At 61.9% G+C, this 226,645-nt stretch carries 226 protein-coding genes, 2 tRNA genes, 2 pseudogenes and 1 other annotated feature (2 of these 231 only partly in view); of the genes and pseudogenes, 151 read left to right on the top strand and 79 right to left on the bottom strand.

What is annotated here, in order from left to right; all coding sequences use genetic code 11:
• The 4 genes from LUA85_RS06065 to LUA85_RS06080 form a co-directional block, all read right to left on the bottom strand.
• Positions 1 to 355: the 5' end (the start) of a sterol desaturase family protein gene (locus LUA85_RS06065; protein ID WP_231467836.1), read on the bottom strand. It extends 656 nt beyond the left edge of the window; 355 of the gene's 1,011 nt are visible here — the first part of the coding sequence; the start codon lies at positions 353 to 355; its stop codon lies beyond the left edge, outside the window.
• A gap of 155 nt (positions 356 to 510) precedes the next feature.
• On the bottom strand, positions 511 to 1,380 hold the full coding sequence (locus tag LUA85_RS06070) for an MBL fold metallo-hydrolase (RefSeq protein ID WP_231467838.1): 870 nt from the start codon (positions 1,378 to 1,380) through the stop codon (positions 511 to 513).
• Between the two features lie 154 nt (positions 1,381 to 1,534).
• Positions 1,535 to 3,937: a TonB-dependent receptor gene (locus tag LUA85_RS06075; protein ID WP_231467841.1), complete on the bottom strand. Its 2,403-nt coding sequence runs from the start codon at positions 3,935 to 3,937 to the stop codon at positions 1,535 to 1,537.
• Positions 3,938 to 4,427: 490 nt separating this feature from the next.
• Positions 4,428 to 4,688 (bottom strand): hypothetical protein, encoded by a 261-nt coding sequence (locus tag LUA85_RS06080; protein ID WP_231467843.1) that lies wholly within the window; start codon positions 4,686 to 4,688, stop codon positions 4,428 to 4,430.
• A gap of 19 nt (positions 4,689 to 4,707) precedes the next feature.
• On the opposite strand from LUA85_RS06080, the gene LUA85_RS06085 reads away from it, so the two are divergent.
• The 9 genes from LUA85_RS06085 to LUA85_RS06125 are packed head-to-tail and all read left to right on the top strand — an operon-like array spanning position 4,708 to position 15,723.
• Complete coding sequence (locus LUA85_RS06085) at positions 4,708 to 5,790, top strand: putative urea ABC transporter substrate-binding protein (protein ID WP_231467845.1); 1,083 nt, start codon at positions 4,708 to 4,710, stop codon at positions 5,788 to 5,790.
• Positions 5,791 to 5,827: 37 nt separating this feature from the next.
• On the top strand, positions 5,828 to 6,643 hold the full coding sequence (locus LUA85_RS06090) for an ABC transporter permease (RefSeq protein WP_231467847.1): 816 nt from the start codon (positions 5,828 to 5,830) through the stop codon (positions 6,641 to 6,643).
• Positions 6,640 to 7,434 carry an ATP-binding cassette domain-containing protein gene (locus LUA85_RS06095; protein ID WP_231467849.1) on the top strand — a complete coding sequence of 265 codons (795 nt, stop codon included), beginning with the start codon at positions 6,640 to 6,642 and terminating at the stop codon, positions 7,432 to 7,434. Before LUA85_RS06090 ends, LUA85_RS06095 begins: the two co-directional genes overlap by 4 nt.
• A gap of 49 nt (positions 7,435 to 7,483) precedes the next feature.
• Positions 7,484 to 7,924, top strand: coding sequence for a CopG family ribbon-helix-helix protein (locus tag LUA85_RS06100; RefSeq protein WP_371823709.1), 441 nt, complete (start codon positions 7,484 to 7,486; stop codon positions 7,922 to 7,924).
• A complete protein-coding gene (locus LUA85_RS06105; RefSeq protein WP_231467853.1) occupies positions 7,921 to 8,745 on the top strand; it encodes an urea amidolyase associated protein UAAP1 in 825 nt (274 codons plus the stop codon). Before LUA85_RS06100 ends, LUA85_RS06105 begins: the two co-directional genes overlap by 4 nt.
• Positions 8,746 to 8,762: 17 nt before the next feature.
• On the top strand, positions 8,763 to 9,398 hold the full coding sequence (locus LUA85_RS06110) for an urea amidolyase associated protein UAAP2 (protein ID WP_231467855.1): 636 nt from the start codon (positions 8,763 to 8,765) through the stop codon (positions 9,396 to 9,398).
• Entirely contained in the window at positions 9,395 to 12,988 is a 3,594-nt protein-coding gene (gene uca, locus LUA85_RS06115; RefSeq protein WP_231467857.1) for an urea carboxylase, read from the top strand. Before LUA85_RS06110 ends, uca begins: the two co-directional genes overlap by 4 nt.
• Complete coding sequence (gene atzF, locus LUA85_RS06120; RefSeq protein ID WP_231467859.1) at positions 12,985 to 14,754, top strand: allophanate hydrolase; 1,770 nt, start codon at positions 12,985 to 12,987, stop codon at positions 14,752 to 14,754. The genes uca and atzF overlap by 4 nt, the downstream gene beginning before the upstream one ends.
• 36 nt (positions 14,755 to 14,790) lie before the next feature.
• Complete coding sequence (locus LUA85_RS06125) at positions 14,791 to 15,723, top strand: YncE family protein (RefSeq protein WP_231467861.1); 933 nt, start codon at positions 14,791 to 14,793, stop codon at positions 15,721 to 15,723.
• Positions 15,724 to 15,768: 45 nt separating this feature from the next.
• Here LUA85_RS06125 and LUA85_RS06130 read toward each other — a convergent pair whose 3' ends face one another.
• From LUA85_RS06130 to LUA85_RS06150, 5 genes are all read right to left on the bottom strand, one after another.
• A complete protein-coding gene (locus tag LUA85_RS06130; protein ID WP_231467863.1) occupies positions 15,769 to 16,107 on the bottom strand; it encodes a UrcA family protein in 339 nt (112 codons plus the stop codon).
• A gap of 117 nt (positions 16,108 to 16,224) precedes the next feature.
• A complete protein-coding gene (locus LUA85_RS06135) occupies positions 16,225 to 16,587 on the bottom strand; it encodes a hypothetical protein (protein WP_231467865.1) in 363 nt (120 codons plus the stop codon).
• 16 nt (positions 16,588 to 16,603) lie between these two features.
• Positions 16,604 to 18,181: a sulfotransferase gene (locus LUA85_RS06140; protein WP_231467866.1), complete on the bottom strand. Its 1,578-nt coding sequence runs from the start codon at positions 18,179 to 18,181 to the stop codon at positions 16,604 to 16,606.
• Positions 18,178 to 19,077: a sterol desaturase family protein gene (locus tag LUA85_RS06145; protein ID WP_231467868.1), complete on the bottom strand. Its 900-nt coding sequence runs from the start codon at positions 19,075 to 19,077 to the stop codon at positions 18,178 to 18,180. The genes LUA85_RS06140 and LUA85_RS06145 overlap by 4 nt, the downstream gene beginning before the upstream one ends.
• An 87-nt stretch (positions 19,078 to 19,164) precedes the next feature.
• On the bottom strand, positions 19,165 to 20,103 hold the full coding sequence (locus LUA85_RS06150) for a LysR family transcriptional regulator (protein ID WP_231471786.1): 939 nt from the start codon (positions 20,101 to 20,103) through the stop codon (positions 19,165 to 19,167).
• A 134-nt stretch (positions 20,104 to 20,237) separates the two neighbouring features.
• Here LUA85_RS06150 and LUA85_RS06155 point away from each other — a divergent pair, with 134 nt between their 5' ends.
• The 3 genes from LUA85_RS06155 (at position 20,238) to LUA85_RS06165 (ending at position 23,178) form a co-directional block, all read left to right on the top strand.
• The gene (locus tag LUA85_RS06155) at positions 20,238 to 21,242 is read left to right on the top strand and encodes an isopenicillin N synthase family oxygenase (protein ID WP_231467870.1); all 1,005 of its coding nucleotides are present in this window, start codon (positions 20,238 to 20,240) and stop codon (positions 21,240 to 21,242) included.
• Between the two features lie 110 nt (positions 21,243 to 21,352).
• Positions 21,353 to 22,126, top strand: coding sequence for a hypothetical protein (locus tag LUA85_RS06160; RefSeq protein ID WP_231467871.1), 774 nt, complete (start codon positions 21,353 to 21,355; stop codon positions 22,124 to 22,126).
• Positions 22,127 to 22,155: 29 nt separating this feature from the next.
• The gene (locus tag LUA85_RS06165; protein WP_231467873.1) at positions 22,156 to 23,178 is read left to right on the top strand and encodes a cyanophycinase; all 1,023 of its coding nucleotides are present in this window, start codon (positions 22,156 to 22,158) and stop codon (positions 23,176 to 23,178) included.
• Here the strand turns inward: LUA85_RS06165 and LUA85_RS06170 are convergent.
• Complete coding sequence (locus LUA85_RS06170; protein ID WP_231467875.1) at positions 23,175 to 23,609, bottom strand: alanine racemase C-terminal domain-containing protein; 435 nt, start codon at positions 23,607 to 23,609, stop codon at positions 23,175 to 23,177. The two genes, LUA85_RS06165 and LUA85_RS06170, sit on opposite strands and share 4 nt — an antisense overlap.
• A 162-nt stretch (positions 23,610 to 23,771) precedes the next feature.
• Here LUA85_RS06170 and LUA85_RS06175 point away from each other — a divergent pair, with 162 nt between their 5' ends.
• Complete coding sequence (locus tag LUA85_RS06175; RefSeq protein WP_088185689.1) at positions 23,772 to 24,803, top strand: IS110 family transposase; 1,032 nt, start codon at positions 23,772 to 23,774, stop codon at positions 24,801 to 24,803.
• A gap of 305 nt (positions 24,804 to 25,108) precedes the next feature.
• Here the strand turns inward: LUA85_RS06175 and LUA85_RS06180 are convergent, their stop codons facing one another.
• The 3 genes from LUA85_RS06180 to LUA85_RS06190 form a co-directional block, all read right to left on the bottom strand.
• Positions 25,109 to 25,903 (bottom strand): alanine racemase, encoded by a 795-nt coding sequence (locus tag LUA85_RS06180; protein ID WP_231467877.1) that lies wholly within the window; start codon positions 25,901 to 25,903, stop codon positions 25,109 to 25,111.
• Positions 25,903 to 27,432 (bottom strand): amidohydrolase family protein, encoded by a 1,530-nt coding sequence (locus LUA85_RS06185; RefSeq protein WP_231467880.1) that lies wholly within the window; start codon positions 27,430 to 27,432, stop codon positions 25,903 to 25,905. Before LUA85_RS06185 ends, LUA85_RS06180 begins: the two co-directional genes overlap by 1 nt.
• 140 nt (positions 27,433 to 27,572) lie before the next feature.
• The gene (locus LUA85_RS06190) at positions 27,573 to 28,040 is read right to left on the bottom strand and encodes a GreA/GreB family elongation factor (protein ID WP_231467882.1); all 468 of its coding nucleotides are present in this window, start codon (positions 28,038 to 28,040) and stop codon (positions 27,573 to 27,575) included.
• Positions 28,041 to 28,263: 223 nt separating this feature from the next.
• Between LUA85_RS06190 and rsgA the strand changes: the two genes are divergently transcribed.
• Together rsgA and LUA85_RS06200 are read left to right on the top strand one after the other, a co-directional pair.
• Complete coding sequence (rsgA, locus tag LUA85_RS06195; protein ID WP_231467884.1) at positions 28,264 to 29,280, top strand: ribosome small subunit-dependent GTPase A; 1,017 nt, start codon at positions 28,264 to 28,266, stop codon at positions 29,278 to 29,280.
• 2 nt (positions 29,281 to 29,282) lie between these two features.
• Positions 29,283 to 29,450 carry a hypothetical protein gene (locus LUA85_RS06200; protein ID WP_231467886.1) on the top strand — a complete coding sequence of 56 codons (168 nt, stop codon included), beginning with the start codon at positions 29,283 to 29,285 and terminating at the stop codon, positions 29,448 to 29,450.
• A gap of 24 nt (positions 29,451 to 29,474) precedes the next feature.
• Here LUA85_RS06200 and LUA85_RS06205 read toward each other — a convergent pair.
• The 3 genes from LUA85_RS06205 to LUA85_RS06215 form a co-directional block, all read right to left on the bottom strand.
• A tRNA-Thr gene (locus LUA85_RS06205) sits at positions 29,475 to 29,550 on the bottom strand.
• A 25-nt stretch (positions 29,551 to 29,575) separates the two neighbouring features.
• Positions 29,576 to 30,448 (bottom strand): hypothetical protein, encoded by an 873-nt coding sequence (locus LUA85_RS06210; protein WP_231467888.1) that lies wholly within the window; start codon positions 30,446 to 30,448, stop codon positions 29,576 to 29,578.
• A complete protein-coding gene (locus tag LUA85_RS06215; protein WP_231467890.1) occupies positions 30,445 to 31,767 on the bottom strand; it encodes a replication-associated recombination protein A in 1,323 nt (440 codons plus the stop codon). Before LUA85_RS06215 ends, LUA85_RS06210 begins: the two co-directional genes overlap by 4 nt.
• Before the next feature lie 98 nt (positions 31,768 to 31,865).
• On the opposite strand from LUA85_RS06215, the gene LUA85_RS06220 reads away from it, so the two are divergent.
• Together LUA85_RS06220 and LUA85_RS06225 are read left to right on the top strand one after the other, a co-directional pair.
• A complete protein-coding gene (locus LUA85_RS06220; protein WP_231467892.1) occupies positions 31,866 to 32,537 on the top strand; it encodes a PadR family transcriptional regulator in 672 nt (223 codons plus the stop codon).
• Between the two features lie 86 nt (positions 32,538 to 32,623).
• Entirely contained in the window at positions 32,624 to 33,076 is a 453-nt protein-coding gene (locus tag LUA85_RS06225) for a hypothetical protein (protein ID WP_231467894.1), read from the top strand.
• 1 nt (position 33,077) lies between these two features.
• Here the strand turns inward: LUA85_RS06225 and LUA85_RS06230 are convergent, their stop codons facing one another.
• The gene (locus tag LUA85_RS06230) at positions 33,078 to 34,268 is read right to left on the bottom strand and encodes a glycosyltransferase family 1 protein (protein ID WP_231467896.1); all 1,191 of its coding nucleotides are present in this window, start codon (positions 34,266 to 34,268) and stop codon (positions 33,078 to 33,080) included.
• 225 nt (positions 34,269 to 34,493) lie between these two features.
• Between LUA85_RS06230 and LUA85_RS06235 the strand changes: the two genes are divergently transcribed.
• Positions 34,494 to 35,312: an outer membrane protein gene (locus tag LUA85_RS06235; RefSeq protein ID WP_231467898.1), complete on the top strand. Its 819-nt coding sequence runs from the start codon at positions 34,494 to 34,496 to the stop codon at positions 35,310 to 35,312.
• A 413-nt stretch (positions 35,313 to 35,725) separates the two neighbouring features.
• Here LUA85_RS06235 and typA read toward each other — a convergent pair whose 3' ends face one another.
• The gene (gene typA / locus LUA85_RS06240; protein ID WP_231467900.1) at positions 35,726 to 37,552 is read right to left on the bottom strand and encodes a translational GTPase TypA; all 1,827 of its coding nucleotides are present in this window, start codon (positions 37,550 to 37,552) and stop codon (positions 35,726 to 35,728) included.
• Between the two features lie 497 nt (positions 37,553 to 38,049).
• Here typA and LUA85_RS06245 point away from each other — a divergent pair, with 497 nt between their 5' ends.
• From LUA85_RS06245 to LUA85_RS06255, 3 genes are all read left to right on the top strand, one after another.
• Complete coding sequence (locus LUA85_RS06245; protein WP_231467902.1) at positions 38,050 to 40,605, top strand: TonB-dependent receptor; 2,556 nt, start codon at positions 38,050 to 38,052, stop codon at positions 40,603 to 40,605.
• Positions 40,606 to 40,744: 139 nt separating this feature from the next.
• Positions 40,745 to 41,161, top strand: coding sequence for a DUF805 domain-containing protein (locus LUA85_RS06250; RefSeq protein WP_231467904.1), 417 nt, complete (start codon positions 40,745 to 40,747; stop codon positions 41,159 to 41,161).
• An 18-nt stretch (positions 41,162 to 41,179) separates the two neighbouring features.
• The gene (locus LUA85_RS06255) at positions 41,180 to 41,596 is read left to right on the top strand and encodes a DUF805 domain-containing protein (protein WP_231467906.1); all 417 of its coding nucleotides are present in this window, start codon (positions 41,180 to 41,182) and stop codon (positions 41,594 to 41,596) included.
• Between the two features lie 21 nt (positions 41,597 to 41,617).
• Here the strand turns inward: LUA85_RS06255 and LUA85_RS06260 are convergent, their stop codons facing one another.
• Positions 41,618 to 44,155, bottom strand: a complete 2,538-nt coding sequence (locus LUA85_RS06260) for an ABC transporter permease (protein WP_231467907.1) — start codon at positions 44,153 to 44,155, stop codon at positions 41,618 to 41,620.
• Positions 44,152 to 44,856 carry an ABC transporter ATP-binding protein gene (locus LUA85_RS06265; protein WP_231467909.1) on the bottom strand — a complete coding sequence of 235 codons (705 nt, stop codon included), beginning with the start codon at positions 44,854 to 44,856 and terminating at the stop codon, positions 44,152 to 44,154. The genes LUA85_RS06260 and LUA85_RS06265 overlap by 4 nt, the downstream gene beginning before the upstream one ends.
• Positions 44,857 to 44,924: 68 nt before the next feature.
• Here LUA85_RS06265 and LUA85_RS06270 point away from each other — a divergent pair, with 68 nt between their 5' ends.
• Complete coding sequence (locus LUA85_RS06270; protein WP_231467911.1) at positions 44,925 to 45,605, top strand: arylesterase; 681 nt, start codon at positions 44,925 to 44,927, stop codon at positions 45,603 to 45,605.
• Between the two features lie 27 nt (positions 45,606 to 45,632).
• Here LUA85_RS06270 and recF read toward each other — a convergent pair whose 3' ends face one another.
• The 3 genes from recF to pspF form a co-directional block, all read right to left on the bottom strand.
• A complete protein-coding gene (gene recF, locus LUA85_RS06275; protein WP_231467913.1) occupies positions 45,633 to 46,706 on the bottom strand; it encodes a DNA replication/repair protein RecF in 1,074 nt (357 codons plus the stop codon).
• Between the two features lie 80 nt (positions 46,707 to 46,786).
• Positions 46,787 to 47,014 (bottom strand): hypothetical protein, encoded by a 228-nt coding sequence (locus tag LUA85_RS06280; protein WP_231467915.1) that lies wholly within the window; start codon positions 47,012 to 47,014, stop codon positions 46,787 to 46,789.
• Positions 47,014 to 48,039 (bottom strand): phage shock protein operon transcriptional activator, encoded by a 1,026-nt coding sequence (gene pspF, locus LUA85_RS06285; RefSeq protein ID WP_231467917.1) that lies wholly within the window; start codon positions 48,037 to 48,039, stop codon positions 47,014 to 47,016. The genes LUA85_RS06280 and pspF overlap by 1 nt, the downstream gene beginning before the upstream one ends.
• A gap of 121 nt (positions 48,040 to 48,160) precedes the next feature.
• Here pspF and LUA85_RS06290 point away from each other — a divergent pair, with 121 nt between their 5' ends.
• From LUA85_RS06290 to LUA85_RS06345, 12 genes are all read left to right on the top strand, one after another.
• The gene (locus LUA85_RS06290) at positions 48,161 to 48,370 is read left to right on the top strand and encodes a hypothetical protein (RefSeq protein ID WP_231467919.1); all 210 of its coding nucleotides are present in this window, start codon (positions 48,161 to 48,163) and stop codon (positions 48,368 to 48,370) included.
• Positions 48,367 to 49,230 (top strand): phage shock protein PspA, encoded by an 864-nt coding sequence (pspA, locus tag LUA85_RS06295; RefSeq protein ID WP_231467921.1) that lies wholly within the window; start codon positions 48,367 to 48,369, stop codon positions 49,228 to 49,230. The genes LUA85_RS06290 and pspA overlap by 4 nt, the downstream gene beginning before the upstream one ends.
• Before the next feature lie 3 nt (positions 49,231 to 49,233).
• Positions 49,234 to 49,530: an envelope stress response membrane protein PspB gene (gene pspB / locus LUA85_RS06300; RefSeq protein WP_231467923.1), complete on the top strand. Its 297-nt coding sequence runs from the start codon at positions 49,234 to 49,236 to the stop codon at positions 49,528 to 49,530.
• Complete coding sequence (gene pspC / locus LUA85_RS06305; RefSeq protein WP_231467925.1) at positions 49,527 to 49,901, top strand: envelope stress response membrane protein PspC; 375 nt, start codon at positions 49,527 to 49,529, stop codon at positions 49,899 to 49,901. Before pspB ends, pspC begins: the two co-directional genes overlap by 4 nt.
• 26 nt (positions 49,902 to 49,927) lie before the next feature.
• Positions 49,928 to 50,212, top strand: a complete 285-nt coding sequence (locus tag LUA85_RS06310) for a hypothetical protein (protein WP_231467927.1) — start codon at positions 49,928 to 49,930, stop codon at positions 50,210 to 50,212.
• Positions 50,209 to 50,526 carry a hypothetical protein gene (locus LUA85_RS06315; protein WP_231467929.1) on the top strand — a complete coding sequence of 106 codons (318 nt, stop codon included), beginning with the start codon at positions 50,209 to 50,211 and terminating at the stop codon, positions 50,524 to 50,526. The genes LUA85_RS06310 and LUA85_RS06315 overlap by 4 nt, the downstream gene beginning before the upstream one ends.
• Positions 50,523 to 50,795 (top strand): hypothetical protein, encoded by a 273-nt coding sequence (locus LUA85_RS06320; RefSeq protein WP_231467931.1) that lies wholly within the window; start codon positions 50,523 to 50,525, stop codon positions 50,793 to 50,795. Before LUA85_RS06315 ends, LUA85_RS06320 begins: the two co-directional genes overlap by 4 nt.
• A 13-nt stretch (positions 50,796 to 50,808) precedes the next feature.
• Complete coding sequence (locus LUA85_RS06325; protein ID WP_231467933.1) at positions 50,809 to 51,054, top strand: hypothetical protein; 246 nt, start codon at positions 50,809 to 50,811, stop codon at positions 51,052 to 51,054.
• Between the two features lie 28 nt (positions 51,055 to 51,082).
• Positions 51,083 to 51,295 carry a hypothetical protein gene (locus tag LUA85_RS06330; protein ID WP_231467935.1) on the top strand — a complete coding sequence of 71 codons (213 nt, stop codon included), beginning with the start codon at positions 51,083 to 51,085 and terminating at the stop codon, positions 51,293 to 51,295.
• A gap of 224 nt (positions 51,296 to 51,519) precedes the next feature.
• Positions 51,520 to 51,933 carry a SufE family protein gene (locus tag LUA85_RS06335; protein WP_231467937.1) on the top strand — a complete coding sequence of 138 codons (414 nt, stop codon included), beginning with the start codon at positions 51,520 to 51,522 and terminating at the stop codon, positions 51,931 to 51,933.
• 5 nt (positions 51,934 to 51,938) lie between these two features.
• Positions 51,939 to 52,289 carry a YbaN family protein gene (locus LUA85_RS06340; RefSeq protein ID WP_231467939.1) on the top strand — a complete coding sequence of 117 codons (351 nt, stop codon included), beginning with the start codon at positions 51,939 to 51,941 and terminating at the stop codon, positions 52,287 to 52,289.
• 26 nt (positions 52,290 to 52,315) lie between these two features.
• Positions 52,316 to 53,338 carry an acyltransferase gene (locus tag LUA85_RS06345; protein WP_231471787.1) on the top strand — a complete coding sequence of 341 codons (1,023 nt, stop codon included), beginning with the start codon at positions 52,316 to 52,318 and terminating at the stop codon, positions 53,336 to 53,338.
• 3 nt (positions 53,339 to 53,341) lie between these two features.
• Here LUA85_RS06345 and LUA85_RS06350 read toward each other — a convergent pair whose 3' ends face one another.
• The gene (locus LUA85_RS06350) at positions 53,342 to 53,857 is read right to left on the bottom strand and encodes a sterol desaturase family protein (RefSeq protein WP_231467941.1); all 516 of its coding nucleotides are present in this window, start codon (positions 53,855 to 53,857) and stop codon (positions 53,342 to 53,344) included.
• Between the two features lie 135 nt (positions 53,858 to 53,992).
• Here LUA85_RS06350 and LUA85_RS06355 point away from each other — a divergent pair, with 135 nt between their 5' ends.
• From LUA85_RS06355 to leuD, 7 genes are all read left to right on the top strand, one after another.
• Complete coding sequence (locus LUA85_RS06355) at positions 53,993 to 54,373, top strand: hypothetical protein (RefSeq protein ID WP_231467943.1); 381 nt, start codon at positions 53,993 to 53,995, stop codon at positions 54,371 to 54,373.
• Between the two features lie 95 nt (positions 54,374 to 54,468).
• Positions 54,469 to 55,902 carry a 3-isopropylmalate dehydratase large subunit gene (gene leuC / locus LUA85_RS06360; RefSeq protein ID WP_231467945.1) on the top strand — a complete coding sequence of 478 codons (1,434 nt, stop codon included), beginning with the start codon at positions 54,469 to 54,471 and terminating at the stop codon, positions 55,900 to 55,902.
• Between the two features lie 5 nt (positions 55,903 to 55,907).
• Entirely contained in the window at positions 55,908 to 56,438 is a 531-nt protein-coding gene (locus LUA85_RS06365) for a hypothetical protein (RefSeq protein ID WP_231467947.1), read from the top strand.
• A 59-nt stretch (positions 56,439 to 56,497) separates the two neighbouring features.
• Entirely contained in the window at positions 56,498 to 57,559 is a 1,062-nt protein-coding gene (locus tag LUA85_RS06370; RefSeq protein ID WP_231467949.1) for a zinc ribbon domain-containing protein, read from the top strand.
• Positions 57,556 to 58,053 (top strand): DNA-deoxyinosine glycosylase, encoded by a 498-nt coding sequence (locus LUA85_RS06375; RefSeq protein WP_231467951.1) that lies wholly within the window; start codon positions 57,556 to 57,558, stop codon positions 58,051 to 58,053. The genes LUA85_RS06370 and LUA85_RS06375 overlap by 4 nt, the downstream gene beginning before the upstream one ends.
• Before the next feature lie 59 nt (positions 58,054 to 58,112).
• Positions 58,113 to 58,274 carry a hypothetical protein gene (locus tag LUA85_RS06380; protein WP_231471938.1) on the top strand — a complete coding sequence of 54 codons (162 nt, stop codon included), beginning with the start codon at positions 58,113 to 58,115 and terminating at the stop codon, positions 58,272 to 58,274.
• A gap of 69 nt (positions 58,275 to 58,343) precedes the next feature.
• A complete protein-coding gene (gene leuD, locus LUA85_RS06385; protein ID WP_231467953.1) occupies positions 58,344 to 58,946 on the top strand; it encodes a 3-isopropylmalate dehydratase small subunit in 603 nt (200 codons plus the stop codon).
• 3 nt (positions 58,947 to 58,949) lie between these two features.
• Here the strand turns inward: leuD and LUA85_RS06390 are convergent, their stop codons facing one another.
• From LUA85_RS06390 to LUA85_RS06435, 10 genes are all read right to left on the bottom strand, one after another.
• Positions 58,950 to 59,561 (bottom strand): trimeric intracellular cation channel family protein, encoded by a 612-nt coding sequence (locus LUA85_RS06390; protein WP_231467954.1) that lies wholly within the window; start codon positions 59,559 to 59,561, stop codon positions 58,950 to 58,952.
• A gap of 33 nt (positions 59,562 to 59,594) precedes the next feature.
• Complete coding sequence (locus LUA85_RS06395) at positions 59,595 to 59,792, bottom strand: hypothetical protein (RefSeq protein ID WP_231467956.1); 198 nt, start codon at positions 59,790 to 59,792, stop codon at positions 59,595 to 59,597.
• 522 nt (positions 59,793 to 60,314) lie between these two features.
• Positions 60,315 to 61,715 carry a dihydrolipoyl dehydrogenase gene (lpdA, locus tag LUA85_RS06400; RefSeq protein WP_231467958.1) on the bottom strand — a complete coding sequence of 467 codons (1,401 nt, stop codon included), beginning with the start codon at positions 61,713 to 61,715 and terminating at the stop codon, positions 60,315 to 60,317.
• A 116-nt stretch (positions 61,716 to 61,831) separates the two neighbouring features.
• Entirely contained in the window at positions 61,832 to 63,073 is a 1,242-nt protein-coding gene (gene odhB / locus LUA85_RS06405; RefSeq protein WP_231467960.1) for a 2-oxoglutarate dehydrogenase complex dihydrolipoyllysine-residue succinyltransferase, read from the bottom strand.
• A 33-nt stretch (positions 63,074 to 63,106) separates the two neighbouring features.
• Complete coding sequence (locus tag LUA85_RS06410) at positions 63,107 to 65,959, bottom strand: 2-oxoglutarate dehydrogenase E1 component (protein ID WP_231467962.1); 2,853 nt, start codon at positions 65,957 to 65,959, stop codon at positions 63,107 to 63,109.
• A 213-nt stretch (positions 65,960 to 66,172) separates the two neighbouring features.
• Positions 66,173 to 67,063 carry a succinate--CoA ligase subunit alpha gene (gene sucD / locus LUA85_RS06415; RefSeq protein ID WP_231467963.1) on the bottom strand — a complete coding sequence of 297 codons (891 nt, stop codon included), beginning with the start codon at positions 67,061 to 67,063 and terminating at the stop codon, positions 66,173 to 66,175.
• A gap of 126 nt (positions 67,064 to 67,189) precedes the next feature.
• Positions 67,190 to 68,152 (bottom strand): malate dehydrogenase, encoded by a 963-nt coding sequence (gene mdh / locus LUA85_RS06420; RefSeq protein WP_231467965.1) that lies wholly within the window; start codon positions 68,150 to 68,152, stop codon positions 67,190 to 67,192.
• Between the two features lie 409 nt (positions 68,153 to 68,561).
• Positions 68,562 to 68,933 carry a hypothetical protein gene (locus LUA85_RS06425; RefSeq protein ID WP_231467967.1) on the bottom strand — a complete coding sequence of 124 codons (372 nt, stop codon included), beginning with the start codon at positions 68,931 to 68,933 and terminating at the stop codon, positions 68,562 to 68,564.
• Between the two features lie 117 nt (positions 68,934 to 69,050).
• Positions 69,051 to 70,262 carry a cell wall hydrolase gene (locus LUA85_RS06430; protein ID WP_231467969.1) on the bottom strand — a complete coding sequence of 404 codons (1,212 nt, stop codon included), beginning with the start codon at positions 70,260 to 70,262 and terminating at the stop codon, positions 69,051 to 69,053.
• Positions 70,263 to 70,504: 242 nt separating this feature from the next.
• Positions 70,505 to 70,702 carry a hypothetical protein gene (locus tag LUA85_RS06435; protein ID WP_231467971.1) on the bottom strand — a complete coding sequence of 66 codons (198 nt, stop codon included), beginning with the start codon at positions 70,700 to 70,702 and terminating at the stop codon, positions 70,505 to 70,507.
• 221 nt (positions 70,703 to 70,923) lie between these two features.
• On the opposite strand from LUA85_RS06435, the gene uvrA reads away from it, so the two are divergent.
• On the top strand, positions 70,924 to 73,929 hold the full coding sequence (uvrA, locus tag LUA85_RS06440) for an excinuclease ABC subunit UvrA (protein ID WP_231467974.1): 3,006 nt from the start codon (positions 70,924 to 70,926) through the stop codon (positions 73,927 to 73,929).
• A gap of 88 nt (positions 73,930 to 74,017) precedes the next feature.
• Positions 74,018 to 75,565 (top strand): DHA2 family efflux MFS transporter permease subunit, encoded by a 1,548-nt coding sequence (locus LUA85_RS06445; RefSeq protein ID WP_231467976.1) that lies wholly within the window; start codon positions 74,018 to 74,020, stop codon positions 75,563 to 75,565.
• An 80-nt stretch (positions 75,566 to 75,645) separates the two neighbouring features.
• On the opposite strand, the gene LUA85_RS06450 is transcribed toward LUA85_RS06445, so the two are convergent.
• The 5 genes from LUA85_RS06450 to LUA85_RS06470 all read right to left on the bottom strand — a co-directional run bounded on the left by LUA85_RS06450 (position 75,646) and on the right by LUA85_RS06470 (position 81,489).
• Positions 75,646 to 77,265 (bottom strand): site-specific DNA-methyltransferase, encoded by a 1,620-nt coding sequence (locus LUA85_RS06450; protein ID WP_231467978.1) that lies wholly within the window; start codon positions 77,263 to 77,265, stop codon positions 75,646 to 75,648.
• 405 nt (positions 77,266 to 77,670) lie between these two features.
• A complete protein-coding gene (locus LUA85_RS06455; RefSeq protein ID WP_231467980.1) occupies positions 77,671 to 78,885 on the bottom strand; it encodes an argininosuccinate synthase in 1,215 nt (404 codons plus the stop codon).
• A 75-nt stretch (positions 78,886 to 78,960) separates the two neighbouring features.
• Complete coding sequence (locus tag LUA85_RS06460) at positions 78,961 to 80,235, bottom strand: cyclopropane-fatty-acyl-phospholipid synthase family protein (RefSeq protein WP_231467982.1); 1,275 nt, start codon at positions 80,233 to 80,235, stop codon at positions 78,961 to 78,963.
• 98 nt (positions 80,236 to 80,333) lie between these two features.
• Entirely contained in the window at positions 80,334 to 80,855 is a 522-nt protein-coding gene (locus LUA85_RS06465; protein WP_231467984.1) for a hypothetical protein, read from the bottom strand.
• A gap of 256 nt (positions 80,856 to 81,111) precedes the next feature.
• Positions 81,112 to 81,489, bottom strand: a complete 378-nt coding sequence (locus LUA85_RS06470; protein ID WP_231467986.1) for a glycine zipper 2TM domain-containing protein — start codon at positions 81,487 to 81,489, stop codon at positions 81,112 to 81,114.
• A gap of 408 nt (positions 81,490 to 81,897) precedes the next feature.
• On the opposite strand from LUA85_RS06470, the gene LUA85_RS06475 reads away from it, so the two are divergent.
• Complete coding sequence (locus tag LUA85_RS06475; protein WP_231467988.1) at positions 81,898 to 82,473, top strand: hypothetical protein; 576 nt, start codon at positions 81,898 to 81,900, stop codon at positions 82,471 to 82,473.
• 9 nt (positions 82,474 to 82,482) lie between these two features.
• Here LUA85_RS06475 and LUA85_RS06480 read toward each other — a convergent pair whose 3' ends face one another.
• Positions 82,483 to 83,913, bottom strand: a complete 1,431-nt coding sequence (locus tag LUA85_RS06480) for a porin (RefSeq protein ID WP_231467990.1) — start codon at positions 83,911 to 83,913, stop codon at positions 82,483 to 82,485.
• Between the two features lie 268 nt (positions 83,914 to 84,181).
• Here LUA85_RS06480 and lepA point away from each other — a divergent pair, with 268 nt between their 5' ends.
• Positions 84,182 to 85,999, top strand: a complete 1,818-nt coding sequence (gene lepA, locus LUA85_RS06485; RefSeq protein WP_231467992.1) for a translation elongation factor 4 — start codon at positions 84,182 to 84,184, stop codon at positions 85,997 to 85,999.
• Between the two features lie 4 nt (positions 86,000 to 86,003).
• Here the strand turns inward: lepA and LUA85_RS06490 are convergent, their stop codons facing one another.
• Entirely contained in the window at positions 86,004 to 86,243 is a 240-nt protein-coding gene (locus LUA85_RS06490) for a hypothetical protein (protein WP_231467994.1), read from the bottom strand.
• A 270-nt stretch (positions 86,244 to 86,513) separates the two neighbouring features.
• Here LUA85_RS06490 and infA point away from each other — a divergent pair, with 270 nt between their 5' ends.
• Positions 86,514 to 86,774: a translation initiation factor IF-1 gene (infA, locus tag LUA85_RS06495; protein WP_183613044.1), complete on the top strand. Its 261-nt coding sequence runs from the start codon at positions 86,514 to 86,516 to the stop codon at positions 86,772 to 86,774.
• Between the two features lie 322 nt (positions 86,775 to 87,096).
• Here the strand turns inward: infA and LUA85_RS06500 are convergent, their stop codons facing one another.
• The gene (locus tag LUA85_RS06500) at positions 87,097 to 88,857 is read right to left on the bottom strand and encodes a DEAD/DEAH box helicase (protein ID WP_231467996.1); all 1,761 of its coding nucleotides are present in this window, start codon (positions 88,855 to 88,857) and stop codon (positions 87,097 to 87,099) included.
• Between the two features lie 279 nt (positions 88,858 to 89,136).
• Here LUA85_RS06500 and LUA85_RS06505 point away from each other — a divergent pair, with 279 nt between their 5' ends.
• The 3 genes from LUA85_RS06505 to LUA85_RS06515 all read left to right on the top strand — a co-directional run bounded on the left by LUA85_RS06505 (position 89,137) and on the right by LUA85_RS06515 (position 91,598).
• Positions 89,137 to 90,048: a CmcJ/NvfI family oxidoreductase gene (locus LUA85_RS06505; RefSeq protein ID WP_231467999.1), complete on the top strand. Its 912-nt coding sequence runs from the start codon at positions 89,137 to 89,139 to the stop codon at positions 90,046 to 90,048.
• A gap of 42 nt (positions 90,049 to 90,090) precedes the next feature.
• The gene (locus LUA85_RS06510; RefSeq protein WP_231468001.1) at positions 90,091 to 90,579 is read left to right on the top strand and encodes a flavin reductase family protein; all 489 of its coding nucleotides are present in this window, start codon (positions 90,091 to 90,093) and stop codon (positions 90,577 to 90,579) included.
• A 323-nt stretch (positions 90,580 to 90,902) separates the two neighbouring features.
• The gene (locus LUA85_RS06515; protein WP_231468003.1) at positions 90,903 to 91,598 is read left to right on the top strand and encodes a Crp/Fnr family transcriptional regulator; all 696 of its coding nucleotides are present in this window, start codon (positions 90,903 to 90,905) and stop codon (positions 91,596 to 91,598) included.
• A 1-nt stretch (position 91,599) separates the two neighbouring features.
• Here LUA85_RS06515 and LUA85_RS06520 read toward each other — a convergent pair whose 3' ends face one another.
• The 3 genes from LUA85_RS06520 to LUA85_RS06530 all read right to left on the bottom strand — a co-directional run bounded on the left by LUA85_RS06520 (position 91,600) and on the right by LUA85_RS06530 (position 93,368).
• Positions 91,600 to 92,127, bottom strand: coding sequence for a hypothetical protein (locus tag LUA85_RS06520; protein ID WP_231468005.1), 528 nt, complete (start codon positions 92,125 to 92,127; stop codon positions 91,600 to 91,602).
• A 224-nt stretch (positions 92,128 to 92,351) separates the two neighbouring features.
• Positions 92,352 to 93,050 carry an OmpW family protein gene (locus LUA85_RS06525; RefSeq protein WP_231468007.1) on the bottom strand — a complete coding sequence of 233 codons (699 nt, stop codon included), beginning with the start codon at positions 93,048 to 93,050 and terminating at the stop codon, positions 92,352 to 92,354.
• Between the two features lie 150 nt (positions 93,051 to 93,200).
• Positions 93,201 to 93,368 (bottom strand): hypothetical protein, encoded by a 168-nt coding sequence (locus tag LUA85_RS06530; RefSeq protein WP_231466483.1) that lies wholly within the window; start codon positions 93,366 to 93,368, stop codon positions 93,201 to 93,203.
• A 55-nt stretch (positions 93,369 to 93,423) separates the two neighbouring features.
• On the opposite strand from LUA85_RS06530, the gene LUA85_RS06535 reads away from it, so the two are divergent.
• From LUA85_RS06535 to LUA85_RS06595, 13 genes are all read left to right on the top strand, one after another.
• Positions 93,424 to 94,190 (top strand): IS5 family transposase gene (locus LUA85_RS06535; RefSeq protein WP_231466484.1). Its coding sequence is split into 2 segments (ribosomal slippage): positions 93,424 to 93,736 and positions 93,736 to 94,190, totalling 768 coding nucleotides; the frame shifts between segments, so codons are not numbered across the junction.
• Positions 94,191 to 94,288: 98 nt separating this feature from the next.
• The gene (gene ccoN, locus LUA85_RS06540; RefSeq protein WP_231468009.1) at positions 94,289 to 95,938 is read left to right on the top strand and encodes a cytochrome-c oxidase, cbb3-type subunit I; all 1,650 of its coding nucleotides are present in this window, start codon (positions 94,289 to 94,291) and stop codon (positions 95,936 to 95,938) included.
• 16 nt (positions 95,939 to 95,954) lie between these two features.
• Positions 95,955 to 96,704: a cytochrome-c oxidase, cbb3-type subunit II gene (gene ccoO / locus LUA85_RS06545; protein ID WP_231468011.1), complete on the top strand. Its 750-nt coding sequence runs from the start codon at positions 95,955 to 95,957 to the stop codon at positions 96,702 to 96,704.
• Entirely contained in the window at positions 96,701 to 96,871 is a 171-nt protein-coding gene (locus tag LUA85_RS06550; RefSeq protein WP_231468013.1) for a cbb3-type cytochrome c oxidase subunit 3, read from the top strand. The genes ccoO and LUA85_RS06550 overlap by 4 nt, the downstream gene beginning before the upstream one ends.
• Positions 96,864 to 97,784 carry a cytochrome-c oxidase, cbb3-type subunit III gene (gene ccoP / locus LUA85_RS06555; protein ID WP_231468015.1) on the top strand — a complete coding sequence of 307 codons (921 nt, stop codon included), beginning with the start codon at positions 96,864 to 96,866 and terminating at the stop codon, positions 97,782 to 97,784. Before LUA85_RS06550 ends, ccoP begins: the two co-directional genes overlap by 8 nt.
• 22 nt (positions 97,785 to 97,806) lie before the next feature.
• Complete coding sequence (gene ccoG / locus LUA85_RS06560; protein ID WP_231468017.1) at positions 97,807 to 99,276, top strand: cytochrome c oxidase accessory protein CcoG; 1,470 nt, start codon at positions 97,807 to 97,809, stop codon at positions 99,274 to 99,276.
• Positions 99,273 to 99,755: a FixH family protein gene (locus LUA85_RS06565; RefSeq protein ID WP_231468019.1), complete on the top strand. Its 483-nt coding sequence runs from the start codon at positions 99,273 to 99,275 to the stop codon at positions 99,753 to 99,755. Before ccoG ends, LUA85_RS06565 begins: the two co-directional genes overlap by 4 nt.
• Entirely contained in the window at positions 99,728 to 101,875 is a 2,148-nt protein-coding gene (locus LUA85_RS06570; protein ID WP_371823655.1) for a heavy metal translocating P-type ATPase, read from the top strand. The genes LUA85_RS06565 and LUA85_RS06570 overlap by 28 nt, the downstream gene beginning before the upstream one ends.
• Complete coding sequence (gene ccoS / locus LUA85_RS06575) at positions 101,872 to 102,021, top strand: cbb3-type cytochrome oxidase assembly protein CcoS (protein WP_231468021.1); 150 nt, start codon at positions 101,872 to 101,874, stop codon at positions 102,019 to 102,021. Before LUA85_RS06570 ends, ccoS begins: the two co-directional genes overlap by 4 nt.
• Positions 102,018 to 102,266: a hypothetical protein gene (locus LUA85_RS06580; protein ID WP_231468023.1), complete on the top strand. Its 249-nt coding sequence runs from the start codon at positions 102,018 to 102,020 to the stop codon at positions 102,264 to 102,266. The genes ccoS and LUA85_RS06580 overlap by 4 nt, the downstream gene beginning before the upstream one ends.
• Positions 102,256 to 103,605 (top strand): oxygen-independent coproporphyrinogen III oxidase, encoded by a 1,350-nt coding sequence (gene hemN, locus LUA85_RS06585; RefSeq protein WP_231468025.1) that lies wholly within the window; start codon positions 102,256 to 102,258, stop codon positions 103,603 to 103,605. Before LUA85_RS06580 ends, hemN begins: the two co-directional genes overlap by 11 nt.
• A gap of 98 nt (positions 103,606 to 103,703) precedes the next feature.
• Positions 103,704 to 104,318, top strand: coding sequence for a bifunctional 4-hydroxy-2-oxoglutarate aldolase/2-dehydro-3-deoxy-phosphogluconate aldolase (gene eda / locus LUA85_RS06590; protein ID WP_231468035.1), 615 nt, complete (start codon positions 103,704 to 103,706; stop codon positions 104,316 to 104,318).
• 24 nt (positions 104,319 to 104,342) lie between these two features.
• Positions 104,343 to 107,126 carry a phosphoenolpyruvate carboxylase gene (locus LUA85_RS06595; protein WP_231468037.1) on the top strand — a complete coding sequence of 928 codons (2,784 nt, stop codon included), beginning with the start codon at positions 104,343 to 104,345 and terminating at the stop codon, positions 107,124 to 107,126.
• A gap of 104 nt (positions 107,127 to 107,230) precedes the next feature.
• Here the strand turns inward: LUA85_RS06595 and LUA85_RS06600 are convergent, their stop codons facing one another.
• The 10 genes from LUA85_RS06600 to pdeM form a co-directional block, all read right to left on the bottom strand.
• Positions 107,231 to 108,340: a TrkA family potassium uptake protein gene (locus tag LUA85_RS06600; protein ID WP_231468039.1), complete on the bottom strand. Its 1,110-nt coding sequence runs from the start codon at positions 108,338 to 108,340 to the stop codon at positions 107,231 to 107,233.
• Positions 108,341 to 108,390: 50 nt separating this feature from the next.
• Entirely contained in the window at positions 108,391 to 109,503 is a 1,113-nt protein-coding gene (locus LUA85_RS06605) for a HupE/UreJ family protein (RefSeq protein ID WP_231468041.1), read from the bottom strand.
• A gap of 4 nt (positions 109,504 to 109,507) precedes the next feature.
• Positions 109,508 to 110,866, bottom strand: a complete 1,359-nt coding sequence (locus tag LUA85_RS06610) for a hypothetical protein (RefSeq protein ID WP_231468043.1) — start codon at positions 110,864 to 110,866, stop codon at positions 109,508 to 109,510.
• Between the two features lie 8 nt (positions 110,867 to 110,874).
• Positions 110,875 to 111,618, bottom strand: coding sequence for a DUF4331 domain-containing protein (locus LUA85_RS06615; protein ID WP_231468045.1), 744 nt, complete (start codon positions 111,616 to 111,618; stop codon positions 110,875 to 110,877).
• Positions 111,618 to 112,289 (bottom strand): DUF4331 domain-containing protein, encoded by a 672-nt coding sequence (locus LUA85_RS06620; RefSeq protein WP_231468047.1) that lies wholly within the window; start codon positions 112,287 to 112,289, stop codon positions 111,618 to 111,620. Before LUA85_RS06620 ends, LUA85_RS06615 begins: the two co-directional genes overlap by 1 nt.
• A gap of 165 nt (positions 112,290 to 112,454) precedes the next feature.
• Positions 112,455 to 113,858 (bottom strand): DASS family sodium-coupled anion symporter, encoded by a 1,404-nt coding sequence (locus LUA85_RS06625; RefSeq protein WP_231471789.1) that lies wholly within the window; start codon positions 113,856 to 113,858, stop codon positions 112,455 to 112,457.
• Positions 113,859 to 113,995: 137 nt separating this feature from the next.
• The gene (locus tag LUA85_RS06630) at positions 113,996 to 114,700 is read right to left on the bottom strand and encodes a hypothetical protein (protein ID WP_231468048.1); all 705 of its coding nucleotides are present in this window, start codon (positions 114,698 to 114,700) and stop codon (positions 113,996 to 113,998) included.
• A 59-nt stretch (positions 114,701 to 114,759) separates the two neighbouring features.
• Positions 114,760 to 115,059 (bottom strand): hypothetical protein, encoded by a 300-nt coding sequence (locus LUA85_RS06635; RefSeq protein WP_231468050.1) that lies wholly within the window; start codon positions 115,057 to 115,059, stop codon positions 114,760 to 114,762.
• A 206-nt stretch (positions 115,060 to 115,265) separates the two neighbouring features.
• Positions 115,266 to 115,784: a translation initiation factor IF-3 gene (gene infC, locus LUA85_RS06640; RefSeq protein WP_231468052.1), complete on the bottom strand. Its 519-nt coding sequence runs from the start codon at positions 115,782 to 115,784 to the stop codon at positions 115,266 to 115,268.
• A gap of 139 nt (positions 115,785 to 115,923) precedes the next feature.
• Entirely contained in the window at positions 115,924 to 116,598 is a 675-nt protein-coding gene (pdeM, locus tag LUA85_RS06645) for a ligase-associated DNA damage response endonuclease PdeM (RefSeq protein ID WP_231468054.1), read from the bottom strand.
• A gap of 45 nt (positions 116,599 to 116,643) precedes the next feature.
• On the opposite strand from pdeM, the gene hemF reads away from it, so the two are divergent.
• The 3 genes from hemF to LUA85_RS06660 all read left to right on the top strand — a co-directional run bounded on the left by hemF (position 116,644) and on the right by LUA85_RS06660 (position 120,314).
• On the top strand, positions 116,644 to 117,525 hold the full coding sequence (gene hemF / locus LUA85_RS06650) for an oxygen-dependent coproporphyrinogen oxidase (RefSeq protein ID WP_231468056.1): 882 nt from the start codon (positions 116,644 to 116,646) through the stop codon (positions 117,523 to 117,525).
• Between the two features lie 4 nt (positions 117,526 to 117,529).
• Positions 117,530 to 118,150, top strand: coding sequence for a GNAT family N-acetyltransferase (locus LUA85_RS06655; protein ID WP_231468058.1), 621 nt, complete (start codon positions 117,530 to 117,532; stop codon positions 118,148 to 118,150).
• Positions 118,151 to 118,223: 73 nt separating this feature from the next.
• Complete coding sequence (locus LUA85_RS06660) at positions 118,224 to 120,314, top strand: bifunctional (p)ppGpp synthetase/guanosine-3',5'-bis(diphosphate) 3'-pyrophosphohydrolase (protein WP_231468060.1); 2,091 nt, start codon at positions 118,224 to 118,226, stop codon at positions 120,312 to 120,314.
• Here the strand turns inward: LUA85_RS06660 and LUA85_RS06665 are convergent.
• Positions 120,311 to 121,102 (bottom strand): transglutaminase family protein, encoded by a 792-nt coding sequence (locus LUA85_RS06665; protein ID WP_231468062.1) that lies wholly within the window; start codon positions 121,100 to 121,102, stop codon positions 120,311 to 120,313. The two genes, LUA85_RS06660 and LUA85_RS06665, sit on opposite strands and share 4 nt — an antisense overlap.
• Before the next feature lie 170 nt (positions 121,103 to 121,272).
• On the opposite strand from LUA85_RS06665, the gene LUA85_RS06670 reads away from it, so the two are divergent.
• The 15 genes from LUA85_RS06670 to LUA85_RS06740 all read left to right on the top strand — a co-directional run bounded on the left by LUA85_RS06670 (position 121,273) and on the right by LUA85_RS06740 (position 133,240).
• Positions 121,273 to 121,479: a hypothetical protein gene (locus LUA85_RS06670; RefSeq protein WP_231468064.1), complete on the top strand. Its 207-nt coding sequence runs from the start codon at positions 121,273 to 121,275 to the stop codon at positions 121,477 to 121,479.
• Positions 121,480 to 121,534: 55 nt separating this feature from the next.
• Positions 121,535 to 121,903, top strand: a complete 369-nt coding sequence (gene rpsM, locus LUA85_RS06675; protein WP_231468066.1) for a 30S ribosomal protein S13 — start codon at positions 121,535 to 121,537, stop codon at positions 121,901 to 121,903.
• Between the two features lie 48 nt (positions 121,904 to 121,951).
• A complete protein-coding gene (gene rpsK, locus LUA85_RS06680) occupies positions 121,952 to 122,341 on the top strand; it encodes a 30S ribosomal protein S11 (RefSeq protein WP_231468067.1) in 390 nt (129 codons plus the stop codon).
• 119 nt (positions 122,342 to 122,460) lie between these two features.
• Positions 122,461 to 123,522, top strand: a complete 1,062-nt coding sequence (locus tag LUA85_RS06685) for a DNA-directed RNA polymerase subunit alpha (RefSeq protein ID WP_231468069.1) — start codon at positions 122,461 to 122,463, stop codon at positions 123,520 to 123,522.
• A 117-nt stretch (positions 123,523 to 123,639) separates the two neighbouring features.
• A complete protein-coding gene (gene rplQ, locus LUA85_RS06690; protein ID WP_231468071.1) occupies positions 123,640 to 124,065 on the top strand; it encodes a 50S ribosomal protein L17 in 426 nt (141 codons plus the stop codon).
• A gap of 361 nt (positions 124,066 to 124,426) precedes the next feature.
• Positions 124,427 to 126,565, top strand: a complete 2,139-nt coding sequence (locus LUA85_RS06695; protein WP_231468073.1) for a prolyl oligopeptidase family protein — start codon at positions 124,427 to 124,429, stop codon at positions 126,563 to 126,565.
• Positions 126,566 to 126,621: 56 nt separating this feature from the next.
• A complete protein-coding gene (locus LUA85_RS06700) occupies positions 126,622 to 128,865 on the top strand; it encodes a prolyl oligopeptidase family protein (RefSeq protein WP_371823710.1) in 2,244 nt (747 codons plus the stop codon).
• A 131-nt stretch (positions 128,866 to 128,996) separates the two neighbouring features.
• The gene (locus tag LUA85_RS06705; protein ID WP_231468077.1) at positions 128,997 to 129,584 is read left to right on the top strand and encodes a hypothetical protein; all 588 of its coding nucleotides are present in this window, start codon (positions 128,997 to 128,999) and stop codon (positions 129,582 to 129,584) included.
• 80 nt (positions 129,585 to 129,664) lie between these two features.
• Complete coding sequence (locus LUA85_RS06710) at positions 129,665 to 130,222, top strand: hypothetical protein (protein WP_231468079.1); 558 nt, start codon at positions 129,665 to 129,667, stop codon at positions 130,220 to 130,222.
• Between the two features lie 122 nt (positions 130,223 to 130,344).
• A complete protein-coding gene (locus tag LUA85_RS06715) occupies positions 130,345 to 130,668 on the top strand; it encodes a DUF1476 domain-containing protein (RefSeq protein WP_231468081.1) in 324 nt (107 codons plus the stop codon).
• Positions 130,668 to 130,901 (top strand): BolA/IbaG family iron-sulfur metabolism protein, encoded by a 234-nt coding sequence (locus tag LUA85_RS06720; protein WP_231468083.1) that lies wholly within the window; start codon positions 130,668 to 130,670, stop codon positions 130,899 to 130,901. The genes LUA85_RS06715 and LUA85_RS06720 overlap by 1 nt, the downstream gene beginning before the upstream one ends.
• A gap of 28 nt (positions 130,902 to 130,929) precedes the next feature.
• Positions 130,930 to 131,259, top strand: coding sequence for a Grx4 family monothiol glutaredoxin (grxD, locus tag LUA85_RS06725; RefSeq protein WP_231468085.1), 330 nt, complete (start codon positions 130,930 to 130,932; stop codon positions 131,257 to 131,259).
• A 317-nt stretch (positions 131,260 to 131,576) separates the two neighbouring features.
• Positions 131,577 to 132,362, top strand: coding sequence for an NUDIX domain-containing protein (locus tag LUA85_RS06730; protein WP_231468087.1), 786 nt, complete (start codon positions 131,577 to 131,579; stop codon positions 132,360 to 132,362).
• 69 nt (positions 132,363 to 132,431) lie between these two features.
• Positions 132,432 to 132,731 (top strand): hypothetical protein, encoded by a 300-nt coding sequence (locus tag LUA85_RS06735; protein ID WP_231468089.1) that lies wholly within the window; start codon positions 132,432 to 132,434, stop codon positions 132,729 to 132,731.
• A 41-nt stretch (positions 132,732 to 132,772) separates the two neighbouring features.
• Positions 132,773 to 133,240, top strand: a complete 468-nt coding sequence (locus LUA85_RS06740) for a hypothetical protein (RefSeq protein WP_231468091.1) — start codon at positions 132,773 to 132,775, stop codon at positions 133,238 to 133,240.
• Positions 133,241 to 133,291: 51 nt separating this feature from the next.
• On the opposite strand, the gene LUA85_RS06745 is transcribed toward LUA85_RS06740, so the two are convergent.
• The gene (locus tag LUA85_RS06745; RefSeq protein ID WP_231468092.1) at positions 133,292 to 133,672 is read right to left on the bottom strand and encodes a winged helix-turn-helix domain-containing protein; all 381 of its coding nucleotides are present in this window, start codon (positions 133,670 to 133,672) and stop codon (positions 133,292 to 133,294) included.
• 61 nt (positions 133,673 to 133,733) lie between these two features.
• Between LUA85_RS06745 and LUA85_RS06750 the strand changes: the two genes are divergently transcribed.
• From LUA85_RS06750 to LUA85_RS06775, 6 genes are all read left to right on the top strand, one after another.
• The gene (locus LUA85_RS06750) at positions 133,734 to 134,888 is read left to right on the top strand and encodes an aminotransferase class I/II-fold pyridoxal phosphate-dependent enzyme (RefSeq protein WP_231468094.1); all 1,155 of its coding nucleotides are present in this window, start codon (positions 133,734 to 133,736) and stop codon (positions 134,886 to 134,888) included.
• Between the two features lie 186 nt (positions 134,889 to 135,074).
• On the top strand, positions 135,075 to 136,985 hold the full coding sequence (locus LUA85_RS06755) for a Tad domain-containing protein (RefSeq protein ID WP_231468097.1): 1,911 nt from the start codon (positions 135,075 to 135,077) through the stop codon (positions 136,983 to 136,985).
• On the top strand, positions 136,985 to 137,578 hold the full coding sequence (locus LUA85_RS06760; RefSeq protein WP_231468099.1) for a TadE/TadG family type IV pilus assembly protein: 594 nt from the start codon (positions 136,985 to 136,987) through the stop codon (positions 137,576 to 137,578). Before LUA85_RS06755 ends, LUA85_RS06760 begins: the two co-directional genes overlap by 1 nt.
• Positions 137,572 to 138,240, top strand: a complete 669-nt coding sequence (locus LUA85_RS06765) for a TadE/TadG family type IV pilus assembly protein (protein WP_231468101.1) — start codon at positions 137,572 to 137,574, stop codon at positions 138,238 to 138,240. Before LUA85_RS06760 ends, LUA85_RS06765 begins: the two co-directional genes overlap by 7 nt.
• A gap of 143 nt (positions 138,241 to 138,383) precedes the next feature.
• On the top strand, positions 138,384 to 141,050 hold the full coding sequence (locus tag LUA85_RS06770; RefSeq protein ID WP_231468103.1) for a TonB-dependent receptor: 2,667 nt from the start codon (positions 138,384 to 138,386) through the stop codon (positions 141,048 to 141,050).
• A gap of 22 nt (positions 141,051 to 141,072) precedes the next feature.
• Positions 141,073 to 142,131, top strand: coding sequence for a tyrosine-protein phosphatase (locus LUA85_RS06775; RefSeq protein ID WP_231468105.1), 1,059 nt, complete (start codon positions 141,073 to 141,075; stop codon positions 142,129 to 142,131).
• A gap of 123 nt (positions 142,132 to 142,254) precedes the next feature.
• Here the strand turns inward: LUA85_RS06775 and LUA85_RS06780 are convergent, their stop codons facing one another.
• From LUA85_RS06780 to LUA85_RS06790, 3 genes are all read right to left on the bottom strand, one after another.
• Entirely contained in the window at positions 142,255 to 143,184 is a 930-nt protein-coding gene (locus LUA85_RS06780) for an IS110 family transposase (RefSeq protein WP_231468107.1), read from the bottom strand.
• Between the two features lie 273 nt (positions 143,185 to 143,457).
• Positions 143,458 to 143,757 carry a hypothetical protein gene (locus tag LUA85_RS06785; protein WP_231468109.1) on the bottom strand — a complete coding sequence of 100 codons (300 nt, stop codon included), beginning with the start codon at positions 143,755 to 143,757 and terminating at the stop codon, positions 143,458 to 143,460.
• 65 nt (positions 143,758 to 143,822) lie between these two features.
• Positions 143,823 to 143,899, bottom strand: a tRNA-Arg gene (locus LUA85_RS06790).
• Positions 143,900 to 143,959: 60 nt separating this feature from the next.
• Between LUA85_RS06790 and LUA85_RS06795 the strand changes: the two genes are divergently transcribed.
• Positions 143,960 to 144,685 (top strand): queuosine precursor transporter, encoded by a 726-nt coding sequence (locus tag LUA85_RS06795; protein ID WP_231468111.1) that lies wholly within the window; start codon positions 143,960 to 143,962, stop codon positions 144,683 to 144,685.
• Positions 144,686 to 144,748: 63 nt separating this feature from the next.
• Here LUA85_RS06795 and LUA85_RS06800 read toward each other — a convergent pair whose 3' ends face one another.
• Together LUA85_RS06800 and LUA85_RS21585 are read right to left on the bottom strand one after the other, a co-directional pair.
• Positions 144,749 to 144,973, bottom strand: a complete 225-nt coding sequence (locus LUA85_RS06800; protein ID WP_231468113.1) for a PspC domain-containing protein — start codon at positions 144,971 to 144,973, stop codon at positions 144,749 to 144,751.
• A complete protein-coding gene (locus LUA85_RS21585) occupies positions 144,973 to 145,101 on the bottom strand; it encodes a hypothetical protein (protein WP_256448228.1) in 129 nt (42 codons plus the stop codon). Before LUA85_RS21585 ends, LUA85_RS06800 begins: the two co-directional genes overlap by 1 nt.
• Positions 145,102 to 145,463: 362 nt before the next feature.
• Here LUA85_RS21585 and rimP point away from each other — a divergent pair, with 362 nt between their 5' ends.
• The 28 genes from rimP to LUA85_RS06940 all read left to right on the top strand — a co-directional run bounded on the left by rimP (position 145,464) and on the right by LUA85_RS06940 (position 179,417).
• Positions 145,464 to 146,024 (top strand): ribosome maturation protein RimP, encoded by a 561-nt coding sequence (gene rimP, locus LUA85_RS06805; RefSeq protein WP_231468115.1) that lies wholly within the window; start codon positions 145,464 to 145,466, stop codon positions 146,022 to 146,024.
• A gap of 3 nt (positions 146,025 to 146,027) precedes the next feature.
• A complete protein-coding gene (nusA, locus tag LUA85_RS06810) occupies positions 146,028 to 147,662 on the top strand; it encodes a transcription termination factor NusA (RefSeq protein WP_231468117.1) in 1,635 nt (544 codons plus the stop codon).
• On the top strand, positions 147,643 to 148,380 hold the full coding sequence (locus LUA85_RS06815) for a DUF448 domain-containing protein (protein WP_231468119.1): 738 nt from the start codon (positions 147,643 to 147,645) through the stop codon (positions 148,378 to 148,380). The genes nusA and LUA85_RS06815 overlap by 20 nt, the downstream gene beginning before the upstream one ends.
• 5 nt (positions 148,381 to 148,385) lie before the next feature.
• Positions 148,386 to 151,007 (top strand): translation initiation factor IF-2, encoded by a 2,622-nt coding sequence (gene infB, locus LUA85_RS06820; RefSeq protein WP_231468121.1) that lies wholly within the window; start codon positions 148,386 to 148,388, stop codon positions 151,005 to 151,007.
• 444 nt (positions 151,008 to 151,451) lie between these two features.
• Positions 151,452 to 151,988, top strand: coding sequence for a DUF1697 domain-containing protein (locus LUA85_RS06825; RefSeq protein ID WP_231468123.1), 537 nt, complete (start codon positions 151,452 to 151,454; stop codon positions 151,986 to 151,988).
• 2 nt (positions 151,989 to 151,990) lie between these two features.
• Positions 151,991 to 152,395, top strand: coding sequence for a 30S ribosome-binding factor RbfA (rbfA, locus tag LUA85_RS06830; protein WP_231468125.1), 405 nt, complete (start codon positions 151,991 to 151,993; stop codon positions 152,393 to 152,395).
• A 13-nt stretch (positions 152,396 to 152,408) separates the two neighbouring features.
• The gene (locus tag LUA85_RS06835) at positions 152,409 to 152,996 is read left to right on the top strand and encodes a thymidine kinase (protein WP_231468127.1); all 588 of its coding nucleotides are present in this window, start codon (positions 152,409 to 152,411) and stop codon (positions 152,994 to 152,996) included.
• Positions 152,993 to 153,550 carry a GNAT family N-acetyltransferase gene (locus LUA85_RS06840; RefSeq protein ID WP_231468129.1) on the top strand — a complete coding sequence of 186 codons (558 nt, stop codon included), beginning with the start codon at positions 152,993 to 152,995 and terminating at the stop codon, positions 153,548 to 153,550. Before LUA85_RS06835 ends, LUA85_RS06840 begins: the two co-directional genes overlap by 4 nt.
• 1 nt (position 153,551) lies before the next feature.
• Positions 153,552 to 154,259 carry a site-2 protease family protein gene (locus LUA85_RS06845; protein ID WP_231468131.1) on the top strand — a complete coding sequence of 236 codons (708 nt, stop codon included), beginning with the start codon at positions 153,552 to 153,554 and terminating at the stop codon, positions 154,257 to 154,259.
• Positions 154,260 to 154,264: 5 nt separating this feature from the next.
• Positions 154,265 to 155,179: a tRNA pseudouridine(55) synthase TruB gene (gene truB, locus LUA85_RS06850; protein WP_231471790.1), complete on the top strand. Its 915-nt coding sequence runs from the start codon at positions 154,265 to 154,267 to the stop codon at positions 155,177 to 155,179.
• Between the two features lie 5 nt (positions 155,180 to 155,184).
• Positions 155,185 to 155,454, top strand: a complete 270-nt coding sequence (gene rpsO, locus LUA85_RS06855; protein ID WP_231468133.1) for a 30S ribosomal protein S15 — start codon at positions 155,185 to 155,187, stop codon at positions 155,452 to 155,454.
• Positions 155,455 to 155,615: 161 nt separating this feature from the next.
• The gene (gene pnp, locus LUA85_RS06860) at positions 155,616 to 157,931 is read left to right on the top strand and encodes a polyribonucleotide nucleotidyltransferase (protein ID WP_231468135.1); all 2,316 of its coding nucleotides are present in this window, start codon (positions 155,616 to 155,618) and stop codon (positions 157,929 to 157,931) included.
• A gap of 408 nt (positions 157,932 to 158,339) precedes the next feature.
• On the top strand, positions 158,340 to 158,663 hold the full coding sequence (locus tag LUA85_RS06865) for a hypothetical protein (protein ID WP_231468137.1): 324 nt from the start codon (positions 158,340 to 158,342) through the stop codon (positions 158,661 to 158,663).
• Positions 158,663 to 159,400 carry a cellulose synthase operon protein YhjQ/BcsQ gene (locus tag LUA85_RS06870; protein WP_231468139.1) on the top strand — a complete coding sequence of 246 codons (738 nt, stop codon included), beginning with the start codon at positions 158,663 to 158,665 and terminating at the stop codon, positions 159,398 to 159,400. The genes LUA85_RS06865 and LUA85_RS06870 overlap by 1 nt, the downstream gene beginning before the upstream one ends.
• Entirely contained in the window at positions 159,397 to 163,824 is a 4,428-nt protein-coding gene (bcsA, locus tag LUA85_RS06875; RefSeq protein WP_256448229.1) for a UDP-forming cellulose synthase catalytic subunit, read from the top strand. The genes LUA85_RS06870 and bcsA overlap by 4 nt, the downstream gene beginning before the upstream one ends.
• Positions 163,825 to 163,846: 22 nt before the next feature.
• Positions 163,847 to 167,245, top strand: a complete 3,399-nt coding sequence (locus tag LUA85_RS06880) for a cellulose biosynthesis protein BcsC (RefSeq protein ID WP_231468142.1) — start codon at positions 163,847 to 163,849, stop codon at positions 167,243 to 167,245.
• Entirely contained in the window at positions 167,242 to 167,691 is a 450-nt protein-coding gene (bcsD, locus tag LUA85_RS06885; protein WP_231468143.1) for a cellulose biosynthesis protein BcsD, read from the top strand. Before LUA85_RS06880 ends, bcsD begins: the two co-directional genes overlap by 4 nt.
• Positions 167,681 to 168,688 (top strand): glycosyl hydrolase family 8, encoded by a 1,008-nt coding sequence (locus LUA85_RS06890; RefSeq protein ID WP_231468145.1) that lies wholly within the window; start codon positions 167,681 to 167,683, stop codon positions 168,686 to 168,688. The genes bcsD and LUA85_RS06890 overlap by 11 nt, the downstream gene beginning before the upstream one ends.
• A gap of 9 nt (positions 168,689 to 168,697) precedes the next feature.
• A complete protein-coding gene (locus LUA85_RS06895) occupies positions 168,698 to 168,895 on the top strand; it encodes a hypothetical protein (RefSeq protein WP_231468147.1) in 198 nt (65 codons plus the stop codon).
• A gap of 220 nt (positions 168,896 to 169,115) precedes the next feature.
• Positions 169,116 to 170,462 carry a site-specific integrase gene (locus LUA85_RS06900; protein ID WP_231468149.1) on the top strand — a complete coding sequence of 449 codons (1,347 nt, stop codon included), beginning with the start codon at positions 169,116 to 169,118 and terminating at the stop codon, positions 170,460 to 170,462.
• A gap of 155 nt (positions 170,463 to 170,617) precedes the next feature.
• Entirely contained in the window at positions 170,618 to 171,052 is a 435-nt protein-coding gene (locus tag LUA85_RS06905) for a hypothetical protein (RefSeq protein ID WP_231468152.1), read from the top strand.
• Entirely contained in the window at positions 171,016 to 172,497 is a 1,482-nt protein-coding gene (locus tag LUA85_RS06910) for an ImmA/IrrE family metallo-endopeptidase (RefSeq protein WP_231468154.1), read from the top strand. Before LUA85_RS06905 ends, LUA85_RS06910 begins: the two co-directional genes overlap by 37 nt.
• 123 nt (positions 172,498 to 172,620) lie before the next feature.
• Entirely contained in the window at positions 172,621 to 173,277 is a 657-nt protein-coding gene (locus LUA85_RS06915) for a hypothetical protein (RefSeq protein WP_231468156.1), read from the top strand.
• Between the two features lie 6 nt (positions 173,278 to 173,283).
• Positions 173,284 to 174,357: an ImmA/IrrE family metallo-endopeptidase gene (locus tag LUA85_RS06920; RefSeq protein WP_231468158.1), complete on the top strand. Its 1,074-nt coding sequence runs from the start codon at positions 173,284 to 173,286 to the stop codon at positions 174,355 to 174,357.
• A gap of 23 nt (positions 174,358 to 174,380) precedes the next feature.
• Positions 174,381 to 174,578: a hypothetical protein gene (locus LUA85_RS06925; RefSeq protein ID WP_231468160.1), complete on the top strand. Its 198-nt coding sequence runs from the start codon at positions 174,381 to 174,383 to the stop codon at positions 174,576 to 174,578.
• Positions 174,579 to 174,813: 235 nt separating this feature from the next.
• Positions 174,814 to 175,983 (top strand): winged helix-turn-helix domain-containing protein, encoded by a 1,170-nt coding sequence (locus LUA85_RS06930; protein ID WP_231468162.1) that lies wholly within the window; start codon positions 174,814 to 174,816, stop codon positions 175,981 to 175,983.
• Positions 175,984 to 176,118: 135 nt separating this feature from the next.
• On the top strand, positions 176,119 to 178,113 hold the full coding sequence (locus tag LUA85_RS06935) for a hypothetical protein (RefSeq protein ID WP_231468165.1): 1,995 nt from the start codon (positions 176,119 to 176,121) through the stop codon (positions 178,111 to 178,113).
• Positions 178,114 to 178,238: 125 nt separating this feature from the next.
• A complete protein-coding gene (locus tag LUA85_RS06940; RefSeq protein WP_231468167.1) occupies positions 178,239 to 179,417 on the top strand; it encodes a Fic family protein in 1,179 nt (392 codons plus the stop codon).
• Positions 179,418 to 179,515: 98 nt separating this feature from the next.
• On the opposite strand, the gene LUA85_RS06945 is transcribed toward LUA85_RS06940, so the two are convergent.
• The 4 genes from LUA85_RS06945 to LUA85_RS06960 are packed head-to-tail and all read right to left on the bottom strand — an operon-like array spanning position 179,516 to position 182,213.
• Complete coding sequence (locus tag LUA85_RS06945; protein WP_231468169.1) at positions 179,516 to 180,559, bottom strand: ArsO family NAD(P)H-dependent flavin-containing monooxygenase; 1,044 nt, start codon at positions 180,557 to 180,559, stop codon at positions 179,516 to 179,518.
• Between the two features lie 4 nt (positions 180,560 to 180,563).
• Entirely contained in the window at positions 180,564 to 180,800 is a 237-nt protein-coding gene (locus tag LUA85_RS06950; RefSeq protein WP_231468171.1) for a thioredoxin family protein, read from the bottom strand.
• Positions 180,801 to 180,814: 14 nt separating this feature from the next.
• On the bottom strand, positions 180,815 to 181,870 hold the full coding sequence (locus LUA85_RS06955) for a permease (protein WP_231468173.1): 1,056 nt from the start codon (positions 181,868 to 181,870) through the stop codon (positions 180,815 to 180,817).
• Between the two features lies 1 nt (position 181,871).
• Positions 181,872 to 182,213, bottom strand: a complete 342-nt coding sequence (locus tag LUA85_RS06960; RefSeq protein ID WP_231468175.1) for a helix-turn-helix transcriptional regulator — start codon at positions 182,211 to 182,213, stop codon at positions 181,872 to 181,874.
• Between the two features lie 109 nt (positions 182,214 to 182,322).
• On the opposite strand from LUA85_RS06960, the gene LUA85_RS06965 reads away from it, so the two are divergent.
• The 9 genes from LUA85_RS06965 to LUA85_RS07005 all read left to right on the top strand — a co-directional run bounded on the left by LUA85_RS06965 (position 182,323) and on the right by LUA85_RS07005 (position 188,756).
• Complete coding sequence (locus LUA85_RS06965; RefSeq protein WP_231468176.1) at positions 182,323 to 182,685, top strand: helix-turn-helix transcriptional regulator; 363 nt, start codon at positions 182,323 to 182,325, stop codon at positions 182,683 to 182,685.
• An 8-nt stretch (positions 182,686 to 182,693) separates the two neighbouring features.
• Complete coding sequence (locus tag LUA85_RS06970) at positions 182,694 to 183,209, top strand: arsenate reductase ArsC (protein WP_231468177.1); 516 nt, start codon at positions 182,694 to 182,696, stop codon at positions 183,207 to 183,209.
• A complete protein-coding gene (arsC, locus tag LUA85_RS06975) occupies positions 183,206 to 183,634 on the top strand; it encodes an arsenate reductase (glutaredoxin) (protein WP_231468179.1) in 429 nt (142 codons plus the stop codon). Before LUA85_RS06970 ends, arsC begins: the two co-directional genes overlap by 4 nt.
• Before the next feature lie 13 nt (positions 183,635 to 183,647).
• Positions 183,648 to 184,721, top strand: a complete 1,074-nt coding sequence (gene arsB / locus LUA85_RS06980) for an ACR3 family arsenite efflux transporter (RefSeq protein WP_231468181.1) — start codon at positions 183,648 to 183,650, stop codon at positions 184,719 to 184,721.
• Positions 184,718 to 185,059, top strand: a complete 342-nt coding sequence (locus LUA85_RS06985) for a YnfA family protein (protein WP_231468182.1) — start codon at positions 184,718 to 184,720, stop codon at positions 185,057 to 185,059. Before arsB ends, LUA85_RS06985 begins: the two co-directional genes overlap by 4 nt.
• Before the next feature lie 16 nt (positions 185,060 to 185,075).
• The gene (gene arsH / locus LUA85_RS06990) at positions 185,076 to 185,831 is read left to right on the top strand and encodes an arsenical resistance protein ArsH (protein WP_231468184.1); all 756 of its coding nucleotides are present in this window, start codon (positions 185,076 to 185,078) and stop codon (positions 185,829 to 185,831) included.
• Positions 185,832 to 185,885: 54 nt separating this feature from the next.
• Positions 185,886 to 185,941 (top strand) — a sequence feature (sul1 is cis-regulatory element that is thought to sense ions involved in sulfur or methionine metabolism; They are found in Alphaproteobacteria).
• Positions 185,942 to 186,002: 61 nt separating this feature from the next.
• Positions 186,003 to 187,505 (top strand): SulP family inorganic anion transporter, encoded by a 1,503-nt coding sequence (locus tag LUA85_RS06995; protein WP_231468186.1) that lies wholly within the window; start codon positions 186,003 to 186,005, stop codon positions 187,503 to 187,505.
• 232 nt (positions 187,506 to 187,737) lie between these two features.
• Positions 187,738 to 188,574, top strand: a complete 837-nt coding sequence (locus tag LUA85_RS07000; protein ID WP_231468188.1) for a MerR family transcriptional regulator — start codon at positions 187,738 to 187,740, stop codon at positions 188,572 to 188,574.
• Complete coding sequence (locus LUA85_RS07005; protein WP_231468191.1) at positions 188,571 to 188,756, top strand: hypothetical protein; 186 nt, start codon at positions 188,571 to 188,573, stop codon at positions 188,754 to 188,756. Before LUA85_RS07000 ends, LUA85_RS07005 begins: the two co-directional genes overlap by 4 nt.
• 365 nt (positions 188,757 to 189,121) lie before the next feature.
• Here LUA85_RS07005 and LUA85_RS07010 read toward each other — a convergent pair whose 3' ends face one another.
• The 4 genes from LUA85_RS07010 to LUA85_RS07025 form a co-directional block, all read right to left on the bottom strand.
• A complete protein-coding gene (locus LUA85_RS07010) occupies positions 189,122 to 189,604 on the bottom strand; it encodes a hypothetical protein (protein WP_231468193.1) in 483 nt (160 codons plus the stop codon).
• A gap of 193 nt (positions 189,605 to 189,797) precedes the next feature.
• A complete protein-coding gene (locus LUA85_RS07015) occupies positions 189,798 to 190,541 on the bottom strand; it encodes a GNAT family N-acetyltransferase (RefSeq protein ID WP_231468196.1) in 744 nt (247 codons plus the stop codon).
• Between the two features lie 3 nt (positions 190,542 to 190,544).
• Positions 190,545 to 191,366, bottom strand: coding sequence for a nucleotidyl transferase AbiEii/AbiGii toxin family protein (locus tag LUA85_RS07020; RefSeq protein WP_231468198.1), 822 nt, complete (start codon positions 191,364 to 191,366; stop codon positions 190,545 to 190,547).
• A gap of 86 nt (positions 191,367 to 191,452) precedes the next feature.
• A complete protein-coding gene (locus LUA85_RS07025; protein ID WP_231468200.1) occupies positions 191,453 to 192,061 on the bottom strand; it encodes a type IV toxin-antitoxin system AbiEi family antitoxin domain-containing protein in 609 nt (202 codons plus the stop codon).
• Between the two features lie 84 nt (positions 192,062 to 192,145).
• Between LUA85_RS07025 and LUA85_RS07030 the strand changes: the two genes are divergently transcribed.
• The 6 genes from LUA85_RS07030 (at position 192,146) to qatB (ending at position 198,325) form a co-directional block, all read left to right on the top strand.
• The gene (locus LUA85_RS07030; RefSeq protein WP_231468202.1) at positions 192,146 to 192,955 is read left to right on the top strand and encodes an AbiJ-NTD4 domain-containing protein; all 810 of its coding nucleotides are present in this window, start codon (positions 192,146 to 192,148) and stop codon (positions 192,953 to 192,955) included.
• Positions 192,952 to 193,449 carry a hypothetical protein gene (locus LUA85_RS07035; protein WP_231468204.1) on the top strand — a complete coding sequence of 166 codons (498 nt, stop codon included), beginning with the start codon at positions 192,952 to 192,954 and terminating at the stop codon, positions 193,447 to 193,449. The genes LUA85_RS07030 and LUA85_RS07035 overlap by 4 nt, the downstream gene beginning before the upstream one ends.
• A 3-nt stretch (positions 193,450 to 193,452) precedes the next feature.
• On the top strand, positions 193,453 to 194,508 hold the full coding sequence (locus LUA85_RS07040) for a DUF3800 domain-containing protein (RefSeq protein WP_231468206.1): 1,056 nt from the start codon (positions 193,453 to 193,455) through the stop codon (positions 194,506 to 194,508).
• A gap of 122 nt (positions 194,509 to 194,630) precedes the next feature.
• Complete coding sequence (locus tag LUA85_RS07045) at positions 194,631 to 195,443, top strand: hypothetical protein (RefSeq protein ID WP_231468208.1); 813 nt, start codon at positions 194,631 to 194,633, stop codon at positions 195,441 to 195,443.
• Positions 195,444 to 195,627: 184 nt separating this feature from the next.
• Positions 195,628 to 197,496, top strand: coding sequence for a P-loop NTPase fold protein (locus tag LUA85_RS07050; protein ID WP_231468210.1), 1,869 nt, complete (start codon positions 195,628 to 195,630; stop codon positions 197,494 to 197,496).
• Between the two features lie 25 nt (positions 197,497 to 197,521).
• On the top strand, positions 197,522 to 198,325 hold the full coding sequence (qatB, locus tag LUA85_RS21655; RefSeq protein ID WP_305799986.1) for a Qat anti-phage system associated protein QatB: 804 nt from the start codon (positions 197,522 to 197,524) through the stop codon (positions 198,323 to 198,325).
• Between the two features lie 276 nt (positions 198,326 to 198,601).
• Here the strand turns inward: qatB and LUA85_RS07060 are convergent.
• From LUA85_RS07060 to LUA85_RS07070, 3 genes and pseudogenes are all read right to left on the bottom strand, one after another.
• Positions 198,602 to 199,150 (bottom strand): annotated as a pseudogene (locus tag LUA85_RS07060) (transposase); the annotation flags it as partial.
• A 67-nt stretch (positions 199,151 to 199,217) separates the two neighbouring features.
• Complete coding sequence (gene ltrA, locus LUA85_RS07065) at positions 199,218 to 200,747, bottom strand: group II intron reverse transcriptase/maturase (protein ID WP_008828485.1); 1,530 nt, start codon at positions 200,745 to 200,747, stop codon at positions 199,218 to 199,220.
• A 637-nt stretch (positions 200,748 to 201,384) separates the two neighbouring features.
• Positions 201,385 to 202,205, bottom strand: a pseudogene (locus tag LUA85_RS07070) (helix-turn-helix domain-containing protein); the annotation flags it as partial.
• Positions 202,206 to 202,440: 235 nt separating this feature from the next.
• Between LUA85_RS07070 and LUA85_RS07075 the strand changes: the two are divergent.
• Entirely contained in the window at positions 202,441 to 203,052 is a 612-nt protein-coding gene (locus tag LUA85_RS07075; RefSeq protein WP_231468214.1) for an RES family NAD+ phosphorylase, read from the top strand.
• Positions 203,053 to 203,188: 136 nt separating this feature from the next.
• Here the strand turns inward: LUA85_RS07075 and LUA85_RS07080 are convergent, their stop codons facing one another.
• The 3 genes from LUA85_RS07080 to LUA85_RS07090 are packed head-to-tail and all read right to left on the bottom strand — an operon-like array spanning position 203,189 to position 205,228.
• Complete coding sequence (locus LUA85_RS07080; protein WP_231468216.1) at positions 203,189 to 203,446, bottom strand: hypothetical protein; 258 nt, start codon at positions 203,444 to 203,446, stop codon at positions 203,189 to 203,191.
• Positions 203,447 to 203,486: 40 nt separating this feature from the next.
• Positions 203,487 to 204,017, bottom strand: coding sequence for a hypothetical protein (locus LUA85_RS07085; protein WP_231468218.1), 531 nt, complete (start codon positions 204,015 to 204,017; stop codon positions 203,487 to 203,489).
• The gene (locus tag LUA85_RS07090) at positions 204,017 to 205,228 is read right to left on the bottom strand and encodes a phospholipase D family protein (RefSeq protein WP_231468220.1); all 1,212 of its coding nucleotides are present in this window, start codon (positions 205,226 to 205,228) and stop codon (positions 204,017 to 204,019) included. Before LUA85_RS07090 ends, LUA85_RS07085 begins: the two co-directional genes overlap by 1 nt.
• 306 nt (positions 205,229 to 205,534) lie before the next feature.
• Between LUA85_RS07090 and LUA85_RS07095 the strand changes: the two genes are divergently transcribed.
• The 9 genes from LUA85_RS07095 to LUA85_RS07135 all read left to right on the top strand — a co-directional run bounded on the left by LUA85_RS07095 (position 205,535) and on the right by LUA85_RS07135 (position 218,400).
• Positions 205,535 to 206,464, top strand: coding sequence for an ArdC family protein (locus tag LUA85_RS07095; protein ID WP_231468222.1), 930 nt, complete (start codon positions 205,535 to 205,537; stop codon positions 206,462 to 206,464).
• A gap of 505 nt (positions 206,465 to 206,969) precedes the next feature.
• Positions 206,970 to 207,146: a hypothetical protein gene (locus LUA85_RS07100; RefSeq protein ID WP_231468224.1), complete on the top strand. Its 177-nt coding sequence runs from the start codon at positions 206,970 to 206,972 to the stop codon at positions 207,144 to 207,146.
• A gap of 157 nt (positions 207,147 to 207,303) precedes the next feature.
• Entirely contained in the window at positions 207,304 to 209,421 is a 2,118-nt protein-coding gene (locus tag LUA85_RS07105; protein ID WP_231468226.1) for a ParB/RepB/Spo0J family partition protein, read from the top strand.
• Between the two features lie 78 nt (positions 209,422 to 209,499).
• Positions 209,500 to 209,976 (top strand): hypothetical protein, encoded by a 477-nt coding sequence (locus LUA85_RS07110; RefSeq protein WP_231468228.1) that lies wholly within the window; start codon positions 209,500 to 209,502, stop codon positions 209,974 to 209,976.
• A complete protein-coding gene (locus tag LUA85_RS07115; protein WP_231468230.1) occupies positions 209,964 to 210,530 on the top strand; it encodes a hypothetical protein in 567 nt (188 codons plus the stop codon). Before LUA85_RS07110 ends, LUA85_RS07115 begins: the two co-directional genes overlap by 13 nt.
• 196 nt (positions 210,531 to 210,726) lie before the next feature.
• Complete coding sequence (locus LUA85_RS07120; protein ID WP_231468232.1) at positions 210,727 to 211,647, top strand: winged helix-turn-helix domain-containing protein; 921 nt, start codon at positions 210,727 to 210,729, stop codon at positions 211,645 to 211,647.
• 65 nt (positions 211,648 to 211,712) lie between these two features.
• Positions 211,713 to 216,086, top strand: a complete 4,374-nt coding sequence (locus LUA85_RS07125) for a strawberry notch-like NTP hydrolase domain-containing protein (RefSeq protein WP_231468234.1) — start codon at positions 211,713 to 211,715, stop codon at positions 216,084 to 216,086.
• 9 nt (positions 216,087 to 216,095) lie between these two features.
• Positions 216,096 to 217,157, top strand: a complete 1,062-nt coding sequence (locus tag LUA85_RS07130) for a toprim domain-containing protein (protein ID WP_231471792.1) — start codon at positions 216,096 to 216,098, stop codon at positions 217,155 to 217,157.
• Between the two features lie 304 nt (positions 217,158 to 217,461).
• Positions 217,462 to 218,400 carry a DUF2493 domain-containing protein gene (locus tag LUA85_RS07135; RefSeq protein ID WP_231468236.1) on the top strand — a complete coding sequence of 313 codons (939 nt, stop codon included), beginning with the start codon at positions 217,462 to 217,464 and terminating at the stop codon, positions 218,398 to 218,400.
• A 138-nt stretch (positions 218,401 to 218,538) separates the two neighbouring features.
• Here the strand turns inward: LUA85_RS07135 and LUA85_RS07140 are convergent, their stop codons facing one another.
• Positions 218,539 to 219,351 (bottom strand): FkbM family methyltransferase, encoded by an 813-nt coding sequence (locus tag LUA85_RS07140; protein ID WP_231468238.1) that lies wholly within the window; start codon positions 219,349 to 219,351, stop codon positions 218,539 to 218,541.
• Positions 219,352 to 219,932: 581 nt separating this feature from the next.
• Between LUA85_RS07140 and LUA85_RS07145 the strand changes: the two genes are divergently transcribed.
• Positions 219,933 to 220,253 (top strand): DUF736 family protein, encoded by a 321-nt coding sequence (locus LUA85_RS07145; RefSeq protein ID WP_231468241.1) that lies wholly within the window; start codon positions 219,933 to 219,935, stop codon positions 220,251 to 220,253.
• Positions 220,254 to 220,311: 58 nt separating this feature from the next.
• On the opposite strand, the gene LUA85_RS07150 is transcribed toward LUA85_RS07145, so the two are convergent.
• Positions 220,312 to 220,677 (bottom strand): hypothetical protein, encoded by a 366-nt coding sequence (locus LUA85_RS07150; protein ID WP_231468243.1) that lies wholly within the window; start codon positions 220,675 to 220,677, stop codon positions 220,312 to 220,314.
• A 246-nt stretch (positions 220,678 to 220,923) separates the two neighbouring features.
• Entirely contained in the window at positions 220,924 to 221,199 is a 276-nt protein-coding gene (locus tag LUA85_RS07155; RefSeq protein ID WP_231468245.1) for an HU family DNA-binding protein, read from the bottom strand.
• Positions 221,200 to 221,521: 322 nt separating this feature from the next.
• Between LUA85_RS07155 and LUA85_RS07160 the strand changes: the two genes are divergently transcribed.
• From LUA85_RS07160 to LUA85_RS07200, 10 genes are all read left to right on the top strand, one after another.
• Positions 221,522 to 221,686, top strand: a complete 165-nt coding sequence (locus LUA85_RS07160) for a hypothetical protein (protein WP_231468247.1) — start codon at positions 221,522 to 221,524, stop codon at positions 221,684 to 221,686.
• Between the two features lie 136 nt (positions 221,687 to 221,822).
• On the top strand, positions 221,823 to 222,221 hold the full coding sequence (locus tag LUA85_RS07165) for a hypothetical protein (RefSeq protein ID WP_231468249.1): 399 nt from the start codon (positions 221,823 to 221,825) through the stop codon (positions 222,219 to 222,221).
• Positions 222,222 to 222,671: 450 nt separating this feature from the next.
• The gene (locus LUA85_RS07170; protein ID WP_231468250.1) at positions 222,672 to 222,986 is read left to right on the top strand and encodes a DUF736 domain-containing protein; all 315 of its coding nucleotides are present in this window, start codon (positions 222,672 to 222,674) and stop codon (positions 222,984 to 222,986) included.
• A 95-nt stretch (positions 222,987 to 223,081) separates the two neighbouring features.
• Complete coding sequence (locus LUA85_RS07175) at positions 223,082 to 223,294, top strand: helix-turn-helix domain-containing protein (RefSeq protein ID WP_231468252.1); 213 nt, start codon at positions 223,082 to 223,084, stop codon at positions 223,292 to 223,294.
• Between the two features lie 192 nt (positions 223,295 to 223,486).
• The gene (locus tag LUA85_RS07180; RefSeq protein ID WP_231468255.1) at positions 223,487 to 223,813 is read left to right on the top strand and encodes a DUF2285 domain-containing protein; all 327 of its coding nucleotides are present in this window, start codon (positions 223,487 to 223,489) and stop codon (positions 223,811 to 223,813) included.
• A gap of 65 nt (positions 223,814 to 223,878) precedes the next feature.
• Complete coding sequence (locus tag LUA85_RS21685) at positions 223,879 to 224,127, top strand: transcriptional regulator domain-containing protein (RefSeq protein ID WP_371823656.1); 249 nt, start codon at positions 223,879 to 223,881, stop codon at positions 224,125 to 224,127.
• Between the two features lie 193 nt (positions 224,128 to 224,320).
• Complete coding sequence (locus LUA85_RS21690) at positions 224,321 to 224,653, top strand: DNA -binding domain-containing protein (protein ID WP_371823711.1); 333 nt, start codon at positions 224,321 to 224,323, stop codon at positions 224,651 to 224,653.
• Between the two features lie 177 nt (positions 224,654 to 224,830).
• Entirely contained in the window at positions 224,831 to 225,067 is a 237-nt protein-coding gene (locus tag LUA85_RS07190) for an AlpA family transcriptional regulator (RefSeq protein WP_231471793.1), read from the top strand.
• 3 nt (positions 225,068 to 225,070) lie between these two features.
• Positions 225,071 to 225,955, top strand: coding sequence for a replication initiator protein A (locus LUA85_RS07195; protein WP_231468260.1), 885 nt, complete (start codon positions 225,071 to 225,073; stop codon positions 225,953 to 225,955).
• Between the two features lie 262 nt (positions 225,956 to 226,217).
• Positions 226,218 to 226,645, top strand: the 5' portion of a protein-coding gene (locus LUA85_RS07200) for a DUF2840 domain-containing protein (RefSeq protein WP_231468262.1). It continues 85 nt past the right edge of the window; 428 of the gene's 513 nt are visible here — the first part of the coding sequence; its start codon is at positions 226,218 to 226,220; its stop codon lies beyond the right edge, outside the window.

Raw genomic sequence — 226,645 nt, forward strand, 5'->3', positions numbered from 1 at the left:
CGCCGATGTAGTTATCGACGATGCGCAGCACCGTGTAACCCAGCCCGACATAGAACAGGTCGGTGACCAGTTCCTTCCATGTCAATTGCCAGCTGCGATGGCGCGGGTTCACCCATTCCAGACCCAGCAGCAGCAGTTTGAAGCCGATGCCGATGCCGATTGCGGTGGAAGCCTTGGCGATGTCATTGGGCGCATAGTACCAGAAGGCGAGCAGCGCGAAGAACGTGACCGGCTGGAACCAGGTGAAGAAGAACCGCTTGAACGGCCCGCCTTCAACCTTGGGCAGGTTTTCCCAGCCCACTGTTACCGGCGAATCCGCGCCGATGATGCGCTTGCCTACGCGAACTCCGCTCATACGCCTGCTCTCGCGATCTTGGTTCTGCGCGTGGGCCTTGCCGTAGTGCGCAGAAGCGTTGGATATAACATCGTGTGTGATTTCAGCGTCGTAAATATTGCCTCATCACGCCAGATGGCATTGCGGTATCGATCTCATAGATTTGATCTATGGCGTCACTCTGCACGGGCGGCCACCGGGTAGATGATGAAGTCATCGTGGACCTGCGGCGCATCGGGCACGTCCAGCTTTGCCTTCAATCCGGCCTGCAATTCGCCGATACTGCCTGCACCCAGTTCAAGGCGGTGTTCGTCAGGATGCGTCGGCGCTTCGTGGCCGTAATCGCGGCTCGGCGTCCGCGTCATCTCGATATGCGCGCCAAGCACCGCGCGGATCGGGTGCCGCGCGGCAAAGGCGGCAAGGCGATCGACGCTGGCGCGATTGTCGCCCACAAAATTGACCGGAACGTAGAGGCGTCCGGGATAGAGCGTATCGCCAGAGAGAAGGATTTTCAGCCGGGGATCGTAGACCATGATCGCGGCGGCCTGATGGCCCGGCGTGGGCAGGACGCGCAGCACACGCCCGCCAAGGTCGAACCGGCCGATTTCCTCAGGCCATTTGCCGATGCCGAAAAAGGTTGCCACGTCTACGGGCTTCAGTCCGACGACGGTGGTGCCGGGGCGGTCGCGAAATGCGGCATCGCCTGCGATATGATCGCCATGGCTGTGGCTGTGCGCCACGATCAGCGGAATTTCGGAGCGCTTGTTCGCCACCAGCCAATCCGCGATCAGTCTGTCCACGGCCGGCCTGATGCGGCCGCCTTCGGCGCCGCTGTCGATCAGCAGCACCTTGTCGCGCCCGAAGATCAGGTAAAGGAACGGCGCTTCGAAGTTGGTCTTTACCGATTGCCGGATGACGTAAGTATCGGCGTCGAGCGCCTGGACTTGCGTGGCCGGTTCCGCGCCATCGGTGCCGTCGATCCAGCGTTCGGCAAACAGGACGGGCGGTGCAGCACGTTTGGCGGCGGCAGCCGGATATGCAATCATTCCATAGGCCACCAGAAGTGTAGCCGCAATGTGGGTGGGGAACCGTCTACTGAAGGTCTTCGCGCCAGAAATCATCGCATTCGATCCTTTCCTGAACGCCAGCCGAAGAAGGCCGGGGTGCCCCCATTTCAGGGGAGCACCCCGTATTGCCGGATCAGTACTTGAAGCGCGCTTCGATGCCGACAGTGCGCGGATTGATGACAGTGCGCTTGTAGTAGCGCAGCAGCACACCATCGTTCAGGCCAACGCGTGACCGATCGTTAGCGACCGAGACGACCGCGAACTTGTTGAAGATGTTGTTCGCAAACAGGCCGAGGCTGAACTTGTCCGTCTCATAGGCAACCGACGCGCGGTGCAGCACGAAGCCCGGCAACTTGTCGCCAAAGGCGCGGTCCCAGCCGAGACGGGTGACGACATCGCCGCGATAGGTTGCGGTCCAGTCCGCCACGATGTCCCCTTCGCCCATCGGCATAGTGTAAGTCGCGCCAAGGCTGCCGCTGTTCCGGGTTGATCCGGGCAGGCGATCACCCGCCAGTGCATCCAGCTGGATCGGTGAGCTGGGATATGTCCCGGCAGGGCTGTTCACCGCGATGATCGAGGGAACGTCCTCGGTCAGCCTTGCATTGTTGAAGGAATAGGTGCCCTGGATCGACAGTCCCGTGACCGGCTTCAACTGAAATGACGCCTCGACGCCTTCGGACTTGGCCTTGCCGCCGTTGACGGTGATACCGACGATTCCGTTGATCGTGGCAGAGTCGACCTGAATGCCTTCCCAGTCGATCTTGTAGACGTTCACGTTCATTGTCAGCAAGCGGTCAAAGAGCTGTGCGCGAAGGCCGACTTCGAGGTTCTTGGTGGTGTCAGGACCGAACTGGATTTCGTTCGGCAAGGCACAGACGTTCTGCTGCGTGGGATCGAGCGGCAACACACAAGGTGCAACCGTGTTCGGTCCGCCAATGCGATAGCCCTTGCTGTAAGTCGCATAGAGCATGATGTCAGGCGTGAAGTTGTACGAACTGTTGAACTTCCACACCCAGCCGCTCTTCTTCGAGGTGCCCCCGGCCGACGGGAGGTCGTAAGGGCTGACCGGTTCGCCCAGCAGCGGCAGCGTTGCGCGGCCAGCTACTTCGGAAGTATATCCGAAATAGCGCGCCCCGGCGGTAACCTGCCATGCAGGCGTTACCTTGAACGTGCCTTCGCCGAAAATTGCCTTTTCGGTGACCTTTGATCTTACATAGGAAGCGTATTCGACCTCATCCGGGTTTGGCTGCGTGCCGAATTCGACCCATGGATGGTTGGGAAGAATTTCCCGGTAATCCTGCTGGCGCTTCTGCTCGTTGTAGAAGCCGCCAAGGACCCAGTTGAACGGACCGCCGTGGCGCGAAACGAAGCGGACTTCCTGGTTGAACTGCTTGCGCGTGTTCTGGCTCTCGTTGTAGCTCGAAAAGGCCGGAAAGTCTTCGTAGCCATAGTCGAGGTCGAGCAGCAGGTCGGTGTTGTCCGATTGAGCGTTGTTCTTGACGTGGGTGTAGGCAGTCGTCGCGACGAGATCGGCGATATCGGCCAGATTGGCGTTGATTTCCATGCTGCCCAGATGCGCGCGGCGCCTGACCGGTTCGATATAGCGGGCGGCGCTTTCATACCGCCCTGTGCCCAGCACACCGTTGCTGTTGTACTGGCCGCCGTCGGTCGTGGTTTCCTGATAGGCGTAAGTAAAATTGACCTTCAAGTCTTCGCTGAACTGGAACAGCAGCTGGTTGCGGGTGCTGAACGTCTTTTCGAAATTGAGGTCCGACTGGCTGGTCAGGTTCGCCGCATAGTCAGCAGGTGTCACACCCGTAGGGCCGCTAGGCTGTGGCAGCGAAACGCCGGGTTCCTGCAACAGCAGGGTGTAATCGATGAAGCCCGGATCGAAGTAGTAGCCGGTCGCCGTACGGAAGGCGATGTGATCCTTGATGATCGGGAGATTGATGACGCCGTCCACCTGAACGCCGACATCGCCGCTCTGGCTTTTGCCGTACAGCCGCCCATGCGCCTCGACTTCGACGGTATCGAGGTTCGGGCGATTGGGGATGTTGCGGATCGCGCCAGCCAGGGTGCCAAGACCATACAACGTGCCTTGCGGTCCGAGCAGGGTTTCGACGCGAGCAATATCGAGCAGCTTGAAGTCGTAATAGAGCGGCACTTCGCCGAGATAGACGCCCAGTGAATCGTCGTAGGACGCGCCGGAAGAGTCAGTGTCCGACGCGTTCAGGCCGCGCAGCACGATGGTGCCGGTCGAACCCGGACCCGTGTCGGCGATGGTCATGCCCGGCGTGAAGTCTGCAATGTCGCGAACGTCATCGAGCCGTTGGCGCGAAAGCTGTTCGGCGCCGACCGCGCTGATATTGATTGGCACGTCCTGCAGCGATGTCGCGCGGCGGGTTGCCGTGACGACGATCTCGCCAGCGTTGCCGCCCTGTTCGGGATCAGCGGCAGCTTCCTGAGCGAAAGCCGAAGTGGTACCGACGCCCATAAGCATGGTCGCGCCGAGCAATGTGTTGCGAAACAGTTTCATAGTCACTCCGACCCCTTGCGGTTTTGCCAGTCGTCCGTGACATCCTTCTCCCTGACGCTCTAACCCGGCGTTCAAGCCGGACCGGCGCCTTTTTCGGCCGATTTACGGCCTTTGCGCATAACTATTCCATGTCCCCCGACGCTGAGTGCGTAAGAGCTTGTCCGGCGCTGCTGCGCAGCCACGGCTTTTTGCAAAGGCATTCTGAAGGGCGGGCAGCAGGACAACGCAGCTTGCGATGCGGGCATCACCGACGATCGGTGGCTTTGACCCGGAAGAGCAGCGTTGAAGGCCTGCTGTCGATCCACGAACCCTCACTTTGAACCGGCCCTGGCCGGTACTGTCATTATTTTTGCGTTCGCCGCCTCGAAGGGCGATGACCAATACGGTATGGATATTACGGAAATCGTCAAGCGTAATAATTTCGCACTTGCTCAGTATGAACCAAAGGCCGTGCTGCAATGCACAAAATGGCAGTTTTCCGACAATTCGGTTACACAGATGAGGCTTGATTAAACCAAGCAAGCGCCATCGCTGCAATGGATGATTCAGCGTACATGCGAATCGCCTGGTTCGGTGCAGGCATTGAACGTACATTCCCTGCGAGTCGGGCGCTGGAGGCGTTTCCGCTTGCAGCCGCGATCATCGAACCTGCGCAGACGTGCTCCGGCCTCCCAGATTTTTCGGTATTACCTTTTTTCACAATGGTAATATTTTTCGATGGACAAGACTGCCAAGTCTGGTGATGCTGCATTGCGAAAGGGGATCGAATCATGATCAAGCTTGTTGGCAAATTCGGCACCGCAGTGCTGATGGCTGGAGCGCTCATGCTGGCGGGTTGCTCGCAGTCGCCAGATCCCAACGCGGCACCGCGTACCGAATTCAACATCGGCTGGTCGATTTACGCGGGCTGGATGCCATGGCCTTATGCGCAACAGTCCGGGATCATGAAGAAATGGGCGGACAAATACGGCATCAAGATCAACCTGGTGCAGGTCAATGACTACGTTGAATCGGTCAACCAGTACACCGCCGGCAAGTTCGATGGCGTGACCGTTACCAACATGGATGCGCTGACCATCCCCGCAGCAGGCGGCAAGGATACCAGCGCGATCATCGTTGGCGATTATTCGAACGGCAACGATGGCATCCTGCTCAAGGGCGCAAACACGCTTGGCGCGATCAAGGGTCGTCAAGCCTATCTGGTTGAGCTTTCAGTGTCGCATTACCTGCTGGCGCGCGGCCTGGAAAAGGCCGGGATGAAGCCCACCGATGTGCCCACCGTGAACACTTCGGATGCGGATATTGTCGGTGCGTTCGGTGCGCCTGATGTGACTGCCGCCGTCGCGTGGAACCCGCAACTTTCGGTGATGAAAGCGGAGCCGGGCGTTTCGCAGGTGTTCAGTTCGGCCGATATTCCGGGCGAAATCCTTGACCTGATGGTGGTCGATACCGCCACGCTCAAGGCCAATCCGAACCTTGGCAAGGCGTTGGCGGGCATCTGGTATGAAACCGTCGCGCTGATGCAGCGGCAGGATGCGCAAGGCAAGGAAGCCCGCGCCGCCATGGCCAAGCTTTCAGGCGCGACGCCGGAAATGTTCGATGGCCAGCTGGCCACGACATTCCTCTATGCCGATCCCAAGGCTGCTGTGGCCGCCACGACTTCGCCCGCGCTTGTTTCGACGATGACGCTGGTGCGTGATTTCAGCTTCTCGAAGGGTCTGTTCAAGGGCGCGTCCTCTGCCGATGCGGTGGGCATTTCCTTCCCCGGCGGCAAGACGCTCGGCGATCCGCAGCTTGTGACGCTGCGCTTCGACGACACATTCATGAAGCTTGCCGCAGACGGCAAGCTGTGATCGCGCACGCCCGGTCTGGCGAAATAGGGGAACGATCATGCGTTGGGTGAACCGACATGTTCGCCGGAGCAACAGCATCCTTCTGGGTTCGCTGCCGATCCTGCTCCTGGTGATCCTCTACCTGCTGGTTGCCGCACAGCGCCATGCCGACAATCCGATGGACAAGATCCTGCCGCTGCCCGGTGGCATGGCGCAGGCGATGTCTGCGCTGATGTTCCAGCCCGACATGCTGACCGGGCAGTTCGTGTTCTGGACGGACACGCTCGCCAGCCTGCAACGGCTTGGCCTGGGACTTGGTATCGCCACGATGACCGCGCTGGTGGTCGGGCTGGTGCTGGGTGTGCTGCCGCCGGTACGCGCCACCTTCGGGCCGCTGGTAACCGGCATCGCGGTGATCCCGCCGATTGCCCTGCTGCCGATCCTGTTCATTGCGCTGGGTCTGGGGGAAACCGCAAAGGTGGCCCTTATCGCCATAGGCATTGCCCCGGTGATGGTGCGCGACATCGCTGCGCATGTCTCCGCCTTGCCTGCCGAACAGATCGTCAAGGCGCAGACACTGGGCGCAAGCTCCTGGCAGATCATGATCCGCGTTGCCCTGCCGCAAGCCATGCCCCGGCTGATCCATGCCGTGCGGCTGGCACTCGGTCCAGCGTGGGTGTTCCTGATCTCGGCAGAGGCCATCGCGTCGGACGTGGGGCTTGGCTACCGGATATTCCTGGTGCGGCGCTACCTGTCGATGGACGTGATCATTCCCTACGTCGCGTGGATCGCGCTGCTCGCCATCGTGATGGACGTGGCGCTGACCCATACCAGCAAACGCGTGTTCCCCTGGGCACATGGAGCGAGCCATTGAGCGCAATTTCCAGCCCCATTCTCAGCCTCAAGAACGTCTGGGTCGAATATGGCGACAAGATCGTTCTCGAAAAGGTCGATCTCGATATCGAGGCAGGGTCCTTCGTTTCGATCGTCGGACCATCCGGTGCGGGCAAAAGCAGCCTGCTGCGCATCATCCTGGGTCAGGAACAGCCAACGCGGGGGACCATCATGCTCGACGGCGCGCCGCTTGCGCCCGAATGCGGGCCGGACCGGGGGGTAGTGTTCCAGCGCTATTCCGTGTTTCCGCACTTGTCGGCGCTGCGCAACACCGTTTTCGGCCTGGAATGCGCGAAGGCCCCGCTTACCGCCCGCCTGTTCGGTACGGCCCGCGCAACAGCTACGGCAGAGGCGGAAGAAATGCTGAAGGCGGTCGGCCTGGGCGATTCCATGCACCTCTATCCGGCGCAACTGTCGGGCGGGATGCAACAGCGACTGGCCATTGCGCAGGCCCTGATCAAGCGCCCGCGCATCCTGCTGCTGGACGAACCCTTCGGCGCGCTCGATCCCGGCATCCGGGCGGACATGCATGTGCTGACCAGGCAACTGTGGCGCGATTATGCGCTGACGATCATCATGGTGACGCACGATATCCGCGAGGCTTTCACGCTGGGTACGCGCGTCCTCGCGCTCGACAAGCGCCGCCACGATCCGCATGCTCCGCACCGCTTCGGCGCGACCGCCGTCTACGATCTGACGCTGCGCCCTGACACTCCGCCCGAACCGGCGGATGTCCTGCCCCTTTCACTCGCCCAAGTCTCCAACAGCTGAGAGTGCGCAAACCGTGAGTACCGAACCCACGAGCCTTGCCAGGCTTTCGATGAGCCTTCCCGGCGAACTGTTCCGCCAGCTCGACGTGATGGTGGAAGAGCGCGGCCTGCCTTCGCGTTCGCAACTGATTGCCGAACTGATCCGCCATGCCCTGGCAGAACATGAGGCCTATACCCGCCCGGACGAGATGCTCGCGGGCACGGTGACCATCGTCTATCGCGGGGATCGCGGGCGGGTGCGCCATCAGCTTGCCCAGACGCAGGCCGATTACCTCAAGGAAGTCATCTCCTCGCAGCACGTCTTCCTGGAGGACGACCAGTCGCTCGAAGTCCTGCTGGTGCAAGGCCCCGCCGTGCGGCTGAAGGAACTGTGCGATGCCTTGCGCCGGGTGCGCGGGGTGCATCAGCTCCAGCTTGTCACCACCACTGCCCTGTTGCCGCCGCTGTACGAGCCGGACGCCGGGGACAATCCCAAGGGAGCCGCCGCATGAGCGCAAACCTCGCAAACCCGTTGGCCGCCCGCGATCATGCGCGCAAGATGGCCGGCACCGTAGTCGAATCCATGCCGGTGCTGCCCCCGGTTGCGGGCGACCTGCCCGAAGGCGTGACACCAGACGATCTGGTGTGGGAAGAGACCATCGCGGCAGGCGGCTATGCCACGCGGCGGCTTTCGCGCGGCGCGCGGTTGCGGCTGATCGATCTCAAGGGCGATGCCTGCGCCTCGCTGCTGGTGTTCAACGCCGAAATGCCGAGCGAACGGCTGAACGTGGCCGACACGGTTAAGGTTCAGTGGAACGCCTATCTGGGCCAGGGCAAACTGCTGCTTTCGGACATGGGCCGCGTGATGATGAGCTTCCTTGAGGACGATGCGAATACGCACGATGCGTTCTGCGGCACCTCGAACGCTGCCACCAATGCCGCGAAATATGGCGAAGGCCGCAACAGCGGCGCCTATCCCAGCGGGCGTGACCGATTCCTGCTCGGCGCGGCGAAGCACGGGTTGCAGCGCCGCGACGTGCACCCTTGCGTGAACCTGTTCAAGGGCGCGGCCATCGCCGAAGACGGGGCAATCGTTCCGCAGGTCGGCCCCTATGCGGCGGGCCGCAGCGTGGTGCTTCGCGCGGAAATGGACGTGATCGTGGTGATCGCGAACTGCCCGCATGTGCTCGATCCGCGCTCCGAATATAGCGTTACGCCTTTGCGCGCGACCGCGTGGCGCGGGTCCATCACGCCCGAAAACGATCCCATCCGCATGGCGACGCCCGAAGGCCTGCGCGCCTTCCTGAACGTCGAAGACTATTTCCGCCGCTGAGCAGGAGCACATCCACCATGAGCGTCGATCCGCATCTCGCCGGGCTTTCCGGCACCGTCGTCCACGATGTCATCGTGCCCGCCCGCGCACCGTGGCTCCATCATGTCGCCGCCGGGCAGACCCTGCGCATTGTCGATCTCGAAGGCAATCAGGCGGTCGATTTCCTGCTCTATGCCACGGCTGACGATGCCGAGCGCTACAGTGCGCAGGATACAGTAGCGGCGCAGGGCAACCTGTTCCTGCGCCAGGGTACGGTGCTGCGGTCAAACGAAGGCCGTGCGATGATGACCATCGCGGCCACCTCGGTCGATTATCACGACACGATCGGCGGGGCCTGTTCGTGCGAGTCCAACACGCTGCGCTATGGCCACCACACCAAGTCTGAACATGCCTGTGTGGAGAACTTCCTTGAGGCGAACCTGCTGGAAGGGCGCGGCAAGCGCGACATCGTTTCGAACATCAACTTCTTCATGAACGTGCCGGTTGAAGCGGACGGATCGCTCGGCATCGTCGATGGCATTTCCGCACCCGGCCTGACCGTGGACCTGCGCGCCGAGATCGACGTGACCGTGGTCGTCTCCAACTGCCCGCAGATCAACAATCCCTGCAACGGCTTCAATCCCACCCCCGTCAGGATGATCGTGACAGCATGAACTTCGACACTGTCCTGATTGCGAACCGTGGCGCGATTGCCACGCGGATCATTCGCACCCTGAAAACGATGGGCCTGCGTTCGGTGGCGGTCTATTCCGAAGCCGACGTGGACTCGCTTCATGTCGCGCAGGCCGATGAAGCCGTCTGCATCGGCGGCGCGCGCGCGACGGAAAGTTACCTCAATATCCCCGCGATCCTCGATGCCGCGCGCAGGACCGGGGCAGGGGCGATCCATCCGGGCTACGGCTTCCTTGCCGAAAACGCCGAGTTCGCCGAAGCCTGTGCCGAGGCGGGCATCGTGTTCATCGGGCCGACGCCTGAAAACATGCGTACTTTCGGCCTCAAGCACAGCGCCCGTGCGCTCGCTGCGGCGCACGGTGTGCCGCTGGCGCCGGGCACAGACCTGCTTACCGGTGAAGACGAAGCCGCACAGGCCGCGAATGTCATCGGTTATCCGGTCATCCTCAAGGCGACCGCTGGCGGCGGCGGCATCGGCATGCGCATCTGCGAGGATGAGGCCGACGTTCGCGATGGCTTTGCCACCGTTGCGCGGCAGGGTCTTGGCAGCTTCGGTGATTCCGGCGTGTTCCTCGAACGCTATATCCGTCGGGCGCGCCACATAGAGGTGCAGATTTTCGGGGACGGGCAGGGCCGGATCGTGGCCCTGGGTGAACGCGATTGCTCGCTCCAGAGACGTAACCAGAAGGTGGTGGAAGAAGCCCCGGCACCGCTGCTGCCCACGGTCGTCCGTGCCGACCTGATTGCCGCCGCCATCCGGCTGGGCCAGGCCGCCAATTATCGGTCGGCTGGTACGGTCGAGTTCCTCTACGACGCCGAGCGGGAGGAGTTCTTCTTCCTCGAAATGAATACCCGCCTTCAGGTCGAACATGGCGTGACCGAAGAGGTCATGGGGATCGACCTCGTTGAATGGATGGTGCGGGGCGGTGGCGCGGATTTTGCCTTCCTCGATTCCGCGCCAACCACGCCTTCAGGCCATTCGGTGCAGGTACGGCTCTATGCCGAAGACCCGGCGCTGGATTATCGTCCCACCTCCGGCACCTTGACCGCAGTGGATTTTCCCGCGGATATCCGCGCCGAAACCTGGGTGATGGCCGGTAGCACCGTCAGCGCATGGTATGATCCCATGCTGGCCAAGCTGATCGTCCACGCCGATACGCGTGAAGCGGCGGTCAAGGCCATGCAGGTCGCGCTCGATCATTCCCGCGTGGACGGCATCGAAACGAACCTGCGCTGGTTGCGCGATGTGGTTCGCTCCTCCGCCTTCGTCAACGGCGAGGTTTCCACCCGCGCGCTGGCCGACATCGCCTACAAACCGCGCAGCATACAGATCATCAGCGGCGGAACGGCGACGACCGTGCAGGACTGGCCGGGTCGACAAAGGCTGTGGTCGGTCGGTGTGCCGCCTTCCGGGCCGATGGACGACCAATCCTTCCGTCTGGGCAATCGGCTGCTCGGCAACCCGGAAGGTACGGCGGGGCTTGAAGTAACGATCACCGGCCCGACGCTGCTGTTCAATTCCGCCAGTCGCATCTGTCTGACAGGTGCCGATTTCGGCGCGACTCTCGATGGTGCCCCGGTCAGGCGCGGTGTCGCGATCAGTGTCGCAGCAGGGCAGACCCTTGCGCTTGGCCGGGTCAACGGCGGCGGCCTGCGCGGCTATATCCTGCTCGCGGGGGGGCTGGACATCGCGCCGTACCTCGGCAGCCGCAGTACGTTCGAGCTCGGCCAGTTCGGCGGACACGCCGCGCGGCGGCTGCTTGCAGGCGATACGCTGCATCTGGGTGACGAGATCGGGGAAAGCGCGCTGCCAAAGGTCGCAGTGCCCGAACTGTCGAACACATGGGAAGTGCGCGTCCTCTATGGCCCGCATGGAGCACCTGATTTCTTCACGGATGAAGACGTGGACACCTTCGTCGCGGCAGAGTGGCAGGTCCATTACAACAGCAATCGCACCGGCGTCCGCCTTGTCGGCCCGAAGCCGCAATGGGCGCGCAAGGATGGCGGAGAGGCGGGGCTGCATCCGTCCAACATCCACGACAATCCCTATGCCATTGGCGCGGTGGACTTTACCGGCGACATGCCGATCATTCTCGGTCCCGATGGCCCGTCGTTGGGCGGGTTCGTATGCCCGTTCGTAGTGATCGCGGCGGATCGCTGGAAGATCGGTCAGCTTTCACCGGGCGACAAGTTGCGTTTCGTGCCGGTCAATTCGGTCGATGCCGCCGCTGCCGACACGCTGCAGCGCCGCCTGCTTGCAACCGGCGAAAGCCATGGTATCGGCCCGGCGCGGCCCATCGAAACGCTTTCGCCCATTCTCGGCGAGATTGCCGAAGGTCCCAAGCGTCCGCGCACGGTCTATCGCCAGCAGGGCGATCGCAACATCCTTGTCGAATACGGTCCCATCGTGCTCGATATCGAACTGCGCATTCGCGTTCAGGCGCTGATGACCGAACTTGAGCGCATGGCGTTGCCCGGCGTGATCGACATCGTGCCCGGCATCCGTTCGCTCCAGTTCCATTTCGATGGCGTGACGATGACGCAGGGCGCGGCCCTGACCACGCTGATTGCCGCCGAAGAACGGCTGGGCGATCTTGAGGACTTCACGATCCCCTCACGCATCGTCCACCTGCCGCTGAGCTGGCGCGATCCGGCGACCATCGAGACCATCGAGAAATACATGGGCGCGGTGCGCGATGACGCGCCGTGGTGCCCGGACAATATCGAATTCATCCGCCGCATCAATGGCCTGCCGGATCAGGCGGCGGTCGAGAATTTGATCTTCGAGGCGAACTATCTCGTCCTCGGCCTTGGCGATGTCTACCTTGGCGCGCCGGTCGCAACGCCAGTCGATCCGCGCCACCGGCTGGTGACGACAAAGTACAATCCGGCGCGCACCTGGACACCGCCCAACGTCGTCGGCATCGGCGGGGCGTACATGTGCATCTATGGCATGGAGGGGCCGGGCGGATACCAGTTGTTCGGGCGGACCATTCAGGTGTGGAACACGCACCGCCAGACCGATGCCTTCATCGAAGGCAAGCCGTGGCTGCTGCGCTTCTTCGATCAGATCCGGTTCTATCCGGTAAGCGCGGATGAACTGGCGGAATGGCGCCGCGATTTCCCCACAGGCAGGCAGTCCATCCGCATCGAACCATCAGAGTTCCGCCTGGCCGATTATCGCGCGTTTCTTGCCGACAATGCTGAGGCAATCACAACCTTCGAAACGCAGCGTCAGGCCGCGTTCGATGAAGAACGTGCCGAATGGCAACGCCGCGGTGAATTCGACCGGACGGACCTTGCCGAACCCGAAGTTGCTGAAACCGGCGCAATTCAGGTGCCCGACGGTGCAGACGTGGTCGAAGCGCCCTTCGGTGGCAGTGTGTGGAAGATGCTTGTCGCCGTGGGTGATGAAGTGGCCGCAGGCGATACGATAGCGATCATCGAGGCGATGAAGATGGAGTGCCGGGTCGATAGTCCGAATGCGGGAACGGTGGCCGCCCTTTACACCCAGGAACGCCAGCCCGTGCAGCCCGGCGCGCCGATCCTGGCCCTGACGAGGCACGCATGATCAGGCTCGACCGCATACGCGCTGCGACTATCGCGCAGGCCGTCAAGGCCGGGCAGACCACCGCTATCGCCGTGGCGGAGGAGACGCTGGAATGCCTTGCCGCCTACGACAGTATCCAGCCGCAAATCTGGATCAGCCGCGCATCGCCTGAACAACTGCTCGACGCCGCGCGCGCCATCGATGCGCGAATTGCCGCTGGCGAGGTATTGCCACTGGCCGGTGTGCCTTTCGCCGTGAAGGACAATATTGACGTCGCAGGCTTCGAAACCACTGCGGCATGTCCGGCCTTTGGCTATCTGCCCGATGCTTCGGCTACGGTTGTCGAACGCCTGCTCGCGGCCGGGGCACTGTGCGTCGGCAAGACCAATCTCGATCAGTTCGCCACCGGCCTCAACGGTACGCGCAGTCCTTACGGGGCGCCGCGCAACGCCTACAACCTTGCCTACGTCAGCGGCGGGTCCAGTTCCGGCTCGTCCAGCGCGGTGGCGGCGGGGCTGGTGGCCTTCGCGCTGGGCACCGACACCGCCGGTTCGGGCCGTGTCCCCGCGGCGTTCCAGCACCTGATCGGGTTCAAGCCGAGCAAGGGGCGGTGGAGCAACCGGGGGCTGGTGCCCGCCTGCCGCACACTCGATTGCATCAGCGTCTTCACGGATGACATCGCCGATGCCCGCCTGATCGACGCGGTCGTGGCAGGCTTCGATGCGGCTGATGCCTATTCGAAGCCGCTTGCCAACCGCCCCCTCGAGCGCAAGACCATCGGTGTCCCGCGCCGTGACCAGCGCATGTTCTTCGGCGATGGCGAAGCCGAATATCTCTATGATCGCGCGCTCGAAAAGCTGGGCGAACTGGGCGAGGTGGTAGAGATCGACTACGCGCCGCTGCAGGAAGCGGCGCAGTTGCTGTACAGCGGGCCGTGGGTGGCCGAACGGACTGCCGCCCTTGCCAGTCTGCTGGCCAGCAATCCCGATGCCATCGATCCGACGGTGCGCGAAGTCGTGTCTCCGGGGCTGGAAATCGGTGCGGTCGATCTGTTCAACGGCATCTATCGCCTTGCCGAACTGAAGCGTCATGCCGACCAGCTTTGGAACAGCATCGACCTGATGGCCTTTCCCACCACGGGCACGACATATCGCGTGGCCGAACTTCAGGCCGCACCGATTGCGCTGAACAGCGCATTGGGATTTTACACCAACTTCGTCAATCTGCTCGACATGGCAGCACTGGCGATCCCTGCCGGAATGCGTGGCAATGCCACCGGGTTCGGGATTACGCTTATCGGCCCGGCCGATACCGACGCTGCGCTGCTGGACATTGCAGACGCCTATCTCGCGGTGGCGGACCTCCCATCGCTACCCCCGCTCGATCTGGAGGGCAAAATGCAGACCGTGAAACTCGCCGTTGTGGGCGCTCACCTCAAGGACATGCCGCTCCACTGGCAGCTTACATCGCGCAATGCCACGTTCGTCGGCGCATTCGAAACGGCACCGACTTACCGTCTCTATGCCATGGCCGATAGTGTGCCGCCCAAGCCGGCCTTGGTACATAGTACGGATGGCGCGGCGATTGCCGTTGAAGTCTATGAACTGGGTGTGGCTGAATTTGGCAGCTTCGTGGTCGAAGTGCCCGCTCCGCTTGCCATCGGCACCGTCACGCTGGCGGACGGCACCAGCGTCAAAGGCTTCGTTTCGGAACCGCGCGCGCTGACCGGGGCTGAGGACATCACCAGTCTTGGCGGCTGGCGCGCGTACATTGCATCGCGCGCCTGACGCGAAGCTCGAATCACCACGACGAAAGGGCAGACGATGCAGAAGCTTCGAGTGATAGCCACCGCAATGGCAGCGGGCCTTTGCGGGATTTCGTCCGCTGCGCTGGCACATGCCGAACAGGTAATCGACGTTCCCGGTTTCGCCGATTTCCTTGCGGTGGACGGTGACAGCGTGTGGGCCACGAATGCGGGCAGGGTTGAGCGCTGGTCCCGCAAAGGCAAGCTTGCCGGTGTTGCGATGGGGCGTCCCTGCGGGGCGATGGCCGTTGCCGAGGGCAGCCTGTGGGTTGCCGATTGCAAGGAAAATGCGCTCATCCGCATCGATACGGCCAAGGCCGAGAAGATCGCCACGATTGCCACCGGCATCGCCAATCCCAAGGGCGAGCTGAATGTCGTGGCGGGTGCGGGATCGGTATGGGTCGCCAGCGATCCGAAAGGGATCGTTTCGCGCATCGATCCGGCAACCAACAAGGTCACGGCCCGGATCAAGGTGAACCCGGAAACGCATTACCTCGCGTTCGGATTTGGATCGCTATGGGCGGTCAGCAGCGATAGCAGCGCGATCCAACGCATCGATCCTGCGACCAATGCTGTCGTCAAAACCACGGCGCTGGGTAAAGTGCCGGGCTTTCTCGCGGCTGGCGAAGGTGCGGTTTGGGTTCAGGAGCAGGGCGATGGCACGGTGGCGCGCATCGATCCGCAAACAGGGGATGTGACAGGCCGGGTCAAGGTTGGCGCGGTGCTGAAATATGGCGATATCGATACGGGCGCGGGTATGGTGTGGCTGCGCACGACCGAGGACCAGACTTTCGTTGCGATCGATCCGGCAACGCTTACGGTCACTGCGCGGTTGGGCAAGGCGGAGGGCAGCGGCGCGTTGCGCTTTACGCCAGACGGCCTGTGGACCTCTGCCCACGATGTGCACACGCTGACATGGTGGCCTGCGCCAGTCCTGACGCCGGGGAAATGACCACATTCGCGGCCCGACGATTGTCAGGCCGCGAATGTGGCTGAATCAACGGCGCGCGGCAAGCCGGACAGCAGTGCCCTGCTCAGCAGCAAGCCGGGTTTCGATCTGCGCGCGGACATCGGCGACGACCGCGGCGCGGCATTCCTGCGTCTTGGCTTCAAGTGCAAGGTGCACACCCGAAAGACGATCGCCACACACGGCGCGCGCAGCCTGGTCCATGCGGATGGCAAGGCGTTCCTGACCGTCGGCGGTGGACAGGTTGAGATCCTGAAGGTTCAGGACGGCCTTGTCACGGGCGAAGGGATTTTCGGTCGCGGCGGCGGCGGGAACCGTGGTCGCGAATGCGAGAGTGGCGAGTGCCACGTGGCCAATCTTCAACGTCATCTCCTGCGTAGAACGGGCACCGCTCTATGGCGGCTGCCACTCACATAGCAACGCGGGATGAAACTTTCAATATTGAACCCAAATTTGTTGTTTTATTACTATAAGGTTTGGGCGGTATTACTTCACCCGGACAACCAGGATGGCGAGATTGCCCGTGTGGCCAAGCATGCCGATGGGCAGGTCCGCCTCATGCTCGGCCCCGGCCACGGACACCGAAATCGTTCGCGCATAAGGTTCGGACCAGGCGCGCACGGTATTTACCGGCAAGCGTAGGCGCCACTTGCGCGCGCCTTGCGCCGCAACGACATGGCCGTTGATGCTGACTTCCGAAGTCGCCTCGTCACGGTGGCCGGAAACGAGCAGACAGCTTTCCGACCCGCAATTGACCAACTTTGCTGAGGGTGCAGGCGCGGCAAGGGCCGGTGCAGCCATGCCACTTGCCAGAAGCGTGCTCAGTGCAAATGTCTTGAGACCGATCATGGGCCTAAGCCTCCTTTCAATCGATGGCGATGCCGGCCCGCTCGAAGAAGCGGCGGACGGGTTCGAGCACTTCGGCGTGGCGCTTCCAGCGCGCGACCGAGTCGGCGTAGATCGGGCGGCGCACTTGCGCGGCGCTCGGCGTGGAAACGGGTGCGGCATTGGTGTGGAACGAAAGGCAATCGTCCGACCAGTCCAGCCCGCAGTGGGCCAGCAACTGGCGGGTCTGCCCTTGCTGGTCCGCGACCAGGTCTTCGTAGCGCAGTTCCAGTACGCGCCCCGGCAGCGCCGCGCGCCACAACGCCATCAGCTGGTCGAAGCGCGCATAGTAAGCGGCGATGTCGAGCAGGTCGTAGCTGTAATCGTAATAGCGCGAGCTGATCGCAAACAGGTTGCGGAAGTTGGCCAGCACCGTGTCCATCGGATTGCGGCGCAGGCAGACGATTTTGGCATTGGGCAAGGCTTTGGCGATGAAGCCCGCATAATGGAAATTGCCCGGAAACTTGTCGGTAAAGCGCAGCGCCGGATTGCGGCGGTGGTGGCTGGCGCGCTGCAGGTAATCATGCCCGATTGCGCCCAGATCGGTCCGCGCCGCTTCGGCGATGGTTTCGGCGTCCATCACGGTCTGGCTGCGGGTTCCGGCTGCCTTCTTCACGGCAAGCGGCATGGCCTGCAATTCACCGGCGCTTTCGACATCGGGATGTGAGGAGAGGATGCGGTCGACCAGCGTCGTACCGGTGCGCGGCATGCCGATGATGAAGATCGGCGATTCTTCAGATGCTCCGCTGACCGATGCATCCTGCAATCTCGGCCAGCTTGCCTCTATCGCATCGAAAGAAGCTGAATCGCTGGCGAAAGTGTAGGGCAGGGTGCGTCGGTGTTCGGCGTTCGCAGCGCAAAGCGTATCAAGCGCCTGATCCGGTTCGCCAATGTCCTCCAGTTCCTTGGATAGGGCATAGCCCAGCAGCAGCCGGTCACGGCCTTCGCGCGCCGCGGCGTAAGTCCGTCCAAGCCGCTCGACATGATTGCTCTGGCGGCTTTGCTTGCGCAGGCGGGACAGCAGGTGATGTGCGCGGGCCTGTGAAGGGGCGAGCGCGATCAGCGCTTCCAGCGCTGCTTCCGCTTCATCGGTGCGTCCGAGAAAGTTGAGCGTGACCGCCTGATTGTATCGGTATTCGGTGTTGCCCGGCTCCAGCCGCACCGCTTCGGCAAAGTGGCCGAGAGCGGCTGCATGGTTGCCAAGGCGGGCATAGACACAACCCATCGTGTCACGGCCAAGAGCATCGGCGGGTGGCGCGATTTCGGCATCGCGCAGCGTGGCTGCCGCATCGCCATCGCGGCGGACCAGCGTGTAAAGCCGCGCCAGATGCGCGCGGTATTCGCCCTGCGGATCGATCGCCACAGCCTGCGCCAGATGGGCGATGGCCGAAGTGATCCGGCCCGTACCGGCTTGGGCGATACCAACAAGGAAATGCGCTTCGGCATCGCCGGGATTTTCCGCAAGCGCGGCGGTTGCCTGCTGGTGCGTTGTAACCATGTCGCCCCGGACCAGCGCCTGTCGCGCTGCCTCAATTCGCCCGGAACGCATCAGGATCATGCCGCTGGCGCCATGGGTTCAGCGCCGGTCCGTCGGGCCTTGATCTTTTCGATCACCGGCTGGAACGGGAATATCGTCTGTTCCCAGATCGTCAGCCGCTTGCGCTCCTCCTGCCCTACGAGCGCCGCTTCGCCTTCGCGATACGTGCCGAAGATGCGGTCCAGCAGGATCAGCGAATTGCCATAATTGCAACGCGTTGCCTCGTAATCGGTCGAATGGTGCAGGCTGTGATGGCGGATCGTGGTGAAGAAGAACGAATACCAGATCGGCGGATCGGCGCGCACGTTGGCGTGGGCGAAGGTGGAAATCACGCCCATCGTATTGATCCCGGCGAATAGCGCGGTCTTGTCGAAATCGAAGAAGGCCAGAACACTCAGGCTTATCAGGAACAGTTCGATCGGATTGCCGACCGCGCCCTTTGCGGCGTTGAGCTGCGTTAGATGATGGTGCGGCGCATGGGTCAGCCAGAATGGCGTCGAGTTGTGCATGAGCCGGTGCATCCAGTACTGGCCGAACTCCAAGATCACGATCACCATCACGACCTGCACCAGCCAGGGCACATGAACGAGCCATTTGGTGGTGATCCCAAGCGCTTCCTTGGCAGCCAGCAGCGGGTCTTCGACCAGGGTCTGGGTCAACCACGAGATGACCGTCGCGCTCAGCACGACATAGAACAGGTCGGTGAAGAACTCCTGCCGGTTCATGCGCCAGCCCGCATGCCGTTCGTTGACCAGTTCGAGCAGCAACACGACGATCACGATCAGCGACGATGTGACGATCAGCGTCCAGCCGTGATCGAGAACAGCCTTCGGGGCATAGGCCCAGAACATCAGTACCGCCGCGATCATTGCGGGCGGGATCAGATTGAAGACCTTGTTCTTGATGCTCGTTGGCATTGCGCAGCTCCGAAATATCCCGGAATTTTGCGCTGCGGTGCATCATAAGGGCAGGCGTAAATGCCCGATGAAAGACATAGATTTGAATTATGACCTGCGCAGCGCCCTGACCCTGCGGAACACTTCATCCCAGAACAGCTGCGTTGCCGTGTCTCGCGCCGGTTGCGCGCGCGCCAGCAGGTAGATGTCATAAGAGGGTTCGACATCGGCATGAAGCAGCGGCCACAACGTGCCGTTGGCCACTCCGCTTTCGGCTGCAAGCACGGGCAGGAAGCCGATCCCCACGCCCAGCGTGATCAGTCTGCGCGCCTCGTTGATATCTTCGGCAAGCCCGCTGACCTTGGTTCCCAGCCGGTAACGTCGGCGCAAGTGCGTGATCAGCTCGATCTCGTCCTCTCCGGTCAGGACGAAGCCTTCGTCCTTGAGGTCGTTCAGCCGATTGACACGATGCCCGAAATAGGGGCTGCTGCGCGAACAGTAGAGTTGTTGTCGTTCCACCAGCAACGGCTCGTACATCAGGCTGCCACGAACGCTGCTGTCATAACCGACGCCGATTTCCACTTCCCCCTGCTCCAGCGCATCGAGAACTTCGCGCCAGGGCGAGACGCGGATTTCGATGTGAATGGCAGGGTTGCGCCGGTGGAAGCTGGCAATGGCTTCGTCAAACTCAGGCGAGACGAGGCCCGAAACGATCTGAATGCGTACGAACCCTTCGACGCGCTTGGTTGCCTGCGCGATCTGGTGCGGCATCATCCGCGCGGATTCGAGCATGTCCTCGCACAGCGCCATCATCGCCTTTCCTGCCGCCGTCATTTCCACGCCAGTGGCGGTGCGGTGCAGAAGTGTGGTGCCGACGTGATCCTCAAGCCGCTTGAGCGCGGCGCTGATGCTGGGTTGCTGGCGATTGAGCTGGCGCGCCGCCGCGCCGATTCCGCCCGCGCGCACGATATCGACGAACGTCCGCATAAGGTTCCAGTCGACGCGGCTGGCAAATTTCTTGTCGATCAGGGGCACGCGATCGCTCATGCCGGTGTCTCTCGTCTGAAGGATTTCATCTGGCGTGTTTAGCGCCTCAGGATCATGATCATAGATCAAAATGATGAAAAACATAAAAATGAGCCGTCTATCGTTATGACCTGTCCAATCTATCTCCGGTGAGCATGACCGAACCGCACCTTCTCCCGATCGTCGATATCTCAGGACTGGGCAGCGATGCCATTGACGACCGGCTTGCGGTGGCCCGCGAACTGGACCGGGCCTGTGCGGATTTCGGGTTTCTCTACATCACCGGCGGGCAACTCGAAGGTGCACTGTTCGACCGGCTGATCGCCCGCGCCAGAACGTATTTCGCGCTTGATCACAAGACCAAGATGGCAAGCTATATCGGCCTGTCCGAGAACCACAGCGGGTATGTGCCGGTAGGCGAGGAGCAGTTTGCCGAGGGCACCGCAGATCTCAAGGAAGCGTACGACATAAATCACGATTACCGGCGGATTGACGGTCGCAGGCGGCTGCTGGGGCCGAATATCTGGCCCGATATGCCCGGATTTCGCGAGGATGTGCAGGCCTATTATCAGCATGTCACCGGGATCGGTCGCCAGTTGTTCCGCGGTTTCGCGCTGGCGCTTGGTCTGGACGAGCATCATTTCGATGGACTGGCCCGCAACCCGCCAAGCCAGCTTCGCATGATCCACTATCCGTTCGATGCCGGTGCGCAGGACAGGCCCGGTATCGGATCGCACACCGACTATGAATGCTTTACCCTGCTGTTCGCCACCGCCCCCGGTCTGCAGATCGTGGACAAGCAGGGGAACTGGCAGGATGTTCCGCTGGTGGAAGGCGCAATGATCATGAACATTGGCGACATGATGGAGATCCTCTCGAATGGCCGCTATGTCGCCACTCGGCACCGCGTCAAGAAGGTGCCAGAGGAGCGCTACTCGTTCGCGCTGTTCCATTCGCTGGATTACGATCACGTTGTCGCGCCGGTCGTCAAAGGCCAGCCCCCGCGATACGCGCCGCTGCGGTGCGGGGAACATCTGTACAACCAGACGGCGCAGACATTCGCCTATCTCAAGCGCCGGATCGCCAGCGGGGAGCTTGTTCTCCATGAGGCGGCCCCACTCGATTCCTTCGGCCAGCGTGTTTCGGCGGCAACCGCGTGACGCTCGATGAATTGGTGGCCGTGCTTCCCTCGACCGGGCTGGACGGCACCGCTTTTCCGCGGCGCCTGCTGGGCGCATTCCGGCGCAGGAGTATCACCTTCTGCAATGGCATGACTGACGACACTACGATCGTCTACTGGTTCCAGTCGCGCAGCTTCACCATCGACTTGCGCCTGCCTGAAGGGGCAGCCACGCCCGTCACCGCGCGACAGGGCTGGACCGGCGACACGCTGTGGGACGAGCGTAGGCAGCAAATGTCGTGGACGATTGACCGCGGTTACCAGCCGCGCAACCAGTGGCCTGAACCGGCAAATCTTGCGTTCATCGGCAACAGTGTGCTCGAATTTGCGCCATCGGGGGCCTATGTCGAAGACTGGCGGCAACAGTGCACACGCGGCCCGCTGCTGGGCCTGCGCCTGCACAATCTGCTGGATGAAGCGACCGGGCAAACCCATGCGATGGAAGGTGGCCTTGTGATCGCGGGAGATCACGTGGCATATGCGCAATCGCGGTTGCCCTCGGTCGATAAAGCCCTGCGTGGCGCGGATAGCCTGTTGCAATCACTGGCCGCAGGCCTTGCAACCGAACGGCAGATCGAAAGTTGCGAAGTGTCGATTGCCAAAGGCGGCCAAACCATCACCCACAGTACCCAGCCGAACCGTGTGGGTGGGGCAATCGCGGCGGGAGATTTTGCGATCGATTCCGAAGGACGCGTCATCCTGGCAAGGGTCATCGACGGCGCGCCGTTCCGGTTGTGCTTTTCGCTCGACATTCACGTGCCCGATTTCGCGTTCGACAACGAGACGCCCGGAACGCCAGCGGCGCGCGTCTGGATCAATGACGAACGCGATCATCTCTTGCGCAATGCCAGTATCGCGCGATGAGGGATGCGGCCGCTTTTCCTGTCATGACCATGACCCGACGCATTCTGATGGCGTTGGCCATGGCAATCGCAGCGCTGTGGCTTCCCGCAGCGGCATCGGCGACTCCCGAAGGCTATACGCGATATTTCATTGGTGATCGCGCTGCGCCCACGCCTGCCAAACGCGAACCGGGCCTGCTGCTGGCCGGCGGCGGCGATTGGGACATGAACGCCTTTCGCTGGTTCGTGGCCAAGGCCGGGCACGGGCACATCGTCGTGCTGCGCGCTTCGCAAGCCGGGCAAGCGGGCGAGGAATTCATGAACAGCATCGGCGGCGTCGCCTCGGTCGAGACTTTCGTGTTCGATGATCGCAAGGCAGCCTATGATCCGCGTGTCTTGAGCGCGCTGGAGAAGGCGGACGGCGTTTTCATCGCAGGCGGCGATCAATCGCGCTACGTGCGCTTCTGGCAGGCAACGCCGCTTTCTACCCTGATCGACAAGCTGGCCAGAGACCGGCCGATTGGTGGCACCAGCGCTGGCCTGGCGATCATGGGCTGGCATGGCTATGCCGCGTTCGGCGATGGCATCACGTCACCCGAAGCGCTCGAAAATCCTGTGGCGCTCGGCGTGACCAATTACAGTGATTTCCTGCATTTGCCGCGCATGGAACGCATCTTCACCGATTCCCATTTCATGATCCGCGAGCGCATGGGCCGGTTGATCGCGTTCATCGCCAAGGAGCGCAAGGCCGGTGCGCGCAACATCGTCGGGCTGGGCGTGGATGAGGACGCATCGATTGTTGTCGAGGGTGACGGCACGGCGCGCCTGATGGCGCCTGCCGGCACTTATGGCTGGCTGGTGGAACCGGCTGGCCTTCCCAGGCGTGCAAAGCTCGGCCAGCCGCTCGATTATGCGCCGGTGCGGATCACCGGCATCGGCCCGCACAGCCGCTTCGATCTGGCGACGCTCAAGGTCACCAATCCGGCATTTGTCGGCACGGCTTCGGTCATGGATGGCAAACTGTCCGGCGTACCGGTGCCGCCCGTGTCCCGGCCGGAACCCAAGACGCCCTAACTGCGCTTCTTCAATACGCGGGGCAGGGTCGCGCCCATCACGGTCAGCATTTCGGGCGCGTAGGCCGAACCGTTCGCCTCGAACTCTGCCTGCGTGATCCGCTGGTTGCCCTGCGCGCCGAACAGCACGACTTCATCGTCCAGCCGCACCCTGTCCTGCCAGCTGGTGACATCGACCATCAGCGTGTTCATCGTGACCCGCCCGACAACCGGAAAGCGTTGCCCGCCGATCAGCACTTCAGTGCGATTGCGCGCCTCTGCGGGAAATTCGGGCTGGTTGGCATGGCTGAACCCGCGCCGCATCCCGTCCGAATAGCCAAGCGGGATATTCGCCAGCCAGGATTCGCGCTCCAGCCGGTATGTGCGGTCATAGTTCACCGTCTGCCCGGCCGGATAGCGGTTGACTGCTGCAATTCGCGACTTGATCGTCATCGTCTGGATGAAGCGGTCGGTCTTGTACGAACATGACGTAATCGCGGGAGCGCCGGCCTTTGGCCAGATGCACGGGATTACTGGAAGGTTGGTTGCCCCCCGATAAGATGAAGAACGGGCTCACGATTTTGGACCGGGCCCAGCATCAAATGGAGGACAACCGTGGATCAGCATATAGGACTCGACGTCTCCCTGAAAGACACTTCAGTATCGGTTCGTCAGGACGGCAAGCGCATTTGGCGTGGCAAGTGTGCATCCGACCCGAAGCTTCTCGCAGAAGTGATCCGAAAGCGCGCACCAAATGCAAAGCGCGTGGTATTTGAGACCGGACCTTTGTCGGTATGGTTTTTCCATGCCCTCACTGCGGAAGGTCTGCCGGCGATCTGTATAGATGCGCGCCATGCCAAGGCCGCTCTGGATATGGCTGCCAACAAGACCGATGCGAACGACGCTGACGGACTGGCCCATCTGGCTGAAGTTGGTTTCTATAGGGAGGTCCGCGTCAAAGGCTTCGACAGCATGTTGATGAGGACGCTGATCGCCGCCCGCCGTCAACTCATGAAGATGAGGGTGCAGATGTCGAACCAGATACGTGGGCTGATGAAGACGTTTGGGCTGGTCGTCCCCAAAGGTGTCGGCAGCGTCTTTGAACGCAACGTTCTTACGCTCCTAGAAGGCGAAAACGATTTGGCGCGCATCATCCTGCCGCTGCTCAAAGCCTGGAGCGATATTCGGGTTCGTGTGGCAGAGTTAACCAAGCAACTGGTTACGATGGCCGGCACGGACCAACGCTGCCGCCTGCTTACTTCAGTGCCTGGTGTGGGAACGGTCACCGCCACGGCCTTTGCAGCAGCCATAGAGGATCCGATCAACTTCAAGAACTCGCGCGCTGTAGGCGCCTGGGTCGGTCTAACCCCGAAGCGATATCAGTCGGGAGAGGTTGACTATGAAGGCCACATCTCGCGTCGCGGCGACGCAAAGTTACGCACCTTGTTGTACGAGGCGGCTTCGGTCATTTTGAACAGGTCGACGGAGACGAACACCTTGCGCACCTGGGCTCTGGCGCTGAAGGAACGGCTCGGTTTCAAACGAGCCGCCGTCGCCCTCGCGCGCAAACTGGCAGTCATCATGCATGCGATGTTGACGTCGGGCGAGCTGTTTGATCCCAATGCTGGAGCCGCCGTGCCTACTTGATCTACATCGGCACACCTTCACCAGCACATCTAACGTTTCACTGATAGCGTCCTTTGAGGACGCGCCGAGCCGTCCCTGCCGGGACGCGGCTGAGATCATTCCGCGAAGCGGGAAGCAACTGCCCTCGTGAGCAGATTGCGTCACGAACATAGGAAGATCTTGCCTACGGAACACATCCTGCGGCGATCAACTTGCGTCGACCGCGTAGACGACCCTGTACCCGGCATACGCATGGCTTCAGTTATAAACGATTTGATTTGGCTGGCTTGACAGAGGGGCGATTAGACGACCCGGATCGCCATAGATCAGGCCGCCGACCCGCACCATGTCGAGCCGGGTTTCGGGATGCTTGAGCGCGGCAAAAGAGTTGCGGTGTGGCGCAGCAAACCAGCCGAAGGCAGGCCTTGCGCGTTCAGCCATGCGATGTCTTCGTGGTAACGGTGCAACTGACCCAGAATGTCGTCGGTTTCCTCGCTCGGATAATGGGTCATCATCCCGCGAATGGACAGCCCCTCAAGGCCCAGCAGCGCGCGGGCGTCGGCCTTGCCGTATTCGGTGGAAAGCTCCACCCCGTTGCGCGACATGCCGCCGGAATTGAGCGCGAGTTGAACCGGCAGGGCGCGCTTGCGTGATCGCTTGCGCCACATCTGCTGCAATCGCCGCGCCGCCTCTGGATTGGCAATCAGTTCCTCGACGGCAAAGGGGAAGGCGTCCTCCATCTCCTCAGGCGCTGCCGTGCGGATGCGCAACAATCGCCCGCGATAGCCCAGCGCCCGAGCCACCCGCGCCTCATCGTTCGACGTGATCGCAACGTCCGTGATCCGTTTCGCGATGATCGACGGCATAAGCAGCGATATGCCGTTGCCATAGGCATCGGCCTTCATCACCGCACAGACCCGCGCGCTGCCGACCCATTGCCGGACCGCGTCGATATTGGCCTCGAACACTCCGGCGTCGATCTCGATCCAGCCGTTGCGCCGCATGGCTTTGGCCAACGTCAGCCCGGCATTGTTCACTGACAGCAGGGGCGCAGCAACGGCATTTGCTGCGGTCAATCCGGCCAGAGCCACACAGCCGGTGATGAATCCCCGACGTTGCATCACTTCACGCCCCGCAGCACCATTTGCCCCGGATAGGCGCCGGTCGCCTTGCCCTGTTCGGCCACGATCACGCCGTTGACCATGACCATGGCAACGCCCTCGGCGAGCGCACTGGGCGCCTCGACCGTGGCATTGTCGGTGATGCGATCAGGGTCGAACAGCACCAGATCGGCCTTGTAGCCTTTGCGGATGGTGCCGCGCCCGGCGATGCCAAGCTGCTCGGCGGTCTGCGCGGTCATCTTGCGGATCGCCTGCGCGATGGTCAGCCGCTTCTGTTCGCGCACATAGAGCCGCAGCACTTTGGCAAAGGCGCCGGTGCCGCGCGGGTGGCGCGATCCGATCATGCCATCCGAACATAGTACGCTGTGATCCCATGCGATGAAATCGGCCACGTCGCGCGGGTCCATCGCTGTCCCGATTACGGCTTCTGCCCGGCCCTTGTCGGGATTGGCAAGCTTCCATGCCTCGGCCGTCTGGATCAATGAAAGGTACGTTGCCGCCGGTTCTTCAGCGCGCGCAGCCGCAATCTGCGCAATGGTCTTGCCCACCAGCGAAGGATCGGGCGCGTAGAAACCCAGCAGCATGCCTTCGGGCGTGGTCAGATGTTGCAGGGCAAAGCGTGCAGCATTGATATCGGTGAAGTCGCGCTTGGGAAAAAGCACGGTCAGCGTCGATTGCCAATATTCGTAAGGATAGACATTGGCGGTAACCTTGATCCCGCGCGCGCGGGCGGCGTCGAGCTTTGCCAATACGCCCCTGGCGGTGCCCCATCGATCGACCACGCCCAGTTTCAGGTGCGATACCTGCACCGGAATGCCGGTCTTTTCGCCAAGATCGAGCAGTTCGTCGAGCGCGGCGTCGAACGTCACGTCCTCGTTGCGCATGTGGCTGATATATCGTCCGCCGCCTGCCGCTGCCGTACGGGTAAGGGCGAGCAGTTCGGCATGGTCGGAATATATGCCGGGGTCGTATTCCAACCCCGTCGAAAGCCCAAGCGATCCGGCCTTGAGATCGGCGTCCAGCAACGTCTGCATTGCTGTCACTTCCGCAGGCGTAGCGGTCCGCTTGAAATCCGCGCCCATCACCTTGTCGCGCAAGTAGCCGTGGCCGCTGTAGGAGCCGACGTTTATTGCCGGTGGACGGGCATTGAACTTCGCGGCGATCTCCGCAAAAGGCGCGGCGCTTTCACCGTCCTGCCCGATGACGATCGTGGTCACCCCTTGCGCCAGCAGCGGCGGCATCGCGCGATCAGCGTAATCGCCCCGGTCATGGTGGCTGTGCGCGTCGATGAACCCCGGCGAAAGGACCATGCCGCTGGCGTCGATCACCGTTTCGCCGTTGCGCGGACGCAGGATGCCGACACCCACGATCACGTCCTTGTCCACCCGCACTGCCACGCTTTGCGCGGGTGCTCCGGTGCCGTCATGCACAATCGCCCCGGTGATCAGAGTGGATGCTGTTGCCGGGCCGTTTGCGCCCAGCAGGACTGCAAGAGCGATGGCGGTCAGTTTTGCGTTGGAAATGCCCAAGATATGGTCCCCCTTGCTCACGCGTTTGCAGCGTTCGGTTGGGGGAAAGCAAGGCCGGGGGCTGCGCTTGCGCGGTCTAAGGTGCTGATGGATCGGCGAGAATTTTTGTTGTGTCCTCGGTGCCGGTCTCGGCGTAATCGTTATCCATCGCGGACCGAAATCGAGACGATCTCGATGGCTTCGGTCTTGCCTCCGAAGTCGACCAGTTCGCCCGGCTCCGCATCCATGATCGCGCGGGCAAGCGGAGCGGAAAAGGCGATCAACCCATGGGTCGGATCGGCCTCGTCATCGCCCACGATGGTCACGTCGCGCAGCTTGCCCGCATGCCGGATCGTGGCCGTCGCGCCGAACGCCACCACCGATCCGTCCGGCCGGTCCATCAGTTGCGCGGTTGCTTGCCGTGTGCTCCAATACCGCAATTCGCGCCGCGCTTTCTTCAACGCATCCTCATCGGCAATGCTTGGCAGGTGCGCCTCGATCTCCGCCAGTTTCGCGCGAATCTGCGCCAGCCCGCGCGGTGTGACAAGGTTCGGGCCGGGAGGGATCGGCAATTCGAACCTGGGTTCGAGATGCTCGTCATCCCCTTCACGGCGAAACGCGACACTCATCGGCAGCAACTCCCTTTCCCGCATGGCCATCGGCCGATCGCACGGCTGACGCAAGGCCGACCTTTGCGAACGGTCCAACTGCCAGCCAGCCATTTCGACCCGCCCGGATTCCCTCCGCGACCATTGCCATCGCAGGCAGCCCGTGCTTGGGGCTTTGCCCGGCGGCCGATTGCTGTAGGTTGCGCCGCCACGCCAGGAAAGCATTGTCCCGATCATCATGCCCGTGCCCGAATCCCATCTTGCAGATCTTGGCTGGACTCCGTTTTTCAGCGAACAGGTAACGCCGGATGAAGCCGGTTCCTGCCAGCCAGTGCGCGTGATGGCTGTCCACCGTGGCGAGATCGAAGTGGCGGGCGAGGGGGTGCAAGCACAGATTTCGTCGCGCCTGCCTGTGTCAAGCGGCGAGGAAGACCGTCCGACCGTGGGGGACTGGTTGCTGATCGACCGCGAAAGCCTTGCGCCGCAACGTGTGCTTGCCCGCGCCAACTTGTTCAAGCGCCCCGCGCCGGGCGATGATCGCAGGCTGCAATTGATCGCGGCCAACGTCGATACGCTGTTCATCGTCGCATCATGCAATCAGGATTTCAGCGTCCCCCGGCTTGAGCGCTACCTCGTGCTGTGCCGCGAAGTCGGGGTGTCACCTGTCCTCGTCCTTACCAAGATCGACCTTGCCGACAATGTGCAGCGCTTCATCGATGCTGCGCGCCAGCTTCAGCCGGGGCTGCACGTCGAAGCGATCAACGCGCGTGATCCCGCCAGCGTTGCCCGCCTTGCCGCGTGGTGCGGCAAGGGCAAGACCGTTGCGCTGCTCGGCTCTTCAGGCGTCGGCAAATCGACCATGGTCAACACCCTGCGCGGGTCCGACGCCATCGCCACGCAACCGGTGCGCGAACAGGACGGGAAGGGGCGTCACACCACTACCGTGCGCCAGATGCACCGGCTCGATCGCGGCGGGTGGCTGATGGACACGCCGGGGATGCGCGAATTCCAGTTGTCCGATGCAGCCACTGGGCTTGCCGAAGTGTTCGACGATATCGTGGCGCTGACGCTTGAATGCCGGTTCAACAACTGCACGCATGAGGCAGAGCCGGGCTGTGCAATTCGCGGTGCCATTGCACAAGGCACACTTGATGCCGCGCGCCTTCGACGCTGGCGCAAGCTTTCGGACGAAGACCAGGACAATACCGGCACCATGGCCGAGCGGCGGGTTCGCACGGCCAAGTCCGGCAAAAGGAAATAACGATGGCCGATCTCTATCTCAAGGCGCTGGAAGCCGAACGCAAGAGCCTGTGGGCCGCCTGCCGCCTCAAGGGCCTGCCCAAGGGCACCCCCGAACGCCTGCGTATCGAAGAACTCGATCACCTGCTGGCCGAGCACAAGGCGAAGAAGGCCGCTCCGGCGGCGAAATAGCAGCGCTGTGTGGTGGTATGACACTGGTGCCGGCTAGAGGATTCGAACCCCTGGCCCCCTGATTACAAATCAGGTGCTCTACCAACTGAGCTAAGCCGGCCCGCGTCGTGGATTCGCCTCTAGCGTCAGATGGCCCCGAAGGTCCAGCCCTCGGTGTGTGCAATTTCGGCAGAAAGTTCGCGCGGCGCCCAAAGATGGGGGTCGTGCGCTGCGTTTCGCAGCCATGCCGCGGTGATGATCGCATCGCAACTATGGTCGTCAAGCGGCCCGGTGATGCCCGAAGGGCCGCACCCCAGCACGTTCAGACCGGTGTCCAGTTCGTGCGCGTCGCGCATCTTGGACCGCGCTGCGGTGCGTCCTGCCGCCATAGCCGCGATGGTGGTGTATATCTCGCAAACCACCGGGCCTTTCCGGGGCATGGGATCGACTGGCCAGACCGATATGTGCGCGCCAAGCCGATGCAGAAGGCGCATCCCGGTAAGGCTTGATTTGCCGACTTGCGCCGCACCGATGAGGTTGAAGTTGGAATAGGGCCTGCACCCCATGCGCCGCTGCGCCGCTTCGGATACTCGAAAGCGCCCTTGTCCGCCGCCAAACTGAGTGCCTTCGCGCCCGCCATGACGGCGAAAATGCATCGATACTGTGGCGTGGTCCACGAAAGCGCCGACTGACAAATGCGGTTCGTTCGTGCAAATCTTCTCCACCAACGCCCACAATTCCCGTGCGCTTCGGGGGCTTTCATCCCATCCGGGAAAGAATGCGCCCTTGTCGATAAAGGGAAGGGAGATGCCAAGGTCCATGCCGACCAGCGCGTCGTCGGGCAGTTCATGGCTCAGCCAGTGGAGAACCTCGGTCCGTGACCAGCGGTGTCCGGGGCGAACCAGTCTCGGCGCATCCTGTCCGCGCCCGGCCATGGCCAAGGCAATGCCCTTGTGCCGTTCACCGGCCGCGCCAGACCAGTCGATCGCCACGAAATGGCCGAAACGGTTGAGGTTCATTCCCCGCCGCGCTCGCGCCGTTTGCGCTCCCACCATTCCAGCCTTCGCGCCACTTCGCGTTCGAACCCGCGCTCGACCGGGCGATAGTAGGTCTGCGGTGCCATGCCTTCGGGCCAGTAGTCTGCACCGGAGAAACCGTCCGGCGCATCATGGTCATAGGCATAGCCTGCGCCATAGCCGATGTCCTTCATCAGCTTGGTCGGCGCATTCAGGATGTTGGACGGTGGCGCCAGAGATCCGGTCTCACGCGCCGATTTCCACGCGGCCTTGTGTGCGGTGTAGGCTGCATTCGATTTGGGTGCCGTGGCGATATAGAGCAGCGCCTGCACGATCGCCAGTTCGCCTTCCGGGCTGCCGAGAAATTCGTAGGCATCCTTGGCGGCGAGGCATTGCACCAGGGCTTGCGGATCGGCCAGACCGATGTCCTCCACCGCCATGCGCACCAGCCGACGCAGCACGTATAGCGGTTCCTCGCCCGCCACCAGCATCCGCGCCATGTAATAGAGCGCCGCCTGCGGGTCCGATCCGCGCACACTTTTATGCAATGCCGAGATCAGGTTGTAATGCCCGTCGCGGTCCTTGTCGTACACCGCCACGCGCCGCATCAGGAACTTGCCCAGGCCTTCGGGGTCAAGCGGTGCGGGCAGCGATACGTCGAACAAGGTTTCGGCCTGATTGAGCAGGAACCGTCCGTCGCCATCGGCCGATGCCACCAATGCATCGCGCGCAGGCGGTGTAAGGGGGAGGCGCAGGCCGGTGATGGCCTCTGCACGCGCGAGGAGCGTACCGAGCGCGGTGGCATCCAGCCGATGCAGGATCAGCACTTGCGCGCGCGATAACAGCGCAGCATTCAGCGCAAAACTGGGGTTCTCGGTCGTCGCGCCGACCAGCGTGATCGTGCCGTTTTCGACCACCGGCAGAAAGCCATCCTGCTGCGCACGGTTGAAGCGGTGAATTTCATCCACGAACAGCAGCGTCCGGCGTCCGGCCAGCGCCATGGCCTCCGCTTCGGCAAACACCTTCTTGAGGTCTGCTACACCGGAAAACACCGCGCTGATGGCTATATAACGCATGCCCACCGCTTCGGCGAGCAGGCGGGCGATGCTGGTCTTGCCGGTCCCTGGCGGACCCCACAGGATCATCGAGGTCAGCTTGCCCGCGGCCACCGTCCGTCCGATGGCGCCGTCCGGTCCGGTCAGGTGGTCCTGGCCGATCACGTCCGACAAATCGCGCGGCCGCAGCCGGTCAGCCAGCGGCGCTTCGGCGCTGGCGGCGGGCGGGGGTCGGTCCTGCGGTTGCGGGGCGAAAAGGTCGGCCATTGACGAAGGAGATAGGCACCTGCGCAAAAAATTGCATCAGCCTCTTGCACGGATAAATCAAAGATATATCTTAGAGCCATCGAGCAAGAGGAAATCACATGCAATTCGAACATGGCCGTCATGCGCGCGGCTGCAATGGAGCAGATCGGCGTACTGCGAAACTGGCGGCCATGATCGCCGGGCGCTTCGGTGGCGACGGTCCTTTCGGAAGTGGCGGTCCCTTTGGTGAAGGGGGACCCTTCGGCGGAGGGGCGCCATTTGGTGGTCGTGGCGGAATGGGTGGCCGGGGCGGTGGCAAGCGCCGAAGCGGTGCGCGTATGTTCGCAGGCGGCGAACTGCGGCTGCTTCTGCTCCACCTTGTCAGCCAACAGCCGCGCCACGGCTATGACCTGATCCGGGCGGTGGGCGATCTGGCGGGCGGTGAATATGCGCCAAGTCCCGGTGTCGTTTATCCCACGCTCGCGCTGCTGGTCGATGAAGGACTGATCGTCGAGGAAGCTGAAGCTGGTCCGCGAAAGGCCTTTGCCGCAACCGAGGCGGGTTGCACGGAGCTTGCCGAAAAGTCCGAAGAAATCGCGGGCATCCTTGCGCGGCTCAAGGCAGTGGGTGATCAGCGCGAACGGTCCGAAAGTCCGCCGGTTCGCCGCGCGATGGGCAATCTTCACGCCGTCCTGCGCAATCGTGCGATGGCGGAAGGATTTTCCACCGAAACCGCGCACACTATTGCAGATATTCTGGATGAAGCCGCCCGCAGGATCGAGCGCCTTTGATGCTTCACGAATCCGCTCTCTCACGCCGCTTTGAGGATGGAGTCGTCCATGGTATCTTGCTCCCGCAAGCAACCGGGAGAGGTCCCATGGACAACCTGCAATCGCCACCTGCCAAAACGCCGGCACACCTCTGGGCCGTCGGCGTCATCAGCCTCTTGTGGAACAGCTTTGGCTGCATCGATTACACGATGAGCAAGCTTGATCCGGTCGGCTACATGCAGTCGGTGGGCATGGGGGAGGCGGAAATTGCCTATATGGGAACCTTGCCAGCGTGGCTCAGCGTGTTCTGGGCCATCGGGGTGTGGGGTTCGCTGCTTGGTTCGATCCTGCTGCTGATGCGATCGGAATGGGCTGTTACTGCCTTTGGCGTATCGCTGATCGGCCTCGCCGTCAGCCAGGTGTACCAGTTTACCGACAGTTCGATGCCCGCATCGATGCACAGCGGCGCGATGCTGGGAATGACCGCGGTGATCTGGGCGTCGCTGCTGTTCTTCCTGTGGTACGCCAGCCGCATGAAAGCCGCTGGCGTGTTGCGCTGACTTATTTCGCGCGCCGTTGCGCCTTCTGGCGCACCAGCCTCAAATACGTGTCCGCAACCGCCTGGTTGATGCGATCCCATGAAAACTCAAGGCTGCGCTCTTCCCCAGCAGCGCCGTGACGCGCGCGCAAGTCTGCATCCTGTGCATAGCTGCGCAGCGCTTCGGCAAACTGGCGCACCGCGCCCGGCGCTATCAGCCGCCCCGATACGCCATCGTCAACCAGGCTTTGGCTGCCGGTCGCCGCAGCGGCCACGACAGGAACACCGCAGGCCATGGCTTCGAGCGTGACGTTGCCGAACGTCTCGGTGACAGACGGGTTGAACAGCACGTCCATGCTTGCCACCGCCCGGCCAAGATCCGCGCCGCCCTGAAACCCGACGAATACCGCTTCGGGCAGGCGCGCGGTAAACCAGTCGCGCGCGGGGCCTTCGCCGACGACGATGACCTTGTGTTTTACGCCCTTGCGCTGGAGCTGGTCGATCGAGTCCGAGAACACGTCCAGACCCTTTTCCATGACCAGCCGGCCCAGGAAGCCGATTGCCACGTCATCGTCAGCGATTCCGAACGACCGCCGCCATTCAAGGCTGCGCGCGGCAGGGTTGAACACGTCGCGATCCACCCCGCGTGACCAGATGTCGATATCATAGTTCATGCGCTGGTCGCGCAGCACTTGTGCCATTGATTCAGACGGGGCGACCAGCGCATCGCAACGCCGGTAGAAGCGCCGCATCAGCGCTTCTACGATGGGTTCGGCCCAGGCCATGTTGTAATAGCGAAAGTAGGTTTCGAAGCGGGTGTGGACCGAAGCGAGGATGGGAAGCTTGCGGTGCCGCGCCCAGGAAACCGCCCGATGGGCCACCACATCAGGCGATGACACGTGCACCACATGCGGATCGAACGCTGCCAGATCACGGCGAACGCGAGGGCTTAGGGAGAGCGGGAAGCGGTATTCGGCGCGGCCCGGAATGGCGAACGAGGGCAGCCCGACCAGCGTGCCGGTCGCCGGGAATGCCGGGTTCTCAACCTTGGGTGCATAGACCCGCACATCGGCACCCTGCCGCAGCATGTAACCGACCAGCCGGTTGAGCGCCTGATTGGCGCCATCGCGGACATAATTGTAGTTTCCGCTGAACAGCGCCACGCGCAAACCGGAAAAGCTGGTGGGGTGTGCCGGGGCGATCAGAGTGTTCATCGCCCCGCCCATAGCCCCGTTCCGGCTGGTTGGCGAGACACCGGGTTCCCGAAAATTTGACGCCCGCCTTGGTCGACCTTCGCCGATCCGGTTCAAATTTCCGTCAAAAAACTATCTTGTCAGGAAACCATCGGGCGCCTCGACAGTTAACGCAACAATCGCCTCAGGGCGCTAACATGAGGAATTCCAATGAGAAATCGCACCCGTTTCGCGTGGCCCGTTGTCATGTCTGCCGCACTCGCGGCCGTTCCCGCGCTCGCGCAGGAAGCCGCTCCTGGCGAATGGGATCGCGACAGTCACTTCAGCGGCATTTATGTGCAGGGCTTCGGCGGCCTTGGTATGGTGGGTGAGAACGGCAACACCTTCGATTTCGATACCAACCGTGACGGCGATTACGATGAGCAGGTAACGACGCTGGGCGGGGCCAATGCCTTCTCGCCCGGCTTCTGCAACGGTGCCAAGGGACCTTCGCGCACTGCTGGCTGTGCGCCGGACAAGGCCGGGGCCGAATATGGCGCGCGCATCGGTTTTGACGCACGTTCGGGCAACATCGTGTTCGGCGGCCTGCTCGAAGGATCGCGCAACGATTCGATCGATCGCTCCACCGCATTCAGCACGACTCCGGCATTTTACAAGATCGCCCGTTCGGTGGACTACGCCATCTCGGCGCGCGGGCGTGTCGGCTTCACTCCCGGCGGCGGCGCGCTGTTTTATGGCACTGGCGGTATCAGCTATGCCAAGATTGACCACGATTTCAGCACCAGCAACACCGCCAACTCGTTCGCCGAAGTCAACGATGGCGATATGGTCTGGGGCTGGCAGGCCGGCGGCGGCACCGAGATCATGGTGACGAACAACGTCTCGCTCGGCCTCGAATACCTGTACAGCCGCTACAAGGATGACAAGTACAGCGTCGCGGTTGGTCCAGGCACGGCGCCTGCCACCAACCCGTTCCTGCTGAACGGCGGCGGCACCAACATGCGTATCCAGGACAAGTACCTTGATACTCATGCCCTACGCGCAACCGTAGGCTTCCGCTTCTGATTGCCAACCCTTCCGGTTGCGGAAGGGTTGGCGAGACAGTCATTTTAGATCACTCAATCAAGGGCGGCCCCAAAAGGGCCGCCCTATTTCGTGCACCGCCCGAAAACAGGCATCGGGATTGCGATGTCCCGTGTCTTCAGCCCGGATTTTACAGCCATCTGGCTCTAGGCAATGCGTCAATAACTATCGAAGATTTTCGCCGGTCTGCCTGACGCAATCCAGCGTAAGATCTACCTGTTCCATCAAAGGTTTGATCTCGCGAGCGGAAAAAGCTGGAATCGGCGGGCATCGACCCCTGCCAGCGCGTTCGTGGACGATTCGACCAGGAAGGCAGCCGTCATCATTGGCATTCATGCGAATCCAGGATGAGATAAAAAAAGGGCGGCCTGTCGGGGCCGCCCTTTGCTTGTTCGTTATGCCGCTTCCTTCTTGCGGCTGGCCTTCTTGCGCTCGTTCGGGTCGAGGATGGCCTTGCGCAGACGGATCGACTTTGGCGTCACTTCCACCATTTCATCGTCGTCGATGTAGGCGATCGCCTGTTCCAGGGTCATGACCTTGGGCGGCGTCAGGCGAATGGCGTCGTCCTTGCCTGTCGAACGGAAGTTCGTCAGCTGCTTGGACTTCATCGGGTTGACTTCGAGATCTTCGGGCTTGGCATTTTCGCCGATGATCATGCCTTCATACAAAGGGGTGCCGACGCCGACAAACAGGATGCCGCGTTCTTCGAGCGGGCCGAGGGCATAGGCATTGGCTTCACCAGCGCCGTTCGAGATCAGCACACCGTTCTTGCGGCCTTCGATCTTGCCCTTGTGAGGACCGTACTTTTCAAACAGGCGGTTCATGATGCCGGTGCCGCGCGTGTCCGAAAGGAATTCGCCATGGTAGCCGATGAGGCCGCGCGACGGTGCCGAAAAGGTGATGCGGGTCTTGCCGCCGCCCGATGGGCGCATGTCGATCATCTCGCCCTTGCGGATGGCCATCTTCTCGACGACCGTGCCGGAGTGTTCGTCATCCACGTCGATCACGACGGTTTCGTACGGTTCGGTCCGCTGGCCGTTCTCGTCGGTGCCATAAAGCACGCGGGGGCGGCTGATGCCGAGTTCGAAGCCTTCGCGGCGCATCGTTTCGATAAGCACACCCAGCTGCAATTCGCCGCGCCCGGCAACTTCGAAGCTGTCCTTGTCGCTGCTTTCGGTAACCTTGATCGCCACGTTGGATTCGGCTTCGCGTTCCAGACGATCGCGGATCATGCGGCTGGTCACCTTGCTGCCTTCGCGGCCCGCCATTGGCGAATCGTTCACGGCAAACCGCATCGACAGGGTTGGCGGATCGATCGGCTGCGCATGGAGCGGTTCGGTAACGCTGGTGTCGGCAATGGTATTGGCGACGGTGGCGGTGGTGAGACCGGCGATCGAGATGATGTCGCCCGCAACCGCCTCTTCGGTGGGCACACGTTCCAGGCCACGGAAGGTCATGATCTTGGATGCGCGGCCGGTTTCGACGATGTTGCCATCGCTGTCGAGCGCGTGGATCGCCTGGTTGGTCTTGACGGTGCCCGAAAACACCAGGCCGGTAAGGATGCGGCCAAGGAAGTTGTCGCGATCGAGCAAGGTGACGAGGAACTTGAACGGACCGTCCGGGTCTGCCGAAGGGGCGGGCACGTGATCGACGATCTTCTGGAACAGCGGGGTCAACGTGCCTTCGCGCGCCGAGGGATCCTCGCTGGCATAGCCATTGCGGCCCGAAGCGAACAGGACGGGGAATTCAAGCTGTTCGTCATTGGCATCGAGGCTGACGAACAGGTCGAACACTTCGTCGAGCACTTCCTGCGTACGTTCGTCCTGGCGGTCGATCTTGTTGACGACGACGATGGGCTTGAGGCCCAGTGCCAGCGCCTTGCCGGTGACGAACTTGGTCTGCGGCATGGCACCTTCGGAGCTGTCGACCAGCAGGATCACGCCATCGACCATCGAAAGGATGCGCTCCACCTCGCCACCGAAGTCGGCGTGGCCGGGAGTGTCGACGATGTTGATGCGGGTGCCTTCCCATTCGACCGAGGTGCACTTGGCCAGAATGGTGATCCCGCGTTCCTTTTCGAGATCGTTGGAATCCATCGCGCGCTCTTCGATGCGCTGGTTGTCACGGAAAGTGCCGGACTGGCGGAAAAGCTGGTCAACGAGCGTGGTCTTGCCGTGGTCGACGTGGGCGATGATCGCGATATTACGCTGGTGGGCGGACATGAAATGGCTTTCGGTTTGGATTCGCTCAGAGTTCGGCACAAGCGTGGCCCGCTCCGACTTCGGCGCGCGCTTACTCTTTCTTGTTCTTTGCGGCAAGCGCGGTGAGTCCAAAAGGCGCGCGCTTCGGGCGTGGTTTGCGGCAGTACGGTTGTCGCTACGGCATGGGCAGGCGATCCGGTTGCGACTGTGACCACTTTGCAACAGGGCGCGGGAATGCACGATAATCCGCCGATTCCGACCGCATTCACATTGTTCGCGGCTTCGGGCGGGATTAATGGTGCGGTTAGGGAAATTGGATGTCCTCCCGGAAAGAGCACGCAAAGCGCCTTTGCCGGGCATAACAAAGGAATACCGGGATAATGATGTCAAACCTTGCCGGTCGCACCGGTCGCGCTGCATTCCTGTTCAGCGCATGAGGAATTGCGCTCGCCGTTTCCGGGGCCGCCCACGCGCAGGCCGTCGCACCTGCCGCCGAGGAAGCACAGCCAGCGACCGACATGCCGGCTGAAACGGTTGACGGGAACGAGATCATCGTCACCGCATCCAAGCGCGAGCAGACCCTGCAGGACGTGCCCATCGCGGTTTCGGTGACCAGCGGGGCGGCAATCGAGCGCGCGCAGATTCGCGATATCAAGGATTTGTCGTCGCTGGTGCCTTCGCTGCGGGTGAACCAGCTGCAAAGCTCGGCCAACACCAATTTCTACATCCGCGGTTTCGGCAACGGCGCCAACAACGCGGGCATCGAACCATCGGTGGGCCTGTTCGTGGATGGCGTGTACCGTTCGCGCTCGGCCGCGATGATCGCCGACCTGCCCGATGTGCAGCGTGTGGAAGTGCTGAAAGGTCCGCAGTCGACGCTGTTCGGCAAGAATGCCAGCGCGGGGGTGATCTCGATGGTCACGCGCAAGCCCCAGTTCGAACTGGGCGGCAATATCGAGGCGAGCTACGGCAATTTCGATGCGCTGGTGCTGAAAGGCGTGATCACCGGCCCGATTTCCGAAACCATCGCCGCCAGCATTGCCGGCGGGTACAACAAGCGTGACGGGTTTGTGGAGGATCGCGGTACGGGCGAGAAGGAGAACGAGCGCAACCGCTGGTTCGCGCGCGGGCAGATCCTGCTGGAGCCGAGCACTGCGTTGTCAGTGCGCCTGATCGGCGATTACAGCAAGATCGATGAAAACTGCTGCGCTGTGGTCAACATCCGCCAGGCTGCCACGACAGGCGCGATCAAGGCGATCGGCGCGGGCCGGACCGTCGTCAACGAACCGGCGAACATGTTCGACGATGTGATCTACAACAACCTTGCCTCGACCAACGAGATCGAGAACTGGGGGCTTTCGGGCCAGATCGATTACGAACTAGGGCCGATCAACCTCACCTCGATCACCGCCTATCGCCGCACCGACGCGGTGACCAACCAGGATTCGGATTTCACCGGGGTCGATCTGCTGGGCCGCAACTTCCAGAACCTGCGGCTCAAGACGTTTACCCAGGAATTCCGCGCCGCCACCAACTGGGACGGGCCGGTCAACGCCTTGCTGGGCGCATTCTATTTCAATGAGACGGTAGATCAGACCAACGAAATCTCGTGGGGTGCAGACGCGCGGCCATATGCCAATCTGTTGATCCAGGGGGTTAGCGGTTGTGCGGTCGGCAGTCCGCGCTGCACCAGTGTGCCAGCACTCGAAGGACAACTTTCACAATTGGTCGGAACCAATCTTTCCGGCACATTCTTCCGTAACGGGCAAGGCCTCGACGAAGCCTACCGCCTCAAGAACGAAGCCTATTCCATCTTCGGACAGGTCGATTTCAAGATCGCAGACCGGCTTACGGTGACTGCCGGTCTCAACTACACGCACGATAGCAAGAAATACGCGACCAACACCGTATCGAACGATGTTTTCGCCGGGCTTGATTTCGTCGCGCTGGGCCGTGCAGGCGGAATCGCGCAAGGGCTGGCCGGTTTCGGCGTGAATCCGACCAATGCGGCGGCGGTTCAGGCATTTGCCACCGCGCCCGCCACTGCGCCGATCTTCCAGGCGATTGTTGCCGGTGCCACCGCGGCTTCGACCAATCCGGCACTCAATCCGCTGCTGGGCCTCACCCCGTTCCAGTTCTTCCCGCCGTTCCAGAACGTGCCCAACGCGGTGGAATCGGGCAAGATCAGCGATGGCGATTTCAGCTATACGGCGCGGCTTGCGTGGGAGGTGACCGACACGGTCAACGTCTATGCAACTTATGCCACCGGCTACAAGGCCGCATCGATCAACCTTTCGCGCGACAGCCGCCCAAGCGGGGCCGATCTTGCCGCCTTGCGCGCGCAGAACCTGGCCGTCGCCAATGTCGGTGCGGGCAGCCGCTTTGCCGGGGCTGAGGATTCGACGCTTTACGAATTCGGTCTGAAGGGCAACTGGGGTGTGGCGTCTGCCAACTTCGCGGTGTTCAAGCAGTCGATCAAGGGGTTCCAGTCGAACATCTTCACCGGCACCGGCTTCTTCCTTGCCAACGCGGGCAAGCAATCGGCGTTCGGCATCGAATTTGACGGTTCGGTCCGTCCGGTCGAGGAGCTGACGCTATCAGTGGCGATGACCTATCTCGATCCCAAGTATGACGAGTTTCAGCTTTCGGCCTTCGGTGATCTCAGCGGGTCGCGTCCGGCCGGTGTCTCGCCGCTTTCGACCACGCTGGCGCTGGATTACAATCAGCCGGTCGGTGGCGGCAACCGCGTCATCCTGCACCTCGATTATCACTATGAAGCGCCGTTCCAGCTGGTCGAAGGCCTGCCCAATCTGATCTTCCGCAATCCCGATGGCACAGCCAACGTCAGCCAGGCACTTGCTGCGGCGCGTGAATTCAAGCAGGAAATCAACGATGTGAACGCATCGCTGACTTTCGCCATGGAAAATGGCCTGTCGCTCTCGGTCTGGGGCCGCAACCTGCTCGACAACCGCAACCTCCTCCAGATATTCGACAGCCCCGCCCAGCAAGGCTCGCTCTCTGGCTACCCGAACCAGCCGCGCACTTATGGCGTTTCGGCCCGGTTCCAGTTCTGATTGCGCATACTCACCGTTTCGGAGGGAGAAGGGGGCTTCACGGCCCCTTTTTCTTGCCGTCGACGCTTGCAGGAGAAACCAATTCGTGGTCCCTTCTGCAACTTCGCGTGACATACGCGGCACTACAAGGGGGAATGAAATGGAATGGATGCTGATGCCGTATCGGCGTTATGCCGATTTTTCCGGGCGCTCGCGGCGCAAGGAATACTGGATGTTCGTGCTGTTCACTTTCCTTGTCGTGGCGGTATCCATGATCCTGATGTTTGCCGGTGGCATGAATCTTGATGAAGAAGGACAATCGCAGCCCGGAGCGTTGTTCTGGCTCGGCGCGGCGATCCTTGGAATATGGGGAATCGGCACTTTTATTCCATCAATCGCGGTGCAGGTGCGACGCTTTCACGATCAGGACAAGTCGGGTTGGATGGTCCTTTTGGGCCTCATCCCGTATGTAGGCAGCCTGATCGTATTCATCTTCATGTGCATTGAAGGTACGCGCGGCTCAAACCGTTTCGGCCCGGACCCGAAGAACCCGACCGACGCCGACGTGTTCGGCTGATCTGTTCCGAGGTCTGCCATGAACTGGATGATCCTGCCCTATCGCCGCTATGCCGAATTTTCGGGGCGATCGCGCCGTCGCGAATACTGGAGCTTCGCGCTGTTCTATTTCATCGCGATGATCGTGCTGAACGCGCTGTTCGGGACGAATGATCTGGAAAGCGGCAATGGCGCGTTCGTCTATGGCAGTCGGCTCGTAGGCGCGGGCGGGTGGATCGGTGGATTGTTCTGGCTGGTCAGCATCGTGCCGGGTCTCGCCGTATCAATCCGTCGGCTGCACGATCAGGACCGTACAGGCTGGCTCCTGCTGCTGTGGCTGATCCCGTTCTTCGGCTGGTTCGCGCTTTTCGTGCTGATGTGCCTCGATGGCACACGCGGCCCTAACCGCTTCGGACCGGACCCGAAGAACCCGACGCCGGTGGACGTGTTTCGCTGAGGGCTGGGGTGGGCACTTTTCTTACAATTCCCGCAGCACTTGCGCGGGCCTTGTCCGCAGTACACCCAGCGATCCTGCCACTGCCAGCACCATGACCAGCACCACGCCGCCGCCCAGTACGCCAAGGATGCGTGGCCAGTCGGGTAGCCAGTCGAATTCGAACAGCCAAACGATAACGCCATAGGCAATGCCCGTGCCGAGGATGAGCGCCACACCCGCCAGCAGCGCGCTCAGCAACCCATATTCCGCCAGCAGCAGCACCAGCAACTGGCGGCGGCTTGCGCCCAGAACGCGCAGGATCGTGTTGTCATAAGTCTTGCGTTCGCGCGCGGCGGCTATCGCGCCTGCCAGCACGGCCATGCCCGCCAGGATCGCCACGCTGGCAGCCGCAAGGATCGCGGTGCCCATCTGTGAGAGGATTTCGCGCGCCTGCCCCAGCACAGGCCCGATTTCTACCACGGAACTTGACGGCAGCGCCTTGACCAGCCCGGACAGGATCGCGCGGCGCACTTGCGGGGTCTTGGCATTGGCGGGCAGGCTGATCGTGGCGGCAAGGTTGTGCGGAGCATCGGCGATGGCATTGGGGCTGAACACCAGCACATAGTTGAAGCCCATGTTCTCCCAGTCGATCCGCCGGAACGAGGCGATCCTTGCGCTGCGCTCCACCCCCAGGATCGACACCGCAATCCGGTCACCCAGCCTAAGGCCCAATGCCTCGCGCAAGTCATCGTCCACCGAAACCAGCGGCTCGCCCGTGTAGTCTGGCGTCCACCATGCACCTGCGGTCAGCACATTGCCTTCGGGCAGTGCATCGGCATAAGTCAGCCCACGATCCCCGCGCAGGGGCCAGGCGTTTTCGGGAATCTGCTTGAGATTGGCCACGCGTGTCATCGCTTGCGCCGGGCCATAGCCGACGATGGTGCCGCGCAGGGCAGGCACGGTGCGGACATCGGCGGCGGGGGCGGCGCGCTTCACGATGCCGTTGAACGCATCCAGCCGGTCACGCGGCAGATCGAGCACGAAATAATCCGGTGCGCGATTGGGCACACGCGCCACAATGTTGCCGTCAAGGCTGGTCTGCACACCCGCCAGCAGCACGAACGCGGCCAGCCCGAAGCCCAGCGCCACGACCAGTGCCGAAGTCTGTGCGCCGGGGCGGTGGAGGTTGGCCAGCGCCATCCGCGCGATGGCGCCCTTCGGCCGGGGCATCCGCGCGGCAACTGCGGTCAATCCGCGCCCCATCGCGGTGAGCAGGACGAACAGCACTGCCGCTCCGCCCAGAAATCCCGCCGCCAGCAACGGTTGCGGCGCGGTGACAATCGCCAGCGCGGCGATCCCGGCAAGGCCAAGCCCCACCGGCAGCACCACTGCGCGCCATTGCGAGGCCAGCGGATTGACCCGCGCGCGCATCAGCGCCATCGCCGGAAAATCGCGCGCCCGCACCAATGGCGGCGCGGCAAAGGTCAGCGCGATCAGCGCGCCATAGGCCGCCGCAATCGCCAGCGCGCGCGCGTCGATCACCAGCCCCGGTTCAATGGGCAGGAGGCCCTGCAATGCCTTGCCGAGCAAGGGCGTGACGCTGACCCCGGCGACAAGTCCGGCAAGGATCGCCAGTGAGGACGCGGCGGAAAGCTGCATCAGGTATATCCGCGCGATATCTCCGCTGGAGGCACCGAGAATCTTGAGCGTGGCAATGCTGCCGCGCCGCGCCTCAAGGTACGAATTGACGCCGTTGCCGATGCCGATCCCGGCAATCGCCAGTGCCGCCAGCGCGACCAGCACAAGGAACTGCCCCATCCGCGATACGAAGCGATCCAGCCCCGGCGAGGCTTTCTCGCGGGTACGCACTTCATAACCGGCGAGCGGGAATTTCGCCTTCACGCTCTCACCCAGCGCCACCGGATCGGCATTGGCTGGCAATTTGACGCGCAGCTTCGTGCGGACCATCGATCCCGGCTGCACCAGCCCGGAGGCATCGAGCGCTGCCTTGCCGATGATTACCGTGGGGCCAAGCGAGAAGCCCTCGGCCAGCCGGTCAGGCTCGCTGCCGATCACGCCGCCGACCGTGAGCACGGCCTTGCCCACTTGCAGCCGGTCGCCCACTTTCACGTCAAGCCGATCGGCCACGCCCGGCGCGATCCATGCGGTCAGGCCCTGCGGTGCGCCAGCCGTCCTGCCGCCGGCCAGCGTGAAGTGTCCGTAAAGCGGCCATTTATTGTCAACAGCCTTGAGTTCAACCGGCGTTGCTCGCGCTTCCGCGCCCGGCACGGTCGCCATCGCCTGCAACCGCGCACCTTCCGATAGATTGCCCATTGCGGCAATCGCAGTGCGCTCATCCGCCGAGGGTTGCCGCGCCGCCAGCGTGAATTCCAGGTCCGCACCCAGCATCTCGCGGCCGCGGGTAGCGAGTTCGCGCTCGATCGCGCCGGTCAGGGTGCCGATGGCCGATAGTGCCGCCGTGCCCAGTACCAGGCATACCAGCAACAGCCGCAAGCCTTTGAATCGCCAGTCGAGACCGCGCCGGGCCAGTGCCCAGGCGGCGCCCCATGAAAGATTCACGATCCGGTGTCCGTGCAACTGTCGGAGGCGATCTGCCCGTCTGCCAGCCGCACGATCCGTCCGCAGCGCGCGGCAAGCCGCTCGTCGTGGGTTACCATGATGAAAGTCGCGCCCGCTTCGGCAGCGCGGGCAAACAGCAGGTCGGCCACCGCCTCGCCATTGGTGTGATCGAGGTTGCCGGTCGGTTCATCGGCAAACAGGATGGCGGGTTTGGGCGCAAGCGCGCGGGCGATGGCAACGCGTTGCTGTTCCCCGCCCGAAAGCTGCGCGGGATAGTGATGCAGGCGGTGGCCGAGGCCGACCGCAACCAGTTCGGCTTCGGCCCGCGCCATCGCATCGGGCATGCTGGCCAGTTCGAGGGGAGTGGCGACGTTTTCCAGCGCGGTCATCGTTGGCAGCAGGTGGAACGCCTGCAGCACTATCCCGATGCGTCCGCGCCGAGCGGCGGCAAGGCCGTCTTCATCCAGCACGGTGAAGTCCGCGCCCGCCACCATCAGCGCGCCGCCGCTTGCCCGCTCAAGCCCGGACAGGATCGCCAGGAGCGATGATTTGCCGCAGCCGGACGGTCCGAGCAGGGCCAGCGTCTCACCCGCGTTCACATGCAGATCGATGCCGCGCAGGATTTCCACCCTTGCATCGCCGTTGCCGAGCGAGAGGGTGAGGGCGGAGGCGGCGATAACTTGGGGGAGGGTGCTTGTCACGGGCCTCAGGTGGCATAGATTGGTTGCATGGCGCAACCGGCACTTGGGGACGCGCCCGTGGAGTTACAATGCGCTACGCATTCCTTGCCGCCGCCTTTCTTGTTGCCGCCTGTTCTGCCGAAAAGGCACCTGATCCCGCGCCTGTAGCGTCGCAGGTGGCAGCGCCCGTGCCTGCAAGCGCACCTGTGATCCTAGCTTTCGGGGACAGCCTTTATGCGGGTTATCAATTGAATCCCGGCGAGGGTTATCCGCCGCGTCTCGAAGCGGCGCTGAATGCTGCCGGAACTCCTGCACGCGTGGTGAATGCTGGCGTTTCTGGCGATACCACGGCGGCGGCGCTGCAGCGGCTGGCCTTCACACTGGACAATCAGCCCGTGCAGCCGGCGCTGGCGCTGGTCGGGTTGGGCGGAAACGACATGTTGCGCGGTCTTCCGCCTGAGGAGACGCGCGAGAACCTTGATGCGATCCTGACCGAGTTCGACAAGCGGAAGATTCCCGTAGTGCTTACCGGGATGCTGGCCGCGCCGAATCTGGGCGAGGAATATACGTCGAAATTCAACCCTATATGGCCCGAACTTGCGAAGAAGCACAAAGCGGGGCTGGTTCCGTTCTTCCTTGCCCCGGCGCTCGGCAACAAGGAATTGATGCTTCAGGACAACATCCACCCGAACGCGCAGGGCGTGGACCGGATCGTTGCGGCTACGCAGGCTCAGGTCGCCGAGGCGTTGAAGGTGGCGATGGAAAACTGACGAACCTTCGTTCACCACGAACGGGATTCAGGTTCTTTCCACAATCCCGTCAGCTACCGTCCAAACTGCGCTGGCGTTTACAATGTCCGCAAACGGCGCGATTTCGGTGCCGGTCATCCACACTTGCGCGCCCGATTGCGCCAGCCGCTCGAACAGCGCCGCGCGTCGCACCGGATCGAGGTGTGCGGCGATTTCATCGAGCAGGAGCAGGCGTGGCCGCTCGCCCGCAGTCAGCCCGGCATGGGCGAGCACGATGGCGATCAGCATCGCCTTCTGCTCCCCGGTCGAACAATCGGCGGCCGGCGCGTTCTTGGTGGCGAGCGTGACCGAAAGATCATCGCGATGCGGGCCGATGAGCGAGCGGCCGGCGGCGCGATCCCTGCGGCGGCCCTCGCGCAACATTGCGCGCAGGGCATCGGCTTCCAGCGGCACTTCGCTGGCGTAATGCAGCAGGGGCCGCGCAAACGGCTGTTCCGGCACGCTTTCGAGTGCCTGGCCAAGGTCCGCCACCAGTGCGGCGCGCGATGCCGCCATCACTGCGCCCGCCTCGGCCATCTGCGTCTCGATCCCGTCGAGCCACACCGGGTCCGGCTCCTGTCCTTCGCCCAGCAGGCGGTTGCGTTCGCGCAGCGCGGTTTCATAGCGGGTCGCGGTGCGCGCGTGGCCCGGTTCGCGCGCCAGTACCAGCCGATCCAGGAATCGCCGCCGCGATCCCGCGCTTTCGGCAAACAGGCGGTCCATGGCGGGGGTCAACCAGGTGATCGAGAGCCATTCGGCCAGCCGCGCCGCCGGACCTTCCGCGCCGTTGATCCGCACTGAACGCCGACCCGGTGTTTGCGGATCGGTGGCCGTGCCGATCTGCACCGCGCCGTCCTCCATATCCGCTGCCACGGCAAAGCCGCCGGTGCCGTCGCGCCCGGCCATCTCAGCCGGTTGCGCGCGTCTCAAGCCCCGTCCCGGCGCGAGCAGGCTGATCGCCTCCAGCACATTGGTCTTGCCCGCGCCATTATCGCCGACCAGCACATTGAACGCGCGCATGCCTTCAAGCCGCGTGGCGGCATGATTGCGAAAGTGGCGCAAGGTCAGACGGGTGAGGGACATCGGTTCGTGGCGTTAGGAGGTTTGATCGCCGGTGAAAAGCAGCCTCATCCCGGACTTGATCCGGGGTGAGGTTTTCGCTTTCAGGCCGCGTGTCGCCGCGCGATCCTGAACGTGGTGATCAGGATGTACACGAACGGCACCGGAATGGTGAACGCGATGGCGGGCCGCTGCCAGTATTGCGCCGCCAGCACCAGAATGCCAAAGCAGGCAAACACGGCAAGCACCGCACCGAACATGAGCGCCAGCGCCTTCCAGTGAACCGGAACATAGCTCCACAGCCATTTGCGGAACCAGATTTCGCGCTCCATCAGCCTGCTCCCCGGTCCATCAATCCGTGCTTCTTCATGCAGTGCCGCAACTGGTCATAGCTGAGGCCGAGTGCTTTTGCGGTCTGGCGCTGGTTGAAGCGGTTGCGACCGAGGTGATGTTCGACAATCGCGCGTTCGTGGGCCTCCACGGCGCTGCGCAAGTCGGTTACCCCGTCAAGATCGGGCGCGGCCGGCGCGCGCCCATGGGCAGCGGTGTCCGGTTCAGGCGCGCGTGGGGGCGAAACCGGCTTCCACGCGCTTTCGAACGGATCGAACTGAACGCTGGCGATGGGCTGGGTCCAGTCATCCCAGCGATAGACCGCGCGTTCCACCACGTTGCGCAATTCGCGCACGTTGCCGGGCCACAGGTACTCCTCAAGGGCCTTTTGTGTCGGAGGCGCAAATCCCGGCCAGGTGTCCCAGTGCAGTTCTGCGGCCATGCGCCGCCCGAAATAGTCCGCCAGCACTGCAACGTCTCCCTCGCGCACACGGAGCGGGGGCAGGGTGATCACTTCGAAGCTCAGCCGGTCGAGCAGGTCCGGGCGGAAGCGGCCCTGCTCCGCCATTTTCGGCAGATCCTCGTTGGTGGCCGCCACGATGCGCACGTCCACGCGTACCGGCTTGCTCGATCCGATCCGCGTGATCTCGCCATATTCGACCGCCCGCAGCAGGCGCTCCTGCGCGCCCATCGAAAGCGTACCCAGTTCGTCAAGGAACAGGGTGCCCTTGTCGGCTTCCTCGAACCGGCCTGTCCGGGCGCGGGTGGCGCCGGTAAAGGCGCCTGCTTCATGGCCGAACAATTCCGCTTCGATGAGTGTTTCGGGCAAGGCGGCGCAGTTCATCGTCACCAGCGGTTCCTGCCAGCGCGTGGACAGGCGATGAAGGCGTTCGGCGATCAGTTCCTTGCCGGTCCCGCGTTCCCCGATCACCAGCACCGGGCGGCGCATTGGCGCGGCGCGGCTGGCGCGTTCGACCGCGTCGAGGAACGCGCCCGATTGGCCCATGAACTGAACTTCCCTATCCATTCCCAACCAATAGCGCATTTTCCCAAGTGTCGGCAATATTTCCCACGGTTAAGGGTGGACCTTACCGCAAAATCATCGAAAATCCGGGCCTCTCGCAGTTTGGCACACCCCTTGCTGTACCATGAACAACCCCGGCACAATCGCCGGAGCACCCCGCCGAAAGGTCCGCATGATGTACACCGCCCGCTTCTTTTCCACCCAGCTCGGACGCGCCAGCCTCGCCAGCATCGGTGCGATGGTGGTCCTGTGCTGCTTTGCGTTGACTCAACAGGTCGATGCGGTGCCCAGCGTCATGGCATCTTCGGCAGCCATCACCGGCGAACTTGCATGACCGAGGACCTGACCCCGATCCGGCCTGAAAGGGCCGAGGGTGGCAGGACCACCCGCCTCGATGCGGAACTCGAACGGCTGCGCACGAATCCCGGCAGCAATTCCGGCCTTGGCAGCAATTTCGGCAACGCGGAGCGTTCGCGCTCGTCGCAATCCTTTTCGTCCTTCAACACCGGAGTGAACCTGATGGGCATCTTTTCGCGGACTCGCGATATCATTGCCGCCAATTTCAACGACTTGCTTGAAAAGGCGGATGATCCGTCGAAGATGATCCGCATGATCATCATGGAGATGGAGGAGACGCTGGTCGAAGTCCGCGCCTCAGCTGCGCGCACCATTGCCGATCAGAAGGAAATGGGCCGCCACGTGGCCAAGCTGGATCGCCTTCAGGCTGACTGGTCGGAAAAGGCACAGCTTGCCCTGTCGAAGGACCGCGAGGATCTGGCCCGCGCCGCTCTTGTCGAAAAGAAGAAGGCGTCGGACATGGCCGCCCAGCTTCAAACCGAGATCGGTGTGCTGGATGATGCGATGCGCGCTTATGAAATCGACATCGAGAAACTGCAAACTCGCCTGCGCGAAGCCCGCAGCCGCCAGACCGCCATCGCCGCCCGCCTTGAAAGCGCCGAAAACCGCGTGCGCTTGCGCACGCTGCTCGCCAGCGAGCGGGTTGATGAGGCCATGGCCCGCTTCGACCAGCTCGAACGCCGCGTCGATTACGCCGAAGGCCGCGCCGATGCGCTGAGCCTGGCCGATGGCAGCGGCAAGCCGGGCCTCGCTGATGAGATCGCCGCGCTCGCCGGGCAGGACAAGATCGACGAGGAATTGGAAGCGATGAAGCGCGCACTCGGAAAGGAAGGCTGACCCATGGATGACGTTGTTCCCATCGTTGCAATCTTCGTCGGCCTGCCGTGGCTGATCCTGCACTACATCACCAAGTGGAAGACATCGGCCACGCTGACTAATGGCGACGAAGCGCTGCTGGACGAGCTTTACCAGCTTGCCCGCCGCCTTGATGAACGCATGGACACGGTCGAGCGGCTGGTCGCTTCGGACAATCCCGATTTCAAGCCCGCGCGCATCATGCATGATCGCGAAACCGACAACCAGAAGCTGCGCGAACTCGATCGGATGTTCGCCGAACAGGGAAGGACTTCGAAGTGAACAGCCCGCGCACCCGCTTTTATCGCGACAAGGTCAATGGCAAGTTCATGGGCGTCTGTGCCGGGGTTGCCGATTATACCGGGGTCGATGTGCTCTGGGTCCGGCTCGGCTTCCTGATCCTTGCTTTCTCGATGGGCTGGCCGTTCATCGCCTACTTCGCCCTCGGCATGCTGGCCGGCAAGAAGCCCGATGCGCTTTATGGCGACCGGCAGGAGCAGCAGTTCTGGCAGCGCGTCCGCCAGTCGCCCGCCCGAACCGCCCGCGAAGTGCGCGCCAGCTTCCGCGACATCGACCGCCGCCTGGCCGAAGTCGAAAGCTACTACGTCAACAGCAACCCGCGCCTTTCGGCCGAGATCGAAAAGCTGCGCTGACCACCGCTTCATGAGGGACTGACACCATGGGACCCGATACACTTGGCCCCCTGATACCGATCATCGCGCTGTGCATCCCGATCGTGGCGATCTGGACCAAGCACCGCACCAAGATCGCCGAGATGCAGATCAATGCCACGGCGGAATTGAGCGCCGAAAAGGCCGCACAATATGCCCAGCACACCCGCGACCTCGAAGAGCGCGTCCGCGTTCTCGAACGGATCGTGACCGACAAGGGCTTCGACACCGCAACGCAGATCGAGGCGCTGCGTCGTGACTCGGCGTCGCTGGAAGACAGGAGGGCGCAATGAACTGGGGCGGACCCGAATTCGTCCTGGCGCTCATTGCGCTGTCCACCGGCGGTTGGGTGATCAACAACTGGATCCGCGCCCGCCATGGTTATGCCCTGGAAGACGAATGGGGCGGCAAGACGGCAAAGGCCGATCATGAGGCGGTGGCAAAGCTGCGCGAGGAAAACGCCATGTTGCGCCAGCAGCTTGACGCCACGCACCGGCGGCTTGCCAACGTGGAAGCCATCGTCACGGATCGCGGCTTCGAAGTGGCAGGTCAGATCGAAGCCTTGCGGGGCAAACCGGCCAGTATCGGACAGGGAGACCGGCCATGAACGAGGATGTCGTCCTGGCATTGGTATTCATGCTTGTGGTCGTGCCCATTGTGCTTGGCATCGGTTCAGACATCTACAAGCGTCGCCTTGCGTTTCGAGAACGCGAACTTGAACTGCTGTCAAAGCAGACCGCCGAAAAGGCCGCGCAATATGCCGCGCAGGCCGAACGGCTGGAACAGCGGGTGCGGGTGCTGGAACGCATCGCCATCGAAAACAAATCCGACCTTGCGTTGCAGATTGAAAACCTGCGCGACATCAAGGTCAATTGAGGAATCCTGCGCCATGTCTTTCTGGAGCGCCGTTGTTGCCATTGTTGCGATCCTTGCATTTGCGCGGGTCCGTATGAACCGCCAGGACCGCGGGGTGCACTATCAGGATCAGCCGCCGGTCGACACGGCCTATACCGCCGCGCTCGAACGTGAAGTTGCCGAAATGCGCAAGCGGCTCGAAGTGCTGGAACGCATCGCCACTGACGATGGCGAAACCCGTCGCCTCTCGCGCGAGATCGATTCGCTGCGCGAAAAGTAAATTCCACCCTTTTGAGGGAGTTGCTGACATGACTTCCGATATTGTCTTATCGCTCTCCGCGCTGACCGGCCTTGCCATGATCGCCATGGCAGCCTTGCGCGGCTGGGACGGCTGGCTGGCGCTCAAGCGTCTCGAAATCGAACGCGGTGAAACGGGAGACGTGGTTAGCATGATCGACCTTGCCGACATGCGCGAACGCCTGCGCAAGCTGGAAGCCATCGCGGCCGGGGTGGACTTGTGAGCGAGCGTGGACACGGCGCCGCAAAAGTCGGCATTGGCCTTGGCAGCGCAATCGCCGTCGCAATCTCATGGAGCTTGCATAAGTCCATCATCTGGGCCGCAATCCACGGTGTGCTGTCATGGCTTTACGTGATCTACTTCGCGTTCACCCGGCCGGGCGGACTTTCGGGCTGATACCCCCTATCCGCGATGGACGCGGCGCGGGGCGCTCGCTAGATGCGAACCATGCGCAGCCTTGATGACATCCTTGAAGAATACGAATTTCTCGACGGCGACGAACGCTATCGCCTGCTGATCGAACTTGGACGCGAACTGGAAGACATGCCCGACGCGCTGAAGACCGATGCCACTCTGGTTCGCGGTTGTTCGGCCAGTGTGTGGGTCTACCCGACGCAGGGCGAGGGCGGTACGCTGCACTTCCTGGCCGACAGCAACGCCGCGATCACCAAGGGCATCGTCGCGCTGGTCCTGTCCGCCGTGCAGGATCGTCCTGCCGCAGAAGTCGCAGCAACCGACATTGCCGAAGCGCTGGGGCCGTTCGATCTGAAGAAGCAGTTGTCCTCCAACCGCACCCAGGGCGTACCCAACATGATCGCACTGGTGCGCGAACATGCGGCGCGGCTGGCCGCTGCGGCCTGACGGACTTGCGCCGCCAACTCTATCTTGCGGGCGGCCTGATCTCGGTGGCACTGGGTGCAATCGGAGTGTTTCTGCCGATCCTGCCGACGGTGCCCTTCCTGCTGCTGGCCACGTTCTTCTTCGCGCGCTCCAACCCTGCGTGGGAGCAGCGCCTGCTCGATCACCCGCGCTATGGCCCACCCTTGCGCCAGTGGCGGACCCGCCGTGCCATTTCACGCAAGGCCAAGAAGGGCGCGCTCATCGCCATGGCGGCGGGCGTGGTGCTGACATGGTTTACTGCGGGTTGGCCGTGGGTGCTGATCCCGGCAGCGGTAATGGGCATAACGGGGACGTGGATTTGGACGAGGGCGGAGTAGTGGGGAATCGGATTGCTGCCGTGCAGATGCTGCGTTTCTCAGCGGCCGTTGGAGTGCTGCTGCTTCACGCCGAACTCATCGGCTATCACACCGGGCGCTTTCTTGGCGTTGAATTGGAGCGGTCTTACTGGATCGGTAGAGGCGGCTTCGGGGTGGACCTGTTCTTTGTTATCTCCGGGTTTATCATGGTCCATTCTTCTGCGCGACAGGTCGGTAAAACTGGCGCGCGGTGGACGTTCCTGCGACGAAGGCTGATTCGTATTGTCCCACTTTATTGGCTTGGTACACTGGTGATCGTCGCTTGGTTTGTAAAGTTTGGACCGAAGCCTGATTTAGCTAGCCTCGTTACTTCTTTCGCGTTCATTCCCTACGCCAGTACTGGTTCATCTGGCCGGATTTCTCCATTGCTCGAAGTGGGGTGGACGCTTAATTTTGAGATGCTGTTCTACGGTCTGTTCGCGCTGGCGATGGGTAAGGGGATCAAGCAGACTGTCGCACGGCTGACCGTACTGCTTAGTGTGTTGGTCTTGATCGGATTGATGATAGCGCTGCCTTTACCATTGTGGTTCTGGACGCGACCGATCCTGTTGGAATTTCTGTGCGGAATGTGGCTTGGCGTTATCTACATGCGTGGCGTTGCGCTGCCCGTTTTGGCAAGATGGGCACTTATCTGCATAGCGCTGGTCCTGCTCGGCATAGGCGACGTTGAGGGTGGTGAGGCGATGAGTGGCCTCGGACGCATGGCCACCTGGGGCTTAGCAGGCGGGTGTTTGCTCGCCGCCGTTGTGCTGGGAGAAACTGCCCTGCCAGTCCCGAAAGTGTTGGTCTGGGGCGGTGACATTTCTTATGCTATATACATCGTGCATATGCCGCTGATGCTGGCGGCGCAAATGGCGTGGCGGCATTTCCGCCTGCCTTATGGCGCAATGCAGGAGATTGGGTTCGTTCTCGGCGTGACCGTTTTGTCGCTAGTCGTTGCTGCAATCGCGCATCATGTGTTCGAACGGCCTATTATACGCTGGCTCAATCGAAAAGAGGCTGCTGTTTGAGGTTTACTCCACCGCTTCCCGCAACACCGCAATCCCCCGCTCGCGCTGCTCCCGCAACTCCCGCTTCAACGCCACCGGATCGCGCGCGAAGATAAAACCGAAGCTCACTCCGCCTTCCTTGCCGATGGTGGCGTGGTGCAGCTTGTGCGCCTGTACGAGTTGCTTGGCGTAGCCGCGCTTGGGCACCCAGCGGAACCAGCGCTGATGCACCAGGCCGTCGTGGACAAGCGTATAGATCACGCCATAGGCCAGTACGCCAAGGCCAATGAACGTGCCCGGCCACCATGCCGCGGCGCCGCGCACCAGCGGGCTGCCGAGCGCGAAGAACGTGATCGAGATGACAGCGCCGAACACGGCGTAAAGGTCGTTTTTCTCAAGAAAGCCATCATGCGGTTCGTGATGATCGCGGTGCCAGCCCCAGCCGAAGCCATGCATCACGTACTTGTGGCTGGACCACGCCACGAACTCCATTGCGAGCACCGTGGCGATCACGATCAGGATGGCGATGAGCGTCTGCATGGCCCGTCCATACAACGCCCCGCCGCGCCCTGCGACACATTCTTACACTTTGCCCGAAAGGCGCGACGCCTCGTTTTACTGCCGTTCAGCCGCGCAAGTGCAGTTTGTCCTCAAGCCAAACAAGGAGTGAACCCGATGCGCAAGACCATTCTCGCCGTAGCTCTTTCGACCATGATCGCAGGCGTCGCCACCCCGGCGATGGCGTGGGACAATGATCGCTATCCCGGCAACAACCGCGCCGAAGCATCGTACCTGACGCCCGCCCGCAACGCCGAAATCCGCCGCGACATCAACCAGCTTGACCGCAAGATCGACCGCGCGGTCGCCAATCGCAGGCTGTCGCAGCGCGAAGCCGTTGGTCTGCACCGCGATGCGCGCGATGTGAAGCAGCTCTACAGCCGCTATGCCAACCGCGGCCTCAGCGTTTCGGAATACCGCACACTGGAATGCCGCGTCGCCGTCATCAATTCGCGCCTGCAGATTGACAAGCGTGACCGCGATGGCCGTCGCGGATAAGCAGGCAGCGGCGTAACAAAATTACGTCCGCCTGTCGGAAGGCCTGCCCTTTCCTGCTTGAATTGCGGGAAGGGCGGGCCTAACCGCTTGCCATTATGGCCAGCAATCCACGCACCCTCTACCAGAAGATCTGGGACGCCCACGTTGTCGAACAGCGCGACGATGGCACGGCCCTGCTATATATCGACCGTCACCTCGTTCACGAAGTGACCAGCCCGCAGGCGTTTGAATCGCTTCGCACGTCGGGCCGCAAGGTGCGCCGCCCAGATCTCACGCTCGCGGTGCCCGATCACAACCTGCCCACCACGGCCCGCCGCGCCGCCGACGGTTCGCGCATTCCCATTGCGGACGCAGAATCCGCGCAGCAACTCGAAGCGCTGGAGCGCAACGCGCCCGAATTCGGCATCCGCTACATCGGCGATTCCGATGCGGAGCAGGGCATCGTCCATGTCGTCGGGCCGGAGCAGGGCTTCTCGCTGCCCGGCGCGACCATCGTCTGTGGTGATAGCCACACCGCTTGCCACGGCGGCCTCGGCGCGCTCGCGTTCGGCATTGGCACCAGCGAGGTGGAGCATGTCCTCGCCACGCAGACCCTGCTGCTCAAGCAGTCAAAAACCATGGAAGTCCGCGTCGATGGGAAACTCACCCCCGGCGTTACCGCCAAGGACGTGGTTCTGCACATCACCGGCGTTCTGGGCGCGGCGGGCGGCACCGGATCGGTCATCGAATATACCGGCCAGGTTATCCGCGACTTGTCCATCGAAGGCCGGTTGACGATTTCGAACATGGCCATCGAACACGGTGCGCGCGCTGGCCTGTGCGCGCCCGATGAAAAGACCTTCGCCTATATCAAGGGCCGTCCCTATGCGCCCACGGGCGACGATTGGGACAAGGCCGTGGCGTGGTGGACCAGTCTCGCCACCGATCCCGGCGCAACTTACGACAAGGTCGTGGTGATCGACGCCAAGGATATCGCGCCTTCGGTCACCTGGGGCACCAGCCCTGAAGACGTGCTGCCGATTACCGGTCTCGTGCCCACGCCCGAAAGCTTCGCCGACCCCTCCAAGCAGGACGCCGCCCGCGCCAGCCTCGCCTACATGGGACTGACCCCCGGCCAGCGCATGGAAGATGTCGAGGTTCAGAACATCTTCATCGGCAGTTGCACCAACAGCCGCATCGAAGACATGCGCGCCGCCGCCGCGATCCTAAAGGGCCGCCACAAGGCCGCCAACGTGAAGTGGGCCATCGTCGTCCCCGGTTCCGGCCTTGTGAAGAAGCAGGCCGAAGACGAAGGATTGGACCGCGTGTTCATCGAGGCCGGCTTCGAATGGCGCGAGCCGGGCTGTTCGGCGTGTCTGGGCATGAACCCGGACAAAGTGCCGCCGGGCGAACGCTGCGCCTCCACCTCGAACCGCAATTTCGTCGGCCGCCAAGGCCCCGGCGCGCGTACGCACCTCGTCAGCCCCGCCATGGCCGCCGCTGCCGCCGTCACGGGCAAGTTGACCGATGTGCGCAAGCTGATGGCCTGACGCGCGTGGCAGGCCTCCCGACAGCCGCGCTCCAGCTTGCAGGGTTTCTTATGGCCCATGCCTTCTGGACCGTGTCGGACCTGCCGCCCGGCAGCCATTACCAGCCGCAATCGCTGTGCATGCGCAGCGATGGCAACCGCGCGCTCAACACGTTCGAAGGCGCAACGCCGCTGGAACAGGACGACAAGGCCAAGGCGTTCATTACCGATGGAGCAGGCCAGTGGCCCGATTGCGCGATTGCGCGTCAGGTCAAGGTCGGTACGCCTGCGGGCGATGTCGATGCCCTGGTGATCGATGTGGTTCAGTATGGCGGCAACGTGATGACCGTGGTGCAAGCCTTCCGTCCCGGCCCCGCCGAATTCCGCCTGCTGGGCGATGAACTGATGATGGGCGACAGTGGCCCGCTGCCGCCGCTTCCCGCCGCACAGGCCGCCGCTGCCATGCGCGAAGGTGCGATCGATCACCCCGGCCTCGGCAACAAGTGGAACGAATGGGAAGCTGCGCGCGATCCGGTCAGCCCGCTGGTGAAGCGCTGATTTACAAGCGGCGTTGCAGGGCATAGCCTCGGCGTTCGAAGCGGCGAAGGCGGGAAGCGATGAACATGACCAAGGGCGTACGCGTACCGGAACGCCTCTATCGCGGCGTACTCTGGGCAGTGTCCATCGTCTTCGCAGGCTTCATCATCGGGCTTGGCAACCTCATCATCGGTGATCTGCCGATCGTCGATGCGCAGGTCTATACCGCGCCCGCCGAAACGCCCGCGCTCCGCCAGGTGCGGCAGGATATCACCGCCATCGAGCGCGAAAAGGCGGTGATTGACGACAAGCTGGAAATCCAGCGCCTGCAACTCGAACAGGCGCAACGCGCGTCATCCACTGCGAACGAAACTTTCCGCGCGTGGATCGCTGCGCGCACGGCCACCACCAACCCCCAGCAAGATCCCGAAGTCCTGACGCGAACCCGCGAACTCGAACAATTGAAGGGTAACGAACGCGCGATCCAGCAGGCTATCGCCGATCTGGAGAATGCGCGCATCCCGCTCGACCAGCGGGAAGGCGCGCTGCGCACCCGCGAGACGCTGTTCATCGCCGATGCCTTGCCCGCGCAGGAACGCGCCAGTTTCTGGCAGGAACTGCGCGTCTTCGGCCTGCGCCTGTTGATCACCTTGCCGATGCTGGCGGTTGCCACGTGGATGGTGATGAAAAAGCGCAAGAGCGATCACTGGCCGTTGATGCGCGGCTTCGTTCTGGCTGCCGTGTTCGTGTTTTTCGTCGAACTGGTGCCCTACCTGCCAAGCTATGGCGGGTATGTCCGCTATGCCGTTGGTATCGTGCTGACTTTTGCCGCCGGGCATTTCCTGGTCAAGAACATGCGCGCCTACCTTGCACACCGCACCGAAGTGGAGGCGCAGGCGGAACAGGAGCGGCGCAAGCGCGTCACGCACGATGAAGCGTTCAAGAAGATGGCCGCAAAGGTCTGCCCCGGATGCGACCGCCCCATCGCCACCACCGCCGATGCCGAGGCCAATTTCTGCGTCCACTGCGGCATGACGCTGTTCGATCATTGCCACGCCTGCAACACCCGCAAGATGGCGTTCTTCCGCTTCTGCATGACCTGCGGCGAACCGGCCAAGGTGGACGCGCCCGCACCGGCATGACCGAACGCAAAGCGTCCTTCCCACCCATCGTCAATGCTGCCACGCGCGTTCTGATCCTCGGCAGTCTGCCGGGTGAGGCGAGCCTTGCCGCCGCGCGTTATTACGCCAATCCGCGCAACCAGTTCTGGCGGCTTGCAGGCAGTGTGATCGAGAGTGACCTCGTTGGCGTCGATTACGACCAGCGCCTTGCCACGTTGCTTGAACATGGCATCGGCCTGTGGGATTCGATCGGCACTGCCACGCGCAAGGGCAGTCTTGATAGTGCGATCCGCAATGTGCAGTCCAATCCGCTGGCAGAACTTGCTGCCACGCTCCCGGTCTTGTGTGCCGTGGCTTTCAATGGCGCCAAATCCGCTGTGATCGGGATGCCGCAATTGGCTGGTGTTGGGGCGTTGGAACTGGTCCGCCTGCCGTCCAGCAGCCCCGCACACGCAACGCTTTCGTTCGAGGAGAAACGTACGCAATGGTATTCCTTGCGGAAATACCTGCGCTGATCCTTGCAATCGTGTGACACTGGGCCAATCTAGCCTTCAGGATTTCAAGGAGTTCGCGCGTGACCAAGAAGACCGACTGGACCGGCAAGGCAGCTATGGCTGGCGCAGCAATAGGCTCGGCAGCACTTGCCGCAGCCTTGCTTTACACGTCGCGTCGAAAGGAACGCGCGGAAAAGGCCCAGCCCAAGGCACCGCCGGTCGACGTTCCTGAAACCGACTGATCGATGGCACTCCGGCTGATAGCACTCCGGGGTTCTTGCATCCAACGCCTGCGAAGCTATAGCGACCCGATGGAACCGGTGAACCAGATCGAAGGACGGGCCATCCCGTTCGGCCGCAAGAATGTCGATACCGACGTTATCATTCCTGCCAAATGGCTCAAGACGATCACGCGTCAAGGCCTGGGAAGGGGCGCGTTCGAAGCTCTGCGTACCGACCCGGACAACATCTTTGACAGTGCGGAATTTTCAGGCTCGCCCATCCTGATTGCGGGCGACAATTTCGGCTGCGGTTCCAGCCGTGAACACGCCGCATGGGCCTTGCTCGATCTCGGCATCAAGGCCGTGATCGCGCCGTCGTTCTCCGACATTTTTTCAGGCAACGCATTCAAGAACGGCATTCTCACCGTCGTCCTGCCGCAGGAAGCGATTGACCGCCTGATGGAAGTCGCTGTCACCGATCCGGTTATGATCGATCTTGAAGCGCAGACCGTCACCACGCCGTTTCAGGACCGCTTCACCTTCGAGATCGACGCCTTTCGCAAGCACTGCCTGATCAATGGTCTTGATGAAGTGGGGCTGACAATGGCGCGCGATACCGCGATTGCAACGCATGAAGCGAAGATGCGCGACCAGTTGCCATTTCTGGCGCGGGGCACCGACGCCGCAGCCTGAGCGCTATTCGGCATCCGTTCGATAGACCGGCAGGCCCAGCTTCCACCAGATCGCGGCGCCGCGCAGACCGAACCCTGCAAGCCCCGCCACGGGCCAGACGATTGCGTTCGCCAGCCCCAGCGCCGCCCCCGCGGCGCAGATCACCGATGACAGCGCGGCTGCCGTCACATACAATTCGGGCCGCATCAGGATGGATGGCCGCCCGGCCAGTACGTCGCGGATGATGCCGCCGACGCAGCCGGTAATCACGCCCATCAGCACGGCCGGCACGGGCGCCACGCCAAACGCCAGCGCCTTGGCCGTGCCCAGCACGGCATAGGCACCCAGCCCGGCAGCATCGGCCCATTCCAGCACCGGCCGTTCCCACCAGCGATGCGGGGTGAACCATGCCAGCAGGGCAACGCCCAGGCACACCGGCGCCACCCACGGATCGCGCACCCAGAACACCGGCGCACCGATCAGGAGATCACGAACCGATCCGCCGCCAACCCCCGTCACCAGCGCGAAGAACGCCATCGTCACGAAAGTCTGGCGCAATTTCGCCGCCAGCAGCGCCCCGGTCAGCGCGAATACGGCGATGCCGACGAGATCGAGACCGCCGATCAGGGCGGACATATCCGGTGTCGGCATCAGCGTCGGCAAATGCGCTTACTCGCCCAGCAGCGCTTCCAGCCGCGCCTTCAGTGCGCCGATGCGTTCTGCGGCTTCAGTGAAGGTCTTCATTTCCTCGCGGCGCGTGTTGCCGCGCGCTTCCTTGGCCGCTTCGAGATAGCCTTCCATGTCCGCGTCCAGCGCGTCGATCAGGATTTCAGTCTCGTCTTCGGTCAGGGTAAGCTTGATCGACATGTCTGCAGTTCCTTTAATTCTTACTTTGCTGCGGTTAGGTGAGTTCGCGCGATTTGCCCACCCCTCGTGCGCGTTAGGTTCGTCAGATTGGAGCCTTATTCGCGCCATTTTGTGAGCACACATAGACGCTTGCATTCTGAGAGGAACCGTATGCCTGCGACTGATGTGCCCGCAGCTTTGGCATCGGATGCTCCCGCAGAGGTGCGAACATTCGATTTATCCAAAGTCGTATCATCGAAACAATGCGGCTCTGTCACAGGTGGGGAGATAGTGGTCTGTGCTACGGACGTGCGCCGTAATAGAATGCAAACTCCGGCATATGAATTTCCTCTGCCCGAGCCACCCAAGGCGCGTCTCGCACTGAAGGGTGGTGGCAGTATTGCTGTAGAGACGGAGCAAGCATCGGTTGGCGGCACACCCTCGAACCGGGTGAAGGTCGGAGTCAAGTTGCCGTTTTGATTGATGAAAACGAAAAGGGCCGCCCCGCAGGACGGCCCCGTTTATGTAGCGTGAAGCCTACCGTCACATGTGGATCGGCTTGCCCGTCACCGCCATGGCCGCTTCCTTCAGCGCTTCCGAATGGGTCGGATGCGCGTGGCAGGTGTAGGCGATGTCTTCCGAAGTCGCGCCGAATTCCATGGCCAGCGCGGCTTCGGCAATCATCGTGCCCGCAACCGATGCGATACACCATACGCCCAGGACACGGTCGGTCTTGGCATCAGAGATGACCTTCACGAAACCGTCCGGTTCATGATTGGTCTTGGCGCGGCTGTTGGCCATCATCGGGAACTTGCCGACCTTGATCTCGCCCTTTTCCTTCGCCGCTTCCTCGGTCAGGCCCACGCCTGCAAATTCGGGGAAGGTATAGACCACGCCGGGGATCAGGTCATGGTTCACGATACCGGTTAGGCCTGCGATGTTCTCGGCCACGGCGATGCCTTCGTCCTCGGCCTTGTGCGCCAGCATCGGGCCGGGGATCACGTCGCCGATGGCCCAGACGCCATCGACCTTCGTGGCAAAGTCGTGATCCGTCTCGATCTGACCACGCGCGTTCAGTTCCAGCCCGATCTTGTCGAGGCCGAGGCCATCCACGTTGGGCCGACGCCCGATCGCCACCAGCACGCAGTCGGCTTCGATGGTCGCAGCCTCGCCACCCTTCGATGGTTCGACGGTCAGCGTTGCGGTCTTGCCGCTCACCGAAACGCCCGTCACCTTGGTGCCCAGCTTCAGGTCCATGCCCTGCTTCTTGAAGATCTTGGCCGCTTCCTTGCGCACATCGCCGTCCATGCCGGGCAGCAACTGGTCGAGGAATTCCACGACCGTCACCTTAGCGCCAAGACGCCGCCAGACCGAGCCAAGCTCCAGCCCGATCACGCCGCCGCCGATCACCACCATGTGGTTCGGCACGCGGTCCAGCGCCAGTGCTCCGGTGCTGTCCACGATCACGCCCGCGTCATTGTCAACGGTCACGCCGGGAAGCGGGGTCACGCTCGAACCCGTCGCGATCACGATGTTCTTTGCGCTGACCTTCTGGCCCGCCACGGTCACCGTGTGCGCGTCCTCGAAGCTGGCGTAACCCTTTAGCCAGGTCACCTTGTTCTTCTTGAACAGGAATTCGATGCCGCCGGTCAGTTGCTTGACCGAATCCAGCTTCTGGCCCTGCATTTTCGAAAGGTCGAGTTCGACCTTGCCGGTCTTGATGCCATAGGTATCGAACGTGCCGTTGACCGCTTCGTCGAACTTTTCCGATCCGTGCAGCAGCGCCTTTGAAGGAATGCAGCCGACATTGAGACAAGTTCCGCCGAGCGTCTCGCGCCCTTCGGCACAAGCCACTTTCAGGCCCAGTTGCGCAGCGCGGATGGCGGCAACATAACCGCCCGGACCGGCACCGATGACAAGAACGTCGTAATCGTATTCAGCCATTTCGGCCTCCCTTGCGCGACCATGCTTCGACAAACTCAGCATGATCGGCTTTGGTTGGATTCCGGCACAACATCCGCTCATCCTGAGACTGTCGAAGGATGTCGCGCAACATCAGATTACAGATCGATCAGCAACCGCGTTGGGTCTTCAATCGCTTCCTTGATCGTCTTCAGCGCGGTCACGGCCTCACGGCCATCGATGATGCGGTGATCATAGGACAGCGCCAGATACATCATCGGACGGATCACGATCTCGCCGTTCCGAACCACCGGGCGGTCCTCGATACGGTGCAGGCCTAGCACGGCCGACTGCGGCGGGTTGATGATCGGGGTGGACATAAGCCCACCGAACACGCCGCCGTTCGAGATGGTGAAGGTGCCGCCCGCCATATCGGCCATGGTCAGCGCGCCGTCGCGGGCCTTCTTGCCGTAATCGGCGATCGCCTTCTCGATATCGGCAAAGCTCATATTGTCGACATTGCGGACAACCGGCACGACCAGTCCGTTCGGGGCCGAGACCGCCACGGAAATATCGACATAGTCGAAATAGACGATCTCATCGCCTTGCATCTGCGCGTTGACCGCCGGAATGTCCTTGAGCGCAAGCACCGAAGCCTTCGCGAAGAATGACATCAGGCCCAGCTTCACGCCGTGCTTCTTTTCGAACACGTCCTTGTATTTGGCGCGCGCTTCCATCACCGCGCTCATGTCCACATCATTGAACGTGGTCAGCAGTGCGGCGGTTTCCTGCGCGCTTTTCAGGCGCTTGGCGATGGTCTGGCGCAGGCGTGTCATCTTGACGCGCTCTTCGTTGCGGCCAGCAACCGGGGCAGATGCGATAGGGGCAGCGACTGGAGCCGAAGCGGCAGTAACGGCAGGCGCGGCCTGCTTGGCCTGCGCGGCGGCCATCACATCTTCCTTGGTCAGACGGCCGTCCTTGCCCGTGCCTTTCACGCTGGCAGGATCGATTCCGTATTCCAGAACGGCGCGGCGCACGGCGGGCGAAAGCACCGACACATCCGCATTGCTCGCGGCAACGGCGTCCTTGGGCAACGTGTCCGAAGCAGGCGCGACCGCGGCTTCCGTGCGCGGGGCAGGGGCCTGATTGCCCGCAGCGGCAATGCTGTCCTCGATCAGCGCCAGCAGCGCGCCAACCGAAACCGTATCGCCCTCGTTCGCCACCAGCGCGCCGAGTACGCCTGCGGCAGGGGCGGGCACTTCCACGGCGACCTTGTCGGTCTCAAGGCTGACGATCGGTTCGTCAAGCGCCACCGCTTCACCCGGCTTCTTCAGCCACTGGCCTACGGTTGCCTCGCTGACGCTTTCACCCAGCGTCGGAACCTTCACTTCAATCGACATAATGCAATTCCTTGGGAGAAGGAAAAATTCAAATCAGGATTTCTTCTGGCGGCGGATCTCACCGCGCACCGAAAGACCGAGCGCATCGGCAACCAGCGCGCCCTGCTCGCTGGTGTGACGGCTGGCGAGACCCGTGGCGGGCGATGCCGAAGCGTGACGCCCGGCATAGCGCGGCCTGCTGACCTTGCTCTTGGCGGCCTTGAGCGATTCCTCGATCATCGGTTCGACGAAGAACCACGAACCGTTGTTGCGCGGTTCTTCCTGGCACCACACCACGTCTTCCAGATTGGTCATGCGCGAAAGGCGCAGGGCCAGCGGATCGCCGGGGAAGGGGTAAAGCTGCTCAAGCCGGATCACCTGCGTATCGGTAATCCCGGCGGCATTGCGCGCCTCGATCAGGTCATAGGCGACCTTGCCCGAACACAGCACGACGCGGCGGGTATCCTTGTCCGCCGAACCGTTGGTGTCCGACAGGATGCGCATGAAGTGTCCGTCACCGATGAAATCGCTCGCCACCGACTTTGCCAGCGGATGGCGCAGCAGGCTCTTGGGCGTCATGATGATCAGCGGCTTGCGGAACGGGCGGTGCATCTGCCGGCGCAGTACGTGGAAGTAATTGGCCGGGGTGGTGATATTGCACACCTGGATGTTGTCTTCGGCGCAAAGTTGCAGGAACCGCTCAGGCCGGGCCGAGGAATGCTCTGGTCCCTGGCCTTCATAGCCGTGGGGCAGCAGCATGACGAGACCATTGGCGCGCAGCCATTTGGCTTCGGACGCGGCAATGTACTGGTCGATAACGATCTGCGCGCCATTGGCAAAGTCGCCGAACTGCGCTTCCCACAGCACAAGGCTCTTGGGGTCGGCGCTGGCATAGCCGTATTCGAAGCCAAGGACGCCATATTCCGAAAGCGTGCTGTCCAGCACTTCGAACGTGCCGTGCGGCAGGGTCGTCAACGGCACGTACTTGCGCTCGTCGGTCTGGTCGACCCATACCGCATGGCGCTGGCTGAACGTGCCACGGCCGCAGTCCTGCCCGGACAGGCGAACACCGTAGCCTTCCATGACAAGGCTGCCGAACGCCAGCGCCTCGCCGGTTGCCCAGTCGAAGCCTTGTCCGCTGGTGAACATCTCGCGCTTGGCATCAATCACCCGGCTCAGCGTCTTGTGCACGGTCAGGTCGGCCGGAACCGTGGTCAGCGTGCGACCAAGGCTGTCGAACACTTTCTGGTCGATGCCGGTGGGCACGTTGCGGCGGGCCGTTACCGGATCGGCGGGCTTGTTCAGCCCGGACCAGCGGCCGCCGAACCAGTCTGCCTCGTTGGCCTTGTAGCCCTTCGATGCTTCGAATTCGGTTTCCAGCGCGGCGGTGAAGTGCATTTCCACTTCGCCCTTGTGATTGGCGTCGATCACGCCTTGCGCCACAAGGCGCTTGGCATAGACCTCGCTCACCGGCGGGTGCTGGCGGATCTTGGCATACATCAGCGGTTGCGTGAATGAAGGCTCATCGCCCTCGTTATGCCCGAAGCGGCGGTAGCACCACATGTCGATCACGATATCGCGGCCGAACTTCTGGCGATAATCGATCGCCATCTTGCAGGCGAACGTCACAGCTTCGGGATCGTCGCCGTTCACATGCAGGATCGGCGCCTGCACACCCTTGGCCACGTCCGAGGGGTAGGGCGACCCGCGCGAGAACTGCGGGCTTGTGGTGAAGCCGATCTGGTTGTTGATGATGAAATGGATGCAGCCGCCGGTGTTGTAGCCGCGCACACCGGAAAGGCCGAAGCACTCCCACACGATGCCCTGCCCTGCAAAGGCCGCGTCGCCGTGGATCAGGACCGGAAGCACCTGCTTGTGGCGCGCATTCGGTCCCACATCGTCGCCAATGTCGTCGCGAAACACCTGCTGCGCGCGGACCTTGCCCAAGACCACAGGATCGACCGTTTCAAGGTGCGACGGGTTGGGCACGAGGCTCATGTGCACCTTGATACCATCAAATTCGCGGTCGGTGCTGGTGCCGAGGTGATACTTCACATCGCCCGATCCGCCCACGTCCTGCGGGTTTGCGGTGCCGCCCGAAAACTCGTGGAAGATCACGCGATAGGGCTTGGCCATCACGTTGGCGAGCACGTTCAGGCGGCCGCGATGGGCCATGCCGTAAACGATCTCGCGCACACCCAGCTGGCCGCCGTACTTTATCATCGCTTCCAGCGCGGGGATCATCGATTCGCCGCCATCAAGCCCGAAGCGCTTGGTGCCGACGTATTTCTTGCCGAGGAACTTCTCGTACTGTTCGCCACGAACGACGGCAGCCAGGATCGCCTTCTTGCCGTTGGGAGTAAAGTCGATCGACTTGTCGCCACCTTCGATCCGGTCCTGGATGAAGCGGCGTTCCTCCACATCGGCGATGTGCATGTATTCGAAGCCGACGTGTCCGCAATAGTTGGCGCGCAGGATCGCCACCAGTTCTTCCAGCGTCGCCCAGTCCAGCCCCAGTACGCCGCCGACATAAATCTTGCGCTTGGCATCTGCGGCGGTGAAGCCGTGAAATTCGGGTGAAAGGTCGGCGGGCAATTTCTGGCGGGCAAGGCCAAGTGGGTCGAGATCGGCAGCCAGATGCCCGCGAACACGATAGGTGCGGATCAGGGTCATCGCGCGGATCGAATCGAGCGCGGCCTGCTGCAGCGCGGCTTCGTCGAGAGGTGCGCCGGCCTTCTTGGCCGCTTTCTCGATGACGAGCTTCATCGCCATCGGGTCCATCGCCTGGGTCAGGTCATCGCCCGCGGCGGCGTCAGTCACCGGCCAGCGCTTGCTGGCCCATGATGGCCCAGCCTGCGGCCCTTCCTGCGCGGGATCCACGTCGAAATCGTGCACTTCTTGACCCATCATCAACTCCTGATCCCCCGGAGAGAATGGGGGCTTCGGACAATCGCGCTCCCGCCTGATGACGGAAGGTATCTTTCCGGCGAAACCGCAGTGCGGTTTCGCAAAGTCAGCGCGGGGCGCAACCTGCGAAGGTCGCGCCATACACGCCGTGTATCAACCATTCGCCCGGTGGCCCCCTACGTACGGAGGCCTATCCGGGCGGTAGCATTCGCGTCAGACGCGCTCTTTCAGCACTTCGGCCAGCGTTTCGCCCAGCAGCGAAGGCGAAGACGAGACCTTGATCCCGGCGGCTTCCATGGCAGCGATCTTGCTTTCGGCATCGCCCTTGCCACCCGAAACGATGGCGCCGGCGTGGCCCATGCGACGGCCCGGAGGTGCCGTGCGGCCTGCGATAAAGCCGGCCATTGGCTTCTTGCGCCCACGCTTGGCTTCGTCGATCAGGAACTGCGCAGCCATTTCTTCAGCGTCACCGCCGATTTCGCCGATCATGATGATCGACTTGGTAGCTTCGTCGGCGAGGAACAGTTCCAGCACGTCGATGAAGTTGGTGCCGTTGACCGGGTCACCGCCGATGCCGACAGCCGTGGTCTGGCCAAGGCCGATGGCCGAGGTCTGGAACACCGCTTCATAGGTCAGTGTGCCCGAACGCGAGACCACGCCCACGGTGCCTTCCTTGAAGATCGAACCCGGCATGATGCCGATCTTGCACTGGTTCGGCGTCAACACGCCGGGGCAGTTCGGACCGATCAACCGGCTCTTGGAACCGACCAGCGCGCGCTTGACCTTGACCATGTCGAGCACCGGAACGCCTTCGGTGATCGCCACGATCAGTTCCATCTCGGCGTCGATCGCTTCGAGGATGGCGTCGGCGCAGCCTGCTGGCGGCACGTAGATGCACGATGCGGTGGCGCCGGTAGCGGCCTTGGCTTCGTGGACCGAGTTGAACTGGGGCAGGCCGATATGTTCGGTGCCGCCCTTGCCGGGGGTTACGCCGCCAACCATCTGCGTACCGTAATCCAGCGCGGCCTGTGTGTGGAAGCTGCCGGTCTTGCCGGTCATGCCCTGCGTGATGACCTTGGTATTCTTGTCGACGAGAATGGACATGAATTCACTCCTGAGTTTTGCAGCGTCCCCGCACCAAAAAACACTTGAGAGGCGGGGACCTCGTGAGGCCGGGCGAGGCCTTGCAATCCGGCCCGAGGCCCCCGCTGGCGCGGAGGCGCATTCAACTTAAACCAGCGAAGGATCGATGCCCTTGCAGGCGTCGAGCAGTTCCTTGACCGCATCGACCGAGACCTGAAGACCGGCCTTGGCATCGGCGTCGAGTTCGATCTCGATGACCTTCTCTACGCCGCCAGCGCCAATCAGCACCGGCACACCGACGTAGAGGCCATCGACGCCGTACTGGCCTTCGACGTAGGCTGCGCAAGGCAGGATGCGCTTCTGGTCGTTGAGGTAGGCTTCAGCCATCGCGATGCCCGAAGCAGCAGGAGCGTAGAACGCCGAGCCGGTCTTGAGCAGGCCGACGATCTCGCCGCCGCCCGAACGGGTGCGCTGCACGATCGCGTCGATGTTTTCCTGCGAAGAAAGCCCCATCTTGACCAGATCAGGCACCGGAATGCCGTTGACGGTCGAATACTGGGTGACGGGCACCATCGTATCGCCGTGGCCGCCGAGCACGAACGTGTTCACGTCGCGGATCGAAACGCCGAATTCCCATGCCAGGAACGTGGAGAAGCGCGCCGAATCGAGCACGCCCGCCATGCCGACAACCTTGTTGTGCGGCAGGCCGGAGAATTCGCGCAGTGCCCAGACCATCGCGTCCAATGGGTTGGTGATGCAGATGACGAATGCGTCAGGCGCGTTGGCAGCAATGCCTTCGCCGACGGCCTTCATCACCTTGAGGTTGATGCCGAGCAGATCGTCGCGGCTCATGCCGGGCTTGCGGGCGACACCGGCGGTGACGATGATCACGTCTGCGCCTGCTATGTCGGCATAATCGTTGGTGCCGGTGATCTTGGCGTCAAAGCCTTCGACCGGGCCGCACTGCGAAAGGTCGAGCGCTTTGCCCTGAGGCACGCCTTCGACCACGTCGAACAGGACGATATCACCCAGTTCCTTCTGGGCGGCGAGGTGGGCAAGCGTACCACCGATATTGCCTGCGCCGATGAGCGCGATCTTCTTGCGTGCCATGCTTTACGGTCCTTTCCCGTTCGCGGGGACAAGCATACAAGACAACCGGATTGCCGACGGCCGGAAAATGACGCGCCTTTGGCAAACGGCCCAGTTCCTCCCCATGCCCCGCGAGACAGGGAGGTGCTGGCGAATGCCAGTGGCCCTAAGCTCGTGCGCAGACGAATGCAACCGCGAAAAACGGCTGACTTCCGGGTTTTTTCGATAACAGTTCGCAATAGCAATATGGGGGCGATTTCGATCTTCTTTCGGCCTGCTCTCCAGCCAATGCAAGCGCCTCAGTACTATTACGCAGCCTTGACCGACGGTGCGCGAGAAGCCTGCCTCAATGCCCATGTGAGCGCCCTCGCTGGCGCAACAAAAAGCCCCGGCGTTTCTGCCGGGGCCACATTGCCTTGCTCGTATTGCCTCAGCTGCTTCGCCTTGTCTTGAAATCGCGGGCCATGCGCCGGTCGAGTGTGCTGCAAACATCCAGCCAGAAGCCCACGCGCTCGCCATCGCCACCGCGCTCGGCAATGATCGCTGCATCGCGCGCACGGGCCGCTGCGGAAAAGCCGTGGGCCGCAAACAGCCGCAGCGCAGTATCCAGCGCAGCGCTTTCCTGCGGCCAGGAACCGCTCCATTCTGCGGCGTTGTCATTCACCGCGCGCACGTGGCGGCGAAGGATCGGGCGCGCCATGCAGGGGGAAATGATGCCGTAACGGGGGGCAAATCGCACCATGGTTGTTCTTGTCTCCTTGACGGCGCCGATCACGACCCGGTGCGCGTCCTCCACGCTCATTGCCCTAGAGCAAGGCATGCTAAGGTTGTGTTGGATGACACGGTAAAGGAAGCGATAACCACCCGGTACGAAACGGTTCTGCGGCAGGGCGACGCCGATGCTCGGTTCGCGCGGGGTTCAGCTGCCCGGTTGCGCGATCCAGCGCCCGGAATTCTCGTATTCCGGGCGCACTGCGCCGCTTCCGCTCATCGGTCCGCTTGCCTGACCCGTTATCGGGGTCGCCTTGAACAAAGTATCGCCGCCGCGCTGCTGGATATGAGCGCTATAGATTGGCGCGGGTGAGGGGGCGCCTGCCTGCACTATCGAAGCGGCGGCAATCTTGCCCTGTTCGAACGCACGCTCCAGCGATAGCGGGTCGGCAATATCCGCGGGTGCGGGCGTCCATGTTCGTGGATGCGGTGCGGCCAGCGGCTCTCCCCCGGCATAGCGCGCGGTGAACGCGGCAGGCCTTCCCGCGTTGCCCGCCCAGCGGTAGAACCGGTGGGCGCCGATCGTGCCAAGGAATGTCAGGCTCGGCGCCCAGTAAGGATGCACCGCTGTCGTATGGTAATGCGTCGCCAGTCCGACCGGCGCGTAGACGTAACCGGCCAGCGCATCGGACGCCACGCGCCGCGCGCGATCCCAGAACGCCTTCATCGGCTTCCTTGCCAGCGACCCGTCGCAGGCAAAGCTGAACTGGCACGATGGCCGCTCCGATCCCTGATAGACGACACCGCACACCGTATTGGGCCAGGCGGGATGGGCCACGCGGTTCAGCACCACTTGCGCCACCGCGCGCTGCCCGGCATCCGGCTCGCTCGCCGCCTCGTAATAGATTGCCGCGGTCAGGCACTGCAATGCGCGCCAGCGGTCCTCGCCGTTGCCGGTAGCAATCACGGGGCGGGCCATGGCGCCGCCCGGAGCTTCCTCGTCATCGCGCCGCGCGTCCCATGCCGATTGCGCTTCGGTGGGAGCAATCAGCCCGGTCTCCTCCGGCGCCAGCCAGTAGAACGCCGATCCGGGGAAGCTTTCCCCCGCCTTTTCGAACGGTTGCAATCCGGTCATGCGCTCGCGCGCCGATGCAGCCGCGATCCCCCCCGGCTCCCCCCAGCCGATTGGTCCCAGCACCATGCCGAGCATGCCGAACATCGCCACGCCCGCTGCGCGCTGGCGCACCAGTGACGGTGCGCCCAAGGCCCGTCGGATCGAACGCATGTCGCGCCGCCGGATGCGTGCTGCAAAATCGCGCGGCCTGGCTTCCACCGGCCCCGCGGCATTAGCGTACGCCACACCGGCCTGCACCGCAGAAGCGGGCAGGTCGATAGGCCGGTAGGCTAGGTCCAAAGGCATGGCGACGGGGTGAATCCTGAAAATCCTGTTGTTCCGCTAACCCCTCGCGCCGGTCACCGCACCTGCGCTTTTCCGCTTGTCCCGATGCGGCACATCCCCCTTCGATCCGGTTAACCCCGCGTGCAGGGCAAGCCTCACCTCAAAGGCGCATAGCGCAGCGGACTGCGGGCAAGGGCTGCCCATTTCATTTATGTCAGATGCAGGAGGCCATGATGCCGCAGGGGCAGACGTCGGCAGCAGGGTCAGGCCGCAGTTGCCGCCTTTTCGTCATTCTCGTGGCGATGCTCAGTCATCGCAGCAGCGAAATCGGCTGCAAAGTTCGCCGCAAAACTGTCGCGCACAGCCATCGAGATCGCGGGCCGTACATCGCATGCATCCACGTCGCGGCAGAACAGGCTCTGCGCTGGCGGCTTGGGGGGCGGTGGGAATGCGATAACCATGGTAAGAACCACTAACTCCTGTTCGGTAATTTCCCCTAGCAAAGTTTCGCAACACGGAATTGTATGGTTTCGACAAAGTTGCCGCTTCGGTAACCGGAAGGTCCTCCGCGCAAAGGCTTCCCCGAAAGCCCGTATTGCACCGTGCCGCCTTGCTCCCCACATGCGCGAAACACGGCATCAGGGCCTTGCCTGAATCGAACAAATATGGAACACCGCTGCGCATGTCTCAATCATTCATTTCCGTACGCGGCGCCCGTGAACACAATCTCAAGGGGATCGATATCGATCTTCCGCGCGATAGCCTGATCGTCATCACCGGCCTGTCCGGCTCAGGCAAATCCAGCCTCGCGTTCGATACGATCTATGCGGAAGGGCAGCGCCGCTACGTTGAAAGCCTCTCGGCCTATGCGCGCCAGTTCCTCGAAATGATGCAGAAGCCCGATGTCGAACATATCGACGGCCTCAGCCCCGCAATCAGCATCGAACAGAAAACCACCAGCCGCAACCCGCGCTCCACTGTGGCCACGGTGACGGAAATCTATGATTACATGCGCCTGCTGTGGGCGCGCATCGGGGTGCCGTACAGCCCCGCCACCGGCCTGCCCATCGCGGCGCAGACGGTCAGCCAGATGGTCGATCGCGTGATGGTCCTGCCCGAAGGCACCCGCGCCTATCTTCTCGCGCCCGCGGTGCGCGGCCGCAAGGGCGAATACCGCAAGGAACTGCTCGAATGGCAGAAGGCGGGATACACCCGCGTCCGCATCAATGGCGAAATGATGGCCATCGAAGACGCCCCCGCGCTCGACAAGAAGCTCAAGCACGACATCGAAGTGGTGGTTGACCGTATTGCGGTAAAGGAAGGCATCCAGACGCGGCTGGCCGACAGCTTCGAACAGGCGCTGAAACTCGCCGATGGGCTGGCGTACATCGATCTGGCGGACACGACGGTCGAGGCGCTATCAAAAGCCCCCGCCTCCTCAGAGGAGGGGGGTGGTGGCGGTGCCACTGCGCTCGTCAGCACCACCCCCAGCCCCTCCTCTGAAGAGGAGGGGGGCAAGAAGAAATCCGGCATGAAGAAAACCGGCCTGCCGCCCAACCGCATCGTTTTCAGCGAAAAGTTCGCCTGCCCCGTCAGCGGCTTCACCATTGATGCGCTCGAACCGCGGCTGTTCTCGTTCAACGCCCCACAGGGCGCGTGTCCCGCGTGCGACGGCCTTGGCGAAAAGTTGCTGTTCGATCCGCAACTCGTCGTCCCCAACGAAAACCTCAGCTTGAAGCAGGGCGCGGTCGTGCCGTGGGCGAAAAGCAACCCTCCGTCGCCCTATTACATGCAGGTCCTTGCCAGCCTTGCGGGGCACTATGGCTTCAAGCTGGAAACGCCGTGGTCCGAATTGCCCGGCGAAGTGCAGCTGATCATCCTCTATGGCACCGGCGGCAAGGCCGTGCCGCTGACCTTCATCGATGGCAAGAAGTCCTACACCGTCAGCAAGGCGTTCGAAGGCGTGATCGGCAATCTCAACCGCCGCCTTCTGCAAACCGAAAGCGCGTGGATGCGGGAGGAGCTCAGCAAGTTCCAGACCGCGCAACCTTGTGAAACCTGCCACGGCAAACGGCTCAAACCCGAAGCATTGAGCGTCAAGGTTGCGGGCACCGATATCTCCACGGTCACGCATTTCTCGGTCGCGGCTGCGGTGGAATGGTACGGCAATCTCGACGCGCAGCTCACCTCCCAGCAGAGCCAGATCGCCAAGGCCATCCTCAAGGAAATCAACGAACGCCTCGGCTTCCTCAACAACGTCGGCCTCGATTACCTCAACCTTGATCGCACCTCCGGCACACTGTCCGGCGGGGAAAGCCAGCGCATCCGCCTCGCCAGCCAGATCGGCAGCGGCCTGTCGGGTGTGCTCTACGTGCTCGACGAACCCTCCATCGGTCTCCACCAGCGCGACAATGACCGCCTGCTCATCACGCTGAAACGCCTGCGCGATCTCGGCAATACCGTGATCGTGGTGGAGCATGACGAGGACGCCATCCGCACCGCCGATCATGTGGTCGATCTTGGCCCCGGCGCGGGCGTCCATGGCGGCGAAATCGTCGCGCAGGGCAAGTTGCAGGACATTCTCGACAATCCCGAAAGCCTGACGGGCCAATACCTGACCGGCGCGCGCCGGATCGAAGTTCCCGAAAAGCGCCGCAAGGGCAATGGCTTGTTCATCAGCGTCGAAGGCGCGCGCGCCAACAACCTGCAGAACGTCAGCGCCAAGATCCCGCTCGGCACGTTCACCTGTGTCACCGGCGTCTCCGGCTCTGGCAAGTCCAGCTTTACCATCGATACGCTTCATGCAGGGGCCGCGCGCCAGTTGAACGGCGCGCGGGTGATCGCGGGCGCACACGATGCGATCAAGGGCCTCGAACACTGCGACAAGGTGATCGAGATCGACCAGTCCCCGATTGGCCGTACCCCGCGCTCGAACCCCGCCACCTACACCGGCAGCTTTACCCTGATCCGTGACTGGTTCGCCGGCCTGCCGGAAAGCGCCGCGCGGGGCTACAAACCCGGCCGCTTCAGCTTCAACGTCAAGGGCGGGCGCTGCGAAAAGTGTCAGGGCGATGGCCTGATCAAGATCGAAATGCACTTCCTGCCAGATGTCTACGTCACGTGTGAGGAGTGCGAGGGCCGCCGTTACAACCGCGAAACGCTGGAAGTGAAGTTCAAGGGCCATTCCATCGCCGATATCCTCGACATGACGATCGAGGACGCCGAAGAATTCTTCAAGGCCGTGCCCCCGATCCGCGACCGGATGCACATGTTGAATGAAGTCGGCCTCGGTTATGTGAAGGTCGGTCAGCAGGCCACCACGCTATCGGGCGGCGAAGCGCAGCGCGTAAAACTCGCCAAGGAACTTGCGCGCCGCTCCACCGGCCAAACGCTGTATATTCTTGATGAACCCACCACCGGTCTGCATTTCGAAGACGTCCGCAAGTTGCTGGAAGTGCTTCACCGCCTGGTCGAGCAGGGCAACAGCGTCGTGGTGATCGAACACAACCTTGATGTCATCAAGACGGCGGACTGGATCATCGACCTTGGTCCCGAAGGCGGTGTGCGCGGAGGCGAAATCGTGGCCGAAGGCACTCCCGAAGTCGTGGCGGAAAACCCGCGCAGCTTTACCGGCAGCTATCTGGGACCATTGCTGCGGCGGGCAGGCGCACACTTTACATCGCGCTGACAAAATCATACGATTTCGTTCAATTTACTTGGGGGGTCAGGCGAGAATGGGACGGGGCGGGCAACCGGCAGAACACGCGGGCGCGCCGATGGCCGCAGTGCAGCCGGAAGCCGCCGATCTTGCGGCATGGCTGGCGGTTGCCGCAGGGGCGCTCGGCGCCTTCATGGCCACGCTCGATATTTCGATCGTCAATGCCTCGCTGCCAACCATCCAGGGCGAGATCGGTGCTTCCCCCAGCGAAGGCACATGGATCGGCACGTCCTATCTCGTCGCTGAAATCGTCGTCACGCCCATCACCGCCTGGCTGTCGCGGATGCTGGGCCTGCGTCGGTTCATGCTGATTGCAACCGTGCTGTTTACCGCCTTTTCGGTCATGTGCGGCCTGTCGGGCGATCTCACCACGATGATCGTCGGTCGCACCGGGCAAGGCCTTGCCGGCGGCACGCTCGTCCCCACCGCACTCACGATCATCGCAACCCGGCTTCCGGCGCGGCAGCAGCCGGTGGGCATCGCCATCTTCGGCGGCACCATGTTGCTGGGGCCGCTCACCGGGCCGCTGCTGGGCGGCTGGATTACCGAGGCGATCAGCTGGCGCTATGCGTTCTTCATCAACGTACCGGTCGGCATCGGCCTGGTCAGCCTGCTGATCTTCAGCCTTCCCAAAGTCGCACCTGACTGGAGCGATTTGCGCAATGCCGATTGGCTGGGCCTGTTCGGCATGACGCTGGGGCTGGGCTGCCTCACCGTGATGCTGGAAGAAGGCCACCGTGAACAATGGTTCGAATCCGGCTTCATCATCCGGCTGGCTTTGTTGTCTGGCGCGGGCTTCATCGCTGTGGCCTGGACCCAGTTCCACAACCCCAGGCCGATCATCCGGCTGGCGCTCCTGCGCGTCCCGGCCTTTTCGGCCTGCGTTGCGATGATGCTGATGTTCGGCGCGCTGTTGTTCGGCCTGTCATATGTGGTGCCGCAATTCCTTGCAGCCATTCCGGGGTACAATGCGTTTCAGGCAGGGCAGGTGGTGTTCATGCCGGGCCTCAGTTCCGTCATGATGATGCTGGCGTTCCCGTTTATCGTCAAACTGCTCGATCCGCGAACAGCGGTGGTGCTGGGCTGCCTTATTGCCGGTATCAGCGCCTATCTGTTGACGGGGATGACCGCGCAATCGGTGGGCAGTGCATTCATCCTGCCGCAGGTGCTGTTCGGTGGCGGCGCTGCGGTCGCCACGCTTACGCTCCAGCAATCGTCCATCATCGCCGTCCCGCTGAAATACGCGGATGAGGCATCGGCGATCTTCATGGCGGCGCGCAACCTTGGCGGTTCGATCGGCCTTGCGATGATCGCCAGCTTTCAGGAACAGCGCATCGATGTGCACCGCTGGCAGATTCACGCCTCGATCAGCGCCAACGATATCGCCGTCCAGCAGGCGATGACCGATAATGCGGCCATGCTCGGCGGCGGGCCGGAAGGCATGGCGGGCGCTTACCGTATGCTCGATGGACAAGTGCGGCTGGATTCGCTGGTCATGTCGTTCAACGACATATTCCTGATGCTGGCGCTGGGCGCGGTGATCATCGCGCCGCTCGCCCTGCTTCTGCGCGGCGACCGCTCCGGCTCGGCAGCTGTCATGCACTGACGGTCCGGCAAGCGAAAGTATGGAGAGGCCGTCTCACGCCCCATCCTGCCTGTGCCTGGCCACACCCGACGGCAATCCGGCTATAACAGATTTCCCTGTCGCGATGTGTCCTCGCGCTTCGCCGCTTTCATCACGCTGGCATCCACCCACGGAATATCGGGCCGCTTGCCCTTGAACAGTTCGGCCAGCGTCAGAATCTGCAAGCGCGGATGCGAACGCCCGGTATATTCGTTCTGCCACTGGCCGACCGATGCGGCCTCGCGCTCCATCGGCTTGGTGGGCAATCCGGCGCAGATGAACACCCCGAACGGAGCCTTCTCGCGCTCCATCGCGGAATGCAGGTCGCGGATCATCTTCACGTCCACGTTCTTCCCGCCCTTGACCGATACGAGCGCCTTTTCGGTGCGCTTGCCATCGGGCTTGAAATAGATCAGCCCGTCGATCCCGCCGTCCGCGCCCTTTTTCCTGCCGCCAAACGGCAGCGCATCGACCAGCGAGACCGCCCACCACTGGAACTGGTACTTGTCGCGCTCCGCCAGATCGAGCGCTGCGCCAAGATCCTGCGGGCGTCCTTCGACGGTGAACGCGGCGCCGGGAAAGGCATCCTTCATCCGCTTTTCGATCAGCGAAATAGCAAGGTGCGTCACGTCGATCCCCAGCCACTGCCGCCCCAGCTTCTGTGCCGCATGAACCGCCGTCCCGCAGCCGCAGAACGGATCGAGCACCACATCGCCTTCGTTGGAAGAGGCTGCGAGAATTCGCTCTAACAAAGCCAACGGCTTTTGTGTGGGATAGCCTAAACGCTCTTTGGCTTGTGACTCAAGCGCCGGAATATCAGCCCAAAGATTATTAACGACCGTGACACTTTCATCGCCCGGTCTTATTTTTCGACGGGGACTGCCAGTAGACGTCCAATAGATGTCACCGCGTCTGTCGAGTTCAACGAGCTTATCCCTCGTCATTCTCCAACCTGCTAAACCTGGAGTAAAGCCATTATACTCATAAACGAGATTTGGTCTTGCCCCCATACCCTCAGACCTAAGCAATGGGCCGCTGCTATATCTCCCATTATTGTCAATTAGAGGATAGCGTTTTACGATTTCATCCTCGCTTAGCGGAATTCCCGCTCTTGATGAGTCGAAAAAGTATTTGTCGGATTTTGTGTAGAACAAAATTGAATCTGTCGAATTACCAAAGCGTCTGGAATCGTGCTGCGATCCCTTCGGGCGACTATAACGCAACCAAGTAATTTCGTTGCGGAAATTAATTGGCCCAAAAACCCCATCCAGCAGCAGCTTCAGGTAATGGCCCGCGGTCGGATCGCAGTGCAGATAGAGCGAGCCGGTCGGCTTCAGCACGCGGTGCAGTTCCAGCAGGCGCACCGCCATCATGGCAAGATAGGCCATCATGTCGTTATCGCCCAGAAAGCCGCGCATCGCCCGCAGCAGCTCGAACGCCGCCGTATTGCCGCTGCGCATCACTTCATCGAAAGCGCTCTCGGCGCTGTCATTCCAGTGCCACGTATCCTCGAACGCTTCGATCTGCGCGTCCGAATTGTGGCCTTCGGGCGATTTGAACAGGATGTTGTAATTGGCGTTCGAATTGAACGGCGGATCAAGATAGATCAGATCGACGCTCTCATCCTTCACATGTTCGCGCAGGACATGAAGATTGTCGCCGTAATAAAGCGTGTTGGTCATGGCCTATGCTTGTGCCGACGCAACGCGGTAACCGCAAGACCCGCACGACACTTCTCCTCCACCCCCCTTGAAGGATGCCGAAGCTTGCGAGGTGGCGCAGGCTGGATCGGGGTGAAGTTGCGCCTTTGCGCGAACACCTCGCCATGCCTTCCAAAATTTGGTGATGGCTCTGCTTCGCCGATGCCCAGACAAAGCCTCATCCCGGATCAGGTCCGGGACGACGCAGAAGGGGTCGGGTGGGCGTTGGTGGTGATACATTCTGTGCTGCCGGAGGATCGGACTATCGACCGGATCGCCTCTTTAAGAACGGGCGGACTACCCCGTTCCGGCAGTGGGATTATCATATCATGGGGTTGGGTGGGCCACCAGCCCCAACCCCTCCTCTGACGAGGAGGGGACTTTGGATCAGCGGCCCTGCTGCGCCAGCAGGCGCAGGCGCAGCGCGTTCAGCTTGATGAAGCCCGCAGCATCCTTCTGGTCGTAGGCGCCCGCGTCATCCTCGAACGTCACATGGCGTTCGGAATAGAGGCTGTCGGGGGACTGGCGGCCGACCACCCACGCGTTGCCCTTGTACAGCTTCAGCCGCACGGTGCCGTTGACGCGGGCCTGGCTGTGGTCGATCGCGGCTTGCAGCATCTCGCGTTCGGGCGCGAACCAGAAGCCGTTGTAGATCAGCTCGGCATATTTGGGCATCAGTTCGTCCTTGAGGTGCGCGGCACCCCGGTCGAGCGTGATGCTTTCAATGCCGCGATGCGCGCGGGCATAGATTTCGCCACCGGGCGTTTCGTACATGCCGCGACTCTTCATGCCGACGAAGCGGTTCTCGACCAGGTCCAGACGGCCGATGCCATGCTTGCGGCCAAGATCGTTGAGCGCGGCCAGCAGCGTGGCGGGGGACATCGCCTGACCATTGAGGCCAACGCCATCGCCGCGCTGGAAATCGATGGTGATATATTCGGGCACGTCGGGCGCGTCTTCAGGATTGACGGTGCGCGAATAGACGTAGTCGGGCACTTCGGCCCAGGGGTCTTCCAGAACCTTGCCTTCGGACGAGGTGTGCAGCAGGTTGGCATCGGTGCTGAACGGGCTTTCGCCACGCTTGTCCTTGGGCACCGGAATCTGGTGCTTTTCGGCCCAGGCGATCAGGGCGGTGCGGCTGGTCAAGTCCCATTCGCGCCACGGTGCGATCACCTTGATGCCCGGCTCCAGCGCATAGGCCGACAGTTCGAAGCGGACCTGATCGTTGCCCTTGCCTGTGGCGCCATGCGCCACCGCATCGGCGCCGGTTTCGCGCGCGATCTCGATCAGGCGCTTGGAAATGAGCGGGCGGGCGATGGAGGTGCCCAGCAGGTAATCGCCTTCATAGCGGGCGTTGGCGCGCATCATCGGGAACACGAAGTCGCGCACGAATTCCTCGCGCAGATCGTCGATATAGATGTTGTGATCGGGTACGCCCATCAGCTTGGCCTTGGCGCGTGCCGGCTCCAGTTCCTCGCCCTGACCGAGATCGGCGGTGAAGGTCACCACCTCGCAATTGTACGTGACCTGCAACCACTTGAGAATGACGGAGGTGTCGAGGCCGCCGGAATAAGCGAGAACGACCTTCTTGATATCGGACATGCGAGATGACTCCCGAAGAATAGCGCGCCGCGCGCCTAACAGGCGGGGTGCCAGATCGCAACCTCTTGGCGTTGGTTACTCCGCTGCCACCCGGTCAAGATGCCATGCAGGTGCCTGATCGCGCGCGGAAAGGCGCGAGGCTTCGAGCTGGATGTAGTCGCGGGTCATCGGCAGGGCGCTGCGGCGTTTCACGCTCTGGATATGGAAGTTCACCATGCCGCCGTGGCGGAAGCTCTGTTCGGCCCCGGCAAGATAGAACTGCCACATCCGAAACAGGCGTTCGTCATAAAGCGCCACGATTTCATCGCGATGCATCGTGGCGCGGCGATACCATTCGGCAAGGGTATAGGCATAGTGATAGCGCAGGACTTCGATGTCGCCCACTTCCCAGCCGGTTGTTTCAAGCGCGCTCACCAGTTCGCTCATCGCCGGGATATAGCCGCCGGGGAAGATATACTTGCGCGTCCACTTGTCGGTGGTGCCGGGCCGCCCGGCGCGACCGATGGTATGGGTGAGCATGATTCCATCGGGATCAAGCAGGTCATTCGTCTTGGCAAAGTATTCGGCGAAGTGCGGCGCGCCGACATGCTCGATCATGCCGACGCTGGTGATGCGGTCGAACGTGCCGGTGACGTCGCGATAATCGATCAGCTGGAAGCGGACCTTGTCGGCCACCCCTGCCGCCTCGGCGCGTTCCTGGGCGAACTTTACCTGATCGGGTGCGAGCGAGACGCCAAGGACTTCACAGCCGAAGTGGCGGTGGAGGTAGAGCGCCAGCCCGCCCCAGCCACAGCCGATATCGAGCACCCGAACACCCGCCGATTCTCCTGGTTCAAGGCACAGCTTGGCGGCGATCAGCGCTTTCTTGTCGATCTGTGCGCGTTCCAGCGTGTTTGCCGGATCACGGTAATAAGCCATCGTATATTGCCGGTCCTCGTCGAGAAACAGCTCATAGAATTGTCGCGTGAGATCATAATGATGAACGACATTCTTCGAGGCCTTTGCGCGCTGGTTGAACTGGTCGGCGCGAGCGACAAGGCCGCTTGCCATCCTTCGCAGCCAGCCCTTGCGGTCAATGCCGCCGACGCTTCTGGCATTGGACATGACCAGAAGAATGAAATCGCGAATGTCATGTGGCGGGTCGACCACGAGTCGGCCATCCATGTAAGCCTCGCCTGCGCCCACACGGGGGTCGCGCGCGATGTGCATGGCCGCGCCCTTGTCTGTCAGGCGGATGGCGAGCGTCGGTGCATCGCCCTTGCCATAGGTATATTCCCGCCCGTCGTGATCGATCACGATGAGCGTGCCTGTATGGATAAGACGCTTCAGGAGTTGGTCGAGCAGCCACATGGCAACAGGATATTCAGCTTCCGCATGGTCGCAAGGGGGAAAGCGACGGAGTGAGGCTGACCATCGCGATGAAACCCGCCGATGTCCGCATCCTATGTCTATCGCCCGATCGCGGCACGACTGGAGGGGATGGATTGTGACGGCGCTGTCGGGCTGTCGATCGCCGGGGCCGCGCGTTCGTCGATGGCAGGCCCATCCGCCGCGGCGAGATCGCTATTGAAGGCAAGGTCGTAGAGGAATTGAATGTAGCAACTGACCAGTGCGAACGCCGGGACATCGGCATTGCTGGTGTAGATTTTTGCAGATCTTCCGGCATCGTCGGCATCGAAGGAAAATGAATACCAGCCCGTTTTGCCGTCGAAGGAATAGGCATCTCTGGGTACGATGAGAAGAAGGTCCGACGCTTTTCGGGAATCCGGCAGGGTAGAACTGTCACGCAAGGGATTCCGAAAATCGGTTCCGGAAAGCTGCGCCAGCAATTCCAGCATTGTGCAGATCGGCTCGTAGAGTTCCTTGACCGTTTCCTCTGCCTCGGCAGAGGTCACCTCCTCGCAAAACCGCATCAGGTAAAAGGCATATCTGCGTAGTGCGAGATATTGATGTTCGGTTGCGGTGCTCATCGAGTTCCAGCTTTGATATTTCAATGGCATCAACACCCGACACGGTGGTTGCATTCCCCGCAGTCGGCCTTGATGCGTTGGCGACAAAGGTTGCACTACCTCAAATAACTAAAGTTATGCAATAGCATTCCCTTAGTTGGAGAAATTCAGTGGGTCAAAGCAAGGCTGGAAATGTCTTTGCGCCGAGAAGGACAGGCGGACCCACCGTGAATCCGCCCGTTTTCAGTATTTTACCAGAAGATTCTTGGATTCGCGGTTAGCGGCAACGAGCGCCACTCCGCTCTATCTCACGGCCCAGCAGAGCGCCGCCTACTGCGCCGAGGATGGTGCCTGTTGCCCTTTCTCCACGGGTATCGATCGCCCGGCCCAGCAATGCTCCACCTGCTGCGCCGATTATGAGACCAGTCGTGCCGTTGTTCCGCTTGCAATAATAGCGTCCGTCATTTCCCCGCCAAACGCGATCATTGCTGCTGATCCGGCGCGGTTCGATATAGCGACCGCGGCTGTCATAGATTGAATTGCGCTCCTTGGCGCGGTGCCCGTGCGCCGGTGCCCAGCGCGGTGGATCGGCAAAGGCGGGGGCCGACGGGATGACGACTGCTGCCAGCGCTGCGGCGAGGATTGTCTTTTTCATGAGCTTTCCCTTGAAACTGATTGACCGCATTTTCCGGTCGCGATCTGACAACGGCAAACATCGTGATCTGATCCACAACCCCGGATGAACGAAGCAATTTCGATCTTTCGTCGGGGATGAGGTGTTCCTTGGCTGCGGCAGAATGCGCGATTGCTGCCGCTGCATTTTGTTTTCCTACAAGAACCGATATGGTTATCTGATGTCGTCGATTGTTCCTTGAATGAATGGAGGCATCGATGCCCAATCCTGAAATCAGTTTTCCCGCCCGGTTTACACCCGTCAATGCGGTCGCCTTTGCCAATCCGGACGGTTCCACCGAACGGCTTTGGGGGTGGAACCTTTCAGGTGACGAGCGCCGGTTCGGGGTGCACCATCACATACGAACAACCGAACGATGGTTTGGCCTGGGTGAGTTTGCCAGTGGTTCAGGCATCCAGCGCGACAGCTTCGGCCGTCACCACTTCAACAGCAACCGGGATGTTTGCGTTTACCAGCAATGCAGCACAAGTGCGGGCGCGGGTTTCCACCTACGGCAGCGGCACGGTGGCTGTCATGCTTGTGCTGAAACGCCGCCCGCTTAATACCAGTGGCACGTCCCTGGCCGGAGGAAGTGCCACGATCGGGAGCGTTACCGTTTCCGGCACGGTCAACACGGGTCTGGGCTTCACTGACAGTACTACCGCGCTGGCCGCTTCGGCGACATTTACCGGCAGCGGCAGGGCCAATGGTTCAAATCATCATGCGCATTTCATTGCCACGGCATATGCCGATGTGGCGGGCACCCTGTTCATCGACCAGTCGCTGGACAGCGGCGGGACCTATCATCCGATTGCCTCGGCTGCGGTCACCCCAGGAGGTGCGCAGCAACTCGTCGTGAGCATTACCGGCAATTACACGTCAGCGACCCAGTACCGTGTCCGCTACCTCAATGGCGCAGCGGCGCAGGCCGTCTTCCGCCTGTCCAGCGCGTTTTCTGCGCGCTGATCTGCCGGATCAATAGTTCCATTGCACTTGCGCGCGGACCAGATCGCCCTTGGCGCGGCCGGTCCGCCGCTCGTCAGCTTCGGTGCGGCTGACGTTGGCATAGCTGAGCGTGAGTTCCAGTTCCTTCATCGGCAGCCATTCCATGCCCAGTTCGTATTCGTCGGTTTCAAGCCGGGGCGCATTGGTCGCCGCCTTCCAGCCGCCGCGATAGTGCTGCCAACGGGCGAAAGGAATGAACTGCCCCAGCGGCGAGGGGGGCACGCGGTACATCGCCATCACATAGCCACCGCTGGCATCCTTGGCGATGATGGAACTGGTTGCACGGTCCCATTCGGGCGTTTTTGCCCAAGTCCATTCAGCCTGTATGCCGAACGGGCGCGGATAGAGCATCGCGTGGATGCCAACATGGTTGTCGTCGTAATCGATGGCCGATACGCCGCCTGCGCGCACTTCCGGGCGAAACTTGTTGAGCATGCCCGATGCGCCGATTTCGACAATCTGTCCGTCGAAAATTCCGCCAAGGCCATCGAGGCGGAACGGCATCGTTGCCATGGCCACGGTCATCAGCTTGCCGTTCTTTTCCGCGCGGCTGATCGACTGGCCATTGTAGATGCCGACGCCAAGCGCGCCGTAATTGCCGAACAACTTCTGGCCTTCGTGCGAAAGTTCATCCCAGATCGCCTGGATCTTTGGTGGCGTGTAATAGGCCACGACGCCGAGATCGCGCTCGCCCGGCACTGCGGCATTGATCGCGTCCGTGCGATCAAGCGGCACCCGGTTCGATGAGGACTGGAGGTTTTCCCATCCGAACGGCACCTTGGACTGGCCAAGGCGCACCTTCAGCGACTTTGCCTTGTCGAGATAGACATCGGCATAGGCATCGCGCATCTGGAAGAAGTTCTGCCGCGCCTCTCCGCCGGTCTGGTTGCTGACGGCAGCCGCAAGATCGCCCTGCATGTACAGCGAGACGCGGTTCGAGATATCGCCCTGGACGACAAGACGCGCGCGGCGGATGGAGAAATTGCCGTTCTCATTGATGCCGGAATCCTGAACTGACCGCAGCCGCGACACGCCTGCCGGAGCGTTCTTGTCGCCCGAAACAATCTCGTTCATGCGCAATTGCGTATAACCGCGCAGTTGCAGCTTGTCGTACCATGCCTTCTTCTTTTCCGGGGCAGCAGCGGGGGGGGCGGCGGCAAGTTGAACCGGTGCCGTCGCTGGAGTGGCGACGGGCGCCTGCGCCTGCGCCATCGCGGAAGGTGCGGCGGTGACGTTTGCAGCCTGCATGGCGCGGACGATGGCCTTCAGTTCGTCGACCTGCCGCTGCAGATCGGCGATCTTCGCATCGCTGTCCTGTGGCGCAGCCTGTGCGTGTGCCACGCCTGCTGCGCTGATGAACACACTTGCCGCCAGTGCCGCGCGAAATGCCTTGCCCGTCATGTTCCAGGAATCTCCAATCCTTGTGCTGGGCGGCCGCTAAGCCTGTAAAATGACGCTTGTGTGACAGTTAATTGACGCAAAACGATGCGGGGTTAGCGCAGTTCACGCATATAAATGACGGAAAAACATCGAAAACACACTATGTTACAATACGGAAACAACCGTCAGGAAAATGACTTCCAATTGAAAAATATTCTGAGCATCGGCAAACCTCTGCCGGTGATAGGCCATCGTGACTCGCGAGCATACACCTGCTAACGGCGCGGCCATGACCGACCTTGCGCTGATCCGTAACTTTTCCATCATTGCCCATATCGACCATGGCAAATCGACTCTGGCCGACCGCCTTATCCAGTTCACGGGCGGGTTGTCCGCGCGCGAAATGAGCGAGCAGGTGCTCGACAACATGGATATCGAGCGTGAGCGCGGGATTACGATCAAGGCGCAGACGGTACGGCTGGATTACACCGGCAAGGACGGCAGGACCTACCAGCTCAATTTGATGGACACGCCTGGCCACGTCGACTTCGCCTATGAAGTCAGCCGCAGCCTTGCCGCCTGTGAAGGCGCGCTGCTGGTGGTGGATGCGGCGCAGGGCGTCGAAGCGCAGACGCTGGCCAACGTCTATCAATCCATCGAGCATGACCACGAGATCGTGCCTGTCATCAACAAGATCGATCTGCCTGCTGCCGAGCCTGAAAAGGTCAAGGCCGAGATCGAGGACATCATCGGCATCGATGCCAGCAACGCGGTGATGACCAGCGCCAAATCGGGCATCGGTATCGAGGAAGTGCTCGACGCCGTGGTCGAGCGCATACCGCCGCCGGGGGGCGACCGCGATGCGCCGCTTACCGCCATGCTGGTCGATTCGTGGTACGATCAGTATCTCGGCGTCGTCATCTTGGTGCGCGTGATCAACGGCGTGATCCGCAAGGGGTTGCAGGTCAAGTTCATGGCCGGCGGGACCGAACACCTGATCGACCGCGTGGGTTGCATGCGCCCGAAGATCGAGACGCTGGACGAATTGGGTCCCGGCGAAATCGGCTTCATCACTGCGCAGATCAAGGAAGTGGCGCAGGCCCGTGTGGGTGACACGATCACCACGGTCAAGAACGGTGCGACCAAGGCGTTGCCGGGTTTCAAGGAAGTGCAGCCGGTGGTGTTCTGCGGCATCTTCCCGGTCGATGCGGCGGAATTCGAGAAGCTGCGCGAAAGCATCAGCCGCTTGCGCCTGAACGATGCCAGCTTCAGCTTCGAGATGGAATCGAGCGCGGCGCTGGGCTTCGGCTTCCGCTGCGGATTCCTGGGCCTGTTGCATCTCGAAATCATTCAGGAGCGGTTGAGTCGCGAATACGACCTTGACCTGATCACCACTGCGCCGTCGGTGGTCTATCGCATCCAGCTCAACAAGAGCCGGACCGACGATGCCCGCGAGATCATGCTGCACAATCCGGCGGACTACCCCGATCCGAGCCGCATCGCCCAGATCGACGAACCGTGGATCAAGGGCACGATCTATACGCCCGACGAATACCTCGGTTCGATCCTCAAGCTGTGCCAGGACCGGCGCGGGGTACAGACCGGGCTGACGTATGTTGGCGGGCGCGCGCAGGTAACGTATGAACTGCCGCTCAATGAAGTGGTGTTCGATTTCTACGACCGGTTGAAGTCAATCAGTCGCGGATATGCCTCGTTCGACTATGAACAGATCGGCCTGCGCGAGGGCGATCTGGTCAAGATGAGCATCCTCGTCAACAACGAGCCGGTCGATGCGCTGAGCATGATCGTCCACCGCAGCGCAGCAGAGGCGCGCGGACGGCATATGTGCGAACGGTTGAAGGACCTGATTCCGCGCCACCTGTTCAAGATTCCCGTTCAGGCAGCGATTGGTGGCAAGGTCGTCGCCCGCGAGACCATTGCGGCGATGCGCAAGGACGTGACCGCCAAGTGCTATGGCGGCGACATCAGCCGCAAGAAGAAGCTTCTGGAAAAACAGAAGAAGGGCAAGGCCCGCATGCGCGAATACGGCAACGTCAGCATCCCGCAGGAAGCCTTCATCGCCGCGCTGCGCATGGGCGAGGAGTAACCCGCTAGGGTTGCTGTTGCATAGGAGTGGTGCCGTCCGCCGAAGAGCTATCCTCGGCTGGGGTATTGGCCGGGCGATCGATACCGATTCCGGTTGCAATACCGCCCGGATTTCCATCGAAGGTGCCGCCCATTCCCTGATTTTCCGGTATGTCGTCGGCGTTCATCGGCGTCGTCGGTGCTTCGGCAGTGTCACAACCGGCAAGCGCCATGGCCATCATGATCGCAGCAATGGTGGTTTTCACGGGTAGTGCTCCGGCTGGAAGGTTATCCGATCAACCGTACGAACCGGATTTCAGTTCCGCGCGCTACCGCTTTCCCTTGACTTTCGGGCAATCCGTCGCCATTTGCGCACTGCTATCGTCGCCTGCGACGGAATTTGTGGCCGTCGGGCTGTCGTTTCCTTTCACGCGCTACCAGCCCCGACGCGCAGTTCTGCGGCGGGTTTCAACTGTTTTCGCGAAAGGAAAACATCCATGCCGTTCGGCACAACCAACTTCCGGGCCGCCTGACACATGGCGAAGGAAGACCTGCTTACCCTCGATGGCGAGATTGACGAGATTTTGCCGGATGGCCGCTTCGGCGTCATGCTGGAAAACGGCCATCGAATCATTGCCTATACTGCGGGCAAGATGCGCAAGTTCCGCATCCGTTCAATCGTGGGTGACCGTGTGAAGGTCGAGATGACCCCATACGATCTGACCAAGGGCCGTATCGTCTTCCGCGAAAAGATCGCTGGTGGCGGTGGCCCCGGTGGCGTCAGACGGCGCCGCTGATTTACCAAGAATACAGGAATTGAATGCTTACAACTTACGCAAATTCGAATATCGCGCCTAAAACTCCGCTCTTCGCGGTCCCGGTTCAAGCAGAACCCCGGCGCACTTCTCCCGTACTCTCGCAACGCGAGCTGCGGGACATCGTTCTCCAGATGGTTGGCTGAAGGCCCCATCGGAAAAAGACAGCGGCGGCAAGTCCATCTGGACCTGCCGCCTTTTTCTTGTCTGGTGAAGAGCGGTGGTGTTGAACGCGAAAGCCCACCCGCAGCCCTCCCGCAGGCGAACTTGGTCGCAGCGGGGTGGGCATTGCGACGTCAGATTTTCACGAACGCTTCGCAGGCGGACCTTTGCGGTGCGGCTTGCCTTCCGGGCGCGGACCGCGGGGATGCTGACGGGGACCACCGGGATGAGCGCGGGGGCCGCGCGGACCGTCGTTGCCATCACTGCGACGGTTGTCGCGCGCCACTTCGCGCGGACCGTCGGGCGCAGGTTCGATGTGGATGCCGTTCTCGTCCTCGCCTTTGGGATCGGCGGTGCGGCGCACGGCGTCGGCGAACTTGTCCGCAATCGCGCGGGGAACCTGGAACCAGGTGTCATTGGGCGTGATGCGGATCGCGCCGATTTCCTGGCGCGAGACGTGGCCACGGCGGCACAGCGTCGGCAGGATCCAGCGCGGGTCGGCGTTCTGGCGACGGCCCACGTCCATGCGGAACCAGACGGTGTCTTCAAAGCCTTCGCGGTGAGCAGGCTGGCGACGACCTTCGTCATTGCCGCCACCTGACAGCATTTCTTCAGGCTGCGGCATCGCCGCGCGGTGCGCGCGGACGAGGGCAGCGGCCAGTTCTTCGGGCGTACGCTGTTCCAGCAGGGCACGGCCGATTTCGAGATCGGCCTCGTCGGCTTCGACCGGAGCAAGGATCGTTTCCATCAGGCGGACGCGATCCTGCGCACGGATCATTTCCACGGTCGGCACATCGGCCCATTCGGCATTGATACGCGCGCCGCGCAGCATCATTTCCACACGACGACGGCGCGGGAAGGGTACGATCAGGACGGCAGTACCCTTCTTGCCCGCGCGTCCGGTGCGGCCTGAACGGTGTTGCAGGGTTTCGGCGTCGCGCGGAATTTCCACATGGACGACCAGGCTGAGCGAGGGCAGATCGATACCGCGCGCAGCAACGTCGGTCGCCACGCACACCCGCGCGCGACGATCGCGCAGCGCCTGCAATGCATTGTTGCGTTCCGACTGGCTGTGTTCGCCCGACAGGGCAACTGCCGTAAAGCCGCGTTCGACCAGCGTTGCGTGAAGGCGACGCACGTTGTCGCGCGTGGCGCAGAACAGCATCGCGGTTTCGGCTTCATGGAAGCGCAGCAGGTTTACCACCGCCGCTTCGATTTCGGCCGGCGCAACCGCGACGGCGCGATAGGCGATGTCACCATGGCCGCGATCTTCGCCAACCGTGGAGATACGCAGCGAATTGCGCTGGTAACGCTTGGCCAGTGCCTCGATCGGCTTTGGCATCGTGGCCGAGAACAGCAGCGTACGGCGCGTTTCGGGCGTGGCGTCGAGCAGTTCCTCAAGGTCTTCACGAAAGCCCATGTCGAGCATTTCGTCCGCTTCGTCGAGCACGACGCAGCGCAGCGACGAAAGGTCGAGCGCGCCGCGTTCAAGGTGATCGCGCAGGCGGCCCGGCGTGCCGACGACGATGTGGGCACCATGCGACAGGGCGCGGCGTTCACGTGAGGCGTCCATGCCGCCGACGCAAGTGGCGATGCGCGCCTGTGCTGGTGCATAAAGCCAGGTCAGTTCGCGGCTGACCTGCAGCGCGAGTTCGCGGGTAGGCGCAATCACCAGCGCCAGCGGCGCGGTGGTGTAGGGCATGGTTGCCTGATCGCCGAGCAGTTCGTTGGCGATGGCCAGGCCGAACGCCACGGTCTTGCCGGATCCGGTCTGGGCCGAGACGATCATGTCGCGACCAAGCGCTTCGGGCTGGCTTACCGAGGCCTGGACCGGGGTGAGGGCGGTGTAGCCATGGCCTTCGAGAGCCTTGGCGAGCGGGGCGGGCAAGTTTTCAAATATCATCGTCACATCTATCCGGCCGCTTGTGCGGCGCTTTCTGGTAGGGTCAGTCTGCCGGCTGTTTGCGCAGCGGTTCCCGCTGCGCATCGCTCTGGCCTCGAATTATCCCACAAGACTCTGGCGATGCAGTTCGCGCGGCCCTTACAGCCTCATTGCGCGTTTGGCTTGTCTTTTCTTTCAACGCCCGATGATCGGGCAGGCCTGCGTCCCGCAAGGCTTGCAGGAATTACACAAATGTGTAAATTGAGTGCCAGCCAGCAAGGACTGCGCGGGGGAGAGAGTATGGCCGGAACTTCGGAACTTTCGCCGATAGAGGATACGGCGCGCCTTGCGCCTGCGCGCATCCGCTATCTGGGCGATAGCGATTATGTCACGCGGCGTTACGTCAGCCAGGGTGCCGAGATGAACACTGGCGACTATTTCGACTATGATTGTGTCGTTCGCGACGGCATGCCCATGCGCGGTCATTTCACGCTCGACATGCATGGCTTCATGCTGGGCAAGCATGGATCTTCCATTGTCGATTTCCATGACAAGGCTGCGGTCGATGCCACCTATCTGCAAGAAGTCGAGGAATTGGTCGCCCGCCTCTGCGGAGCATCGCGCGCAGCTGCACAAGGCTGGATGATCCGCACCTCTGCCGATCTTACGGCGCGCGCGAAGGAAAAGGTCGCAGGCTATCAGCACAGCGGCGGCATCCAGCCCCCGGCAGGGGAGGCGCATGTCGATTACAACGAAATCACCGGCCGCCGTGCAGCTGCGCGCATCTATGCCGATCGCTTCCCCGACGGACCCGGTTACAAGCGCTACATCTGCTTTTCGCTGTGGCGCACCTTTTCACCCGGACCACAGGACTGGCCGCTGGCCGTTTGCGACGGGCGGACGGTCAACGAAGAGGAAACCGCTTCCAACACACTGTTCGTGGTCGATGAATTTCCAACGGGCGACGCGCTGACCGCCCCGGTCGAAGATGAAAACCAGATGATCGCGGCAACCATATTCCGCTATCGCGACCGCCATCGCTGGTGGTATTTTTCGAACATGGCGGCTGACGATGTGCTGCTGTTCAAGTTCCAGGATAGCGATCATTCGGTGACATGGCGCTGCCCGCACACGGCCTTTCACGATACCAGCCTGTCCGACGCGAATATTCGCAGCAGTATCGAGGTGCGGTGCATCGCATTTTTTGAATAAGGGCCGGTTGACCTGAAAGGCGTTTGCAGACAAGTGAGCGCAATGATCGATGCTCGCCATTTTCGCAATGTCCTGGGTGCCTGGCCTACAGGCGTCTGTGTGATTACCGCAATCGATGCTGACGGGGTCCGGCACGGAATGGTCGTCGGATCGTTCTCGTCCATATCGCTGGATCCGCCGCTGGTAGGCTTCTTCCCGGACAAAAGCTCTTCGACCTGGCCCAAGATCGCAGCAGCGGGGCGGTTTTGCGTCAACGTCTTGGGGGCCGGGCAACTCGACTTGTGCCAGCGCTTTGCAGCGCGCGCGGACGACAAGTTTGCCGAACTGGCGCACGGGCATACGCCTTCGGGTGTCCCCCTGCTGGATGATGCGATTGCCTGGATCGACTGCGTGGTCGAGCGGGTCGAGGAAATTGGCGATCATCTGCTGGTTGTCGGGGCCGTCGAATCGCTTGATCGGCGTGAGGATGGAACGCCCTTGCTGTTCTTCCGCGGCAAGTATCATGACGTTGCGGACCTGCCTGGCGTGTAATCGCCTGGCCGGATGTTGAAACCGGGCCGCAATCTGAAAAATTGTGAGGTTTTTGACCTTCGTCAACGCAGTCGCAGCATGACCTCCGTATTGATGATTTCGGCGGAGCGGGGCGCTTTTCTTTCTACAGATGGCAGCCCGTTTCGGCGATTTCTCCCCAACTTGGGCGGTCCGGCATTCCGGCCGCCCGATTTTTTTGCCTGATTTCTGGCCAGTGCCGTTCGGCGCTGTCTGCAATGGAAACGCAGCAGGGGAACCAACGCCTTGCGAAATCGGCAGTTTGGCCAATTGCCCGATCTCGATTGCAATGGTAACGCCGCAACATGAGTTCATGCGACACTTGCGTTGTCCGTAACCGGGCAATCTGTTCCGGCCTTAATGATGGCGAGATCGGGGCGCTCAACACCATCGGGCGGCGCCGCAATGTCCAGGCAGGGGAACCTCTGATCTGGGAAGACGATGATTCGCTGCTCGTCGCCAATGTGATCGAAGGTGTGCTCAAGCTTACGACCAGCACCGAAGACGGACGCGAACAGATTGTCGGCGTCGCCTATCCCTCCGATTTCATCGGTCGGCCATTCGGGCAGACCAGCAGCGCCAGCGTGGTCGCGCTGACCGATGCGCGCGTTTGCGTATTTTCGCGCAACGATTTTGACCGGTTCGCGCGCGAGCATCCAGAGCTTGAACACAAGCTGCTGGAGCGGACCCTGGCCGAACTGGACCGGACCCGGTCATGGATGATGCTGTTGGGGCGCAAGAATGCGTCGGAAAAGATCGCCACGTTCCTGCTCGAAATGTCGGACCGGCTGGCAGAAACCGGCTGCGCTGCCCCCGGCGGACCGGCGAAGCGCTTTTCGCTGCCGTTTTCGCGCCAGCAAGTGGCCGATGTGCTGGGATTGACGATTGAGACGGTAAGCCGTCAGTTCACCAAATTGAAAAACGATGGCGTGGTCGAGCTGCCATCGCGGCGAGAAGTGGAAATCGTCGACCGACGGGCACTGGTTGCCCTGGCAGGGTAGATCAACAAAGCGTGAGCCAGAGGATGGCAAGCGGTGCGCCGAGAGAAAATGCCCACATCACGATCATTGCAATCGGTAAAAAATGATGGAGCGTTGCTCCTTTTTCGTCAGTCTGATCGTTACCGCCGCCAATAAGGCCGGGAAACAATTCACGTTCGCATGCAGGTATTTTGGTTACCCACCGTTGCTGTATGTTTTTGATGGCACTGTGTGCCGCCGTTATTGATCTGACCGCGGAGATAGCAGAACAGATGCCGATGATCGTGATGCTTGCAAGAACTGCGGCAAGAAGAGATTTTACCACTTGGGCAACACTGGGGTCAGGGGTCGCCTGCGGAAAGAATGTGCTGACCGCAGAGGCAAGCACGATTCCGTACGTTGCCAGCAGAAACGAATGAAGCTGGATGAACCAGCCAACGCGATTGTTGATCAATCCATCTTCGTGGATGATGTAATCGCGGTGCCGCTGATAATTTTCGGCAAGATCAAGATCGTAGGCCGACGCTTGACAGGTTCGTTCGTTGCCCAAGACTACCCCCGTATCGTCTGGCACTCATTCGATGATACCTTCGAATATGCCCAAGCCAAGCGGAAAAATACCCGGCTTGAGAATGAAGTAGCGGGCAGGGCGGCAACGCGGTGATCCCAGAACCGCGCACCATCCTGCCCGCCGTCCCCATGCCCTGCGCGCGTGGGGTGCGCAGGGCGGCAGGGAATTCGATCAGAACCTGTAGAGGCCGTTAGCCTTAAGGCTCAGAACCTGTAGGCAAGCCCCGCGCTGACCACCCATGGATCGAGCGAATGCTTGGTGGTAAGCACTTCGGCACTGCCGGCATAGAAATGCGCGGTCGTGTCCATGAAGTATTTCTTGGCATCGAGGCTGACGCCAAGGCCCTTGTCGTTAACCGGAATGTCGATGCCAGCCTGAAGGGCGAACCCAACATCGTTGGCGAACTTCACCTTGGTCACGCCCAGCGGAACGATGCTCGAACCCGGTTTTTCATCGAAATAGATGAACATCGATGGCCCTGCGCCGACATAGGGCTTGATACCGCCGCCGAGTGGCAGGTGATACTTGAGCGTCAGTGTTGCGGGCAGGACCAGCACGTGATCGACGATCTCGGTCGCAGCGGCCAGCGTACCCGTGCCGCTGACATGATGCTGGGTGAAGCAGCAGATCGTCTCTGCGGAGATGTTTGGCGTGACGAAGTATTCCACGGCCAGCGTCGGTACGTAGTTGTCGTTCGCCTTGGTGTTGGCGCCGACGGTCAGGCCGAGCGGATCATTCTTCACTTCCACGATCTTGCCATCCGGCAGGACGCCGGTGCCGAGCACCTTGACTTGCAGCTTGCCATCGCTCGATCCGGCCAGCGCCGGTGCCGGGGCCAGCATGGCTGCGGCGATGACAGCGGCCAGAGCGGCAGGCTTGGCGGCGGAAATCAGCTTTTTCATTGCACTTGTCCTGCGCCACGGCTGGCCTGCCCCTCGCAGGCCAAAGACGATTGTCCGTGGCTCGACCACGGTGATGCACCGCTGCGAATCGTCGGACATTGACGGAGCGCAAAAACCCAAATCGCGGTCTACGACTAGGCCGTGAACCCATTAACGCGACGGTGTCTGAGCCTTCTTGATCTGTCGCACCGCCCAGATGACAATCGGAATTGTCAGAATCAGGAACACGATAAGTCGGGTGTTCCACTGCTCACCGCTGAAGAATGCGATCAAGGCAGCGGCAAAGAAGAATAGCGTCCAAGACATCCAGGGCTTCATAGGGTTCATCGTAACACGCCTTTCCTTGTTGAGCGAAAGCTGATTCAGGGACTGGATGAGCCGATATGACCTGACCGATTTCGAGTGGCGTGTGATCGAACCAATGTTGCCCAACAAGCCTAGAGGCGTGCCACGTGTCGATGACCGGCGTGTGCTGAATGGCATCTTCTGGGTGCTGCGGTCAGGGGCGCCGTGGCGAGACTTGCCGGAACGCTATGGCCCGCGCACAACCTGCTACAATCGCTTCGTGCGATGGCGAAAAGCCGGTGTGTGGGATCGAATGATGGACGCCATCACCGCCGCCCATGATGGCGATATCCAGATGATCGACAGCACTTCCATCCGGGCGCACCAACAGGCTGCGACGGCAAAAAGGGGGATCGAGATCATTGTCTCGGTCGCTCCCGAGGCGGGCTCACCACCAAAATCCACGCGGTCGTCGATGGGCAAGGCCTCCCGATCCGGCTCAGCCTGACTGCCGGGCAAAGCCACGACGGGCAAGCGGCTGACGATCTACTCAATCACGTTGGCGCCGGAACAATCGTGCTGGCAGACAAGGCGTATGACGCCGATCGTATCCGAGCGTCTCTCCGCGAAAAGGGATCGTTTGCCAACATTCCGCCCAAGGCAAACCGGAAGTCGAAACCGTACTTCAGCACATGGCTGTACCGCGAGCGGAACCTGATCGAACGCTATTTCTCCAAATTGAAGCACTTCCGCAGAGTAGCTACCCGCTACGACAAGTTGGCCGAAAACTTTCTGGCCATGGTCCAACTCGCCTCAATGCGCCTGTGGCTGCGCGTTTATGAGTCTACGGCCTAAAGTAGGAGGCTGATTCCGCGCGATTTGATGTCGGTCAATGTTCCTTGCTCCCTGGCGGTGCAGCGCGGTTTCAACATCACTCATGGAAGGAAGGCTCCATGGTTTCCGCTCTTTCGCGCTCAGGCTTATGGCTCGTGGCGCTTCTCATCGCCATTATCGCCTGCGCCGCAGCCGTGGATTCCGGCTTTGCCATCCACATGGCGCTGGTTGCGCTTGCCTGCATCATCGGGCTGATTGTCACGCTGCGCGGCGTGGATCTGTCAAAAGCCATCCTCGCGCCCGATCCCGGCCGTTATGACGACGACCCGATCCGCTGGGGTGTAATTGCCACGGTGTTCTGGGGCATGGCGGGTTTTCTTGCCGGTCTGGTCATCGCGCTGCAACTCGCGCTGCCGGTGCTGAATCTGGGTCTTGAATGGACCGCATTCGGGCGGCTGCGCCCGCTGCATACTTCTGCGGTCATCTTCGCTTTCGGAGGCAACGCGCTGATCGCCACGTCGTTCTACGTCGTGCAGCGTACTTGCCGGGCGAGGCTGGCCTTCCCCGGCCTCGCCCGTTTCGTGTTCTGGGGATACCAGCTGTTCATCGTGCTGGCGGCCACCGGCTATCTGCTGGGCATCACCCAGGGCAAGGAATACGCCGAGCCGGAATGGTACGTCGACTTGTGGCTGACGATCGTCTGGGTCGCCTATCTCGCGGTCTTCGTCGGCACCATCGTCAAGCGGACCGAGCCGCACATCTATGTGGCCAACTGGTTCTACCTTTCATTCATCATCACCGTGGCGATGCTGCACATCGTCAATAACCTCAACTGGCCGGTCAGCTTTGTCGGCAGCCGCAGCTTCCCGATCTTTGCAGGCGTGCAGGGCGCGCTGGTGCAGTGGTGGTACGGTCATAACGCGGTGGGCTTTTTCCTGACCGCCGGCTTTCTGGCGATGATGTACTACTTCGTGCCCAAGCAGGCCGAACGTCCGATCTTCTCCTACCGCCTGTCGATCATCCACTTCTGGGCGCTGATCTTCCTCTATATCTGGGCGGGTCCGCACCACCTTCATTACACTGCGCTGCCCGATTGGGCGCAGACGCTGGGCATGGTCTTCTCGGTCATGCTGTGGATGCCAAGCTGGGGCGGCATGATCAACGGTCTGATGACGCTCAACGGCGCATGGGACAAGGTCCGCACCGATCCGATCATCCGCATGATGGTGATGGCGCTGGCCTTCTACGGGATGAGCACTTTCGAAGGCCCGATGATGTCGATCAAGTCGGTCAACAGCCTGTCGCACTATACCGACTGGACCATCGGCCATGTGCATTCGGGCGCTCTGGGCTGGAACGGCATGATCACTTTCGCGTCGGTTTACTACCTTGTGCCGCGCCTGTGGGGCAAACCGCGCCTCTACAGCCTGCGCATGGTCAACTGGCACTTCTGGCTCGCCACGGTGGGTATCGTTTTCTACGCCTCCTCGATGTGGGTGGCCGGGATCACCCAGGGCCTGATGTGGCGCGAATATGGCGCTGACGGCTATCTGGTGAACAGCTTTGCCGAAACCGTGCTGGCGCTGAAGCCGATGTTCTTCCTGCGCGCCTTCGGTGGCCTGCTCTATCTTGCTGGCGCTGTCGTGATGACCGTCAACGTGTGGCGCACCATCCTTGGGCACTACCGCGAAGAAGCGCCGATGCGCGATGCCGCCTTCGATCCTGCAAAGGACCGTCCGATCACCCACGCGGCCCCGGCTGCGGCCTGATCCAAGGACCAGAACCATGACCACCATCGTGGAAAAACACAAGAAACTGGAGCGCAACGTCACCCTGCTGGGCCTTGCCGCCTTTGCAGCGGTGACGGTGGGCGGCATCGTTGAAATCGCGCCGCTGTTCTGGATCGACAACACGATCGAGAAGGTGGACGGGATGCGCCCCTATACCCCGCTCGAACAGGCCGGGCGCGATATCTACATTCGCGAAGGCTGCTACAATTGTCACAGCCAGATGATCCGCCCGTTCCGGGACGAGGTCGAACGCTATGGCCATTACAGCCTGGCCGCGGAATCGATGTACGATCATCCGTTCCAGTGGGGATCGAAGCGCACCGGGCCGGATCTGGCGCGCGTGGGCAATCGCTATTCGGATGAATGGCACGTCCAGCACCTGAAAGACCCGCGCGCCGTGGTGCCGGAATCGATCATGCCGACTTACGCGCATCTGGCGGAGCACGATCTCAACCCAGGCGACATGACCGCCGAATTGCGCACGCTTTACCAGATCGGAGTGCCCTATTCGCAGGACGATATCGCCAAGGCCAATGACGATCTGAAGATTCAGGCCGATCCGAACGCCGACGCGACCGATCTCAAGAAGCGCTACCCCAAGGTGCAGGCCCGCGATTTCGATGGCGATCCAAACCGGCTGACCGAGATGGATGCGCTGATCGCCTACATGCAGATGCTCGGTACGCTGGTCGATGTGAACGCGCCTGCTGCGCAGGAAACCCTTGCGAAGGAGAAGGGCCGGTGAGCGCGCATTCCACATACGACATGCTGCGGCACCTTGCCGACAGCTGGGGCCTGCTGATGATGACGGCGATCTTCGTGGGGCTGAGCGCCTGGCCGTTCCGGCCTGGCGCAAGGCCGATGAATCGCGACGCGGCGAACTCGATCTTCAAGGACGAGCACGATGTCTAAGCCAAAAATTGACGACGCAACCGGCGTCGAAACTGTCGGCCACGAATGGGATGGCATCGAGGAACTGAACAATCCGCTGCCCCGCTGGTGGCTGTGGTCGTTCTACGCCTGCATCGTGTTTGCGATCGGCTACAGCGTGGTCTATCCGGCCATTCCGCTGCTCAACACCGCAACCGCAGGTACGTTCGGCTGGTCGAGCCGGGGCGAGCTGGACAAGGAAATGAAGGCGGAGGCCGCGCGGACCGCAGGATTGCGCGCCGAACTGGGCAAGGCCTCCATCGAACAGATCGCTGCCGATCCCAAGCTGCGCCGTGCCGCGATCGATGGTGGCCGCGCTGCGTTCAAGGTCAACTGCATCCAGTGCCACGGCAACGGCGCAGCGGGCAGTACGGGCTATCCCAACCTCAATGACGATGACTGGCTGTGGGGCGGCGATGCCGCGACCATTCACCAGACTCTGGTCAACGGCATTCGCCAGCCTGGCGATGACGCTACGCGGATGAGCCAGATGCCGGCCTTCGGGCGCGACGGCATTCTGACGGCAGCCCAGGTGCAGGATGTGGTCAGCCATGTCCGCGTTATCGCGGGGCAGGAAAAACTCAGCGCATCGGCGCTGCGCGGGGCGCCGATCTACACGGCCAACTGTGCTGTCTGCCATGGCTCGGTGGGCGAGGGCAGTCGCGCGGTGGGAGCGCCGAGGCTGAACGACGCGATCTGGCTCTACGGCGGTGACCGCAAGTCGCTGACGCAGACGATTACCAACGCGCGCTATGGCGTGATGCCATCGTGGGGCACCCGGCTTGATCCGGTCACGGTCAAGATGCTGGCGACTTACGTCCACTCGCTGGGCGGCGGTGAGGAAGCGCTAGCTTCCTTGCCCGATGCAGCGCCCACCGCCGTCACCGCCAACTAACCTCGATACAGGACACACGGGCATGAACGCGCACGATCCCAAAATGAGCGCGGACCACTCCAACGAAATCGGCCTCTACGCAAAGCGCAAGTCGGTTTTCCCCAAGGCCATCGATGGAGCGTTCCGGCGCTTCAAATGGCTGGTCATGGCCGTGTGTCTGGTGGTTTACTGGGGCACGCCCTGGATCCGCTGGGATCGCGGGCCTTATGCCCCCGATCAGGCGGTGCTGATCGACATGGCGAACCGCCGGTTCTTCATGTTCAACATCGAAATCTGGCCGCACGAATTCTACTTCGTGGCAGGCCTGCTGATCATGGCCGGTGTCGGCCTGTTCCTGGTTACCAGCGCTGTCGGGCGCGCATGGTGTGGCTATGCGTGCCCGCAAACGGTATGGACCGACCTCTTCCAGCACGTCGACCGGCTGGTTGACGGTGATCGCAACGCGCAGTTGCGTTTGCAAAAGGCTTCATGGGGACCGGCCAAGATCGCGCGCCGCCTGCTGAAGTGGGGCATCTACCTCGGCATCAGCTTTGCCACCGGCGGTGCCTGGATATTCTACTTTGCCGATGCGCCGACGCTTCAGCACGAATTCTGGACGGGTACCGCCGCGCCCGTCGCTTATGCCACCACGTTCGTGCTGACGATGACCACGTTCATCTTCGGCGGCTTCATGCGCGAACAGGTGTGCATCTACATGTGCCCCTGGCCGCGTATCCAGACCGCGATGCTCGATGAAAAATCGCTGATCGTCACGTACAAGGACTGGCGCGGCGAACCACGCGGTTCGGTCAAGGCGGCGCTGAAGGCCGCGACCCCGCTGGGCGATTGCATCGATTGCCTGCAATGCGTCGCGGTTTGCCCCACCGGCATCGACATCCGCGAAGGGCCGCAAATCGGCTGCATCACCTGCGCGCTGTGCATCGACGCTTGCGACAAGGCGATGGCCGACGTGGGCCGACCGCGCGGGCTGATCGATTATTGCACGCTGGACGATGCCGAACGGGAGAAGCGCGGGGAGCCTTCGGTCGCGATCTTCAAGCGAATTTTCCACGCGCGTACGCTGGTCTATCTTGGCGTCTGGTCGGCGATTGGCCTCGCTCTGCTGTTCGCGCTGGGCCAGCGTGAGCGGCTGGACCTGTCGGTCGCCAAGGATCGCAACCCGGAATACGTCACATTGTCCGATGGCGCTGTGCGCAATGCCTATACTCTTAAGCTGCGCAACATGGAATCGCGTCCGCGCACCTTCCGCCTCGCGCTGGAAGGGTTGCCGGATGGCGCGATCTTCACCGATGAAATGGATGCGGACGAAGCGCGCCGCGGGCTGAGCGTTGAAGTGCCTTCCGATACGACGAGACGGCTTCGCGTCTATGCAATCAGTCCGCGTGGAAGTGCGCCGACCGATTTCGCCTTCGTCCTGACCGCAACCGACAGGGATGGCGGCAAGGACATCAGCGAAACCACATTCACCACAGCACAAGGAAACGGCCAGTGACCCAGCAAAGCCGCAATTCCGCCACCACCGGACGCCCATTCACTGGCTGGCACATGGCGATCATCCTCGTCAGCTTTTTCGCCATCGTGATCGCCGTCAACATGCTCATGGCAAGCCTTGCCAGTTCGACTTTCGGCGGTGTCGTGGTCGAGAATTCCTATGTCGCCAGCCAGCAGTTCAACGGCTGGCTCAAGCAGGCCAGCGCGCAGCAGGCGCTTGGCTGGAAGGGCGGTATGGCGCGCGATGGCGATGGCCGCGCAACAGTCAGCCTTGTAGACAGCGCGGGCAAGGCGATTGCCGCTGCCCGCGTGACCGCCGTGGCCGAACACCCGCTGGGCCAGCGCCCCACAACCGCGATTGTGCTGCATGAAACACAGCCGGGGCTTTATGCCGCGCCGCTTGAGGCAGGACGCTGGCGCTTGCGCGTGACGGTCGAGGCCGATGGCAAGGTATGGCGCACTGTGGGAGAAGTGCTGTGAGCGTGGTGCACCGCATCGCGCCCGCCGATGCCGCGCCGGTCCACACCGTGCTTGCCGTGCCGGGCATGCATTGCGCCGGATGCATGGGCAAGGTCGAGCGCGCGTTCGGCGAGGTCGAGGGCGTACAGTCTGCCCGCACGAACCTGACCGCGCGCACGGTCGAGGTGATCCACGCCCCACAGGTGGAGATGCCTGCACTCATAGCCGCGCTCGCTGCCACCGGCTTCGAAGCGCAAGTGCGCGAGCCGGAAGCGGAGCCGGATTCGGCGGTAAGGCCGCTGCTCGCCCCATTGGGTGTTGCTGCCTTTGCATGCATGAACGTGATGCTGATGTCGGTCAGCATCTGGTCGGGCGCGGATGGCACCACGCGCGGGCTGTTCCATTGGGTTTCCGCGCTGATCGGCGTTCCCGCCATTGTCTATGCGGGACGCCCGTTCTTCAGTTCGGCGTGGAAGGTGCTGCGCCATGGCCGCACCAATATGGACGTGCCGATTTCCATCGGAGTAACCATCGCCACCGGCCTGTCGTTCTATGAAACGCTGACGGGCGGGAAGGAAGCCTGGTTCGATGGCGTCCTGATGCTGCTCGCGTTCCTGCTGGCCGGTCGTGTGCTCGACGCGATGATGCGCGATCGTGCGCGGTCCGGCGTGGATGCGCTGCTGCGGCAGGCGGCCACTGGCGCGATGGTGGTGGCGGCAGATGGGCAGACGCGATGGCTCGATGCCAAGGCGCTGCGCCCCGGAATGCTGATGCGCGTTGCCGCAGGTGAACGCCTTGCCGCCGATGGCGAAGTGGTGCGCGGGGCCACGCGCTTCGATCAATCGTTGTTGACCGGCGAAAGCGCGCCGGTGCCGGGGTTGCCAGGCAGCGCCGCCCACGCCGGTACGCTGAATATCGAAGCGCCTGTAGATGTGCGGGTAATCGCAACCGGGCAGGATACCGCTTTGTCCGAAATTGCGCGGTTGATGGCCGTCGCCGGACAATCACGCTCGAAATACGTGCGAATCGCCGACCGTGCATCGCGGCTCTATGCGCCTGCCGTGCACACGCTGGCGGCGGTGACCTTTGCCGGGTGGATGCTGGCTGGGGCGGGCATGTATCAATCGCTGGTCATCGCCATTGCCGTGCTGATCATCACTTGTCCCTGCGCACTGGGCCTTGCCGTGCCGGTGGCGCAAGTCGTTGCGGCGGGTGCGCTGCTGAAGCGCGGGGTGCTGGTCAAGGATGGTTCCGCGCTTGAACGCATGGCCGAAGTGGACCGCCTGCTGCTCGACAAGACCGGAACGCTCACGCTCGGCCGACCGACGCCCGATGACGTGACGCTGCGCACCTTGTCGGCCACCGAAGCCTCGGTCGCTCTGGCGCTGGCCAGCCACAGTCGCCACCCGCTCTCGCAAGGGTTGGCTCAGGCCTTGGGCGCGATGGGCATATGCGCCGCAAATCTGGAAGACGTGCGCGAGGAAGCCGGGCAGGGCGTCAGCGCCCGCTGGAACGGTATTGCCGTCGCGCTGGGGCGTCCGGCTTCGGCACAAGGTATGGCTGCCGCGCTGCGCATCGAAGGCGGGCCGGTACGGGTTATCGCCTTTGCCGATCGCTTGCGGCCCGATGCCGAAGCGGCGCTGGGGCAACTTGCCGCGATGAAGGTGGAGGCCTCGATTCTCTCCGGTGATTCCGTGCCTGCTGTCGCCGCTGTTGCGCGCGCTACCGGGTTGACCGCGCAGGCCGCCGCCTCCCCCGCCGCCAAGCAGGAAGCCATCGAGCGTCTGCAACGCGCCGGGCGTAAAGTGATGATGGCAGGTGATGGCCTGAATGATGGTCCGGCGCTCGCCGCTGCCAATGCCTCCATCGCGCCCGGCACGGCCAGCGATGTCGGGCGTCAGGCGGCAGACATGGTGTTCACCGGCGAATCGTTGCTGGCCATCCCGCGCGCGATCCGTGTTTCACGCGCGACGATGCGCGTGGTGCGGCAGAACTTCGTGCTCGCGATCGGCTATAACATGCTGGCCGTACCGCTGGCGATTGCCGGGTTCGTCACGCCGCTGATTGCGGCCATCGCGATGTCGACCAGTTCGCTGATCGTGGTTGCCAATTCCTTGAGACTTGCCGGAGAAGCAAAATGAACAGTGTGGCTTTCATGCTGCCCATTGCGCTGGGGATGGGGCTGTTCGGGCTGGCGAGCTTCTTCTGGGCGCTGCAACGGGGCCAGTTCAGCGATCTTGATGGCGCAGCGGCGCGCATCCTGATCGATGAGGATGAACAATCGTGAGCCGCTTGCGTAATCTGCTGGCTCCGCTGGCGCTGATCCAGATGGCCAGTCCGGCCCCTGCGCAGGCATCATTCGTGATGGTGCCATCGTGCGGTGGAAGCGGCGGCGCGATACCCATCCGCATTCCCGGAAAGAATGACGGGAACAGCGGGCAGCCCTGCTGCAAAGTTTGCCATATCTCAATGCGCAAGCGGATTGGCGACGATAGCTGTTGCGGGGAGGAGGATGACCCCGATGTCGGCTGAAGTGATGCACCGGACCGAAACGTTCGCGAACTGGACCTACTATCCCGAACTGCTGGAACGCCCGGTTCCGCGCTATACCAGCTATCCCACGGCTGCCGAGTTTGTCGAGGAAAGCTTCGAGCAGCGTCAGGGCGAGGCGTTGCAGGCGCTTCGCGGGCCGGTTTCGCTGTACCTTCACATCCCCTATTGCCAGGAAATCTGCTGGTATTGCGGGTGCAACACCGGCGCGGCCAACAAGACCCAGCGTCTTGCCGCCTATCTTGAAGCGCTGCATCACGAGATCGAACTGGTCGCGCGCAATCTCCACCCCTCTGTGCGTATCGCGCGCATTGCCTTTGGCGGCGGCAGCCCCAACGCGATCAAGCCGACCGATTTCGTACGGCTGGTCGATCGGCTGACGGTGAATTTCCGCCTTGCCAGGCCCGTCATCTCGCTGGAACTGGATCCGCGCGGGCTGGCCGCAAACTGGTTCACCGCTATCCGTGGCATCGGCGTGATCAAGGCCAGCCTTGGCGTACAGACGCTGGATGCAAGGGTGCAGGCCGCAATTGGCCGTGTGCAGCCGCGTGAACACATAGAACGCGCCGTTGCCGGGCTTCGTCAAGCGGGGGTCGATTCGATCAATTTCGACCTGATGTACGGTCTGCCGTTTCAGGACGATGCCGTGCTGGCCGATACGCTCGACCAGTCGGTCGCGATGGGTGCGGACCGGATCGCCCTGTTCGGGTATGCCCACGTGCCGCACATGATCCCGCGCCAGCAACGCATCGATGCCAGCGAGTTGCCGGATCAGCGGGCGCGCTTCCGCATGGCGGCCGAAGGATACGCCCGCCTGACCGGGGCGGGGTACAAGGCCATCGGGTTCGATCACTTCGCGCTGCCCGATGATGATCTGGCGCTCGCTGCCACGGGAGGCACGTTGCGGCGCAATTTCCAGGGCTTTACCGATGACCAGTCGCCAGTCCTGATCGGTTTGGGTGCATCGTCGATCAGCGAATTTCCCGACGTGTTCGTGCAGAATGAAAAGAACGCCGGTCGTTATCGCACATTGCTGGGCGCGGACCGCCTGACCGGCAGCAAGGGCGTGGCGCGCACGGACGAAGACCGGCGGCGCGGTGCCATCATCACCGATTTGCTGTGCCGGGGAAGGGCGCGGATCGATGGCGATCTGCTTGAAGCCAGTCGCTCCCGGCTGGAGCCGTTCACGGCGATCGGGCTGGCGCGGTTTGACGGCAGCACGCTTGAACTGTTGCCCGGCAGCGAGCCTTATACGCGCTCCATCGCAGCCGTGTTCGACGCCTATCGTGGCGGAGCGAAGCAATTCAGTTCGGCGGTATGACGCAAGAATAGCTATGCACCCGGCCTTAGCAGGTGCACAATAAGGCGGACTCGCGCTAAACCCGATCTCCACAACGGGTAAAGTGCGAGGGAGACGCCATGAAGCCGATCGAAACCATCATGCGTACCGCGCCGGTCATTCCTGTGCTGGTGATCGAAGATGTCAGCCATGCGCTTCCCATTGCACGGGCGCTGGTCAAGGGCGGTCTGCGCGTCCTCGAAGTCACCCTGCGCACTCCGGCGGCGCTTGACGTCATTCACGCGATGAAGGCGGTCGAAGGCGCGATTGTCGGCGCGGGCACCGTGACCAATCCCGATGAATTGAAGGCCGCGATCGACGCTGGCGCCGAATTCATCGTCTCACCGGGATTGACCGACACGCTGGGCAAGGCGGCTGTCGCATCGGGCATACCGTTCCTGCCGGGCATCGCCTCTGCCGGTGACATCATGCGCGGCATGGATCTTGGCCTCAATCACTTCAAATTCTTCCCGGCTTCCACATCGGGCGGGCTTCCGGCGCTGAAGGCGCTGGCCGCCCCGTTCTATCAGTGTCGTTTCTGCCCGACCGGCGGGATCACCGCGGCCACTGCGCCTGACTGGCTCGGCTTCGATCCGGTGCTTTGCGTGGGCGGCAGCTGGGTCGTGGGCAAGGGTGTGCCGGACGAAGCGGCGATCGAAGCGGCCGCACGTGAAGCGGTTGCGTTGGGGCAATAACTGGCAAAGGGGACATCTGCGGATATGAAGACGGTCGCGAAGCTCAGGGCAAGGTTGCAGCAACTCCATGAGCGGACGGCCGAAACGCCGCTGTTCAATCCCGTCTTTCAATTAAGCCATGACTTGTCGCGCCTTCTCGAAGGCGGCGAACTGATCCTGGACGACATCGACAGTCTGGTGGCCGAAATGGAGTGCGAAGCGCTGCAAAGCCGCGCCGTGCGCCTGCGCCGCCTGATCGCGCCGACATCCGTTGACGAAAACCTCGCGCGCATTGCGGCGATCAACCCGGAAGAGGCGGGCTTTTCCGAATTTCGCGCGCGGTGGGAAAAGCCACTGCTCCATGCGGTGTTCACAGCGCACCCCACGTTCCTGCTCAGCCCGGCACAGTCCGATGCGGTCGCCACCGCTGCCCTGAACGATGATCCGCAAGCCTCGACTGTCTGCACCGTTCCCTCGGTCGGGCCGAAGATCACGCTCGAATTCGAACACGTCGAAGCATGCTCTGCCATTGAACGCGCTGCTGCGGCGCGTGACAGGATCAACGCCACGCTGCTTGCCCATGCGCGCCAGCGCTGGCCGGGCCGGTGGCTCGATTTCCGGCCGTTGCCGTTCCGCTTCGCCTCGTGGGTCGGTTATGACATGGATGGCCGCACGGACATCGGCTGGACCACGTCCATCGCGTTCCGTCTGCGGGAAAAGGCGCGGCGGCTGGCCAGCTATGCCGTTGCACTGCGGGCCATCGATGACGCGCACGGGCTTCTGTCAACGCTGGACGCGGCACAGGCCCATTCGGCGGAAATGGCTGAGCTGTTTTCGTCGAACCTTGAATCGAGCGATGCACTTGCCGCCGCCGCCAACCGTCTTTCCGCCGATGATCCGGCCAAGCTGCTCAGCCTGAAGCCGCTGATCGAGGTGCTGGAAGCCGAGGCGAAGGCGGCTGCGGGCGACAAGGCGATCCCGCTGGCCACGCTGGCCGCCGCGATGCGCGCCGATGGTCTGGGCATTGGCTGGATTCACTTCCGCGTGAACGCTTCGCAACTTCACAACGCGCTGCGCCGCCGGATCGACCCGGACGGTACGCTTGACCTTGGCAGCAAGAGCGCGCTTTCGCGGCTGCGCGAACTGCTGGCCGAAGTGAAGCCGCTGCGCGTCAATTTCGGCGCCCTGGCGATCGAGACAAGCACCGCGATGCGCCAGTTTCTGGTCATGGCCAAGATGCTCCAGCACATCGATGCTGATGCGCCGATCCGCATGCTGATCGCCGAATGCGAACAGCCGCAGACTGTGCTGGCCGCGCTCTATTTTGCCCGGCTGTTCGGGATTGACGGTAACGTCGATGTATCCCCGCTGTTCGAGACGGAAACTGCACTGGAACACGGCGGCCGCTTCCTCGAAGCGTTGCTGGCTGAGGAATCCTATCGCTCCTACGCCCGCCGCCGCGGTCGCGTTTCAATCCAGACCGGTTTTTCCGACGCAGGCCGGTTCATGGGCCAGCTTCCCGCTGCACTGGCCATCGAACGCCTGCAAGGGCGGCTGGCCGAGGCGATGAAGGCCAATGGGCTGACCGATGTTGCCGCGCTGATCTTTGATACGCATGGGGAATCGATGGGGCGCGGGGCGCATCCATCGGGCTTTGCCGACCGGCTTACCTGGCCGCTTTCGCAATGGGCGCGCCGCCGGTTTGCGCGCGCCGGGATCACCATCGAACCCGAAGCCAGCTTTCAGGGCGGCGATGGATACCTGTTTTTCCGCAATGATGAACTCGCGCTCGCCACGCTAACGCGCATCGCTGAAGCAGAAGCCGTCGATCTCGATCTTGCCGCCAAGGACCCGTTTTACGACCGCACCGATCTCAGCCTTGATTTCTACCGCTCGATCCGCCGTGTTCAGCGCGAACATCTTGAAAGCGCGACCTATTCGCGCGCGCTGACCGCGTTCGGGCTGGGCCTGCTCAAGGCCACCGGCAGCCGCGTTTCGCGCCGCCAGTCCGATGTTGGCGCCGATCGCACGATGAGCCTGCGCCAGATCCGCGCGATTCCGCACAACGCGATCCTCCAGCAGATCGGCTATCCGGTGAACGTGATCGCGGGCGCGGGCACCGCTGCGGGCGAGGAAATGGAAGCGCTTGCCGAACTGCTCGGCCGGTCTGATCGTGGCAATCAACTGGTGCGACTGCTGCGAGCGGCGAATGGTCTGGCCTCGATCAAGACCGTGGCGGCACACGGCGAACTGTTCAACAGCGCATATTGGGCCAGCCGCCCCTATCGCGGAATGGAAACCGCGATGGAATCGTCATGCCTCGCGCTGGCGGAATACCTTACGAAGGACGATCGCGCGGGCGTGTTTCGCCGCCTGACGTCACGGTTGCGCGTAGACTGGATGAAGCTCCATCGCCTGCTCTCGCTGGTGCCGGGCCACCGACAGGGCCGCGATCCGGTGCAGGATGCCGACCGGCGCAGCATCGGCCTGTTGCAATCGGTACGGCTGGCGCTGCTGATGCACATGTTCATTCGCGCGGTGCAGGTGCCGCCCTTCGCGCGGTCGAACGATGTCAGCCGCGACGATGTGCTGGAAATGGTGCTGTCCTTGCGGGTGGACGATGCGCTGGCCCAGTTGCGCCGCGCCTATCCGGTCATCGAGCCGGAAATCACCGATTTCGCGGTGGACGAGGAGACCGATTACCCCGATCATCGCGGTGAGGACTATGGCGCCATCCGCGCGCGCTTCATCGATCCCATCGAACGGGCGCATTCGCTGAACATCCGCATTGCGGTGGCGATTTCGAATTACTTCGGCGCACACGGGTAGGGCAATCTGCCCATCCCGCTGCGACTAACCTCGCCTCCGGCTCGCTAAGTCTCGCTCCCCCCCCCGTTGATAGGAGGGGTCGGGGGTGGCATGTGACCTTGACGTCAGGAAACAAACGTTCGCCCATGCCTGACCGGAGTCTTGACCGCGCTGAACACCGCACCCGCTGACAGGCGGCTGCCCCGCACGACCAGCATGATGCGGTCGCCCGGCTCGATGGTCACGTCCTCGCCAGGATGCTGGATCGACTGGCCATTGATCCGGTCAAGCTGCACCACGAAGAACGCCCCGTTGCCCCGGCGCTCGGCCTCGCCCACCGTCTCTCCGGTCAGCGCGCCGCCCGGCAGGGCTTCGACCACTTCGAGGTCAAGCCCCAGATCATGGAGGTTGCGGCGCGTTGCGGTCATGCCGCTGTCCTCGCCCAGTGCGTTGCCCGTGGCGGGATAGAGGATCATCTCGACGATACGCTCCGCACCGATATGTGTGGGCATCACCACCTTGTCGGCACCGGCATGGAACAGCTTGTTTTCCGTGGTCGGCGCTTCGCCGCGGGCGATGATCTCTATGTCGGGATTGAGGTTGCGCGCCGACAGCGTAATGAACACGTTCGCGGCATCGTCTGGCAGGACCGAGGCCAGCACTTTGGCGCGCACGATTCCGGCGGCCTTCAGGGTGTGTTCGTCCGTAGCCTCGCCCACCATGCACAGGAACCCTTGCGCCTTTGCGTCTTCGGCCTTGGCGTGATCGCGCTCAAGGATCAGGAACGGGCGCTTGGCCTCGGTCATGGCCCTGGCCAGTTGCACCCCGATGCGGCCATAGCCGCAGATGATCACGTGGCCGTCCAGCTTTTCGATTTCAGTCATCATACGGTCCAGCCCCAGCAGGCGACGGAATTGAAACAGGGTGAAGACCTGCACCAGCGCACCGGTCATCACGATCATGCCGGTGCAGCCCAGCATGATCGTTCCGCTGGTCCACAGCCGCAGGAACAGGGTATCGACCGGGCGGATTTCGCCATAACCGACGGAGAAAATTGTCAGCAGCACCATGTAGGTGGCGTCGCCCATAGGCCAGCCTGCGAACACGAAGCCGATTGTCGAGACGACGAACACCGCCAGTTCGAAAATCAGGGTGCCGGTCAGCATGCGCAGCGGCGAACCGAGCACGGAATTCGCGCCCTGCGTCAGCGCAGACAGTTCGCCGTCCGGTTCCATCTTGACCCCTTCGCTGTCAACCTAGAGGGGCGAGGGCGGGCTTGTCCAGATCAGGCGAAGCCCAGACGCTGCGTTAACCAGACAAGGGCGGCGATTGCCGTAAGCGCGGCCAGCGCAAGCCGCACCTTCGGTCCATGTCGCCACTGCCCCAGGGCGATCAACAGGGGGAGGGCGATCAGTACCACGACCAGCTGCACCGCCTCGATGCCAAGGTTGAAGCCGAGTATGGCGGTAGCCCGCGTGGTTGCGCCCAAGCCGAAATTGCTGATCAGCGTGGCAAAGGCAAGGCCGTGGACCAGCCCGAACAGCCCCGCTACCCATGGTTCGCGCCCCGGAAACACCGGGCGGGCGGCGTGTATGGCCGAAATCAGCACTGACAGCGCAATCCCCGCTTCCACCGGCTGCGCTGGAAGGCTGAGGCCGAAGAAGGCGGCAAGGATCAGGGTGGTGGAATGGCCGATGGTGAACGCGGTAACGACGAGTGCGAGGGCCTTGAACGTGTCACGCCGGCTGCGCGCGCCGGTCCAGCGGCCACGAGCGGCAATCAAGGGCGCGGGCAGCAGCAGCGCCAGCAGGAACAGCAAGTGATCGTAGCCTTCCGCGATATGGTGTGCGCCCAGCCGGAAGGCATTGGCAAACAGCCCGCCAAGGCTGGCGCTCCCCCGGTCCACCGCAAGTTCGGTGCGCGTCGCAGTCAGGGCGCCCACCATCTCGCTTTCGCCACGCACACCGCCGGCAAGATCGCCATCGATCACCAGCAGCGCGAAGTGGCTGGGTGCCTGTCGCGTCACCACATGCCAGCGCCAGCGCAAGCTGCGGTCCGATGCACCCGGCGGCGGGGTCAGCGTCAGGTTCAGGTGGAGATCGGGTGGCCCGGCGATCCGTTCGAAGGCAATGCGGTCCACCGTTATCGTCCACGGCGCGCCATCGGGCGTCAGCACCGCCATATCGGCCAGCACACGCGCTTTTGCTCGCGCCAGCGTTTCGGCGCGATTGTCGGTGGCAAGGCCGGTGGCATAGGCGAATTCGGCCTGCGGCACGATCACGTCGGCCTTGACCGAACCCGGCGCGAAATCGAGCCGGATTTCGGAATTCGGCGTCAGGTGAGCGAGAGCAGGGCGGGCGGCCAGCGCGCAGAGCAATAGCAGGACAGCGCGAAACATCCGCTCAATCGTGCCCGAACCAGATATAGCGCGCGGCGGCTTCGGTGGCTTTCGGATTGAGATCGAGCGCATCCTCGCGCGCATCGTCGGCCGCGTCCTCGTCCCCCAGCGCGGTGTGCGTATCGGCCAGCGCGAGGTACAGCCCGGCCGATCGCCAGCCGGTTTTCTCGGCCCGCTCCAGCGTGGCCAACGCGCCCTTGGCATCGCCGGTCAGCAATTGCGCGCGGGCGAGCAGGGTCAGGGTCGCGCCGTGCGGGCGGCGGGCGGCATCGGCCCTGGCGATGGGCAGCGCGCGCGCCGGATCGCCCAGCGCGAGTTCGTGTTCCACCACATGGGCAGCCGCGGCTTCCGGCGCCAGCTTCATCCGCTCTGCCCACAACGTCGCCGCCTTGTCGGCCCAGGCGCGACTTTCCGCACCGCGTCCTTGCAGGCGCAGGGTGAAAGCCAGCGCATCCATCACTTCGGGCAGGGGGGCCTTGGCGACAATCGCTTCGTAGCGCTTGATTGCACCCGCCATGTCGCCATCCAGCGCCTGTGTCTGCGCGACGTAGGCTTGTGCCAGTGGATTGCCGGGAAAGAACTTGTCCGCGAATTGCGACCATGTTCCCGCCGCCTGCCAGTCGCCCGTGGCATAGGCGATGGTCGCGCGCTGCAGCGCGACTTGCGCCTTCACCCAACGATTGAGCTTTGGTGCGCGCAGGATCGCGTTGACCCGCCGCCGCGCAAGATCGGCATCGCCACTGCGCAGCGCCAGCATCGACTGGCGCAGCGCGACAGCGGCGTTGTTGTCCAGTTCTTCGGCGCGGGCATAGCCGAGGCGCGCAGCCTTCATGTCGCCGCGCTGGAACGCCAGATCGCCCTTGATGCTCCACGCCCCTGCGGATTCACCCGCCTCCGGTTCGCCCGCCTGCGCAAAGAACCGGGCGAGGCCCTTGTCCGCCGCATCGGGCTTGTGCGCCAGCAGCGAGGTTTCCGCGCGGCTCAGGCTAGGCCCTGCTGGTGCGGGCGATCCCGCCATGCCCTTGTCGAGCAAGGCGTCCGCTTCGGCCAGATCGGCATAGCTGCCTGTCGCGCGGAACCGTTTGACAAGCGTACGGGCGAGCATTTCCTGCCGCAGCCACTCATCGGGGGCAAGCGCCAGTCGCGTACGCGCACCGTCTACGGCCACAATGGCAGCCTGTTCCAGTTCAGCCTGATTGCGCGGGCCGAACCACGGCTTGATTTCGGACGGCAAGGGGTCGGGCGGACCCTGGCGCGATTGCCATTTGTCAAAGGCAATCGCGCCAGCCGCCACCAGCAGCACCGCAACAAGCAGCAGCCAAGGCCAGCGCGTTGCGCGCGCAGGTGCAGAGGTCATCGTCACGCTGTCAATCAGGACTTGTCGGCGCAGATCTTCAGGCCAAGGCTGTCCACATCGTCGCCGATCAGGTTGTACAGCTTGTTCAGTTCCACAATGAATTCAGCATAGTACTTGTCGCCGGTGACGTCGCCAGTTGGCGTGTCGTCGTTGAAGCTGTTCTTCGTTGGTGATCCGACAAGAACCGTTGCGATGGCAGGGTTGCCCATGCGGTCCACGCTGACAAAGGCAGAATCAGGATCGGTTCGAAAATTGAAGCCGCTCCCGGTCCCTGTGGCAACCTGCGGCGTACCGTTCGGCGTGGGCAGGAACGGGAAGGTCAACAGGAAGAACTTGTCGTTGCTCGGTGGATTGAGCGGGACGTTGGCAATCGTGTTCGGTCCCTGACCGGTTACCGTCATGTCCAGCAGCAGCGTGGCCAGCAGGATATCGACGACCGGGTCAGCCGGATGACGGCCGTTTGGCCAGCGGGTTGACCGGGTCAAATCAAGTTTGAGTGTATCGGGGATAAGAATTGACCGCAGATTGGCCCCGTTCTGACCCTGGATTGCCTGGGTAAAGCAGCGTGTGGAATCGAACGTGACGGCGGTTGCGGTTGGTGTCGGGGTTGCCGTGGCGGTCGAGCTTGGCATCGGCGCCGGGACGACGACCTGACCGCCAGCGCCATCTTCACCGCAGGCAGTCAACGAAAGGGCCAGCGCCAGAGGCGTGGCGGTAAGGGCGAGGGCGCGCAGGCGCTTGATCGGGTTGATGGTCATCAGATATTCCCCCCGAAGCGAAGTGTCTGTCCCCAGATGCCGAGATTATTGACTCCCGCGCCGAGCTTTTCGTCGGGGATTTCCAGCACGATTGCAGTGTCGTTCTGGCCATCGAAGAAATTACGATCGTTGCGGATGCGCAAGACCCCGGTCGAACGGGTTTCGCGGAAGCCGATCAGATCGAAGAAGAACGGTTCGTCGAACAGGCCGACGCGAACCTTGACGCCATCCTTTTCGAGATTGGTCTCGACCGGCCCTTCGACCACGCCGGTCACGCCGGGAATGCCTTCGATGCGTACGCCCCAGTCCTTGTCGCCCGCGCCCTTGCCGAATCGGTACTTGATTGTGAATTCGGGGGTATTGGCAGGTGCTGCGGTTGAGATATTGATCTTGAAGAGCACATCGCGGTCATAATAGAGCGGCGTTGTGCCCGCCGCCGAAACGGGACCGGCAAAGGTCATGGCGATTTTTGTCGTTCCATTCGAATGCCAGGCAAACACGTCGGCGATGTCGGCCGGAATATCGGGGTTGGCGTCAACCCCGCCATCGGTGCGGCCCGGCGGGTCGAGGTGGTCGGCACTGGTGGCAACGCCGGTCGGCACCAGCAGCAGCGCGGCGAAACCGGCTGCTCCTGCGCTTCCGGCCAGCAAGGTCTTTATCATGCGGTGCATGGTGAAACTCCCACAATAAACAGACGAAAGATTGTGCGACCAGTCTTTCGCCTCTTTCTGCCCGAATCGCTGTGCAAAGCTGCACACTTTGGAAAAATAGCGATTCAGCGGGAGGCCTCAATTCTTATGTAACCGAAAAAGCCCGCAGAGGTGAAGGGGAAATACTTAGACCAATGCCGAAATTCCCCAGACCACGCCCACCAGCAGGAAAACTCCCGCCAGATCGAGCGCCAGCCCGGCTTTTATCATGGCGCGCATCGAACAATGGCCCGTGGCCCAAGCCAGTGCGTTCGGCCCGGTTCCGGCGGGCAACATGAAGCCCCAGGTTGCGGCAAAAGCGGCGGGCAGGGCCAGCAGGACGGGGTCTGCACCCAATGCCGCCACCAGCGCCGCCACCACCGGCATGAACCCGCTGGCGGCCGCGATATTGCTCGCAAATTCGGTCACCGCGATCACGAAGGCCACCAGCACCAGCGCCACGATGGGCAGGGGCACGTGCTGCAACGGCAACAGCATCTCGCCCAGCCATCCGGTCAGCCCGGATTCGGTCATGCTCATCGCCATGGCAAGCCCGCCGCCGAACATCAGCACCACGTCCCACGGCGCGCGGTTCGCTTCGGGCCAGGTCAGCATCGGGCGGCCGGTGCCATCGGGCAGGAAAAACAGCACCAGCCCGGCAATGGCGGCAATCGTGCCATCGGTCAGCCCGCCTCTGGGGAAGAAACCTTCCAGCCAGGGCTGCGCGACCCAGGCCATGAAAGCGAGAATCACCACCGGCATCAGCCGACGTTCGGGCACGGTCCAGCGGACGGAGTGTGCGATCGAATCGCGCGCTGCCACCGGATCGAAGGCATCCTTGTCCAGCCCTTGCACCCGCGCGATGATCCACGCCGCCAGCGGCACCGCCAGCAGCGCAATCGGCACACCATACATCGCCCAGCCAATGAACGTGATCCGGGTGCCCAGCGTCTTCTCGATCATTCCAGCGGCAATCGCATTGGTGGGCGTACCGATCATCGTGGCAAGGCCGCCGATCGATGCCGCGAAGGCGATTCCCATCGGCAATGCGCCGGCCATGCCCGAAGTCTCGCCCGGCCGGACACCGCCAGCGCCAAGCATGGCCAGCGCCATCGGCATCATGATCAGGGCCGTCGATGTATTGGAAATGAAGCTGGAAAGCACCGCCGTTGCCGCCATGACCGCGAACAGCAATTGTGCGGGTCTGGCCCCGGCAAAGCTCATGATGAACAGCGCGAGCCGGTGGTGCAGGCCAGTGCGCTCGATCGCCAGCGCCAGAAACGCGCCGCCGATGAACAGGAACAGGATCGGCGAGTAATAGGACGATGCAGTCTTGGCGGCATCTGCAACGCCGGTAAGGGGCAGGACGATGAAGGGAAGCAAGGCCGTGGCTGACAACGGCAGGGCCTCGGTCATCCACCAAACCGCCATCCACCAGACAAGGCCTGCTGTCAGCCACGCCGTTTCCGGCATTCCCGCAGGCGCAGCCGCCAGCAGGGTTACCGCCATCCCCGTCGGGCCGACAATCAATCCGATCCTGCGCGCGTCGATCACCCGGTTCTGCCCCCGCTTTTCCCGCCAACTGCCTAGCAGAGGTGGGGCAAAGCGAAAGGGCTTGCCCGCCAGCGCATCAAGGAAGCGAAAGGGCTTGCCCGCCAGCGCATCAAGGAAGCGAAAGGGCTTGCCCGTCAGCGCATCAAGGAAGCGAAAGGGCTTGCCCGCCAGCGCGTCAGGTATGGTTGGGCATGCAGCGGCGGAAATACGCTTTCGATGGGCTTGCTGTCCGGCAGGACATAGACATAGCCGCCCTTCTTGCCGAATTGCTGGCGGATCTTGGCATAAGCCACCTTGGGCACATTGATGCAGCCGAAGGTTATGCGGTTGTCCTCGATTGTTCTGGACAATATCCGTTCCCGCCGTTTTTCCCTGGGTTTGCCCGGCGGAATGGTGTGGATGGCCACCGAAGTCGCATAATCCACCCACAGCACTTTCTGATTGCCCGCAGCGACGCCGAATTTCGCGAGAAAGCGTCCGGCAGGGGTGGTTTTTTCAGCGGGTCCGATCTCGGAAAGATCCTTGCTGCCGATGCCGGGGGTCGCATCGTCACCTGCCGCGATGCCGATCAGCACGGGCGCTGTGGCCAGTTGCTTGCCCTTGGCGTCGAACAGGAACATCGCGGCCGATGGCTTGTCGATCACGATATAGGGCAAGCGCGCGTTGTCGCCCGACTGGGAAACCCACGTCGTAACTCTTGAGGCAGCTTCCGATCTTTCTGCTTCAACATTTTGAGATTGCACTTTTTCTGCCGAATCCGTGCGTTTTGCTGCCTGCGCCGGGCCTGTTGCAGTAAATGTCAGCGCAAGACAGGAAAGCGCCAGAATACCGTGGTTCATCGATTGTCGCACTCAAATGTAGAAAGGGCAGATCGGAAGCTGCGTTCATATAGCTTTCGTCAGTTGCGCGGGCGCTTGCGTTGCGCTTCGATCATGCGCTGTTCGACACCATCAACGCGGCCGGTCAACTGGTCGAGACGCTGGGTGTTGGTCTGGGCCTGTCCGGCAGCGGCCTGCGCTTCACCGCGGGCGGCGCGGGCGATACCGTCCGTTTCGGCAACGCGGCCTTCGAGAGCCGCAACGCGCTGGTCGACAACAGCGACCTGTTCGCGGACGTAGCCCTTGGTGGCGCAACCGCCGAGGCCGAGCGAACCAGCCATGATGGCAACGGCGGGGATGATCTTGAGAGATGGCATCATGCAAAAATTCCTTTTTTGGCGAACCGCGCATCGAACGTGCAGGAACGACAATCGGGCATGATGGAATCGGCGGTTCGTGCATGGCGCAAGCTGGATGGACAGTGTTCGGGGGAACGTGCGCCAGCGCGTTTTGGGCGGTCGACAAACCGAAAAGGGCGCACCTTCCGGCGCGCCCTTCAATCCTTCGGCAATGGTTGCCCTTGCGCTTACTTCGGCGCGAGAACCATCAGCATCTGGCGGCCTTCCATGCGGGGGAAGGCTTCGATCTTGGCAATCTCGGCCACATCGTCCTGGACCTTGCGGAGCAGGTTCATGCCGATCTGCTGGTGCGAAAGCTCGCGCCCGCGAAACCGCAGCGTGATCTTGACCTTGTCGCCATCCTCGATGAACCGCACCACGTTACGCATCTTGGTATCGTAGTCATGGTCATCGATGTTCGGACGCATCTTGATCTCCTTGATCTCCTGCGTCTTCTGGCTCTTGCGAGCGGCGTTGGCCTTCTTCTGCGCCTCGTACCGGAACTTGCCGACATCGAGGAACTTGCAGACCGGAGGATCGGCCGTGGGCGAAACTTCGACAAGGTCGAGACCGACGGAGGCGGCCTGATCAATCGCTTCGCGGGTGTACATCACACCCAGGTTCTCGCCATTTTCGTCGATCACGCGCACTTTGGGCACGTTGATCATCTGGTTGAAGCGAGGCCCGCTCTTGACGGGGGGCGCCATGCTGCGCCGGGGTGGGGGAGCTATTGTGCTTTCTCCTGCAGTTTAAACGAATATACGATTGGCGCGCTCATATCACAATGTACGCTTAGATAAAGGGCGCATTGCGCAGCTTATCGCAGCCCTTATCCCGGCCATGCGTTCATGCCGCTGCGCGCCACAATGCAAAGCGTGCAAGGCGATCTCCCGCCGGAACGATGGCGTCGATTGCCTGGGCGGGTTGCAGCGCGGACAGGATGGCTGGATCGGCCGCATCCATTCCGCCGGTCAAAGCGCCGAAAGCAGGCAGGATCAGGCGGTTTTCGCTGGCAACGGCGCAGGCGCGGGCTATTGAGCGGCCACGCACCCTGACCCGCAACTTGGGGTGGAAATGGCCTGAAACTTCACATCCTTGCGCACCGGCACGGGCGATATGGCGCAGGGAAAGACCGCGCGTGGACAGTTCGTCAACGATGGTTCCGCCCGGAGCGCGGGCGTCCTCATCGTGATTTCCGGTGATCCAGACCCATTCTGTCGCGCGCGTCAGGGCATCGAGCATGCCCGCCGCGTGAGGTTCGAGCCGGTCAACACCGGCCGAGTCGTGGAACGAATCGCCCAGGCAATAGACCCGGCGCGCGTTGGTTTCCCGCAGCGCTTCCGCAAGCCGCTCCAGCGTGGCGCGGCTGTCATACGGGGGCAGCATCTGGCCGTGGCAGGCAAAGAAGCTGGCCTTTTCCAGATGGAGGTCCGCCACCAGCAACGCGTTTTCCTCCGCCCAGAACAGCGCGCGCGAAACCGCGAGGCGAAATTCCTGATGTGCGAACGAAAAGGGAACCATGACTTCCCCTTGCCGTATGCCCTTTCCCTTGGCAAGTGCCCTCTCATGACCGAAAACCCGATACCTGAAGACTGGACCCGGCAGACTGCGCAAGCCCGCGCGTGGTTCGAATCGCTACGCGACCGCATCTGTGCCGAATTCGAGGCGATCGAGCGTGAGGCAGGCTCGGATGCGCGCTTTGCCTACACGCCGTGGAACCGCGAACATGATGGTGAGACCGTGCAGAACGGCGGCGGCGGTGTTCAGGGATTGATGAAAGGCAAGGTCTTCGAAAAGGTCGGCGTCAACGTCTCGACTGTTCAGGGCGAATTTTCCAAGGAATTTGCGGGCACGATCAACGGAGCGAGCGCGGAAACGCCCGGCTTTACCGCAACGGGCATCAGTCTGGTTGCACACATGGCCAACCCCCACGTTCCCGCCGTCCACATGAACACGCGCTTCCTGACCACCAGCAAGGCGTGGTTCGGCGGCGGCGGCGATCTCAATCCGCCGATCCCCTACGACGAGGATACGGCAGAGTTCCACGCCACCTACCAGGCTGCCTGCGACAAGCATGACTCGGAATATTACCCGCGCTTCAAGAAATGGGCGGACGACTACTTCTACATCCCCCACCGCAAGGTCCATCGCGGTGTCGGAGGGATATTCTACGATCATCTCGAATGCGCCGATCAGGCCGCGTTCGAGGCAAACTTCGCCTTCACCCGCGATGTCGGCGAAGCCTTCCTCGCCGTTTTCCCCAAACTTGTCCGCCGCCGCATGGCGATGCCGTTCAACGAGGCCGAAAAGCTCCAGCAACTCCAGTACCGGGGGCGCTACGCCGAGTTCAACCTCGTGTGGGATCGCGGCACACTGTTCGGCCTCAAGACCGGCGGCAACATCGACGCCATCCTGATGAGCCTGCCGCCCGAAGCGGTGTGGAGCTGAGTCAGTGAAGGTCGCGGGCGAACCGCTGGGCGAGGGCTTCCACAACGTCCGCGCTGGCGACCTTGCCTGCGTGGTTACCGCACTGGAAATGCGCGAGCCGCCCGCCGATTTGCGCCGCCTGACCCCAGAGGACGATGTGCCGATCCAGCTTGTCCGCTGGAAGGATTGCACGCCCGAAAAGTACCGTGTGCTCTACAAGCGGGTGGGCGGGCCGTGGCTGTGGTGGGCACGGCTTGTGAAGACCGATGCCGAACTCGTTGAAATCCTGTCTGATCCGCGCGTCCAGCTTTACGCCGTGGTTGACCGCGCCCGCGTTGAAATCGGGATCGTAGAACTCGATTTCCGGGTGGAAGGCGAGTGCGAGATCGTGTTTTTCGGCCTCATCCCCGGTGCCACGGGCAAGGGCCTTGGCAAATGGCTGATGCGCAAGGCGCTTGGGATGGCTTGGATCAAGGGCATTTCGCGCGTCTGGCTGCATTCGTGCACCACCGATGATCCGCGCGCGGTGCCGTTCTACATGAGCCGTGGCTTCGTGCCCTTTGCCCGTTTTGTCGAAATCTATCGCGACCCGCGCCTGTGCGGGCTGTACCCGGAAGACGCCGCAAACTTCGCCCTTATCCGATAAAGGCGGGAATCATTCGAATTTACGGAGGCTTCCTACTTGCCCTAACCGCCTGCTTGCCTCCATCTAGGGTCAGATGCTCCGCCAGTACGAACTTGTCGAACGTGTTCTCGCCTACGATCCCGATGCGGATGAGGCGATGCTCAATCGCGCCTATGTGTTTACCGTGCAGAAGCACGGTACGCAGAAGCGCGCCAGCGGTGACCCCTATTTCTCGCACCCGGTTGAAGTCGCCGGCCTGATGACCGAGCTGAAGCTCGATCAGGACACGATCATTACCGCGCTTTTGCACGACACGGTCGAAGATACGCTGACCACGGTCGCGGATATCGAGCGCCTGTTCGGTCCCGATGTGGCGCGGCTGGTCGATGGCGTGACCAAGCTTTCGAAGATCGAGACCCTGAGCGAGAGCGAGCGCGCGGCGGAAAATCTGCGCAAGTTCCTGCTGGCGATGAGCGAGGACTTGCGCGTCCTTCTGGTCAAGCTGGCCGACCGCCTGCACAACATGCGTACGCTGCATTTCATCCGCAGCGAGGACAAGCGCCGCCGCATCTCGCGTGAGACGATGGAAATCTACGCCCCGCTCGCCGAGCGGGTGGGCATGTATGAATATATGCGCGAGATGCAGCTGCTCGCGTTCGAACAGCTTGAACCCGAAGCCTATGCCACGATTACCGGGCGGCTCGCCGCGATCCGCAGCGAAGAAGGCGCGCAAGTCGATTCCATCGCGCTCGAAATCAAGAAGGTTCTGGCCGAAGCAGGTCTGCGTGTCGAAATTTCGGGGCGTGAAAAGCACCCCTATTCGATCTGGCGCAAGATGGCCGAACGGCACGTGTCGTTCGAACAGATCACCGACATCATGGCCTTCCGCGTACTCACCGAAAGTGAGGAAGACTGCTACAAGGCGCTGGGGCTGCTTCATCGCGCCTGGCAGATGATACCCGGCCGGTTCAAGGACTACATCTCCACCCCGAAAATGAACGGCTATCGTTCGCTTCACACATCTCTCATTTATTCCAATGCGATGCGCGTCGAAGTTCAGATCAAGACTCGCGAAATGCACGAATTGAACGAATACGGCCTTGCCGCGCACTGGTCCTACAAGCAGGGCGGTACGCAGCCCGATGCACAGATCGGCTGGCTGCGCGATCTGGTCGAAATTCTCGATGCCAGCCACGATGCCGAGGAACTGCTCGAAAACACCAAGATGGCGATCTATCAGGACCGCATCTTTGCCTTCACGCCCAAGGGCGCCTTGTTCCAGTTGCCCAAGGGCGCGACGCCCATCGACTTTGCCTTTGCGGTCCATACAAATCTTGGCGCGGCGGCAGTTGGCGCGAAGATCAATGGCCGCCATGTGCCGCTGCGTACCGCGCTGGGCAATGGAGACGTCGTGGAAATCATCAAGAGCCGCAATTCCGAACCGCAGTTGTCGTGGCTCGGCTTCGTCGTCACCGGCAAGGCCCGCGCCGCGATCCGCCGCTTCGTCCGTCAGAAGGAGCGTAGCGAGGTCGCCGCTATCGGTCGCAAGCTGTACGAGGAAATCGTCGAGCGCCTGCCGACCAAGATCGGCAAGAAGGCGCTGGCTGATGCGGTCAAGCGGCTGAAACTTGGCACCGAGGAGGACTTCATGTTCGCCATAGGTTCAGCCAAGATCGATGACCGGCAGGTGATGGAGGCGCTTGTCCCCGGCAGCGCCGCCAACTTGCCACAGGAAGATTGGCCCAGCCAGAAACGCGCCATTGCGGTGCGTGGCCTGACGCCCGGTATGGCGTTCAAGCTGGCAGACTGCTGCCATCCGGTGCCGGGCGACCGCATCGTTGGCCTGCGCCGCCCGGAAAAAGGCGTGGAGGTTCATGCCATCGATTGCATGAAACTGGCCGATGGCGTCGATGCCGACTGGATCGACCTGTCATGGGATGCCCGTACCGACGGTGCGATTGGCCGCTTGCGCGCCGAACTCTACAACCGCCCCGGCACACTCGCCGAAATGGCCGGCATCTTCGCCAAGAACCACGCCAATGTCGTCAACCTGGAAATGACCCAGCGCGAAAACCCGTTCCATACTTACGAGGTCGATCTGGAGGTACGCGATCTGGCGCACCTCACGCGCATCGTCAGCGCCCTGCGCGCCAGCGATGCCGTGGCGCAGGCGGAGCGGATCTAGGCGAGTTCCACGCTCACCGCCTGTTCATTGAGGAAGGCGCTGCCGAAGATCGTCAGGAAGGATATGTCCGCGGCATCGCGCCCGATCCCGATGATCGCGGTCTGCGCGGGGTCGGCCATGCCGGTGGCGTCGACAAGGCGCCAGCCACCTGCGAGCCAGACTTGTACCAGCGCGTGGAAATCGGGCGGATTGACGCCGGGGGCATAGGCGCTGACCACGCGGGCTGGAATGCCGATCCCGCGCACCAGAGTGACCAGCAGATGCGCGTAATCGCGGCAAACGCCCTCACGGCTGTGGAAGGTGTCTATCGCGGTTGTTCCGCCGTGGCTTGCGCCGGGCACGTAGGACAAGTGGCTGCCGATCCAGTCGCATGCCGCTTCCACCGCAGCGCCGCCTGCAAGATTGCCGAACATCTCCATCGACGCGGCATGCAAGGTATCGACCGGGCAATAGCGTGAGGGCAGCAGGTATTCGATCGCATCGGCCGGAAGCACGGTCAACGCATCGGCAAACAGGTTGGCGAGCGGCAAGGTCTCGCGCGTGATATCGATCTGCGCCTCATAGCGGACCTGCAGCGCGCTGTCGGGCGTCAGCCATGCCCGTTCGCCAACCCCGCCATGCGCCGCCACATGGATCGCGACCGGCAATCCGCCAATGTCGAGCGTTTCGCCAAGAATGCGCTGGTCGGGCAAACGCGCCACGCCGATCTGCATCAGGACCTGTGCCGGAACAGGCAGGGCATAGTCGAGGGTGGTGACGATGTTCAGGCGCTGGGAAGTGACTGGCATTTGGCCTTAACCGGCTGCGCCCGGATGTGCTCCGCGGCGTCAGGAATGAAGATGGAGCGGGCGGGCAGTAGCCACCAATGGAAGCGCGATATGCGTCGGCAAGCCGTTAGTGCCGCATTTTCCTGGAGAGTTCCAGCGCTGAGGCAGTCGGCTTTGACCTTGGCTCGAAAATGGAGTATTCACGCCTCATCACGACAACAAGGCAGCGCCTGCGAATGGTGCTTTTGCCGATGTTTGTCATTGCGCTGCTGTTGACGTTGCATTCGAAACCTCCTAAGCGCGCCTTTCACTCTAAACCGGGATGGTTCATTGCAGCCAAGGTCAAGGCCTTGTTTCTGCCGGAATTTTCCCGTTTTGCAGGGTGTTTTTCGCGATGAGATAGGGCCTGCGGCGTGAGTCGCTTGCGCCCTGTGGAGCAAAACGGAGAAGCAAGTGGCTCGTATTGCCGGGGTAAACATCCCCACCAACAAGCGCGTGATTATCGCGCTTACCTATATTCATGGTATCGGGGCTCACAAGGCCAAGCAGATCGCCGACAAGCTGGGTATTGATCACAGCCGCCGCGTTCAGGACCTGTCGGACGCCGAAGTCCTCCAGATCCGCGAAGCGATCGACGCCGATCACACCGTGGAAGGCGATCTTCGTCGCGAAGTCGCGATGAACATCAAGCGCCTGATGGACCTCGCGTGCTATCGTGGTCTGCGCCACCGCAAGGGCCTGCCGGTCCGCGGTCAGCGTACGCACACCAACGCTCGCACCCGCAAGGGCAAGGCCAAGCCGATCGCCGGCAAGAAGAAGTAAGACCCGCAAGGGCTTTCTTCCGTCCCAGATTTTCGAGGATAGAAACCAATGGCACGCGAACCTCAGCGCATTAAGCGCCGCGAGCGCAAGAACATCACCAGCGGCGTCGCGCATGTCAACGCCAGCTTCAACAACACCATGGTGACCATCACCGACGCCCAGGGCAACGCGATTTCGTGGTCCTCGGCCGGCATGATGGGCTTCAAGGGTAGCCGCAAGTCGACGCCGTATGCAGCGCAGGTCGCTGCCGACGATGCCGGCAAGAAAGCTGCCGAACACGGCGTCCGCACCCTCGAAGTCGAGGTCAAGGGTCCCGGTTCGGGTCGTGAAAGCGCCCTTCGCGCGCTGCAGGCGGTCGGTTTCACGATCACTGCAATCCGCGATGTGACAGCGATCCCGCACAACGGCGTTCGCCCGTCGAAGCGCCGTCGCGTCTGATCCTGCCTATTGGTGAGTGACGGCGCAGGTACCGGCGCCATCACTCACCCAATACCTCGACCGGATGCGGACACTTCGTCCGACGTCCGGCAAGCCCGCACAAACCCCAGGGGAATTCCATGACTGTCAACATCAAGAACTGGCAGGAACTGAAGAAGCCCAACAATCTTGAGATCAAGCCGGGCAACGATTCCAAGCGCCGTGTGACTTTTGTCGCGGAACCGCTGGAGCGTGGCTTTGGTCTCACCCTCGGCAACGCGCTGCGTCGTGTGCTGTTGTCGTCGCTGCAGGGCGCAGCTGTTACCTCGATCAAGATCGAGAACGTGCTTCACGAATTTTCGTCGCTTGCCGGCGTTCGGGAAGACGTGACCGATATCGTTCTGAACGTGAAGCAGATCGCATTGCGGATGCAGGGCGAAGGCCCCAAGCGCTTGCAGCTTTCGGCAACGGGTCCGGGCGAAGTCAAGGCTGGCGACATCGCCGTCAGCGGAGACATCGAAGTCCTCAACAAGGACCTCGTGATCTGCAATCTGGATGAAGGCGCGACCTTCAACATGGAACTGACGGTCGATACCGGCAAGGGCTATGTTCCTGCGGTTGCCAACCGTCCCGTGGATGCACCGATCGGCCTCATTCCGGTCGATTCGCTTTATTCGCCGGTTCGCCAGGTTTCGTACAAGATCGACAATGCCCGTATCGGTCAGGAGCTTGACTACGACAAGCTCAACCTGACGGTCGAAACCGACGGCACGGTGACCCCTGAAGACGCCGTGGCTTATGCCGCGCGCATCCTTCAGGACCAGCTTTCGCTGTTCGTCCACTTCGATGATCAGGTTCCGGTCGGTCATGTTCCTTCGGTTGCAGGCGTTGCCTCGCATGCACCGGAAGAAAGCGATGCCAACCAGCTCAACCGTTACCTCCTCAAGAAGGTCGACGAACTGGAGCTGTCGGTCCGCTCGGCCAACTGCCTCAAGAACGACAACATCATCTACATCGGCGATCTGGTTCAGAAGACCGAAGCCGAGATGCTGCGTACGCCGAACTTCGGCCGCAAGTCGCTCAACGAGATCAAGGAAGTTCTCTCTTCGATGGGTCTGCGCCTCGGCATGGACATCCCCGGCTGGCCGCCGGAAAACATCGAGGAAATGGCCAAGAAGCTCGAACAAGAGCTGCTGGGCTAACCAAATCCGGGGCGTTCTTCGGAACGCCCTGTTTTCGGGTGATTTGGCGGCAACCCTTAACAGCCGCCTGGATCGGGGTACCTTGCACGGCCCCCCTACGAACTGAAGGAAATACCCATGCGTCATAAAATGGGCCAGCGTAAGCTTGGTCGTACCTCCGCTCACCGCCTCGCGATGCTTCGCAACATGGCGGCAGCGCTGATCAAGCATGAGCAGATCACCACCACCACGCCAAAGGCGCGCGAACTGCGTCCTTACCTCGAAAAGCTGATCACGCTGGGCAAGAAGGGCGGTCTTTCGAACCGTCGTCTCGCCCACACGCGTCTGGGTGACGATGCACAGCTGACCAAGCTGTTCTCCGTTCTGGCAGAGCGTTATGCGGATCGTAATGGCGGCTATACCCGCATCATCAAGGCCGGCTACCGCGCTTCGGACGCTGCTCCGATCGCCGTGATCGAACTGGTTGACCGCGACACTTCGGCCAAGGGCCAGGATTCGGGTCCGGTGATGACCGCCGATGAGGACGAATACGAAGCCGCATAATCTGCGCTTCGGTTCGCACCGGAATTGAAAACGGGCGGGGCAGCAATGCCACCGCCCGTTTTTCATCGGTGATCATGGCGTTTGCAAACTTCGTCCGAGGCCCACGAAGCAATCCGGCACGGAGTGTAACGACTCTGGATTGCTTCGTCGGTTTTGCCTCCTCGCAATGACGAAAGCGGTATCATCGCCTTTCCTTGATGGTCTGACGCGCCGCAAAGGTGCTTGTGCCAACGCGACGTCATCTGGTTCCAAAGGCCTGCGGACGCTGAAATCAGTGCAAGGCTGTTCGCCCTACCTTGCATGTCAGCCTATCCGGGCTAGTTTCCAACGCAACCGGAATCACTCCACCGAAAGTCGTCCCATGCGCCCGTCTCGTTCAATCCTTGCTGCTTCGGCAGCGATCTTCATCGCCGCGCCCGTTGCGGCGCAACCCGGAGATGCTGCGATGACTTATCCCGCCACCGAACGCGGAACCGTGGTTGAAGCGGCGTTTGGCGAGCAGGTCGCCGACCCCTATCGCTGGCTTGAAGCAGACGTGCGCGAAGACAAAAAGGTTGCCGCGTGGGTGGACGCGCAAAGCCGCTTCACCGCCGATTACCTTGCCAGGCTGCCGGAGCGTCCTGCGTTCGAGAAGCGGCTCAAAACCCTGTTCGATTTCGAACGCATCGGGATGCCGGTAAAGGCAGGCGGGCAGTTGTTTTTCCGCCACAACACGGGGCTGCAAAACCAGTCCGTCCTGTATGTCCGCCCCGCCGACGATAGCGGCGAACGCCGGGTGCTGATCGACCCAAATGCGTGGGCAAAGGATGGCGCGACCGCGCTGGACGACTGGGAGCCATCGGACGATGGCGCGCGTTTGGCTTTCTCGGTTCAGGACGGAGGCACCGATTGGCGCACCATCAAGTTCCTCGACGTTGCGACCGGCACGGTGCTGCCCGACACGCTTGAACATGTGAAGTTTTCATACATTGCCTGGGCCGGAAGCGGGGGCATTCTATATTCCCGTTTCCCCGCGCCAAAGCCGGGTGAAGCATTCCAGGCAGTCAGTTCCAACCAGTCGGTCTGGTATCATCAGCTTGGCACCGCACAGTCTGCGGACAAACTGGTCTACGCCACACCGGAAAATCCGCGTCTCTATCATTCCGCCGCCGTAACTCACGACCAGCGGTGGATGGTGATCGCGACCAGCACCGGCAGCGAAAAGGGCAATGCCGTCGGTATCGCGCCCATCGGCAAAGGTGACTGGAAGGTGCGCTCGCTGATAGCGACGCTGGCAGACGAATGGAGCCTGATCGACGGCATCGGCGACAAGCTGTGGTTCGTGACGAGCAAGGATGCGCCGCGCAAGCAGGTTGTCATGGTGGACGTGTCCGGCACCCAGCCCGTGTTCACCACCGTTGTGCCTGAGCAAGAGGCGGTGCTCGACGGCGCGAAGATCGTCGGCGACAAGCTGGTGCTGAATTATCTGCGGGACGTGAAAGCCGAGCTTCGGCTGGCATCGCTCGACGGCAAAGCCGCCGGAACGCTCGCTTTGCCCGGCATTGGGAGCGTTGGCGGTGTGCAGGGCAAGCCGGGCGACGGGCAGGGGCACTTTGTGTTCAGCAGCTTCACGCAGCCCGCCACGATCTACGGCTTCGATGCCACCAATCCCGCATCGGCGAACATCTGGGCTGCACCGAAGCTGACCTTCGATCCTGCGCGATTCGAGACGCGGCAGGTGTTCTATGCTTCGAAGGATGGCACGAAGATTCCGATGTTCGTGGTACGGCGCAAGGATTTGACCGGGCCGGTGCCGACAATTCTTTATGGCTATGGCGGGTTCAACATTTCTGTCCTGCCGGGCTTTTCCGCCGCGCGCATGGCCTGGCTTGAGGCGGGTGGGGCTTATGCCGTGGCCAATATTCGCGGTGGCGGCGAATATGGCGAGGCCTGGCACCTTGGCGGCAAGGGCGCGACCAAGCAGAACGTGTTCGACGATTTCATTGCAGCCGGAGAGTGGCTCAAGGCCAATGGCATAACGTCCAGCGATGGGCTGGCGGTCGAAGGCGGATCGAATGGCGGGTTGCTGGTGGGCGCGGTGGTAAATCAGCGCCCCGATCTGTTTGCGGCCGCGCATCCGGCGGTCGGCGTGATGGACATGCTGCGCTTTGACAAGTTTACCGCCGGGCGCGAATGGGTGTTCGACTACGGCTTCCCGGAAAAGGAGGCCGACTGGCGCCTGCTGCGGTCTTATTCACCCTATCACAACATTGCGTCGGGCAAGAGCTATCCGGCCATCCTGACCACAACTGCCGATACTGACGATCGGGTCGTGCCGGGGCACAGCTTCAAATATGCCGCTGCGCTGCAAGCGGCCGAGATCGGTCCGAAGCCCCACCTTATCCGCATCGAAACGCGGGCAGGGCACGGCGCGGGCACGCCGGTTTCCAAGATGATCGAGGAGTCGGCCGATGTTTACGCATTTCTTGCGCATTGGACGGGACTGAAATCAAAGGACTGACGCTAAAGCCATCTCGCCGCCCGCCTGGCAAGGTGCTATAGAGACAAGCAATAATGATGTGGGAGAAGGAACTGAAAAGGCGACGCGCCATTGGCGCGATCGCGGTGCTGTCACTTCTGGGGGCAGGAGCGCCTTTGCGCGCCGAGAATGCGGAAGAAAGCATTGGGGTTTCGGCGTCAAACGGCGGCACATCTGCGGCGCCCGCCACACGGCTGGTCTTTCCCCGCATCGCTTATCCGGCCACCCGGAACGAAGAACTGGTCGAACAGGCGTTTGGTGAGCGCGTGGCCGATCCGTTCCGGTGGCTCGAAGCCGATCCGCGCAAGGATGCCGATGTGGCGAGCTGGGTTGCGCGGCAGAACGCGGTGTCTGCCGATTATCTTGCGAACTTGCCGGGACGTGAGCGTTTTGCGGCCCGAATTCGCAACCTGTACGATTTCGAACGCTACGGCCTGCCGCGCAAGGCGGGCAGCCGCTACTTCTACACGCGCAATTCCGGGCTGCAGAACCAGTCGGCGCTGTGGGTGCGCAAGGGTGTAGCGGGTGAACAGCGCCTGTTGCTGGACCCCAACACATGGAGCGCCGATGGTTCGCTGGCGCTGGCCCAGTGGGAACCTTCGCCTTCGGGCAAGTTCCTCGCCTTTGCCGAACAGGAAGCGGGCAGTGACTGGCGGACCTTGCGCGTGGTGGAGGTGGCCACTGGCCGCGTTCTGGACGAGCGACTGGCCAATGCACACGATACCGATATTGCATGGATCGGCGACGAAGGTTTTTTTTATTCGCGCTTCCCCGCGCCGAGGGCCGGGGACGATCCACGCGCGCCGCGCTTCGACAAGGCGGTTTGGTTCCATCGCATCGGCACGGCACAGGATCAAGACGAGCAGGTCTTTGCCACGCCCGATCATCCGGCATGGAGTCACAAGGCGCAAGTGACCAGCGATGGCCGCTGGGTGGTGATCGTCAGCGAGGTGAGCACCGACAAGCGCAACGCGATCAACCTGATCCGTGTGGATGGGCGGCTGCCGGGCCGATGGAATGTTGTACCGCTAGTGCCGGAAATCGCCGATCACTGGCGGATGGTGGCCGGAATCGGTGACAAGCTGTGGTTCCTCACCGATCGCGACGCGCCAGAGTTCCACCTGGTCAGCATCGACCTGACGCGGACGGGCGAGGGCTGGAAGGTGGTCGTGCCGCAACGTGCCAACAAGCTGGAAGGCGCGCGCATGATCGGCGACCGCTTCCTGTTGTCTTACCTTCAGGGCGGCCAGAGCGTGGCGGTGATGGCCGACCGCAAGGGCCGTCCGGGCAAGGCGATAACGCTCAACGGAATCGGGACTGCCAGCGGTTTCGGTGGCCGCCCTGGTGATGCCGAGACGTTCTATCAGTTCAGCAGCTTCGCCACGCCGCCCGCGATCTACCGCATGGATCTGCGCAGTGGCGCGGTGACGCCGTTTGCAAAGCCGAAGATGGCGTTCGATCCGGCGGACTATGAAGTGGAACAGCGCCAGTTTCCTTCGAAGGACGGAACGCAAGTGCCTATGTATGTCGTGCGCAATCGCAGCGCGGCGAAGGCAGGCACGTCTTTGCCGACGCTGCTCTATGGCTATGGCGGATTCGATATTTCGCTGACGCCGGCGTTTTCACCGGTGCGTATGGCGTGGCTCGAAGCGGGCGGGGCGTTCGCCCTGGCCAATATCCGGGGCGGCGGCGAGTTGGGGCGCAGCTGGCATGAAGCCGGGCGGCGCGAGCACAAGCAGAACAGCTTTGATGACTTTATTGCGGCGGGCGAATACCTGATCCGCGAAGGCATTGCCACCAAGGGCGCGCTGGCGATCCAGGGTGCTTCGAACGGCGGGTTGCTTGTCGGTGCGGTGGTCAATCAGCGGCCCGACCTTTTTGCGGCGGCCAATCCTGATGTCGGTGTCATGGACATGCTCCGCTTCGATCGCTTCACTTCGGGCCGGTTCTGGGTGGATGACTATGGCAGACCCGACCGTGAGGCCGACTGGCGCAACCTGCGCGCCTATTCCCCCTATCACAACATCACATCCGGCAAGGTCTATCCCGCGATGCTGGTGACGACCGCAGACAATGATGATCGCGTGGTGCCTGCGCACAGTTTCAAATATGTGGCGGCGTTGCAGGCTGCGCAAATCGGTGAAAAGCCGCATCTGCTGCGCGTGGAATCACGGGCAGGGCACGGCGCAGGCAAGCCGGTGGACAAGATCATCGATACAGGTGCCGATGTTTTGTCGTTCCTTGCCTTCTGGACGGGATTGCAGGATGTGGCGACAAAGTGACCGATTGTTCATGTTTCATGCCGTTTTGCTGAACGATTGCTGTCCTGTCGGTTCAGCGTCGTAACACGGCGAATCGGGCAAACCTTCGTTCACGGCGGGAATAGACCCGCCAGACGCGAAGGACCGAACCCATGAAGACGTTTTCCAAGGCCCTCGTCGGAACTGTTGCCGCCGCTGCGGTTGCGGTGTCTTCGGCCGCTCCCGCCATGGCGCGGGATCATCGCGGCGGTATTGACGGTGGCGATATCATCGCCGGCGCGCTGGTGATCGGCGGCATTGCGGCGATTGCCGCGGCTGCCAGCAATAACAACGACCGCTATAGCTACGGCTACGGCGATGACTGGCGGGGCGGCGATGGCTGGAGCAATGGCCGCAATCGCAATGACTTCTATGGTCGCGGCAACGCGCGCGGAGCGATCGAGCAGTGCGTCCGCACCGCCGAGCGAGCCGCATCGCGTCATAGCTATGGCCGTGCCGACGTGACCGACGTACGCGACATCCGCCAGACGCGCTGGGGCTATGAAGTGAGGGGCCGCATCGCGGTGAACTCCAACGGCCGCGACTGGCGCCGGGGTGATCGTGATTACGGCCGCGGCTGGAACGGCGATTATCGCGGCTGGGACAGTTCGTTGCGCGGATACGACAGCGGATCGTTCAAATGCAAGGTCGAGCGCGGACGGGTTGTCGACATCGACTACAGCGGCATTCGCGGACTTTGACAGTCAACCAGGGGCGGGCGGTTCAGGCATCGGAAAGCCTGGACCGCCTAGCCTTTCTATCCACAGGTAAGGGGCGGGGCATGATCGGTAAATGGATACGCGCGACAATTGCCGTCGCGGGCATGGCAACGGCACTGCTGCCATTGGCGGCGGAGGCACAGGCGCGTCCCGGCTGGGGCGGTGGACGCCATTGGCGCGGCGATCGCGGGATCGATGGCGGTGATGTGCTGGCAGGGATTCTGATTATCGGCGGAATCGCGGCGATTGCCAGTGCCGCCAGCAAATCGAGCAATCGGGATGTCCCCCGTGACCCGGACTATAACGATCAAGACTATCGCGAACAGGATTATCCCTATCGTGACGATCAGGCTCCTTACAACGCACCTGCGCAGGATGACTGGCGTCAGAACGGTGGACAGGGCGCTTTTGCACAAGGCGCGGCGCGAAGCATCAATGACGCGGTCGACCGCTGTGTAGAGGAAGCATCCCGCACGGGCGAGGTTGACGAAGTGCATGACGCCGCGCGCACAGGCAGCGGTTATCGCGTTTCGGGGACGTTCCGCAACGGCGACAATTTTTCCTGCGACTTGACCGGCCAGGGTGGCGTGCTGCTCGACATCCGGCGAGGTCGACCCTGATCTGGCATATCTGAAGCCTTCGTGGCGGGCGCGGCCTGCAATTCTTTTGCTGGTCCCTTGCAGCGGGCGCGCGGGCTGACTATCGGCTAAGGGACGAGCTTCTTTTGAGGATTCATCCGCCCATGACCACGTTCGACGATCGCGAGAAGGCTTTCGAGGCCAAGTTCGCCCGTGACGAAGAAATGATGTTCCGCGTCCATGCCCGCCGCAACCGCCTGCTGGGCGTGTGGGCCGCAGAGCGCATGGGGCTGGATGCCGCCGAGACCGAGGCTTACGCCAAGTCTGTGGTACAGGCCGATTTCGAGGAAGCGGGGGACGAGGACGTCGTGCGCAAGCTTCTGGGCGATCTGGTATCTGCCGGTGTCGATGTGGATGAATCCGAGATCCGCCTGGCGATGGACGCAAAGTCTGTCGACGCGCGCCGCCAGTTGATGGGCGAACCCTGATGGCAATGGCTGCCGACGAGATCGAAGGCCTGATTCGCGCGGCCTTGCCCGATGCGGAAGTGGCGATCACCGATCTGGCCGGTGACGGTGACCACTATGCCGCGCACGTCGTATCGGCAAGCTTTGCCGGTGTTCCGCGCGTCAAGCAGCACAAGATGGTCTACGATGCATTGGGTGGCCGCATGGGCGGAGTTCTTCATGCCTTGCAACTGACCACCGCCGTTCCCAATTGAGACCGGCGCGAAAGGAACAAGATCCCCGATGTCCAGCACCACCGAAGAACGTATCGCCAAAATCGTCAACGGCAACGATGTCGTGCTGTTCATGAAGGGCACACCGCTGTTTCCGCAATGCGGGTTTTCGAGCAAGGCCATCGCCATTCTCGAACATCTTGGCGTGGAATATTCCAGCGTGGATGTGCTGCAGGACATGGAAATCCGTGGCGGCATCAAATCCTTCTCGGATTGGCCGACCATCCCGCAGCTTTACGTCAAGGGCGAGTTCGTGGGTGGATCGGACATCATGATGGAGATGTTCCAGGCCGGCGAACTGCAACAGTTGATGGAAGATTCAGGCGTGAAGCCTGCCTGACCGACCTTCAGGCCAGCACGGCCTGATCAATATCGCAAAGCGCGGTCGGCATTGTGCCGGTCGCGCTTTTTCATGTTTGCGAAGTGAAGGCCCGGGAAGAGGCGGAACCAGGAAGACCGGGGGGACTGGCTCCGCCTCAGGAAGAAGCTACTCTTCGGGACGCCAGCATTTATGCATGACCCGTGCCAAATCGTCAGATTGGCTGAAACCCGACATTTTCGTACAGGTGCGGTCTCGGTTCATCAAAGGGGTTGTAAAATGTTCCGACAGGCTCTGCCCCCTTGGCAGGCAGCGCGCAGGCAGACATGATAGGCACAATGGAAACTCGCGATCTCGACCCGCAGGAACTGCAAGCCAGGACCGTTCGCGCGGCCACGCTCGTCATCTATCGCCGCAACCCGGCCGGAGGAGCGGCGCAGATATTGTTGGTAGAGCGCAACGCGACCCTCAATTTCGCCGGAGGCGCAACCGTGTTTCCCGGTGGAAAGGTTGATCCGGCGGATCGCGATCTTGCGGCCACGCTGGGCGGGGAAATTGAAGTGACCGCAGCCCGGATCGCAGGGGTGCGTGAAACGCTGGAAGAGACCGGGCTGGTCGTGGGAGTATCCGGGCCGATCGACGGCGGGGTTGCGGCTGATGCGCGACGAATGCTGTTATTACACGGAAAACTCGCCCCGGTCCTTGATGCCTTCGGCTGGACGCTGAACCTCGATCAATTGGTGCAGTTTGCCCGATGGTGGCCACGCCACCGCGCTGAAAGAATTTTCGACACCCGCTTTTTCCTGGCCGATCTCGGCACGGGGGCCGTCGATATCGAAGTCGATGCCACCGAAAACCGGCATATGTTCTGGGCAAGTGCGAATGAAGCGCTTGAACTGGCGGCAGCAGGCCGGATCAGGGTGATTTTCCCGACGCGTCGGAATCTTGAGCGGCTGGCCCTGTTCGACACATTTGAAGCGGCGCGCGACCATGCTCTGGCTTTCGGTGCTGAAACGATCAGTCCGTTTATCGCCGAGCGTGACGGCAAGCCGTGGTTGATGATCCCCGATGGTCGCGGATATCCCGTGCTGGGCGAACCGCTTTCGACCGCGCAGCGCACATAGGGTTTTGTCGTGCGGACAGTTGACTCAAGGTTAATGAATTGGGGCGTAAGGTTTTTGCGAGGTGTTGCCATGTCTCGTCTGAAAACTCTTACTGCCGATCCCGATGAGCCAGCAATCAGCATACCTGTCGTCACCGATCCGGTGGCGCGGGGGCCGCGCATTGCCGCCGATATCGACCAGCCGTTCGGCTCGCCCGTTCATGCTTTGCAGGAACAGTTGCAGAAAATTGGCGATGTGAACGGTCCTGCCGAAACCGCATATCCCTTTGCCGAGGACAAGGCGCCCGGCTGGGTGAGGATGGGCTTGCCGATCGCTTTGTCAGTGGTGCTCTGGACGGTTATCCTGCGGGTAACAGGGGTGCTCGGTTGAACGTAACCAATTGTTGACCTCCTGCGGATTACATGGTGTCCATGCGTAGTCCTCTCGACAAATTGACTCCCGGCCAGATCGCCGGTTCGGCTGGTATCGTCGCCGTGGCGACCGCTATTGCGCTTGGCTATGGATATGTAACCGGCCTGCTGACGCCTACTCTTGGCGGGATAGCGTTCTTCCTGCTGGCCTGTTCGCTGCTGCTGGCGGCACCCCGCCAGCGAGCGAGCGAATTGCTGGGCGCGGCGACGGTGTGGATGTGCTTTGCCGAGTTTCTTTCCACCATTCAAACCGGCGAGTTTGCGATGTGGCGGCTGGCGGTATCGGTGGCGACTCTGGGCTGCGTCATGGCGGTCATCCGTGTGCAGCACTTGCGCGATCTTAGCCGTCGCGCACCGAACACCCCTCTTGCGGATCTCGACCGGCGCATTGCGGGCGGGTTTGGCATCGTGCCGCATACAGAAGCACAGCTTGCCACACTTCGCCATGAGGACGTACCGACTGCCTGATAGCCTTCGGTGCGATCAAGGATATTGCCCGGCCCAGCCGTGCCGCTGCGATCAGGATTTCTGGCTGATCCGGGGTTCGGGCAGCATTGCCTTGGCCAGCGCCGCATAATCCGCGCAATCCGACGTGCCGTGCACCTTCGCCTGAAGCGCACGATAGTGGCCGAGCACCGCTTGTCCGTAAGGCGTTACTCTGGCCCCGCCACCTTTGGCGCTTCCCGGCGCGGTTTCTACCAGCGGTTCGCCCCAGCAGCGGTTCATGGCGTCTGTCAGCAGCCAGGCCCGGCGATAGCTCATGTCCATGGTACGGGCAGCGCCGGAAATCGAGCCTTCGCGGGCAATGGCGTCGAGCAGATCGGCCTTGCCAGGACCCATCGCAATTTCAGTGCCGCAATAAAGCTGGATCTTGAGTTTCAGCCGTTGTGCCATGGCCATCAGGCTTAGGCGCTGGGGGGCGGGCCTTGCAACGCAATTTCGCAGGCCCTAGGCCTTTGCAATGATTGCTCAGGTCGAACCGTTCCACGCCATCGCCGTCAGCCGCCTTGCCCATGAAATGGAGGCGGCGGGGCACAGCGTGATCCATATGGAGTTCGGGCAGCCGTCCACGGGAGCGCCGGCAAGGTCGATCGCGCTGGCCCACGAGGTGCTCGACCGCGAGGCAATGGGATATTGGGAAAGCGTCGCCCTGAAGGACCGGATCGCGCAGTCCTATGCCGACAACTATGGCGTAACGGTAGATCGCGAACAGGTGATCCTGACCTGCGGCGCTTCTCCTGCGTTCGTCATGGCGCTGTCCTGCCTGTTCCGGCCGGGTGCGCGCGTTGCGCTGGCGCGGCCGGGGTATGTTGCCTACCGCAACACGCTGAAGGCCATGTACCTTGAACCGGTGGAGATGGCCTGCGGGCCGGACGAGCGGTTCCAGGTGACCGCGGCGGCGGTTGATGCACTTGATCCGGTGCCCGATGGACTGATCGTGGCAAGCCCCGCCAATCCCACCGGAACGATCATCGCGCCCGATGAACTTGCGGCGATTGCCGCGGTGTGCCGGGCCAGAGGCATCCGTGTGGTTTCGGACGAGATATACCACGGTCTCAGCTATGGCGCGCGGGCGGCTTCGCTGCTGGAACACCTGCCAGAGGCATTGATCGTCAATTCCTTCTCCAAGTATTTCAGCATGGCCGGGTGGCGGCTGGGCTGGCTGGTGGTGCCGCCCGACCTGATCGACGCGGCGCGCGCGCGCATGGGCAACCTGTTCCTGACGCCGCCCGTGCTGGCGCAGAAAGCCGGACTGATGGCATTCGAGTGCGCGGACGAACTTGAGGGCCACGTCGAGACTTACGCCCGCAACCGCGCGCTTCTGCTTGAGGCGTTGCCAAAGCTGGGGCTGGGACGGATCGCGCCGCCGGACGGTGCATTCTATATCTATGCCGACGCCAGCGAGTTTACCGATGACAGCCTGGCGTTTTGCGAACGATTGCTGCGCGACACTGGCGTTTGTGCCGCACCGGGGATCGATTTTGACCCGGTGGACGGGCGCCGCTTCATCCGCTTCAGTTTTGCGGTATCTACGCCGCTGGTGGAAGAGGCCGTGCGGAGACTGATACCCTGGTTCGCCGCGCGAAGGGCAGAGGCGGTCCAATCCGTGGCATGAACGGATCGGTGCAAAAAGTTCATCTAAAATTCATTCATAAATTTTACCTAACTAAGTGATAAAATACTTATAAGGGTAAGACTCTGGCAACTCCTTCTGTTGCTTCTGGCAGGATCGTCAGCAGCAGAAGTTGGGTAAAAAGTGACCGGGTTCCTTTCTCGCCTACATCGCAATTCGCAAGGCAGTGTGCTGCCGCTTGCAGCGATCAGCGTACCCGTGATCGTTGCGCTGGTCGGTGGCGGCTTGGATATGAGCCGTGTGTACAAGGCGCGGAACCGCCTGCAATCAGCATGCGATGCCGGGACGCTGGCAGGCCGCCGCGCGGTTACGACCGATGGCTATGGCACGACCGAAAAGGCGCAAGCCGCTACGTATTTCAATACCAATTTCAACGAGGATGAGATCGGCGCAACCGATACCTCGTTCGTCACCGATTCCACCGATGCCGGCAACATGGTGACAGGCACCGCCTCAACCACGGTCAACATGGCCGTGATGAACATGCTGGGCGTGGATACGCTGGATGTTTCGGTTGAGTGCAGCGCGACGATGGGCGTGGGCAACAGCGATATTACCATGGTGCTCGATACCACCGGATCGATGGCCAGTACGCTTCCCAATTCCACCCAGACGCGCATCCAGGCGTTGCGTGCTGCCATGAAGAACTTCTACACGACCGTTGCGACGGCGACGCAAAGCTCGAACGCGCGCGTGCGCTATTCGTTCGTGCCGTACAGTTCATCGGTCAATGTCGGGCGCCTGATCTACAATCTCGATCCCGATTATCTTGCAGACCAGTGGCCGATCCAGTCGCGCGAGCCGGTGTTCAACACGATCACCGAACAGGTCTTCGTCGGCTGGGACGATCCGGTCTATACCAGCAATTCTGGCTACAGTTCGGAAACGTCGGGTTCGTCGACGCAATACAGTTCCACCAATTACACATCGCAAACAAACTGCAACAATGCCAAACCGGCAGATACTGCCTGGGCAAACAATGGTTCGTCATCCAGCAGCAACAGCACGACGACCAATGGCGACGGCCAGCAGGTTGTAACTACGACGACCACGCAACCACAACGAAAAACGAAATATACCTGTACGAGGTTGAGCAGCGGATCACGGCCATGGCGTGTGTATTACTACTATGTAAACAGAAACTATTATACTTACCAATATGCAACTTCTGATCCCGTTTATGAGACGCGGACCCGGCAGGAGTTTAGCCATTTTGCCTACAAGCGGGTCATGTACAACACCGGAACGTACAAGACTTTCGTGGCTGCTTCCGTCCCCAACGGCAGCAATGGCACCAGCGTAAGCTACACCTGGAAAGGCTGTATCGAGGAGCGCGACACCGTCGCTTCCGGGAGTGTCAGCTATTCCAATGTAACCGGCATGTCTCCATCGGACGCGCTGGATCTCAACATCGACATGGTGCCCGCTGACGATGACGAGGCGACCAAATGGGGACCGATGTGGCCGGAGGTTGCCTATTACCGGACCGTTTATTCCAACGGCTACACCTATCTGACGAACGCGGACGAAACGACGCGCGGATCGAAGGCGGGTTCCTATTGCCCCTATCAGGCGCAATTGCTCCAGACGATGACCAAAGATGCATTCGATTCTTATGCTGACTCGCTTGTGGCCGAAGGTTCAACTTATCATGACCTGGGCATGATCTGGGGTCTGCGGCTCAGTTCGCCCGATGGCCCGTGGCAGAACACGGTCAATATCGCGCCGAGCAACGGCGGCAAGGTTTCGCGTCACATCATCTTCATGACGGACGGCGAAATGGCGCCCAGCAACACGATCCAGTCCACATACGGCATCGAATACCATGATCGGCGCATCACGGATGATGGCAGCAGCAATCAGTCGTCGCGTCATACCGCCCGTTTCAAGGCACTTTGCGATGCTGCAAAGGACAAGGGATTCCGCGTGTGGGTGATCGCTTTCGGATCGTCATTGACCTCTGACCTGACGTACTGCGCATCGTCGAACAGTTCGTACCTTGCGAACAACGCAGCGCAGCTCAACACCGCGTTTCAGGAAATTGCGAAGAACGTGGGCGAACTCCGGGTCTATCAGTGATGAGTGCCTTGCGTCGCCATATCGGACGGCTGCGTGGCAGCAAGTCCGGGGTTACCACGGTCGAGTTCGCGATCGTTGCGCCGGTATTCCTGTTGGTGATCATCGGCTCGCTCGATCTGGGGCAGATGGTCTATGCAACGGGTGTGCTGGACGGTGCAGTGGAGAAGGCTGCGCGCGATTCCACGCTGGAAACCGGCAATACCGCGCAGGCCGATGAGATAGTGGAGAATGTGATCGGCAAAGTCCTGCCCGGTGCAACCATCAGTTCCACGCGCAAGAGCTATTTCGATTTCACCGACGTGAAGCGGGCAGAGCCGCTACAAGACACAAATAGCGACGGCGAATGTTCGACCGGCGAAAAGTACGTGGATGAAAACAACAACGGTCGTTACGACGAGGATGTGGGTTTGGGTGGCAATGGCGGCGCAAACGACGTCATCGTCTATACCGTGAACGTCAGGTACACGCCGACATTCGCCATGCCGCTTGTGCCGCTGGATTGGTCTGAGCGTGAACTTACGTCGACCACAGTCAAGCGCAATCAGCCGTTCGCACTGCAGGATGGGCAAGGTTCTGGAGAGGGTACGTGCTGAGCCTTCCGGCAAACCGCAGGTCGTCGAAATTGCGCAGGCTTTTGCGCTGCAAGTCGGGCGTCTCCACTGTCGAATTTGCGCTGGTGATGCCGGTAATCCTGTCGATTGCCCTTTACGGGATCGAAGTAACGCAGTTCACCACTGTCGACATGAGGCTGAGCGAGATCGCCTTGTCGCTGGCCGACAACGCTTCGCGCCTTGGACAGACGGACAACAGCGCAATCACCCCAAGCATCAGCGAAACCGACATCAATGAAGTGATGCGCGGCGCGCAGGAACAGGCAGGTACGCTCGATTTCGCCACACGCGGGAAAATCATCCTGACCAGCCTTGAACGCGACACTGCAACCGGCAAGCAATATATCCACTGGCAACGGTGCTATGGAACCCTCGCGCGACAATCAGCCTATGGCAACGACAGCACACGCAATGGATTGAACGGTGCGGTGATTACCGGGATGGGCAAAGGTACGACCAAGGTCACGGCCAGTGCCGGCAGCGCGGTGATGTTCGTGGAGGTCTTCTACAACTATGAAGGCCTTCTGGGAGACATGTTCGTCAACAACCGTGTCCTTAACAAGGAGGGTGCGTTCCTGATCCGTGACGATCGCGACCTGACGCTGGGCGTGACCGGCGGCAACGGGCTTTATCCCTGCACGTGACAGCAAGCCGGCTGTGGCTCTCCCGGACAGTCACATAACTGAACCATTGTAATTTCAGCGCCATCGAACTGTCAGGAGGATGTCGCTCTGCTCCCCTAGCGCCCCCCTCGCGACCGCAGCGGTCGCCCACAATGGGGGGCAGCATGATTCAACGTTTTTCCGCCGGTTGCGCCATGGCAACCATCGCCATTGCCACGCTGGGAGCCGCTCCGGCGTTCGCGCAAGCCGCGCCATCGACCGTTGCGGCTGACGAACCCGTTGCCGCCGAGGCTGATGCAGGCGAGCAGATCGTCGTGACCGGCGCCATTGCCGAATCGCAGGCTGCTTCGATCCGCGAAAAGCGCATCGCCGTAAATCTTGTCGATGTTGCCGCCGCTGACGCGGTTGGCCGCTTCCCGGATCAGAACAGCGCCGCTGCGCTTTCGCGCCTGCCCGCCGTGGCAGTGCAGCGCGATCAGGGGCAGGAACGCTACATCCAGATCCGCGGCGCGCCCAATCGCTGGACGTCGGTGATGATCGACGGCGTACCGATGATCGGCGTGGACGAAGGCGGCGATACGCGCGCCTTCCGCTTCGATGCGGTGCCTGCGGTGCTGCTTTCATCGATGGTCATCAACAAGTCGCTCACCCCGGAAATTCCGGCCGATGCCATCGTTGCCAATGTCGATCTGCGCACATGGTCACCGCTGGAGCGCAAGGGTCTGCATGTTGTCGGCGATCTCGGCTATGGCTTCATGGATCTGGGCAAGGGCGAACAGCGCCAGGGTTCGTTGCGTGTCAGCTGGGCCAACGACAGCTTCGGCGTGGTGCTGGGCGGGTCGCATTACCGCCGCAAGCAATTGACCGACAACCGCGAGGTAGGCGCTTACGATGCCCCTTCAAGCAGCACGGACACCACTTTTGGCCCGACCGAATTTGACATCCGCCAGTATGAGATCGAGCGCTGGAACAACGGTCTGTTCGGCGGCATCGAATATGAGCCTGTCGAAGGACAGCGCATCTGGGCCAAGGCGATCTTCACCGAATTCAACGATGACGAACAGCGCAACCAGTACGAACTGCGGCTTGACCGTGCGGTCAGCGGTACGCGCAACCTTGATGAAGGCAACCTGGTTAGCGTGCCGATGCGCGGTTCGTTCAATTACGGCGAATACCGCAACCGCAACTATATCGGCGCGATTGGCGGCGATTACACGACGGACGATGGCTTTACCGCCAATGTCCGCCTCAACTATGCCCGCACCGACAACACATCATATCTCCCGCTGGTGCAGTCGAGCACGTCGGGCCTGAACTCGCCGTCGCTGACCTATGACCGCTCGGACCCGCTGTTCCCGGTGGTCACGCTTTACAACACGGTCAGCAATGGCGGGGTGCGCGCGCGGGGAACCACCGTTCTGAGCGCGTTCGACCAGACAACGCTGAACAACGCCGACACGATCCTTATCGCCGCGCGCCAGCGCACCGTTTCGGACAGCTACACCGTCAAGCTTGACCTCAGCCAGAAACTTGATCGGCTGACGCTGTCTGCGGGCGGATTCTATGCCGACCGCACGATTGCGGGCAACAACTTCTCCTTCGTAAACCTCGTGCGAATCGGCGCGCTGGGTGCCAGCGTGGGCCAGCCTTTCGACGTCAACAGCTTCGTCACCGACACGCCGTGGGACACCGGCTTCCCGCTGGGCTTCACGCTGAACTATGCTGATAATCGCGCGATGCGCGATGCGCTTGATACACTCCTGCCCAAGCTGGCCGCAGCGGGGTTTTACAACCCCGCTGACGACGTTCCGGTGACCGACCGCTATCGCCAGATGGAAAAGACGCTGGCGGGCTATGTTATGGCCAGCGCCGATCTTGACGATCTGTTGCTGACCGGCGGTGTACGCGTGGAGCACTATCGCCTGATCAACGGCGGTACGGCGGTCATCGACAAAGTCCAGACGCCACTTTCGGTGAAGCAGACGCGCACGGACCTGTTCCCCAGCGTCAACGCCCGCCTGTCGTTGGGTGAAAGCTTTGTTGTGCGCCTTTCGGGCCAGCGCGGCGTTTCGCGTCCGGCCTATGGGGCGATCCGCGTGGGGTCTTCGATCAACGGTACGACCTCGCCCGGTACGATCACGGGAGGCAATCCGGGGCTTGAACCGGAATATACCTGGGGCGTGGACGGCAGCGCGGAATATTACCTGCCGGGCAACGGCCTGATCTCGGTCGCGGCGTTCCACCGCTGGGTTGACAACGTGTTCTACCAGAACGCGCAAGTGGTTGGCAGCGACGTGTTCGACAGCAATGGGGTGGACCGTTCGGGCTATCTGCTGACGTCGACCTTCAACGGGCAGAACGGCAAGCTCTATGGCGTGGAACTGTCCTACCAGCAGCAGTTCAGCTTCCTGCCTTCGCCGCTCGACGGTCTTGGCTTTCAGGGCAACGTGACCCTGCTGGACGGCAAGTTCGACACGCAGGTCGTCGACGGCGCGCAGCAGAAGGGCATCGCGTTCCAAGGGCTGTCCGACACCATCTGGAACGCATCGGCCTACTATGAAAAATACGGGCTTTCGGCGCGGGTCAGTTATCAGTGGCGCTCTGACTGGCTCGACAGCCTTGGCGGTTTCGGCAGCGGGGAATCGCGCAAATCCTATGGCAACCTCGACGTGTCTCTGCGCTACCAGGTGAACGAGAACTTCACCCTGTTTGCTGACGCGGCCAATCTCACAAATGAAAAATACATCGCCTATCAGGACACGCTGGAACAGCCGACCGAAGTAGAGCAGATCGGTTCGCGCTACATGTTCGGCGTCCGGTTCAACTTCTGATCCCCTGCGAGAGGAAACATCCATGCGCAAGACAATCGCCGCCAGTGTTTCGCTCCTCGTCATCGCCGCTGCCACTCCGGCAGCGGCGATTGACCGGGCAGCGGTTACCCGAATCGATGCGGGCCACGTCGCCGTCGAATGGAGCGATGCCGATCCCGTCACCGTGCTGGCGGCGGCCGATCCTTCCGCCTCGCCCGAAACCGCCGAGATCATCGCGAAGGCGGATCGTTCCGGGCGGATCGTCGTGGTATCTCCGGCATCGCAGCGGCGCTACTTCGTGCTGCGCGATGGCGGCGATGGATCGGTCCGGCGCGTCGCGGAACGCGAACTGCCGCTTCAGCAAGGTTCGAACTTTCGCGACGTGGGTGGTTATATCGGCGCCGATGGCAAGCAGGTGGCGTGGGGACGGATTTTCCGATCCGGTGCCATGCCGCTGCTGACGGAAGCGGATTATGGCCTGCTGAGCACGCTCAAGATCGCCACCATCGTCGATCTGAGATCAACGGACGAACGGATGATCGCGCCAACCATGCTGGATGATCGCACCGGAGCAATGTTTCTCAGCAACGATTACTCGCTCAAGCCGCTGATGGCCGAATTGGCCAAGAACGGCGGCGATTACATGTATGCCGGGTTGGGAGACATGCTCAAACCGCAACTCAAGGCGGTGTTCCGGTCTTTGATCAAGGCTGAAGGTCCGGTGATGTATCACTGCTCGGCGGGGCAGGACCGCACCGGAATTACCACGGCACTTGTCCTCAGCGCGCTTGGCGTGGATCGCAAGACCATTCTTGAAGACTACCACTTGTCGACCGCGCTGCGCCGTCCGCAGTTCGAAATGCCGCCGCTTGATCCCGCTGATTGGCCGGGCAATCCGATCGTCCCCTATTATGTCGCATCGGCAAAGAAACCGGGCGGCCCGAAAGCTGAGCCACTTTATGCTCCTACGGGCGTTTCCCATCTCGTCCAGCTGTTCGAGGTGATCGAGCGCGATTATGGCAGCGTGGAACGCTACCTCGACAAGGAACTGGGCGTCGGGCAGCCGGAAATCGCGCGCCTGCGTACCTTGTATCTCAACTGATGGCGATTATGGCGTTTGTAAACACGGGCGCAGCACACCCTCCCTGCTGCGACTAATTTCGCCGTCGGCTCAATAAGTCTCGCTCCCCTCCCTTAAGGGAGCGACTATCTGACAGGTCAAGTGTCACTGACCAATTTCAGCTCTTGTTTCGCGTGCTTTTGCGTTGAGTCGGACGAGCAGTTTTCGGGCGAGGGCGATGCGGACGACCATTTTGGGTTTACCTTGGTCGAGCAGGCGTTGGCGGAACTCTGCCATGGCCGGATCGAATTTTCGCACGATGTCGGCGACGAGGAAGAGGATCGAGCGGACAGAGCTTCTTCCACCACGGATAGATCGGGCACCGGATCGTTTGCCGCTGTCGTTCGCGATGGGCGCAAGGCCTGCAAGTTTGGCGATGGCCTTGTTCGACAGGGTTCCGATTTCGGGCAGTTCGGCCAGCAGGGTGGCAACGGTGCGATCTGCCACGCCCTTGACCGAGCGCAGTGTGCGATCAAGCGCGGTCCAGACGGGATCGTGTTCGATCAGGCCTGCGATTTCACGGGCCAGCGCTTTGGCTTGGGTATTGAAGAAGGCGATGGCCTCTTTCAGGCTGGCAAGGGCAAGCGGATCGCGGGTGGAATGCAGGCGCTGCTTTTGCACCGTGATATCGCCTGTCACTTGCCGCAACCGGGCAGAAAGCGCGCTAAGCCTTTGTTGTTCGTCGCAAGGTGGCGGCGTTGGCCGTAGCCGCCGTGCCGCAGCAAAGCAGGCGATGACCTCTGCATCGATACGGTCGGTCTTCTCCAGCCGCCCCATCGCCTCGGCAAAATGCCGTACCGCTCTGGGATTGGTCAGGGCACAGGGCATGCCTGCGCGCCACAGCGCCAGGAATGCGTCCTGTTCGAGCCCGCCACTGGATTCCATCACCACCAGTCCCGCGCCATGGCGACCGGCCCAGTCCGCCAACGCAGCAATTCCCGCCTCATCATTGGCGAACCGGCGATAGCCGCCGGCCTCGATCCAGCCATCAAGCCAGGCCTTGCTAACATCCACTCCACAAATCGTTTCGATCACGGTAACCTGCCTTGTCCGTACGGTTGAGACACCTGCCGACTATTCGGTCGTGCGTGACAAGCGGTGCTGGTCCCAGGCTCCCTTACGGTTACTGCCTGAGTGGTGACGGGCGACAGCAGCGCAGCGCCGGGGTGGGTGGCCACCCACCCCGGCGATCAGCCGATTACATCGCAATCAACCAACAACGTCCAGATACAAGGGGGTGGGGGTGGGTTTACGACCGCTGTGTTTACAAAAGATATAGTCGCCTAACTTGATGGGCGCGGTGCATGATCACGCTGTCGCGTCGATGGCGTGATTGCCTGCCTCGGCGTCCAATATCGTCTTGATCAGCACATCCGCCGCACCTGCTTCATCGGCAAGCTGGCGCAGTGTCTTGGCAGTGTCTTTCAAAAGACCGTCTCCGATGGGCCGTTCGCCGTTGATGAACCGGCGGATGGCTCTTTCGTCTATGCCGAGGCGGCGGGCAGCAGAAGTGGTGCCACCAAACAATTGCACACAATAGGCAAAATGTTCACGCCGATCGTGGATTGAATTTTCCGCTGCCATGTTGCCCTCGGTGGTCAGTATCATTGTCAGGTCAGCGATCCCGCGAGCGAGACCGCGGCGCGCTGGAAAGCAATTCGTGAATTTGCAAGTGGCGCGCCCGGCAGGACTCGAACCTGCTGCCTCAAGATTAGAAGTCTCGCGCTCTATCCAGATGAGCTACGGGCGCGCGCTGCCTGCCCCATAAGCTGCTTTTCGCCGTGTGCAAACCGGGTTAGCAAAGGCACCCATGAGCGATCCCCAACTTTCGAGACTCGACGGCACGTCCAGCGCCCGTCGCCACTTCCGCTATTTCGATTACGTGATGGCATCGTTCGTCGCGATCCTGCTGCTGTCGAACCTGATCGGCGCGGCCAAGCTGGCGCAGGTCGGTGGCTTCACCTTCGGCGCGGGCATCCTGTTCTTCCCGGTTTCCTACGTGATCGGGGATGTGCTGACCGAGGTCTACGGTTATTCCAACGCGCGGCGCTGTGTCTGGATGGGGTTTTTCGCGCTCATCTTCATGGCTTTCATGAGCTTTGTTGTGGTCGCCATGCCGCCCGCGCCCGGTTGGAATGGACAGGCTTCGTATGAAAGCGTGTTCGGATCGACCTGGCGGATCGTTCTGGCATCGGTCACGGCCTTCTGGGCGGGCGAATTCGTCAATTCGTTCGTCCTGGCGAAGATGAAGATCCTGACGGCGGGCAAGCACTTGTGGAGCCGGACCATCGGATCGACCGTATTCGGGCAGGCGATCGACAGCATGATTTTCTATCCCGTAGCCTTCCTTGGCACATGGACGACGGAGCAGGTGCTTACCGTGATGGTCACCAACTGGCTGATGAAGGTGCTGTGGGAAGCGGCGCTGACTCCCGTTACCTATGCCGTAGTCGGATGGCTGAAAAAGCGTGAAGGCACCGAAGTGTTCGATACCGGGACCGACTTTTCGCCATTCGCCAAGGCACCGCAGGTCTGACGAAAAGCCCCGCCTCTCCGGGGGCGGGAGAGGCGGGGCAGGTTGGGCCTCGTGCGGAAAGGGTCAGTCCGCAATCAGGCCGATCAGCAGATACACGATGATCGCGGTGCCGAAGCCGAGCACGGTGGCAAGGCCGAAGGCCACGCGCACCAGCGTTACATCAACGCCGAAGTAATTGGCGATCCCGGCGCAAACGCCCATGATCTTGCCACGTGACTTGTCGAGACGGAATCCGCCGGACTTTGCCATCGGCTTCACTGGCGAATCATCGAAACGAAGCTGCGTCATCAGATCATCTCCTGCATGGCGGCGGGGGTGCCCATCGGGGCAGGGGTGTGAACGGTGCCGGCAATCAGCGCGAGGCTGAGCGCGAAAGCTGTGGCTGCGGCGGTTATGCGCTGGGCGAGAGTGGTCATGGAAATTGTCCTCAAGTTCGGGTCGCTGTAACTGTGTGAGACCGTTTCGGCTCATGTCCCGTTCATTGCACAGGGTGTGCCAAATTGCGGAAATGGCGGAAAACGGCGTTTCCATCGCCAGCACTGCCGAATTTCTGATGGGACGGATGCAAATGATTGGTGTTTTTCACCAAGAGTTGGCGGCGAACTTTCCTGATCACTTCCCTTTGTCGATTGCGGCTTGCAAATTTTCCAAATCGCGCTTATTTGGCGCTCATCCAGACATTGTGAAAGCAAGGTCAGGCTGGAACCAGATGGTTCCGGCTCGGCTCCGCTTTTGCATATCCTGTTCAGTCAGGGATGGAACGGCAACCGGAGAGAGTATGGCGGATATTGCGCGCATTACCGAAGTTATCGAGCCTGAGGTCAAAGCCCTCGGCTTCGATCTTGTGCGTGTGCGCTATTTCAAGGGTGGAGAGATCGGTGACGAGGAGCATACGCTCCAGATCATGGCTGAACGCCCGGAAACCGGCCAACTGGTGATCGAGGATTGCGCCGCGCTTTCGCGCCGTGTTTCGGATCGTTTCGACGAACTCGAAGAAGCAGGCGAAAATTTGATCGTCGATGCTTACCGCCTCGAAGTATCATCCCCCGGAATTGACCGTCCGCTGACCCGCGCTAAGGATTATCTCGCGTGGGCAGGTCATGAGACGCGCTTCACCCTGTTTGAACCTGTCGACGGCAACCGCAAGTCGCTGACCGGCGATCTTGTCGGCCTTGAAGGTGACATCGTGACGCTGGATGACCGCAAGTCCGGGCGCGTCACCTTTCCGCTGTCGAATGTGCAATATGCCAAGCTTGTCCTGACCGACAGGCTCATCGCTTCTACCAGGCCGCTCGAAACCGACGGCGTTGATGAAATCCTCGAAGAACAGGAAGACTGACCCATGGCCAGTGCGATTTCCGCCAATCGTGCAGAACTGCTTGCGATCGCCAATGCGGTCGCCACCGAGAAGATGATCGACAAGTCGATCGTCATCGAGGCGATGGAAGAAGCGATCCAGAAGTCGGCCCGTAACCGTTACGGCGCTGAAAATGATATTCGTGCAAAGCTCGATCCGCGCACCGGCGACTTGCGCCTGTGGCGCGTGGTCGAAGTGGTCGAAGTGGTCGAGGACTACTTCAAGCAGGTCGATCTCAAGCAGGCTGAAAAGCTGCAGCCGGGTGCTGCCGTGGGTGACTTTATCGTCGATCCCCTGCCTCCCGTCGATCTTGGCCGCATCGATGCGCAGTCGGCCAAGCAGGTGATCTTCCAGAAGGTTCGCGATGCCGAGCGTGACCGCCAGTTCGACGAGTTCAAGGACCGTGCGGGCGAAGTCATCACCGGCGTGATCAAGTCGGTCGAGTTCGGCCACGTGATCGTCAACCTTGGCCGCGCCGAAGGCGTGATCCGCCGCGATCAGCAGATCCCGCGCGAAGTGCCGCGTGTCGGTGAACGGGTCCGCGCGCTGATCCTCAAGGTCGAGCGTCAGAACCGTGGTCCGCAGATTTTCCTCAGCCGCGCGCACCCTGAATTCATGAAGAAGCTGTTCGCGCAGGAAGTGCCTGAAATCTACGACGGCATCATCACGATCATGGCCGCCGCCCGCGATCCGGGCAGCCGCGCCAAGATCGGCGTTATCAGCCGTGACAGCAGCATTGACCCGGTCGGTGCCTGTGTCGGCATGAAGGGCAGCCGCGTTCAGGCCGTCGTGCAGGAATTGCAGGGCGAAAAGATCGACATCATCCCGTGGAGCGAGGACACCGCGACGTTCGTGGTCAACGCGCTTCAGCCAGCCACCGTCAGCCGCGTTGTGATCGACGAGGAAGAAAGCCGCATCGAAGTCGTCGTGCCTGATGACCAGCTTTCGCTCGCCATCGGTCGTCGCGGCCAGAACGTGCGCCTTGCCTCGTCGCTGACCGGTTCTGCCATCGACATCATGACCGAAGCGGAAGCATCGGAAAAGCGCCAGAAGGAATTTGCCGAGCGTTCGAAGATGTTCGAGGAAGAACTCGATGTCGACGAAACCCTGTCGCAGCTGCTGGTGGCCGAAGGCTTCAGCGAACTCGACGAAGTGGCCTATATCGACCTTTCCGAACTCGCGGCCATCGAAGGCTTTGACGACGAATTGGCCGAGGAACTGCAAAGCCGCGCCACTGAAGCGATCGAGCGCCGCGAAGAAGGCCTGCGCGAACAGCGCCGTTCGCTTGGTGTGGAAGATGCGCTTTCGGAACTGCCGCGCCTGACCGAAGCAATGCTGGTCACGCTCGGCAAGGCGGGCATCAAGACGCTCGACGATCTGGCCGATCTTGCCACCGACGAACTCATCGCCAAGAAGCGCGTCGAACAGCGCCGCCGCAACGACAAGGCCCCGCGCGAGCGGACCGAGCGTTCGGAGCGCAGCGAGGACAAGGGCGGCGTTCTGGGCGAATACGGCCTGAACGAAGAACAGGGCAACGAGATCATCATGGCCGCCCGCGCTCACTGGTTCGAGGATGAGCCACAAGCTGAGGAGGCCGCCCATGCGGAACCCTCACAATGAGCCGCTAAGCTCCGACATCATTGATCGCACAGCGGCGGGGAAGACCCCGCCGGAGCGGAAATGTGTGCTGACCGGGCGTCACGATGCGCGGGGGGATCTGATCCGCCTCGCCATCTCGCCCGATGGTGACGTGCTTCCCGATGTGCTGGCACGTGCCCCAGGGCGCGGCGCGTGGATCGGCGTGTCGCGCGCAGACCTTGAAGCCGCTGTTGCCAACGGGAAACTCAAGGGCGCGCTGGCGCGTGCGTTCAAGGGCGCGAAGCTGCACATCCCCGATGATCTCGGCGAACGCACCAAGCTTGCGCTGCGGCGCGCCTTGACCGACCGGCTGGGGATCGAACTGCGGGCGGGCAACGTGTTGCTGGGCACCGAACGGATCGCGCAAGGCGCGCGTTCGGGGGCGGTCACTTTCCTTGGCCATGCATCCGATGCGGGCACCGACGGGCCTAACAAGCTGGCACAGGCATGGCGCGTGGGCGAGGGGGCCGAAGGCTCCGGGCTGAAGGGTGTCATCTTGCCGCTGGACCGCGCGGCGCTGTCTGTGGCATTGGGCCGCGACAACGTCGTACACTTGGCGCTGACCGATGCCATCGCGACCGCACGAGTCGCAGGGCCGCTGCAGCGCCTGTTGCATTTTCTCGGGCACGAGACCGATGACGCTGCCGAGCCGGATGACGGCATGGCAGCAGACGACGATATTGATACGAAGGGCGAATGAGTTCGATGAGCGATAGCGACAAGAAGCCTACTCTGGGCCGCAGGCCACTGGGCCTGAAGACCTCGGTAGAGGCCGGAGAGGTCAAGCAGACCTTCAGCCACGGTCGCACCAACAAGGTGGTGGTCGAAGTGAAGCGGCGCAAGCTGATGGGACGGCCCGGCGAGGCCGCGCCCGTTGCTGCGCCCGTCGTTGCTGCGCCACAGCCGGTCCCCGTCGCGCCGCCGCCGCCTCCACCTCCGCCCCCGCCGCCCCCTTCGGCGAGCCGCGAGACACGGCAGGAGATGCAGACCCGTCTGCTGCGCGAGGCCGAAGAGGCACGCCTGGCTGCGGCCGAAGCGGCCAACCGGCGCGAGCAGGAAGAGCGCGCGCGCGCAATCGAGGAAGAACGCCGTCGGGCCGAGGAAGCCGCGCGCGCTGCGCAGGCTCCCGCACCTGCGCCGGAAGCTGTTTCTGAACCTGCGCCTGCGCCTGCGCCCGCGCCCGCTCCTGAAGTTGCCGAAGTCGCGTCGCCTGTACCTGCCGCAGCGCCCGCAGCAGAGGCCGAGGTAGCCGCGACTCCTGAGGCTGCGCCTCAAGAAGCAGCAGAAGCGCCAAAGGCTGCCGAAGCCGCACCTGCCGTGCCGGCGCCGCGCCGGTTCACGCCGGTCGCTTCTGCTGCACCGGCCAAGCGTCCTGAACCTGCGGCAAAGAAGCCTGCTGGTGCTCCGCGTGACCGCAAGACCGAAGATCGCCGTGGCGGCAAGCTGACCGTTACGCGCGCTCTGAATGAGGACGAAGGCGCGCGCGCCCGCAGCCTCGCGGCGCTCAAGCGTGCGCGCGAGAAGGAAAAGCGTGCTCACTTTGCCGGCCAGTCGCAGCCGCGCGAAAAGCAGGTCCGCGATGTGGTGGTGCCTGATGCGATCACCGTTCAGGAACTGGCCAACCGCATGGCCGAAAAGGCTGCGGACCTGATCAAGGCGTTGTTCAAGATGGGCATGATGGTCACCATCAACCAGACCATCGATCAGGACACCGCCGAACTGCTGGTTACCGAATTCGGCCACAACATCCAGCGCGTGAGCGACAGCGATGCCGATATCGACACGACTGCCGATGTCGATGCCGACGAAACGCTCGAAGCACGGCCCCCGGTCGTGGCGATCATGGGCCACGTCGATCACGGCAAGACCTCGCTGCTCGATGCCCTGCGCGGCACCGATGTTGTGCGCGGTGAAGCAGGCGGGATCACGCAGCATATCGGTGCGTATCAGATCAAGACCAAGGGTGGTGACAGGATCACCTTCCTTGATACGCCGGGCCATGAAGCCTTCACCGAAATGCGTATGCGTGGTGCCAACGTCACCGATATCGTCATTCTTGTGGTGGCGGGCGATGACGGGCTGATGCCGCAGACGATCGAGGCGATCAACCATACCAAGGCAGCCGGTGTGCCTATGATCGTGGCGATCACCAAGTCGGACAAGCCGGAATTCAATCCGCAGAAAATCCGCGAACGCCTGCTCGAACATGAAATCCTTGTGGAAGCCATGTCGGGTGATGTTCAGGATGTGGAACTGTCGGCAAAAACAGGCGCGGGGCTTGACGATCTGATCGAGAAGATCCTGCTTCAGGCAGAACTGCTCGAACTGCGCGCCAACCCGGATCGCGCAGCCGATGCCACCGTGATCGAAGCCAAGCTCGACAAGGGCAAGGGGCCATTGGCCACCGTCCTCGTCAATCGCGGTACGCTCAAGGTCGGTGACATTCTCGTCGTCGGCACCCAGTCGGGTCGTGTTCGCGCGATGCTCGATGACAAGGGCCGTCAGGTGAAGGAAGCCGGTCCATCGCTGCCGGTCGAAGTGCTCGGCCTTGGCGGTGTGCCGATGGCTGGCGATACGCTGACCGTGGTGGAAAGCGAAGCGCGGGCGCGTGAAGTGGCGGCTTACCGTCAGGAAATGGCAACGGCGAAGCGTACCGTGCAGGCCCCGGTCAATCTCGAAAACATGTTCTCCGCCCTGGCGACGAAGAATGCGATCATCGAGTATCCGCTGGTTGTGCGCGGAGACGTGCAGGGTTCGGTCGAAGCTATCGTCAATGCGCTGAACAAGATCTCGACCGACGAGATCAAGGTCCGCATCCTGCAATCGGGCGTGGGCGCGATCACCGAAAGCGACGTCAATCTGGCGCAGGCCAGCGGCGCGCCGATTGTCGGCTTCAATGTTCGTCCCAACGCCAAGGCGCGCGAACTGATCGAGCGCAACAAGGTGCGGATGAAGTACTTTGACGTGATCTACCAGCTTACCGACGATATTCGTTCGGAAATGGCGGGCGAGCTTGGGCCGGAAGCCATCGAAACGGTCGTCGGCCGTGCCGAGGTCAAGGAAGTGTTCCCTGCTGGCAAGAAGGACAAGGCTGCCGGTCTGCTCGTGGTCGAAGGCGTCATCCGCAAGGGCCTCCACGCGCGTCTCACACGCAACGATGTCATCGTCAGCCGCACGACCATCTCGTCGCTGCGTCGTTTCAAGGACGATGTTGCCGAAGTGCGCGGCGGTCTGGAATGCGGTGTGCTGCTGACCGACACGAACGACATCAAGGCGGGCGACCAGCTTGAAGTCTTCGAAGTCGAAATGCGCGACCGGACTTTGTAAGGTTAAGGATTTGCGATGGCCTGCCAGCCTGATGGCAATACCAAATTTGGTATTGTTGTTGTGCTGGCAGGCCTTGCTGCCATAGTGGGGGCAGTTTCGCTTTTCATTTGTCGTATAGCGGCGAACTGAATCCTTCTGAACCAACTCAATTTTGCCTCTTCCGAGGTCGCTACCAGCGACAGAAGGGAAGGTGATTTTTGTGGATTTGGATACAGTAGTGGTTCTGGTTCTCGGCGTAGCGACTTTTGTGGTCGGGTTCGTCGGTCTGGTGATCAAGCTCATCGAGCTTAGTCGCAAGTAAGCCAGTGAGGGGGCGCTGTAGCAGCGGCGCTCCCGATACCAAAAGAGCCCAGACGTAGCAGCGCCTGGGCTCCGGGATGGTGAAATGGATATTTCAACCGTAGTGGTCCGTCTTCAATAACACTTCTGCCGGAAAATGCAAGAATGACCCGCTATGTCGCCCTGTTCGGTTCCATCAATGTCGGCGGCAATCGCCTGAAGATGGCGGATTTGCGCCATGCGTTCGAGAGGGAAGGACTGACCGGACTTGAGACCGTCGTCGCCAGCGGCAACCTGCTGTTCGATTATGATGATCGTCCGCTGGATGGGCTTGAAGACATGTTCGCCCATGTCATGCAGGACCGCTTCGATTTCGACAGCTTCGTCGCCGTCCGCAACCGCGAGGCTATGGCAGAGGCCATCGAAGGCAATCCGTTCACTGGCATCGGCGCAGACAATCTGGTCCACACCATGTTCCTGGGCAAGCAGCCCGACCAAGCCGCGTTCGACAAGCTGGCAGCCGATCAGGCGATGCGCGGCTTCGAAAAGTTGGCAATCGGCAACCGCAGCATCTATATAGATTTTGCCAACGGCGTGGGGGAAAGCAAGCTTACCGGCGCTTTCATCGAACGCCGTCTCGGCACGCGGGGCACCGCGCGCAATGTGCGCTCGATTGCCCGTATCCTAGCTAAAATGAGTTAGACTTGGCCAAGCAGACCACCCCCGAAACCCGCTCCGTCCGCCTGCTCAAGGTGGGGGAACAGGTGCGTCATATCCTGTCCGAACTGCTGATGCGGCAGCAGGTGCATGACGATGTGCTGAGCGCGCACACGGTTTCTGTAACAGAAGTGCGCATGTCGCCTGACCTGCAACACGCATCGGTATTTGTGAAAGCGCTGCTGGGCGAGGACGAGGAGCTGGTGCTCAAGGCATTGCGCACGCACACCGCCTATTTCCAGCGCGAAGTGGCCCAGCGCCTGCGCCTGAAATTCGCGCCCAAGGTCAAGTTCCTGCCCGACGAGAGCTTCGATGTGGCAAGCCGCATTGAATCGATCCTGGCCGATCCCAAGGTCAAGCGCGACCTTGGCCCTGCCGACCCCGAAAGCTGACCGGCCGGGCGGAATGGCCAAGCTCTATTTCTACTATGCCAGCATGAATGCCGGCAAATCGACCAACCTGCTCCAAGCAGAATTCAATTACCGCGAGCGGGGCATGGCGACGATGCTGTGGACCGCATCGATCGATGATCGGGGAGGCGACCGCGCCATCGAGAGCCGTATAGGCCTTCACGCCCAAGCCAATCGCTTCGACGCTGAAACCGATCTGTGGGCGCGCGTCAGCGCGGCCCACGCCGTCCAGCCCTTATCGTGCGTGCTGGTCGATGAAGCGCAGTTCCTGTCAAAGCACCAGGTGTGGCAATTGGCGCGGATTGCTGATGCTGCGGGGATTCCCGTGCTCTGCTATGGCTTGCGTACCGATTTTCAGGGTGAGCTGTTTGAAGGGGCGGCAGCGCTGCTCGGCATTGCGGATTCGCTGGTTGAACTCAAAGCCGTTTGCCATTGCGGGCGCAAGGCGACGATGAACTTGCGCGTCGACGATGGCGGTGCGGCGGTGCGCGCGGGAGACCAGACAGAGATCGGCGGGAACGACCGCTATGTCGCGCTGTGCCGCAAGCATTTCAGCGAAGCCATGGAAGGGATGCCGTCTTGATCCATGATGATCCGATGGGGCTGTTGGCTGTGCTGGCCGACGGCGATGTTCGGCTCGAACCGCTGCGCGAAGATCACCGCGCTGGCTTGCAGGCGGTGTGCGCCGAGGATCTGGACATCTGGCAGATGTATGGCGTGAGCTATGGCCCAGACCATTTCGATGCTTCGTTCGACATGTTGCTGGGAAATTCGCCGCGCCTGCCCTTTGCCATCGTGTCGGGTGGCGAACTGGCGGGCGTGACCGCTTGGATTGACCCGAACCCGCGCTGGCTTACCGCTGAAATCAGGAATACTTATCTGTCGCCGCGTTTTCGCCAGAACAAGGTCAACGGCCGCATGAAGCGATTGATGATTGCGCACGGTTTTGCGTGTGGGCTGAAGCGGATTCATTTTTCGATCGATGTGCGCAACGAGCGCTCGCAAGCCGCATGTCGCAAGATCGGCGCGACCTTCGAGGGCATCTTGCGTAACCACATGATCACATGGACCGGGCACCTGCGCGACAGTGCGATCTTCTCGATCGTCGAGCGCGACCGCGAACGACTGGGCTACTGACATGAACCCCGAAAGCCTGATCTGGACCATCGCCACGGTGGCGATTCCGATGATCCTTGCCATCGTGTTCCACGAAGTGGCGCATGGCTGGATGGCGCGGGCGCTGGGCGATCCCACGGCGGCAGAGGCAAAGCGCCTCAGCCTCAACCCGTTGCGCCATGTCGATCCGTTCGGCACGATCATCCTGCCCGGCCTGCTCAAGCTGACCGGCGCCCCCGTTTTCGGCTGGGCAAAGCCGGTGCCGGTGGATTTCCGCCGCTTGCGCAATCCGCGCTGGGGCATGGTCGCGGTTGCCGCTGCCGGGCCGGGGGTCAATTTCATTCTTGCAGCCATGGCAGCCATCAGCCTGGGATTGCTTGTCCGCGCCACCGACAGTTCCATCGAGCCGGGGCTTCCCGTGCTGTTCCTTGCGGACAATTTGCGCAATTTCCTGCTGGTGAACCTGTTTCTGGGCACGTTCAACCTGCTGCCGATCCCGCCATTTGACGGTTCGCGGATTGTCATGGGCATTCTTCCGGCACCACTTGCCCGCGTGTACGGCAGGATCGAACCGTTCGGGCTGATCGTTGTCTTCGCGATCCTTGTAATCCTGCCATATCTGATGCCCGAACTTCGTCTGGTGGAGCGTGTGGTCCTGCCCCCGGTCGAATGGATGGTCGCCCATCTGGGCCAGCTTGCCTCGGCGGTGGCCGGCCCGGAGCCGATGTGAAGCCAATGGTCGATGGCTGGATCATTCTCGACAAGCCGCTGGGGCTTGGATCGACGCAGGGCGTGGCGGCGGTAAAGCGCAATTTGCGGCAGGCAGGCTTCGGCAAGGTCAAGGTCGGCCACGGCGGTACGCTCGATCCGCTGGCAACGGGCGTGCTGCCGATCGGCATCGGCGAGGCGACAAAGCTGTGCGGGCGGATGCTCGATGCGAGCAAGGTCTACGCCTTCACCGTCCAGTTTGGTGCAGAAACCGACACGCTCGATCTTGAGGGCAGGATCGTGACGGAAAGTCCGCATCGGCCCGCGCTGTCCGATCTTGAATCTGCGCTGGGTGCCTTTCGCGGCCCGATCGAACAGGTTCCACCCGCCTATTCCGCGCTGATGATCGATGGCGAACGCGCCTATGATCTGGCGCGGGCAGGGCAGGTCGTCGAACTCAAGTCGCGCAGTGTCACGATTCACACGCTGACGCTCGATTGCACTGACGGACCACCGCAGGCGCTCCAGTCCGCAACGCTCACCGCGCATGTCTCCAAAGGCACGTATATTCGCAGCCTTGCGCGCGATATTGCGCGGGCGCTGGGCACCGTGGGCCATGTCACCATGCTGCGCCGCTTGCGTGCGGGGCCGTTCGACTTGTCGGGGGCGATTTCGCTGGACAAACTGAACGAGGTCGGCCAAGGCGCGCCCCTTGAACACGTACTCTTGCCGCTGGAGGCAGGGCTGGTCGACATCCCGGCTCTCAACCTCGATCCTGAGCAGGCAAGGGCGGTCCGACAGGGCCGCGTTCTGACGGGATTGCCCTTTGATGACGGGCTTTACTGGGCGCGGGCAGGCAATGTGCCGGTCGCGCTGGTTGAGCTTTCAGGCGGAAGCCTGAGCGTCACGAGGGGGTTCAACATCGCCGATGTCGCGGAGTGAATGATATGTCGATTACCGCAGAAAAGAAGCAGGAAGTCATTGCGAGCCACGCCCGCGCCGAAAACGACACCGGTTCGCCGGAAGTTCAGGTCGCGATCCTGACCAGCCGCATCCAGACCCTGACCGAGCACTTCAAGTCCAACCACAAGGACAACCACTCGCGTCGCGGCCTGCTGATGATGGTCAACAAGCGTCGTTCGCTTCTCGATTACCTGAAGAAGAAGGATGTGGCGCGGTATAACGCCCTCATCCAGAAGCTCGGTCTTCGTAAGTAACCAAGCGGAGCGGCCCCTAGCGGGCCGCTTTTGCGTTTAGGCTTGCCTGCAATTCGGCAGGACGCCTTCGGGGCACGATAAACGGCCCCACACCGGACCGGGACGGAAACCCCGGCAGCAAAAACCCGCGCGCAATAGGGCCGTGGGCTGAAGGAAATCAAATGTTCGACGTCAAAACCGTATCGCTGGAATGGGGCGGAAAAACCCTCACTCTGGAAACCGGCCGTGTTGCCCGCCAGGCAAACGGCGCTGTGCTCGCCACTTATGGCGAAACCGTTGTCCTGTGCGCGGTCACCGCTGCCAAGTCGGTCAAGGAAGGCCAGGATTTCTTCCCCCTGACCGTCCACTATCAGGAAAAGTTCTCCGCCGCCGGACGTATTCCGGGTGGCTTCTTCAAGCGTGAGCGCGGTGCGACGGAAAAGGAAACGCTGGTTTCCCGTCTGATCGACCGTCCGGTCCGCCCGCTGTTCCCCGAAGGTTTCTACAACGAAATCAACGTGATCTGCCAGGTTCTCAGCTATGATGGTGAGACTGAGCCAGACATTCTTGCGATGATCGCGGCATCCGCTGCGCTGACCATCTCCGGCGTCCCCTTCATGGGTCCGATCGGCGCTGCCCGCGTCGGCTTCAAGGATGGCGAATACCAGCTCAACCCGTCGCTTTCGCAGGTCGCCGAAGGCCGCCTCGATCTCGTCGTGGCGGCAACCGATTCTGCCGTGATGATGGTGGAGTCTGAAGCCAAGGAACTGACCGAGGAAGAAATGCTCGGCGCGGTCATGTTTGCGCATGACGAAATCCGCAAGGTCGTCGGCGCGATCATCGATCTGGCCGAAAAGGCCGCAAAGGAGCCTTGGAACGTCGATCTGTCGGACAACACGGCTGACATCAAGAAGAAGCTCAAGGACATCGTCGGCAAGGATGTTGCTGCGGCCTACAAGCTGACCGACAAGTCGGCCCGTTCGAACGCGCTCAACGATGCGCGTGCAAAGGCGAAGGCTGCGTTCTCGGACGAAACCCCGCAGACCCAGATGGTCGCCATGAAGACCATGAAGAAGGTCGAGGCGGACATCGTTCGCGGCGCCATCCTCAAGGACGGCACCCGCATCGACGGCCGGACCACCACGCAGGTCCGCCCGATCGAAGCCATGGTCGGCTTCCTGCCGCGCACACATGGTTCTTCGCTGTTCACGCGCGGTGAAACGCAGGCGATCTGCACCACCACGCTGGGCACCAAGGACGCCGAGCAGATGATCGACGGTCTCGATGGCCTGTCGTACCAGCGCTTCATGCTGCACTACAACTTCCCGCCCTATTCGGTCGGTGAAGTCGGGCGCTTCGGCGCTCCGGGCCGTCGCGAAGTGGGCCACGGCAAGCTGGCATGGCGCGCGCTGAACCCGGTGTTGCCGACCAAGGACGCGTTCCCCTACACGATCCGCGTTCTGTCGGACATCACCGAGTCCAACGGCTCGTCCTCAATGGCGACCGTGTGCGGCGGTTGCCTTTCGATGATGGACGCTGGCGTTCCGATCGACCGTCCGGTTTCGGGCATTGCGATGGGCCTGATCCTCGAAGGTGATGAATTCGCCGTCCTGTCGGATATTCTTGGCGATGAAGATCACCTCGGCGACATGGACTTCAAGGTTGCCGGTACTGCCAACGGCATCACCACGATGCAGATGGACATCAAGATCGCGGGCATCACGCGCGAGATCATGGCCAAGGCACTGGAGCAGGCCAAGGAAGGCCGCGCGCATATCCTGAACGAGATGACCAAGGCCCTGGGCGAAGCGCGTACCGAACTTTCGGCACACGCCCCGCGCATCGAGACGATCACGATCGACAAGTCGAAGATCCGTGACATCATCGGCACCGGCGGCAAGGTGATCCGCGAGATCGTTGCCACCACCGGCGCCAAGGTCGATATCGACGACGAAGGGATCATCAAGATCTCGTCGTCCGACACTGCCCAGATCGATGCCGCCAAGGCATGGATCCTCGGCATCGTGGAAGAAGCCGAAGTCGGCAAAATCTACGACGGCAAGGTCGTCAACATCGTTGATTTCGGCGCTTTCGTGAACTTCATGGGCGGCAAGGACGGTCTCGTCCACGTGTCTGAAATGAAGAATGAGCGCGTTGAAAAGCCGCAGGATGTCGTGAAGGAAGGCCAGGCCGTAAAGGTCAAGGTTCTTGAAATCGATCCGCGCGGCAAGGTTCGCCTGTCGATGCGCGTCGTCGATCAGGAAACCGGCGCTGAACTGGAAGATACCCGTCCGGCACGTGAACCGCGCGAACCGCGTGGTGACCGTCCTGACCGTGGTGGCGGTGATCGTCGCGGACCGCGCAGCAATGACCGTGGCCCACGTCTTGAAGGCGGTGACCGTGGTCCGCGTCGCGAAGGCGGCGACCGCCCGCGCCGTGACCGTGATGATGGTCCGGCTCCCGATCACATGCCAGCGTTCCTGAAGTCTGACGACTGAGGCCGCTAACTCCAACAAAAGAAGGGTGATTATACCCTTTGCAAACATCATTTCGTCATTGCGAGGAGGCGAAGCGGACGAAGCAATCCAGTGTCGTTACACACCGCTCTGGATTGCTTCACCTCGCTGTGCGAGGCTCGCAATGACGAAGCGAGAGCTTGTGTTTGCAAAAGCCATAATCGCCAGAAAACGGCCCGGTTCGCGAGAACCGGGCCTTTCTTTTATGCGGTGGTAAGCAATGCTCTCGTCTTGCAGCGTCATCCGGGTTTCAAGCTGTGCCGGGCTGTATTGGTGCATTGCGCAGGTGCCCGTTCCTTTGTGTGTTCAAGCCCTTCAATCTGCACCATTTTGGCGAAATCTTAACCATTCGATGCGAGGCCTTAGGCAGGGTTACTAAGGGCACGCCGCATGCGTACGGATATCAAGACACTGCTCGACCGGCTTGGCCGCAACGACTTTCAGTATCGCGAATTCGCGGACAGGTTTTCCGATCTCGAAACCTGGCCGATCTTCGAGGCCGTGCTGAAGGATCGCCGAGTACATCAGCATGCCGCGGTAAAGAGGCCTGAAGCCGAGGCCCGCGCCGATGATCCGGTGCAGTCGCGAGCACCGCTGGGGGCTGCTCTTGCCCGCAAATATGGTGGGCGGACGGCCGACGCATCGAGCCAGCCGCAGGACGTGCGCAGCCTCCTGGCAAAGCTTTCCACCGCTGTCGACAAAGGGGCGCTCTGATGGCTCTCGTCATGCTGCATTCGCCGCGCGGGGGCGCTGGAACGACGTTTATCACTGCCAATCTCGCAATCGGGCTGGCGCAAGCCGGGAAGCCGGTGGTCGTGCTGGATTTCTGTGATCGCAGTACGCTGGGCCTGCATTTCGGCATCGCGCAGGACACAGCCATTCCGGCGTTTGATGGACCGGCGATGGGACGAGAGTCGTTTCACGGGGTAACCTTGCTGCAAACGCGGGACATGGTCGGCCGCGGCGATTTCTTCGACGGGCTTGCCGAGGGGCATTTCGGCTTCGAAGGCGATACGCTGTATCTTGCCGATATGGGTGCCGCCGATCAGGCAGTGCGTCAGGCACTCGGCGCCTATGCAGCCTTGGACCTGTGCGTACTCACCCCGTCAGCCGAAGCGCTGGCTGCGATTCCCCCATTGCTGGCGCAGGGAGGACCGGACAGCTTCTTCGCCCTCAACAAGGTTGACGATACGCGGCGGTTCGGTCGGCATGCTGCCAGCCTTCTGCGCGAATTGCTGGGCGACCAGCTGCTTGCCGCAATCCGCAGCGACGAGGCCGTGGTGGAGGCGGCGGCCATGATGCAGCCGCTGGCGCGCCATGCTCCGGCAAGTGCGGCATTGCACGACGTCAACGCGCTGGGCGCATTGATCGCAGAACTGGCGCAGGCGCGCCAGTTGCCGATCCCTTCGGGCGAGGCGATCTTCCCCGCTGACCGGAGCAATGCTGCGTGAACGCCTTGGCTGAACGGGTCCTGCCGTGGATAAAGACTGGCAGCGTAGTGGTTGCGATGATCTTCGCCACTGCCGTCGTCGTGGGTGTGCCGCTCGATCTGCAGCAACAGTGGATGATGGCAGGCGGCACGATCATCGGCACGATGGTGCTGAGCCGCCGCAAATCGCGCAGAGCGGGCCTGACGCTGGGCATTCTCGCGATCCTCGTATCCACGCGCTACATGTTCTGGCGCACCACGCAGACGCTTTCATTCGATACCCTGCCCGAATTCCTGTTCGGTTCGGGGCTTTACCTGGCAGAACTCTACGCCTGGGTGCTGCTCCTGCTGGGCTTCCTGCAAACGAGCTGGCCGCTGGAACGCCCGGTGGTGGAGATTGCGGGCGAGCCTGCACAATGGCCGACGGTCGATGTCTATGTGCCGACCTATAACGAGAGCCTGGAGATTGTGCGCAACACGGTCTACGCGGCGATGGACATGGATTACCCGGCGGACCGTTTCCGGGTGTTCATCCTCGATGACGGTCGCCGCCCGGAATTCCGCGCTTTCGCGCGTGAAGCAGGTTGCGGCTACATCACGCGGGACAACAACCTTCACGCAAAGGCGGGCAACCTCAACGCCGCGATGAAGAAGACCGATGGCGAACTGATCGCCATCTTCGATTGCGATCACGTTCCGACGCGCCCCTTCCTGCAATTGACGGTCGGCTGGTTCCAGAAGGACCCGATGCTGGCGCTGATGCAGACGCCACACTTCTTCTATTCGCCCGATCCGGTGCAGCGCAATCTGGCCCCGGTCAGCGATATGCCGGGCGAGGGCGACCTGTTCTACAACCCGGTTCAGGACGGAAACGACCTGTGGAACGCCACGTTCTTCTGCGGATCGTGCGCGGTGATCCGCCGTGAAGCGCTGATGCAGACCAACGGCTTTGCAGGTGAGACGGTGACCGAGGACGCGCACACCGCGCTGAAGCTGCAACGCATGGGGTGGAACACCGCCTATATCTCGGCGCGGCTTTCGGCGGGCCTGGCCACTGAACGCCTTGTCGTCCATGTTGGCCAGCGCATCCGCTGGGCGCGCGGGATGACGCAGATCATGCGCATCGACAATCCGCTTACGGGCAGGGGTCTGAAGTGGCAGCAACGGCTTTGCTATCTCAATGCCATGCTGCACTTCCAGTTTCCGCTGCCGCGCATCGTGTTCCTCACCAGCCCGCTGGCATACCTGATCTTCGGGCAGAACATCATTCAGGCCTCGGCCTCGCTGATCTTCGCTTATGCTTTGCCGCATCTGTTCTGTTCGCAAGTTTCGGCAGAACGGCAGCAGGGCGGCTGGCGTCGCCCGTTCTGGGGCGAAATCTACGAAACGATCCTGGCGTTCCACCTCGTCGCGCCCACGGTGATGACGTGGTTCCAGCCACGCAAGGGCAAGTTCAACGTGACCGACAAGGGCGCGCTGCTGGACCGGACCTATTTCGATTGGGCGATCGTCAAGCCGCACCTGATCACGGTTGCGCTGATGCTGGGCGGGATTCTGCTCGCTATCGGCAAGTACCTGTTCTTTCCGTCCTATTTCAACGTCCAGATCGATACGCTGGTGCTGAACGTCGCCTGGGCCAGCTTCAGCCTGATCCTGCTGTTGGCAGCCGTATCGGTTGCGCGCGAAACCCGGCAGGCGCGGCAGGAAATCCGCGTTGCGGCACAATTGCCGGTCGAGGTCCACTTTGCTTCGGGCCATGTCGCCTATGGCAGGACGGCCGACATATCGATGGGCGGCGCGGCCATCCGCCTGCCATCGGGCGCAGCGCCTGCCGATACCGTGGCAACGCACGTGGTGCTTTCGATGGGTTCGGAAAATCTCGCCATTCCGGTCTCGGTTGTGCGGCACAAGGATCAGGCGCTGGCCGTCCGCTTCGGTACGCTGGACAACCTCGCATCGCGCCATCTGGTGCGCGCCATCATGGGGCGCAGCGATGCCTGGCAGCGGGTTGCGCCGCCAGAGCCGGTGCAAGGCCTGCGCTCTCTTCAGGATATTATCGTGATCGATTTCCAGACCGTGAAGCGGGCGTTGAGACTTAATCTTGCCGAGCGGCGCTTGGACAAAGCTGAGCGCAAAGCCGAGCGCGCTGCCGCAGAGGCCCCGAAGAAGGACGGCAAAGGCATTCCCGCGCTTGCCAAGGCCGCAGCGATCACGCTGCTGCTGGCTTCGGCGGGCCTGTCATTTGCGCCGCAGTTCGCCCACGCAGCCCCGGTCGCCGCGCCTGCCGTGGCCCGCGCGCCCACTTCTGGCGGGATCATAGCCAAGCGCTTGACGTTCAAGGACTTGCGCATCCGCAACGCCATTCGCCTGCAGGGCACGCGTGGCGAGATCAGCATTCCGTTCGGGGTGCGTCAGGATCAGGTGGTCAGCGCGGCGTCGATCACGCTGCAGGCGGCATGGTCGCCCGCGCTACTGGGTGATCGCAGCCAGCTTGTGGTGATCGTCAATGGTGAAGTGGCGCAGATCGTGCCGCTTACGCCCGAAAATTCGGGCGGGCAGGTCATCACCGTGCCGGTCAATCCGGCGCTGTTCCTGCCGGGTGACAACCAGCTCAACCTTCGGCTGATCGGCCACTATGCGCGCGATTGCGAGGACCCGTTCAGCAGTCTGCTGTGGGCGAATATCAGCAATACGCGGTCATGGCTGGACCTGACGATGCAGTCCTTGCCCAACCGCCCGGACCTTGCCCGCCTGCCTGCGCCGTTCTTCGAAAAGAGCGTCAATTCGGTGCTGCGCGTACCGTTCGTGTTTGCAGGCCAGCCAAAGCATGGCGAGCTTGAGGCCGCCGCGAGCACCGCGTCATGGCTGGGCAGCCTTGCCAGCTATCGCGGCTATGCATTCAAGCCACTGTTCGGCACGCTGCCCACTGGCAATGCGGTGGTGTTTCTCAACCGCGCAGGTGCAATGCCCGAACTGGGTCTTGCCGTCAGCGGTCCTTCGGCGGCGGTCATCACCAATCCGCGCGATCCCTTCGGCACATTGCTGGTCATCATGGGACGCGACAATGCCGAACTGCGCCTTGCCGCCGCCGCCATTGCCACGGGCAAGGGTGTGTTCGGCGGTGCGCAGATGAGCTTTGACGGCGCGCGCATCCCTTCGTGGCCGCGCTATGCCGCGCCCCGCTGGCTTTCGACCGACCGTTCGGTGAAGCTGGGCGAACTGGTTGAACCTTATGCGCTGCAAGGCATGGGCCTGCCGCCGGGGCCGCTGGCCGCGCGCTTCCAGGTTGCGCCAGACCTGTTCTTCTGGCCGCGTCAGGGTGGCGAGGTGAACTTGCGCTATCGCTATCCGGTGGCACCGTGGCTGGATCGCGATGCCTCGCGCCTCGATGTTTCGCTTAACGGGCAATACCTCAAGACCCTGCCGCTGACCGGAAGCTGGTGGGGCAGCCTGTTCGGTGGAAAGGGTGCCAGCAGCCATGATGGCAGTGCCAGCGTCATCCTGCCGCGCTATGCCCTGTTCGGCCAGAACGAACTGGTGTTCGATTACAACCTGATCATGGGCAACAAGCAGAAGTGCACCGGCATGCTGCCCGACAATGTGCGCGTTTCGGTGCTGCCGGATTCGACACTGGACCTGACGGACGCCTATCATGGGCTGGAAATGCCCGATCTGGCGCCGTTTGCGGGCGCGGGCTATCCGTTCACCGTCCGCCCCGATCTTTCCGAAACCACGGTGCTGATGGTGGGCAATCCCACGCCCGCGTCGGTCGAGGCGTTCCTGCAATTGATGGGCCGGTTCGGGGATTCGACAGGCTTGGCGGCGACCGGCGTTACCGTGACGGACCGGGTCGAACCGGGTCGTCTCAAGGATCAGGACATCCTTGTGATCGGCGGGTCGACGCTGGCGGGTGCGAAGGCCCTGTTTGCCGATGCGCCGGTGGTTTACGACGAGGGCGGTTTGCAGGTGATCCAGAAGACTGCCCTGCAATCCATCGGCGGCTTCTTCACCAACCGGCCACAGGCGGACATGGATGATGCCGCAGCAACGGTGCGCAGCACACGCGGCTTTTCGGGTATCGTCAGCTTCCGTTCGCCATTCGGCAATGATCGCACGGTCGTTGCCGTGCTGGCCGATGATGCCGGCGCACTGCCGCAACTGGTCGATGGCATGGCAGACAGCAAGATCAACGCGCAGATCCAGGGCGATCTCTCGGTCGTATCGGGCGAAGGCATGGTCAGCTATGCCGTAGGACCGACCTACTGGGTGGGCAATGTACCTTCATGGATGAAGGTGGCGTACTGGTTCAGCAAGCGGCCATTCCTGATGGCGCTGTCGATGCTGGTCCTTGCGCTGGTGCTGACCGGGCCGGTCTACCTGTTCTTCCGCCGACAAGCGCGCGCGCGTCTTTCTGCGGTGAATAACGCTGGCAACAAGGGTGAATGACATGATTGCCAGCAACAGGCGCATGAAACTTGTGCTGAAAGGCGGGCTGATGGCCGGTCTGCTTGCCGGAGCAGCCATGCCCGGCATCGCCGTGGCGCAAGTCGCGGGTGTCAAGGAACTGGTCACCCAAGCAACATACTGGCGTTCGAAAGGGCGCAACGATCTGGCAGACAAGGCGCTTCGCCGCGCACAGGCGCTGGACCCGTCGAATGCCGAGGTGAAGCGCGCCCTGTCCGGGCCAGCGCCCAAGGCGGTGGGGAAGCCCGCGGCGAAGTCTGCCCCAAAGGCAGCGCAGGTTGCACCCAAACCTGCCCCCGCAGCGGCGCGGCAGACCGCAGCAGCGCGCCCCGCAGCAAAACCCGCAGCGGCCGATACAGTTGGTCAAACCCGCGTTGCCGCTTTCGACGCGCTCGATTCCGGCGATCTGACGACCGCAGCAAAGCGGTTCGAGCGAGCGTTGGCGGCCAATCGCAACGATGGCGATGCGCTGGGCGGGCTGGGCATCGTCCGCTTGCGGCAGGAGCGTTTTGCCGAAGCGCGCGATCTGCTGGAGCGGGCATCGCGGCAGGCAGGTGCGCAACGCTGGGCCGAAGCGCTGGCCTCTGCCCGCTATTTCGGGGGCATCGCCGATGCGCGCGAGGCTCTTGCGCGGGGCTTTACCGACAAGGCGCAGGCGATTGCCGAGGATGTGGTGCGTTCCGGCTTCAAGACCCCGCAACCGGGCCTTGAACTGCTGGCGGACATTTATGAACGGCAGGGCCGCTATGCCGATGCCGCCGACCTGTTCCGGCAGGCGAGCGAAAGCGCGAGCGGCGATGCCGATGACATGCGCCTGCTCAGCCGGGCGGCGCGCGGGCGGGCTATGGCCGCGATTGCGCGCGGTGATGATTTCGGCGCCGAACAGGAGTTCCATAACGGATTGCTGATCGACCGCGACGATCCGTGGATCCGCTATGAATTCGCAAGGTTCATGATCAGCAAGGGGCGACGGGCCGAGGCGGAATCGCTGCTGGCCTCGCTGACGCAATCCAGCGATCCCGAAGCACTTTACGGCGCGGCGCTGGTCCATCTGGAACTGGGCAATCTGGTGCAGGCAGGTGCCTTGGTTGATCGGATTCCCGAAGGCCAGAGAACGCCCGCGATGCGCAACTTCGCCATTGGCGTGAAGACCGAAAGCGCTATCGCGCGGGCAAAGGCTCTTGCGGAAACGGGGCAGAAGGCCGCAGCGGTCGCGGCGCTGCGCCAGATCGGCAGCATGCCTTCACTTCCGGCGGCGCGGCGCGCACAAGTGGCCGGAGCGTTGCTCGATCTTGGTGACACGGTGACGGCGGCGAGCTTCGCGCGTTCTGCGCTCGATGGCGATATTGCCGACCTTGGCGGGTATGACGCGGTGGTGCGCGTTCTGGCCCGGACCGGGCGGGACGATCTGGCCCGACAGGCCTTGCAGAAGGCATCGGCGCTGGGCGGAGGATCATTGGAATCCCAGCAGGCACTTGGCCGGATGAATGCCGGACTGGCGGTCGCGCAGGCTGATCGCTTGCGTCTGGCCGGGCAAAATGCAGCTGCGTTCGATGTGTTGCAGGGCGCATGGGGGGCATCGCCTGACAGCCCCGAAATCCTGATGGCGCTGGCCCGCCTTTATCAAAGCGGCGGTATGGCCGCGCGTGGCGCACAGGCGTTTCAACTGGTGCTGGCCAAGGATTCCCGCAACCGCGACGCATTGCTTGGCCTTGCCGAAACCGCCCAGGCGGCGGGCGATCGTTCGCTTTCGTCCAGTGCAGCGGACAAGCTGCTGGCCGCATGGCCTGAGGATTATCAAGTCCGCCTTTCGCTGTCCCGCCTTGCGCAGCAGCGTGGCGACAAGGGTGAAGCGGTGCGGCTGCTGAAGCAGGCGCGCGAATTGTATGCGCGGCAGAATGGTGGGACGAGTACGGCAGTGATGCCGGGCGGCAATCCGTTTGCAACGGGCGGGGGCGCAGGCGATGGCAATCCCTTCCGTGCGCAGGGCGCCGCCATTGCCGCGCCGGCGCCGGTCAATCCGTTCGCACTCGGTGGCGGAACCCGGTTGCCATCCGCTGCGCCGCCACAGCAGAGCTTTGCCTATTCCCAACCGTTGGTGCCGGGAACCGTGGCGCAGGCGCCGTCTGGATGGGGTAATACGTCCGCCGCGATTGATGGTCCTGCGATGGGGTACGGCGATGCCATCCCCGCTGTTCCCGGCAGCTTCGATACGCTGGGCGTTCAGGCCGGGCCGGTCGATCCGGTCCTGGCGGGCATCCAGTCGGATATCGCGAAGTTGAGCGAGGATGCACGGCCCCGCGCCGAGTTCCAGACCGGATACCGCCAGCGCAAGGGCGAAACGGGTCTCAGTTCGCTGAACGAGCTTAAGGGTACGGCGGAAATTTCCACCGGCATAATCGGCGGGCGCCTGAAGGCGCGCGCAGAAGCGGTGGTGATCGATGCCGGGCGACCTGCGGGTTCCGGCCTTGCACGGTTCGGGAAGAATGCGACGATCGAAGCGCAGGCGATTGTCGATGAAGAGCGCGCCGCGCTGGTCGAGGCAGGCACACAGCACAATTCGGGAGTCGCGCTTTCGCTGGGGTATGAGGACGAGTTGGTGCAACTCGAAGGCGGCACCACGCCGCTGGGTATGGGGGAAACCAAGGCCACGTTCCGCGCCGCTGTAACCCCGCGCCTGTCGGAGGCGGTGACGACGAAGGCATGGGTCGAGCGCAAGCCGGTGACCGATTCGGTCGTATCCTATGCCGGAACACGAGATCCGGTAACGGGTGAGCGCTGGGGGCAGGTGATGCGCACGGGTGGCGGGGCGGGCTTTTCGTTCGACCGTGAAGGCAGCGGCGTTTACGGCGAAGTTGCCTACAGCCGCTATACCGGTACGAACGTGCGGGACAATCGCGGGATAGAGGCCAATTTCGGCGGATATCTGCGATTGCTGCGCGGCGAAAATTCGCGGCTGACCGGCGGCATCAACGCTAACTACCAGGCCTTTGACAACAACCAGAATTACTACACCTTCGGCCATGGCGGGTATTTCAGCCCGCAAAGCTTCCTCAGCATCGGCTTCCCGATCAATTATGCGCTGGAAACCCCGACGCTGGACCTGAAGGCCAATCTCACACCTGGCTTCCAGAGCTTCAGCCAGGAAGAAGCGCTGCTTTATCCCGGCGATCCCGCGCTGCAGGCCGATCTTGACAGCCTGAAGGCGCTGAACGGCGACGTGCGCGCCCGCTATGACAGCCTGAGCCGAACGGGGTTTGCCATCTCGGCGGGCGGATCTGCCTATTATCGCGTTTCTCCGTCCACGCAGGTTGGCGGAAACGTATCGTTCAGCAGTTTCGGCACATATGACGAATTCCGGTCGATGGTCGGAATACGCCAATCCATTGGGGGTACACGATGATCCAGATGCCCTTGCGGGAAACCTTTGCCACGATGCAGCCCATCGGCGCCCCGATCATGCTTTCGCTGATGGCCGCGGAATTGGCCGATGTGCTTCCAGCGCCACAGATCGGCGCTCTCGCCTTTGCGCTGGGACAGCGCGCAGCAGCGCGCGTACCGATGGCCCATGTGACTGATCTTAATGATCTTCAGCAATGCCTGAATCGTCTGTGGAGTGACCTGGGCCTCGGCTCGGCGCGTCTTTCGGTGGACGAACTGGCGATCGCGGTTGAACACGATCCGGGCACGTTGCGCCCCGATGTGCTTGACCCGGCGGCGCGGCCCGCCTTTGTCGAATTTCTGCGCGGGGCCTATCACGCCTGCTTCCAGATGCTGGGCAGCAGCGATGTCATGGTCACCAGCGCCAGGTGGAACGGACCGGTGATTGAACTCCGCCATGGCAATTGACCGCCGCAAGTTTTCACTCGGTGCCATCGCCGTGCTGACGGCCGCCTGCGCCAAGGTGCCCAAGGGGAACGCACGGGCGCACGGCGATTTCTGGTCGCAGTTCCGCGAACGCTTCATCACGCCATCGGGCCGGGTGATCGACAATGGCAATGGCAACATCAGCCACAGCGAAGGGCAGGGCTATGGCATGCTGCTTGCCGCGCTTCACGATGATCGTGCGACTTTCGACGCGCTGGCTGCGTGGACGCAGCAGACGCTGGGCCGCGAGGATATGGCGCTGCACGCGTGGAAGTACGATCCGCGCGAGCCAAACCCCGTGCCTGACCGCAACAACGCCTCAGATGGCGATATCCTGATCGCATGGGCGCTTTCGCTCGGCGGGCGAAAATGGAAGATGCGCGGTCACGTCGAACGCTCGGCACAAGTCCGCCGCGCCATCCGGCAAAAGCTGGTGGTTGAACGGGCGGGGCAGCAATTCCTGCTTCCGGGGCTTCAGGGCTTTGTCGAAGCATCGCGGATCGTGGTGAACCCCTCATATGTGGTCTGGCCTGCGCTCGATCACTTCCGCAAGGTGGATGGCGATGGTCCATGGGCCACGTTGATCGATGATAGTGCGCGGTTCCTGGCATCCGCGCGGTTCGGTGCATTCAGTCTGCCGACCGATTGGGTTGATGTTTCCGACAACGGCAATCTGGCGCCTGCGCGCGACAAGCCTGCGCGCTTCGGCTTCGATGCCGTCCGTGTGCCGCTTTACGCCATGGCAGGGCATCGTCGTGCGCTGGCCGAACCTGCGCTGTCATGGTGGCAGTCTCATGCAGGCGGCGGGCAGGCCGTACCCGCGTGGATCGATGTGAATTCCGGGGAACTCGCTCCGTATGGGCTGTCACAGGGCGGCATGGCGGTGGTTGCTGCAGGGCTGGGGCGGGCTACGCCTGCGGAACTTTCTACCGACTATTATGCGGCAGTCCTGCAATTGCTGGTGGCGTCCATCCTTTGAGCGCAGACAATGCCGCCAGTGCCCGATGATGAGCGCTTGCAACGCAAATGCAGCGGCGCTGAATCGGCCCGGTTTTTCAACCAGTCCATGGTGATGGACGAAATGGTGAAATTCTACCGTGCAGGACAAGCGCAACGTCTCGAAAATGCCCGTCGATGTTACGTGGTGATCGGGGTGCCGGTATCGTTTTTCGACAAAACGCCTTAATCAGCGCTACGTAATTGAGAGAATGGTGGACGCACTTGGGCTCGAACCAAGGACCCGCTGATTAAGAGGACCTTTTCGGGCCTTTTCGGGAGTTTTCTGTTCTACGCCATAACTCTCTAAGTCATTGATATTGATAAGATGCTATCCGAACAGCGTAACCTGTGTTACGCTGCACTCGTCATTAAACCGATTACGTGGCGATTACGCAGGATTGATCTCAATGGCTAATCAGCGGCTCACCAAAACGGCTGTCGACGCTATCCCGACACCGGTTGGCAAGGATTTCTTCGTTTGGGATACAGAGCTTCGTGGGTTCGGTGTTCGCACGACACCCAGGGGCGTAAAATCGTTCGTCCTTCAATATCGCTTGAAGGGGAGACCCGCCAAGCGGATGACCATTGGGGGCTTCGGGAACCCCTGGACTGTCGAGACAGCCCGGAAGGAAGCGGAGCGCCGCCTCATCAAAATCCGTCAGGGAATAGACCCACAGGCGGAGGCTCAAGAACAGGTCGAGCAGGAGCAACGCCAGAAGGAGCTGGAGGCAGAGCGCATTCGTGCCGAGGCGCAGGCCGCCCTCCTGACCGAGAAGTTCGCCTTCGCAAACTACGCCGATGTGTTTCGCGACCAGTATCTGAAGATTCATTGGGTCGACACCTGGAAGGATGCCGAAGGCGTTTTGAAAGCGGTCAAACCGCATTTCAACAAGGTGGTCCACGACATCACGCGGGCCGATGTTGTAGAGGTCCTCGAGCGGTACAATGACCGGCCAGGAAGGAAGAAGGTTGTGCACTCGGTGTTGCGCAAGTTCTTCAACTGGTCTGTCGATCGTGGCGATCTGGACCGTTCGCCGATCGACCGGATGAAAGCGCCAAAACCTGTGCCGGCGCGGCGCCGTGTACTCGCCGCCGAGGAGATCATCGCGCTTTGGCAGGCAAGCGCTGACTTGGGCCCCCTGTGGCGTCCATATCTGCGGTTGCTGTTGTGCACGCTCGCCCGACGGGAAGAAGTGGCCAACATGGACTGGTCGGAGGTTGATTTGACAGGGGCGGTTTGGGAACTGCCTGAAGAGCGTGCCAAAAACAACCGGACACACCGCATTCCGCTCAATGCGCTCGCGCAGGCAGAGCTGCGGACGTTGGCTGTAGCTGCCAAAGGCCTGGTGTTCACCACGACGGGAGAAACTGGCGTTTCGGGCTTTTCAAAGATGAAGAAGGCTCTCGACGAAAAGATGCTTCAGATCCTCAAGGATCGGGCCGAGAAGCGTGGCGACGATCCCGAGACGGTCATGCTCATGCCATGGAGAATCCACGACCTTCGCCGAACCGGGGCGACCAATCTCCAGGCACTGGGGGTTCCGATCGAGGTAACCGAGGCAGTGCTCAATCACATCAGCGGAACGACCTCCGGAATCGCCGGCGTTTACAACCTCTATCGTTATGAACCTGAAAAGCGGGTTGCTTTGGAAAAATGGTCCAAGCAGCTTTCGTTTCTGCTTCGGGATTCAGTAGGTCAATCTTCCAGAGATGAAATGCGCGAGGGGGAGCATCCGAAAAGTGCTCAAGCTTGAGATGGGGCCAGCGTGTCTGGAGGACGGGCGTGCGGGTAATGAGAAGTGCGCATAAGTGACGATCACAGTATTGGCTCTCTCGATCAGAGGTATTTTTTGCCGCGTGCCCGCCTTTGGGATATAGAAGCGCGCACTTTTAAGGGACCGGGCGCTCAGTGACGCAACAGGAAGAAGCAGAGGGCGAGCCGAAACCTTTGCGCCAGTATGAAAAAGGCGTCGATCGAGCCAAGCATGTCGGTCTGACGGATAAGCCCGAGATCGTTTTTGTGAACGGCGTGTCCAAGCACGCGATGGGCAAGTGTCCTCGCGGAATTCGAGACGCATTGAAAGTGCAGCTCTTGAATGAGGCGCTGCCGGCCGCAAACGGAGATCGCGAGGTCGATTATCCGAAGCGCCTTCATGTTGTTCACGAAGGCGTCATTTACCGCGCCGAAACGACGACTGCGGGACGGTCCTATCATGCCTTTCCGTATGCGGGAAAGCTTGGAAAGGGGGTGATTGCCGCCCTAGGCGCAATGGCTGACACCAAGTCGTGCCGCAAAGAATTCGACAAATGGGTGGCGAAGTTTATAACGGCGCACGGAAAATGATAGAGAGAATTCCCTTCCGGCTGGAGCTTGCTCCAACGAGCGAGCATACGCCGCTCTTGCGCGCGATGTCGGTCGTGGCTCACGGTGAGCCGTTATGGCCTGTCGCTGGCGATCCCGAGCATTCCGTCGAGATTCAGCTGGACGATCTGTTTGCACATCTGACTGAATTCTGGAAACCGCTGCTTTTACGCCAGACATACCCATTTGCCCTAGCGCCGTCGCGGCCCAGCTTGCTAGCCAGTGAAGCCGCAAAGCACTGGGCCAACGCGCCGCAAGAGCAGGTCGACGAAGAAGCAAGCGAGCTTGATAGTTTCGAAGAGGCTCACAACATCGCCCTTGCGTTCGGAGGCCTATTCGACCTCCCGCCGTTATGGCTGGTCCGGGAGGGCGAGGAGGTGCTTTGCGACAGCGGTCGCAGTCTGGCTCGTGTTCCATTTGGCGTTTTTCAAGCGGAACTCGAGCGCGTCGGCAACGCGATAGCGCGCGACTTGCTGGCCGTCGATTCTGATAAATTCGGTGCCATCGTGCAGGCGTGGGAAGCGCGTGGCAAGGCAACTGAGGTCAATCTGGTCTCTTGGTCGGCAAGCCTGGAGGCAAGCGTTGCCGAGATGCTGATTGCGAAAGGTCTGATTGCTCCGCCCGCCAGCCTGGATGAGGCGGCGAACGACGATGACGAGCTGTTGATCGCAGCGCGTGTCGCTGGAGCTCTTCCCACAGACTTGATCGTCGAGATCCTGGGTGTTGCGCGGCAGTTCGAGCGTCGAGACGCTCCTGAACTCGATGCAATCTCGGCCGATGCCGCAGACTTTCTCGCAGGTTGCCAAGATTATGAGCCATTTGCTCAGGGTGAAGCGCTTGCAGATTTTGTCCGCGAGCGATCTGGCCTCAGCGCAAGTGAACCAATCGATGTCTTTGCTTTCACACAGGCGTTAGGCATCGAAGTGCAGGTAGCTGCAGTAGGGCCCAGCACATTTGACGGCCTGGCAATCGCCGGCCCGCGATATGGGCCCGGCGCTTTCATCAACCGGGCAAGCGGCCGCATACGCGACAAGGATGCCGAGGATCTGCGTTCTGACCCCGGCGCGCGGGTGACACTGGCGCACGAGCTGTGTCATCAGCTCGTCGACCGCGAGCACTCCCTAAGCGCGGTCGAAGTGCTTCGCAGCCGCATGCCGTCAAGAATCGAATCTCGGGCGCGTGCATTCGCCGGTCAGTTCCTGCTGCCCAGCGTTACCGCTGCGCAGATCTGGGACAGCGCCGGCTCGCCGGTTGACCGTTCAGGCCTCCAGGATGTGCTTCAGGCGCTGGTGGACCACTATGGCGTCTCGTTCAGTGTGGCGTCGTGGAAATTGCAGCACGGCGCTCGCTGGGCTGTCGAGAATATGAGTGGCGAGACGTTCCGTTCGCTGCGCGCCATGCTGGACATCATTGCTGCCTACCGTTGATCGGCTGCTTGTTGGAGCCGCGCGGCTAGGATACGCCACCGGGGTGTAAACGGGTCAGATTGGCTTCTTCGACATTCCTTCAGCGAGTAGGGGTTGACGGTGTCGATTTTTTAGACCAACTTAGTGGTTGAAAAAATCGACAAGGCCCCCTTCATGCCCTTTCTTGAAACCATCGTCCTTCGTGACAGCTCCGAGGCGCTTCCGCGGCTGACATCCTTGGGAACCAGTCTGGAGCGGTTGCTCCGCGTCCGTGACTATGCGCTTCAGGAAGCGACCAGCACAAGCCCCTTTCACTGCCTGAATGCGGCGGGGACCTTCTCATACCAATATGGTGTTTACGCATTGCGTCTTACTCACGTTGATGGCGAGGATTGGCGCATTGATCGCTCTGAGAATGTCGAAGGGATCGTGAACGAGCAACTGGGCGTGCGCATTCTCTTTTCCAACGTAGATGTCGCTTGCAGTGATGCAGCCTCGCCAAAACCGCGCTCGAACAAAGGCGCGGGTACCGAGCGGGTCTGCTCTGCAAACCTGTTCGGCCACCTCCCAGAGTATTCCCGTCCGCCCGAAGAAGGCTTGGCGACTTATTATCTGATGGTCGATGAGAAGGGCGCAGCGGAACTCACACGGCCGATTGTTGCTGGTGGCACTTTTGCAAGCTATGTGGAGCGAATCTGGCTGTCCGAAGGCTTTGATCCCACCGATTTGGTGGGTGGCCGCCCGTCCCTGGATGACGATGATGCGGTGATCGATTTCGATCCGAAGGTCGCGCGTAAGTAGGTACCCATGTTCAATCCCAAGCGTCTCACTCAGGCCCGTTTGCGTCGGCGTCTGACGGGAAAGTCGTTGGCCGAAAAGGCCGGGCTGGCCCAGGACACAGTATCGCGCATCGAACGCGGGCTTCATGAGCCGGAGCCGGGCACGGTCACGTGTTTGGCCATGGCACTCGACTATCCCGAAGCCTTCTTCAGTATGGCCGATCCGCTTGATCTTCAAAGCGATGCGGTCAGTTTTCGCAGCCTGTCCAAGATGAGCGCAAAAGAGCATGGCGCTGCCATGTCTGCTGGGTCACTCGGACTGCAGCTTTATCAGTGGCTTGAGGAGCGCTTTGCACTGCCAGAGCCCAATCTCCTCGATCTCAGCTATGAGGCGGATCCTGAAATGGCTGCGCGTGCCCTGCGGCAGCACTGGGGGCTTGGTGACCGACCAATCGGGAATATGCTCGGTCTATTGGAGACGCACGGCGTCCGAGTTTTGTCGCTGGCGGAAAATACGGCTCAGGTGAACGCATTCTCCTTCTGGCTCGATGACCGTGCTTATGTTTTTCTGAACAACTTCAAGAGCGCCGAAAGCAGCATTTTCGACACCGCTCATGAGCTGGGACATCTGGTCATGCACCGGCACGCCGGAACGAAGGGCGACCGCCGATTTGAACGAGAGGCGGACGCCTTTGCTGCGCATTTTCTCATGCCGCGAGGCGATGTGCTGGCTCGCGTTATGAGGCCGGTTACTATCGACGTGGTGCTACAGGCAAAGGCAAGGTGGCGCGTGTCCGCCATGGCTATGGCCTATCACTTGAGGACCTTGGGCAGGCTTACGGACTTCCAGTATAAATCGATCTGCATCGAACTGAGCCGCCGTGGCTATCGGTCGGCCGAGCCGAATGGCGTGGAGCGCGAGCGGTCTATTATCTGGCGGAAAGTTCTCGAGCAGCTGTGGTCCGAGAAGGTGACGCGCGCTGATATCGCTCGCGATTTGGGCATTCCGCTGGATGAATTGCAGTCGCTGCTCTGGAGCCTGACCGCAACGATGGAGGCTGCTTCAGGCCGACCGGCAAGATCCGAGCTTTTTGCTGTCTAAACATCTTCTGAAGGCGCGCACCAATGGCTGAGACCCGACGTCACCCAGAGACAGGAAAACTGCTCACCCGTGGCGAGCGACCGCAGCTCGTGACGCTCGATCCGGTCTCGCGGACGGTCCTAGTACCTGGTTGGTATCACGACGATGACAGCGACTCCATCCATTCAGGCGAGGATCTGAAGATTTCCGATGCCGTATTCCAACAATTGAAGGCCAAATAATAAGCCCATGTAAGGGAGGTCTGTACGGAACGGTCGAGGATAGCGCAGGACACGGCGGGGTCGTCCCCGATTGGGTGCCGACCGCCAATACGGCCACGGAAGATTGGCTGTCTACACTGGATCGAGCACAACAGCAGGCGCGTCGCACCGGTCTGGCTGACCGGGGGGGAGCGGTGCAGCACCATCGGATTTTCGCCGTTGACCGCGCCGCTAGCTGCCAACCAATCTCCTTGAGATGACCATTGAACTCTCCCTCCGCGACGCCAGGCGGGTTGTCCTCGCCGCGCAGGGGTTTGCGGCGCGCCGTGTTGCCCAGCCGACGGAAGGGCGATTGCTTCGCCTGCTGGACAGGCTCTCCCTCTTCCAGATCGACAGCGTGAACGTGCTGACGCGGGCGCACTATCTCCCGGCCTTCTCGCGTCTCGGCGGCTATAGCCGGGCGGAATTGGAAGAGGCGGCATGGGGCGGGCGGCGTCAACGTCGCATGTTCGAGTATTGGGCGCACGAGGCCTCGCTCTTGCCGCTGAGCCTCCATCCGCTTTTCCGCTGGCGCATGGAGCGGGCCGAACGCGGAGAAATCGGCTACCAGGCCCTGCGGCGTTTCGCGGCAGAGCAGCGACCGCAGGCGGAGCTTGTGCTGGACAGGATCCGATCGGAGGTCGCGCTTACTGCCGCAGACTTCGAGAATGGCGCAAGCAAAAGCGGGTGGTGGGAATGGAGCCATACCAAACACGCACTCGAATGGCTGTTCTGGTCCGGGCAGATCACCACCGCAACGCGGCGAGGAAGCTTCGCACGCGTGTATGATCTTCCCGAGCGGGTCTTCCCGAAACGGATCCTCGATCTTCCGACGCCCGATGCCGCGTCGGCGCAGCAGGAACTCATTACTCGCAGCGCGCTGGCTTTGGGTGTGGCAACCGCGTCAGACTTGCGAGACTATTTCCGGCTCAAACCCGAAGAGGCCGACCACGCCATCGCCGCGCAGGTCGATGCCAGGGTCCTGGTTCCGGTTCGCGTGCAGGGCTGGAGCCAGAAAGCCTGGATGCATCGCGACGCGCCCGTACCCAGGCCGGTTGCCGGCTCTGCCCTGCTGGCTCCGTTCGATCCGCTCATATGGGAGCGCGGCCGCGCCGAACGGTTGTTCGGGTTTCGATATCGGATCGAGATCTACGTCCCTCAGGACAAGCGGATCCACGGCTACTACGTCCTGCCGTTCCTTATGGACGAGGGGCTGGTCGCGCGAGTCGACCTCAAGGCAGATCGGGCCGCGGGCGTGCTTCGGGTCCCTCGTATAACCCTTGAACCCGGCGCACCGCCCGAGACGATGGAGCGGCTGACCGCCGAATTCAATCGGATGGCGCAATGGCTCAACCTTGCCGAGGTGCGCTTTTCCGAAGGCGCCTGATTATGGGGCGTGAAGTACGGACATGCGCCGACGGCGAGCCATTGGCGCGTCATGAGTGTGTTGCGAGCTATGTCGTCCTGAGGAACTGGCGCTCCGCTCCAGCCTGGCTGCAATGGGGGCAAAGCTCGAATTTCTATGGCATTGAAGCAAGTTGTTACCGCGTCCGAATTGTTTGACCTCCCGCAGCAAACTGCAAGCGCCGTTGGCAAGCGGGGAGCGAAGCCCAAGCCCATTGTCGAGTTTCCCGAGCCGCGCCAGACGGCGTGGGAAGACGTGCACCCTTTCCACGAGGCCCTGCTCCTTCACGCAGCGCGCCATGGCGATTCGATCTGCTATTTGCACAGGTGCCTTGTGCACCAGGGTGACCGGGTAGAGCGGTCCACGTTGCTGCAGTGGGCTGCAGGCAAGAAGACGCCGACGACGGTGAAGAGCTTGGGCATCCTGTCCAGGATCGAGCGGCGCTACGGCCTGCCGAGTGGCTATTTCAAAGCCAAGCTTCCCACCATCAGCCGCGCGCCGAGCGGGCATCGAAAGCTGCTGGGATTGACGCCCTCCGAACAGCGCAGGTTCGCCTGGCATCTGCCGGATGATTTCGATCGGCGCCCGGCAAGGGAACGTGCCGAGATCCTCGAGTGGGTCCGCACCGTCGTGATCTCCGGGGCGACCGATTATCGCCGCTATCAGGCCGAGGCCTCGAAGCACCGCTACGCCATCCGGTTTCCCGGCATCACCGGGAGGAAACCGGGTGTTCAGAGATCGTTGGAGCCCGAGGACGGCCGCTTTCGCGATCAGGTCGAATGCGAGCTGGAAACCGCGAGCGCCGATGCACCGCGCGCGCTTGCAGCGGAAATGGCCCAGCTCATTCGCTTCAAGACTGCAACACTGACGGATATCGGCTTTCAGCGCAGCGGCGTCTGGAACGGCAGCACTGCTTTTCAAAAGGTCGAGCATCTCGGGCTTTTGTTTGGTGCGCTCGCGGCAGGGAAGGGCGGCCCAGTGCGAGGCCGTGGAGTGCCGCCAGATAGCCTCGTGATGGGACTGCTCGTCTTCCCCGCAATTTGGGATTGGTACATCCAGTGGCGCGAGGCGAAGCGGGGCTTCTTTACGGTGTGGGAAGTGAATATGCTCCAGCTTGGCTTGTCGCTGACGCGGGCGGAGACGGGTTGGCTGCGTCAGTCACCAGCACTCGCGGGGCGCTTGCAACCGATCCACGGACTGGTCTCTCAGGCCGATATCGAGGCGGTCAGGGCCGATTGGCAGGGGGCGTGCGATCGTTTCTACAAGCACGGGCTGGCGCGGTCCAAAGAGGTCCAGCGCGTAGCCCGGGTCCATCGCGACCCGTTCGAGCCCATCATGCCGATCCTCGAGGCGGATAGTCCGGTTGGAGAATATCGCCGCATCACGGAGGAAATCATTCGTCTGATGCCCGATCACAGGCGCTATCCTCGCCAGGCCGCGGAAGCAGTGCGTTCATTTCTGATGCTGAGGCTTGGCCTTCATCTCGGGCTTCGCCAGAAGAACCTGCGGGAGATGCTGGTTTGCCCGCCTGGGCGAACGCCCACGGCCGACAGGGCTCTTGAATTCGCCAAGCGCGGCGAACTCCGTTGGAGCGAGCGTGACGGCGGCTGGGAAGTGCTTGTGCCGGCGTCCGCATTCAAGAATGCCAATTCCTCGTTCTTCGGCAACCGGCCCTTTCGGCTCGTCCTTCCCGATCTGGGCGGGCTCTATGGCCACATCAATGCCTATATCGGCCAACACCGCGCGGTTCTCCTGAATGGTGCCGGAGACCCTGGAACCTTCTTCGTAAAGACCATGAAGATCACGAGCCGGAATGCGTCCTACGACATGAACACCTTCTACGAAGCCTGGCGGCTGACCATCCAGCGATATGGCATTCGCAACCCCTATACGGGGCGGGGGGCAATCGAGGGGTTGTTGCCGCATGGGCCGCACAATGTGCGCGATGTCCTGGCAACGCATATTCTCAAGCAGACCGGCTCCTACGAGCAGGCGAGTTATGCAATCCAGGATACGCCGGAAACTGTCGCGCAGCACTATGGCCGCTTCCTTCCCCAGGATAAGGCGGCATTGGCGGCTCAGATTCTGAACCGCGTCTGGGAGGCTGCCTGATGGTTGCATCACTCGTTCAGTGCCAGATGATCCCTAACCATGACCTCTGAAAATTGTATCTTATTTAGGTTTATGCCATTATCCCTTCATTGGATCGCATTTTAGGGTCGGTATGGGAAGGCTTAGTGCATAGAAACCACCTTGCAGGGGCGCTACGCGAGCGGCTGGTTCGCTATCCTGCGCCCTTTGACAATCACTACGGCGTCATTCCGCTGCCGCCGCCTGAAGATGCACTGCCGATCCAGGCGGTTCAGCTCGCTCACGACCGCGCACTCTCCATGCTCGGGCGCGTTCAGACGCTCGCCGAACGTGCCCCCGATCCTTATGTCATCAGTCGAACGCTCAGCCGGCGCGAAGCTGTCGACAGCTCCGCGATGGAGGGAACGCATTCGACGCTCAATGAACTGCTGACGGTCGAAGAAGACGATGACGATGCCCGCGACGCGGCCCGTCAGGTTCGTGACTACGCCCTGACACTCGATCGCTTGCTACCTCGCGCCACGAACGACGGTGTCGATATCTTCACGATCGATCTCGTGAAGGAACTGCACCGCGAGGCGATGCGCCACGACCCTGACTACCGAGGAATCCCAGGCGAGCTGAAAGACGTCGTGAACTGGATCGGGGGCACAGGCCATATTTCCACTTCGACCTACAATCCGGCACCCCCGGATTGTGCCGCCGCGTGTCTTGAGCAAACCATGGCCTACATGCGCTGCGAAGGCATGCAGGGGGTCTCGCAGAGCCTGATCACAAGGATGGCTGTCGCCCACGCGCATTTCGAGGCCGTCCATCCCTTCGCTGACGGGAACGGGCGTGTCGGTCGGCTTCTGCTGCCGCTTATGATGGCGGCGGAGGGCCAGGTGCCCCTCTATCTCGCACCGTTCATCGCGGCCAACCGCGCAGGCTATTATGAAGGGCTGAAAGCCGCTCAGCAGCGGCTCGATTGGGCGCCGCTGATCGGCTATCTCTCGGACGCGATTACCGGCACCGTGGAAGAGCTGTTCGCAACGCGCGACACGCTTGGGCAACTGACCGCCGACTGGCGAGGGCGACGCAAGTTCAGGGCAGGGTCGGCGTCGCTGCGCGCGCTTGACCTTTTGATCGACTATCCGGTTATCACCTTGAAGCGCCTGGCCGAAAAGCTGGGTGTTTCAAAACCGCAGGCCCTTGCGGCTATCAACCAACTCGTTGAGGCGAACATCCTTGTCGAGCGGACGGGCTATCGTCGCAATCGCGTCTTCGTGGCCGAAGCTGTCTTAGGGGTTGTGAACCGGCCGTTCGGCGACGTTCCTCGGATTTGAGCGAAGGTGGAGTGGGGAGCTTCAGTTGAACTCCAACTATTCGACCGAGATTAGCTTCTGGGACTCGCGCTGCTCCTCGATCATCAAAACGCCTTCTATTACGAGGTCGCTTCAGATATCAATGCTCGAACCAGATCTCTCGCTGTTCGTGCAGCGCCCATCAGCGTCGCTGATCCCGGCCCGGTCCAATCGCCATATCCAGCCAGCCACAATCGCGGCTCTTCGACTGACCGCTGGTCTTCGACAAGCACGCGTCCGTCAGCTTCGACAATGTCGAGCGAACGCAGATGGTCAAGCGCGGGCCTGAAGCCCGTGCACCAGATGATCGCATCGACCTTCATCTCCGAGCGATCAGGCCAGACAACGCCGGTTGATGTCATCCGCAAGAACGGCCGAACGGTCGTCAGATCGCCTCGGCCGCGGGCCTCCCTGACCGGCGGCACCATCACGATATCGCCAATGCCCCCGACCGGTGTTTCGCCCGGCCCAGCCTTCATCCGCGCGACGGCACGCTCGAACAGGACGCGGCCATCGACATCGTCTGACAGGAATAGGGGGTCTTGGTTCGTAACCCAGAGCGCGCGGGCGATCGGTGCGACCTCGGCCATGATCTGCGCGCCGCTGTTTCCGCCGCCGACCACCAGCACCGTCCGACCGGCAAAGTGCTCAGGCCGCACATAGTGCGCCGAATGAACCTGTGTGCCCTGGAACAGGTCACGGCCCGGCATGTCGGGAACATGGGGATGCGACCAAGTGCCCGTTGCGCTGACCACATGCCTTGCAGCCAATCGCTCCGAGCCGATGTCGATTTCCAGATGATCGCTGCTTCGATGGACTCTCGTCACTCTGGCCGGTCGCCGAACAGGCAAGTGATAGCGTTCTTCGTAGCGGGAAAGATAGTCCAGAACATCGTCCCGGGTCGGATAGCCGTCATGATTGGGCGGGGGCATCAGCCATCCCGGGAGTGAACTGTAGCCTGCCGGAGAAAACAGCCGCAGCGATTCCCAGCCATGCCGCCAGGCACCGCCGGGACCATCCTCGGCATCGAGGATCAGGAAATCGGCCTTGGCGCGGTGGAGATAGTAGCCCAGCGACAGCCCCATCTGGCCGCCGCCGATAATGACGATGTCATGGGTATCCACGCCCTCAGGCCTGAAGCCAGCGCTTGAGGTCGTCTTCCTTCGGCAGTCCGCCAGCATGAACGACCTTGCCATCGATCACGATGCCCGGCGTTGAGACAATACCGTACTTGGCCATCTCGGCGTAGTCGCTGATCTTTTCGATCGACGCCTCGATGCCAAGCGCGGCAGCGGCGGCCTTCACCATGTCTTCGGTCGTCTGGCACCGCTTGCAGCCGGGGCCGAGCACTTTGATGTCTTTCACGGGATGGATCCTTTTTAGGAGAACAGAGCGTTGAACAGGTAACCTACGCCAAGGATGCCAGTGCCAACCACGGCAACAAACATCGCGATGAGCTTGAGGCTGAGCACCTTGCGCAGGATGATCATCTCGGGGAGCGAGAGCGCGATCACCGACATCATGAAGGCGAGGACCGTGCCGAGCGCCGCGCCCTTGCCCAGCAGCGCCTCGATCACCGGAATGATCCCGGCGGCATTGGAATACATCGGGATGCCTAGCAGCACGGCGGCGGGCACCGACCACCAGCTATCCGCGCCCATGATGCTGGAAAGCAGCTCGGCGGGCACATAGCCGTGGATGAAGGCACCGGCGGCGATACCGACGATGATCCAGTACCAGACCTTGCCGACGATCTCCTTGACCGCGTCCCAGCCCGCCTCGAACCGATCCACCCAGGTGAGATGCTCATCCTCAAGGTCAACGTCGCCAGCGCGGACTTCACGCACCCAGGGTTCGAGCCAGCCTTCCAGATGCAGGCGGCCAATGACCCAGCCCGACACGATGGCAATGGACAGCCCGAAGGCGAGGTAGGTCAGCGCCACTTTCCAGCCCACCACCGCAAACAGCAGGCCAAGGGCAATCTCGTTGACCATCGGCGCGGCAATCAGAAACGAGAAGGTGACGCCCAGCGGCACGCCTGCCGAGACGAAACCGACGAACAGCGGCACGGCCGAGCAGGAGCAGAATGGCGTGACAATGCCGAGGTGCGCGGCGGCGATGTTGCCCAGCCCTTCGCGCTTGCCCGCCAGCAGCGCGCGGGTGCGTTCGGGCGAGAAGAAGGTGCGCACCACGCCCATCGCGAACACCACCAGTGTGAGCAACATCAGCACTTTGGGTGTGTCGTAGAAGAAGAACTCGACCGACGAAGCAAGATGACTGCCGGGGGCGATCGGCAGTTGCGCTACCAGCCACCGCGCAAAGGGCAGCAGCTGGTTGTAGAGGACAAACCACGCGGCCACGAAGATGGCGATCCCGGCAAACCATATCCCTTGCGACTTGCGGGCCTGACCCAAGCTTGCGGCAATGGTATTCATTTCAGGCGGCCTTTTTCTGGCATTGGGCAGGAGCAAGCACGGGCAGTGCGGATAGGATGGCATCCACAATGGCCACCGTTGCCGCCGGGAGATCGGGATTGCGGCGATAGCGGACCCATTGCGCATCGCGCCGGTCGGTCAGCAGGCCCGCCACTTTGAGCCGCGCCATATGCCGCGACATGCGTGACTGGGTAGCGCCCAAGCGGTCCATCAACTCGCAGACGCAATGCTCATCACCATCCCAGATGATTTGCAGCGCACGCAGGCGCGTTGGTTCCGACAGAGCGGTGAGCAGGTCATTGATGCGCAAATCCATAAGACCTGCGTATGCTGTAACGCGCATATGCGCTTTGACGCAGATCAACGCTGACACATGATTTGACGATTCTGGAAATGTCGATTGACTTAGCCAGAGCTAAAGCTATTTCCATCATTCTCGAAAGGTGGATTGGATGGACGATCTCAACGCACAGGTCTGGGCTGTCGATGCGCTTGGAGCCTTGGCGCACGAAACCCGGCTCTCGGTGTTCCGCATGCTGGTCAAGACTGGCCCTGAAGGCATGATCGCAGGCGCTATCGCCGAACATCAAAGCGTGCCGCCTTCCACCATGTCGCATCATCTTGCCACGCTGGAGCGTGCCGGGCTGGTCCAGTCGGAGCGCGAAAGCCGGCTGATCCATTACCGCGCCGACTATCCGGGTATGCGCCGTCTGCTTCTGTTCCTGATGCAGGACTGCTGCCAGGGCGCGCCGGAAATGTGCGGCGATCTGATGGCCGATCTGGCCTGTAACCCATCCCAACCCCAAGACGCCTGAGGCTTCAAATGGCTGACAAGATCTACAACGTCCTGTTCCTGTGCACCGGCAACAGCGCCCGCTCTATCCTGGGCGAAGCGGTGATGAACAAGCTTGGCGCAGGCCGGTTCAAGGCCTGGAGCGCTGGCAGCCAGCCCAAGGGCGAGGTTCATCCCATGGCGCTCTCGGTGCTGAACGGCATGGGCTACGACACCAGCGGTATGTATTCGAAAAGCTGGAGCGAGTTCTCCAAGCCCGGTTCGCCGGAATTCGATTTCATCTTCACCGTTTGCGACAGCGCTGCTGGTGAGACATGCCCGGTCTGGATCGGGCATCCGATGACCGCGCACTGGGGCATCGAAGATCCGGCAGCTGTTGAGGGCGAAGGCCAGCGCGACGCCTTTCTGCAGGCCTTGCGCTACCTCACTAACCGCATCTCGCTGTTCCTGACATTGCCGCATGCCAGCATCGACGAGATGGCGATGAAGCAGAAGCTCAAGGAAATTGGCAAGGCCGAAGGCGCTAGCAGCGGAGCGAGCGCGTGACCGACATCGTAATCTATCACAACCCGGAATGCGGGACCTCGCGCAACACGCTGGCCATGATCCGCAATGCGGGCATCGAGCCGCACGTTGTCGAATACCTCAAGACACCGCCTTCGCGTGCCTTGCTCGAAAGCCTGATCGAACGGGCCGGCATCGCCCCACGCGCGCTGCTGCGCGAAAAGGATACACCCTACGCGGAACTGGGCCTAGACAATCCTGATCTCACCGATGCGCAGTTGATCGACGCGATGATGGAACATCCCATCCTGATCAACCGCCCGCTGGTGGTCTCGCCGCTTGGCGTGAAGCTGTGCCGCCCGTCGGAAGAGGTCCTCGACCTCATTCCTGCCGCCCAGCGCGCTGCTTTCGCCAAGGAAGATGGCGAGCAGGTCATCGACGCCGCCGGCAATCGCGTCGCCGGCTGAAGCAGGAACGACAATGACCGCCCAGCCCAAGCGCGAACGCCTGTCGTTCCTTGATCGCTATCTGACCTTGTGGATATTCCTCGCCATGGCGCTGGGCGTCGGGCTGGGGTCGACGTTCGAGGGCCTGCCTAAGGCCATCGACAGCCTTTCGTGGGGCAGCACCAACATTCCCATCGCCATCGGCCTGATTCTGATGATGTATCCGCCGCTAGCCCGTGTGCGATACGAGGAACTGCCGCGCGTGTTCGAGGACAAGCGGGTGCTGGCGATCTCGCTGATCCAGAACTGGATCATCGGGCCAGTGCTGATGTTTGCGCTGGCGGTTATCTTCCTCTCGGACAAGCCGGAATATATGACCGGCCTGATTCTGATCGGCCTTGCGCGCTGCATTGCCATGGTGATCGTCTGGAATCAGCTGGCCAAGGGCGACAACCAGTATGTCGCGGCGCTCGTGGCGTTCAACTCGATCTTCCAGATTCTGTTCTTCAGCGTCTACGCCTGGTTCTTCCTCGCCTTTCTGCCACCCCTGTTCGGCTTGGAAGGCAGCGTGATCGATGTCAGCTTCTGGACGATTGCCGAAGCTGTCCTGATCTATCTCGGCATCCCGTTCCTTGCGGGATACCTGACTCGCAAATGGCTGGCGAAGGCCAAGGGCGATGAATGGTATGAGCGAACCTTCCTGCCGCTGATCGGCCCCATCACGCTGATCGCCCTGCTGTTCACCATCACCGCGATGTTCAGCCTGAAAGGCGGCGAGATCCTCACGCTGCCCGGCGACACCATCCGTATCGCCATTCCGCTGACGATCTACTTTGTGGTCCAGTTCAGCATCAGTTTCTTCATGGGGAAGCTGATTGCCAGCGATTATCCGCGGACTACGGCAGTGGCGTTCACGGCAGCGGGCAACAATTTCGAGCTGGCAATTGCTGTGGCCATTGCCGCCTTCGGGCTGGCTTCGCCAGTAGCCTTCGCCGCCGTTATCGGCCCACTGGTCGAAGTGCCGGTGCTGATCCTGCTGGTGAACGTTGCCTTCTGGTTCGGGCGGCGCTGGTTCCCTGACAGCGTTCCGGTAGATTCGCGGGGATGAACATTGCTTCAGCTCCGGCGCTCGGTATCTTCGTTGCTGCCGCCTTCTTCGAGATCGCGGGCTGCTTCGCCTTCTGGGCGTGTCTCAGACTGGGCAAATCGATCTGGTGGCTCGCGCCGGGAACGGCTTCGCTGGTGATCTTCGCGTGGTTGCTGACACTGGCACCAACCGATGCGGCGGGGCGCGCTTATGCCGTCTACGGCGGCGTCTATATCGCCGCATCGCTGGCCTGGCTTTGGGTCGTCGAACGCCAGCAGCCTGACCGCTGGGATTTCATTGGAGCTGCAGTCTGCATTCTAGGCGCGGCCATCATCCTGTTTGCGCCGCGAACGGCGTGATGGAGTTCGTTTGAATATGTCCGAGTATCCTCGTCTGCGCGCGCTTGCCGATCCAGGCCTGCTTCCTGCACTCAAGCCCGAATATGCTCATCGCCGTCCTGCACTGGGCCTAGGCGAGCTCGATCCACCACCGCGCATATTGCTGCTTTACGGTTCTTTGCGCGAACGCTCCTATTCGCGTCTCGTCGTCGAGGAAGCCGCTCGGCTGCTGCAGTTTTTTGGCTGCGATACGCGGATATTCGATCCTTCCGATCTGCCCTTGCCGGACCAGGTTGACGGCGACGATCACCCGGCCGTGCATGAGCTGCGCGAACATTCGTTGTGGTCGGAAGGCCAGGTCTGGTGCAGCCCGGAACGGCACGGCCAGATCACCGGGATCATGAAGACGCAGATCGATCATCTGCCCCTGGCCTACAAGGGCTTGCGCCCCACCCAGGGCCGCACGCTCGCGGTGATGCAGGTCAGCGCCGGATCGCAAAGCTTCAACAGCGTTAACTCGTTGCGCATTCTTGGGCGCTGGATGCGGATGTTCACGATTCCCAACCAGTCTTCCGTGGCCAAGGCCTATGAGGAGTTCGACGACGCGGGCCGGATGAAGCCGTCAAGCTACTACGATCGGATCGTGGACGTGGTCGAGGAACTGGTGCGCTTTACCGTCCTCCTGCGCCCCCATGCCGAGCAACTCGTGGACCGCTATTCCGAGCGGGTTGACGGGAACAAGCCGGTTCCGGCGGCGAGCGGCATCCTCGCCTCGATCGGCCCTGCCGCCTGACCGGAGCGGCGTGGTTGAACATTGGCCTGTTCCCAGCTAACAGGCCGCCAACCGCAAGGACCCGGTGAAAGACCGGGTGGCTATTCCGGCCGCCGATCCGCCGGACAACATCATGCACGAACGAATATCTCAACCGCGCTTTGGCGCGCATCGTGCTTTTGTGGATTTGCAATGACTGACCGTTTTGAAAACTATCGCCGCGAGTGGTTCGCGGGCGGAGCAGGTTTGCGGGCCGATGTGCTGGCGGGCATTGTCGTGGCCCTTGCGCTCATTCCCGAAGCCATCGGCTTCTCGATCATCGCCGGTGTCGATCCGCGCGTCGGGCTTTATGCCTCGGTTGCCATCGCCATCGCCATCGTCATCTCGCTCGTCGGCGGCCGGCCCGGCATGATCTCCGCCGCAACCGCAGCGGTTGCCGTGGTGGTTATCCCCCTCGTGCGCGATCATGGCGTCGAATATCTCTTTGCAGCGACCATCCTGATGGGCGTGATTCAGGCCATCGCCGGCCTGCTGCGGCTCGACCTGCTCATGCAGTTCGTTTCACGATCGGTCATCACCGGGTTCGTCAACGCGCTGGCCATCCTGATCTTCATGGCGCAGCTGCCGCAGCTCACCGGCGTTGGCTGGGAGACTTATGCCATGGTGGCGGGCGGCCTTGCCATCATCTACCTGTTCCCGCGATTGACTACTGCCGTGCCATCGCCGCTGGTGGCCATTCTCGTGCTGACCGCCATAAGCATCGGCATGGGGCTTTCGGTGAACACCGTGGGCGACATGGGCAAGCTGCCTGAGGGGCTGCCAAGCCTCGTTCTGCCGGACGTGCCCCTCAACTGGGAAACCCTGCGGATCATCGCGCCCTATTCGCTGACCATGGCTGCGGTCGGCCTGCTCGAATCGCTGCTGACGGCCCAGATCGTCGACGACATGACCCATACCGACAGCGACAAGCGCCGCGAGTGCATGGGCCAGGGCGGCGCCAACATCGTTGCCGCGCTGTTCGGCGGCATGGGCGGCTGCGCGATGATCGGACAGTCGGTAATCAACGTGACCTCTGGCGGGCGACGCCGCCTGTCTACCTTCGTCGCGGGCGCGTTTCTGCTGTTCATGCTGGCCGTGCTGGGGCCGTGGGTCGGCCGTGTGCCGATGCCCGCGCTGGTCGCGGTGATGATCATGGTCTCGATCGGTACCTTCTCATGGAACTCGATCCCCAATCTGCGACGCCATCCACCGACGTCCTCGGTCGTCATGCTGGTGACCGTGGCCGTCGTGGTGTCCACGCACGATCTCTCGCTGGGCGTGCTGGCGGGCGTGCTACTGTCGGGCATCTTCTTTGCGGGCAAGGTCCAGCGCATGTTCGCGGTCGATCGCGAGGTCTCTTCCGATGGCCGCACCGCAATCTACCGTGTGCGCGGCGAAATCTTCTTCGCTTCGGTCGAGCGGTTTACCCGTGCCTTCCACGTTGAGGATCGTGCGGATACCGTAACGATTGATGTATCACACGGCCATTTCTGGGATATCTCGGCTGTGGGAGCACTCGACAAGATTGTGGCCCGCCTGCGCCGTGATGGTCGCGAGGTCGAAGTGCTCGGCTACAATGAAGCCAGTGCGGACATTGTCGACCGGTTTGCGCTACACGACAAGACCGGGTTCGAACTGGGCGCGGTGCCTCACTGACCTCGTTCGTGCCGAATGATGCGTCAGGCCTGCGCGTCTCTTGAAGACCGACCACAACGGTCGTCTAACTATCGTCAACCGACCGTTCGGCGAAATTCACCAAGATTGACGGAGCGTTGGATCGCAAGCCTGGCGAACCGGTCAGGACATGGAAATGACAGAAATGGGTGGGTAGAACACTAGACGCAGAAATTGCTTGTAAATAGACGCAAGGTTTGCTTCTTTTGTTCAAATGGATACCAGCCTCTATCCCAGGGACCTGTTCACACGGGTCCAGATCGCCCGGATGACGGGCATCGACGACAGCACTCTCAACTACTGGATGCGCGAAGGCCTCCTGCGCGCCGCCGAAGGTGGTACAGGGCGAGGCAGCCATCGCCGATTTGAATATCGCGAGGTGAGTTTGGCTGCCCTTTTGCAGCAACTACGCGGCTTCGGCATTGGAACGCCGTCACTCGCCGCGATCGCGCGGCGGTTCCACGAAGCGGTAGACTGGATGGAGACCAACGGTATCTCACAAGCCAATCTCTACGTCATTTGGGATCTACTCAGAATACAAAAGGAATTCGTACGGGAGGGGCGCATCGCCCGGCACGTTTCCGGTCAAGAAGATGAACTGTGGTTTGCGGAGTTCGAGAAATACCGGAAAGGGTTGGTGACCTGGGTCGAACTGACCTGGGAGCAGGCACTTGCTTACGATTTCCGTCCTCGCCCCAATCGGGGGGCCCAGCCACAGCCAAGCGCAAAGGAGGTCGCGCTGGTCAGATCATGGACCTCAGAAGCTGATTTTCAATTCTACGCCCAGATGGAGCGATACTGGGAAGCCATTTCTCACATTAGCTTTGAAGAACCAAAGGATCCTCAAGGGGACGGCACGTTCTTCTTTCGAATGGATGAAGCCGGAGAGTGGCACTTGTCTGAAGAGATAAGGTCGCGCTGCCCTGGAGTAGGGGTCAGCTTCATCGGCATTGACATGGCTATGCTAACGTATCGTCTGTGGAGCGGTTGGGCGGAAGCGAGCGGATCTGCGTTGGCCGCCAAAAATCGCTCGAGACGGTGGACGCAGTGAGCGACGCGGCCCAGATCATCGTTGCAACCGGCGTGGGCATCCTGCTGACCCTGTTGGGGCTTGGGTGGGTTATCTGGGCCTTGCGCTGCGATCCCAAACGTTCGCATTATCGACTTCCTTCGATCGCGGCATTGATGGCGCCGATCATCACTGCTCTGTTCCTATGGGGGAAGATCAAGTGACAGCCGGTGGCTTGAGGTTGCCCTGCTTGCCGACATTGGTTTATTTGCGGCTTCACCACATCGCCCGATCTTCCAACCCGGTTTGACCTTTTGGTGCCTGCAATGACTGCCACTCGAATCCACCCAGAAACTGGTGAACGGCTGACGCGAGACGTTCGCTCCCAAACAGTCGCGTTCGGGGCCTTGTCACGAGTGGTAGAGGTCGGTGGCTGGTACCCTGATCACGCGGGAGACTCGCTCCATACCGGCCAGGACCTTCTCGAAGCAGATCGCGTTTTTCGTGAACTGAAGGCGGCCGCCACGCGCGCATAAGGCAGCGAACGATAAGAGCATAGGCTGACGGGAGGCAGCCCCACTGCGCGCTCTCAATCGCAAGCTCTTAGACCCGCCGACGTTGCTTCCGCGATATAGGCGCGATAGGCGTAATTGATCAGGTCCCGAACCAGCTCAAGGAGGCCGCCGGTCGGCAGGCCGTCGAACGGATCACCGTGCGCCAGCGAATTTCGCCGTTCGGCTAAAGTGGGATGTGTGACACCCGTCAACTGACCGATCGCTGATCCATTGCACCGCGTCACCATCGGAATATCGCGGTCGGTGAGGCCGTCGACTTCCACCATATGCTTGAGCAGTGCGGCGAAGCGGCGCTTGCTCTTGGCAACCTTGCCGCCATAGCAGTCCATCATAGCCAGCTCGAGCGCTACTAACGCGGCAAGCTCTCCAGCCTTGATCAAGGTGAAGTCGACCCATCCCAAAAGATACAGCGTCTGCGCCCGCGCGAATTTCGCTTGGACAATTTGCGGGATTCTCGGGTCGATACTGAGGCCGTCGATGAAAATCCGCCATTCCATCGACCGCGTAAACTTCAGAAACGCGCCTGCATCGCCTTGCGCGGGCCATGCCAGCACCAGCGGTTCTTCCCGATCCTGTAACGCGATGTGGGAACCGTGCATCATGATTCCGATCTATAAGAGGTAGATCATTCTGTCCGCCCACAGACGATTCTCGATACGCTTTGGAGCGTCGAGAATAACGGCCTGGCGGTCATTCATCGGCGGGCTCCACGGCGTCGATATAGAATGCTCCGCCTTTCCAGTCGCGCATGACGCCAGCTTCCTTGGCCTCCTCATATTTCGCCTTACAGAAGCAGCGAACCTCACCATCGACCTCGATCTTGACCGCAAGATCTTTTCCCTCCGGCTCGTCATCGCAAAGACCGATGACCCGGCGTTCCAGCGTGATCGCGCCGTCATCGATGCGGCTACCGCGGATGCAATGGAACGCTATGGGCGTAACTGGCGCGCGCCCATAGATTGCCGCCTCCGGATAGAAGCCGATCCTGACATCGGCGGTAGGGAGCCCCGCAGGCAGGTCGAACGATCTCGGAAGGATACGCCGAGCGGTGATCTTGCCCCACTCGCTTAGGTCACCGAACCGTTCGAAACCTTGGCGCTGCCAGAATGTCCACGAGTTTCGCGGCGAACATTCGATCGACAGGACATTCACATTGTCGTCCATCGCCCGCTTCATTGATGCCGCGAATAACGCATCCCCCAGCCCCTGCCTGCGGCAGTCCTTGCGGACGCTGACAATGTCAGGCGCATAGTCGCCTACCTGCACGGCCACGGCCTCATCATCGCGACGAATGACCCATAGGTCGCCATGTTCGAGTGCGCGTTCGATGATCCGCCGGTTGCACCAGAAGCCTTCGCCATCCTCCGCATATTCCCGCTCGAGCCAGGTGAGGACTGCGGCGAGATCGCCGGGCGTTGCCTTGACGATGTCCATGAATCAACTCTCCCACGGGCCACCGGGACGCCAGCGCCCCTCAAAGGTCGCGCCGCGAGCCAGGGCTGCGGTTGGCGGCATCACCAAACGCTCGATCTGCGCCTGAACATCCGGAAACGGCTCCGGCGCGAGCGCAATCTCGGTGCGCCTTAGAAAAGCGGCCCACTGGCCCTGCCTCTCGTCAGCATAGGCGGTGGTCAGTGCCGCGGGGATTTTCTCCGGGATTTTCGTCTGGCGCCGCTCGAACGTCGCGGCGATCGCGCGCGCCAGCACGGTGCCGTCGAATTCGAAGGTATTGGCGATGGCCCAGAGGTCATAGAAGTCCTTCAGGCGGGTGTTGATCATATCGAGCGCTACCATCGCCTGGAATTTCTCCGCAACGACCGTTTCGGGCGGATAGGCGCGCAGCTCGGCCATCGGCTGATCGAGCATAGACGGATAGCGGATGTCGACAGGCGCTGGCGTAACGGCATCGCCATAGCCGATGTCGACGTGCATTGGCAGCCGTGCGCCCGCGAGCTCCGCCAGAAAGTCGATGCGGACACCCGCATATTCATCCTCCGCCCGCGCGGCAGCGGCCTTGAGCGTGTCCGGCCGGAATATGATCCCATCATCATCCACCTCAACGGCGAGGATTTCCTGAAATATGGAGGCCAGCGTGTCGGGTGTATTCTCGCCAGCGCCAAGCAGATCGAGATCGCCGGTCGCGCGATATGGCGCGTCGGCCCACAAACTGAAAAGCATCGCCCCCTTCAGGATGAAACGGTCCCGATATGATGAACGGCTCAGCCGATAGAGCAGTCGCTCGATGACATAGCGTGTCATCAGCAGCTGTGCGTTTTCCCGTCGGCTTCGCGCCCGCGCTACGAGCCGGTCGCGGACCGAGATCGCAACATTCTTCGGTGTTGGCCTCACACCATCGCCTCGAGATAAGGCCGCATCACCGATTGAACGCGATCCAGCTGCGCGTAGCGGTAGATCTGATTGAGATCGCGGTTGGAGCGGGTCTTCATGAAGTCGCGCAGCGCCTCGACCGCAACATCGATGCCGATCTTGTTCCGATGCTTGAAGCAGTCGGCGACCGTCTTTGCCGGGTCGGTGATCGGAACCGGCACCCCGTCGATCATATGGGTCTCGACACCGGCCGTGAGCGCTTCGCCGCTTGCGCGCACGATCTTGAGCGCGACCGATGCGTTCACCGGCGCCCAATCTTTCTGTCCCAGCATCATCCAGACCATGTGCGGCGTCTGCGTGGTCAGCTCGTGATATTGCAGTGCCGACAGAAGGCAGATCACGCCTTTCGGCTGGATCCGCGCCGCTTCCGCCAGACTGGTGCTGCTTTCGACCGATGCATCCGCAAGTTTGTAGAGTCCGCGCCCGATCTGCTGCAGAATACCCTGGTCGCGCAGCCGCTTCACCGTTGCCCGCGTGACACCGGCCGCATCGAAGTCGCGGCCCCGTGCGATGCCGCACTGACGTGCGACCTCAAGGGCCCGATCGCGGTGACTCGCAGCTTCCATAAGCGATGATATAATTCCTTGGTGTTTATGCGCAATGACCAAGGAATTGTATCGCGGCTAAGAGTGCCATAACATCGCTGTCCTATGACAGACTCAGCTTCTTTCTCGGAACGCCATGGCTATCACAGCGCCGATGTTGAAATCACCACCCGTGAGGACGCCCCGGAGGACGTTCGAGCCGCCATCATGATGCTGGGCTATGCCGCCGGCATGGGACCAGGCGGTATGCGCGATGCGGTCTGCGAGGTGCTGCTCAAGCGGCCCGATCCCAACAACTGGTCGGCGGGCAATATCGAGACCGAGGTCCATCGGCTGATCGACGACGCGCCTTGGTACAAGGTGTACGACATTGCCGAGCGCATCCACGCCGAGATTGCCCGCGAAGATTACACCGGTACCAAGCAAGCCGAATATGCGCGCCGCCTGACCCAGTTCTTTCGGGAACACGGCGTCGGCTGGCAGATGGAAGAGGGACGCATCGTCTTCCGCGGTTCGGAAGCCTTCACCCTGGCGACCCGCGATGCTGTCGCCACCATGCAGCAGGCCGGAAGCCCGACTGCGGCGAACGAGGTGCACGAAGCGCTCAAGGACATCTCGCGTCGTCCCTCGGCCGACGTCACCGGCGCGATCCAACATGCGATGGCGGCGCTGGAATGCGTCGCGCGGGAAGTCGACGGCAGCACCGATACCCTTGGGCAGATCATCAAGCGCCTTACGATCCCGCAGCCGCTCGATGGCGCGCTCCACCGCCTCTGGGGGTTCGCATCCGAGCAGGGCCGTCACATCCAAGAAGGGCGCGAGCCCGGCTTCGAAGAGGCGGAGCTGGTTGTCACCGTCGCCTCCGCCGTCAGCGTCTACTTGTTGCGGCACGCAGCGCGGGCAGAATCGCGATGAGCAGCCGACATGTGGGCCTTGCCACTAGCCGAGCCACCGGGGGATGCCCGATCGAGACCGTCGGGAACACTACATTAGACGTCCGCTCGAGGGCGCAGATCAGCCAGTCAGCGCGCATCCTGATCGATTTTCTGACAGAAAACCGCGCAACTGATGCGTTCGAATTTCCCTTCAGCCACTCCTATCCGCGCAATTGCTGCGAAAGCGTCTCGATGATCTTCAGCTATCTGCTCGAAGACAAATATGGGCTCCCGGACATCACGATCATCCGAGGCACGAAGCCGCGCTTGCACCAGCATCATTTCTGGGTGCAGGCAGCCGGATCGCTATACGATCTCACCGCCCACCAATTTCCGGGGCGCAGACCAATCATCGGCGTCGAACGCCACGCCCTCTTCGCGAGTTTTCCGGAGCACCGCGCCATCCATGAGCATGGCTTTGTTGATCGCGAAGAGGTTCTTGCCCTCCATCGCGCCGGCGTGATTCCATTCTGAGCCATGGAATGCTTCCGGATCGACGAGAGCGGCTACACCGGCTTCGATCTCCTGAACCGCGACCAGCGGTTCCAGGGTGCAGCCGCCATTGCGATCGAGGATGAAGAGGCCGCACGGCTGATCAAGGAATTTTTCCCCCGATCGCAGGCAGGCGAACTGAAATATCGTGCGCTTTCGCGCCGTCCCGGAAACCATCCACGCCTGCTCGCGCTCCTGGCCGAACTGCTGCACGCGCATAAATCCGTGACCTATGTCTGCGACAAGCGGTTCCTGCTGATCCTCATGTTCTGCGACTATGCCGTCGAACCATGGTATTATGAGCGGGGCTGCAATTTCTACGAGGACGGTCAGAATTACGGCATGGCCTCGCTGCTGGCGACGGCAGGTCCGACGCTGCTCGGCAAGCCCGAATTCGAAGCGATGCTCGCCGCGTTCCAGCGCGCAGTGAAGGAAAAGACGCCCGCCGCCCTCAAGGATCTGGTTCGAGCGGCGCGAAAGACCAAGTGGCGCGAGCTTCCCGAGGCCATCGGCCCGCTCGCCCAATATGCCGCCCCGGAATGTCTGTCGGCGATCGCGACCGAAGGCGTGACCACCGACGCGGCTCTGGTTGTCCTGCAATCGCTCATCACCCGCATGGAGGTGATGAGCGCCGGCCCCTATCGCGTCGAACACGATCAGTCGAAGAACCTCGCGACCTATCACGATCTCCTGTGCCGGTTCATTGACCACACAGGCGAGATCGAGCTTCGCCAATCCGAAATCGCCAGCTTCAAATTCCCGCTCAAACTGACCGAGGTCGTCCAGGTCGATTCCAAGGCAAGCCCGGCCGTCCAATTGGCCGATGTCATGATCGGCGCGGCGCTGGAGGCGGCGAACGTCATGGCAGGTCTGCGCGCTGACGGCTTGGACCCGGAGAAACTGATGCCGCTCTATGCCGAGGATCAATTCATTCACTTGATCCCAAGCGTCGATTTCGCGGAACAGAAACAGTTTCGCCGTGGCACCCAGGCAGCCGAAGTGATCGACTATTTTGCCGCAAATTTTGGGCCGAAGAAGTGACGATGGGCGCGCGCAGCGAGGGTCAATCGCAGGACGTCGGGCGCAAGCGGCACTATACCGATCCGATGGGATCGCGAGCCCCCGAGCTCGAACGATGCCTCATTCGCCACCGCGCGCTTCAGATGATGCTGATCCTCTATTATGCTGAAGAGCTGAAGCGCGACGTCATCAATGGCGTTGCCGCGCAGATGCGTTGGCGCGGACATAACGCGGCGCAGCCATCTGGTGGCGAGGGACCGTCCCAAGAAGGCAAGAAGCAGAAGCACGCCTTCGGCCAACTCGTGCAGGACGGTGTTCTGACGGACGACGAGCGGAAACACATGGTCGGTCTGATCGGTCGGCGCAACAGCATCGCCCATCACCTCGACCATGTGACTGCCGACCTCACCACCGATCGGACCGTCCGGGAATGGCTCGACTATTACCCCGACCGACAGGCACACGATTATAAGGCGCTCGACCAGTTGCGCGCTGCGCGCACTCTGCTGTCGGAGCGCATGGCAGCACATCATTATGTCCTCGAAATCGACCTGCGCGGCATGTTCTTCGAGAGCACCGAGCGCGTGCTAAACGCGGACCTAAAAGCCCTCGAACGCCGCATAATGCCCCTGATGCAACAACGGCGTGACAACATTGCCCAGCTCAACGCGGAGATGTCACTCGAGGGTAGCGATCTCACCGGGCTGTTTGATCCGCGCTGGCCGGAGAATCGCTACGGCAACAGGCAGCGCCTGACCCCACGCGGCGTTGAGACATGCTACCTTCTCTTCGACATGGGCAAGTCACCGCTCGCGGTCGCGCATCTTATGGATCTTTCGCTGGCCACTGCACGTCGCCGCGCGAGATTGTGGAAGGCCGCAGGCGGCTCAAAAAGAGAGCGCCCATCGCATCCTGATTTCCGGAACGCATGCAGGCGTGACCGTTCGGATGATTAAAAGCCCTGTAGAGTTATTCTGTGTGAGGATGATCGAAAGTGACCGTTGCCTGGGAATGAAAGCATGCGGTCATTTTATTCCTGTGGAGAACAACCATTTGAGAAGTGTTTGCGCCTGCGGTTCTTCACTTGTTCCTTTCACCTAACACAGGTAGCTTTTGGAATGATTTGAAACGGAGCCGCTTGTGTGGGCTGACAATGAGACGACCCGCGATTTCCTGAACTTCTCCGGTGTCGCAGACACGGTAGCAGAAATCATCGTGCAGGCGCGCGGACGTCCGATTTCCATCGGTGTCTCCGGCGCTTGGGGCGTCGGTAAGTCTTCGATGATAAAATTGACCGAAGCATCGCTTTCAGCTCGCGAACACCAAGATGGCGAACGTGAGTTTGTCTTCGTCGAGTTCAATGCATGGCTCTATCAGGGTTATGACGACGCACGAGCGGCCTTAATGGACGTCATTGCCAGCAAGCTTGAGGAAGAAGCAAAGAAGCGCGAAACCGGAATCGACAAAGCCAAGGACCTGCTCAAGCGCGTCAAATGGCTACGCGCGGCGAAACTCGTCGGTGGTTCGGCGGCTGCCCTTGCTTTTGGATTGCCACCGATCGGCTTGGTTGGCGAGGTATGGTCGATTGCCGAGCGGGCATTTACCGGTCGCGCTGACCAGAAACTGATCGGGGACGCGCAGAAGACCGCAGGGGAAGCCGCCAAGGCGGCGGGAGGATTGCTGGGTGATAAGGCGGACACATCCCCACCCAAGGAAATTCAGGCGCTACGCGCCGCGTTCGAAGATACACTCGAGGAACTTGGCGTAACCTTGGTCGTATTGATCGACGATCTTGATCGTTGCCTTCCAGAAACGACCATCTCAACCCTAGAAGCGATCCGCCTCTTCCTCTTTTTGAAGAACACGGCCTTCGTGATCGCTGCTGATACGGACATGATCAAATTCGCAGTGCGCAAACACTTCGAGGGCGTAAGCGACGATCTCCTCGCTACCAATTATTTCGACAAGCTGATCCAGGTACCTATCCGGGTCCCGGCGCTGGGGACGCAAGAAGTACGCGCCTATATGATGCTGCTTTTCGTCGAGAACAGCGAGCTGTCCGAAGAGGTCAAAGAGGCAATTCGGGCGGGAGTCTGCGGCCAGCTTCGCCAAACGTGGCAAGGTAAACGCGTTGATCGTGCTTTCGTCCAATCCCTTCATGACCAGTTCCCAGATGACCTTGTAGGCAAGCTTGACACTGCCGATCGGCTCGCACCGCTGATGACCGGTGCCACAGGAATTTCCGGCAACCCGCGGCTCATCAAACGGTTTCTGAACGCGCTTGCGATTCGCATGACAATCTCCAAGGCGCAGGGGGTTGGCGTCGACGAGGCAGTCTTGGCGAAGCTCCTGTTGTTCGAGCGCCTGGGTGACCCCAAAGCCTATGGCGAGCTGATCGCAGCGGTCAGCGCCAGCGAATCTGGCAAGCCCTCTTTCATGGCCGAATGGGAAACAAAGGCAGTCGCGGGAGCGGACCTCAAGCTCGAGGCACCCTGGGCAGATCCATTCGTTCTGGAATGGCTTACCTTGCCGCCGGCGCTTTCCGACCTGGATCTGCGCGGCGCACTCTACGTCGGACGCGAACATGCACCACTCATCACGCCCGAGGATCGACTGTCGTCGGAGGCTGCCGAACTGCTGACCGCTTTGCTCGAACATCCGGATATGGCAGCTTCGCTAAAGGACCGGCTGGTCAGAATGGCGCGCGCTGAAACCACTGTCATGATGGACCGCCTTCTCGATCGTGCACGCCAGGAACAGGATTGGGGGGTCCCACCGATTCTGGAGGCCTGCCTCGCCTTGGCCGATGCCGATCCAGTCCAAAGTGCCCGGTTGGCGGCTTTCCTGCGAGAAAGGCCTGCCGCCCAGATCCAGCCAAATATTGTGCCCAAACTTGCAGACCAGCCTTGGGCGAAAGGGGTCTTCCAGGCGTGGGAGTCAGGCGATGTTAGTCGCCCGGTGAAGAACGCAATCAAGAAGCGGGGGAATGATGGGAACATCTCAGTCTAGCAAAGGGCCGGGTTCTGGGGTCCCGATGGTTCCGAGCTGGGTGGACAATCCGCCGCCAGAGGCTCCCCAAGGAGATGATGCGACCGCTCAAGATGATACAGATGGTGAGGGTGATGCCGCGAAGGTGCCGACACCTCCTGCCGTTCCCTTGGCACCCGATCGGCGATGGCTAGGTGTGCGGCGCAGCCTGGGCGATTTTGCCAGCTCCGGCGACACTGGAAAATTGCGGACCGGCTTTGGCCGTTACGCACGTGATGGTTATGGCGGCTCCCGGACGGCGGCGCGGCGGATGGGCAGCACAGCGGCTACCGCTGGAGCTCTCGGAAGCGCCCTTGACGCGTTAGCGGCGGGCCAGCCTATTGAACCCGGGAGCCCACTTGACCCCGCGCTTCTCGCTGGACGGTCCGTCGATGAGATCATGGATGCGGTCGTCGAGGCGGTCCGCCCCGTCGATGGAACCCAGGACGCCGAAGCATCCCGCGCGGCGATCCGCGATGCGCTGGCGGAGCTGCTAACCCGCTTTCCCAACGCTGACCTGCTTGGTCTGACGCCCGAGCAACGGGAATTCACGATCGAGCGATTCACGGCGCACGATGTGTTCCGACGCTTCGATCTCGATGTCGGCCAGAGCATCCGCGAAAAGGCGCCCAACGTGACGACAGGTCTCGCCCGACTTAAACAGGCGCGAGACTATGTGAAGGAAACCGTGGCGGCCGCATTTCGCAAACTGCGCGAAGGCGGGAAGGCGTTTACTGCGGGAAGGGTCAGCGCGGTAGTCCGCGATGCGCTGCGCGAGACGTTCGACGTATTCGAAGGATATGCGGAATGAGGCTCGTTTGCGCACCCGACGATTACGCCTTCGCGGAGGACGGCGCCTTGAACGTTGTTCTGTATGGCCAAGCGGGGGCAACGGTTGGAAGCCATTCGCCACGTGGGAGCGCCGGTCAGGCAGCGATGAGGCACATCCAGCGCGCACGCTTACACGCGGCGCCTCGGGCCTGGGATTTCCTGTCACTCGCACTTGCGGTGGTTGTCCGTCGTCAGAACATTCGGCACAACTCGCGGCGTAAATTAGCGGAGTGCGGACCTCGTCTGGGGGTTGATGTTAGGCGGCGAGCTTGCGGTGTTGCAAGCGCCGATGTTCGATGGTCTGTCGCTTGATCCTTTCGCGCTGTTTGATGATGGCTGGAGCCCTGCCGAAGTAGGCATCGGCGGGCGTCACGTTGTTCAGGCTCTCGTGGTAACGCTGGTGGTTGTAGTACTCGACGAAGGCCTCGATTTGGGCTTCGAGGTCGCCGGGCAAAAAGTAGTTTTCCAGCAGGATGCGGTTTTTCAGGGTTTGGTGCCAGCGCTCGATCTTGCCCTGGGTTTGCGGGTGCATCGGGGCACCGCGCACGTGGCTCATCTTCCGGGCCTCAATGTATTCAGCCAATTCGCCGGCGATGTAGCTGGGGCCATTATCCGACAACAGCCTGGGCTTGTGCAGCACCGTGGCGCTGTCGCAGCCCGATGCGCCAAGGGCCAGGTCGAGCGTGTCGGTCACATCCTCGGCGCGCATGTTGGTGCACAGTTTCCAGGCGATAATGTAGCGCGAGAAGTCGTCGAGCACGGTCGACAGGTACATCCAGCCCCACCCGATGATCTTGAGTGGAGTAGGAAGCGCATAAGCGCTTCCCCTCCCCGAACCGTACGTGCACCTTTCAGCGCATACGGCTCTCTATTCAACCTTGGTCCAAGGCCATGGCGACATCACGATAGCGGGAGGTGACGGTGTTTCGGAGCTCGTCCCGATAGATGTAGGGATTTCGCTCCGGATTCCGCCACCGGAACTGCATCTTCTGGCTTGTGACCAGTCGTCGCAGCGCCTTGCCGACGGCATTGCCCTGATTGCTTCGACCGTAGACCAGCCACGTCTTCGATTGGCCGGTTTCCGGCATGCGGTACCATTTACGCATCAAAGGCTTGATACGGGACCGGTACTTCTGCGCCAACCAGTGCGCCATTTTCCAGAACACGACGGTGTCGATGCGCCGGAATGTGCGCGCCGTGAAGTCGGTGAACCTGTAGAACGCAGCCCATCCCGCCAGCTGGCGGTTCAGACCGTCGATCATGTCCACCGCGGCAACCTCATGATTGCCGGAGAGAGCCTCGACCAATCGGCGAGCGAAGGTCTTGGCCTTCTCCTTGGGTATCGTTGAGACCACGGACATGCGTCCGCTCGATCCCCGCCTGCGGATAATCCGGTGCCCGAGGAACACGAACCCGTCGTCGACGTGGGTGATATGGCTCTTGTCCATATTCAACGTCAGCTTCAGGTCGTCTTCCAGAAAGGCCCGGCATTCCTCGCGGATGGCCTCGGCATGTGCCTTGGTGCCCTTGACGATGACAACGAAGTCATCGGCGTAACGGCAGTAGGCGACAGCAGGTTTCCATTGCCGGTTCTCGCGAACCGTGATGGGGCGCCCCTGCTGGATGCCGAAGTTCCATGCCCAGCGATCCTTTCGCGCCTTGTCGCTCAGGTATTTCGCCTCCAGCCACGCATCAAACTCATGGAGCATGATGTTGGACAGGAGCGGCGACAGCACGCCGCCTTGCGGTACACCTTCGCTTGAGGCGACGAACAGGCCACGGTCGACGTGGCCCGCCTTCAGGAATCGCCAGAGCAGATCAACAAACCGATCATCCCGGATTCGCCGCCGAACGCAGCGAAGCAGAAGCCGGTGGTGGACCGTATCGAAGTAGCTCGCCAGATCACCTTCGATGATCCAGCGGCCCCGCGCTCCGGCACCACTATCCTGCAACTGTATCTTCACGGTCCGGACAGCGTGATGCACGCTGCGTTCCGGCCTGAAGCCGTAGGAGAGGCGATGGAAGTCGCTTTCCCAGATCGGCTCCATGGCCATCAGCATCGCGCGCTGGACGATGCGGTCTTTCAGGGTCGGGATACCAAGTGGTCGTTTCTTGCCATTGGCTTTCGGGATATAGATTCGCCTGACCGGCTGCGGGTGATAACTCCCCGTCAGCAAGTCCGTTCGCAGACTGGCCAGCTGTTCTGCCAGTACGGCCTGCATCCGTCGCTTGTCCATTCCGTCGATGCCCGGCGTATTGGCGCCACTCGACGCCAGCACGATCCGAGCCGCCTCGGCAAGCCACGCCCGATCGGCAATGAGCCGGAGAAGGCGATCGAACTTGCGGTTCTGGTCGCTCTCGGCCCACGTCGCGAGCTTGTGCTGCATTTCGCTGATTATCAAAGGTCTTCACCTCGTTTGGTCAGGTAGTTTGCACTTCAAGCTGATTGAACTGTCCCCCTTCGCCATGTGACAGGCTTTCCCTGTCGCGGACTACTACGGGGACTCCGCCAGCACGGTGGACATCGGGGCCAACTCCCTTGGCATTCCATCATGCCTTCCCTCGTTCATATGCTGGACTTTCGCGCGCTGGGGAGGCTGCCGGTCGCAGTCCTTGTCCTTGCGTCCCGCAAGTCGATGCCGATGCCATGGCCTGGCTGCATTCTCTCCATGGCTCCATGCGGACGGGCTACATTTCCGGCCACATTCGGATGTCGCCGACATACGTCTCCGGCGCCATCATCAGCATTCCGCCTGTTAAGCCGTGTAGGCGAAGGCGACATTTCAGCCCTCGGATGCGGATTAACCGGTTCGTGTTCCTCAACCTTCCAGCGCTACAGCCTCGGGGACCATCTCGGCGTAACGGCTTCGCCTCAATCCCCTTTACCTGCGGGCTACGTCACCCTGCCAGTTGACGGCAGGTCACCGCCGCTTGGGCTCATGCCCCCTCACAGCAGAGGGCAAGGCATTCGTTCAGTTCCTCCTTTCTCCTTTGCATTCCAGTCATATGCACCCCGGACCATCCGGGACGAGGCGCACAGTAGGTAAAATCAGTCTGCCACATCTCGTTTACCCGCGTGGTCTTGGTGTGGAACTGATCGGCGGCCTTGATCACGACATAGGCCGGGCTGGTGATCAGATCGTGGGCCTTCAACAGACGGTAAACCGTGGCTTCCGACACGAAGTAGCGCCTCTCATCGGTAAAACGCACCGCCAGTTCCCGGGGGCTTAGCTCGGACTGCCCCAGCGCCAGCTCGATGATCTGATCATGGATGTCAGGCGGGATCCGGTTCCACACCCGGCTCGGTGTCGATGGCCGATCCTCCAGCGCCTCCGGGCCGCCTTCGAGGAACCGGTCGTACCAGCGGTAGAAGGTCCGACGGGCAATGCCGAGCTCGTCCAACGTGTGCTTGGCTGGTAGGTGCGATTGCTCGACGATCCGGATGATCTCGAGCTTCTCCGATGCTGGATACCTCATTCGTCGTCGCCCCCATCCGCGATCATACTTTTTTTGAGCAGACGGTTTTCGAGCGTCAGGTCGGCAACGCATTCCTTCAGGGCACGGGCTTCGCGGCGCAGGTCCTGCACCTCGCCGGTGGTTGCGGCACGGGCAGTGTCGCCAGCCAGGCGACGCTTGCCCGCTTCCATGAACTCCTTCGACCAGGTGTAATACAGGCTTTGGGCGATGCCTTCCTTGCGGCACAGCTCGGCAATGCTGTCCTCGCCGCGCAGGCCATCCAGCACGATCCTGATCTTGTCTTCGGCCGAGAAGTGCCGACGGGTCTGCCGCCGGATGTCCTTCACCACCCGCTCGGCAGGGGCCTTCATCGGCGATTTTTTTAAGGAGTGTTGGGGCTTCATCTTCGTTCCTTCGTCACTACGACGAAGCCCCAACACTCCTTAAATCACAACCTCAAATCTGTGCCATTGGTGCTGACGGGGAACAGTTTACTCGTACGGGTGGCAAGACTTCGTTGAACTCGTAAAGCACCGACGCCGCTACTTTTTTGCAGGCAGGCCGGCGGGAGCGAATGAGGAGGATATTTCGCCCGAAGAACTCTTGGAATTCATCTCCGCTCGCTGCAGGAAGGAGAGGATGATCCGGAAGTTGCCGCAGGGGACGGAGTTCTACCGTTGCCGCGAGAAGAAACCCGGCGAAAATTTCGCCGAGCCGCGTGAGCTTGGGCCGGCGCCTCGTCAGTTCGCGGCGCAAAACCGGATGAGCCCGGCTGGAATTCCCATGTTTTATGGGGCCGAAGAGCAAAAGACTGCTCGTGCGGAGACCCTTAAGAAGCCATCAGCACGCCATGCTATGGGGCGCTTCGCTCTGACACGAGCAGCCAAAGTGTTGGACATCACTTCTTCGCCCACTGTTAGCATATTCGATAGCAGGCGCGCACATCTGTACGATTGGGCCTTGTTCATGCACCAGTTCCTAAACGATTTTCGGAAAAGGATTGAGAAGGACGAGCGCGTCCACATCGATTATGTCCCGACTCAGATCGTAACGGAGTATTTCCGGGCATATATGAAAGATCGGAAGGGGAGCCCGATCGGTGGCATTCTTTATCGTAGCGCCAGCAATACCCAAGGTAAGTGTATCGTCCTGTTCGCAGAAGATGCCGATGTCGACCCTACGATGCGCAGTGAAGTCAACCCAGATAGCAGGTTTCTTTTGCAGATGCTGTCTGTGGAGCAGTATGACTGAATCAAGGGCCGTTGAAGCTGTCGTCAGACGCTTGCGTGTTCGGGAGGACCTGTCTTTGCTGCCGTCTTCGAAGACGGGCTTGGCCTGAATTCGAGAGAAACGCGTAACAGATTACGCGGCCGGTAGGGGAGGGGCATCAGTTACCCCGGGTTTCGTCATCAAACTTGGAGACTTCGGACGATGCGTGCGCGGCGGCGGCGCGATCGTCATGGGTAACGTCTCGGAAGGTGATGATCTCGCGATCGCGGTTCTGGAGACGCCGATATCCAGCGTGCGATATATGGACCAGGCTGACATGGTCATGCTGCGTGACGGCGAGCGGTGCTTCGAGTATTTGGCGGCTGAATCGGCCGAACGACTTCGAGACCTCAACGGTACTGATAGAATGGGTCATCGCGACTCTATTGTCCAGAAAGTGCAGATTTTCCGGAGAATTACAAGGATGGGCTGCTGCCCGGATCAATGACCCACAACGATAGGTCGCCCTTGCTGCCCTGCCAGTCTGTCCCGACCCTTCTAAAGCCCGACCGTGCAAGGTTGTTACGCATGGTGTTGCTATCGGTCGTGGCGAAAGCAGGTTCATTGATCGCCCCAGCAATCGCCTCGACGAGATCGCCGGAGAGCATCTGGCCGCGTCGAGCGCTATGGACGACGACATATCCAAGCTCGGGCGCTCCTTCGAAGCCGACGAGCGATGCACCCGCGTTCGTGAACCGACCTTTGCGATAATGCGGCAGTGGGGTCTTGAGAGCACCGACGCCGACGATGCGCCCCCCTTCCTCTTCGCGCAGCAAGGCCAACATTTTTGTCTGACGGAGTCTCGGGAGGATGGCCTCGACGCTGGCCTGGATGGCACCGCCTGCTTTGACGAGCTCGGCAATTTCGTGCTGGTCGGCAAGGCTCAGATCAACAACACTGCCTATCCAGCGCACCAGCCCGCTCTTCACTTCAGGAACGCTGCCCATCAGTTGGTCGGTCGGTAATAGATGGCGTCGAGCATGGCGACGCGCGCGTCCCAGAGCTCGGTGTCGCGCCCGGCAGCCCGATCGACCGTGTACCAAGGCGCCTGCCTGATGGGCTCTATGACGCGGCGCCAATAGTTTTCGAGTTTGATCGTCGTCGGCGCGAAAGAGAGTGCATTCGCGAGGCCTGGAGTGTTGCCACCGTTGACGCAGACGAAGACATCCGGCCGCTTCATGGCAAGCAACCGGGTGGCCGGTGCCAGCCGCGCCACGCGCGATGATTTCGAGAAGGCGGCCGTGAACGCAGCGACAAAAGCGTTGAACTGGGCCTCGGTCACTTCATCGCGGGGCGGGATGACATCGAGCGCTGCGGCAAGTGCGCTGTCCTCCAGACCGATCAATTCGGCAAATGTGCCGGCACCGCCCATTGAGCCGAACCAGCCCCAGTTGAGATTGGCCAGCCCCTCGGTCTCGGCCTCATGCTTGCCGAGCACGCCGGCGATGCCCTTGGCCTCGGCAGCCGTGACCTCTGCAAAGGAGGAGGTGCGCGAGAAGATATGTTGAATGGCCCGCACGAGCTTCATGCGCTCCATAAAGTCATGATACTCGTCGCGACGGGCACGCTTCACGAATTCAGGCCATTCCATCGTCGCGAGCGGCGCGTTGACCCGCGCCCACTCTTTGCGACTGTCCGGCAGGATCGGGCTCTTTGGCCTCGGCTTACCTGCAGCCGCTTTTGCCTGGCGCTTGTAGCTCTCGGCCAGTTCTCGCGTGATGGTCAGGCGGAGCGGTGCGTAGGTTTTGATCTGGCTGCGGACTTGCACGAAGAAAGGATTGTCGGTCGCTCCCTTCGCATGGACGCCGGCCTCGAAGTTAGCACCCAGGCCGCCCTTGGTGAAGTTGGCACTGCCGACGATCGCCTCAGCTTCACTCCCCGTCTCAAAGTAGAAAATCTTGGGATGAAAGCAGCCCGGACGGCTCTTCGCGACATAGGCATTGGGAACACCAACTAGGCGATCGACAAGCGCGGTCTCGGTTGCAGAGAAGTCCACACCTAGGAGAAGGGACTCGAACTTCTCGGAATGGGCAAGGAGCGTGTCTGCGACATCGGTGATGCCACCCCAAGCCACCGCAATCGAGATACTGTCATGCTTTTGGATGAGCGCTGAAAGTATGCGCGCCGTCGAGGCCGCGTTCACCAGGGATATTCGCATGCCTTACCTGTTGCATCGTTTTTACCTGAGCATTGACTTAGCGGCGTCCCCGCGGCGCGCATAGGGTTTCGCAACATCGCGAGCGACAATGCCTTTGGACAACGAAAATGGGCCGGCGTCTTGAGGGAGGCGAGCAGGCCCTCTTGGGGAAGGCCTTCCCCTGAGCCCGTGCCGCTATGCGTCCCGGGCTACCCCTTCAGCGGGGTTCCACCCCGCAACGCCCCAAGTGCGAGAGGCCAGCTTCGTGCAGCCGTGACGGGATGAAGGGAGAGAGAGTGACTCCCGCCCGTCGCGAAAGGACGCGCGATGGACAATCGAACTGCACGGCAAGGCTCACGCGAGCGCCGCAATATCTATGCCGAAATCACCGAAGGAATACTGTCCGAACTGGAGGCAGGACGCGTTCCGTGGGTCCGGCCCTGGGCGAACAGTTCTGCTCCGGTGGGGATGCCGTTCAACGCCGTCAGCGGTCGGCGGTACAGCGGGATCAATGTCCTGAGCCTCTGGAGCGCCATTGCCGAGCGCGGCTTTGCCGGACACGGCTTCGTGACTTTCCGCCAGGCCAGGGAGCTTGGAGGAAGCGTTCGTCGCGGCGAATGCGGGACTGACATTGTCTACACCCGGAAAATCGCAACCCGGGACGAGAGACTGAGCGCCGTTCACGAAGGCCGCGAGGCCCGGCCTGCAATCCCCTTTCTGCGCCATTTTACTGTCTTTTCTACTGAGCAATGCGAGGGGTTGCCCCCGCATGTGGCGGTCCCGCCACGTCCGGTTGATCCCGAGCTCATCCTTCCGGCCGCCGATGCCTTAATTCGGGCAACCAAGGCTGATTTTCGTATCGGCGGTACGAGCGCCTTCTACAGCCCGCTGCACGACTATGTTCAGGTCCCCAGACCCGAGGCATTCTTCGAGCCGGTCAACTGGCACCGGACCGCCTTTCACGAACTGGCCCATTGGAGCGGTCACTCCTCTCGCCTTGCGCGGGATCAGTCCGGCTCCTTCGGGTCGCCCGAATATGGCCGGGAGGAGCTGGTCGCGGAGATGGCAGGAGCCTTCGTCTGCGCAGCGCTCGGCATTCGGCCAACGGTTCGCCACAGTGATTATATCGGCTCCTGGCTCGCGATCCTTCGGCAGGACAATCGTGCAATTCTGCGGACCGCCAGCGCTGCTTCGCGTGCCGCCGATCATATGCTTGCCTTCCAGAGCGGGGATGCTGCGACCGGAGAAATCTCGTGAGCCGCGGCAGCCGTCATGAGTCCGAGGCAGCAGGCTGCAACAGTTGTCGCTTCTGTCGTCGTTGGCAAAAGCCGGCGCATGAGGCTGTTGCCGCATCTGAGGCATGGTGCACAACAGGTCGGGGACGGCCAGTCCGTCGACCGCTCGGGCGTTGCGATCATGTGTTGCTCAGGCCAGGCGCGATTGCTTGCTTCGCGGCGACAGCGCCAGACTTTCTCTGCCTCAACTTCGTTGCCCTGCCGCGCCTGACGGTTGAGCCATCTGCAGAAAGCTTCGTGATCGTCTCCCAAGGCTGCGACCGGCCGGATGCGGGGCGGGAGCACGAGAGCCCGGGCTGCAATTCCGACCCCGGTGGCGGTTAGCGGCAGTCGGTGTCTGATGGAAAGAGTGAGAGGGAGGCGGGGGGCTTCCGCGACAGGCGCAGGCCCGGGAGAGAGGCTTCCGGCGGTCTGTCGGGAGTATCACCATGATTTCGCGACTTGCTGTCCAAACGCACATCCGCCGCGTGCGCGACTGGATCCACGCGGCGTTCGTTGCGGCTGAGCCCGAAGCGCTGCGGGTCCTCGACGCGCAATTACGGCACCGTGAGCGTCGCTGGCCGCAGGGACAGGGCTTCGTGGCCGCGCTCTGCGCATCGCTTGTGCTTTGGCTGGGCATTTTTCTGGTCTGGCAGGCGGCGTGACGGCGCGGGCTGGTTTGGGGGGAATGGGGCGACGCCCGGTGATCCGACATCGCGGCGTGCCGGATCACCGGGCGCAGAGTGAGAGGAGTGCCGGGGCTTCGTGACGGGCAAAGGGCCGAGAGAGGGTCTTTCGGCTGCCCGTCGCGGAGTATAGATCATGGCAAAAGCCGTTCAGAAGATTACCCTCAGCCCCTCCCGCGACATCCCGCTCGACCGGCTGATCCTGTCACAGGCCAATGTGCGCCGGGTCAAGGCTGGCGTGACGATTGGAGAACTGGCCGAGGACATTGCCCGTCGCACGCTGCTGCAGAGCCTCAACGTGCGACCGATCCTCGATGCGGACAATCAGGAAACCGGCATGTTCGAAGTGCCTGCGGGCGGCCGCCGGTTCCGCGCGCTCGAGCTGCTGGTCAAGCAGAAGCGGCTGGTGAAGGACGCGCCGGTGCCTTGCGTGGTCCGGGCCGCATCCGATGAGGTATCGGCAGAGGAGGACAGCCTCGCCGAGAATACGTTTCGCGAACAGCTCCATCCGCTCGACCAGTTTCGCGCCATGCAGGCAATGGTCGACAAGGGGGCCGATGTGGAAGCCATTGCCGCGCATTTTATGACCACGCCGGCCGTGGTGCGGCAGCGTCTCAAGCTCGCGTCGGTCTCGCCCAAACTGCACGAGGTCTATGCCGAAGACGGCATGACGCTTGAACAGTTGATGGCCTTTTCGGTCAGCGACGACCATGCGCGGCAGGAGCAGGTCTGGGAATTGCTCGGCCACAGCTTCAACAAGTCCGCTGGCTATATCCGGGCGCGACTGACCGAGAACAGCGTGCGCGTGGCCGATAAGCGGGTTCGGTTTGTGACGCTTGATGCCTATGTGAAAGCGGGCGGAGGAGTCATGCGCGACCTCTTTGAGGATGACGATGGTGGCTGGCTCACCAACCCGGCGCTTCTCGATACGCTCGTCGCAGCCCGGCTCGATGCCGAAGCCGATCGCATCCGTGCCGAAGGCTGGAAGTGGGTGGCGACGGCGGTCGACATGCCCTGGAATGCTGCTGCGGGGCTTCGTGAACTTGCCGGGACCACTGTCCCGATGAGCAGCGAGGAAGAGGCACGGATGCAGACGCTGCAGGCCGAGGCTGAAGCGCTGGAAAGCGAATGGGCCGATGTACCGTGCCTGCCCGAAGAGATCAGTACGAAGCTCGATGCTCTTGACCGGGAACTGGGGCTGCTTGTGGATCGCCCGCAGACCTTCGCTCCCGAAGAGCTCTCCCGCGCGGGCGCGTTCCTGTCCATCGCTACCGACGGTTCGCTGATTATAGAGCGCGGCTACGTGAAGCCGGAGGATGAGCCGACGGTCGAGGTCGAGGAAACCGCCGATACCGAGTGCTGCGGGGGCGAAACCAGCGTTTATGGCATGTCGTCCGACCCAGGCGAGACTGCGATGGCCGGTGGCGCGAATGAGCCGGAAGCCGAGGTCGAGGACGAAGTGGTCAAACCGCTTCCCGACCGGCTTGTCGCCGAGCTTACCGCTTGGCGGACGCTGGCCTTGCAGGATGCGCTCGCGCGCGACCCCGCAACGGCATTCGTCGCGGTGCTGCACGCCTTTGTGCTTGACGCCTTCTATCCGTCGAGCCGGGAAACTTGCCTGCAGCTCACGGCCAACCGGGCGTCGTTCGCGTTTGCGCCCACCGATCTCAAGGATAGCGGCCCGGCCCGGGCGATCTCGGCGCGTCACGCGCAGTGGAAGGCTCGGCTCCCGCAATCGGATCACGATCTTTGGGACGCCTTGCTGCGCTTCGACAATGCCGAACAGTCTGCACTCTTCGCCCATTGCGCTTCGCTCGTACTCAACGCGCAGGCCGAAGTCGTCCCCAAGTACGACAATGGGCGGGTGTCGCGTCACAGCATCGAACGGCGTCTCGAGCACAGCCATGTTCTGGCACGAACCGTCGGGCTCGATCTTGTGGCAGCGGGCTGGCGGCCGACCGTCACCGGCTATTTCCAGAGCGTCACCAAGCCAAGGATCCTTGCCGACGTGTGCGATGCGCGCGGGTCGCAGTTCGCAGAGATGATTGCCCATCTCAAGAAGCCCGACATGGCACGCGAGGCCGAACGGCTTCTGGAAGAGGCGGCCTGGCTCCCCGAGCCGATGAGGACGCCTGGAGGAAGCGAGGCCTTCACGGATGGCGATGGGATCGACGCTCTGCCTGCATTCCTCGAAGGGCCGATGCTGCCATCCGGGGAGGCCGATTGCGACCATTACGCGATCGCCGCCGAATAGGCGCACGCCCCTTGTCTGAACGCTTTGGAAAGCCCGGTCCGTGTGACTGGGCTTTCCTCCTTTTGAGGATCACTGATCATGAACGCGCAATCGATTTTTGATGCCGTGCCGCTCGGCAGCCTTGTCCGATATTCGAACGGCGAGCCCCGGCCGCCGGCTCGCTTCTCCCGCAAACTGAAGGCTTGGAACAATGACAATGGGGTCGGCCGACTGGTGGCACGTGAACCGGCGCGTGACAGCGCTTCTTTTCGCCATCCGGCCTCTTTCACTCTGCATCTCGGCAATTATGGCAGCGAGGGCTCGATCGTCATGGTCGTCCGGCGCACCTATTCCGTCGACAGTCGGCTCGAGTTTGAAGTCGACGAATATTCTCGGCCCGGAGACGCCCATGTGCTCGCGACAGCCTCCGGTCGTGACGAATTGCTGCACATCGCATCCGATCGCGCAGCCGCCGAGCGATGGCTTGAAGCTAATCGCTATGCGCAGGCGAGGATCGAGATCGTCGGATCCAATCCGCAAGCCGTTCCGAACGGGAGCGGCCCATGCCGGAGGTAATCGCAATTTACGGACGGACCGCCGACGGTCTGCTCGCCGCACGGATCGGCGACATTGCCTGCATCGCGGTTCCAGTCTACGGCGGGCTGCGCCTGGCGACGGCCTGGCAGCTCGCCAAGCCGCTCGACCAATGGCGTGCTGGCGATGCACTCGCAAGCGAAGGCATCGTCGCCGACGACACCGCATTTCGTGCGCATGTCGAAGATGTCGCCCATCACCAGCGTCAGCTGAGCAGGCTGTCGCGTCCGAGGCTGACGACTTCGTGCCGGACGCCGTGGGGCGCCACGCAGCAGGCCACGGTTTACGCCGAAGGCATCGTTTTCCACGCTACCGCGAGCCATGGGGGTTTCAAGCTTTCGCGCGCGCGCCTGGCGCAGATCGACCCGCTTCTGCGCGTCGAGAATGGCTGGTATGAGGAGGATGTCGAATGGGCCAAGGTCGAAGCAGCGTTTCCTGACCTGTTCTCGGACCGCGAAAACGCTTCGGCCGATCGGACGCTGCGCGGCAGTTACCCGCAGATCCGTGCAGCGCTTCGCAGCAAGCGCCTCGGCTGAAGAAAGTAAAGACCCCCCGTGCGCGCAAATGGCGACCACGGGGGTTCTCGTCATGGACTCATGCGGGCTGGCAAAGTCGCGGTCCAACCACATGGGCAAAGCCCGTTGCCTTTTCTGTCCATGATCTGCGCGGCGAGCGCCCTTGCATGCCCTGCGACAAGGTCGGGTACGAAAGCTGATCGCTATGCCGTTATCGATGAACGCCGTACATGTCCGGGATCTCCACCAGATTGCACAGCGGTTCGACAGGCGTCCAAAGTTGCTCGAAGAAGCCTCGACGCTGAAGGTACGGCTTACCGGTGTGGCGCGGCTCCTCGAGATTCCAGACCGTGGCCTGGCTGGCCGCCGGCAGTGGCTGGATCGCTGCATTCCCTTCGAGCAGACCTTTCGCTTCAGGGCCGGCGAGGTCCGCTATCTGGCGCAGGCCGAGCAGACGTTCGAGCTTCTACTCCTCAGCGGCGACGACCGCGCGAAGCTGTTGCCGATCCTGCGTACCGTGCGCGACGTGTTCGCGAGCAAGATCGTCGTCCCTTTCATGTCCCACTGTTCGGCTGAGGACCGGGCGCTTCTGTTGCGCCGCGGGGCAGACGATGTGCTGCACCTTGACGTATCGCCGGAAGAAGGCGCAGCGCGCATGGCAGCGCTGGTGCGCCGCCAGACATGGATGGCCAACCGTCAGGTCGAGTCAGACCGCACGATCAGTCGTGCCGCCGCTGCTGCCGCTGAGCTGCGCTGGCTATGTGGCGGACGGATCGGACCGCAGGGCCGGCAGGTTCTGGCGGCCCTGTTCGTGAATATGGGCAGGGCCGTGCCGCACATGGCGCTCATCAGTGCGGCTCGCACCAGCGACCACTGGCCCTCGGAGCGCCAATTGCATGTGATCATCTGCGGAATTCGCAAGCATCTGCGCCCGCAATTCGTGATCGATACCTTGCGCGGCGAGGGTTTTCGCCTGCGAAGGGGTACGGCAACCGGGAAAATCGACGCAATTAATCCACGGCAGGCGCGTCAGGCTGTCACGGCTGCCACTCGGTCCGCTGAGGCTGAGCGCCCCGAGCGGGGGACAGTGGCGTTCGCCCATCAGCGCAGGAGAGGAGAGGGGCGGGTCAGGGGGTAGGCCTGGCCGGGACAGAGGGAGCGTCCGGCGAGCCGAACATTCCCTGCTCTCCCGGAGTTCCTGCCATGACCCATCTGCCTGCCCATGCGGCGACGCGCGCCGCAAGCGCGTCCCGACCTGTATCCCAAGTTGCAATCGCACGCACCATCAACCGTGCCGCCCAGCGCCTGCTCCCGCAGCTCGAAGCCGGAGTCGTCCTCGATGCACGCGCGCTGCGCAGCGCGATGACGGAGGCCTTTGGCGGGACCGATGCGGAAGGATATTGGGACTGGAAGACTGCTTATGACGCCTGCGAGTGCGCCATGGTCCTGTTCCTGCGCAAATATGCCGGCGCAATCGGATCGCGACCTGCCATGGAACAGCTGACGCTGGTCGAGCGCGTGGCCAAGCTTCTTCCGACGCACACGCGCCGGTCGGAAAGTGGACAGGCGCTCCAGCAGTTTTCGACCCCGCCCGGGTTCGCGCTGGTTGCGGCCTATGCCGGTGCCATCCGAGCCGAGGACGTCGTGCTTGAACCTTCGGCGGGAACCGGCATGCTCGCCATCCATGCCGAGCGCAGCTGCCGCGGTCTCGTGCTCAACGAGCTGGGAGAGGTCCGGGCCGAGCTTCTGCGGGAACTGTTTACACAGGCATCAATCTCGCGTCATGACGCTGCCGCGATTGATGACTGGCTTCCCGCTTCGGTTCGCCCGAGCGTCGTCCTCATGAATCCGCCGTTCTCGGCCCTCGCGCACGTCGAACGGACCATGAAGGATGCCGCCATCCGGCATATCCGTTCGGCTCTGGCGCGTCTTTTGCCTGGCGGGCGGCTGGTCGCGATTACCGGCGCTTCATGCTCGCCGGACAATCCCGTCTGGCGCGAAACCTTCACCAGCCTGCAGGGGGAGGCCCGTCTGGTCTTCACCGCCGCTATTGCCGGCAAGGTCTATGCGCGCCACGGCACGACCATCGAGACCCGGCTTACCGTGTTCGACAAGGTTCCGGCCGCCGAGCCCGGGCGCTTCGCCGCCTCGCAAGGCACCGCACCCGATGTGCCGACGCTGCTCGACTGGGTGTGCGCAGATGTGCCGCCACGGGCGCCGACAGCTTGCGTTTCCGGAAACGGCTCGGCCTATGTGCTGCGCGATGAGCGCAATAGCCCGGACCAGGCAAGGCACAGCGTAGCGGCATTGGCTGTCGTGCCCTCGCAGCCCAGGCCAGACGAAGTTGCTGTGGGAGTTGCAGAGCTCGAATTCGACGTCACCGACTGGACGCCGCCCGAGGGTCGGCTCTGCGATGCGCTCTATGAACCCTATGCGCCCCAATCGGTACGGATCGTTGGCGCCAGGCCGCATCCGACGCCGCTCGTCCAATCTGCCGCAATGGCGTCGGTTGCGCCGCCCAAACCAAGCTATCGCCCGCATCTGCCGCCCGCGTTGGTCGAGGATGGCGTCCTGTCCGATGCGCAACTGGAGTCCATCATCTATGCCGGTGAAGCGCATGACGGGCATCTCGCCGGTGCATGGAGCGTCGATGCGACATGGGATCAGCTGACGGCGGCCCCCGACGATTGCAAAGCCGCCGTCCGGTTCCGGCGCGGTTGGTTCCTGGGCGACGGGACCGGAGCGGGCAAGGGCCGTCAGGTCGCCGGCATCATCCTCGACAATTGGCTCAAGGGCCGTCGCAAGGCCGTCTGGCTCTCTGTCTCAGAGCGTCTGCTCGAGGATGCGCAACGGGACTGGGCCGCCCTGGGCCAGGAGCGGCTCTACGTGACGCCGCTGTCGCGTTTCCGTCAGGGCACGTCCATCCCGCTTAATGAAGCCATCCTCTTTGCGACCTACGCCACGCTGCGGTCGTGTGAGCGAGGCGGCAAGAAGTCCCGCGTCGAGCAGATCGTCGACTGGCTAGGGTCGGACTTCGACGGTGTTATTGTTTTCGACGAAGCCCATGCGATGGCCAATGCGGCGGGTGGCAGGGGCGAGCGTGGCGATGTCGCACCATCGCAGCAGGGGAGGGCGGGCCTACGCCTGCAGCATGCCTTACCCGACGCGCGCATCGTCTATGTCTCGGCGACTGGCGCCACGACCGTCCAGAACCTCGCTTATGCGCAGCGCCTGGGACTTTGGGCTTCCGGCGACTTTCCATTTGCGACGCGCGCCGAGTTCGTGGCGGCGATCGAGAACGGCGGTGTGGCGGCCATGGAAGTGCTGGCACGCGACCTCAAGGCGCTCGGACTTTACGCTGCGCGCTCGCTGTCATTCGATGGCGTCGAATATGCAATGCTCGAGCATGTGCTGACCGCCGAGCAGCGTCGCATCTACGATGCTTATGCCGCGGCGTTCCAGATCATTCACAACAACCTCGATGCCGCGATGGAAGCCTCCGGCATCACCAGCGCCACGCATGGCACGCTCAACGCCCAGGCAAAGTCTGCGGCGCGTTCGGCCTTCGAACAGGCCAAGCAGCGCTTCTTCAATCACCTGATCACGGCCATGCAGACGCCCAGCGTGCTGGCGAGCATCGAGCGCGACCTGGAAGCCGGCGATGCGGCAGTCGTGCAGATCGTGTCGACCGGTGAAGCGCTGCAGGAGCGCAGGCTTGCCGAAGTCCCGACCGATGAATGGCACGATGTCAGCGTCGACATCACGCCCCGTGAATATGTGCTCGACTATTTGCGACACGGCTTTCCCGTCCAGCTGTTCGAACCCTTCACCGACAGCGAAGGAAACCTGTCCTCGCGGCCGGTCCGTGACGAGGCGGGCAATCCCGTCGTCAATCGCGAGGCAGCGCGACGACGCGATAAAATGATCGAGCACCTTGCCGCGCTGCCGCCGGTGCCCGGAGCCCTCGACCAGATCGTCCAGCATTTCGGGCCGGATGCCGTTGCCGAAGTGACGGGCCGTTCGCGCCGCATCGTTCCCCGGCGCCGCGAAGACGGCAGCCTGCGCTTTGCCGTCGAGAACCGGCCTGCCTCGGCCAATCTTTCCGAAACCCACGCGTTCATGGATGATGCCAAGCGCATCCTCGTCTTCAGCGAAGCAGGCGGAACGGGGCGCAGCTATCATGCCGATCTTGGTTGCCGCAATCAGCGGCGGCGCATCCACTACCTCCTCGAAGCGGGCTGGAAGGCCGATGCCGCCATTCAGGGGTTCGGGCGAACCAATCGCACCAACCAGAAACAGCCACCGCTGTTCAGGCCAGTCTCGACCGACGTGAAGGCGCAGAAGCGCTTCATCTCGACGATCGCGCGCCGCCTCGACACGCTGGGAGCGATCACGCGCGGCCAGCGCCAGACCGGCGGGCAGAACATGTTCAGGGCCAGCGACAATCTGGAATCCGTCTACGCCCGTGACGCACTGCGCAGCCTTTATCGGCTCGTCGTCCAAGGCAAGATCGAGGGGTGCTCGCTCGCTGTTTTCGAGCAGGCGACAGGCCTCGCCTTGCTCAATGAAGATGGCAGCTTGCGCGATGAACTGCCTGGAATTTCAACATTCCTTAATCGCATGCTCGCGCTTTCCATCGCCATGCAGGATATTTTGTTCGAGGCCTTTGAAGGCCTGCTGCTGGCCCGTATCGAGGGCGCAGTCGCAAGCGGCACCTACGAACTCGGGCTCGAAACGCTGACCGCCGAAAGCTTCACGGTCACAGGCAGGCAGACCATCCACGCGCATCCGGGCACCGCCGCTGAAACACAGCTTGTGACGATCAAGCGGCAGGACAGGTTGTCTCCGCTCGGACTCGAGGATGCCCTGGCGCTCGTCGAAGAGAAGGGCGCGCGCATGCTCGTGCACGGCCGAACGGGTCGCGCCGCCCTCCAGCGCGGTGCCCGCAGCCTGATCGACGACGACGGCAAGGTCACGGCGCGGGCGCGTCTGGTTTGGCCAGTGGGTGACAGCACGGTCGCTCTCGACACCCTCACTGCAAGTGGCTGGGAAACTGCGGAGCGGGGAGCATTCGCGACCGCCTGGGCCGAAGAGCTTGCAGCACTGCCGGCGTTCGAAACCTCGACGCTGCATATGGTCGCAGGCCTGCTGCTGCCCATCTGGAAGCTGCTTCCAGAGGAATCGGCCCGGGTGTTCCGGCTGCAGACCGACGAAGGCGAACGCATCATTGGTCGCCGGGTGTCGCCTGCATGGGCGGCAAACTTTGCCGGCGAAACCGAACGGCCCAAGCTCGATCCCAATGAGGCAATGACTTTTCTGCTCTCCGGTGAAACCGTCCTGCATCTGGCCGAGCGACAGAAGCTCCTGCGGGTGCGATCGATGGGCGACTGGCGCATCGAGCTTTCAGGGTTCAGCGACCTTGCGGTTTCCCGTCTCAAAGCCATTGGCCTCCTCTCGGAGATCGTATCCTGGAAGCTGCGCCTGTTTGTGCCCATCGGCGCTGCCGGCGTAACTGTGCTCGCGGCTCTGCTTGAACGGTATCCCGTCGAGCAGGTCTCTGCGCGCACGACGGCGTGAGGCATGGCGATGACAACCGGGGCTGGAGAACTCGTCCGGCGCCTTGCCGAAAACGCCGAAACCGTCTGTCGGCGCTACCTGTCGAACGGACGGCGCGAAGGCTGCTACTGGTTGGTGGGCGATGCTCGCAACACGCCGGGGCGCAGCCTTTACGTCCGTCTCTCCGGTGGTCCGGAGGGACGGGGAGCGGCAGGCAAATGGACCGACGCGCAAAGCGGTGACCACGGCGATCTTCTCGACCTGATCGCATCGGCCTGCGGGCATCACCGTCTTGGCGAAACCCTTGCGGAAGCACGGCGCTTCCTCAGCCTCCCGGACACTTCGCTGCCGTTGCGCGGCCCACAACGCAACCTTCCCGCAGGACCGGCGGTTCCCACCCCGTCGTCAGAGCGGGCGCGGCGCCTTTGGGCGGCGAGCCGTCCGCTGTCGGACGATCCGGTCGCGACCTATCTGCGGGAGCGGGGGCTGCGCTCTGTCGCTTCGGGTGCCGCCGTGCGACACCACCCCAATTGTTTCTATCGTCCCTCCGACCTTGATCATGCAGCGACGGATCGTGCCTGGCCCGCCATGGTTGCCGCAGTCACCGACCTTGGTGGTCGCGTGACCGGCGTGCAGCGTACCTGGCTAGCCCGAGACGGCTTGGGCAAGGCGCCGGTTGCAACGCCAAGACGCGCGATGGGCATGCTTCTTGGCAACGGCATCCGTTTCGGGGAAGCGGGTGCCGTCATGGCGGCAGGGGAAGGCATCGAGACAATGCTGTCCTTACGCGAAATCCTGCCGACGATGCCAATGATCGCCGCACTTTCAGCGGCCCATCTCGCCGCGCTGCTGTTTCCTCCGGTGCTGCGCCGTCTCTACGTCGCGTGCGATGCTGATGCTGCGGGACACTCGGCACTCAGACGACTAGCCGAGCGTGGAGCGCAGGCGGCTATCGAGGTGATCGCGCTTCATCCCTGCCTCGATGACTTCAACAGCGACCTGATCCGCTTGGGCGCACCATCACTGGCGGCGGCACTGGCCGGGCAATTGCGGTCCGAAGATGCCGGGTACTTCTTGTCTCAAGCCGCCTGAGCGTTCGCCGGGCAGAGTTGTCAGCCGGGAAGGGAAGGGGCCGGATGGAATGCCCGCGGTTGGCCGCGCCCGGCCTTCTCGTGGGGCGACTGCGGCAAGCTCCCCAAGGCTGCAACGCGGCCGGCACCGCCATTTTCCGCCGGTCCGTGCCGGCCCTTTGCAGCGCGAAGCAAAATGGCGGTGCCGGCCGCGTCCTTCGCGCTGCTTCGGCCCCGCTGCGCGTGGTGCAGCCTCGAGAAGCGTGCCGCCAAAGGCGTCGCCACGAAGGCCGCGAGAGGCGCGGCTGAACGGCGAAAGGCATAGCATGACCAGCCCCATTGATCCCTCTGATGACAATCAGGAAGCCCAGCCAGGCTCGACCGCCTATCTCCTCCAGGAAATGCAGCTATACGGCTATCGGCCCTTCGAGGATGAACCCGATCAGCGGCCCTTGCCCGACGAGCGGCTTGCGGCCGGAGCCGTTGCCGACATGTTCGATGGCATGGTCGCGGCGCTTGAGGACACCCGCATCCAGCCCGATCTCGAAGACCTGCTCTGGGGCATCGTAAACGTGTTCCACCGTGCCGGCGAGCGCATCGAACGCGAACTCGACGACAACGAACTGACGCAAAAGCGCCTACAGCGCGAGCAGGATGGCAGCGAGGTGAAGTCGGTCGAGCTCGAGCGACGGATCGCCGAAGGCATCACGATGATCGAACGTCGCGACACCATGGAATTCTTCCGCGACGCTGCCGCCGAACAGTTTCGCACCCATCTGCGCAAGCCCTGGCTGCCGCGCTCAGGTCCCATGGTCAACCGCAAGCAACTGACTGCCGCCGTGCTGGACAGCCGCAAGTTCGCAGATAAGCGCCGCTATCAGGACGCCCGGGTGCTCAATCCCGAGGGCGTGCGGATCGCTGTCACCGGCGGGGCGGATTTCAACAATCATGAGCGCATCTATGCGGTTCTCGACAAGGTGCGCGAGAACATCGCCGACATGATCCTGCTTCATGGCGGCACGGCGACCGGCGCCGAACGCATCGCTGCATGCTGGGCGCGCGACCGCAACGTCCCCCAGGTTGCCTTTCAGCCCGACTGGGAGCGCCACCGCAAGGCAGCACCCTTCAAGCGCAATGATGCCATGCTCGAGACGTGCCCACGCGGTGTGATCGTGTTCCCAGGCACCGGCATTCAGGACAACCTTGCCGACAAGGCTCGCAAGATGGGCATCCGCGTGTGGGATTTCCGGGCACGGGGCGGCTGAGGCCGCTTTGGCGCCAGTCGTCCAGCACGTCTTCGCGGCGCCGCAGTTCAGGGCGTTGCAGGGCGCGCCGCTATACGGGCGAAGCTCTTTAGCGGCTTGCTGGTTCAAAAGGACCGAATGCGCCCGCCGCCGACTTCGCTAGCCCTCCTGCGGCAACGCGTCCGAAGACACTTGCTCGCCCTTGGCCACGAATCGAATCTTGCGCCACTGGTCGGGATCGCTGCAGTGCATCCGGTCGACCTCCGCATCGGGCAGGCCTGCAAGCTCGCCCATTCCTTCCGGAACACACACCAGGTCGAACGACCATTTGCCGGGGAAGGCATCATGGGTGTTCCCTTGCCAGTTCTGTGCGTTGTAGAGCGGCGTGATCAGATGCCAGAACCGGTAGCCCTCGGGCTTGAGCTGTTCGATCGCCCAGCCCGTATGTCCATCCGCCGCGAGAGAGGCGGCATGATTGTTCAACGTCTCGAGATAAACCACCGGTCGGCACTGCCTTATTGTCGCGATCGCGCCGCTGATGATCTCGCGTTCATGGCCCTCGACGTCGATCTTGAGGAAGTTGACTCGGGGCAACTCCAGCGCATCGACCGTCATGAGCGGACACAGCCGTTTGGGCAGGTCGCCCCCCGCATAGAAGCCCAGCGCGCCGAAATTGCCGGCCTGATCACTTTCGACATCGGGAAAAAGAGCGAAAGCGAGTTCTCGCCCGAGCGCGGCCTGATAAGTCCGCACGTTGAAGCAGTCGTTGGCAAGCAGGTTGGCGGACAGCAGGCGGTGGTTGATGCCGAGCGGCTCGAATGCATGGATACTGCCTGACGCGCCGACGATGCGGGAAAGGGCAACCGTATGGGTGCCGATGTTGGCGCCAGCTTCGACAACCACATCGCCCGGGCGGAGCAACAACTTGTAGAGGTGGACCTCGCTTTCCGACCATTCGCCGTATGCGCGCATGCTGGCACCGATGGTGTCGTCCGCCTGGAGAGTGTGGAACAGGCCATGGCGACAGGCGACGGTTGATATTGGACTGGTCACTGACAGATCCCGGTAATGATGGAGGAGATGCCCTTGGGGCCGTCAACGTCAGCGCGCCGGCCTGCCGCGTTGTTGCGCAGAATCGTCAGGACTGCGGGGCGTTGAAGCGGGAACCTGGCGGTCGTGCCCGAGCTCTTGCTCGCGCTCTCCGCCGGATCGTCCGCAGTCTCAGCCGCAATGCAAGCGAGCGATATCTGAGGGCTCTGCGCTTGCGCGGGGGTGAGGGCGATTCGGATTGCCGTGCCGAATGACCGCCGGGCGCTCTGGCAGCGACGTTGGCCTTGAAGGAACGGGCGAAGCAGGCGCCTTGGCTGCTTTGTCCTGCTTGAGTGCAGGACCACCCCTTGCTTGTCGCCTTCCTGCAGGGCGTGCCCGCCTAGTGCCGTCAACCCCATACGGGGTTCGCCCTCGCGCGGAGCGCTCGGTGACGACGGCGCGCCGCCCTTCCGAGTGGCGCCACCGGGGATGGTCCCCGCGCACCAGATCAGGAGTTTACGACCATGGCCACCATCGCCAATCTCACCGTCAAGGCCGACGACAGCTTCGAAGGCACGCTCGCCACGCTGACCGTCTCGGCGCCGATTGCGATCATCCCCAATACACGCAAGTCGAAGGAGTCCGAACCCGACTACCGTATCATCAGCCGCAAGAACGGCTTCGACCTTGGCGGCGGCTGGAAGCGGTTTTCCCAGAACACGGGCGCCGAATACATCTCGGTCTCCCTGTCCGCACCGGAGTTCGGCACGATCTACGGCAACATCGCCAATGCGCCCGGCGATGATCCGTCGAAGAAGGTGATCATCTGGAATCCCCCGGCCTGATCGGCAGGACCGGCTCCGCAAACCTGCGGAGCCGGTCCGAGCTAGCATGGCCCGCATCTCAGTTACCAACGAAGGACGGGGCACCGTTTGTGTACCGGATTGTCACGTAGGAATTGTCGCAGACGTTGATCCTGGACCACAGCCCCATGGTGCCGTCTGCAAACTTGATCCGGATATCGAAGAGACAGACGTTTGCATCCCGGTCAAAACTGATATTCTGACGAGCGCCGGCTGGAAATGGCATGCGCTTCAGCTCCGGGTCGCGCTTTTGCATTTGCCAGCGTGCCGAGGCCGCAGGCGCGACTTCGACGTCCGTGATCCGCTTGCCGGTCGCGTTGACCAAAACGAAGTCCCAATCCTCGCCAAAGGCCGGTGTCGCGGCTAGTAATGCGCCCACGCCTGCTGCGATCAAGATTTTGAGCATGATGTCTGGCCCCCCGGAATCACGGGGCGATTGGACCAGTGCCAATCCATGCGGAAGGACCCCACGGCGCGCCATTGGCGCGCCGTGGGGTATCTCAGGGCTCTGGATCTGAAAGCCTGCCTTCGCGGGATCGCGCTTTGCGATCAGCGGAGGGCTGGGAGCGCTCGATACAGATGGCTGCGGATCAGAACCAGGAGAGCGCTATCCGACAAGAGCTCGAACTCGTCTTGCCGCGCAGCCGGGCCGTTAGCCGTTCAGCTTGTCCTTGACCGCCTTGGCGGGCGCGAAGGTCAGCTTGTTGGACGCGGCAATCGTCATGGCAGCACCCGTCGCGGGATTGCGGCCCTCGCGCGCCGGGCTGTTCTTGACCTTGAATTTGCCGAAACCACTCAGCGACACTTCCTCGCCGCGGACTGCGGCCTCGACGATCCCGGCCAGGACACCATCGACATATTTGCGGGCATCGGCCTTGGTCAGCCCGTGCGCGGCAGCAAGATGATCGGCCAGGTCGCTGTTGTTCATTACTATTCTCCTTTGTGATTCACCTGCGGGCATAGCCGCGCCGTGCCGGGCAGCCAACAGCGGGTGTAGATCGTCCAGGATTGGCCGGTAAGAGGAAGAGGCGGAGCGACAGGGGGCCAACCTGTCCTTGCGCAGACCATCCCGGCTCGTCTGGGGTGCAGTCCCTGGGCGCGAAGCCTGACCTCCTTCAATCAACCCGTGAAGGGTCCGCTACGCATGCGCGTGCGGTCGCGCCTGAGGCGCGATGATTGCGGTCCGGCTCCGGCCGGCGGGGCACCTGCCGAGCGGGGATGGTCTCCGCTGGCGGACAGGAGCCTTCGATATGCCGCTTGCCACCGCCCAGTCGCTTGCCTGGAACCTCTCCCGCACACTGATGACCGTGATTGCCCTTATTCGTACCGAACATGGCTATTACGCCCTGCCGGCCAGCGAATTTGAAGGCGACGCCACGATGGTCGTCCGCGAATACGACCCCTTCGAACGATGAAGGGGAGCATCCTTCCCGCCAGCCCAAACAACCGTGGTGTCGTTGGACATGCCTTGCTAGACTGCCCGCGCAGAGTGCGCTGTGGAGGTGGTGGCGGGCGCGTCCGACGATCATTCGTCATGCCCAAGGACGCGATATGACCATCGTTCTCGGCCTTCTGGCCGCCCTCTCGCTCGTTCGCTTCATCTTCTCTCTGACGGCGGTTGCCTTGCCCGTCTCGGTTGCGCTCAGCTTCGGCTTCGCTCTCCGCTCGCAGGGCGTCGGCAGCTGGCTGTCGCTGTTTGCAGCCGTGGGTCTGGGCTTCGGTGTCTTGGCGGTCGGTTCTGCAGCATACCGACGATGCCGGGCGCCTCTGGGTCGCCTATTGCTTGGTTTCCTGTTTGTTTTGCCTGCTGGGACTGCTGGCTTTGTGGCGGGCCGCGCGTTTGGCGGGCGCCTCCTGGAAAGCGGTCTGGCCATAGGTCTGGTCGCCATTTTGTGTGCTGCCATTTCGGCACAATCGGCGCTCGAAGGACTGCGCGGCGAACACGGATGAGATGGGCTGGGGGTACTGTCCTCCCCAAGCTGTGGATCGCGGTTCTTGCCGCGGTGGTGCGCGTGGGGGAGTTTCTGCGAGGAGCTGAGCTCAGCTGGTTGAAAGACCTGGGAAGGGCGTGAGTTTTTCTTAACCGCGATCGCCCTGTGACCGCTGCTGCCGATCTTGAGACGTAGTCGTCCTTCGGATCGGCCGGCGCCTCCGGCCTCGTCTCGATGCGCTTCCTATCGGCCAGGCGCGCTTTCAGCGCTCGCCCGCCGCCGCAACGGCGGTGCGCCCACTTTCTTCCCCGCGCCGTGTCGGCGCTCCTCGCGCACCAAGAAAGTGGGAGCTCTGCCGTCCTCCGCTTGATGCTGCGGGCCTGACGGCTGCGGCACCGGGCGCTGTCCGACCAATCAGGCGCATCGAGGCCGGAAGGTGCCGGCCCGACCAGATGGAAAGGACTTCAACATGGCAAAGATCGGCAGCTTCAAGAAGGTCTCAGGCGAACTGCGAGGACAGATCATGACACTCGGCCTCCAGGCCAAATCGATCCGCATCGTCGCTGACGACGCCGCATCGGGAAACGCCCCCACCCACAGGGTTCACCTTGGCGACATCGAGATTGGTGCAGCTTGGCAAAAGCACACCAATGACAACCGCCCCTATCTTTCGGTCAAGCTCGATGACCCCAGCTTCATCGCCCCGATTTTCGCCCAGCTCTTCGAAGGCGACGAAGGCGAATTCGACCTGGTGTGGAACCGGCAGTCCCGCCGCGGCGACTGATCGAACCGCTCATCCACCGCCTGGGCGCGCACCGGGCGGTGGAATCCCTACTATACTAGGTGGAGCTATGCTAAGGACAGGCCGACGACACCCCGATGACGCTTCGGGGTATCGTTGCCGGGAATTTGCGCAAATTGCGATTGGCCAAAGGGCTGTCGCAAGAGGAAGTCGCGCATCTTGCCGGTCTCGACCGCAACTATGTGGGCAACCTGGAGCGTGAGCAGAATTCGCCAACAGTCGATACTCTTGAGCGTATTGCCGAGGTGCTTGGCGTCGCAGCGGTCGAGTTCTTTCGCGAATCGCGCTGACCTAGCACAACCGCTGCGGCACAAGTCGGGCTGCGCACCTGGCTCGGCAGACACTTTCCACCGATCGGGTCCCACGCTCCGTGTGATTCTGCGCCCAAATGGCAGTATATCGGTCAGGGGACTCATGTGTGGGCCGGGGGGAGCACGCGGATTTCAGACTGACCTTGTGCAGCGCGAACGGGAGCTGCGCGCATGACGAATACACGATTTGAGGATGCAGCGCCGATGGGCAACGAACTTATGCCCTACGACCTTGCTCATCTCGAGACCTATCTGCGTCTGCTCGATGCCGCAGGCGATGCGACTGCTTCCTGGGAAGAAGTGGTCGCAGTCCTGTTCGGTCTCGACGCAGCCCTGGAGCCTGAACGGGCCCGGCGTGTCCATGACAGCCATCTAGCGCGCGCGCGGTGGATGTCGTCCGAGGGATACCGGCAACTGGCCGCTCTGCAGCAGTCACCCCCCAGAACTGCAATGAAAGCGAAAGGTCCCGCTGACCGAAATCCTGTCGGTCGAGAGTAACTCGAAGCCCCCGGATTTGTCGGATAGTTCCAGCAGCCTTCAAAAGATCAGGTGAGGGGAGGCTTATGTCGCCAGTTTCGGACTGGCGCGAGGAAAATCCTTCGCGCCCTCGGGATGCGTTTGACCTCAGCGGAATTGCCTTCGAGTTCCTGCGAAGGAACCCTGATTATCAACGCGACTTCGCACTGGCCCAGGGCAATCCTGGAGTATCTCAAACAGAGGAGGACGCCCGCACCGCTTCGCGGTGGGGGCTGCGATTTCCTGGCCGACCCGGCCCATCCTGTTTCGGACGGACAGCAGCTCTGGCGGGCTGACGTTCTGCAGTTCACCATCCTGGTCGGCCCTCCGCCCAACGGGTTCGAACACCATGATGCGATCATTGCCGACCGCCTTGGCAACATTGTCAGCCGCGAGGAGGGGGCCGACGGACTGCACGTGACCATCGGGCGCGGCTTGGGGCGTGCGCACTTGCGGTTCGAGCCGACGGTCGATGCCTGGGGCTGTGTCATGCTGGCCCCCGAGCAGGGGCTGCGCGTGCGGTTGAACGCCGCAAGCTGGTTTCTGCGCAGTCTCAGGGGAGAAACCACGCCTTCCCCGGAAGCTGAATATCTGTCGGACCGCCGCCGCACGCGTCTTCTCCTCCTCCTCAACCTTTTCGATGCCCGGCGCGCAGGCGCTTCCCTGCGCCAACTGGGCGCGCGCTTTATCGACCGCGACATCGCCAGCTTTTCTGCCGCAGCCTGGTCCGATGCCTCCGAACGCAAGCAGCTGCGTCGCCTCCTCGCCACAGCCGACCAACTGGTCACCTGCGCCTACCGCCGCTTGCTGCGCGGCGAGTAGGGACATTCGCGCGAATTTTGTCTGTCCCTCCACGGGCGGCGTCCGGCCCGTCAAGCCTGTCCTCTCCATCGCTGGGGCGCGCCGACGCCCCCGGCACTGACCAGGAGGACGCCCGTGACCGAACCGCAATCATCTCCGCCGCCCCGTTATCTCGCGCAGCCCGACCCGGACGCGGTCGTGCGGCCGCGCTATCTGCGCACGCCCGAAGCGGCGACATTGCTAGGCCTCTCGCCGCGCACGCTTGAAAAGCACCGCTGTTACGGGACTGGGCCTGTCTATCGCCAGCTTGGCGGACGTATCGTTTATGCCATTCCCGACCTGGAGGCCTGGGCTTCGCTCGGGACCCGTAGGTCTACCTCCGATCCCGGTGAAGGAACCGTCCATCCCGCCAAGCGGCTAGCGCCGGGCGTCTGAGCCATGCCCGCCCGTGCAATCCAACGCTCCGCCGAGGGCGCCCAACTCGAACTCTTTCGCTCGATACCAGGTGACCTGTCGCCGCGCGATGCCCAGGATCTTATGTCCTGGCCGTTCTTCAGCCTCGCCAAGCGAAAGCGCGTCACGCCCATCGATTTCAGCATGGGCGAGACCCGGATCTCGGTCGAGGCCGTGCCCGAGCATGGCATGGCGACCATCTGGGACGCTGACGTGTTGATCTGGGCGGCCAGCCAGATCGTCGAGGCCAGGGATGCAGGGCGTCCGACCTCGCGGCTCATGGCAACCACGCCCCATGAAATCCTTGCCTTCACCAGCCGGGGAACAGGGCGAGATCACTATGACCGGCTGAAGGCTGCGCTTGACCGGCTTCAGTCGACAACCGTGGCCACGTCCATCCGGCAGGAACACCAGCGGCGGCGGCATCGCTTCTCCTGGATCAACGAATGGCGTGAACTGACCGACGAGCGCGGCCGCGCGGCCGGGATCGAGCTCATCCTGCCCGACTGGTTCTATGCCGGCGTCGTCAACCGTTCCCTCGTTCTCACGATCGACCGCGCCTATTTCCAGCTGACCGGCGGTCTCGAGCGCTGGCTTTACCGTCTCGTGCGCAAGCATGGCGGACACCAGGCCGGCGGCTGGAGCTTCGATTTCGCCCACCTCCATCTCAAATCCGGAGCGCTCTCGCCGCTCAAGCAGTTCGCATTCGATGTCCGGTCGATCGTTCACCGGCAGGCGCTCCCCGGATACCGGCTCGCCATCGAACATGCCTTCGGCCGTGAGCGACTGCTCTTCGTTGCCGAGCCCGTCGACCCGTTTGACCGGGCCATGCGGCGGCTTAAGCTCAAGCCTGTGGATAAGCTGCCATGACGTTCGGCCTATTGGAAACCGCAAGGCTCGGCCCATCGGAAACCGCCGCTTCGGCCTATTGGAAACCGCCGTCGCTGCTAAGCGTAAGAAGTTTAAACAGAAATTTGCGCTCTACTAACCGTGCTAACAAAAGAGTCCTTCGGACTCTTGCTAACGGGGTCTTCCAGCCTGCCCGGCACAGCCGGCCAAGGCTACTTTTGCGGTGCATGGCTCAGACATTGGCTGCGCGGTCTGGCGCTCCAATTTGCTGCGGAGCGCATCCATGAACCACGGGGACCACAACGCATCCGGCACTCAGCGGCTGCGCCCGGACCGGGCACTGACCGAGGTCGAACTGGTCTGGATTGAAAAGCGGATCGAACATTGGGTCCGCTTCGGCCGCATCGCCAGCGAACGCATCCTCAGTCGGCGCAGCCGTGTCGTGGGGTTTCGTGAGGGGGCGTGCATTGGCTTCGTGCAATGGTCGGCGAGTGACTATGGCACGGTCCGCTCACGCATCGACATCCTGCGCTGCGTCGGTCGCGCGGAGGCCTACACCACGGTGCCCTTTGTGCGACCGGGCGGTGAATTGCTTCTCTCGATCAAGGGCTGGCCGCGGGTACAGCGCGTGCTTCAGGCGATCGATGCGGTGGAGGCCGCAGGCGTGGATGCGTGCGATGTCGCACCCGACCATTGGCGCCACGTCCACAA

The sequence above is a fragment of the Novosphingobium sp. CECT 9465 genome (genome assembly GCF_920987055.1).
Taxonomy (GTDB): domain Bacteria; phylum Pseudomonadota; class Alphaproteobacteria; order Sphingomonadales; family Sphingomonadaceae; genus Novosphingobium.

Bases quoted from the DNA above. Each gene is read 5' to 3' on its own strand.
- hemF (WP_231468056.1), top strand. From the start codon at position 116,644: ATGACCGAAAACCCGATACCTGAAGACTGGACCCGGCAGACTGCGCAA.
- LUA85_RS06150 (WP_231471786.1), bottom strand. From the start codon at position 20,103: ATGAGCGATCGCGTGCCCCTGATCGACAAGAAATTTGCCAGCCGCGTC.
- LUA85_RS07120 (WP_231468232.1), top strand. From the start codon at position 210,727: ATGAACGCCGTACATGTCCGGGATCTCCACCAGATTGCACAGCGGTTC.
- LUA85_RS06290 (WP_231467919.1), top strand. From the start codon at position 48,161: ATGAACAACCCCGGCACAATCGCCGGAGCACCCCGCCGAAAGGTCCGC.
- LUA85_RS07020 (WP_231468198.1), bottom strand. From the start codon at position 191,366: ATGACACGCTATGTCATCGAGCGACTGCTCTATCGGCTGAGCCGTTCA.
- LUA85_RS06135 (WP_231467865.1), bottom strand. From the start codon at position 16,587: ATGATCGGTCTCAAGACATTTGCACTGAGCACGCTTCTGGCAAGTGGC.
- LUA85_RS06985 (WP_231468182.1), top strand. From the start codon at position 184,718: ATGAACATTGCTTCAGCTCCGGCGCTCGGTATCTTCGTTGCTGCCGCC.
- LUA85_RS21585 (WP_256448228.1), bottom strand. From the start codon at position 145,101: ATGACCACTCTCGCCCAGCGCATAACCGCCGCAGCCACAGCTTTCGCG.
- LUA85_RS06770 (WP_231468103.1), top strand. From the start codon at position 138,384: ATGATTCAACGTTTTTCCGCCGGTTGCGCCATGGCAACCATCGCCATT.
- LUA85_RS06075 (WP_231467841.1), bottom strand. From the start codon at position 3,937: ATGAAACTGTTTCGCAACACATTGCTCGGCGCGACCATGCTTATGGGC.
- LUA85_RS06500 (WP_231467996.1), bottom strand. From the start codon at position 88,857: ATGATATTTGAAAACTTGCCCGCCCCGCTCGCCAAGGCTCTCGAAGGC.
- pspB (WP_231467923.1), top strand. From the start codon at position 49,234: ATGGATGACGTTGTTCCCATCGTTGCAATCTTCGTCGGCCTGCCGTGG.
- LUA85_RS06395 (WP_231467956.1), bottom strand. From the start codon at position 59,792: ATGTCGATCAAGCTTACCCTGACCGAAGACGAGACTGAAATCCTGATC.
- LUA85_RS06235 (WP_231467898.1), top strand. From the start codon at position 34,494: ATGTCTGCCGCACTCGCGGCCGTTCCCGCGCTCGCGCAGGAAGCCGCT.
- LUA85_RS06125 (WP_231467861.1), top strand. From the start codon at position 14,791: ATGCAGAAGCTTCGAGTGATAGCCACCGCAATGGCAGCGGGCCTTTGC.
- LUA85_RS06955 (WP_231468173.1), bottom strand. From the start codon at position 181,870: ATGAATACCATTGCCGCAAGCTTGGGTCAGGCCCGCAAGTCGCAAGGG.
- LUA85_RS06410 (WP_231467962.1), bottom strand. From the start codon at position 65,959: ATGGGTCAAGAAGTGCACGATTTCGACGTGGATCCCGCGCAGGAAGGG.
- LUA85_RS06310 (WP_231467927.1), top strand. From the start codon at position 49,928: ATGGGACCCGATACACTTGGCCCCCTGATACCGATCATCGCGCTGTGC.
- LUA85_RS07035 (WP_231468204.1), top strand. From the start codon at position 192,952: ATGAGCAGCCGACATGTGGGCCTTGCCACTAGCCGAGCCACCGGGGGA.
- LUA85_RS06920 (WP_231468158.1), top strand. From the start codon at position 173,284: ATGTTCAATCCCAAGCGTCTCACTCAGGCCCGTTTGCGTCGGCGTCTG.
- LUA85_RS06510 (WP_231468001.1), top strand. From the start codon at position 90,091: ATGATCGATGCTCGCCATTTTCGCAATGTCCTGGGTGCCTGGCCTACA.
- LUA85_RS07110 (WP_231468228.1), top strand. From the start codon at position 209,500: ATGAACGCGCAATCGATTTTTGATGCCGTGCCGCTCGGCAGCCTTGTC.
- LUA85_RS07105 (WP_231468226.1), top strand. From the start codon at position 207,304: ATGGCAAAAGCCGTTCAGAAGATTACCCTCAGCCCCTCCCGCGACATC.
- LUA85_RS06695 (WP_231468073.1), top strand. From the start codon at position 124,427: ATGCGCCCGTCTCGTTCAATCCTTGCTGCTTCGGCAGCGATCTTCATC.
- leuD (WP_231467953.1), top strand. From the start codon at position 58,344: ATGGAACCGGTGAACCAGATCGAAGGACGGGCCATCCCGTTCGGCCGC.
- LUA85_RS06210 (WP_231467888.1), bottom strand. From the start codon at position 30,448: ATGAACCTCAACCGTTTCGGCCATTTCGTGGCGATCGACTGGTCTGGC.
- LUA85_RS06435 (WP_231467971.1), bottom strand. From the start codon at position 70,702: ATGGTTATCGCATTCCCACCGCCCCCCAAGCCGCCAGCGCAGAGCCTG.
- arsB (WP_231468181.1), top strand. From the start codon at position 183,648: ATGACCGCCCAGCCCAAGCGCGAACGCCTGTCGTTCCTTGATCGCTAT.
- LUA85_RS06965 (WP_231468176.1), top strand. From the start codon at position 182,323: ATGGACGATCTCAACGCACAGGTCTGGGCTGTCGATGCGCTTGGAGCC.
- LUA85_RS06595 (WP_231468037.1), top strand. From the start codon at position 104,343: ATGAAGACGGTCGCGAAGCTCAGGGCAAGGTTGCAGCAACTCCATGAG.
- uca (WP_231467857.1), top strand. From the start codon at position 9,395: ATGAACTTCGACACTGTCCTGATTGCGAACCGTGGCGCGATTGCCACG.
- LUA85_RS06570 (WP_371823655.1), top strand. From the start codon at position 99,728: ATGGCGCACTGTGGGAGAAGTGCTGTGAGCGTGGTGCACCGCATCGCG.
- LUA85_RS06355 (WP_231467943.1), top strand. From the start codon at position 53,993: ATGCGCAAGACCATTCTCGCCGTAGCTCTTTCGACCATGATCGCAGGC.
- LUA85_RS06530 (WP_231466483.1), bottom strand. From the start codon at position 93,368: ATGAAGCCCTGGATGTCTTGGACGCTATTCTTCTTTGCCGCTGCCTTG.
- LUA85_RS06220 (WP_231467892.1), top strand. From the start codon at position 31,866: ATGCAATTCGAACATGGCCGTCATGCGCGCGGCTGCAATGGAGCAGAT.
- LUA85_RS06895 (WP_231468147.1), top strand. From the start codon at position 168,698: ATGCCGCCAGTGCCCGATGATGAGCGCTTGCAACGCAAATGCAGCGGC.
- LUA85_RS06345 (WP_231471787.1), top strand. From the start codon at position 52,316: ATGCTGCGTTTCTCAGCGGCCGTTGGAGTGCTGCTGCTTCACGCCGAA.
- LUA85_RS06245 (WP_231467902.1), top strand. From the start codon at position 38,050: ATGCCGGCTGAAACGGTTGACGGGAACGAGATCATCGTCACCGCATCC.
- LUA85_RS06450 (WP_231467978.1), bottom strand. From the start codon at position 77,265: ATGACCAACACGCTTTATTACGGCGACAATCTTCATGTCCTGCGCGAA.
- LUA85_RS06785 (WP_231468109.1), bottom strand. From the start codon at position 143,757: ATGATACTGACCACCGAGGGCAACATGGCAGCGGAAAATTCAATCCAC.
- LUA85_RS06795 (WP_231468111.1), top strand. From the start codon at position 143,960: ATGAGCGATCCCCAACTTTCGAGACTCGACGGCACGTCCAGCGCCCGT.
- LUA85_RS07095 (WP_231468222.1), top strand. From the start codon at position 205,535: ATGGACAATCGAACTGCACGGCAAGGCTCACGCGAGCGCCGCAATATC.
- LUA85_RS06635 (WP_231468050.1), bottom strand. From the start codon at position 115,059: ATGATGCCATCTCTCAAGATCATCCCCGCCGTTGCCATCATGGCTGGT.
- LUA85_RS06335 (WP_231467937.1), top strand. From the start codon at position 51,520: ATGCGCAGCCTTGATGACATCCTTGAAGAATACGAATTTCTCGACGGC.
- LUA85_RS06080 (WP_231467843.1), bottom strand. From the start codon at position 4,688: ATGCAGCATCACCAGACTTGGCAGTCTTGTCCATCGAAAAATATTACC.
- nusA (WP_231468117.1), top strand. From the start codon at position 146,028: ATGGCCAGTGCGATTTCCGCCAATCGTGCAGAACTGCTTGCGATCGCC.
- LUA85_RS07000 (WP_231468188.1), top strand. From the start codon at position 187,738: ATGGATACCAGCCTCTATCCCAGGGACCTGTTCACACGGGTCCAGATC.
- LUA85_RS06320 (WP_231467931.1), top strand. From the start codon at position 50,523: ATGAACGAGGATGTCGTCCTGGCATTGGTATTCATGCTTGTGGTCGTG.
- ccoG (WP_231468017.1), top strand. From the start codon at position 97,807: ATGAACGCGCACGATCCCAAAATGAGCGCGGACCACTCCAACGAAATC.
- LUA85_RS06270 (WP_231467911.1), top strand. From the start codon at position 44,925: ATGCGCTACGCATTCCTTGCCGCCGCCTTTCTTGTTGCCGCCTGTTCT.
- LUA85_RS06465 (WP_231467984.1), bottom strand. From the start codon at position 80,855: ATGAGCACCGCAACCGAACATCAATATCTCGCACTACGCAGATATGCC.
- LUA85_RS06430 (WP_231467969.1), bottom strand. From the start codon at position 70,262: ATGCCTTTGGACCTAGCCTACCGGCCTATCGACCTGCCCGCTTCTGCG.
- LUA85_RS06505 (WP_231467999.1), top strand. From the start codon at position 89,137: ATGGCCGGAACTTCGGAACTTTCGCCGATAGAGGATACGGCGCGCCTT.
- LUA85_RS06255 (WP_231467906.1), top strand. From the start codon at position 41,180: ATGAACTGGATGATCCTGCCCTATCGCCGCTATGCCGAATTTTCGGGG.
- LUA85_RS06215 (WP_231467890.1), bottom strand. From the start codon at position 31,767: ATGGCCGACCTTTTCGCCCCGCAACCGCAGGACCGACCCCCGCCCGCC.
- LUA85_RS06325 (WP_231467933.1), top strand. From the start codon at position 50,809: ATGTCTTTCTGGAGCGCCGTTGTTGCCATTGTTGCGATCCTTGCATTT.
- LUA85_RS06100 (WP_371823709.1), top strand. From the start codon at position 7,484: ATGAGCCTTCCCGGCGAACTGTTCCGCCAGCTCGACGTGATGGTGGAA.
- LUA85_RS06105 (WP_231467853.1), top strand. From the start codon at position 7,921: ATGAGCGCAAACCTCGCAAACCCGTTGGCCGCCCGCGATCATGCGCGC.
- lpdA (WP_231467958.1), bottom strand. From the start codon at position 61,715: ATGGCTGAATACGATTACGACGTTCTTGTCATCGGTGCCGGTCCGGGC.
- LUA85_RS06620 (WP_231468047.1), bottom strand. From the start codon at position 112,289: ATGCACCGCATGATAAAGACCTTGCTGGCCGGAAGCGCAGGAGCAGCC.
- LUA85_RS07145 (WP_231468241.1), top strand. From the start codon at position 219,933: ATGGCCACCATCGCCAATCTCACCGTCAAGGCCGACGACAGCTTCGAA.
- LUA85_RS06880 (WP_231468142.1), top strand. From the start codon at position 163,847: ATGAAACTTGTGCTGAAAGGCGGGCTGATGGCCGGTCTGCTTGCCGGA.
- LUA85_RS06160 (WP_231467871.1), top strand. From the start codon at position 21,353: ATGACTGACGACACTACGATCGTCTACTGGTTCCAGTCGCGCAGCTTC.
- LUA85_RS07135 (WP_231468236.1), top strand. From the start codon at position 217,462: ATGACCAGCCCCATTGATCCCTCTGATGACAATCAGGAAGCCCAGCCA.
- LUA85_RS06890 (WP_231468145.1), top strand. From the start codon at position 167,681: ATGGCAATTGACCGCCGCAAGTTTTCACTCGGTGCCATCGCCGTGCTG.
- LUA85_RS21690 (WP_371823711.1), top strand. From the start codon at position 224,321: ATGCTGGCCCCCGAGCAGGGGCTGCGCGTGCGGTTGAACGCCGCAAGC.
- LUA85_RS06515 (WP_231468003.1), top strand. From the start codon at position 90,903: ATGAGTTCATGCGACACTTGCGTTGTCCGTAACCGGGCAATCTGTTCC.
- truB (WP_231471790.1), top strand. From the start codon at position 154,265: ATGGTCGATGGCTGGATCATTCTCGACAAGCCGCTGGGGCTTGGATCG.
- LUA85_RS06930 (WP_231468162.1), top strand. From the start codon at position 174,814: ATGACCATTGAACTCTCCCTCCGCGACGCCAGGCGGGTTGTCCTCGCC.
- LUA85_RS06740 (WP_231468091.1), top strand. From the start codon at position 132,773: ATGCGTAGTCCTCTCGACAAATTGACTCCCGGCCAGATCGCCGGTTCG.
- LUA85_RS06970 (WP_231468177.1), top strand. From the start codon at position 182,694: ATGGCTGACAAGATCTACAACGTCCTGTTCCTGTGCACCGGCAACAGC.
- LUA85_RS07175 (WP_231468252.1), top strand. From the start codon at position 223,082: ATGACGCTTCGGGGTATCGTTGCCGGGAATTTGCGCAAATTGCGATTG.
- LUA85_RS06170 (WP_231467875.1), bottom strand. From the start codon at position 23,609: ATGACGATCAAGTCGCGAATTGCAGCAGTCAACCGCTATCCGGCCGGG.
- LUA85_RS06525 (WP_231468007.1), bottom strand. From the start codon at position 93,050: ATGAAAAAGCTGATTTCCGCCGCCAAGCCTGCCGCTCTGGCCGCTGTC.
- recF (WP_231467913.1), bottom strand. From the start codon at position 46,706: ATGTCCCTCACCCGTCTGACCTTGCGCCACTTTCGCAATCATGCCGCC.
- infC (WP_231468052.1), bottom strand. From the start codon at position 115,784: ATGGCGCCCCCCGTCAAGAGCGGGCCTCGCTTCAACCAGATGATCAAC.
- LUA85_RS07115 (WP_231468230.1), top strand. From the start codon at position 209,964: ATGCCGGAGGTAATCGCAATTTACGGACGGACCGCCGACGGTCTGCTC.
- LUA85_RS06190 (WP_231467882.1), bottom strand. From the start codon at position 28,040: ATGAGTGTCGCGTTTCGCCGTGAAGGGGATGACGAGCATCTCGAACCC.
- LUA85_RS07075 (WP_231468214.1), top strand. From the start codon at position 202,441: ATGATCCGGAAGTTGCCGCAGGGGACGGAGTTCTACCGTTGCCGCGAG.
- pnp (WP_231468135.1), top strand. From the start codon at position 155,616: ATGTTCGACGTCAAAACCGTATCGCTGGAATGGGGCGGAAAAACCCTC.
- LUA85_RS06250 (WP_231467904.1), top strand. From the start codon at position 40,745: ATGGAATGGATGCTGATGCCGTATCGGCGTTATGCCGATTTTTCCGGG.
- uvrA (WP_231467974.1), top strand. From the start codon at position 70,924: ATGTCTCAATCATTCATTTCCGTACGCGGCGCCCGTGAACACAATCTC.
- LUA85_RS06710 (WP_231468079.1), top strand. From the start codon at position 129,665: ATGATCGGTAAATGGATACGCGCGACAATTGCCGTCGCGGGCATGGCA.
- LUA85_RS06370 (WP_231467949.1), top strand. From the start codon at position 56,498: ATGAACATGACCAAGGGCGTACGCGTACCGGAACGCCTCTATCGCGGC.
- LUA85_RS21685 (WP_371823656.1), top strand. From the start codon at position 223,879: ATGTCGCCAGTTTCGGACTGGCGCGAGGAAAATCCTTCGCGCCCTCGG.
- LUA85_RS06720 (WP_231468083.1), top strand. From the start codon at position 130,668: ATGGCAATGGCTGCCGACGAGATCGAAGGCCTGATTCGCGCGGCCTTG.
- ccoN (WP_231468009.1), top strand. From the start codon at position 94,289: ATGGTTTCCGCTCTTTCGCGCTCAGGCTTATGGCTCGTGGCGCTTCTC.
- atzF (WP_231467859.1), top strand. From the start codon at position 12,985: ATGATCAGGCTCGACCGCATACGCGCTGCGACTATCGCGCAGGCCGTC.
- LUA85_RS06155 (WP_231467870.1), top strand. From the start codon at position 20,238: ATGACCGAACCGCACCTTCTCCCGATCGTCGATATCTCAGGACTGGGC.
- ccoO (WP_231468011.1), top strand. From the start codon at position 95,955: ATGACCACCATCGTGGAAAAACACAAGAAACTGGAGCGCAACGTCACC.
- LUA85_RS06470 (WP_231467986.1), bottom strand. From the start codon at position 81,489: ATGAAAAAGACAATCCTCGCCGCAGCGCTGGCAGCAGTCGTCATCCCG.
- LUA85_RS06165 (WP_231467873.1), top strand. From the start codon at position 22,156: ATGACCCGACGCATTCTGATGGCGTTGGCCATGGCAATCGCAGCGCTG.
- ccoS (WP_231468021.1), top strand. From the start codon at position 101,872: ATGAACAGTGTGGCTTTCATGCTGCCCATTGCGCTGGGGATGGGGCTG.
- LUA85_RS06330 (WP_231467935.1), top strand. From the start codon at position 51,083: ATGACTTCCGATATTGTCTTATCGCTCTCCGCGCTGACCGGCCTTGCC.
- LUA85_RS06375 (WP_231467951.1), top strand. From the start codon at position 57,556: ATGACCGAACGCAAAGCGTCCTTCCCACCCATCGTCAATGCTGCCACG.
- LUA85_RS07030 (WP_231468202.1), top strand. From the start codon at position 192,146: ATGACAGACTCAGCTTCTTTCTCGGAACGCCATGGCTATCACAGCGCC.
- LUA85_RS07085 (WP_231468218.1), bottom strand. From the start codon at position 204,017: ATGGGCAGCGTTCCTGAAGTGAAGAGCGGGCTGGTGCGCTGGATAGGC.
- LUA85_RS06350 (WP_231467941.1), bottom strand. From the start codon at position 53,857: ATGCAGACGCTCATCGCCATCCTGATCGTGATCGCCACGGTGCTCGCA.
- sucD (WP_231467963.1), bottom strand. From the start codon at position 67,063: ATGTCCATTCTCGTCGACAAGAATACCAAGGTCATCACGCAGGGCATG.
- LUA85_RS06180 (WP_231467877.1), bottom strand. From the start codon at position 25,903: ATGCAACGTCGGGGATTCATCACCGGCTGTGTGGCTCTGGCCGGATTG.
- LUA85_RS07150 (WP_231468243.1), bottom strand. From the start codon at position 220,677: ATGCTCAAAATCTTGATCGCAGCAGGCGTGGGCGCATTACTAGCCGCG.
- LUA85_RS06835 (WP_231468127.1), top strand. From the start codon at position 152,409: ATGGCCAAGCTCTATTTCTACTATGCCAGCATGAATGCCGGCAAATCG.
- rimP (WP_231468115.1), top strand. From the start codon at position 145,464: ATGGCGGATATTGCGCGCATTACCGAAGTTATCGAGCCTGAGGTCAAA.
- LUA85_RS06715 (WP_231468081.1), top strand. From the start codon at position 130,345: ATGACCACGTTCGACGATCGCGAGAAGGCTTTCGAGGCCAAGTTCGCC.
- LUA85_RS07180 (WP_231468255.1), top strand. From the start codon at position 223,487: ATGACGAATACACGATTTGAGGATGCAGCGCCGATGGGCAACGAACTT.
- LUA85_RS06935 (WP_231468165.1), top strand. From the start codon at position 176,119: ATGGCATTGAAGCAAGTTGTTACCGCGTCCGAATTGTTTGACCTCCCG.
- LUA85_RS06670 (WP_231468064.1), top strand. From the start codon at position 121,273: ATGGAGTATTCACGCCTCATCACGACAACAAGGCAGCGCCTGCGAATG.
- mdh (WP_231467965.1), bottom strand. From the start codon at position 68,152: ATGGCACGCAAGAAGATCGCGCTCATCGGCGCAGGCAATATCGGTGGT.
- LUA85_RS06605 (WP_231468041.1), bottom strand. From the start codon at position 109,503: ATGTTTCGCGCTGTCCTGCTATTGCTCTGCGCGCTGGCCGCCCGCCCT.
- leuC (WP_231467945.1), top strand. From the start codon at position 54,469: ATGGCCAGCAATCCACGCACCCTCTACCAGAAGATCTGGGACGCCCAC.
- LUA85_RS06870 (WP_231468139.1), top strand. From the start codon at position 158,663: ATGGCTCTCGTCATGCTGCATTCGCCGCGCGGGGGCGCTGGAACGACG.
- LUA85_RS07040 (WP_231468206.1), top strand. From the start codon at position 193,453: ATGGAATGCTTCCGGATCGACGAGAGCGGCTACACCGGCTTCGATCTC.
- LUA85_RS06665 (WP_231468062.1), bottom strand. From the start codon at position 121,102: ATGCCAGTCACTTCCCAGCGCCTGAACATCGTCACCACCCTCGACTAT.
- eda (WP_231468035.1), top strand. From the start codon at position 103,704: ATGAAGCCGATCGAAACCATCATGCGTACCGCGCCGGTCATTCCTGTG.
- LUA85_RS06455 (WP_231467980.1), bottom strand. From the start codon at position 78,885: ATGTCCGATATCAAGAAGGTCGTTCTCGCTTATTCCGGCGGCCTCGAC.
- LUA85_RS07140 (WP_231468238.1), bottom strand. From the start codon at position 219,351: ATGCGCGCATACGGCGAATGGTCGGAAAGCGAGGTCCACCTCTACAAG.
- LUA85_RS06600 (WP_231468039.1), bottom strand. From the start codon at position 108,340: ATGGAACCGGACGGCGAACTGTCTGCGCTGACGCAGGGCGCGAATTCC.
- LUA85_RS06705 (WP_231468077.1), top strand. From the start codon at position 128,997: ATGAAGACGTTTTCCAAGGCCCTCGTCGGAACTGTTGCCGCCGCTGCG.
- LUA85_RS07130 (WP_231471792.1), top strand. From the start codon at position 216,096: ATGACAACCGGGGCTGGAGAACTCGTCCGGCGCCTTGCCGAAAACGCC.
- LUA85_RS06225 (WP_231467894.1), top strand. From the start codon at position 32,624: ATGGACAACCTGCAATCGCCACCTGCCAAAACGCCGGCACACCTCTGG.
- rpsK (WP_231468067.1), top strand. From the start codon at position 121,952: ATGGCACGCGAACCTCAGCGCATTAAGCGCCGCGAGCGCAAGAACATC.
- pdeM (WP_231468054.1), bottom strand. From the start codon at position 116,598: ATGGTTCCCTTTTCGTTCGCACATCAGGAATTTCGCCTCGCGGTTTCG.
- rplQ (WP_231468071.1), top strand. From the start codon at position 123,640: ATGCGTCATAAAATGGGCCAGCGTAAGCTTGGTCGTACCTCCGCTCAC.
- LUA85_RS06200 (WP_231467886.1), top strand. From the start codon at position 29,283: ATGGCCGATCTCTATCTCAAGGCGCTGGAAGCCGAACGCAAGAGCCTG.
- LUA85_RS07155 (WP_231468245.1), bottom strand. From the start codon at position 221,199: ATGAACAACAGCGACCTGGCCGATCATCTTGCTGCCGCGCACGGGCTG.
- pspF (WP_231467917.1), bottom strand. From the start codon at position 48,039: ATGGATAGGGAAGTTCAGTTCATGGGCCAATCGGGCGCGTTCCTCGAC.
- rpsO (WP_231468133.1), top strand. From the start codon at position 155,185: ATGTCGATTACCGCAGAAAAGAAGCAGGAAGTCATTGCGAGCCACGCC.
- LUA85_RS06960 (WP_231468175.1), bottom strand. From the start codon at position 182,213: ATGCGCGTTACAGCATACGCAGGTCTTATGGATTTGCGCATCAATGAC.
- LUA85_RS06865 (WP_231468137.1), top strand. From the start codon at position 158,340: ATGCGTACGGATATCAAGACACTGCTCGACCGGCTTGGCCGCAACGAC.
- infA (WP_183613044.1), top strand. From the start codon at position 86,514: ATGGCGAAGGAAGACCTGCTTACCCTCGATGGCGAGATTGACGAGATT.
- LUA85_RS06700 (WP_371823710.1), top strand. From the start codon at position 126,622: ATGTGGGAGAAGGAACTGAAAAGGCGACGCGCCATTGGCGCGATCGCG.
- LUA85_RS07010 (WP_231468193.1), bottom strand. From the start codon at position 189,604: ATGGAATGGCGGATTTTCATCGACGGCCTCAGTATCGACCCGAGAATC.
- LUA85_RS06315 (WP_231467929.1), top strand. From the start codon at position 50,209: ATGAACTGGGGCGGACCCGAATTCGTCCTGGCGCTCATTGCGCTGTCC.
- LUA85_RS07025 (WP_231468200.1), bottom strand. From the start codon at position 192,061: ATGGAAGCTGCGAGTCACCGCGATCGGGCCCTTGAGGTCGCACGTCAG.
- infB (WP_231468121.1), top strand. From the start codon at position 148,386: ATGAGCGATAGCGACAAGAAGCCTACTCTGGGCCGCAGGCCACTGGGC.
- LUA85_RS06800 (WP_231468113.1), bottom strand. From the start codon at position 144,973: ATGACGCAGCTTCGTTTCGATGATTCGCCAGTGAAGCCGATGGCAAAG.
- lepA (WP_231467992.1), top strand. From the start codon at position 84,182: ATGACCGACCTTGCGCTGATCCGTAACTTTTCCATCATTGCCCATATC.
- LUA85_RS06460 (WP_231467982.1), bottom strand. From the start codon at position 80,235: ATGTGGCTGCTCGACCAACTCCTGAAGCGTCTTATCCATACAGGCACG.
- hemN (WP_231468025.1), top strand. From the start codon at position 102,256: ATGTCGGCTGAAGTGATGCACCGGACCGAAACGTTCGCGAACTGGACC.
- LUA85_RS06230 (WP_231467896.1), bottom strand. From the start codon at position 34,268: ATGAACACTCTGATCGCCCCGGCACACCCCACCAGCTTTTCCGGTTTG.
- LUA85_RS06390 (WP_231467954.1), bottom strand. From the start codon at position 59,561: ATGTCCGCCCTGATCGGCGGTCTCGATCTCGTCGGCATCGCCGTATTC.
- LUA85_RS06480 (WP_231467990.1), bottom strand. From the start codon at position 83,913: ATGACGGGCAAGGCATTTCGCGCGGCACTGGCGGCAAGTGTGTTCATC.
- LUA85_RS06760 (WP_231468099.1), top strand. From the start codon at position 136,985: ATGAGTGCCTTGCGTCGCCATATCGGACGGCTGCGTGGCAGCAAGTCC.
- LUA85_RS06630 (WP_231468048.1), bottom strand. From the start codon at position 114,700: ATGAACCACGGTATTCTGGCGCTTTCCTGTCTTGCGCTGACATTTACT.
- LUA85_RS06685 (WP_231468069.1), top strand. From the start codon at position 122,461: ATGACTGTCAACATCAAGAACTGGCAGGAACTGAAGAAGCCCAACAAT.
- LUA85_RS06925 (WP_231468160.1), top strand. From the start codon at position 174,381: ATGGCTGAGACCCGACGTCACCCAGAGACAGGAAAACTGCTCACCCGT.
- LUA85_RS06825 (WP_231468123.1), top strand. From the start codon at position 151,452: ATGACCCGCTATGTCGCCCTGTTCGGTTCCATCAATGTCGGCGGCAAT.
- LUA85_RS06425 (WP_231467967.1), bottom strand. From the start codon at position 68,933: ATGAGCGTGGAGGACGCGCACCGGGTCGTGATCGGCGCCGTCAAGGAG.
- LUA85_RS06995 (WP_231468186.1), top strand. From the start codon at position 186,003: ATGACTGACCGTTTTGAAAACTATCGCCGCGAGTGGTTCGCGGGCGGA.
- LUA85_RS06745 (WP_231468092.1), bottom strand. From the start codon at position 133,672: ATGGCCATGGCACAACGGCTGAAACTCAAGATCCAGCTTTATTGCGGC.
- LUA85_RS06750 (WP_231468094.1), top strand. From the start codon at position 133,734: ATGATTGCTCAGGTCGAACCGTTCCACGCCATCGCCGTCAGCCGCCTT.
- LUA85_RS06775 (WP_231468105.1), top strand. From the start codon at position 141,073: ATGCGCAAGACAATCGCCGCCAGTGTTTCGCTCCTCGTCATCGCCGCT.
- LUA85_RS06110 (WP_231467855.1), top strand. From the start codon at position 8,763: ATGAGCGTCGATCCGCATCTCGCCGGGCTTTCCGGCACCGTCGTCCAC.
- arsH (WP_231468184.1), top strand. From the start codon at position 185,076: ATGTCCGAGTATCCTCGTCTGCGCGCGCTTGCCGATCCAGGCCTGCTT.
- LUA85_RS06070 (WP_231467838.1), bottom strand. From the start codon at position 1,380: ATGATTGCATATCCGGCTGCCGCCGCCAAACGTGCTGCACCGCCCGTC.
- bcsD (WP_231468143.1), top strand. From the start codon at position 167,242: ATGATCCAGATGCCCTTGCGGGAAACCTTTGCCACGATGCAGCCCATC.
- LUA85_RS07045 (WP_231468208.1), top strand. From the start codon at position 194,631: ATGATGCTGATCCTCTATTATGCTGAAGAGCTGAAGCGCGACGTCATC.
- LUA85_RS06910 (WP_231468154.1), top strand. From the start codon at position 171,016: ATGGGTGGCGAAGTTTATAACGGCGCACGGAAAATGATAGAGAGAATT.
- LUA85_RS06730 (WP_231468087.1), top strand. From the start codon at position 131,577: ATGGAAACTCGCGATCTCGACCCGCAGGAACTGCAAGCCAGGACCGTT.
- LUA85_RS06085 (WP_231467845.1), top strand. From the start codon at position 4,708: ATGATCAAGCTTGTTGGCAAATTCGGCACCGCAGTGCTGATGGCTGGA.
- typA (WP_231467900.1), bottom strand. From the start codon at position 37,552: ATGTCCGCCCACCAGCGTAATATCGCGATCATCGCCCACGTCGACCAC.
- LUA85_RS07125 (WP_231468234.1), top strand. From the start codon at position 211,713: ATGACCCATCTGCCTGCCCATGCGGCGACGCGCGCCGCAAGCGCGTCC.
- LUA85_RS06145 (WP_231467868.1), bottom strand. From the start codon at position 19,077: ATGCCAACGAGCATCAAGAACAAGGTCTTCAATCTGATCCCGCCCGCA.
- LUA85_RS06615 (WP_231468045.1), bottom strand. From the start codon at position 111,618: ATGACCATCAACCCGATCAAGCGCCTGCGCGCCCTCGCCCTTACCGCC.
- LUA85_RS06140 (WP_231467866.1), bottom strand. From the start codon at position 18,181: ATGATCCTGATGCGTTCCGGGCGAATTGAGGCAGCGCGACAGGCGCTG.
- LUA85_RS06445 (WP_231467976.1), top strand. From the start codon at position 74,018: ATGGCCGCAGTGCAGCCGGAAGCCGCCGATCTTGCGGCATGGCTGGCG.
- pspA (WP_231467921.1), top strand. From the start codon at position 48,367: ATGACCGAGGACCTGACCCCGATCCGGCCTGAAAGGGCCGAGGGTGGC.
- LUA85_RS06130 (WP_231467863.1), bottom strand. From the start codon at position 16,107: ATGACGTTGAAGATTGGCCACGTGGCACTCGCCACTCTCGCATTCGCG.
- LUA85_RS07160 (WP_231468247.1), top strand. From the start codon at position 221,522: ATGCCGCTTGCCACCGCCCAGTCGCTTGCCTGGAACCTCTCCCGCACA.
- LUA85_RS07015 (WP_231468196.1), bottom strand. From the start codon at position 190,541: ATGGACATCGTCAAGGCAACGCCCGGCGATCTCGCCGCAGTCCTCACC.
- LUA85_RS07080 (WP_231468216.1), bottom strand. From the start codon at position 203,446: ATGACCCATTCTATCAGTACCGTTGAGGTCTCGAAGTCGTTCGGCCGA.
- LUA85_RS07170 (WP_231468250.1), top strand. From the start codon at position 222,672: ATGGCAAAGATCGGCAGCTTCAAGAAGGTCTCAGGCGAACTGCGAGGA.
- LUA85_RS07090 (WP_231468220.1), bottom strand. From the start codon at position 205,228: ATGCGAATATCCCTGGTGAACGCGGCCTCGACGGCGCGCATACTTTCA.
- LUA85_RS06660 (WP_231468060.1), top strand. From the start codon at position 118,224: ATGCTCCGCCAGTACGAACTTGTCGAACGTGTTCTCGCCTACGATCCC.
- LUA85_RS06090 (WP_231467847.1), top strand. From the start codon at position 5,828: ATGCGTTGGGTGAACCGACATGTTCGCCGGAGCAACAGCATCCTTCTG.
- LUA85_RS06815 (WP_231468119.1), top strand. From the start codon at position 147,643: ATGCGGAACCCTCACAATGAGCCGCTAAGCTCCGACATCATTGATCGC.
- LUA85_RS07195 (WP_231468260.1), top strand. From the start codon at position 225,071: ATGCCCGCCCGTGCAATCCAACGCTCCGCCGAGGGCGCCCAACTCGAA.
- odhB (WP_231467960.1), bottom strand. From the start codon at position 63,073: ATGTCGATTGAAGTGAAGGTTCCGACGCTGGGTGAAAGCGTCAGCGAG.
- qatB (WP_305799986.1), top strand. From the start codon at position 197,522: ATGGTTCCGAGCTGGGTGGACAATCCGCCGCCAGAGGCTCCCCAAGGA.
- LUA85_RS06735 (WP_231468089.1), top strand. From the start codon at position 132,432: ATGTCTCGTCTGAAAACTCTTACTGCCGATCCCGATGAGCCAGCAATC.
- ccoP (WP_231468015.1), top strand. From the start codon at position 96,864: ATGTCTAAGCCAAAAATTGACGACGCAACCGGCGTCGAAACTGTCGGC.
- LUA85_RS06280 (WP_231467915.1), bottom strand. From the start codon at position 47,014: ATGGAGCGCGAAATCTGGTTCCGCAAATGGCTGTGGAGCTATGTTCCG.
- grxD (WP_231468085.1), top strand. From the start codon at position 130,930: ATGTCCAGCACCACCGAAGAACGTATCGCCAAAATCGTCAACGGCAAC.
- LUA85_RS06845 (WP_231468131.1), top strand. From the start codon at position 153,552: ATGAACCCCGAAAGCCTGATCTGGACCATCGCCACGGTGGCGATTCCG.
- LUA85_RS06900 (WP_231468149.1), top strand. From the start codon at position 169,116: ATGGCTAATCAGCGGCTCACCAAAACGGCTGTCGACGCTATCCCGACA.
- LUA85_RS07165 (WP_231468249.1), top strand. From the start codon at position 221,823: ATGACCATCGTTCTCGGCCTTCTGGCCGCCCTCTCGCTCGTTCGCTTC.